The organism is Nocardia sp. CA-135953 (assembly GCF_050955735.1).
GTDB lineage: Bacteria > Actinomycetota > Actinomycetes > Mycobacteriales > Mycobacteriaceae > Nocardia.
Genome location: NZ_CP192082.1, coordinates 1,772,714 through 1,998,818 on the forward strand (window position 1 = coordinate 1,772,714; position 226,105 = coordinate 1,998,818).

General features: G+C 65.4%; 214 protein-coding genes, 2 tRNA genes, 1 other RNA gene and 7 pseudogenes (2 of these 224 cut by a window edge). 117 read left to right on the plus strand and 107 right to left on the minus strand.

Annotation, left to right across the window (positions count from 1 at the left end; translation table 11 throughout):
* On the plus strand, positions 1–696 hold the final stretch of the coding sequence (locus ACQPXH_RS08115; protein WP_433601667.1) for a sensor histidine kinase. Its footprint begins 819 nt before the window's first position; the window shows 696 of its 1,515 coding nt (coding positions 820–1,515); the start codon falls outside the window, past its left edge; it ends in the stop codon at positions 694–696.
* A 582-nt stretch (positions 697–1,278) separates the two neighbouring features.
* On the opposite strand, the gene ACQPXH_RS08120 is transcribed toward ACQPXH_RS08115, so the two are convergent.
* Both ACQPXH_RS08120 and ACQPXH_RS08125 read right to left on the minus strand, forming a co-directional pair.
* Positions 1,279–1,533, minus strand: a complete 255-nt coding sequence (locus ACQPXH_RS08120) for a WhiB family transcriptional regulator (RefSeq protein ID WP_011211115.1) — start codon at positions 1,531–1,533, stop codon at positions 1,279–1,281.
* Positions 1,534–1,787: 254 nt separating this feature from the next.
* Complete coding sequence (locus ACQPXH_RS08125; protein ID WP_433601668.1) at positions 1,788–2,732, minus strand: diacylglycerol/lipid kinase family protein; 945 nt, start codon at positions 2,730–2,732, stop codon at positions 1,788–1,790.
* Between the two features lie 67 nt (positions 2,733–2,799).
* Here ACQPXH_RS08125 and ACQPXH_RS08130 point away from each other — a divergent pair, with 67 nt between their 5' ends.
* Positions 2,800–3,231 carry a hypothetical protein gene (locus ACQPXH_RS08130; protein ID WP_433601669.1) on the plus strand — a complete coding sequence of 144 codons (432 nt, stop codon included), beginning with the start codon at positions 2,800–2,802 and terminating at the stop codon, positions 3,229–3,231.
* Between the two features lie 6 nt (positions 3,232–3,237).
* Here ACQPXH_RS08130 and ACQPXH_RS08135 read toward each other — a convergent pair whose 3' ends face one another.
* From ACQPXH_RS08135 to ACQPXH_RS08155, 5 genes are all read right to left on the minus strand, one after another.
* Positions 3,238–3,918, minus strand: coding sequence for an endonuclease V (locus ACQPXH_RS08135; RefSeq protein ID WP_433601670.1), 681 nt, complete (start codon positions 3,916–3,918; stop codon positions 3,238–3,240).
* A gap of 4 nt (positions 3,919–3,922) precedes the next feature.
* A complete protein-coding gene (locus tag ACQPXH_RS08140) occupies positions 3,923–4,414 on the minus strand; it encodes an N-acetyltransferase family protein (RefSeq protein WP_433601671.1) in 492 nt (163 codons plus the stop codon).
* The gene (locus tag ACQPXH_RS08145) at positions 4,411–5,022 is read right to left on the minus strand and encodes an acid phosphatase (protein ID WP_433601672.1); all 612 of its coding nucleotides are present in this window, start codon (positions 5,020–5,022) and stop codon (positions 4,411–4,413) included. The genes ACQPXH_RS08140 and ACQPXH_RS08145 overlap by 4 nt, the downstream gene beginning before the upstream one ends.
* Before the next feature lie 130 nt (positions 5,023–5,152).
* Complete coding sequence (locus ACQPXH_RS08150) at positions 5,153–6,391, minus strand: Rv3212 family protein (protein WP_433601673.1); 1,239 nt, start codon at positions 6,389–6,391, stop codon at positions 5,153–5,155.
* 227 nt (positions 6,392–6,618) lie between these two features.
* Positions 6,619–8,394 carry a DEAD/DEAH box helicase gene (locus ACQPXH_RS08155; RefSeq protein WP_433603371.1) on the minus strand — a complete coding sequence of 592 codons (1,776 nt, stop codon included), beginning with the start codon at positions 8,392–8,394 and terminating at the stop codon, positions 6,619–6,621.
* Positions 8,395–8,806: 412 nt separating this feature from the next.
* On the opposite strand from ACQPXH_RS08155, the gene ACQPXH_RS08160 reads away from it, so the two are divergent.
* Both ACQPXH_RS08160 and ACQPXH_RS08165 read left to right on the plus strand, forming a co-directional pair.
* Positions 8,807–9,664, plus strand: coding sequence for an SCO6745 family protein (locus ACQPXH_RS08160; protein ID WP_433601674.1), 858 nt, complete (start codon positions 8,807–8,809; stop codon positions 9,662–9,664).
* A 105-nt stretch (positions 9,665–9,769) separates the two neighbouring features.
* Positions 9,770–10,462, plus strand: coding sequence for a ferritin-like fold-containing protein (locus ACQPXH_RS08165; RefSeq protein ID WP_433601675.1), 693 nt, complete (start codon positions 9,770–9,772; stop codon positions 10,460–10,462).
* Here the strand turns inward: ACQPXH_RS08165 and ACQPXH_RS08170 are convergent, their stop codons facing one another.
* On the minus strand, positions 10,463–11,293 hold the full coding sequence (locus ACQPXH_RS08170) for a helix-turn-helix transcriptional regulator (protein ID WP_433601676.1): 831 nt from the start codon (positions 11,291–11,293) through the stop codon (positions 10,463–10,465).
* Positions 11,294–11,395: 102 nt separating this feature from the next.
* Here ACQPXH_RS08170 and ACQPXH_RS08175 point away from each other — a divergent pair, with 102 nt between their 5' ends.
* Positions 11,396–11,938 (plus strand): YceI family protein, encoded by a 543-nt coding sequence (locus ACQPXH_RS08175; RefSeq protein WP_063041154.1) that lies wholly within the window; start codon positions 11,396–11,398, stop codon positions 11,936–11,938.
* A gap of 102 nt (positions 11,939–12,040) precedes the next feature.
* On the plus strand, positions 12,041–12,268 hold the full coding sequence (locus tag ACQPXH_RS08180; RefSeq protein ID WP_433603372.1) for a DUF3107 domain-containing protein: 228 nt from the start codon (positions 12,041–12,043) through the stop codon (positions 12,266–12,268).
* Positions 12,269–12,341: 73 nt separating this feature from the next.
* Here the strand turns inward: ACQPXH_RS08180 and ACQPXH_RS08185 are convergent, their stop codons facing one another.
* Positions 12,342–13,007 (minus strand): TetR/AcrR family transcriptional regulator, encoded by a 666-nt coding sequence (locus ACQPXH_RS08185; RefSeq protein WP_433601677.1) that lies wholly within the window; start codon positions 13,005–13,007, stop codon positions 12,342–12,344.
* Positions 13,008–13,291: 284 nt separating this feature from the next.
* Between ACQPXH_RS08185 and ACQPXH_RS08190 the strand changes: the two genes are divergently transcribed.
* From ACQPXH_RS08190 to ACQPXH_RS08220, 7 genes are all read left to right on the plus strand, one after another.
* Positions 13,292–14,416, plus strand: coding sequence for a DUF3152 domain-containing protein (locus ACQPXH_RS08190; protein WP_433601678.1), 1,125 nt, complete (start codon positions 13,292–13,294; stop codon positions 14,414–14,416).
* A gap of 441 nt (positions 14,417–14,857) precedes the next feature.
* Complete coding sequence (moeZ, locus tag ACQPXH_RS08195) at positions 14,858–16,042, plus strand: adenylyltransferase/sulfurtransferase MoeZ (RefSeq protein ID WP_433601679.1); 1,185 nt, start codon at positions 14,858–14,860, stop codon at positions 16,040–16,042.
* A gap of 827 nt (positions 16,043–16,869) precedes the next feature.
* Positions 16,870–17,721, plus strand: a complete 852-nt coding sequence (locus tag ACQPXH_RS08200; RefSeq protein WP_433601680.1) for a TIGR02569 family protein — start codon at positions 16,870–16,872, stop codon at positions 17,719–17,721.
* A 293-nt stretch (positions 17,722–18,014) separates the two neighbouring features.
* Complete coding sequence (locus tag ACQPXH_RS08205; protein WP_433601681.1) at positions 18,015–19,859, plus strand: SCO2524 family protein; 1,845 nt, start codon at positions 18,015–18,017, stop codon at positions 19,857–19,859.
* A gap of 3 nt (positions 19,860–19,862) precedes the next feature.
* The gene (locus ACQPXH_RS08210) at positions 19,863–20,774 is read left to right on the plus strand and encodes an SCO2523 family variant P-loop protein (protein WP_433601682.1); all 912 of its coding nucleotides are present in this window, start codon (positions 19,863–19,865) and stop codon (positions 20,772–20,774) included.
* Positions 20,775–20,822: 48 nt separating this feature from the next.
* The gene (locus tag ACQPXH_RS08215) at positions 20,823–21,839 is read left to right on the plus strand and encodes an SCO2522 family protein (protein WP_433601683.1); all 1,017 of its coding nucleotides are present in this window, start codon (positions 20,823–20,825) and stop codon (positions 21,837–21,839) included.
* Between the two features lies 1 nt (position 21,840).
* A complete protein-coding gene (locus tag ACQPXH_RS08220) occupies positions 21,841–22,947 on the plus strand; it encodes an SCO2521 family protein (protein WP_433601684.1) in 1,107 nt (368 codons plus the stop codon).
* Between the two features lie 7 nt (positions 22,948–22,954).
* Here ACQPXH_RS08220 and ACQPXH_RS08225 read toward each other — a convergent pair whose 3' ends face one another.
* The 4 genes from ACQPXH_RS08225 to ACQPXH_RS08240 all read right to left on the minus strand — a co-directional run bounded on the left by ACQPXH_RS08225 (position 22,955) and on the right by ACQPXH_RS08240 (position 26,922).
* Complete coding sequence (locus tag ACQPXH_RS08225; RefSeq protein ID WP_433601685.1) at positions 22,955–23,797, minus strand: hypothetical protein; 843 nt, start codon at positions 23,795–23,797, stop codon at positions 22,955–22,957.
* A 67-nt stretch (positions 23,798–23,864) separates the two neighbouring features.
* On the minus strand, positions 23,865–24,404 hold the full coding sequence (locus ACQPXH_RS08230) for a GNAT family N-acetyltransferase (protein ID WP_433601686.1): 540 nt from the start codon (positions 24,402–24,404) through the stop codon (positions 23,865–23,867).
* Between the two features lie 173 nt (positions 24,405–24,577).
* A complete protein-coding gene (locus ACQPXH_RS08235) occupies positions 24,578–26,062 on the minus strand; it encodes an MFS transporter (RefSeq protein ID WP_433601687.1) in 1,485 nt (494 codons plus the stop codon).
* 188 nt (positions 26,063–26,250) lie between these two features.
* Positions 26,251–26,922, minus strand: coding sequence for a FadR/GntR family transcriptional regulator (locus tag ACQPXH_RS08240; RefSeq protein ID WP_433601688.1), 672 nt, complete (start codon positions 26,920–26,922; stop codon positions 26,251–26,253).
* Between the two features lie 65 nt (positions 26,923–26,987).
* Here ACQPXH_RS08240 and ACQPXH_RS08245 point away from each other — a divergent pair, with 65 nt between their 5' ends.
* The 6 genes from ACQPXH_RS08245 (at position 26,988) to ACQPXH_RS08270 (ending at position 35,161) form a co-directional block, all read left to right on the plus strand.
* Positions 26,988–28,247: an MFS transporter gene (locus ACQPXH_RS08245; RefSeq protein WP_433601689.1), complete on the plus strand. Its 1,260-nt coding sequence runs from the start codon at positions 26,988–26,990 to the stop codon at positions 28,245–28,247.
* Between the two features lie 250 nt (positions 28,248–28,497).
* Positions 28,498–29,961, plus strand: coding sequence for a nitrate/nitrite transporter (locus tag ACQPXH_RS08250; RefSeq protein ID WP_433603373.1), 1,464 nt, complete (start codon positions 28,498–28,500; stop codon positions 29,959–29,961).
* A gap of 26 nt (positions 29,962–29,987) precedes the next feature.
* Complete coding sequence (gene nirB / locus ACQPXH_RS08255; protein ID WP_433601690.1) at positions 29,988–32,537, plus strand: nitrite reductase large subunit NirB; 2,550 nt, start codon at positions 29,988–29,990, stop codon at positions 32,535–32,537.
* Positions 32,538–32,601: 64 nt separating this feature from the next.
* On the plus strand, positions 32,602–33,048 hold the full coding sequence (gene nirD / locus ACQPXH_RS08260; protein WP_433601691.1) for a nitrite reductase small subunit NirD: 447 nt from the start codon (positions 32,602–32,604) through the stop codon (positions 33,046–33,048).
* Positions 33,049–33,050: 2 nt separating this feature from the next.
* On the plus strand, positions 33,051–34,292 hold the full coding sequence (locus ACQPXH_RS08265; protein ID WP_433601692.1) for a uroporphyrinogen-III synthase: 1,242 nt from the start codon (positions 33,051–33,053) through the stop codon (positions 34,290–34,292).
* The gene (locus tag ACQPXH_RS08270; protein WP_433601693.1) at positions 34,289–35,161 is read left to right on the plus strand and encodes a sirohydrochlorin chelatase; all 873 of its coding nucleotides are present in this window, start codon (positions 34,289–34,291) and stop codon (positions 35,159–35,161) included. The genes ACQPXH_RS08265 and ACQPXH_RS08270 overlap by 4 nt, the downstream gene beginning before the upstream one ends.
* A gap of 241 nt (positions 35,162–35,402) precedes the next feature.
* On the opposite strand, the gene ACQPXH_RS08275 is transcribed toward ACQPXH_RS08270, so the two are convergent.
* The 4 genes from ACQPXH_RS08275 to ACQPXH_RS08290 form a co-directional block, all read right to left on the minus strand.
* Positions 35,403–35,672: a Txe/YoeB family addiction module toxin gene (locus ACQPXH_RS08275; RefSeq protein ID WP_433601694.1), complete on the minus strand. Its 270-nt coding sequence runs from the start codon at positions 35,670–35,672 to the stop codon at positions 35,403–35,405.
* A 4-nt stretch (positions 35,673–35,676) separates the two neighbouring features.
* Positions 35,677–35,940, minus strand: coding sequence for a type II toxin-antitoxin system Phd/YefM family antitoxin (locus ACQPXH_RS08280; RefSeq protein WP_433601695.1), 264 nt, complete (start codon positions 35,938–35,940; stop codon positions 35,677–35,679).
* A gap of 267 nt (positions 35,941–36,207) precedes the next feature.
* Positions 36,208–36,660, minus strand: a complete 453-nt coding sequence (locus ACQPXH_RS08285; RefSeq protein WP_433601696.1) for a VOC family protein — start codon at positions 36,658–36,660, stop codon at positions 36,208–36,210.
* 104 nt (positions 36,661–36,764) lie between these two features.
* Positions 36,765–37,184 (minus strand): pyridoxamine 5'-phosphate oxidase family protein, encoded by a 420-nt coding sequence (locus ACQPXH_RS08290; RefSeq protein WP_433601697.1) that lies wholly within the window; start codon positions 37,182–37,184, stop codon positions 36,765–36,767.
* A gap of 136 nt (positions 37,185–37,320) precedes the next feature.
* Between ACQPXH_RS08290 and ACQPXH_RS08295 the strand changes: the two genes are divergently transcribed.
* Complete coding sequence (locus ACQPXH_RS08295) at positions 37,321–39,021, plus strand: metallophosphoesterase (protein ID WP_433601698.1); 1,701 nt, start codon at positions 37,321–37,323, stop codon at positions 39,019–39,021.
* Between the two features lie 4 nt (positions 39,022–39,025).
* On the opposite strand, the gene ACQPXH_RS08300 is transcribed toward ACQPXH_RS08295, so the two are convergent.
* From ACQPXH_RS08300 to ACQPXH_RS08325, 6 genes are read right to left on the minus strand one after another with little or no spacing between them, the layout of a single operon-like run.
* On the minus strand, positions 39,026–39,364 hold the full coding sequence (locus ACQPXH_RS08300) for a TfoX/Sxy family protein (RefSeq protein ID WP_433601699.1): 339 nt from the start codon (positions 39,362–39,364) through the stop codon (positions 39,026–39,028).
* 35 nt (positions 39,365–39,399) lie between these two features.
* Entirely contained in the window at positions 39,400–39,801 is a 402-nt protein-coding gene (locus ACQPXH_RS08305) for a hypothetical protein (protein ID WP_433601700.1), read from the minus strand.
* Between the two features lie 25 nt (positions 39,802–39,826).
* Positions 39,827–40,567, minus strand: coding sequence for a respiratory nitrate reductase subunit gamma (gene narI, locus ACQPXH_RS08310; protein WP_433601701.1), 741 nt, complete (start codon positions 40,565–40,567; stop codon positions 39,827–39,829).
* Positions 40,564–41,244, minus strand: coding sequence for a nitrate reductase molybdenum cofactor assembly chaperone (narJ, locus tag ACQPXH_RS08315; RefSeq protein ID WP_433603374.1), 681 nt, complete (start codon positions 41,242–41,244; stop codon positions 40,564–40,566). Before narJ ends, narI begins: the two co-directional genes overlap by 4 nt.
* Positions 41,245–41,269: 25 nt before the next feature.
* Positions 41,270–43,024 (minus strand): nitrate reductase subunit beta, encoded by a 1,755-nt coding sequence (narH, locus tag ACQPXH_RS08320; RefSeq protein ID WP_433601702.1) that lies wholly within the window; start codon positions 43,022–43,024, stop codon positions 41,270–41,272.
* 1 nt (position 43,025) lies between these two features.
* Positions 43,026–46,805: a nitrate reductase subunit alpha gene (locus tag ACQPXH_RS08325; protein WP_433601703.1), complete on the minus strand. Its 3,780-nt coding sequence runs from the start codon at positions 46,803–46,805 to the stop codon at positions 43,026–43,028.
* Positions 46,806–47,560: 755 nt separating this feature from the next.
* Here ACQPXH_RS08325 and ACQPXH_RS08330 point away from each other — a divergent pair.
* Both ACQPXH_RS08330 and ACQPXH_RS08335 read left to right on the plus strand, forming a co-directional pair.
* On the plus strand, positions 47,561–48,364 hold the full coding sequence (locus tag ACQPXH_RS08330) for a helix-turn-helix transcriptional regulator (RefSeq protein ID WP_433601704.1): 804 nt from the start codon (positions 47,561–47,563) through the stop codon (positions 48,362–48,364).
* A 98-nt stretch (positions 48,365–48,462) separates the two neighbouring features.
* The gene (locus ACQPXH_RS08335; protein ID WP_433601705.1) at positions 48,463–48,897 is read left to right on the plus strand and encodes a hypothetical protein; all 435 of its coding nucleotides are present in this window, start codon (positions 48,463–48,465) and stop codon (positions 48,895–48,897) included.
* 15 nt (positions 48,898–48,912) lie between these two features.
* Here ACQPXH_RS08335 and mtnC read toward each other — a convergent pair whose 3' ends face one another.
* The 7 genes from mtnC to ACQPXH_RS08370 form a co-directional block, all read right to left on the minus strand.
* Positions 48,913–49,596 carry an acireductone synthase gene (mtnC, locus tag ACQPXH_RS08340; RefSeq protein WP_433601706.1) on the minus strand — a complete coding sequence of 228 codons (684 nt, stop codon included), beginning with the start codon at positions 49,594–49,596 and terminating at the stop codon, positions 48,913–48,915.
* Positions 49,593–50,168, minus strand: coding sequence for a 1,2-dihydroxy-3-keto-5-methylthiopentene dioxygenase (locus ACQPXH_RS08345; RefSeq protein ID WP_433601707.1), 576 nt, complete (start codon positions 50,166–50,168; stop codon positions 49,593–49,595). Before ACQPXH_RS08345 ends, mtnC begins: the two co-directional genes overlap by 4 nt.
* Positions 50,165–51,832 carry an S-methyl-5-thioribose-1-phosphate isomerase gene (gene mtnA / locus ACQPXH_RS08350; RefSeq protein ID WP_433601708.1) on the minus strand — a complete coding sequence of 556 codons (1,668 nt, stop codon included), beginning with the start codon at positions 51,830–51,832 and terminating at the stop codon, positions 50,165–50,167. The genes ACQPXH_RS08345 and mtnA overlap by 4 nt, the downstream gene beginning before the upstream one ends.
* Positions 51,833–52,852: 1,020 nt before the next feature.
* Positions 52,853–54,637, minus strand: coding sequence for an NTP transferase domain-containing protein (locus ACQPXH_RS08355; protein WP_433601709.1), 1,785 nt, complete (start codon positions 54,635–54,637; stop codon positions 52,853–52,855).
* A 96-nt stretch (positions 54,638–54,733) separates the two neighbouring features.
* On the minus strand, positions 54,734–55,474 hold the full coding sequence (locus tag ACQPXH_RS08360; protein ID WP_433601710.1) for a VOC family protein: 741 nt from the start codon (positions 55,472–55,474) through the stop codon (positions 54,734–54,736).
* A gap of 39 nt (positions 55,475–55,513) precedes the next feature.
* Positions 55,514–55,810: an MGMT family protein gene (locus ACQPXH_RS08365; protein ID WP_357478911.1), complete on the minus strand. Its 297-nt coding sequence runs from the start codon at positions 55,808–55,810 to the stop codon at positions 55,514–55,516.
* A gap of 4 nt (positions 55,811–55,814) precedes the next feature.
* The gene (locus ACQPXH_RS08370; RefSeq protein ID WP_433601711.1) at positions 55,815–56,600 is read right to left on the minus strand and encodes an alpha/beta fold hydrolase; all 786 of its coding nucleotides are present in this window, start codon (positions 56,598–56,600) and stop codon (positions 55,815–55,817) included.
* 126 nt (positions 56,601–56,726) lie between these two features.
* Here ACQPXH_RS08370 and ACQPXH_RS08375 point away from each other — a divergent pair, with 126 nt between their 5' ends.
* The 4 genes from ACQPXH_RS08375 (at position 56,727) to nudC (ending at position 66,813) form a co-directional block, all read left to right on the plus strand.
* Positions 56,727–60,695, plus strand: a complete 3,969-nt coding sequence (locus ACQPXH_RS08375; RefSeq protein WP_433601712.1) for a PD-(D/E)XK nuclease family protein — start codon at positions 56,727–56,729, stop codon at positions 60,693–60,695.
* Positions 60,692–64,696 carry an ATP-dependent helicase gene (locus tag ACQPXH_RS08380; RefSeq protein ID WP_433601713.1) on the plus strand — a complete coding sequence of 1,335 codons (4,005 nt, stop codon included), beginning with the start codon at positions 60,692–60,694 and terminating at the stop codon, positions 64,694–64,696. Before ACQPXH_RS08375 ends, ACQPXH_RS08380 begins: the two co-directional genes overlap by 4 nt.
* A gap of 135 nt (positions 64,697–64,831) precedes the next feature.
* The gene (locus ACQPXH_RS08385) at positions 64,832–65,887 is read left to right on the plus strand and encodes a potassium channel family protein (RefSeq protein ID WP_433601714.1); all 1,056 of its coding nucleotides are present in this window, start codon (positions 64,832–64,834) and stop codon (positions 65,885–65,887) included.
* 23 nt (positions 65,888–65,910) lie between these two features.
* Positions 65,911–66,813 (plus strand): NAD(+) diphosphatase, encoded by a 903-nt coding sequence (gene nudC, locus ACQPXH_RS08390; protein WP_433601715.1) that lies wholly within the window; start codon positions 65,911–65,913, stop codon positions 66,811–66,813.
* A gap of 61 nt (positions 66,814–66,874) precedes the next feature.
* Here the strand turns inward: nudC and ACQPXH_RS08395 are convergent, their stop codons facing one another.
* The gene (locus ACQPXH_RS08395; protein WP_433603375.1) at positions 66,875–67,105 is read right to left on the minus strand and encodes a mycoredoxin; all 231 of its coding nucleotides are present in this window, start codon (positions 67,103–67,105) and stop codon (positions 66,875–66,877) included.
* Between the two features lie 468 nt (positions 67,106–67,573).
* Between ACQPXH_RS08395 and ACQPXH_RS08400 the strand changes: the two genes are divergently transcribed.
* Both ACQPXH_RS08400 and ACQPXH_RS08405 read left to right on the plus strand, forming a co-directional pair.
* Complete coding sequence (locus ACQPXH_RS08400) at positions 67,574–69,748, plus strand: ATP-dependent DNA helicase UvrD2 (RefSeq protein ID WP_433603376.1); 2,175 nt, start codon at positions 67,574–67,576, stop codon at positions 69,746–69,748.
* A 643-nt stretch (positions 69,749–70,391) separates the two neighbouring features.
* Positions 70,392–70,658 carry a WhiB family transcriptional regulator gene (locus ACQPXH_RS08405; protein WP_433601716.1) on the plus strand — a complete coding sequence of 89 codons (267 nt, stop codon included), beginning with the start codon at positions 70,392–70,394 and terminating at the stop codon, positions 70,656–70,658.
* A 163-nt stretch (positions 70,659–70,821) separates the two neighbouring features.
* On the opposite strand, the gene ACQPXH_RS08410 is transcribed toward ACQPXH_RS08405, so the two are convergent.
* The 3 genes from ACQPXH_RS08410 to ACQPXH_RS08420 all read right to left on the minus strand — a co-directional run bounded on the left by ACQPXH_RS08410 (position 70,822) and on the right by ACQPXH_RS08420 (position 74,614).
* Entirely contained in the window at positions 70,822–72,174 is a 1,353-nt protein-coding gene (locus ACQPXH_RS08410; protein ID WP_433601717.1) for an ABC1 kinase family protein, read from the minus strand.
* Positions 72,175–72,249: 75 nt separating this feature from the next.
* Positions 72,250–73,089: a hypothetical protein gene (locus ACQPXH_RS08415; RefSeq protein WP_433601718.1), complete on the minus strand. Its 840-nt coding sequence runs from the start codon at positions 73,087–73,089 to the stop codon at positions 72,250–72,252.
* A 115-nt stretch (positions 73,090–73,204) separates the two neighbouring features.
* The gene (locus ACQPXH_RS08420) at positions 73,205–74,614 is read right to left on the minus strand and encodes a zinc-dependent metalloprotease (protein WP_433601719.1); all 1,410 of its coding nucleotides are present in this window, start codon (positions 74,612–74,614) and stop codon (positions 73,205–73,207) included.
* Between the two features lie 126 nt (positions 74,615–74,740).
* Here ACQPXH_RS08420 and ACQPXH_RS08425 point away from each other — a divergent pair, with 126 nt between their 5' ends.
* A complete protein-coding gene (locus tag ACQPXH_RS08425) occupies positions 74,741–75,766 on the plus strand; it encodes a YlbL family protein (protein ID WP_433601720.1) in 1,026 nt (341 codons plus the stop codon).
* On the opposite strand, the gene ACQPXH_RS08430 is transcribed toward ACQPXH_RS08425, so the two are convergent.
* On the minus strand, positions 75,767–76,348 hold the full coding sequence (locus ACQPXH_RS08430; protein WP_373864749.1) for a PPA1309 family protein: 582 nt from the start codon (positions 76,346–76,348) through the stop codon (positions 75,767–75,769).
* 381 nt (positions 76,349–76,729) lie between these two features.
* On the opposite strand from ACQPXH_RS08430, the gene ACQPXH_RS08435 reads away from it, so the two are divergent.
* The gene (locus tag ACQPXH_RS08435) at positions 76,730–79,732 is read left to right on the plus strand and encodes a UPF0182 family protein (RefSeq protein ID WP_433601721.1); all 3,003 of its coding nucleotides are present in this window, start codon (positions 76,730–76,732) and stop codon (positions 79,730–79,732) included.
* Between the two features lie 95 nt (positions 79,733–79,827).
* Here ACQPXH_RS08435 and ACQPXH_RS08440 read toward each other — a convergent pair whose 3' ends face one another.
* Positions 79,828–80,394 carry a transglycosylase family protein gene (locus ACQPXH_RS08440; RefSeq protein ID WP_433601722.1) on the minus strand — a complete coding sequence of 189 codons (567 nt, stop codon included), beginning with the start codon at positions 80,392–80,394 and terminating at the stop codon, positions 79,828–79,830.
* 565 nt (positions 80,395–80,959) lie between these two features.
* On the opposite strand from ACQPXH_RS08440, the gene ACQPXH_RS08445 reads away from it, so the two are divergent.
* Positions 80,960–81,033: transfer RNA gene (locus ACQPXH_RS08445), tRNA-Met, on the plus strand.
* 105 nt (positions 81,034–81,138) lie between these two features.
* Here the strand turns inward: ACQPXH_RS08445 and ACQPXH_RS08450 are convergent.
* Positions 81,139–81,361 (minus strand): annotated as a pseudogene (locus ACQPXH_RS08450) (TetR/AcrR family transcriptional regulator); the annotation flags it as partial.
* A 225-nt stretch (positions 81,362–81,586) separates the two neighbouring features.
* Here ACQPXH_RS08450 and ACQPXH_RS08455 point away from each other — a divergent pair.
* The 4 genes from ACQPXH_RS08455 to ACQPXH_RS08470 all read left to right on the plus strand — a co-directional run bounded on the left by ACQPXH_RS08455 (position 81,587) and on the right by ACQPXH_RS08470 (position 86,815).
* Positions 81,587–82,351, plus strand: a complete 765-nt coding sequence (locus ACQPXH_RS08455) for an HAD family hydrolase (protein WP_433601723.1) — start codon at positions 81,587–81,589, stop codon at positions 82,349–82,351.
* Positions 82,348–84,693: a glycoside hydrolase family 65 protein gene (locus ACQPXH_RS08460; protein ID WP_433601724.1), complete on the plus strand. Its 2,346-nt coding sequence runs from the start codon at positions 82,348–82,350 to the stop codon at positions 84,691–84,693. Before ACQPXH_RS08455 ends, ACQPXH_RS08460 begins: the two co-directional genes overlap by 4 nt.
* 18 nt (positions 84,694–84,711) lie before the next feature.
* Complete coding sequence (locus tag ACQPXH_RS08465) at positions 84,712–86,142, plus strand: lipase maturation factor family protein (protein ID WP_433601725.1); 1,431 nt, start codon at positions 84,712–84,714, stop codon at positions 86,140–86,142.
* Between the two features lie 208 nt (positions 86,143–86,350).
* Positions 86,351–86,815: a DUF2231 domain-containing protein gene (locus ACQPXH_RS08470; protein ID WP_433601726.1), complete on the plus strand. Its 465-nt coding sequence runs from the start codon at positions 86,351–86,353 to the stop codon at positions 86,813–86,815.
* Here ACQPXH_RS08470 and ACQPXH_RS08475 read toward each other — a convergent pair.
* A complete protein-coding gene (locus tag ACQPXH_RS08475; RefSeq protein ID WP_433601727.1) occupies positions 86,799–87,623 on the minus strand; it encodes an amidohydrolase family protein in 825 nt (274 codons plus the stop codon). The genes ACQPXH_RS08470 and ACQPXH_RS08475 overlap by 17 nt on opposite strands.
* 104 nt (positions 87,624–87,727) lie before the next feature.
* Between ACQPXH_RS08475 and ACQPXH_RS08480 the strand changes: the two genes are divergently transcribed.
* The 3 genes from ACQPXH_RS08480 to ACQPXH_RS08490 all read left to right on the plus strand — a co-directional run bounded on the left by ACQPXH_RS08480 (position 87,728) and on the right by ACQPXH_RS08490 (position 89,220).
* A complete protein-coding gene (locus ACQPXH_RS08480; protein ID WP_433601728.1) occupies positions 87,728–88,534 on the plus strand; it encodes a nuclear transport factor 2 family protein in 807 nt (268 codons plus the stop codon).
* Positions 88,461–88,688 (plus strand): response regulator transcription factor, encoded by a 228-nt coding sequence (locus tag ACQPXH_RS08485; protein WP_433601729.1) that lies wholly within the window; start codon positions 88,461–88,463, stop codon positions 88,686–88,688. Before ACQPXH_RS08480 ends, ACQPXH_RS08485 begins: the two co-directional genes overlap by 74 nt.
* A 286-nt stretch (positions 88,689–88,974) precedes the next feature.
* Positions 88,975–89,220 (plus strand): hypothetical protein, encoded by a 246-nt coding sequence (locus tag ACQPXH_RS08490; RefSeq protein ID WP_433601730.1) that lies wholly within the window; start codon positions 88,975–88,977, stop codon positions 89,218–89,220.
* A gap of 7 nt (positions 89,221–89,227) precedes the next feature.
* Here the strand turns inward: ACQPXH_RS08490 and ACQPXH_RS08495 are convergent, their stop codons facing one another.
* From ACQPXH_RS08495 to ACQPXH_RS08505, 3 genes are read right to left on the minus strand one after another with little or no spacing between them, the layout of a single operon-like run.
* A complete protein-coding gene (locus tag ACQPXH_RS08495) occupies positions 89,228–89,935 on the minus strand; it encodes an endonuclease/exonuclease/phosphatase family protein (RefSeq protein ID WP_433601731.1) in 708 nt (235 codons plus the stop codon).
* Positions 89,936–89,953: 18 nt separating this feature from the next.
* Entirely contained in the window at positions 89,954–90,148 is a 195-nt protein-coding gene (locus tag ACQPXH_RS08500) for a hypothetical protein (RefSeq protein ID WP_433601732.1), read from the minus strand.
* Between the two features lie 24 nt (positions 90,149–90,172).
* On the minus strand, positions 90,173–90,373 hold the full coding sequence (locus ACQPXH_RS08505; protein WP_433601733.1) for a hypothetical protein: 201 nt from the start codon (positions 90,371–90,373) through the stop codon (positions 90,173–90,175).
* Between the two features lie 311 nt (positions 90,374–90,684).
* On the opposite strand from ACQPXH_RS08505, the pseudogene ACQPXH_RS08510 reads away from it, so the two are divergent.
* Positions 90,685–90,994, plus strand: a pseudogene (locus tag ACQPXH_RS08510) (alpha-hydroxy-acid oxidizing protein); the annotation flags it as partial.
* A gap of 1 nt (position 90,995) precedes the next feature.
* On the opposite strand, the gene ACQPXH_RS08515 reads toward ACQPXH_RS08510, so the two are convergent.
* A complete protein-coding gene (locus tag ACQPXH_RS08515) occupies positions 90,996–91,622 on the minus strand; it encodes a TetR/AcrR family transcriptional regulator (protein ID WP_433601734.1) in 627 nt (208 codons plus the stop codon).
* Positions 91,623–91,720: 98 nt separating this feature from the next.
* Between ACQPXH_RS08515 and ACQPXH_RS08520 the strand changes: the two genes are divergently transcribed.
* Positions 91,721–92,998: a glycosyltransferase 87 family protein gene (locus ACQPXH_RS08520; protein ID WP_433601735.1), complete on the plus strand. Its 1,278-nt coding sequence runs from the start codon at positions 91,721–91,723 to the stop codon at positions 92,996–92,998.
* A gap of 6 nt (positions 92,999–93,004) precedes the next feature.
* Here ACQPXH_RS08520 and ctaD read toward each other — a convergent pair whose 3' ends face one another.
* Positions 93,005–94,750 (minus strand): aa3-type cytochrome oxidase subunit I, encoded by a 1,746-nt coding sequence (ctaD, locus tag ACQPXH_RS08525; protein WP_433601736.1) that lies wholly within the window; start codon positions 94,748–94,750, stop codon positions 93,005–93,007.
* A 91-nt stretch (positions 94,751–94,841) separates the two neighbouring features.
* On the minus strand, positions 94,842–95,615 hold the full coding sequence (locus tag ACQPXH_RS08530) for a hypothetical protein (RefSeq protein ID WP_433601737.1): 774 nt from the start codon (positions 95,613–95,615) through the stop codon (positions 94,842–94,844).
* Positions 95,616–95,758: 143 nt separating this feature from the next.
* Between ACQPXH_RS08530 and ACQPXH_RS08535 the strand changes: the two genes are divergently transcribed.
* Positions 95,759–96,220, plus strand: coding sequence for an STAS domain-containing protein (locus ACQPXH_RS08535; protein WP_433601738.1), 462 nt, complete (start codon positions 95,759–95,761; stop codon positions 96,218–96,220).
* 12 nt (positions 96,221–96,232) lie between these two features.
* Here ACQPXH_RS08535 and ACQPXH_RS08540 read toward each other — a convergent pair whose 3' ends face one another.
* The 6 genes and pseudogenes from ACQPXH_RS08540 to ACQPXH_RS08565 all read right to left on the minus strand — a co-directional run bounded on the left by ACQPXH_RS08540 (position 96,233) and on the right by ACQPXH_RS08565 (position 102,770).
* On the minus strand, positions 96,233–97,519 hold the full coding sequence (locus tag ACQPXH_RS08540) for a DoxX family membrane protein (protein WP_433601739.1): 1,287 nt from the start codon (positions 97,517–97,519) through the stop codon (positions 96,233–96,235).
* A gap of 242 nt (positions 97,520–97,761) precedes the next feature.
* Positions 97,762–97,917, minus strand: a complete 156-nt coding sequence (locus tag ACQPXH_RS08545; protein WP_433603377.1) for a zinc ribbon domain-containing protein — start codon at positions 97,915–97,917, stop codon at positions 97,762–97,764.
* 437 nt (positions 97,918–98,354) lie between these two features.
* Positions 98,355–100,034 (minus strand): class I adenylate-forming enzyme family protein, encoded by a 1,680-nt coding sequence (locus tag ACQPXH_RS08550; RefSeq protein WP_433601740.1) that lies wholly within the window; start codon positions 100,032–100,034, stop codon positions 98,355–98,357.
* Positions 100,035–100,055: 21 nt separating this feature from the next.
* Positions 100,056–100,241 (minus strand): annotated as a pseudogene (locus tag ACQPXH_RS08555) (NAD(P)-dependent alcohol dehydrogenase); the annotation flags it as partial.
* Between the two features lie 11 nt (positions 100,242–100,252).
* Positions 100,253–101,392 (minus strand): serine hydrolase domain-containing protein, encoded by a 1,140-nt coding sequence (locus tag ACQPXH_RS08560; protein ID WP_433601741.1) that lies wholly within the window; start codon positions 101,390–101,392, stop codon positions 100,253–100,255.
* Between the two features lie 10 nt (positions 101,393–101,402).
* The gene (locus tag ACQPXH_RS08565; RefSeq protein ID WP_433601742.1) at positions 101,403–102,770 is read right to left on the minus strand and encodes a flavin-containing monooxygenase; all 1,368 of its coding nucleotides are present in this window, start codon (positions 102,768–102,770) and stop codon (positions 101,403–101,405) included.
* A gap of 154 nt (positions 102,771–102,924) precedes the next feature.
* Between ACQPXH_RS08565 and ACQPXH_RS08570 the strand changes: the two genes are divergently transcribed.
* Positions 102,925–103,545, plus strand: coding sequence for a TetR/AcrR family transcriptional regulator (locus ACQPXH_RS08570; protein WP_433601743.1), 621 nt, complete (start codon positions 102,925–102,927; stop codon positions 103,543–103,545).
* 201 nt (positions 103,546–103,746) lie between these two features.
* On the opposite strand, the gene ACQPXH_RS08575 is transcribed toward ACQPXH_RS08570, so the two are convergent.
* The 3 genes from ACQPXH_RS08575 to galK form a co-directional block, all read right to left on the minus strand.
* On the minus strand, positions 103,747–104,001 hold the full coding sequence (locus ACQPXH_RS08575; RefSeq protein ID WP_387289832.1) for a hypothetical protein: 255 nt from the start codon (positions 103,999–104,001) through the stop codon (positions 103,747–103,749).
* A gap of 12 nt (positions 104,002–104,013) precedes the next feature.
* Complete coding sequence (locus tag ACQPXH_RS08580) at positions 104,014–105,738, minus strand: sodium:solute symporter family protein (protein ID WP_433603378.1); 1,725 nt, start codon at positions 105,736–105,738, stop codon at positions 104,014–104,016.
* 121 nt (positions 105,739–105,859) lie between these two features.
* Entirely contained in the window at positions 105,860–106,975 is a 1,116-nt protein-coding gene (galK, locus tag ACQPXH_RS08585) for a galactokinase (protein ID WP_433601744.1), read from the minus strand.
* A 194-nt stretch (positions 106,976–107,169) separates the two neighbouring features.
* On the opposite strand from galK, the gene ACQPXH_RS08590 reads away from it, so the two are divergent.
* From ACQPXH_RS08590 to ACQPXH_RS08600, 3 genes are read left to right on the plus strand one after another with little or no spacing between them, the layout of a single operon-like run.
* Positions 107,170–107,760, plus strand: coding sequence for a pyruvoyl-dependent arginine decarboxylase (locus ACQPXH_RS08590; RefSeq protein ID WP_433601745.1), 591 nt, complete (start codon positions 107,170–107,172; stop codon positions 107,758–107,760).
* Positions 107,757–108,383 (plus strand): hypothetical protein, encoded by a 627-nt coding sequence (locus ACQPXH_RS08595; RefSeq protein ID WP_433601746.1) that lies wholly within the window; start codon positions 107,757–107,759, stop codon positions 108,381–108,383. The genes ACQPXH_RS08590 and ACQPXH_RS08595 overlap by 4 nt, the downstream gene beginning before the upstream one ends.
* On the plus strand, positions 108,383–109,954 hold the full coding sequence (locus ACQPXH_RS08600; protein WP_433601747.1) for a diguanylate cyclase domain-containing protein: 1,572 nt from the start codon (positions 108,383–108,385) through the stop codon (positions 109,952–109,954). The genes ACQPXH_RS08595 and ACQPXH_RS08600 overlap by 1 nt, the downstream gene beginning before the upstream one ends.
* Here the strand turns inward: ACQPXH_RS08600 and ACQPXH_RS08605 are convergent.
* The 7 genes from ACQPXH_RS08605 to ACQPXH_RS08635 form a co-directional block, all read right to left on the minus strand.
* Complete coding sequence (locus ACQPXH_RS08605) at positions 109,951–110,715, minus strand: DUF6319 family protein (RefSeq protein WP_433603379.1); 765 nt, start codon at positions 110,713–110,715, stop codon at positions 109,951–109,953. The genes ACQPXH_RS08600 and ACQPXH_RS08605 overlap by 4 nt on opposite strands.
* Before the next feature lie 395 nt (positions 110,716–111,110).
* Positions 111,111–112,769: an acyl-CoA synthetase gene (locus ACQPXH_RS08610; protein ID WP_433601748.1), complete on the minus strand. Its 1,659-nt coding sequence runs from the start codon at positions 112,767–112,769 to the stop codon at positions 111,111–111,113.
* Between the two features lie 140 nt (positions 112,770–112,909).
* Positions 112,910–114,535, minus strand: a complete 1,626-nt coding sequence (locus ACQPXH_RS08615; RefSeq protein WP_433601749.1) for an acyl-CoA synthetase — start codon at positions 114,533–114,535, stop codon at positions 112,910–112,912.
* A gap of 181 nt (positions 114,536–114,716) precedes the next feature.
* Positions 114,717–115,226: an ArsR/SmtB family transcription factor gene (locus ACQPXH_RS08620; protein WP_433601750.1), complete on the minus strand. Its 510-nt coding sequence runs from the start codon at positions 115,224–115,226 to the stop codon at positions 114,717–114,719.
* A gap of 99 nt (positions 115,227–115,325) precedes the next feature.
* Entirely contained in the window at positions 115,326–115,952 is a 627-nt protein-coding gene (locus tag ACQPXH_RS08625; RefSeq protein WP_433601751.1) for a hypothetical protein, read from the minus strand.
* 200 nt (positions 115,953–116,152) lie between these two features.
* A complete protein-coding gene (locus ACQPXH_RS08630; RefSeq protein WP_433601752.1) occupies positions 116,153–117,373 on the minus strand; it encodes an acyl-CoA dehydrogenase family protein in 1,221 nt (406 codons plus the stop codon).
* 33 nt (positions 117,374–117,406) lie between these two features.
* Positions 117,407–118,801: an acyl-CoA dehydrogenase family protein gene (locus tag ACQPXH_RS08635; RefSeq protein ID WP_433601753.1), complete on the minus strand. Its 1,395-nt coding sequence runs from the start codon at positions 118,799–118,801 to the stop codon at positions 117,407–117,409.
* A gap of 521 nt (positions 118,802–119,322) precedes the next feature.
* On the opposite strand from ACQPXH_RS08635, the gene ACQPXH_RS08640 reads away from it, so the two are divergent.
* The gene (locus tag ACQPXH_RS08640; RefSeq protein WP_433601754.1) at positions 119,323–119,652 is read left to right on the plus strand and encodes a hypothetical protein; all 330 of its coding nucleotides are present in this window, start codon (positions 119,323–119,325) and stop codon (positions 119,650–119,652) included.
* A gap of 128 nt (positions 119,653–119,780) precedes the next feature.
* Here the strand turns inward: ACQPXH_RS08640 and hisN are convergent, their stop codons facing one another.
* A complete protein-coding gene (gene hisN / locus ACQPXH_RS08645; RefSeq protein WP_433601755.1) occupies positions 119,781–120,563 on the minus strand; it encodes a histidinol-phosphatase in 783 nt (260 codons plus the stop codon).
* A 181-nt stretch (positions 120,564–120,744) separates the two neighbouring features.
* Here hisN and ACQPXH_RS08650 point away from each other — a divergent pair, with 181 nt between their 5' ends.
* From ACQPXH_RS08650 to ACQPXH_RS08715, 14 genes are all read left to right on the plus strand, one after another.
* Entirely contained in the window at positions 120,745–120,984 is a 240-nt protein-coding gene (locus tag ACQPXH_RS08650) for a hypothetical protein (protein WP_433601756.1), read from the plus strand.
* Positions 120,974–122,086 carry a peptide chain release factor 2 gene (gene prfB, locus ACQPXH_RS08655; RefSeq protein ID WP_433601757.1) on the plus strand — a complete coding sequence of 371 codons (1,113 nt, stop codon included), beginning with the start codon at positions 120,974–120,976 and terminating at the stop codon, positions 122,084–122,086. The genes ACQPXH_RS08650 and prfB overlap by 11 nt, the downstream gene beginning before the upstream one ends.
* 61 nt (positions 122,087–122,147) lie before the next feature.
* A complete protein-coding gene (locus ACQPXH_RS08660; protein ID WP_433601758.1) occupies positions 122,148–123,005 on the plus strand; it encodes a mechanosensitive ion channel family protein in 858 nt (285 codons plus the stop codon).
* Between the two features lie 16 nt (positions 123,006–123,021).
* A complete protein-coding gene (locus tag ACQPXH_RS08665) occupies positions 123,022–123,147 on the plus strand; it encodes a hypothetical protein (protein WP_433601759.1) in 126 nt (41 codons plus the stop codon).
* Between the two features lie 93 nt (positions 123,148–123,240).
* The gene (ftsE, locus tag ACQPXH_RS08670; RefSeq protein ID WP_433601760.1) at positions 123,241–123,921 is read left to right on the plus strand and encodes a cell division ATP-binding protein FtsE; all 681 of its coding nucleotides are present in this window, start codon (positions 123,241–123,243) and stop codon (positions 123,919–123,921) included.
* Positions 123,921–124,826, plus strand: coding sequence for a permease-like cell division protein FtsX (gene ftsX / locus ACQPXH_RS08675; protein ID WP_433601761.1), 906 nt, complete (start codon positions 123,921–123,923; stop codon positions 124,824–124,826). Before ftsE ends, ftsX begins: the two co-directional genes overlap by 1 nt.
* A 183-nt stretch (positions 124,827–125,009) precedes the next feature.
* A complete protein-coding gene (recQ, locus tag ACQPXH_RS08680) occupies positions 125,010–126,896 on the plus strand; it encodes a DNA helicase RecQ (RefSeq protein ID WP_433601762.1) in 1,887 nt (628 codons plus the stop codon).
* Positions 126,893–127,087, plus strand: coding sequence for a hypothetical protein (locus ACQPXH_RS08685; RefSeq protein WP_433601763.1), 195 nt, complete (start codon positions 126,893–126,895; stop codon positions 127,085–127,087). Before recQ ends, ACQPXH_RS08685 begins: the two co-directional genes overlap by 4 nt.
* A gap of 53 nt (positions 127,088–127,140) precedes the next feature.
* Positions 127,141–127,386 carry a hypothetical protein gene (locus tag ACQPXH_RS08690; RefSeq protein ID WP_433601764.1) on the plus strand — a complete coding sequence of 82 codons (246 nt, stop codon included), beginning with the start codon at positions 127,141–127,143 and terminating at the stop codon, positions 127,384–127,386.
* Positions 127,387–127,437: 51 nt separating this feature from the next.
* Positions 127,438–127,911 carry an SsrA-binding protein SmpB gene (smpB, locus tag ACQPXH_RS08695; protein WP_040694424.1) on the plus strand — a complete coding sequence of 158 codons (474 nt, stop codon included), beginning with the start codon at positions 127,438–127,440 and terminating at the stop codon, positions 127,909–127,911.
* An 8-nt stretch (positions 127,912–127,919) separates the two neighbouring features.
* The gene (locus tag ACQPXH_RS08700) at positions 127,920–128,771 is read left to right on the plus strand and encodes an EamA family transporter (protein WP_433603380.1); all 852 of its coding nucleotides are present in this window, start codon (positions 127,920–127,922) and stop codon (positions 128,769–128,771) included.
* 195 nt (positions 128,772–128,966) lie between these two features.
* Positions 128,967–129,338: a transfer-messenger RNA gene (gene ssrA / locus ACQPXH_RS08705) on the plus strand.
* Between the two features lie 342 nt (positions 129,339–129,680).
* Positions 129,681–129,851 carry a hypothetical protein gene (locus tag ACQPXH_RS08710; RefSeq protein ID WP_433603381.1) on the plus strand — a complete coding sequence of 57 codons (171 nt, stop codon included), beginning with the start codon at positions 129,681–129,683 and terminating at the stop codon, positions 129,849–129,851.
* A 27-nt stretch (positions 129,852–129,878) separates the two neighbouring features.
* A complete protein-coding gene (locus ACQPXH_RS08715; RefSeq protein ID WP_433601766.1) occupies positions 129,879–130,208 on the plus strand; it encodes a helix-turn-helix domain-containing protein in 330 nt (109 codons plus the stop codon).
* 205 nt (positions 130,209–130,413) lie between these two features.
* Here ACQPXH_RS08715 and ACQPXH_RS08720 read toward each other — a convergent pair whose 3' ends face one another.
* The 3 genes from ACQPXH_RS08720 to ACQPXH_RS08730 all read right to left on the minus strand — a co-directional run bounded on the left by ACQPXH_RS08720 (position 130,414) and on the right by ACQPXH_RS08730 (position 131,936).
* Positions 130,414–130,839: a PIN domain-containing protein gene (locus tag ACQPXH_RS08720; RefSeq protein ID WP_433601768.1), complete on the minus strand. Its 426-nt coding sequence runs from the start codon at positions 130,837–130,839 to the stop codon at positions 130,414–130,416.
* Positions 130,839–131,162 (minus strand): FitA-like ribbon-helix-helix domain-containing protein, encoded by a 324-nt coding sequence (locus ACQPXH_RS08725; protein WP_433601770.1) that lies wholly within the window; start codon positions 131,160–131,162, stop codon positions 130,839–130,841. The genes ACQPXH_RS08720 and ACQPXH_RS08725 overlap by 1 nt, the downstream gene beginning before the upstream one ends.
* A gap of 339 nt (positions 131,163–131,501) precedes the next feature.
* On the minus strand, positions 131,502–131,936 hold the full coding sequence (locus ACQPXH_RS08730; protein ID WP_433601772.1) for a hypothetical protein: 435 nt from the start codon (positions 131,934–131,936) through the stop codon (positions 131,502–131,504).
* A 234-nt stretch (positions 131,937–132,170) separates the two neighbouring features.
* Here ACQPXH_RS08730 and ACQPXH_RS08735 point away from each other — a divergent pair, with 234 nt between their 5' ends.
* The gene (locus ACQPXH_RS08735) at positions 132,171–133,469 is read left to right on the plus strand and encodes a serine hydrolase domain-containing protein (protein WP_433601774.1); all 1,299 of its coding nucleotides are present in this window, start codon (positions 132,171–132,173) and stop codon (positions 133,467–133,469) included.
* A 143-nt stretch (positions 133,470–133,612) separates the two neighbouring features.
* Positions 133,613–134,005: a hypothetical protein gene (locus ACQPXH_RS08740; RefSeq protein ID WP_433601775.1), complete on the plus strand. Its 393-nt coding sequence runs from the start codon at positions 133,613–133,615 to the stop codon at positions 134,003–134,005.
* Between the two features lie 251 nt (positions 134,006–134,256).
* Here the strand turns inward: ACQPXH_RS08740 and ACQPXH_RS08745 are convergent, their stop codons facing one another.
* Together ACQPXH_RS08745 and ACQPXH_RS08750 are read right to left on the minus strand one after the other, a co-directional pair.
* Positions 134,257–135,021: a hypothetical protein gene (locus ACQPXH_RS08745; RefSeq protein WP_433601776.1), complete on the minus strand. Its 765-nt coding sequence runs from the start codon at positions 135,019–135,021 to the stop codon at positions 134,257–134,259.
* A complete protein-coding gene (locus tag ACQPXH_RS08750; RefSeq protein ID WP_084508582.1) occupies positions 134,967–135,164 on the minus strand; it encodes a hypothetical protein in 198 nt (65 codons plus the stop codon). Before ACQPXH_RS08750 ends, ACQPXH_RS08745 begins: the two co-directional genes overlap by 55 nt.
* Before the next feature lie 111 nt (positions 135,165–135,275).
* Between ACQPXH_RS08750 and ACQPXH_RS08755 the strand changes: the two genes are divergently transcribed.
* The 3 genes from ACQPXH_RS08755 (at position 135,276) to ACQPXH_RS08765 (ending at position 137,996) form a co-directional block, all read left to right on the plus strand.
* The gene (locus ACQPXH_RS08755) at positions 135,276–135,671 is read left to right on the plus strand and encodes an ankyrin repeat domain-containing protein (protein ID WP_040694299.1); all 396 of its coding nucleotides are present in this window, start codon (positions 135,276–135,278) and stop codon (positions 135,669–135,671) included.
* Positions 135,672–135,778: 107 nt separating this feature from the next.
* On the plus strand, positions 135,779–137,047 hold the full coding sequence (locus tag ACQPXH_RS08760; protein ID WP_433601777.1) for a glycosyltransferase 87 family protein: 1,269 nt from the start codon (positions 135,779–135,781) through the stop codon (positions 137,045–137,047).
* A 22-nt stretch (positions 137,048–137,069) separates the two neighbouring features.
* Positions 137,070–137,996 (plus strand): EamA family transporter, encoded by a 927-nt coding sequence (locus tag ACQPXH_RS08765; protein ID WP_433601778.1) that lies wholly within the window; start codon positions 137,070–137,072, stop codon positions 137,994–137,996.
* Here the strand turns inward: ACQPXH_RS08765 and ACQPXH_RS08770 are convergent, their stop codons facing one another.
* On the minus strand, positions 137,997–138,917 hold the full coding sequence (locus tag ACQPXH_RS08770; protein WP_433601779.1) for a Rieske 2Fe-2S domain-containing protein: 921 nt from the start codon (positions 138,915–138,917) through the stop codon (positions 137,997–137,999).
* Between the two features lie 248 nt (positions 138,918–139,165).
* On the opposite strand from ACQPXH_RS08770, the gene ACQPXH_RS08775 reads away from it, so the two are divergent.
* The 4 genes from ACQPXH_RS08775 to ACQPXH_RS08790 all read left to right on the plus strand — a co-directional run bounded on the left by ACQPXH_RS08775 (position 139,166) and on the right by ACQPXH_RS08790 (position 141,770).
* Entirely contained in the window at positions 139,166–140,074 is a 909-nt protein-coding gene (locus tag ACQPXH_RS08775) for an NADP-dependent oxidoreductase (protein WP_433601780.1), read from the plus strand.
* A gap of 135 nt (positions 140,075–140,209) precedes the next feature.
* Positions 140,210–140,884 (plus strand): helix-turn-helix domain-containing protein, encoded by a 675-nt coding sequence (locus ACQPXH_RS08780; protein ID WP_433601781.1) that lies wholly within the window; start codon positions 140,210–140,212, stop codon positions 140,882–140,884.
* Between the two features lie 95 nt (positions 140,885–140,979).
* Positions 140,980–141,345, plus strand: coding sequence for an META domain-containing protein (locus tag ACQPXH_RS08785; protein WP_433601782.1), 366 nt, complete (start codon positions 140,980–140,982; stop codon positions 141,343–141,345).
* A gap of 134 nt (positions 141,346–141,479) precedes the next feature.
* A complete protein-coding gene (locus ACQPXH_RS08790) occupies positions 141,480–141,770 on the plus strand; it encodes a hypothetical protein (RefSeq protein ID WP_174415132.1) in 291 nt (96 codons plus the stop codon).
* On the opposite strand, the gene ACQPXH_RS08795 is transcribed toward ACQPXH_RS08790, so the two are convergent.
* Positions 141,767–142,309: a thioredoxin family protein gene (locus ACQPXH_RS08795; RefSeq protein ID WP_433601783.1), complete on the minus strand. Its 543-nt coding sequence runs from the start codon at positions 142,307–142,309 to the stop codon at positions 141,767–141,769. The two genes, ACQPXH_RS08790 and ACQPXH_RS08795, sit on opposite strands and share 4 nt — an antisense overlap.
* Before the next feature lie 38 nt (positions 142,310–142,347).
* Positions 142,348–143,289, minus strand: a complete 942-nt coding sequence (locus ACQPXH_RS08800) for a threonine/serine dehydratase (RefSeq protein WP_433601784.1) — start codon at positions 143,287–143,289, stop codon at positions 142,348–142,350.
* 369 nt (positions 143,290–143,658) lie between these two features.
* Between ACQPXH_RS08800 and ACQPXH_RS08805 the strand changes: the two genes are divergently transcribed.
* Positions 143,659–144,141 carry a hypothetical protein gene (locus ACQPXH_RS08805; protein WP_433601785.1) on the plus strand — a complete coding sequence of 161 codons (483 nt, stop codon included), beginning with the start codon at positions 143,659–143,661 and terminating at the stop codon, positions 144,139–144,141.
* A 26-nt stretch (positions 144,142–144,167) separates the two neighbouring features.
* Here ACQPXH_RS08805 and ACQPXH_RS08810 read toward each other — a convergent pair whose 3' ends face one another.
* The gene (locus tag ACQPXH_RS08810; protein ID WP_433601786.1) at positions 144,168–144,458 is read right to left on the minus strand and encodes an SCP2 sterol-binding domain-containing protein; all 291 of its coding nucleotides are present in this window, start codon (positions 144,456–144,458) and stop codon (positions 144,168–144,170) included.
* A 91-nt stretch (positions 144,459–144,549) separates the two neighbouring features.
* Between ACQPXH_RS08810 and ACQPXH_RS08815 the strand changes: the two genes are divergently transcribed.
* Positions 144,550–145,260: a helix-turn-helix domain-containing protein gene (locus tag ACQPXH_RS08815; RefSeq protein ID WP_433601787.1), complete on the plus strand. Its 711-nt coding sequence runs from the start codon at positions 144,550–144,552 to the stop codon at positions 145,258–145,260.
* 7 nt (positions 145,261–145,267) lie between these two features.
* Here ACQPXH_RS08815 and ACQPXH_RS08820 read toward each other — a convergent pair whose 3' ends face one another.
* From ACQPXH_RS08820 to ACQPXH_RS08830, 3 genes are all read right to left on the minus strand, one after another.
* Entirely contained in the window at positions 145,268–145,657 is a 390-nt protein-coding gene (locus ACQPXH_RS08820; RefSeq protein ID WP_433601788.1) for a VOC family protein, read from the minus strand.
* 48 nt (positions 145,658–145,705) lie between these two features.
* Positions 145,706–146,119, minus strand: coding sequence for an arsenate reductase ArsC (locus ACQPXH_RS08825; protein ID WP_433601789.1), 414 nt, complete (start codon positions 146,117–146,119; stop codon positions 145,706–145,708).
* A 317-nt stretch (positions 146,120–146,436) separates the two neighbouring features.
* On the minus strand, positions 146,437–147,339 hold the full coding sequence (locus ACQPXH_RS08830) for an oxygenase MpaB family protein (protein WP_433601790.1): 903 nt from the start codon (positions 147,337–147,339) through the stop codon (positions 146,437–146,439).
* Positions 147,340–147,465: 126 nt separating this feature from the next.
* Between ACQPXH_RS08830 and ACQPXH_RS08835 the strand changes: the two genes are divergently transcribed.
* Entirely contained in the window at positions 147,466–148,209 is a 744-nt protein-coding gene (locus ACQPXH_RS08835; protein ID WP_433603382.1) for an SIR2 family NAD-dependent protein deacylase, read from the plus strand.
* Between the two features lie 200 nt (positions 148,210–148,409).
* On the opposite strand, the gene ACQPXH_RS08840 is transcribed toward ACQPXH_RS08835, so the two are convergent.
* On the minus strand, positions 148,410–149,705 hold the full coding sequence (locus ACQPXH_RS08840; RefSeq protein WP_433601791.1) for a D-arabinono-1,4-lactone oxidase: 1,296 nt from the start codon (positions 149,703–149,705) through the stop codon (positions 148,410–148,412).
* A gap of 56 nt (positions 149,706–149,761) precedes the next feature.
* Positions 149,762–150,436, minus strand: a complete 675-nt coding sequence (locus ACQPXH_RS08845; protein ID WP_433601792.1) for a TetR/AcrR family transcriptional regulator — start codon at positions 150,434–150,436, stop codon at positions 149,762–149,764.
* Positions 150,437–150,552: 116 nt separating this feature from the next.
* On the opposite strand from ACQPXH_RS08845, the gene ACQPXH_RS08850 reads away from it, so the two are divergent.
* From ACQPXH_RS08850 to ACQPXH_RS08880, 7 genes are all read left to right on the plus strand, one after another.
* A complete protein-coding gene (locus ACQPXH_RS08850) occupies positions 150,553–152,052 on the plus strand; it encodes an MFS transporter (RefSeq protein ID WP_433601793.1) in 1,500 nt (499 codons plus the stop codon).
* Positions 152,053–152,460: 408 nt separating this feature from the next.
* Positions 152,461–152,889 (plus strand): fluoride efflux transporter CrcB, encoded by a 429-nt coding sequence (crcB, locus tag ACQPXH_RS08855; protein WP_433601794.1) that lies wholly within the window; start codon positions 152,461–152,463, stop codon positions 152,887–152,889.
* 33 nt (positions 152,890–152,922) lie between these two features.
* On the plus strand, positions 152,923–153,297 hold the full coding sequence (locus tag ACQPXH_RS08860; protein ID WP_433601795.1) for a DUF190 domain-containing protein: 375 nt from the start codon (positions 152,923–152,925) through the stop codon (positions 153,295–153,297).
* Positions 153,294–153,656, plus strand: coding sequence for a fluoride efflux transporter CrcB (crcB, locus tag ACQPXH_RS08865; protein ID WP_433601796.1), 363 nt, complete (start codon positions 153,294–153,296; stop codon positions 153,654–153,656). Before ACQPXH_RS08860 ends, crcB (ACQPXH_RS08865) begins: the two co-directional genes overlap by 4 nt.
* Positions 153,657–153,703: 47 nt before the next feature.
* Positions 153,704–155,344, plus strand: coding sequence for a phosphoglucomutase (alpha-D-glucose-1,6-bisphosphate-dependent) (pgm, locus tag ACQPXH_RS08870; protein WP_433601797.1), 1,641 nt, complete (start codon positions 153,704–153,706; stop codon positions 155,342–155,344).
* 580 nt (positions 155,345–155,924) lie between these two features.
* Positions 155,925–157,229, plus strand: coding sequence for an MFS transporter (locus ACQPXH_RS08875; RefSeq protein WP_433603383.1), 1,305 nt, complete (start codon positions 155,925–155,927; stop codon positions 157,227–157,229).
* A gap of 120 nt (positions 157,230–157,349) precedes the next feature.
* A complete protein-coding gene (locus ACQPXH_RS08880; protein ID WP_433601798.1) occupies positions 157,350–158,087 on the plus strand; it encodes a DsbA family protein in 738 nt (245 codons plus the stop codon).
* 33 nt (positions 158,088–158,120) lie between these two features.
* Here the strand turns inward: ACQPXH_RS08880 and ACQPXH_RS08885 are convergent, their stop codons facing one another.
* The 3 genes from ACQPXH_RS08885 to ACQPXH_RS08895 form a co-directional block, all read right to left on the minus strand.
* Positions 158,121–160,079 carry an MFS transporter gene (locus ACQPXH_RS08885; RefSeq protein ID WP_433601799.1) on the minus strand — a complete coding sequence of 653 codons (1,959 nt, stop codon included), beginning with the start codon at positions 160,077–160,079 and terminating at the stop codon, positions 158,121–158,123.
* 405 nt (positions 160,080–160,484) lie between these two features.
* Complete coding sequence (locus tag ACQPXH_RS08890) at positions 160,485–160,817, minus strand: transglycosylase family protein (RefSeq protein WP_433601800.1); 333 nt, start codon at positions 160,815–160,817, stop codon at positions 160,485–160,487.
* A gap of 1,482 nt (positions 160,818–162,299) precedes the next feature.
* On the minus strand, positions 162,300–163,802 hold the full coding sequence (locus ACQPXH_RS08895) for a DUF222 domain-containing protein (protein WP_433601801.1): 1,503 nt from the start codon (positions 163,800–163,802) through the stop codon (positions 162,300–162,302).
* A 122-nt stretch (positions 163,803–163,924) separates the two neighbouring features.
* On the opposite strand from ACQPXH_RS08895, the gene ACQPXH_RS08900 reads away from it, so the two are divergent.
* Positions 163,925–163,997 (plus strand) — tRNA-Ala (locus ACQPXH_RS08900).
* A 106-nt stretch (positions 163,998–164,103) separates the two neighbouring features.
* On the opposite strand, the gene ACQPXH_RS08905 is transcribed toward ACQPXH_RS08900, so the two are convergent.
* Together ACQPXH_RS08905 and ACQPXH_RS08910 are read right to left on the minus strand one after the other, a co-directional pair.
* The gene (locus ACQPXH_RS08905; RefSeq protein ID WP_433601802.1) at positions 164,104–164,943 is read right to left on the minus strand and encodes a site-specific integrase; all 840 of its coding nucleotides are present in this window, start codon (positions 164,941–164,943) and stop codon (positions 164,104–164,106) included.
* Positions 164,940–165,206 carry a hypothetical protein gene (locus tag ACQPXH_RS08910; RefSeq protein WP_433601803.1) on the minus strand — a complete coding sequence of 89 codons (267 nt, stop codon included), beginning with the start codon at positions 165,204–165,206 and terminating at the stop codon, positions 164,940–164,942. Before ACQPXH_RS08910 ends, ACQPXH_RS08905 begins: the two co-directional genes overlap by 4 nt.
* Before the next feature lie 82 nt (positions 165,207–165,288).
* On the opposite strand from ACQPXH_RS08910, the gene ACQPXH_RS08915 reads away from it, so the two are divergent.
* From ACQPXH_RS08915 to ACQPXH_RS08940, 6 genes and pseudogenes are all read left to right on the plus strand, one after another.
* Positions 165,289–165,636, plus strand: coding sequence for a WXG100 family type VII secretion target (locus tag ACQPXH_RS08915; RefSeq protein ID WP_433601804.1), 348 nt, complete (start codon positions 165,289–165,291; stop codon positions 165,634–165,636).
* The gene (locus tag ACQPXH_RS08920) at positions 165,633–165,935 is read left to right on the plus strand and encodes a WXG100 family type VII secretion target (protein WP_433601805.1); all 303 of its coding nucleotides are present in this window, start codon (positions 165,633–165,635) and stop codon (positions 165,933–165,935) included. The genes ACQPXH_RS08915 and ACQPXH_RS08920 overlap by 4 nt, the downstream gene beginning before the upstream one ends.
* A gap of 3 nt (positions 165,936–165,938) precedes the next feature.
* Positions 165,939–167,243 (plus strand): hypothetical protein, encoded by a 1,305-nt coding sequence (locus tag ACQPXH_RS08925; protein WP_433601806.1) that lies wholly within the window; start codon positions 165,939–165,941, stop codon positions 167,241–167,243.
* The gene (locus ACQPXH_RS08930; RefSeq protein WP_433601807.1) at positions 167,240–167,581 is read left to right on the plus strand and encodes a HEAT repeat domain-containing protein; all 342 of its coding nucleotides are present in this window, start codon (positions 167,240–167,242) and stop codon (positions 167,579–167,581) included. Before ACQPXH_RS08925 ends, ACQPXH_RS08930 begins: the two co-directional genes overlap by 4 nt.
* Before the next feature lie 234 nt (positions 167,582–167,815).
* Positions 167,816–168,109 (plus strand): hypothetical protein, encoded by a 294-nt coding sequence (locus ACQPXH_RS08935; RefSeq protein WP_433601808.1) that lies wholly within the window; start codon positions 167,816–167,818, stop codon positions 168,107–168,109.
* A gap of 69 nt (positions 168,110–168,178) precedes the next feature.
* Positions 168,179–171,021 (plus strand): annotated as a pseudogene (locus tag ACQPXH_RS08940) (heterodisulfide reductase-related iron-sulfur binding cluster).
* Between the two features lie 128 nt (positions 171,022–171,149).
* Here ACQPXH_RS08940 and ACQPXH_RS08945 read toward each other — a convergent pair.
* The 5 genes from ACQPXH_RS08945 to ACQPXH_RS08965 form a co-directional block, all read right to left on the minus strand.
* Positions 171,150–171,509: a hypothetical protein gene (locus ACQPXH_RS08945; protein ID WP_433601809.1), complete on the minus strand. Its 360-nt coding sequence runs from the start codon at positions 171,507–171,509 to the stop codon at positions 171,150–171,152.
* A complete protein-coding gene (locus tag ACQPXH_RS08950; RefSeq protein WP_433601810.1) occupies positions 171,509–171,808 on the minus strand; it encodes a hypothetical protein in 300 nt (99 codons plus the stop codon). The genes ACQPXH_RS08945 and ACQPXH_RS08950 overlap by 1 nt, the downstream gene beginning before the upstream one ends.
* Positions 171,780–172,061, minus strand: coding sequence for a hypothetical protein (locus tag ACQPXH_RS08955; protein ID WP_433601811.1), 282 nt, complete (start codon positions 172,059–172,061; stop codon positions 171,780–171,782). The genes ACQPXH_RS08950 and ACQPXH_RS08955 overlap by 29 nt, the downstream gene beginning before the upstream one ends.
* 22 nt (positions 172,062–172,083) lie before the next feature.
* Positions 172,084–172,401, minus strand: coding sequence for a DUF222 domain-containing protein (locus ACQPXH_RS08960; protein WP_433601812.1), 318 nt, complete (start codon positions 172,399–172,401; stop codon positions 172,084–172,086).
* Between the two features lie 357 nt (positions 172,402–172,758).
* Positions 172,759–173,112 (minus strand): DUF4870 domain-containing protein, encoded by a 354-nt coding sequence (locus ACQPXH_RS08965; protein WP_433601813.1) that lies wholly within the window; start codon positions 173,110–173,112, stop codon positions 172,759–172,761.
* Between the two features lie 539 nt (positions 173,113–173,651).
* On the opposite strand from ACQPXH_RS08965, the gene ACQPXH_RS08970 reads away from it, so the two are divergent.
* The 4 genes and pseudogenes from ACQPXH_RS08970 to ACQPXH_RS08985 form a co-directional block, all read left to right on the plus strand.
* Positions 173,652–174,098, plus strand: coding sequence for a hypothetical protein (locus tag ACQPXH_RS08970; RefSeq protein ID WP_433601814.1), 447 nt, complete (start codon positions 173,652–173,654; stop codon positions 174,096–174,098).
* A 240-nt stretch (positions 174,099–174,338) separates the two neighbouring features.
* Positions 174,339–174,755, plus strand: coding sequence for a hypothetical protein (locus ACQPXH_RS08975; protein WP_433601815.1), 417 nt, complete (start codon positions 174,339–174,341; stop codon positions 174,753–174,755).
* 219 nt (positions 174,756–174,974) lie between these two features.
* Complete coding sequence (locus tag ACQPXH_RS08980) at positions 174,975–175,604, plus strand: hypothetical protein (RefSeq protein WP_433601816.1); 630 nt, start codon at positions 174,975–174,977, stop codon at positions 175,602–175,604.
* Positions 175,605–175,631: 27 nt separating this feature from the next.
* Positions 175,632–175,970: pseudogene (locus tag ACQPXH_RS08985) on the plus strand (transglycosylase family protein); the annotation flags it as partial.
* Between the two features lie 421 nt (positions 175,971–176,391).
* On the opposite strand, the gene ACQPXH_RS08990 reads toward ACQPXH_RS08985, so the two are convergent.
* Positions 176,392–176,913, minus strand: a complete 522-nt coding sequence (locus ACQPXH_RS08990; RefSeq protein ID WP_433601817.1) for a DinB family protein — start codon at positions 176,911–176,913, stop codon at positions 176,392–176,394.
* A gap of 1,348 nt (positions 176,914–178,261) precedes the next feature.
* On the opposite strand from ACQPXH_RS08990, the gene ACQPXH_RS08995 reads away from it, so the two are divergent.
* Complete coding sequence (locus ACQPXH_RS08995; RefSeq protein ID WP_433601818.1) at positions 178,262–180,268, plus strand: serine/threonine-protein kinase; 2,007 nt, start codon at positions 178,262–178,264, stop codon at positions 180,266–180,268.
* A 281-nt stretch (positions 180,269–180,549) separates the two neighbouring features.
* On the opposite strand, the gene ACQPXH_RS09000 is transcribed toward ACQPXH_RS08995, so the two are convergent.
* The 5 genes and pseudogenes from ACQPXH_RS09000 to ACQPXH_RS09020 all read right to left on the minus strand — a co-directional run.
* Positions 180,550–180,801, minus strand: coding sequence for a hypothetical protein (locus ACQPXH_RS09000; protein WP_433601819.1), 252 nt, complete (start codon positions 180,799–180,801; stop codon positions 180,550–180,552).
* Positions 180,802–181,055: 254 nt separating this feature from the next.
* The gene (locus ACQPXH_RS09005) at positions 181,056–181,352 is read right to left on the minus strand and encodes a hypothetical protein (RefSeq protein WP_433601820.1); all 297 of its coding nucleotides are present in this window, start codon (positions 181,350–181,352) and stop codon (positions 181,056–181,058) included.
* 175 nt (positions 181,353–181,527) lie between these two features.
* Positions 181,528–182,253: an MspA family porin gene (locus tag ACQPXH_RS09010; protein ID WP_433601821.1), complete on the minus strand. Its 726-nt coding sequence runs from the start codon at positions 182,251–182,253 to the stop codon at positions 181,528–181,530.
* Between the two features lie 35 nt (positions 182,254–182,288).
* Complete coding sequence (locus ACQPXH_RS09015) at positions 182,289–182,894, minus strand: MspA family porin (RefSeq protein WP_433601822.1); 606 nt, start codon at positions 182,892–182,894, stop codon at positions 182,289–182,291.
* 460 nt (positions 182,895–183,354) lie between these two features.
* A pseudogene (locus ACQPXH_RS09020) lies at positions 183,355–183,453 on the minus strand (Hsp20/alpha crystallin family protein); the annotation flags it as partial.
* A 158-nt stretch (positions 183,454–183,611) separates the two neighbouring features.
* Between ACQPXH_RS09020 and ACQPXH_RS09025 the strand changes: the two are divergent.
* On the plus strand, positions 183,612–184,292 hold the full coding sequence (locus tag ACQPXH_RS09025; protein WP_433601823.1) for a CPBP family intramembrane glutamic endopeptidase: 681 nt from the start codon (positions 183,612–183,614) through the stop codon (positions 184,290–184,292).
* A 436-nt stretch (positions 184,293–184,728) separates the two neighbouring features.
* On the opposite strand, the gene ACQPXH_RS09030 is transcribed toward ACQPXH_RS09025, so the two are convergent.
* Genes ACQPXH_RS09030 through ACQPXH_RS09045 form a run of 4 tightly spaced genes read right to left on the minus strand, consistent with a single transcriptional unit; the run spans position 184,729 to position 186,299 of the window.
* Positions 184,729–184,872: a hypothetical protein gene (locus tag ACQPXH_RS09030; protein ID WP_433601824.1), complete on the minus strand. Its 144-nt coding sequence runs from the start codon at positions 184,870–184,872 to the stop codon at positions 184,729–184,731.
* 53 nt (positions 184,873–184,925) lie between these two features.
* A complete protein-coding gene (locus tag ACQPXH_RS09035) occupies positions 184,926–185,774 on the minus strand; it encodes a class I SAM-dependent methyltransferase (protein ID WP_433601825.1) in 849 nt (282 codons plus the stop codon).
* Between the two features lies 1 nt (position 185,775).
* Positions 185,776–186,120 (minus strand): VOC family protein, encoded by a 345-nt coding sequence (locus tag ACQPXH_RS09040; RefSeq protein ID WP_433601826.1) that lies wholly within the window; start codon positions 186,118–186,120, stop codon positions 185,776–185,778.
* Positions 186,117–186,299, minus strand: coding sequence for a ribbon-helix-helix protein, CopG family (locus ACQPXH_RS09045; protein WP_063046458.1), 183 nt, complete (start codon positions 186,297–186,299; stop codon positions 186,117–186,119). Before ACQPXH_RS09045 ends, ACQPXH_RS09040 begins: the two co-directional genes overlap by 4 nt.
* Positions 186,300–186,459: 160 nt before the next feature.
* Between ACQPXH_RS09045 and ACQPXH_RS09050 the strand changes: the two genes are divergently transcribed.
* The 3 genes and pseudogenes from ACQPXH_RS09050 to ACQPXH_RS09060 all read left to right on the plus strand — a co-directional run bounded on the left by ACQPXH_RS09050 (position 186,460) and on the right by ACQPXH_RS09060 (position 188,210).
* A complete protein-coding gene (locus ACQPXH_RS09050) occupies positions 186,460–187,050 on the plus strand; it encodes a hypothetical protein (RefSeq protein ID WP_433601827.1) in 591 nt (196 codons plus the stop codon).
* Between the two features lie 362 nt (positions 187,051–187,412).
* A pseudogene (locus tag ACQPXH_RS09055) lies at positions 187,413–187,490 on the plus strand (hypothetical protein); the annotation flags it as partial.
* A 51-nt stretch (positions 187,491–187,541) separates the two neighbouring features.
* Positions 187,542–188,210 (plus strand): SanA/YdcF family protein, encoded by a 669-nt coding sequence (locus tag ACQPXH_RS09060; protein WP_433601829.1) that lies wholly within the window; start codon positions 187,542–187,544, stop codon positions 188,208–188,210.
* A gap of 14 nt (positions 188,211–188,224) precedes the next feature.
* Here ACQPXH_RS09060 and ACQPXH_RS09065 read toward each other — a convergent pair whose 3' ends face one another.
* Positions 188,225–188,635 (minus strand): hypothetical protein, encoded by a 411-nt coding sequence (locus ACQPXH_RS09065; protein WP_433601830.1) that lies wholly within the window; start codon positions 188,633–188,635, stop codon positions 188,225–188,227.
* A gap of 216 nt (positions 188,636–188,851) precedes the next feature.
* On the minus strand, positions 188,852–189,382 hold the full coding sequence (locus tag ACQPXH_RS09070) for a phenolic acid decarboxylase (protein ID WP_433601832.1): 531 nt from the start codon (positions 189,380–189,382) through the stop codon (positions 188,852–188,854).
* Here ACQPXH_RS09070 and ACQPXH_RS09075 point away from each other — a divergent pair.
* Complete coding sequence (locus tag ACQPXH_RS09075; protein ID WP_433601834.1) at positions 189,306–189,860, plus strand: MFS transporter; 555 nt, start codon at positions 189,306–189,308, stop codon at positions 189,858–189,860. The genes ACQPXH_RS09070 and ACQPXH_RS09075 overlap by 77 nt on opposite strands.
* A gap of 134 nt (positions 189,861–189,994) precedes the next feature.
* The gene (locus ACQPXH_RS09080; protein WP_433601836.1) at positions 189,995–190,948 is read left to right on the plus strand and encodes a DNA polymerase domain-containing protein; all 954 of its coding nucleotides are present in this window, start codon (positions 189,995–189,997) and stop codon (positions 190,946–190,948) included.
* A gap of 4 nt (positions 190,949–190,952) precedes the next feature.
* Here the strand turns inward: ACQPXH_RS09080 and ACQPXH_RS09085 are convergent, their stop codons facing one another.
* Positions 190,953–191,945: a DUF4389 domain-containing protein gene (locus ACQPXH_RS09085; RefSeq protein ID WP_433601838.1), complete on the minus strand. Its 993-nt coding sequence runs from the start codon at positions 191,943–191,945 to the stop codon at positions 190,953–190,955.
* A 241-nt stretch (positions 191,946–192,186) separates the two neighbouring features.
* Here ACQPXH_RS09085 and ACQPXH_RS09090 point away from each other — a divergent pair, with 241 nt between their 5' ends.
* Positions 192,187–192,357, plus strand: coding sequence for a hypothetical protein (locus ACQPXH_RS09090; protein WP_433601840.1), 171 nt, complete (start codon positions 192,187–192,189; stop codon positions 192,355–192,357).
* 113 nt (positions 192,358–192,470) lie between these two features.
* On the opposite strand, the gene ACQPXH_RS09095 is transcribed toward ACQPXH_RS09090, so the two are convergent.
* The 4 genes from ACQPXH_RS09095 to ACQPXH_RS09110 form a co-directional block, all read right to left on the minus strand.
* The gene (locus tag ACQPXH_RS09095; RefSeq protein WP_433601842.1) at positions 192,471–194,510 is read right to left on the minus strand and encodes a helix-turn-helix transcriptional regulator; all 2,040 of its coding nucleotides are present in this window, start codon (positions 194,508–194,510) and stop codon (positions 192,471–192,473) included.
* A gap of 218 nt (positions 194,511–194,728) precedes the next feature.
* On the minus strand, positions 194,729–195,640 hold the full coding sequence (locus ACQPXH_RS09100; protein WP_433601844.1) for a hypothetical protein: 912 nt from the start codon (positions 195,638–195,640) through the stop codon (positions 194,729–194,731).
* 3 nt (positions 195,641–195,643) lie between these two features.
* A complete protein-coding gene (locus tag ACQPXH_RS09105) occupies positions 195,644–196,693 on the minus strand; it encodes a 3-oxoacyl-ACP synthase III family protein (protein WP_433601846.1) in 1,050 nt (349 codons plus the stop codon).
* A 71-nt stretch (positions 196,694–196,764) separates the two neighbouring features.
* Positions 196,765–197,601, minus strand: a complete 837-nt coding sequence (locus tag ACQPXH_RS09110; protein WP_433601848.1) for an SDR family oxidoreductase — start codon at positions 197,599–197,601, stop codon at positions 196,765–196,767.
* A 526-nt stretch (positions 197,602–198,127) separates the two neighbouring features.
* On the opposite strand from ACQPXH_RS09110, the gene ACQPXH_RS09115 reads away from it, so the two are divergent.
* Positions 198,128–198,484: an SDR family oxidoreductase gene (locus ACQPXH_RS09115; protein WP_433601850.1), complete on the plus strand. Its 357-nt coding sequence runs from the start codon at positions 198,128–198,130 to the stop codon at positions 198,482–198,484.
* 88 nt (positions 198,485–198,572) lie between these two features.
* On the opposite strand, the gene ACQPXH_RS09120 is transcribed toward ACQPXH_RS09115, so the two are convergent.
* Both ACQPXH_RS09120 and ACQPXH_RS09125 read right to left on the minus strand, forming a co-directional pair.
* On the minus strand, positions 198,573–198,965 hold the full coding sequence (locus tag ACQPXH_RS09120) for an NUDIX domain-containing protein (RefSeq protein ID WP_433601852.1): 393 nt from the start codon (positions 198,963–198,965) through the stop codon (positions 198,573–198,575).
* 64 nt (positions 198,966–199,029) lie between these two features.
* Complete coding sequence (locus ACQPXH_RS09125) at positions 199,030–199,539, minus strand: hypothetical protein (protein ID WP_433601854.1); 510 nt, start codon at positions 199,537–199,539, stop codon at positions 199,030–199,032.
* Between the two features lie 569 nt (positions 199,540–200,108).
* On the opposite strand from ACQPXH_RS09125, the gene ACQPXH_RS09130 reads away from it, so the two are divergent.
* The 5 genes from ACQPXH_RS09130 (at position 200,109) to ACQPXH_RS09150 (ending at position 204,976) form a co-directional block, all read left to right on the plus strand.
* Positions 200,109–200,468: a hypothetical protein gene (locus ACQPXH_RS09130; protein WP_433601855.1), complete on the plus strand. Its 360-nt coding sequence runs from the start codon at positions 200,109–200,111 to the stop codon at positions 200,466–200,468.
* 289 nt (positions 200,469–200,757) lie between these two features.
* On the plus strand, positions 200,758–202,122 hold the full coding sequence (locus ACQPXH_RS09135; RefSeq protein ID WP_433601857.1) for a glutamine synthetase family protein: 1,365 nt from the start codon (positions 200,758–200,760) through the stop codon (positions 202,120–202,122).
* Positions 202,103–202,843, plus strand: a complete 741-nt coding sequence (locus ACQPXH_RS09140; protein WP_433601859.1) for a gamma-glutamyl-gamma-aminobutyrate hydrolase family protein — start codon at positions 202,103–202,105, stop codon at positions 202,841–202,843. The genes ACQPXH_RS09135 and ACQPXH_RS09140 overlap by 20 nt, the downstream gene beginning before the upstream one ends.
* Positions 202,840–204,198, plus strand: coding sequence for an aldehyde dehydrogenase family protein (locus ACQPXH_RS09145; RefSeq protein ID WP_433601861.1), 1,359 nt, complete (start codon positions 202,840–202,842; stop codon positions 204,196–204,198). The genes ACQPXH_RS09140 and ACQPXH_RS09145 overlap by 4 nt, the downstream gene beginning before the upstream one ends.
* 10 nt (positions 204,199–204,208) lie before the next feature.
* Positions 204,209–204,976 (plus strand): 3-oxoacyl-ACP reductase, encoded by a 768-nt coding sequence (locus ACQPXH_RS09150; RefSeq protein ID WP_433601863.1) that lies wholly within the window; start codon positions 204,209–204,211, stop codon positions 204,974–204,976.
* Positions 204,977–205,511: 535 nt separating this feature from the next.
* Here ACQPXH_RS09150 and ACQPXH_RS09155 read toward each other — a convergent pair.
* Positions 205,512–205,718 carry a hypothetical protein gene (locus ACQPXH_RS09155; protein ID WP_063046497.1) on the minus strand — a complete coding sequence of 69 codons (207 nt, stop codon included), beginning with the start codon at positions 205,716–205,718 and terminating at the stop codon, positions 205,512–205,514.
* 241 nt (positions 205,719–205,959) lie between these two features.
* Here ACQPXH_RS09155 and ACQPXH_RS09160 point away from each other — a divergent pair, with 241 nt between their 5' ends.
* A complete protein-coding gene (locus ACQPXH_RS09160) occupies positions 205,960–206,106 on the plus strand; it encodes a DUF1059 domain-containing protein (protein ID WP_433601865.1) in 147 nt (48 codons plus the stop codon).
* A 54-nt stretch (positions 206,107–206,160) separates the two neighbouring features.
* Here ACQPXH_RS09160 and ACQPXH_RS09165 read toward each other — a convergent pair whose 3' ends face one another.
* Positions 206,161–206,442, minus strand: coding sequence for an SDR family oxidoreductase (locus ACQPXH_RS09165; RefSeq protein WP_433601867.1), 282 nt, complete (start codon positions 206,440–206,442; stop codon positions 206,161–206,163).
* Between the two features lie 426 nt (positions 206,443–206,868).
* Between ACQPXH_RS09165 and ACQPXH_RS09170 the strand changes: the two genes are divergently transcribed.
* The 4 genes from ACQPXH_RS09170 (at position 206,869) to ACQPXH_RS09185 (ending at position 211,195) form a co-directional block, all read left to right on the plus strand.
* On the plus strand, positions 206,869–208,137 hold the full coding sequence (locus ACQPXH_RS09170; RefSeq protein ID WP_433603384.1) for an MFS transporter: 1,269 nt from the start codon (positions 206,869–206,871) through the stop codon (positions 208,135–208,137).
* Positions 208,138–208,257: 120 nt separating this feature from the next.
* Positions 208,258–208,608: an HPF/RaiA family ribosome-associated protein gene (locus ACQPXH_RS09175; protein WP_433601869.1), complete on the plus strand. Its 351-nt coding sequence runs from the start codon at positions 208,258–208,260 to the stop codon at positions 208,606–208,608.
* 217 nt (positions 208,609–208,825) lie between these two features.
* A complete protein-coding gene (locus ACQPXH_RS09180; protein WP_433601871.1) occupies positions 208,826–210,460 on the plus strand; it encodes an MFS transporter in 1,635 nt (544 codons plus the stop codon).
* Positions 210,461–210,487: 27 nt separating this feature from the next.
* Positions 210,488–211,195, plus strand: coding sequence for a TetR/AcrR family transcriptional regulator (locus tag ACQPXH_RS09185; RefSeq protein ID WP_433601873.1), 708 nt, complete (start codon positions 210,488–210,490; stop codon positions 211,193–211,195).
* Here ACQPXH_RS09185 and ACQPXH_RS09190 read toward each other — a convergent pair whose 3' ends face one another.
* On the minus strand, positions 211,196–211,735 hold the full coding sequence (locus ACQPXH_RS09190) for an ester cyclase (protein ID WP_433601875.1): 540 nt from the start codon (positions 211,733–211,735) through the stop codon (positions 211,196–211,198). It lies immediately after the preceding gene.
* 284 nt (positions 211,736–212,019) lie between these two features.
* Here ACQPXH_RS09190 and ACQPXH_RS09195 point away from each other — a divergent pair, with 284 nt between their 5' ends.
* The 8 genes in view from ACQPXH_RS09195 to idi are tightly spaced (at most 37 nt apart) and all read left to right on the plus strand, a layout consistent with a single transcriptional unit that may run on beyond the window.
* Positions 212,020–218,337 carry a type I polyketide synthase gene (locus ACQPXH_RS09195; RefSeq protein ID WP_433601877.1) on the plus strand — a complete coding sequence of 2,106 codons (6,318 nt, stop codon included), beginning with the start codon at positions 212,020–212,022 and terminating at the stop codon, positions 218,335–218,337.
* Between the two features lie 10 nt (positions 218,338–218,347).
* A complete protein-coding gene (locus tag ACQPXH_RS09200; protein WP_433601879.1) occupies positions 218,348–219,742 on the plus strand; it encodes an aminotransferase class I/II-fold pyridoxal phosphate-dependent enzyme in 1,395 nt (464 codons plus the stop codon).
* Positions 219,739–221,748 carry a CRTAC1 family protein gene (locus ACQPXH_RS09205; protein ID WP_433601881.1) on the plus strand — a complete coding sequence of 670 codons (2,010 nt, stop codon included), beginning with the start codon at positions 219,739–219,741 and terminating at the stop codon, positions 221,746–221,748. The genes ACQPXH_RS09200 and ACQPXH_RS09205 overlap by 4 nt, the downstream gene beginning before the upstream one ends.
* Positions 221,745–222,827, plus strand: coding sequence for an enediyne biosynthesis protein (locus ACQPXH_RS09210; protein WP_433601883.1), 1,083 nt, complete (start codon positions 221,745–221,747; stop codon positions 222,825–222,827). Before ACQPXH_RS09205 ends, ACQPXH_RS09210 begins: the two co-directional genes overlap by 4 nt.
* Before the next feature lie 37 nt (positions 222,828–222,864).
* Positions 222,865–223,830: a DUF1702 family protein gene (locus ACQPXH_RS09215; protein WP_433601884.1), complete on the plus strand. Its 966-nt coding sequence runs from the start codon at positions 222,865–222,867 to the stop codon at positions 223,828–223,830.
* Between the two features lie 2 nt (positions 223,831–223,832).
* Positions 223,833–224,645: an SDR family oxidoreductase gene (locus tag ACQPXH_RS09220; protein WP_433601886.1), complete on the plus strand. Its 813-nt coding sequence runs from the start codon at positions 223,833–223,835 to the stop codon at positions 224,643–224,645.
* Positions 224,645–225,658 carry a UbiA family prenyltransferase gene (locus tag ACQPXH_RS09225; RefSeq protein WP_433601888.1) on the plus strand — a complete coding sequence of 338 codons (1,014 nt, stop codon included), beginning with the start codon at positions 224,645–224,647 and terminating at the stop codon, positions 225,656–225,658. Before ACQPXH_RS09220 ends, ACQPXH_RS09225 begins: the two co-directional genes overlap by 1 nt.
* A 34-nt stretch (positions 225,659–225,692) precedes the next feature.
* On the plus strand, positions 225,693–226,105 hold the 5' portion of the coding sequence (idi, locus tag ACQPXH_RS09230; protein WP_433601889.1) for an isopentenyl-diphosphate Delta-isomerase. The gene runs 223 nt beyond the window's last position; 413 of the gene's 636 nt are visible here — the first part of the coding sequence; its start codon is at positions 225,693–225,695; its stop codon lies beyond the right edge, outside the window.

Consider the following 226,105-nt stretch of genomic DNA (forward strand, 5'->3'; position numbering starts at 1 on the left):
GGGGAACTGGCCGGGGCCGCGGTGCTGGTCCGCGACGTCACCGAGGTCAAGCGCCGCGACCGCGCGCTGCTCAGCAAGGACGCGACCATCCGTGAGATCCATCACCGGGTGAAGAACAATCTGCAGACCGTCGCCGCGCTGTTGCGGTTGCAGGCGCGCCGAACCGAGAACGAGGAGGCGCAGGTCGCGCTGACCGAATCGGTGCGCCGGGTCACCTCGATCGCCTCGGTGCACGAGATGCTGTCGATGTCGGTGGACGAAGAGGTCGATCTCGACGAAGTCGTGGACCGGCTGTTGCCGATCATGGCCGATGTCGCGACCGTGCACACCGCGAGAATCAAAGTGCGCCGGGCGGGTTCGCTCGGCGTGTTCTCCGCCGAACGTGCCACCCCGCTGGTGATGGTGCTCACCGAACTTGTGCAGAACGCCATCGAGCACGCCTTCGATTCCGGCGAAAACGGCACGGTGACAATCCGTTCCGAGCGTTCGGCGCGCTGGCTGGACGTGATCATCAGCGATGACGGCCGCGGCCTGCCGCCGGGTTTCAGCCTGGAATCCTCCGACCGCCTCGGCCTGCAGATCGTGCGCACTCTGGTCACCGCCGAACTCGGCGGCTCCATCGGTTTACACCCAGGCGCCGACATCGGCACCGACGCCGTGCTGCGAGTCCCATTGGGCCGCCGCTCAGGCCGCTGAGTCGAATTTGCCTGACAAGCAATAAAACTCAGCTTTCACGCCATAACTGACCACCACGGAGCGAGTCCTACGAGCGACCGTTCGCGGCCCGTCTCGCGTCCGAGCCGTCGAAGCGATGCGACGAAGTCGCGAGCCTCGCACCCGACGCGCGCATCCAGTGCTGAACGATCCCCCATCACCAACCACCACGGAGCGAGTTTTGCGAGCGACCGTTCGCGGCCCGTCTCGCGTCCGAGCCGTCGAAGCGATGCGACGAAGTCGCGAGCCTCGCACCCGACGCGCGCATCCGGTGCCGAACGATCCGCCATCACCGACCACCACGGAGCGAGTTTTGCGAGCGACCGTTCGCGGCCCGTCTCGCGTCCGAGCCGTCGAAGCGATGCGACGAAGTCGCGAGTCTCGACGGCTCGGACGCGAGACACCAGGGGGCCGCGAACACGCCGCGGCCACGCGGCCAAAAACAGAGCCGCGAACACGCGGCGCCGCAATTCAACACAGGCACAAAATAGCCCGGCACCTGAGTGCCGGGCTTGATTGCGTTACCGGGCCGGGCTGAGAGGTCCGGTAACGCTGGTCGTCCTACTAGACGACGGTGCGGGTGCGCGTGCGGGCGTTGCGACGCTTGAGCGCGCGACGCTCGTCCTCGCTCATACCACCCCACACGCCGGCATCCTGCCCGGACTTCAGGGCCCAGGACAGGCAGTCAGCGGTGACGGGGCAGCGAGCGCAGACCAGCTTGGCATCGGCAATCTGCGCGAGCGCCGGACCACTGTTACCCACCGGGAAGAACAGTTCGGGGTCCTCATCGCGACAGATGGCCTTGTGGCGCCAGTCCATTCCTCTGCTCCTTTGCTGGGCGCCGCAAAGGGCGGCGCCTACGGTTTGTGGATCGTTCACTTGTGCGACTCGAATGTTTCCGCACGGTTGCTTGTGAATGCTTTCACGAACACCGTAGATGTCAATAGGTATCCGGTGCACCGTGGGGAAGCTCACGCTGTCAAGGAACCCCTTGGGGAACCTGCCCGGTCCTTTGTACTCGCTCTACCCGGTTTTCGCAGCACAACACCGAGTTTTTTTCCCGCGTTTCGTGCTCATTTCGGGCGGGGGGCAACGACCTCGAGCACGTCGGGCACGGCTGTGAAATCCACCATGTTGCGTTTTCCGATAAAGTCGCCATCGATTTGCAGGCCGATCGGCTCGCTGGCCTCGATGTGCACGGACGGCACATCGTCCTCACGAAATAGGTTGCGGGACTTGGGATTTCCATTGGCCGCGAGAAGCTGCCCGGCGAGCAGCAGGGTGGAGATCACCGACATCGACCGCACGGCAAACACGCCGAGACCGGTTTCGAAGGCGGTACCGGGGTTGGTGTGCACCGGGGTGGCGTTCAGGTAGGTCCACGGGCTGGCGTTCGTTACGAAGGCGTAATGGACCTCACTGATCGGGTCGAATCCCGGGATCTCGATCCGGACGCGAGGCTCCTTGCGCTTCGACTTGAAAAACTGTCGGACAGTGGTGCGAACGTAGCGGCCGGGGGTGGCGGCATGGCCGTTGGCGCGGCTGTTGTCGATCGCTTCGCAGACATCGGCGTCGAGGCCGACACCGGCGCTGAAGCCGAACCAGCGGTCATCGGCGAGGCCGAGCCCGATTTTGCGGTCGTGGTCGAGGGTGAGCAGATCAATGAGCTGGTTGGTTGCGGTCACCGGATCCGGGGAGATGCCGAGGGCACGCGCGAACACATTCGCCGAGCCGCCCGGAATCACGCCGAGGCGCGGCAGCCAGGCCTGTCCGTCGTCGACCTGGGGCAGCGGCAGATAGCCGTTGATCGTCTCGTTGACCGTCCCATCGCCGCCGTGCACGACGATCAGGTCCATCTCGTTGGTTGCTGCCCACTGCGCCAATTCCGCCGCGTGGCCACGGTGCTGGGTATGCGCGACGGTCAGCTGAGTCCGGCTCTCCAACGCGTGCGCCAGCAGGTCCCGCGTCGCCGGCGTAGTCGAGGTGGCATTCGGATTCACGATCAGCAACGTCCGCACCTTCGGCAGCCTAATCGGCGCACGGCCAGGTCCGAACAGCCGCCGAGTGCGTTCTAGGCTTGGCCACGTGGCGGACAGCGGCAAAGACGAGGTTTCGGCGGGTGTGCCCGCGACGGTGCGCGGTGCGGGCGGATTGGTCGCGCTGGAGGGAGCGGCGGCCGTGGTCGTGGCGATCGTGCTGATCGTGCGTGGCCTGCTCGGATACGATCAGAGCGCCGCGAGCGGATACGGCACTGCCGCGTGGTTCGGGATTCTCGGCGGCGCGGTGCTCGCGGCAGGGATCGGACTTTTTCTCGGGCACCGATGGGGGCGTGCCATCGCCGTGATCGCACAGGTGCTGCTGCTTCCGGTGACCTGGTCGTTGCTGACCGATTCGCATCAACCGGTGCTCGGCGCGCTGCTCGGCCTGGTCGTGGTGGGCGCGCTGGTGTTCTTGTTCGCGCCCGCGTCGAATCGCTGGATGGCCGAGGTGTACGGGATCGAACCGGAATCGAAGTAACCGGGATCAGGCGGTGACTGCGCGCAGTGCCTGACGGCACAGGTGATCGGCCCGGCGGGTGGTTTCCGGCTGACGGTAGCGCGGGGTGAGCGCGAGCACCTGGGTGCATGCGGTGTCCAGGTCGATGAGATGTCCGATCGAGACGAAGACCGGTTTGACGCCGCGCCGCGTGCGCAGCGCGCGCCCGACAACTTCGCCGTCCATCGCGATATCGCTGACTGCGCCGCGCTCCGGACCGGGCTCGGCGTAGTCGCCCCACGGTGTCTTGGCCACGCCGATCGTCGGTGTGCCCGTGAGGATTCCGACGTGGCAGGCCAAGCCGAAGCGGCGCGGATGGGCGAGTCCCTGGCCATCGCAGATCAGCAGATCCGGTGTGGTACTGAGCTTTTCGAGTGCGGTGAGGGCTATCGGCAGTTCACGGAAGGACAGCAGGCCCGGCACGTAAGGGAAGGTGACCGGGCCGTGCGCTACCGCGGTATCGACGGGATCCAGTGTGGCACTGTCCAATACGACGGCGGCTGCGGCGGCGATGCCGGTTTCGTCGTCGTAGGCGGAATCGAGTCCGGCGACGGTGCGGAAATGCGGTGGATGCGGTCCGGTCGTAATCACCAATGGCCGCAACGCATCCTGGATCGCCATGGCCTCGTCCGCGGTGGTCGGCCAATCCGTGGGTGCGGTAACCCTCACGCGCTCACCAGGCTTCGGCGGCGAGCTTATCGATGGCCGCACCGGTGAGCCGGTAGCCGACCCATTCGTCCTGCGGTTCGGCGTCGACGGATTTGTAGAACTCGATGGCGGGCGTATTCCAGGTCAGCACGGCCCAGTCGACCCGGCTGTAGCCCTTGGCGGCGGCCTCCTCGGCGAGGGCCGCCAGCAGCGCCTTGCCGTAACCCTTGCCGCGGGTCTCCGGTTCGACGTACAGGTCCTCCAGGTAAATGCCGTGTACGCCGGTCCAGGTGGAGTAGTTCAGGAACCAGATCGCGCAGCCGACCACACCGGTTTCGTCTTCGACGACATGGGCGAAAACCGCGGGCGACGGGCCGAACAGCGCGGTGTCGAGTTGCTCGGCGGTGAGCGTGCACTCCGCGCGGGACTTCTCGTACTCGGCGAGATCCTCGACCAGGCCGACTATGGCGGGTACATCGGCGGGGGTGGCGCGTCGAACCTGGGCGGTGCGGGTCATAGTGCGGCTCCATGGTTTGCGGGAACTAGGTTGTGCGCCAGGATGGTTCGGTCGTCGTGTTCGTAACCGAGCACGGTGATCGCGGCGGTCGACATGGCGAAGCGCCGCCCCTCCCGGATATCGAGCTCGGCCCAGCGGGCGATCAGCGCCCGGGAGAAATGACCGTGGCCGACCAGCACGATATCCCGGTCCGCCAGTATGGGTTCGACCGATGCCAGCACCCGATCGGCGCGCGCACTGACCTGTGCGGCCGTCTCGCCGCCCGGCGCGACTCCGGTCCAGATGGTCCAGCCGGGATCGTGCGCACGGATCTCGACGGAGGTCTGCCCCTCGTAGTCGCCGTAATCCCATTCGGCAAGATCGTCGTCGACGACGGTATCGGTCAGCCCAGCGAGCGCCGCCGTGCGCACCGCGCGTTGACGCGGACTGGTGAGCACCAGCGGGTCGCGCAGCTTCAGCTCGCCGAGTAGCCCGCCCGCGGCGCGCGCCTGCTCCTCACCGCGCTCGGTGAGCGGCAGATCGGTGCGGCCGGTGTGGCGCCGCTGGCTGGACCAGGTGGTTTCGCCGTGCCGGAGCAGGACCAGACGGGCGTCGTCGCGTGCGGACATCGCTAGTCCGCCGCCCCGAATCTTGTGCCGGTCGTCGGTGCCTCGATCGTCATTTGCCGGGCCGGCAGTAGGTGCCGCCGGGTTTTTGGGCGTTCCCGATGAGTTACCCATGTTCTTACTAAATCAGTAATCACGAGCCCAGTGCGAACATCTCGGCTCCACGTCTTTCCAGCACAGTTGTGCCGAGGACGGCGAGCGAGATGGGCGAGCCGTCGTAGCCGGGGCGGGCAACCGGAATGCGCGACACCTCGGTGCCCGAAGTGGGATCGAGGACCGCGATGGCGCCATCGACCGGCACGAGTAGTCGGCCCGCCATGAAGACGGGACTGCCGAGTGCGCCGGGGGCGGCCCAGATCGGATCGAAAGTACCCGCGTTCAAGGCGATCAGGCTGTTGCCGGTGAATACCAGGAACAGCGAACTGATCCGAGTGGTTGTCGTCTTATCGCTCAGCGGTGCGGAAAGTTGGTGCACCACAAGCGCATTCCCGGTGCCGTCGAAGACCTCCAGCCGCGGTGAAATCGCCTCGGCGGTCGCGGTCGCGGGCATACCCGGCAGGTAGAGCACGATTCGGTTGTCGGACACCGCGATTACCCGCCCGTCGGGAGAGTCCGCACCGGATCCGTTGAGCACATGCGAGCCGTACTCCTCGGGCACCGTATTGTCCTTCGGCGCCGGATTGAGCACGCTCAGCCGATTGGACGGATCTTCGGGGCAGCGTTCGAGGACGGCGAGCCGGGTGGAGCTCGAACTCGACGAGATCAGCTTGCAGCCCTTGCGCGGTTGGGTTTTCACGTTCACGGGTGCGTCGACGTAACCGTATTCGAGGGTGCGCACCAGATCCGAGCGCCACATCTCCAGCCGCCGCGGGCCCTGGGCCAGCACATAGGTGCCGTCGACCGATAGCTGCACGGTCGGGTCCATATAACTGCTGCGGGCGGTTCGGCGGGAACCGTCCTCACCGGCCAGCAACGTGGCCTGGCTGCAGCCGCGCTGATCCTTGTACACCGCGATCACCGTGCCGAACTGCGACTCCACGCCGCACAGCGGTAGGTCGCGCCGGTAGTGCCACACTTGCGCACCGGTACGCGGATCGTGTCCGGTGACCGTGCCATCCGCTCCTGTCACGACCGTGCCCGCGGCCACCAGCGCCCGGTTCGCCGCGGGGTCCGGAGCATGCCACAGCTCGCGCAGGCTGGTCGGAACCTGATCGGCGACCGCGGGAGTGGAAACCGGATGTTCCGCCGTCACCGATTCGGTGCCCCTGGCATCACTGTGCGCCCACACCACCGCCGCCGCGATCACCACGACCACGGCGATCGCGACTGCGGAGATGATGTCGGCGCGCGTTCGCCGCTCGGGTGCGAGCACGTTTGCGAGACTACAACGTGTCGCCCGGGGGATGCGATCGGTCTCGCGTGGGCATCCGCCGACGTAGGACGGCCGCAGCCGCGTTCAATGGCGCTCACCTGCCGGTATTTCCACGTTCGGCGACCCGTTGCCGCTCGCCTGCGACCGTGCATCGGTGACGCGTCCGCGTCGCCGTGGCTGGGACGCCACGGGCGCGCCTGTCCTGACAGACGCGCCCGTGTATCGGACTATGCCGAGGCGGTCACCGTTTCGGGAGCGGTGTCCGCGGTCGCTTCGCCTGCGGCCGCTTCGCCTGCGCCCGCCTCACCCGCGGGCTTGCGACGGCGGCGGCGACGTCGTGCGGGCTGATCAGTGGTTTCGGCGGCATCGGAATCGCTGTCCGAGTCCGACTCGGCGGTCACGCCGTTTCCGTTGTCTCCGTTGTCTTTCGACTCGGTGCCGTCTTCGGTGGCACCGGCGGACCTGCGACGGCGACGGCGGCGACGCGCGGGCTTATCCGCCGTCTCATCGTCGGTCGCATCGTCGAGCGGGGCTGCGGCGGTTTCGGTTTCGGCTTCTTCGGTGTCGATGCCGTTGGTTTCGCCGTCGATCTGCTGACCCGCGCGGGTGCGGCGACGATTGCGCTTGCGTGGCGTGCGAGCGGGGCGCTCGACCACCTCGGCGTCCTCGTCGCGGACCGGCTTCGGCTTGCGGATCGTGCCGGTAACACCCTCCGGAATGCCGAGGTCGGAGAACAGGTGCGGGGACCGCGAATAGGTTTCGACCGGATCCGGGATGCCGAGACCGAGGGCGGTGTCGATGGACGCCCAGCGGTTCAGTTCGTCCCAGTCGATCAGCGTCACCGCGACACCGGTGCGGCCGGCCCGGCCGGTGCGCCCGATCCGGTGCACGTAGGTCTTTTCGTCCTCCGGGCACTGGTAGTTGATGACGTGGGTGACATCGTCGATATCGATGCCGCGCGCCGCGACATCGGTCGCGACCAGCACATTGACGGCGCCCTTGCGGAACTTGGTGAGCGCCTTCTCCCGAGCGATCTGCCCGAGGTCACCGTGTACGGCGCCGACGGCGAAGCCGCGGTCGGCCAGATCGTCGGCGACCTTTTGCGCGGTGCGCTTGGTCCGGGTGAAGATCATGGTCGCGCCGCGGCTCTCGGCCTGCAGCACCTTGGCGATCAGCTCGCTCTTGTCCAGTGCGTGCGCACGGTAGACGAACTGCGCGGTGCGATCGTGTACGGCGGAATCGTGCGGTTCCTCGGCGCGGATATGCGTCGGCCTGGTCAGGAAGGTCCGGGCCAGGGTGATGATCGGGCCCGGCATGGTGGCCGAGAAGAGCATGGTCTGGCGCTGCGTCGGAACCATGCCGAGAATGCGTTCGATATCGGGCAGGAAGCCCAGGTCCAGCATTTCGTCGGCCTCGTCCAGGACGAGCACGCCGATCTTGCCGAGGATCAGATGGCCCTGATCGGCCAGATCCATGAGTCGGCCGGGCGTACCGACGACGACGTCCACACCGGAGCGCAGCGCGGCGATCTGGGACTCGTACGGGCGGCCGCCGTAGATCGAGAGCACGCGCAGCTGGCCCTGGTGGTTCTTCAGGTACTTGCTCGCGTTCTCCAGATCCTGGGTGACCTGGATGCAGAGTTCGCGCGTCGGCACGATGATCAGTGCCCGCGGGGTGCCGTCCAGCGGGGTCGTCCCCGTATCGGCGGTGGCGATCCGGTGCAGCAGCGGCACACCGAATCCGAAGGTCTTACCCATACCCGTGCGGGCCTGACCGATCAGATCTTCACCGGCGAGTGCCAGTGGCAGGGTCAGTTCCTGAATTGCGAATGTGCGTTCGATTCCGATCTCGCCGAGTGCTCGCACGATTTCATCGCGAACCCCCAATTCGGCGAATGTCGGAGCGGTGTGGGTTTCGTCCAGTTCGGCGGTCAGTAGCGTATCCGCCAGACCAGGTTCCTGTTCGACAGTGATCTTGCTCAGGTTCGTGCCTTTCCTCGTTATCGCGTCACGCGCGCACGAGGTGTGGGGCGGACCGGCCGGCCCGCGACAACCACGTATCCGCCTGTGATACTCACCTCGGCCACTGCCCTGATGTCTGCGGGAGCTCGTCGTTTCGGCAGCTGACCTCGGAAGACATCGGCGCGGCGCAAGGGTGATGCGGATCTGGTGCGCGCACATATTCCCGGACTTCGAAAACCTCGTCGGCGACACTCGGGCGACCGTACGATCCGGCGACTCGACGGACGAAAATTTCCGTTGTCCGCAGAGATTGTAGCGTGATATTGTGCTGGGCTCGAATTCGACGTAACAGTCCGCCATCGTAGCGACTGCTTGCAGGTCGCTCGAAATGGTCGGTAATTTCGGACGAATTGCGCGGTTTCCTTGCGTCGACAGTCGACGTACGCTGCGCCACATGGCAATTCATCTGGCGCGTCGAATCTGGCACACTCTCGAACCCATCCACGATGTCGTGTATTTCGGCGCCGACGTCAAGCAGGCCGGAGTTGCGCTCGGGCTGCGCGGATTCTGGCAGACCTACTTCGCGTTCCGGGCCGCGCCACTCGGGACGGTGGGCGCGGGCGCGGTACTGGCGACCTTCGCCGGATTCCATCCGGACACGGTGGCCAAGGCGGTGCCGGATGCTTGGGCCCGTGCGACGCCGGAGGCATGTCTGCAGGCCCGGCTTGCCTTTTCGCTCGGATTGTTGCGCGGGGCCGGAGCGGGTGACGCCAATTGCGCCCGTGCCGTCGAATTGCTCGAACCGGTGGCGCGCACGGCGGATCCGACCGGCCGCCCGTTGTATGCGGCGAATGCGGAATTGGCGCTGTCGGCCGATCCCGTGGCCGCGCTGTGGCAGCTCACGACCACGCTGCGCGAACATCGCGGCGACGGACATGTGGCGGCCCTGGTCGCCCACGGTCTGTCCGGGTCGCAGGCGCTGGTGCTGCAGGTGGCGGCCGGTAAATCGCCCGAATCGGTGATGCGGCCCGCGCGCGGCTGGTCGGAGCGGGAATGGTCTGATATCGCCGACGAGTTGCGTGCCAGGGGTTTGATCGTGGGGGAGCCGATCAGTCCGGAGTTGACCGGCTCCGGCGCCGAATTGCTCGAACGAGTGGAGGCCGACACCGACGAGGCCGCCTGGAACGGCGCACTGGCGGCGCTCTCGCAGGACGCCATCGCCGAGCTGACCTACTTGCTCGAACCGTTGACGAAGCGTGTCCAGGAGAGCGTGGTGCCGCCGCTCAATCCGATCGGCATGACGCGGGGTTGAGCGGTGCCCGATGAACAAACGACGCTCCCGATGTTCGTCGGGATGACGGCGACATGTAACGGGATGGCGGTCTCACGTAACAGACCGGGACTAGGCTGTGTCGACATGGGAGCACAGTCACCTGCAGCGGTCGGGGTTTCGTTGTCCGGCTCGTTCATTTCCGCCGATGATACGGGCGTGATCGATCTGTTCGCGGTGCTCGCCTACGGTGAAATCTCCGCGTTCTACCGGCTGGCCGAGGAGGCCAAGCTGTCGCCGACGCTGCGTGGCAAAGTAGCCGCCGCGAAGATGGCCGCCGCCGAGATGCGGCACTTCGAAACCCTGGAGTCCGCGCTGGCTCAGCGCGGTGTGGATATCTTCGACGCGATGGCGCCGTTCGTGCGTGCCCTGGACGACTACCACGACTCCACCGATCCCTCGACCTGGCTCGAGTCGATGGTGAAGTTCTATGTCGGTGACGGCATCGCCGCCGACTTCTACACCGAGATCGCCGGTGCGCTGTCGCCCGAGGTCGCCGCCGTGGTCCGGGATGTACTCGCCGAGACCAGCCACTCCGAATTCGTGGTGGAGGAGGTGCGCCGCGCGGCCGCGACGAGCCGCTCCGAGCGTGACCGGCTGACGCTGTGGGGTCGGCGACTGCTCGGTGAGGCGATCACCCAGGCGCAGTACGTGATGGCTCAGCGCGACGAACTCACCGAGCTGGTGCTCGCCGCGACCGGTGACCTCAACGGCATTGCCGCGCTGTTCGAGCGCATGCAGGCCAGCCACGCCGAACGCATGGCCGTCCTGGGAATCTGATTACTCGTTGACCGCGCGGACCAGTCGCAGGCCGGGTGATTGCGCCTGCGCCTGGTCGGTGAACCAGACGACGATGCACTGATCCTTATCGGCGTTCAGTGCCTCGAACGGGATATCGATATGGCCGTACTCCGGGTGGTCGAACCGCATCGTGCCCGAGGCCAGGTCGTCGATATGCTGTGGCTGCCAACGGCTTTCGAACTCCGGGCAGGCGAGTAGCGCGTCGATCAGCTCGAGCAGGCGATGCTCGCCCGGCCAGCGGATCGTCGCGCGGCGCAGTGCGGCCGAGAAGATATCGGCCACCTCGTCCCAGTTCCGCAGCACCTGCTTGGCGCGCGCATGCGCGAAGGTGAACCAGGCCAGATTCACGACCTCTGGATTGTCGAGCAACCCAACGGGTTTCGCGATGTCCTCCCAGGCCGGATTCCAGCCGAGCACATTGAGCCGCCGCCCGATCACGAAGGCCGGGGTGGGATGCAGTGCGCGCAGGATGGTCTCGATCGCGGGCGTCGGCTGCTCTTCGACGGATTCGGTGGTGGGACAGCGGGATTCGTTACTCGAAGTGACTGCGAGCCAACCGAAGTGGTGGCGGTCCTTACCCTCGATCAGCAGCGCCTGCGCGAGCGCGTCGATGACGGCGGGCGACGGATTGGTATCGCGGCCCTGCTCGAGCCGGGCCAGATAGTCGGCGCTCACCCCGGCGCGCACCGCGACCTCTTCGCGGCGCAGTCCCGGGGTACGGCGACGACCGCCCTCGGGAAGTCCCACATCCGCCGGCCGCAATTGGGCACGGCGTGCGATGAGGTATTCCGCGAAGGGACTGGGTGCCATACGTTTCATCGTGCCCCGTTCTGGGATGGTTATCCGCGCCCTGACGGGTCCAGGATAACGGCGGTCTGGCTAGCGGACCACGGTCCGGTCATGGTTTATGACATGACATCTTCCGCTGAATCCACGACCACGCTCACCCCGGGCTCCTGGGCCCTGGACGCGATGCATTCCCAGGTCGAGTTCACCATCCGCCACCTCGGCATCTCCAAGGTCCGCGGCCGCTTCAACAAGTTCGAGACCGAGTTCGTCGTCGACGACAACGGTTTCGCCACCCTCGGCGCCACCATCTACCTCGACTCCTTCGACACCGGCAACGCCGATCGTGACAACCACGTCCGCACCGCCGACTTCCTCGATGTCGCCAACCGCCCCACCCTGAGCTTCCGTGCCGTCGAGCCGGTTCAGATCACCGAATCGTTCGAGGTCGAGGGCGAGGCCACGCTCGGCGGGATCACCAAGCCGGTCACCCTCGATGTCGAGTGGGGCGGCGTCCAGGTATTCGCCGGAACCGGCGACCGGCATGCGGGCTTCTCCGCGAGCGGCACCATCAAGCGCACCGACTTCGGCGTCGGCGGCCCACTGCCCGGCATGCTCAGCGATACCGTCAAGGTCGAGCTGGAAATCCAGCTCATCGAGCCCAAGTAGTATTTTTTCGCTCTGAGCGCAGGCGGGCGTGCTACCGGCTTCGGGGTGCTGCATTAGCCTTGAATTCGACAGCACACAGGACTCTAGGTTCGGAGGTTGGCCGTGGAGGTCAAGATCGGTATTTCGGATAGCCCGCGCGAACTCGTCATCAACAGCGGGCAGACCCCGGACGAGGTCGAGGCGCTGGTGTCCGGTGCGCTGGGCGGCGAGGGCGGCGTCGTCGCGCTCACCGACGAGAAGGGCCGCAAGTTCCTGATCCAGGCCTCGAAGGTCGCCTACGTCGAGATCGGCGCCGCCACCGGCGGTCGCGTCGGCTTCGCGGCGGTCTGAGCCGAACCGCGACGCACAGACGAGAGCCCCCGCACTCGGGCGAGTGCGGGGGCTCTGCTGCCTCGATGCTCGATCAGTGGATCGGGTGCAGCGGCACGTGCGACAGGCCGCCCCATGCCAGCGCGACCGTGGTGTCGACCGCCTCTTCCTTCGGAATCGGCCGATCCGCCTCGAGCCAGTACCGTGCGGTGAACTGGCTGGTGCCGACCAGTCCGACCGCGAGGATTCTGGCCCGGTAGGGGTCCAGACCGGAGTCGTGGGCGACCAGGTCGAAGACCGCGTCCACGCAGGCCTCGGTGGCCTGCTCGACCCGGCGCTGCACCTGCGGCTCGCTGATCAGATCGGATTCGAAAACCAGTCGGAAGCCCTGCATTTCGTTGTCGACGAAATCGAAGTAGGCCTGTACCGCGGCGCGCACGCGCTGCCGGTTGTCGGTGGTCGAACGCAGCGCCTGGCGCACACCTGACACCAGCATGTCGACGTAGTTCTGCAGCACCGCCAAGTAGAGCTCCAGCTTGCTGGCGAAGTGCTGATAGAGCACCGGCTTGCTCACACCTGCGCACTGCGAGATCTCGTCCATACCCGCGGCGTGGTAGCCGCGCTGGACGAAAACCTCACTGGCGGCCGCGAGTAGCTGTTGACGACGCTCGTCGCGCGGAAGCCGGGTACCGCGCTTGGTCGGCGCCATGGCACCGGAGGACGCTTTGCGGGACGTCATCCGGTCCACGAGGTCAGTCATTTTTCGGCTCTCCCAGTCGATGCCCCGGCAAATTGGGGTGTACACCGGGTATCCCAAGAACGATACCCGTTTGTCTCTCGTCTGCCGATCGGGGCCGCAGATGCAGTCCACTCGGTGAGATATATCGCAGCAAATCAGGCGTGGAGAACTGCTCGGGTGGGGGTATTGCGCCCTGTGAGACGCTGGTTGACGTGACCGAACGACCGGAAAGACCCTCCGGCGCCGGACGCAGTGCGTATCGCCGGGCTGGCTCCACCGCGTCCGGTTCCGTAGTCTCGGGCTCTGTGGAAAGGCCAGGCCCCGAGGTGCGTACGGGGGCAGCCACCCGAAACGGTGTCGCTGCCCGGGACGGCGCCGAGGGTGAGATCGAATGGAGATCCGGTTCGCCACCGCAGGATGAGAGTGGTGTCGAGGTCTATGACCCGCTCGGCTTACGCGAACCAATGGTCGACCGTTCCTATCAACCGCTGCGGGCCCGCTGGGATCCCACCGCACCCGATGAGAGTCGTTCCCGCGCACCGAGACCCGAGCGCGCTACCAAGAAACAGAGCGCGGTCGGCCGTTTCATCCGGACATATGGTTGGCGTGCTTACGCAGTTCCCGTACTTTTCGTGGTGACCGTGCTGGTGATCGTGGACGCGGTGCGCGGGGGCACCGATCCGGCCGATATGGCAGGCGGGGCACCGGGATTCGGGCGATTGAGCCCGCGTGCGGCATCCGCGGGAATCATCGGCGCGCCGCCCGGCGACGGCCACTTCCCGACGAATCTGCCGACCGGCGCGCTGCCCGACGGCGGACCTTTCACCGAAACCGGTACGGGCACATGGCGTCTGGTGCCGGGGACCACCGCGCAGGTTGGCACCGGATCGGAGTTCCAGTTCAAGTACACCGTCGAAATCGAGGACGGCGTGGACACTTCCGGATTCGGCGGCGACGAATCCGTGGCCAAGCTGGTCGACAGCACCCTTGGCAACCCCAAGAGTTGGGCGCACGACACCAAATTCGCCTTCCGGCGCATCGATCACGGCGAACCCGACTTCCGCATTTCGCTCGCTTCCCGCGAATCCTCGCGCAAGGCATGCGGTTTCGACATTCCGATCGACTCCTCCTGCTTCAACGCCGATCTGCGGCGAGTGGTCCTTTCGGAGGTGCGCTGGGTGCGCGGTGCTCTGGCCTTCGAGGGCGATATCGGTTCCTATCGGCAGTACCAGGTCAACCACGAGGTCGGCCATGCCATCGGCTACCACCAGCATCAGCCGTGCGAGGCCGACGGCGGGCTCGCGCCGGTGATGATGCAGCAGACCTTCGGCACCAAGAACAACGACATCGCCGCCCTCGATCCCGACGGTGTGGTCCCGATGGACGGCAAACGCTGCCGCTTCAATCCCTGGCCCTATCCCCGCGGTTGAATTTTGGCCGCGTGGCCGCGGCGGGTTCGCGGCCCCCTGGTGTCTCGCGTCCGAGCGGCCGAGACTCGCGACTTCGTCGCATGCGCTTCGGCCACTCGGACGCGAGACGGGCCGCGAACAGGTCGCTCGTAGGACTCGCTCCGTGGTGGTCACCGATGGCGGATCGTTCGGCACTGATGGGTATGCGCCGGACGGTCGAGGCCCGGATCTCCAGCGCATGCGCTTCGACGGCTCGGACGCGAGACGGGCCGCGAACAGTCGCTCGTAAGACCGTCGTTGTCGAGTGAGTGGGCAGGTCGGCGCCTGGGGTATACCCACTCAGGGGTTCGGGTTGGTGGTGCGAGAGCATGGTCGGGAAGAACGGCCCGGTTGTCGGTGTTGAGTAATAAGGCGCTGAGCCACCACAGTGCGATCGGCCAATTGATTCGAGGAGCCCTGGACGTGTCATCACCGAAGTCCCTGCCGCCGCTGGTCGAACCGGCCGCGGAGCTGACCAAGGACGAGATCGCCCGCTACAGCCGTCATCTGATCATCCCGGACGTGGGTGTGGACGGGCAGAAACGGCTGAAGAACGCCAAGGTGCTGGTAATCGGCGCCGGCGGGCTCGGCTCTCCCGCGCTGCTGTATCTGGCGGCCGCCGGTGTCGGCACGCTCGGCATCGTCGAATTCGACGAGGTCGACGCGTCCAATCTGCAGCGCCAGATCATCCACGGCGAATCCGACATCGGCCGCCCGAAGGCCGACAGTGCGCGCGATTCCATCCTCGAGATCAACTCCGGCATCGAGGTCCGGCTGCACAAGATCCGCTTGGAGCCGGAGAACGCCGTCGAGCTGTTCGCCGAGTACGACCTGATCGTCGACGGCACCGACAACTTCGCCACCCGCTACCTGGTCAACGACGCCGCGGTGCTGGCGGGCAAGCCTTATGTCTGGGGCTCCATCTACCGCTTCGAGGGCCAGGCGTCGGTCTTCTGGGAGGACGCACCGGACGGCCGCGGCATCAACTACCGCGATCTCTACCCGGAGGCCCCGCCGCCCGGCATGGTGCCCTCCTGTGCCGAGGGCGGTGTCCTCGGCGTGCTGTGCGCCTCCATCGGTTCGATCATGGTGACCGAGGCGATCAAGCTGATCACCGGCATCGGCGAACCGCTGCTCGGCCGTCTCATGGTCTACGACGCACTGGATATGAACTACCGGACCATCAAGCTGCGCCGCGATCCGGAGCGTCAGCCGATCACCGAACTGATCGACTACGAGGCGTTCTGCGGTGTGGTGTCCGAGGAGGGCCAGGCCGCGGCCGCGGGTTCGACGATTACCGCGCGCGAGCTCAAGGAGCTGCTGGACGCGGGCAAGGAAATCGAGCTCATCGACGTACGCGAGCCCGTCGAATGGGACATCGTGCACATCGAGGGCGCCAAGCTCATCCCGAAGGATCGATTCCTTTCCGGTGAGGCGCTGTCGGATCTGCCGCAGAACCGGCCGATCGTCTTGCACTGCAAGACCGGCATCCGCTCGGCGGAGGTGCTCGCGGTCCTGAAGAACGCCGGTTTCGCCGACGCCTCGCACGTGCAGGGCGGCATCGTCGCCTGGGCGAATCAGGTCGACAAGTCACTGCCGGTTTACTAGATCGCGCACTCGCGTCGAGAGGTTGCTTCGCGGCGTAACCACCACGGAGCCAGCTGTCCGACGAGCGACCGTTCGCGGCCCGTCTCGCGTCCGAGTCGTCGAAGTGCGTGCCGTAGGTATGGGATTCGTCCATCGGATGTGAGTGTGTTAGGTGCTGAGCGAGCGGCCGTGGGTGATCATCTCGGAGCGAGTTCTACGAGCGACGTTCGCGGCCCGTCTCGCGTCCGAGTCGTCGAAGTGCGTGCCGTAGGTATGGGATTCGTCCATCGGATGTGAGTGTGTTAGGTGCCGAGCGAGCCGCCGTGGGTGATCATCTCGGAGCGAGTTTTACCAGCGACCGTTCGCGGCCCGTCTCGCGTCCGAGTGGCCGAAGCGCATGCGCTAGAGGTCCGGGCCTCGACCGTCCGGCGCGCGTACGCATCAGTGCCGAACGATCCGCTCTTGGTGACCACCACGGAGCGAGCCCTACGAGCGACCGTTTACAGCCCATCTCGCGTCCGAGCCGTCAAAGCACATGCGCCGAAGGTCCGGGCCTCGACCGTCCAGCGCATACGCATCGGTGCCGAACGCTCCACCATCGGTGACCACCACAGAGCGAGTCCTACGAGCGACCGTTCGCGGCCCGTCTCGCGTCCGAGCGGCCGAAGCGCATGCGACGAAGTCGCGAGTCTCGGCCGCTCGGACGCGAGACACCCGGGGGCCGCGAACACGCCGCGGCCACGCGGCCAAAAACAGAGCCGCGAACACGCCGCGCCGAAGGCGCGGCCAACAATAGAGCACACGGCGCGCCGCGGGCGTGCCAAATTCAACACAGGTACCGTACGGCCGTGACTTCTGTGGAACCCCCCGAGCACGTGCGCGCCACGTTCGGTCTGCGCGAAGTGACCCCGGTTTCGCTGGGAGACTGGGACGGTGGCTGGCGGCTCGGTGATGTGGTGCTCAGCCCGATCGCCGATCATGCCAGGGCGGCGTGGTCGGCGAAGGTCCGCGAAACCCTGAAGGTGGACGGCCTGCGCCTGGCCCGCCCCGTGCGTGCCACCGACGGCCGCTACGTGGTGTCCGGTTGGCGCGCGGATACCTACCTGGAGGGTGTGCCCGAGCCACGTTACGACGAGGTCGTCTCGGTATCACTGCGACTACACAAGGCCACGGCGGAACTCGAACGACCTCGGTTCCTGGTCCAGCCGCCGGTCGCCCCCTGGGTCGATGTCGACGTATTCGTCGCCGCCGACCGCGCCGCCTGGGAGGCGGTCCCGCTGCGAAGTCTGCGCGCCGGTGGCATCACCCCGGCAACATCCCCCGACGGTCAACGCAGCATGGAACTGATCGGCCAACTCGCCACACTCCGCAAACCGGTCCGAACACCCGCGCAACTGGTGCACGGAGACCTGTTCGGCACGGTACTTTTCGCCGGCGTCTTCACCCCCGGCCTGACCGATATCACCCCGTACTGGCGTCCGGCGCCATGGGCCGCCGGCGTCATCGTCGTCGACGCACTCGCCTGGGGCGGCGCCGACGACGGCCTGCTCGACCGCTGGTCCGATCTACCCGAGTGGCCGCAGATGTTGTTGCGAGCGGTCATGTTTCGGCTTGCTGTACATGCGCTGCACCCCCGCTCGACCCCCGAGGCGTTTCCCGGATTGGCGCGGACCGCCGACATGGTTCGCCTGATGCTCTGAGTTTCGTCCCGGCCGCGCGATCTCCCGGTTACCCGATTTGCGCCGTGCGCTGCATCGGTTGCTCTATGCTCGGACAACCGCCATCAGGCGGCGTCGTTTACCCGCTTTTCGGGCCACCGGATGCTGTGTGGTTGCCCGTGCTCGAACGGCCCCGCGACCGGTTCAGATAATGCCGGAATGGAACCGGATCGGACCCTCGTGGAGCAGCGTCAGCGTTGTGCCCGTGCTAATTTGACGTTCGTGGACGCGGTGAGGAGCGGCGCGCCTGCGACTTGGGGTGAGGACGGCAGCAGGTGAGAATCCAACCGAGGCAACAGATTCTGGATGTGTGGCGCGCCATGCTCGCCGCGTGCTGGGATGGCAGGGACTGGCGCTGGGGCGGTCGGATGGACGCCAACTCTATCAGCGATTCCGAACAGTTGCTCTGCCTGCTGTATCCGGCCACCGAGATCGATATCTTCGCACTGGACAATCCGGATCGCATGGAGGACGACGTCAGTTCGGTCCTCGAACCGCTCGGCGGTCCGAAGCAGATCGGCAGCTTCGTGGTCTGGCTGCTCGAGCGCTACATCGAGCAGAACACCCGGGACGGCGGGCAGCCGAACTTCTCCGCGGGCAGCTATCTGCGCTCCGCCGATGAGCGCGAACCCAATTCGGCGCAGCGTGGTATCGAGGTCGTCGACTCGTACTCCATGTCGCTGACCGTCTGTATGGCGGGCCTGCGCTTTCTGCGCGCCTTCCGCGGTTGGGCGCGACCAGGGGAACTGACACAGCGGATCGATATCCTCTCCGGGCAGCTCAGTACGCGCCTCACCGCGGCGATGACCGGACTGGTCCGCAGTTTCGTCGTCAATACCGTCAAGCCGAAATCCCCTGAGGGACAGGCAATTCTGGGGATGCTGAACCAGACCGGCGAGCCTGAGCAGGCCATGGTCGACGGTGTCCGGCGCAGTCTGGAGCGGGTACGGGCGCGGTTGCGCAGTGACGTCACCCTGGGCCAGGAGGAATCGGTCAAGGAGCTCGAGGACGAGAATCTGCTGTTCGAATGCGGGTGGAGCTGGGGTGTGGCGCGCGATGCCACCGAGGTCGACTTCGTCGAGGCGCAGATCGCGAGTGAGAAGGGCGTCGCCGATCCGCGCCCGTATCTCTATTTCACGGTCGTCGCGCTGGACGGCATCAACGACCTGGTCTCCCCGCGCACCGGCGAGCTCGGTCTGCTCGACGAGAAACAGCACCGGCTGGCACAGGCCCTGCGTACCCGCTGGGAATTGACCCAGCGCTACTGGTCGACGGTCGCGCGGTTCGGCTCGGGCGGTTGGCCGCTGGAGGATATTCCGTGGCGCACCTCCGACGGCGAGCAGTCGGACTACTTCAGTCTCATCGTATCCGCGGTATTGATCCAGGATCTGGTCGCGCGCACCGCCTCCGATGACGACTTGACAAGGGCCGTGGCCATTTTCGACGAATTGGCCGGCCGGGGCCGGATCATTCGCCGGACCATGCGCGATGACCCCGCGGTCGCGCTGCACACTCCTGGCGTGCGACTGACCCTGCGCGGCAGTGAGGGCGTCGAGGAGGGACCGACGCTGCAGTGGGAGGTTTCGGACTTCTCAGCGGTGCTGCTCAAGCGGATGTTGCAGGCGGCCAGGCTGTCCAACAATGTCGCGGCCCGCGACAAGCTGATGGAATTGGCCAAATCGGTGATGGAGCATCTGGATCGGCGCATGCTTCGGGCCGGTGCGCCCGGACTGTGGGACGATCCGGCGGGCGCGTTCGGGGAGAACGGCGATGCCGAGGTCACCAGGCCGTCCTGGTACATGACCGAACGCGTCGTCGAATGTCTGGTGGCCGCGGACCGCACCTACCGTGAACCGCCGCCGAACTGGCCGGATCTGCAGGACGTCGCGCGGGTCATGCTGAATACCGCCGAGCATCGGTTCGATCAGGAGATGCTCGGTGTGAGCATCGATGACACCTCGGGCAACCGGGCCGCGCTCGATCGCGTGGAGGACCATATCGATCAGGCCAGGCGATTGGTGCGCGAGGATTCCGCGACCACTTTCGTGCACGCTCTCGACGCGCTGCGTGAACTCGACCGACTGGCCGCCGCCCGCCGCGATGCGACAAGGAACCCCTAGCGCATGATCGTGTTCGCAACCTCCGACAAGGGCGGCACCGGCCGCTCGGTGACCAGCTGCAATCTCGCCTATCGGATGTGTGTGCGAGGTAAGCGGGTCGCCTATCTGGATTTCGATTTCGGTTCCCCTACCGCGGGTGCGCTCTTCGAGATCAGCGGTGTGGAGCGCGGCATCACCGGTGGCGACGGCCTGCATTCCTATTTGCTCGGTCGCGGTGTCGCCACTCGAATCGACGTGCGGGACACTACCGATCGTCGCGAATTACGCAAGATGCGCACGCGCACCGGCAAGCTGTTCCTGTTGCCCGGCGATGCCGGTGGCGCGGAGTTCACCAAGATCGATGACCGCACCCTCGACAACTGCGCCCAGTTGCTGCTCGAACTCGATCAGGACTTCGACGTGTGCATTGTCGATCTCAGCGCGGGACGCTCGGTGGCGATGGAAATCGCGCTCAAGGCAACGGCTTTGCCGCAGCTGGCCGCGCGAACGGTGCGCTGGTTGGTATTTCATCGCTGGACCCGTCAGCACATCATCGCCGCACACGGTCTGGTGCGCGGACAGTACGGGATCCTCGATTGCGGTGCGGGCGCGGGCCACGATCCCGAGGTGCTGCTGGACAACATCAGGTACGTGCGCACCGCGGTGCCGCAATTGAACGATGCGACCGAATCTCCTGGTCCGCAGGCGGCTTGGTTGCACCAGCAGGACTCCATGTTGAAACGGCTGGCATCGACGAACAAGGTCGGTGCGAGCGCGATGCTCGGCGAGACTCCGGTCGAGCCGGTATTGCAATGGCGCGAACAGCTGATTCTGGACATCGACGTGCAGAAGGAAATTGCCAACAAGGCAACCGTCGAGGCCTTCGACACGCTCGCCGATCGCGTGCTCGATCCCGCGACCTGGCGCCGGATCTGAATCGACCGAACTCTAGAACACCCATCGGAGGAAAGGGATTTCGAGCACATGGAGCATGCCGCAGGCTACAGCGAGGCCGCCGAGCACCCGCGCGTCGCCAAGGTGCCGCTGTCCCATGTTTCGATCGAGGTCGGACATTTCTATATGCACGATCTGGCCAATGGCGAGGAGAAGATTCGCACGCAGTTTCGTCGGATCGTGCCGCTGGTCACGGCATTCACCGAGGCCGCGAAAATCGAATTCGGTCCGCGTGCCAGGGTGAGCACCTGCTTTCTGGTCGACGACTATTTCCGGTCCGACACCAATCCCGGCGAAATCCTGGACAAATTGCTGCGCAATGCCGACGAATGTGGTCTGAGCATCGACTATTTGGCGCGCGAGGCGGGCTGCTGGGAGGTTCCGGCCGCCGAATACGGCGCGGCGAGCGCGCCGCGTATCGAGCTGGCCGAGTTGGTGCGCGCCCGCATCGTGGCCGAACCGCCCGAGGGCGCGAACGGACGCAGACCGCCCACCGCGGAATCCGGCTGGCTGTGCAATGGCCGACGCGCCTCCGATGATCCCTCGGAGCAGGCCATGCACGACGAGCCGTACGAACCGGCCGAGGAGTTCGGTCGGCGCGAGCATTCGATTTTCCTCGATGTCGAAATGTGGAGCAAACAGACCCGAAAGGTGAACGGGCGCAAGGAAGTCTTCACCAAATGGTCCTGCCCGTATCTGGCCTCCATCTGGCAGTTGCTGCGACTGGGCATGCTGCGTTTCGACGGTATGCCGGTGGTCGAGCCACAGCCGCGGGAGGCGGGTATGCCGTGGCCGAGCAGTTGGTGGGAGATGCCCGCGGTGGTTCAGCTGAATCCGCGGGCCAAACCTTTTGCCGCATATCGGTCACTTTCGCTGCTGCCGCAGCGATATCTGGGTATCGAGCACGCGGTGCGGGTAATACTCGATCACATACAACTCGACGACGAAGTGGTGGATCAGATCGTCGCCAGGGGCGACGAGGAGGGTATCTACGTATCGCGCAAGGTGACCGAACGCCTCACCCATTTCCTGCTGGACGGATCCTGACGTGAACGAACCGAACGATTCGGCGGCGCGCCGGATGCGCACGGCCCGCTCGGCGCCGCATCTCAGGCAGCTGCGTCGTGGCCGTGCCGTGCGCCTGCTGGTGCGTGCGGGTGCGGCACAGACCAGGACACCCGCAGGCCCTCTGATCGTGTTCGGTGAAGTGGACACCTGCCTGCTACCCGCGGCGACGCCGCTGCCGCGCGGTGATCTCGAGCAACTGCTCGAGCTGGTGCCGGGCCGTCCGATGCTGTGGCGGGAGCGGCCGATGTCGCTCGCGGTTTCGCCGACCACCGCCGAGGGCGTCGATTGTCGGTTGGCCGCCCCTTCGCATCCCGATGTGCGGGCGATCGGCACGGTGGCATCGCATGCGGTCGTGGTCGGCGGACGGGTGCTGAAGAGTTCGGCACAGATCAGAGTCGTGCGCGCCGCAGGCGATCAGCGCCGGACGTGGTCGCACTATCTGAGCCAGGTCGGGGTGTCCGAGGTGATCACCAAGGTCACCGCCGAAACCGGCGCCCGGCTGGCCGAGGGCTTCCTGGCCGCGGGCCCGCCGCCGGTGGGCACCCTCGATCTCGCGTCGATCGCCAATCGGCTGCTCGGCCGCATTCGGATGGATCACCGCCTCGATCAGAACACGCCGGTGCAATCCGGAACGACCAGGCTGCGCTGGGCGGCGCGGATCGGTGATCCGGCGCAGCCGGTGGTGTGGTTCCGGTTGCAGAACGATACGGTCCGCACCGCGTTGATCACCGTGCGCACCGAGGCGGAACTGGCCGATGTGCAGCGGTTCTGTGAGGATCTCGCGGTGCACGATTGGCTGCTGTCGGTCACCGCCGCGGCGCTGGAGCACTCCGATCTGTACCCGTCGGGCAGTGCGGAGTCGGTGGCGGTGCTGGCACCGGTATTGCATCACCTGGCACATCTGTGGGTGCCCGGCGCGCATACGCCATCCGCGCTGCGTGGGCTGTGGACGCAGCTGAACACCGATCCGGATTTCACCGCGGGACGGCGGGCATTGATCGATCAGCTGCACAATCGGGTGCTGGTGGCGACACTGGATGCGGTGCGGCACACCAGGATCGGCACCGAGGACTACAGCGCGGATTAGCCGGTGATCAGATCCGGAACCATCGCCGGACCAGCAGTGCGAAGAACAGCGAATTGAGCACGAGTCCGGCGTAGGCCTCGATGATCAGCAGTGTCCGTCCGGAGCCCCTGATGTCGTCGAGATCGCCGAGGCCGAGTGGATTCAGATAGTTGATCAGGCACATGTGCAGCGCGGTCGGGATGGGCTGGCCGTCGGTGGCCCACAGCACGACGGTGCCGATGAGCAGTACGGCGGCGATCCAGCAGAGCAGCCGGAACGGCCGAAAACCGTAGCCGCACAGCACTTCCAGGGTCCAGTGCGGGATCCGCTTCCAGACCGGATAGACGGCGCGGCAGCGGGCCTGCGCCAAGGCGTGTCCGCAGCGGTCCTGTGCCTCGAAGTCCTCCTCCACGCGGTGCAGTCCCACCGCGCGTTTGAAAGCCAGTACGGCATGTTGGGGCAGCTCGGCCGCGATCAGCGCGCGGCCGAGCTGCTCATAGATTTCGGCGATCCGGATGTTCTGGGTGCGGCTCAGCCGGCGTGGTCCGCGGAATTCGACCTCTGCGGCAAGCAGAGCCGTCAATGCGCGCAATCGGCCGTCGGCGTCCGTGACGGGTTCCTGTGCCGCGGTGTAGATATGGGAGAAGACCAGGCTGTCGCCGGGCTGGGAGATCTTCACCGGGTCGTAGTCCAGCTCCAATGTCTCGACATGGGTGTTCAAGGAGTCGAGCAGCGGCTGTTCGGACCCGCCCTCGGCCTGTTGGAGGTATTCGGTGATCTCGCCCGCGTATCGGTCGGCATGGCGATCTATCAGCGTGGTCATCGAATTGACCACAGGTGACAGTTGGGATAGGCCCGCGTATTCGGTCATCGTGTGTTCCCCCGAGTGCAGCCGTCACGTTCGACGTGATACCCACCATACCAACGCGATTCGACTATCAATCCGGCGTGCGACCGCCCTTGAACCATCGCTTGTCGTTCGGTCCGGGGAACTGCGAGGTGGTAGGCCAGTGATCGATGCGGTGTACCAGCACATCTCGCGGTTCGTCCGCGCCGAAATAGCGCTGTTCGTATCCGGCCCAACGGAATCCCGCGTTCTTGTACAGCTTCGCCGTGCGCTGATCGGTCGGTCGAACCGTGAGGTATACCGAATCCGCCTGTGCGGTGCGGCAACTCGTCACCGCCCGGTCCAGCAGCGCGCGGCCGATGCCGCGATTGCGGTAGCTGGGTGCGACCGCGAGACCCATCACCCAGCCGCGGCGCCGGGTGCCGACGCCGACGAGTGCGTAGCCGCGCACTCTGCCACCGATTTCGGCCACCACCCAGTCGGGTCCGTGCAGGTCGAACAGTTGCCGCAGCGTCGCATACGGGTAGCACAGGTCGCCGAAATGTTCTCGCTCCAGCGCGGCGATATCGTCGAGATCCGCCAGTCGTGCGGTTCGGAACACCGGTTCCCCCGCCCCCTCGGAATTATCCAATGCCCACCCTCCCGTGTGAGGCTGCTTTCCAGCGTAAAGTGCTGGCGCAGCCGACGGACCGAGACCGCCGAATGCGATCCCTGCTCAGTCGCGGGTGGTGCTATGGACGGACGGCCGAATGCCGCGCTGGGGACCTCGTCCAGCGCGGCATTCGGGTCTAGCGGGGGATGTGGTTATACGTTGGCGTAGGCCAGTGAGGGGACGCGGGCCACGGCGAACGAGGAGCGCAGGTAGAAGAACCAGGTGACCGCTGCCATGACCAGGAAGGCGCCGGCGTAGGCCCAGAAGGCCGGGTTCATGCTGTGAAAGTTGATGTTGGACAGGCGAAGTGCCTGCTGGAGCAGATAGCCGCCGGAGGCGCCGATCGCGCCGATGACACCGATCGCGGCACCGGCCTGACGCTTGGCCGAGGCGGCGGCGTCGGTGAGGTCGAGTCCGTGTTCGGATGCGTACTTCTTGGCCTCGGCGCTGAAGATGGACGGGATCATCCGGTAGGTCGAACCGTTGCCGATTCCGGTCAGCACGAACAGCAGCAGGAAGGCGACCAGGTAGAGCGGGAAGCTCTTGGCCTGCAATCCGGCCATGATCAGCACACAGGCGACCGCCATACCGCCGAAGACATAGATGGTCATCTTGGCGCCGCCGATCTTATCGGAGATCCAGCCGCCGAACGGGCGGCTGAACGAGCCGACCAGCGCGCCGAGGAAGGCGAGATTACCGAGGGTGGTGATCCAGCCGATCTTGGCCAGATCCGGGAAGTTGGCCTTGATCAGGGTCGGGAAGGCGAAGGAGAAGCCGATGAACGAACCGAAGGTGCCGATGTAGAGGAACGACATCACCCAGGTGTGCTTATTGGTCAGCGCCAGTTTGTAGGACTTGCCGTCGGCCTTGGCGGTGCTGATGGCGTCCATGTACCGCAGCGCGCCGAACATGGCGACCAGGATGAACGGCACCCAGACCAGCACCGACAGCGTGATGCCGAAGCGGTAGCCCGCCGCGTCTTTGGCCATGATGTGCGTGCCGAGGGTGATCAGCAGCGGCAGCACCAACTGGGTCTGTGCCACACCGAGGTTGCCGCCCGCGGCGTTGATGCCAAGGGCCGCACCCTTTTTCCCTTCCGGGAAGAAGAACGAGATATTGGCCATCGAGGACGAGAAGTTGCCGCCGCCGAAGCCGGCCAGTGCGGCAAGCACCATGAACACCCACATGGGTGTGCCGGGCTGGTTCACGAAGTAGGCCAGGCCCAGCGTCGGAATGAGCAGCATCGCCGCACTGAATGCGGTGAACGCGCGTCCGCCGAATTTCGGAATGGCGAAGGTATACGGAATGCGCAGTGCCGCACCGACAAGCGTCGGGGTCGAGGTCAGCAGCAGGGCGTTGCTCACCGCGGTCGGGTTGCCCTTGCCGAGTCCGGCAAGGAAGTCGAAGCCAGCCAGGCCCATGCTGGTCACCACGGTGCCCCAGATGACCCAGACGCTGAAGCCGAGATTCTCGGCGAAGACGGAGAAGATCAGGTTCTTGCGGGCGGTGAGTTTGCCGCCCGATTCCCAGAATTCGGTGTTGTCCGGCTCCCAGTGATCCAGCCAGCGCCCCTTTTTCTGGTGCGTGAATACTGGGGTGTCCGACTGCTGGCCGGTGGCAGCTACTGCGGCAGTCATCGGCTTCCTCTCGATCTGGCTCGGTGGGTTCGCCGAGCTGCGGTCGAGACAAAGGTAAAAGCCGGTTGTTGCGTGTGAATGGCCTGAAGTGACGTTCCGGGCAAATCCGACTCACATGGTGACGAGTCGGTCGGTGACCGATTGGTTACCTGTTGGGTGCACGAGTTTTCGGTCGGTTGACCAGAAGTCTAGCGGTCCGGGTATTCGGCGATCAGCGAGGCGAGGAAACACCGCGCGGCCTGGGCGGCGCGTTCCGGATCGCCATCGATAACGGCCTGCACCAATTCATTGTGCTCCGCGTCGTAGGCGTCGTCGGATTTCGCGGTCCGCGCCCGGATCACCTGTTCGATAATCGGCAGCAGCGAATCGTAGAACTCCAGATATACCGCGTTGTGGCTGGCGACGACGATCGCGCGGTGCAGTTCCACGTCGGCCTCGATGGCCGCGAGATTCTGTTCATCCCAGTGCTGCTGACTGCGTTCCTCGAGCAGCCGCCGCAGATTGGCGATATCGGTCTCGTCGCGCCGGCGTGCGGCCAAAGCCGCGGCATTGGTGTCCAGGGACATGCGCAGCTCCAGCACATCGCGTTCCTCCGCGTCGGCGAAGTACTTCGCGAGAGTGCCGCCGACCTCCGAGGCCGCTATGACATAGGTGCCCGAGCCTTGGCGACGCTCCAGCATCCCGGAGTGGACGAGAGCCTGCACTGCCTCGCGTACCGTATTTCTCCCGGTCCCGGTGAGTTCGGTGAGTTCGGGTTCGGTGGGGATTCGGGAGCTGATAGCCCAACGGCCGGAACGAATTTCGGCACGCAGCTGCTCGGTTACCTGGGCAATGAGGCTGGTCCGCCGGACGGGTTGCACGGCATCAGAGTACCGCCCGTCACAACTTCTTGCCTCCTATCATCGGGTCATCCTATGATTTCGCGGTGACCGTAACTTTCCCGGAAACTGTGACTCGCCCGGAATCCGTCCGGGTCGAGCGGCGCAAACGTGCACTGACGGAAGGCCGACTGCTCGTCCTCGCCGCCATTGTGACGTCCGCGCTCACCCTCCGGGTCGCCGTCACCGCATTCTCGCCGCTGGCCGAGCGCATCGGCGCCGACGTCGGTTACACGACGGCCGTCGTCGGTGTCTTCGGCATGATCCCGACCCTGATGTTCGCGGTTTCCGGTCTGCTGACCCCGCTTTTCGTGCGCCGGATCGGGCTGGAGCGCACCGCGCTCGTCGCGATGCTGATGGCCGGACTCGGCATGCTGATCCGGGCGGTGGCCGGCGGCACGGCCGAACTGCTGATCTTCTCCGCGCTGGCCCTCGGCGGCATGGGCATCGGCAATGTGGTGATTCCGCCGCTGGTCAAGCGGTATTTCTCGGACCGGCTCACGGTGGTCAGCTCGCTGTACATCACCATGGTCCAGCTCGGCACCGTGGTGCCCGCGCTGATCGCGGTGCCGGTTGCCGACGCGCACGGCTGGCGGATCTCGTTGGGGCTGTGGGCGATTCTCGGGTTCGCGGCCGCGCTGCCGTGGCTCGGTGTGCTGCGTGATCGCCGCGGCCACGATCGGGTCGACAGCACCGCGCTGCCGTCGCGAACCCAGCAGCCCAAGGGCAAGGTATGGCGTTCGCCGGTGGCCTGGGGCATGGCGGGCATGTTCGGCATGACCTCGCTGACCACCTACGCCATGTTCGCCTGGCTGCCCAAGATCCTCGCCGAGGCGGGCGCGAGTGCCGGATTCGGCGGAACCATGGTCGGGGTGTTCGCGCTGGTCGGTCTGGTGTCGGCGTTCACCGCGCCGACAGTGGTCGCGCGGTTCCGCAATCCGTTCCCGTTCGTAGTGGGTTGTGCCGCCTTCTTTTTCACCGCATTCGCCGGACTGCTGATCGCGCCGATGACTGTGCCGTTGCTGTGGGTCGTGCTGTTGGGCCTCGGCCCGAGCACCTTCCCGATGGCGCTGACGCTGATCAATATGCGCACCAGGACCCCGCAGGGTTCGGCCGCGCTGTCGGGCTTCACCCAGGGCGTGGGATATGCGGTGGCCTGCGTCGGTCCGGTGCTGTTCGGCATGCTGCACAGCGCGACCGATGGCTGGGGCGCACCGTTCGCGATGCTCGTCGTCGCGGTGCTGGTGCTGCTCACCGGAGCCTGGCAGGCCTGCAAACCGCGCATGCTCGAAGACACCTGGAATTGATCCCGCTTTCGAGTTGCGAGGTCGTGTGACCGCGCGCATGATATGCGCGTCACGCCTCACGGGCCGCCAATTCGAAGATCGGCTGTTTGTGACGTGTGGAAACCGGTGTGTCACATGCCCGAAACATTTCGTTGAAGCTCACCCGGCTTTCCCGGTAATCGTGAGCAACCGTTGATTTGACGGTCATTTGGGGCAGCATTTCGGCAATACCCGTTTCCTACCGTTGGGGCTAACCGATTTTGGGAGGCCCCTGTTGAGCACGCTGACGCGTAACCACAACATCGAGCATTGGGATGCCGAGGATGCCGCGGCCTGGGAGGCCGGTGGCAAAGACATCGCCAAGCGGAATCTGATCTGGTCGGTCTTCGCCGAGCACGTCGGGTTCTCGGTGTGGTCCATCTGGTCGGTCATGGTGTTGTTCATGCCCACCGACAAGTTCGGCATCGATCCGGCGGGCAAGTTCTTCCTGGTCGCCATGCCGACGCTGGTCGGTGCGTTTCTGCGCATTCCGTACACCGTGGCCACGGCGCGCTTCGGCGGTCGCAACTGGACCATCTTCAGTGCCTCGTTGCTGCTGATTCCGACGCTGCTCACGCTGTACTTCATCAATCAGCCGGGCACCTCGTACACCACCTTCCTGGTGGTGGCGGCATTCGCCGGATTCGGTGGCGGCAACTTCGCCTCCTCGATGACCAATATCAATGCCTTCTACCCGCAGCGGCTCAAGGGTTGGGCGCTCGGGCTGAACGCGGGCGGCGGAAATATCGGCGTGCCGGTCATCCAGCTGGTCGGCCTGCTGGTCATCGCCACCCTCGGCAACGGCTACGCCTCGCTGATCTGCGCGATCTACCTCGTGCTCGTCGCGCTGGCCGGTGTCGGCGCCGCGCTGTTCATGGACAACCTGAAGAACCAGAAGGCCGATCTCACCTACATGATCACGGCACTCAAGGTGCCGCAGTCCTGGGCGATCGCCTTCCTCTACATCGGTACCTTCGGTTCGTTCATCGGCTACAGCTTCGCCTTCGGACAGGTGCTGCAGATCAGCTTCAAGGCCGGTGGTGACACTGTCGCGCAGGCCACACTGCATGCCGCGCAGATCGCCTTCATCGGTCCGCTGCTCGGTTCGCTGGCCAGGCCGTACGGCGGCAAGTGGGCCGACCGGATCGGCGGCAGCCGGGTCACCCTCTACACCTTCGCCGTGATGACCGCCGCCGCCGTACTGGTCGGCGTGGCGAGCACCGCGGGCGACCGCAGCGGCGGTGCGCCGCGCGGTGCCGCGATGGCGGCGCTGGTGGCCGGATTCATCGCGCTGTTCGTGGTGTCCGGTATCGGCAACGGCGCGGTCACCAAGATCATCCCGTCGGTCTTCGACGCCAAATCCAAGAGCCTGGACGCGAGTCCGGCCGCCCGGGCCGCCTGGTCACAGAACACCTCCGGTGCTCTCATCGGTTTCGTCGGCGCGATCGGTGCGCTCGGCGGTGTCGCGATCAACCTCGTCCTGCGCTCCTCCTATGCCTCGACCAAATCGGCGACTACCGCGTTCTGGGTCTTCATGGCCTTCTACGTGGTCTGCGCCGCGGTGACCTATCTGGTGTTCCTGCGCCGCCCGCGCGGTGCCGTCGACTCCGAGGTCGTCGCGGAGGCCGAGGCGCTCGTCCTCGAAGCCGAGGCAGGCAACCCGTCCCAGTCCACCAGCACGTCGGCCCGAGCCTGACGCCGAATCATCAACGGAGGACAGTCATGAACTCGACAGTCGACCCCACCCCGCGCAAGACCGTCGTGGTCGCCGGCCACGGCATGGTCGGGCACCGGTTCGTGGAGGCGCTGCGTTCCCGGGACGAGGCAGGCAAGTGGCAGATCGTCATCCTCAGCGAGGAGCAGCTGCCCGCCTACGACCGCGTCGGACTCTCGTCGTACGTCGGTACCTGGGATCCCGCCGCGCTGGCGCTGCCCGGTAACGAATACGCCGGTGACGAGCTGGTCGAGCTGCGCCTGGGCCAGACCGCGCAGTCCATCGACCGCGAGGCACGCAAGGTCACCACCTCGGCGGGCGACACCGTCGCCTACGACGCCCTGGTGCTGGCGACGGGTTCGTACCCGTTCGTGCCGCCGGTGCCGGGGCACGACCTGCCGGAGTGCTTCGTCTACCGCACCATCGATGACCTCGACGGCATCCGCGCGGTCGCCGCCGAGGCTGGACCAGGTGCGGCCGGTGTGGTCGTCGGTGGTGGCCTGCTCGGTCTGGAAGCGGCCAACGCGCTGCGCCTGCTCGGCATGACGCCGCATGTCGTGGAGTTCAACGCGCGGCTGATGCCCGCCCAGGTCGACGAGGGTGGTGGCGCCATCCTGGAGAAGCTGGTCACCGATCTCGGGCTGCGGGTGCACACCGGCGTCGGCACCGCATCGATCGAGACCGTCGCGGACGCGGGAGCGGCTGAGCGCCTGAGGATTACGCTCTCCGACGATTCGGTCATCGACGCCGGACTGGTGGTCTTCTCCGCCGGTGTCCGCCCGCGCGACCAGATCGCCCGCGACAGCGGCGTCGAGGTCGGCCCGCGCGGTGGCATCATCACCGACCTCGGTCTGCAGACCTCCGATCCGAACATCTACGCGATCGGCGAATGCGCTGCGGTGGAAGGTGTTTGCTACGGCCTGGTAGCCCCCGGCTACACCACCGCCGAGATCGTCGCGGACCGATTGCTCGGTGGCGCAGGCGAATTCCCCGGCGCGGATATGTCGACCAAGCTGAAGCTGCTCGGTGTCGACGTCGCCAGCTTCGGTGATGCGCACGGCACCACCGAGGGCGCGCTATCGGTCGTACTGCACGACGCCGCCAAGGGCACCTACGCGAAACTCGTCGTCTCCGATGACGCGCAGATCCTGCTCGGCGGCATCCTGGTCGGCGATGCGACCGCGTACTCGGCGCTGCGTCCGCTGGTCGGACGTCCGCTGCCCGCCGAACCGGCCGCGCTGATCTCGCCCGCAGGCGCCGAACTCGGTGCCGATTCGCTGCCCGACGATGCCCAGATCTGCTCCTGCAACAACGTTTCCAAGGGTGCGATCTGCGGGGCCATCGAAGAGGGCGCCTGCGATATCGCGAGCGTCAAGAAGTGCACGTCCGCCGGAACCTCTTGCGGCGGTTGCGTTCCCATGCTCAAGAAACTGCTCGAGCAGTCCGGCGTCGAGATGTCCAAGGCGCTCTGCGAGCACTTCTCGCAGTCGCGGGCCGAGCTGTTCCAGATCGTCCAGGTCACCGGCATTCGCACCTTCTCCGCCCTGATCGCCAAGCACGGCACGGGCACCGGCTGCGATATCTGCAAGCCGACGGTCGCCTCCATCCTGGCCTCCACCTCGAGCGATCACATCCTCGACGGTGAACAGGCCGCGCTGCAGGACACCAACGACCACTTCCTGGCGAATCTGCAGAAGAACGGCACCTACTCGGTGGTGCCGCGGATGCCAGGCGGTGAGGTCACCCCGGATCAGCTGATCACCATCGGTCAGATCGCCAAGGAATTCGACCTCTACGTCAAGGTCACCGGCGGTCAGCGCATCGACCTGTTCGGCGCCCGCGTCGAACAGCTGCCGCAGATCTGGCAGCGCCTGGTCGATGTGGGTATGGAATCCGGGCACGCGTACGGCAAGTCGCTACGCACCGTGAAGAGCTGCGTCGGCTCCACCTGGTGCCGCTACGGTCAGCAGGATTCGGTCGGCATGGCCGTGCTGCTGGAGAAGCGCTACCGCGGCCTGCGTTCGCCGCACAAGCTGAAGCTGGCCGTCTCCGGTTGCGCCCGCGAATGCGCCGAGGCGCGCGGTAAGGACGTCGGCGTGATCGCCACCGAGCAGGGCTGGAACCTGTACGTCGGCGGCAACGGCGGTCTGACCCCGAAGCATGCGGTGCTGCTCGCCGGTGAACTCGATGACGAGACGCTGATCAAGTACATCGACCGGTATCTGATGTTCTACGTCCGCACCGCCGACCGGTTGCAGCGCACCGCGCCGTGGCAGGAGGCGCTGGAGGGCGGCATCGATTACCTGAAGCAGGTCGTGTGCGAGGACAGCCTCGGTATCGCCGAGGATCTGGAGGCCGCCATGGCCAAGCATGTCGCCGGCTACCGCGACGAATGGGCCGCAGTGCTCGAGGACGAGGAGAAATTGTCGCGTTTCGTGTCCTTCGTCAACGCACCGGAAGAGGCCGATCCGACCATTTCGTTCGATGAGACCGGGGAACGGAAGGTGCCGGTGTTGCTCGGCATGCCGGAAATCCCGGTTGCCACACGCGGGCAATAGCCGCTTAACCCCGAAGAAACAGGACGCCTGTACCAATGGGTAAGGCGTTTGGAGGATGACACCGATGACCGTGATGGATACCCCCGGCATTGCCACTGCTACCACTGTGCTCACCCACCCCGTCGGCTCCGCCGACTTGCCATCCCCTTCGGGTTGGACGCAGGCGTGCCGACTCGACTACCTCATTCCGGGCCGCGGCGTCGCGGTGTTGCTGAAGGGCGGCCGTCAGGCCGCTCTGTTCCTGATGACCGACGGCACGCTCGCGTCCGTCGGAAATATCGATCCGATCGGCCGCGCGGCGGTGATGTCGCGCGGGATCGTCGGTGACCGCGCCGGTATTCCGGTGGTGGCCTCACCGCTGCTGAAGCAGGCTTTTTCGCTGTTGGACGGGCACTGCCTGGACGACGATTCGGCGACGCTGCCGGTTTACGCGGTGCGCGTCGAAGACGGCATCGTTTCGGTTTCCAACGACCCGGTCGATACCGGACTCGTTGCCGCGGACGGTGGATAAGAATGACGACAATCGATACGGGCGCCTGTCTGGCCGGTTTCACGGTCGGCGTCACGGCCGCCAGGCGGGCCGATGAGTTCGCCACGCTGCTCACCCGACGGGGCGCCGGTATCGTCGCCGCTCCCGCTATCCGCATCATCCCGCTGGCCGACGACAACGAACTGGAGCGAGTGACCCGCGAGATCGTCGCCGATCCGCCGCGGATCGTGGTGGCCACCACCGGCATCGGATTCCGCGGCTGGATGGAAGCGGCCGAAGGCTGGGGCATTGCCGAGGATCTGCGGCTGACGCTGTCGTCCACCAGGATGCTGGCGCGTGGGCCGAAGGCCAAGGGCGCCATCCGCGCCGCCGAACTGCGCGAGGAATGGTCGCCCGCGTCGGAGTCTTCCGCCGAGGTGCTCGACCACCTGCTCGCCGAGGGTGTGGAGGGTGTGCGGATCGCGGTCCAGTTGCACGGCGCGACCACCGAATGGGAGCCGGTACCCGACTTCTGCGAGGTATTGCGTTGTGCCGGTGCGGATGTCGTCGCGGTGCCGGTGTACCGCTGGGTGCCGCCGGATGATCAGGGTCCGATGGACAACCTGATCGAGGCCATCATTACCTCCAGCCTGGACTGCGTGACCTTCACCAGTGCGCCCGCCGTGGCGTCGATGTTGATGCGCGCCAAGGAAACCGGGCTGCTGGAGGGTGTGCTGCACGCGCTGCGCGGACGGGTGCTGCCCGCCTGCGTCGGACCGATTACCGCGGCTCCGCTGGAGGAGCTGGGTGTGGCGACCTCGATGCCGGGACGGGCGCGCCTCGGTGCGCTGGCCCGGCACGTCGCCGAGGAATTGCCGCGGCGCGCCAATCGAATTCAGGCCGCCGGACACACCATCAGCGTGCGCGGTGCGTGCGTCGTGGTCGACGGTTCGGTGCGTCAACTCGCGCCAGCGCCGATGGCACTGATGCGATCGCTGGCGCGACAGCCCGGCCGGGTGGTTTCCCGGGAGGATCTGCTCGCGGCGCTGCCCGGCGGCGGTGACGACACCCATGCCGTGGAGACCGCGATCGCGCGGCTGCGCGCCGGGCTCGGTACCCCGAAAGCCATTCAGACCGTGGTCAAACGGGGCTACCGACTGGCGCTGGACGCCGCGGATTGCGCCGATGACTTTCCGCGCAGCGTTCCCAACGGCCGTGCGCCGGTAGCGGGAATCGCTACCCCGGCCCGCGCGCCGAGGTACGCACAGCCTGCGGGGAGCTGGTGACGGCTCCGGCCCTGGTCCTGGTCGCACACGGCACCAGGAGCACCAGGGGTGTGCAGATGATCGCCGCGCTCGCGGAGGCGGTGGCTGATGAGTTCAGCAGGACGGCAGCCGGTGTGGTCGGAGAGCGCGAGGGGATTGCGGCAAGCGGGGCGGCTGAGTTCGGCGTCGCGATTTCGGGGCGCGACGCCGATACCTCCGCGGCTCCGGATTGTGCACATCGCGGGCTCGAGGCGGCCGAGAAGCCCTGGGTGCGTACCGCTTTCGTGGACGTGCTAGGTCCATCGCCGTCCGAGGTGCTGCGTGATCTGACCGATGCCCAAGGCGAATCCGTTCCCGCCGTGGTGGTTCCGGCCTTCCTCGCCTCCGGATACCACGTGTATCAGGATGTGCCTCGGGAGGTGGCCGAGAGCGGTCATCCCGAGGTCGCGGTGACACCCGCGATGGGACCGGATCCGGCATTGGCCCGCATCATGGCCATGCGTCTGCGTGCCGCAGGCCGGCGCCCAGGTGACGCGGTGGTCTTCGCGGCGGCCGGATCATCGGATGCCCGTGCCCGCCAGGACATTCGGCGCGCAGCGGGCATGCTGGCCGAACATCTGGGTGTGCCGGTTCGCATCGGCTACGTCGCCACCGGAGCCCCACGCATACCGGAAGTCGTTGCCGAACTTCGTGAGTCGGGTGCGCGGCGCGTCTTCATCGCCTCGTACCTGCTGGCACATGGTCTGTTCCAACAGCGCCTGCATGAGGCGGGAGCTGATGGTGTTGCTGCCCCCATCGGTGTTCACCCGGCGGTCGTCCGCCTGATCACCAACCGTTACCGCGCTGCCGCCCACGAGCTGGTCCGTGCCCGCCTTTCCACCGGGCGCTAGTACCGCACCCACAAGTCCCGCCGACCGTAGTCGAATGGTGGTCGCCCACGCCGCATTCGACCGGCATATCACTACGTTCGGCGAGTAGCCAGGTGGCAGGCCTCGGATTCACCGCGAGCAACCTCGACGATGTCTTCGCGGAGGTGGTCTCGGCATCCTGATCGGGCCTTACGACGGTGGTCGGCGGCGACATTCCGGATGCGTCGAATGACGCGGGCTTCGAAGCCTTGTTGTTCGGCCGTCAGTCTTCGTAGTGTGAACCGACTTGTACCACAACGATTTCGGTGTCTGTCACGTAGTAGATCAATCGATGCTCTTGGGTAATTCGCCGTGACCAGTGCCCAGCAAGGTAGTGGCGTAGCGGCTCGGGTTTGCCGACCCCCTCGAACGGGTCGCGGAGTGTGGCGTCGATGATTTTGTTCGCGCTTTTCAGGACGGCCCGGTTGGTGGTCAGCCAGTCCGTGTAGGACTTCCAGCCTTGAGCGGTGAACGTGAGTTTCCGGTCGGCCATAGGCTCAGTCCTGGCCGGGGTCGATGAGCGCGTGCGCCTCTGTGCGTCCCGCACGGGCATCCTCGGCGGACTGGAGTAGCTTCATGCCGCCATGGGTGCGCAGAACGTACAGCGTTTCCATCAGCGAGTTGTAATCGCTTTCGGCTATGAGTACGGCGTTCTCGCCGCTCTTGGACACGACGGTCACAGTATCGTGGTCGTCGTTGACCTGCTGTACCAGTCCGAACAGGTTCTGGCGCACGGTAGATATGGGTAGCGCTTTGGCCATCTCTCGCACCTCACACGGTAGTCGTACGACTTATTGTACGTGTGCCACGCGTCTCCTGTAAGGGCGTGATGTCCTGGGTGCGTGAGTGGATGGGCGGCGGCGCGGACCGGGCGCGTCTGTGGCGGTAACCTTGCCGCGCTCACTCGAATCCGTGCTCGTGCCATGGTTAGTCGCCCGAATCGGATCTCGCCAACTATTGAGAGTGCACGCCACCCTTGTCGTAGCCGGGCACCCTGCGTGTGGGTGCCCGGCTATCAGGCCCGGGTCTCAGGCGTTGTCGTACGCGTCCTGCAGAACCTTGATATCGAGCTTGGACATGGACTGCAAGGTCGCGGCGGTGGCGGCGGTCTTGGTGGGGTTCGCGCCGTCCATGAGGGTGAGCAGGGTGCCGGGGACGACCTGCCAGGACAGGCCGTAGCGGTCGGTGAGCCAGCCGCACGGCCCGGGCGCACCGCCATCGATCAGGGCCTCCCACAGGCGATCGACCTCGGCCTGGGTATCCACGATCACCTGGATCGATGCGGCATCCGTGAACGGATGTCCTGGGCCGCCGTTCATCAGGGTGTACGGGTGACCGTCGAGTTCGATCGAGACGATGAACGCCGAGCCGTCGGGGTGGCGATTGACATCCACGATGCGCGAGTTGGGGATCAGCGCGGCGTAGCGGGTGGCGGCTTCCTCGGCGTCGTTGTCGAACCAGAGGAAAGTGTTGACCGACATGGTGGGCTCCTTGGGTTGGTTATGACCTGCTGTCACCCTTCGGTCGGAGCCGCCCCCACGTCTTCGACGTATCTCGCGAAATCTCTGAAGAAATTTTCGTGCAGTCAGACGCTCGCGATGGCGATGAAGCGGTCCGGAGTGATCGTGATCAGCACCCGCGCGCGCTCCACCTCACCCAGCACCGGCCCACTGCCGTACTTCTCCCAGATGCGCTGGGTCCACGCACCATCCGCATCGATGGTCAGTTCGGCATCCCCGATCACCCGCACCTGCCGATTCGGCCGTTGTCCACCGCCCCGCGACCCCACCACCTCCCGATCGATTACCAACCCGACCCGCGGATTCGTCAGAATCCGCCGCAAATGCGGCCGCCCCGCCCAGCTTGTCAGCCGAAATGCCTGCTGATCCCACAGAAACCACATCGGCGTGACATGTGGATATCCGGCCGCGTCGATGGTGGCCAGGTGCGCCACGATATCGCTGGCCAGTAACCCGGCAATCTCGGCTCGACGTAACGCCCGCATCCAGGACCTCTCGATTCGAACTTATGTTCGAGTCTACCTCGCGCCTGGAGTGCGAGCCGGAGAGTTCACGAATTGTTCGTGCGTGGGAAGCGGTATCGAGTTGCGTGATGCGCTGGGGCCGTAGAGCATCGGTGCCGTGCCGTCGAATCCGATGAACCCTGCCGGCGATCTTCCGGATACCGGAATTCCCGCTGCCAACGTCGCCCATATGACCATGGACGAGCAGCATGAGTGGCATCGGAACTACCTACGCCGACACGCGGTCTCGCGCCGCAATGTCTTGCGCGGTAGCGCGGCGGCCGCTGCGGTCGCCGCCGTCGGCACCTCACCGTTCGGTAGGCGCGCCTATGCCGAGGACGCGCAGCTCGCGGTCGGCGGTCGACGTGTGGGATACGGAGCGGATGCGACGAGTCAGCTCCGGTTCGCCGGTCAGCTCTCCCGGCCGCCGGCCGGTACCAAGGTCTTCCTGGACCACGGCCCGACGCCGACGCTCGGCGGCACCATCGAGGCCGAGGTGCGCAATCTGCTGACCCAGGTGCCCTCCGCAGACGGCGGTGTCCTCGCGGCCGAACAGTTCTACGTGCACGCCCCCGTCGACGGCCTACCCGGACGCGTGCCGCACTTCTATCGCTGGCGCACCTCCGACGGCTTTACCGGCGATATCCGTGCCGCGGCACCCGCGATGCCGAGTGCGCGTAGCGCGATCCTGCCGTTCCGGTTCACCATGATGGGCGATCAGGGCACCGACGAGACGCCGGCGCTGCCGCAGGGTACCGTGTCCGGCGACTACGACGACAAGTACTACAAGGCCGATAACGATCCGAACGCACCGCACGCGAGCAATGTGCTGCGCCAAATCGCCGCCGCCAAACCGGATTTCCATATTCTCGCCGGTGATATCGCCTATGCCGACCCGTCCGGCGGGGGCAAACCGAACGAATTCGTCGCCAACGGCGCGAAGCTCGAATCCGGTTTCGACAAGTACAACCCCTACGTCTGGGATGCCTACTTCGGGGCCATCGAACGCAGTGCCGCCGAGACACCGTGGATGTTCGCCACCGGCAACCACGATATGGAAGCGACCTACGGTCGGCGCGGCTACGGCGGACATCTGGCGCGGCTGGACTTCCCCGGCAACGGCCCCGCCGGCTGCCCGTCGGCATACTCGTTCACCTACGGCAATGTCGCGGTGCTCTCGCTCGACGCCAATGACGTCAGCTATGAGATCAAGGCCAATACCGGGTATTCCGGTGGGGCGCAGACGAGTTGGGTGGAGCGCACGCTCGCCGCCTACCGCGCGGACCCGAATATCGACTTCCTGGTGTGCTTCTTCCACCATTGCGCGTACTCGACCACCGACGCCCACGCCAGCGACGGCGGCGTGCGCGATGCGTGGGCCGGATTGTTCGACCGGTATCAGGTGGATCTGGTGCTGCAGGGCCACAATCACGTCTACGAACGCACGGACCCGATCCGCGCCGGTGCCGCGACCAGGATCGCCGCGGACAATTCGATCGTCTACCCGGATACGGACGGCACGGTCTACTACACCGTCGGCGGTGGTGGCCGACCGCGCTACGACTTCCAGCCCGGTTCGCAGGAAACATTCCGTGGCCACGAATTACCGGACACGACGGTCCCGAACAGCTATGTGTGGACCGCGTCGGGCGGCAAACAGGACGAAGCGGCTTCCTGGTCGCGAGTGCGGTTCCGCAACTACTCGTTCCTGCGCGTCGACGTCCGCCCCGGCATTTTCGCCAGCGAAATGGATGTGGTCGCGGTGGACGAATACGGTCGGGAATTCGACAAACTCACGTTCCGTCGTCTGGTCCACTGAACCGCTATTTCTCCTTCGGCGGCAGCGAACGCGCATAGCTGACGCCGCGGTCGACCCATTCATCGAGCGCTTCGTCATCGGCGACGGCCGCGCCGTCGACCTGCAGCCAGTTGTTCATTTCGCGACCGCCCATCACCATTGTGCCGACGTATTCGCGGGCGAGCAGGGTGGTGCTCTCCTGCGGGTCGACGCGGACGAGTAGACCGCCCGTCCGGCTCGCTGCCACCGCCATATTGCCGTTGATCAGGAAGGCGAGACCGCCGAACATCTTCTTTTCGCTCACCTCGGGCGTCGGGTCGATCAGCTCCCGGATTCGATCGGCGAGCACTTTGTCATAGGCCATACCGCATTGTCGACCAGGGCACCGACACGTGTCGGCTATGCGCCCAGCGCGGCGCCGAACAGCGGCCAGGACTGGTGGAGGTCGTCCTGCCAGTACGACCAGGCATGCGTACCTGCCGGACGGAGATTCACTGTGGCGGGTATGCCTGCCTCGGCCAGCCGGTCCACGAAGGGGCCGGTGCAGCCATCGATGACGATCTCCATGACACCGCCGACCAGCATGCGGTCGAGCAGCCGGACCGGATTGCCATCGATGCCGACATCGCCGAGGGTTTCGCGCACTCCCGGAGCGCCATTGCCCGACGAGACGTAGAGCGCCGAGCCGCGCAGCCGGTCCACATGCGGCATCGGATCGTGCTCGGCCCAGGCCGGATTGCCCGGGGCGCCCCACATGTTGCCCGCATTCGCGCCGAAGACCGCGAGCTGGGAGCGGGGCATCGGTGAGAGGACCCGAACTCGGGGGTCAGCGCCAGCTTTCGGGCGTGACGGGGGCATCCCAGGCGCGCGCGTAGCGACGTTTGTCCGCGGCGTTGGATTCCTTTGCGCGGTACACGATGTACGGCCGGGTCAGGTAGCCGACAGGCGCGCTGAACATGTGGACCAGCCGGGTGTAGGGCCAGATGGCGATGAGGGTCAGCACGACGAGACCGTGCAACTGGAAGGTCCACGGAGTGCCGACCATGAGTTCGGGCTCGGGATGGACCGTGAAAAGGCTACGGAACCACGGCGATACGGTCTCGCGATAGTTGTAGGTGCCCCACAGCAGATTGCTGCCCCAGGTATTGAGCAGGCCGGTGATCAGCGCGGCGGCCAGCAGCACGTACATGAGCTGGTCATTGCGCGTGGTGGCCTTGCGGACGGCGCGGACGGTGATGCGGCGGTAGAGCAGGATGCCGACGCCGAGGATCACCGCGAGTCCGGCGACCGAACCCGCCGCGACCGCGACCACGTGGTAGGTGTGCTCGGAGATACCGACGGCGTCGGTCCAGGACTCGGGGATCAGCACGCCGAGCACGTGCCCGCCGATGACCCCGAGCATGCCGAAGTGGAACAGCGGGCTGCCCAGCCGCAGTAGACGGCTCTCGTAGATCTGGGAAGACCGTGTGGTCCAACCGAATTGGTCATTGCGATAGCGCCACAGGTGGCCGAGCACGAACGAGGTGAAGGCCACGTAGGGCAGCGTCATCCAGAAGGCGGTGGTCATCGGCGGGCTTCCGATCCGTCGAACAGCGATGGGTCCATGGCGAAGGGGTCGAGACCGACCTCTTCCTCGGGCGGTCCCTGGGCGGCGAGTTCGGCGATGCGACGCCGGTCCGCAGTGGTAAGGGGAGGCAGGGTGGCAACGACGGCCGCCAGCACTCCGGCGTACGGGGAGTCGTTGTCTACCAGCGAAAGCCGCAGCAGTTCGATCACCGGAACGTGTTCGCCGAGCAGACGCTCACCGCCGATCGGGTCGACGGTCGCGGCGAATTCCAGCAGCACCGGCAGGTGGTCGGGCAATTCCTCGTCACCGAGTTCGACACCGGCGTGCCGGTAGGCGTGCTTGAACCGCAACAGCGCCATACCGCGTTTGCGGGTGTCACCGTAGGCGTAGAACGTCAGGTGCATGCTGGCACGGCGGCGCATATCGAAGGTTTCGACGTACTGCTGGGCCAGCGTGATCGGCGGGGTGGCGCGCAGGTGGTGGATGAATTCCAGCAGCGGCGCTGCTACCACGTCCGGCAATTGCGTTGCGGCATCATCGATCTGGTCGACGGTCGCCAACATCTGCTCGCTCGGATAGTCGAGCAGCAGCGCGGCGATCCGCCACACCAGGCGGCAATCGCGCTCGGACAGCTGAGCGACGGGCTCGGGCCTGCGGCGCACCTTCAGCAGTGCCATCATGCGCCTCCGGGTGTCAGCGGATTCATTTGGTCGCTCCGGTCGGCGTCGGCGTGACGGAACCGTTGGTCGAGTCATTCTTGGCCGGTGTCGAATCATTCGTGGCCGCACCATTTTTCGCAGCACCGTTTTTCGCCGAACCGTTGGTCCCGTTCGAACCATGCCCATCGGCCGCATTGCCATTGCGCGCGGTCGGCAGCAGTCCGTCGGTGTTGCGCCCATCCCAGTTCAGCAAATTGATCCGATTCGACTTCTCCTCCGGCGCGGCGCCATTGGTATCGGTCAGATGGAACTTCTCCACCATCGTGTCGAACGCCGTCATACCCGGTCCGCCGTCGGTATCCAGGCTGCATCCGGTTGCCAGCGAATCCAGTTCGTGCGCCTGCGTTGTCGCGCCGTGCGGAATCACGTACCGGTGTTCGTACTTCGCGATGGCCAGCAGTCGATACATCGCCTCGATCTCCTCCGGCTCCAACCGCACCGACGGTGCGATCGACGGATCCGGCTCCATACCGAGATTCACCGAGCGCATGAACGACCGCATGGCCGCCAGCCGCTGCAGTGACGCCCGCACCGGCCCGATCTCACCGGCGGTGAAAAGCTCGGCCAGGTACTCGACCGGAATGCGCAGTGCGTCGATGGCGCCGAACAGATTCGACGCGTCCTCGGCATCGTGTCCGGTCTCGGCGAGCACATCCACCACCGGCGACAGCGGCGGCACGTACCAAACCATCGGCATGGTGCGGTATTCCGGATGCAACGGCAGCGCGATCTGGTAATCGACGATCAATTTGTAGACCGGCGAATTCTGCGCGGCCTCGATCCACTCCGGCGAGATCCCGGCCCGCTCGGCCGCCGCGATCACTCGCGGATCATGCGGATTGAGGAACACTCCGAGCTGTGAGGGGTACAGGTCCTTGGTTTCGGTGACCGAGGCCGCCGCCTCCACGGCATCCGCGTCGTACAGCATGACGCCGATGTAGCGCAGTCGTCCGACGCAGGTCTCCGAACAGACCGTCGGAATACCGACTTCCACGCGCGGGTAGCAGAACGTGCACTTCTCCGCCTTGCCCGTCTTGTGGTTGAAGTAGATCTTCTTGTACGGGCAGCCGCTGACGCACTGTCGCCAGCCACGGCATTTGTCCTGGTCGACGAGCACAATGCCGTCCTCGGACCGCTTGTAGATCGCACCCGACGGGCACGAGGCCACACACGACGGATTGAGACAGTGTTCGCAGATCCGCGGCAGGTAGAACATGAAGGTCTGTTCGAACTCCAGCTTCACCTGATCCGACAGCTTGGTCAGCAGCGGGTCCTTGCCCACCTGCTCCGGCCCGGAGCCCAGGTCGTCATCCCAGTTGGCGCCCCAGGTGATCTTCGTATCCTGGCCGGTGATCAGCGATTTCGGCCTCGCCACCGGACTGGTGTCCATGGCGGGAGCGGACAGCAGGTTGTCGTAGTCGTAGCTCCACGGCTCGTAGTAGTCGGAAACCGTGGGCAGATCCGGATTGGCGAAGATATTGAGCAGTCGCTTCAGACGCGAACCGGATTTGAGGGTCAGCTTGCCGCGCTTGTTGAGCGTCCAGCCGCCCTTCCACTTCTCCTGATCCTGGTACTGCCGTGGATAACCCTGTCCGGGACGGGTTTCCACATTGTTGAACCACATGTACTCGGTGCCGCCGCGGTTGGTCCACGCCTGCTTGCAGGTGACGCTGCAGGTGTGACACCCGATGCACTTGTCCAGGTTCATCACCATGGCCATCTGTGCCATAACACGCATGTCAGTACTCCACTTCCTGCGAGCGTCGGCGAATGGTCGTGACCTCGTCGCGCTGATTTCCGGTGGGGCCGTGGTAATTCAGCGCGAAGGACTGCTGCGCATAACCGCCGATGAGATGCGATGGCTTGATCATGATGCGGGTCAGCGCGTTGTGAATGCCGCCGCGCTTACCCTTGCCGGGCTGCTTATCCGGTGCGCTCCAATCGAATCCACCCGGCGCGCCCTCGATGCGCGGCACATCCACCGCCCGGTCCTGGGCGTGGTACATGAACACCGTGCCCTCTGGCATCCGGTGGCTGACGATGGCTCGCGCGACGACCACACCGTTGCGGTTCACCGCTTCGATCCAATCATTGTCCGACACACCGATTTTTGCGGCGTCTCGATCCGACATCCAGATCGACTGCCCGCCGCGCGAGAGCGTCAGCATGTGCAGGTTGTCCTGGTACGCCGAGTGGATGGACCACTTGGAATGCGGGGTCAGGTACCGAACGGTGACGCCGTTGTCACCGACGGACCCCACCCCTGGCTCACTGAACAGCGCGCTCATATCGAGCGGCGGCCGGAATACCGGCAGCTGCTCGCCGAGTTCGGCCATCCAGTCGTGATCGAGGTAGAAGTGCTGGCGCCCGGTCAGGGTGTGCCATGGCTTGAGTCGTTCGGTATTGATGGTGAACGGCGAATACCGCCGTCCGCCGGTCTCGCTGCCCGACCACTCCGGCGAAGTGATCACCGGCACCGGTCGGGATTGGGTGTCGGCGAAGGTGATTCGCTTGCCCTCGTGCTCGGCGGCGAGATCGGCCAGCGCGGTGCCGGTACGCCGCTCCAGTGCATGGAAGCCCTCGACCGCGAGCCTGCCGTTGGTGGTGCCGGACAACGCGAGGATCGCCTCGGCCGCGTGAGTGTCCTTGGCCAGCGACGGACGTCCCTGGGCCACACCGGAAACCACGGTGCCGTTCATCCCGGCGAGGTAGGCCACCTCTTCGTCCGGATGCGTGGTGACGCCCTTGGTGGTGACGCCGAGCGTATCGATCAGCGGTCCGAGCGCGGCCATCTTCTCCGCGAGCTTCGGGTAGTCCCGCTCGACCACGACCAGCTTCGGCATGGTCTTACCCGGAATCGGTTCGCACTCACCGGCTTTCCAGTCCAGTACGCGCCCACCGGCCTGCGCCAGCGCATCCGGCGAATCGTGCTGCAGCGGTACCGCGACGATATCTTTGCGCTTGCCCAGATGCTTCTCGGCCATCCAGGAGAATCCACGCGCGATCCGGTGGAATGCCTCGAAGTCCGTCTTGGCCTCCCACGGCGGGGAGATGGCGGGGGAGAAGGCGTGCACGAACGGGTGCATATCGGTAGAGGACAGATCGTGCTTCTCGTACCAGGTGGCCGCGGGCAGCACGATATCGGAGAACAGCGTGGTGCTGGTCATCCGGAAGTCCAGCGAGAGCAGCAGATCCAGCTTGCCGCTCGGTGCCTCCTCACGCCAGACCAACTCCTGCGGCCGCACACCCGCGGCATCGGTCGTCTGCAGATTGGAGTCCGCGCCGAGCAGGTGCTTGTGGAAGTACTCGTTGCCCTTGCCGGAGGAGCCGAGCAGATTCGCCCGCCACACGGTCAGGCAGCGCGGAAAGTTCTCCGGCGCATCGGGATCTTCGCAGGCGAAGCGCAGGTCACCGGACTTCAGCCCGTCCACTACGTGTTCGGGCGCGGTCTTGCCCGCGGCCTCGGCTTCGTCCACCAGATCCAGCGGATTGCGGTCGAACGTCGGGTAACTCGGCATCCAGCCGAGACGACTGGCCAGCGCGATATTGTCCGCGGCGGTGCGGCCCGCGAATTTCCCGGTGCCCAGCGGGGAAGCGAAGGACTGGGCGGTGAACGGGTCGTAGCGCCACTGGTCATTGCTGAGGTACCAGAACACCGTGCCCTGCATCTGACGCGGCGGTCGCTGCCAGTCCAGGCCGAAAGCCAGGGTGGACCAACCGGTTACCGGACGGCACTTCTCCTGGCCGACGTAATGCGCCCAGCCGCCGCCGTTCACGCCCTGACATCCGGTGAGCAGAGTCAGCGTGAAGAAGGAACGGTAGATCTGGTCGGAGTGGAACCAGTGGTTGGTGCCCGCACCCATGAGGATCATCGAGCGGCCGCCGGATTTATCGGCGTTATCGGCGAATTCGCGGGCGATACGCTGCGCCTGTGCGGCGGGTACGCCGGTAATGGCTTCCTGCCAGGCCGGAGTGTAGGGCTCCGCGGCATCGTCGTAGCCGGTCGGCCACTTGCCGGGCAGCCCGTCACGGCCCACGCCGTACTGCGCGAGCAGCAGGTCGAACACCGTGGTGACCCGCTTGCCCGCGACGGTGATCGTCGGCACGCCGCGCACCAGCACGCCCGCGGTATCGGTATCGAAACGCGGCAGCTGCACCGCGACCGGGTGCTGGTCGGCGCGGTCGTACAGGGTCAGCAGCGGATCGACGCCCTCAAGATCCAGATTCCATTTGCCCGCATCACCGGCGGTGAAGCGATGTCCGAGCGAACCGTTGGGCACCACCGGATTGCCCTCGGCATCGAGCAGCACCATCTTGTGTTCGGCGGTCTCGTCGGTGTGGCCGAGATCGGCGGCGGTGAGGAATTTGCCGGGCAGCGCACCGTCGTGGTGGTAGTCGCCATCGGCGTCCCAGCCCTCCGGATCGTCGAGGCACACCAGGAACGGCAGGTCGGTGTAGCGCTTGACGTAGTCGAGGAACCGCGGCGTGCTGCGCTCGACGAAGAATTCCTCGAGGATTACATGGCCCATCGACATGGCAAGGGCCGCATCGGTTCCCGGTCGCGCGGGCACCCATTCATCGGCGAACTTGGTGTTGTCCGCATAGTCGGGGGAGACCACGACGACCTTCTGACCGCGGTAGCGCGCCTCGGTCATGTAGTGCGCGTCCGGGGTCCGGGTCACCGGGACATTCGAACCCCACATGATGAGGTAACCCGCATCGAACCAGTCGGCCGATTCCGGCACATCGGTCTGATCGCCGAACACCTGTGGGGAGGCGACCGGCAGGTCGGCGTACCAGTCGTAGAACGACAGCATCGAGCCGCCGAGCATCGAGATGAACCGTGCGCCCACCGCATGGCTGACCATCGACATGGCCGGAATGGGGGAGAACCCGGCCACCCGGTCGGGCCCGTATTTCTTGATCGTGTGCACGTGCGCGGCGGCGGCGATTTCGGCGGCCTCCCACCATTCCGCGCGGACGAATCCGCCCTTGCCGCGAGAAGACTTGTAGCGCTTGGCCTTTTCCGGATCCTCCACAATGGATTCCCAGGCCAGCACCGGATCCTTGAGCCGCTCCTTCGCCTCGCGATACAGCTCCAGCAGCACGCCGCGCACATACGGATAGCGCACGCGCGCGGGGGAGTAGGTGTACCAGGAGAAGGACGCGCCGCGCGGGCAGCCGCGCGGTTCGTATTCGGGCTTGTCCGCGCCGACCGACGGGTAGTCCGTCTGCTGCGATTCCCAGGTGATCACGCCGTCCTTGACGTAGATCTTCCAGGAGCAGGACCCGGTGCAGTTGACCCCGTGTGTGGAGCGCACCACCTTGTCGTGCGACCAGCGGTCCCGATAGAACTCGTCGGCACTGCGCCCGCCCACCTGATGCAGGCTGCGCTGATCCGCCGAGACCTCGCCTCGGTGGAAATATTTGCCGAGACGCAGCAGTGCGTCACTTGCGTCGGTAGATTGCCGATCGGCCGAATCGGAGGACGCGGAAGCCTGAGTGCGCGAATTAACCACGACGCCCCCTTCGAGCTGTGAAACCGGGCTGTTGCACCGACTGTAAGGAGGCCGCGACGCACGTCCAAACGAATCTCTCACAGCCCGCACGCCGCGATCGTGAGGTGTGAGGTCAACGCAACGTGGCGGTCACCGCGCGATTGCCGCGAAATGCCGAAGACATCGATGTGACCAGGGCGGATCCGCTCTGACCGGCCGAAATACGGCTCGCGGATGGTGTTTCGGGGGCTAGCCGGTGATGCTTTGGAAACCGCTGGTTCTCAGGCGGTTTACATTTGTTAACACGTCCGGCTAGGGGTCGGAAGGTCGATTCCGCACCCACGCGCGGTCGTCGAACCGCCCCGTGCGGAGCCGTTCTGCGCGTCGTCGATCCATTCGCTATCGGTTTGCCGACAGTTGCGGTGCTGGCGGATCCGGCCGCGGCGCCGAGGTGCGCCGGGCATTCGATGCGTTGTCGTTTCGACCCGCCGCGCACTCGTTACGGGGGGTGAACGCGGCGAAGCGGCCGGCGGCTCGGTCCCGCCGCATCGGGAGGGCGGTCACCGCGGCGAGCTGTTCTACCGGCCGCTCGGCACGAATATTGTTGCTCCTCGAGTACATTCGCACGCGGACCAGCTGTCCGCGTGGCGGCCCCGACACGCGGACGTTGGTCGGAAATAACAGCAGACCCCTTCGTTTAATATCGGATCGGCTCGCCTTGTGCAGAACTACCCGACTTTGTCGATACACCTACAGCTTCATAGGAGTGGATTGCTGTGCCAAGCAGGTCGACCGATGGCGGTGACGGGGCTCCGGTGCGCCCGCCCACATTCGGGAACGAGTTGCGCAGACTGCGCGACGATCGACGAATTTCGCGCGAAAAGCTGGCATTCGCCGCGGGTGTGAGCGCCAGCTATATCACCCACCTCGAGGGCGGCGATCGGGAACATCCCACCAGAACGGTGGTGAATGCGCTGTTCGGATATCTGGATCGGATCGCACCGCTCACCGATGCCGAGCGCCGACTTTTTTTCGATCTGGCCGGACTGGGTGTGGACAGGTTTCCCTCGGTGCTCGAACTGCGCGATGAGATCGGCACGGATATGCGCGACGGACTGCGCCTGCACGAGCCGAATGCGGCCGGCTATGTCGATACCCGGTGGAATGTCCTGTCCTGTAATGACTCCTACGCCGCCGCATTTCCCGGTCTGGTCGACGATGTGAATGTGCTGCGCTGGTTCTTCGGCAACGAGCTGTCCGAACAGGTCATGGTCGAATGGGAGCGCGAGGCCGCGCTCACCGTCGACTGGCTGCGCGGACTGATCGGTCAGTCCGGCGATACCGCCTGGTCCACCGAATTCCTCGACGAACTCGGCGCGTATCCGGAATTTCGAAGAATGTGGGCGGCGGGCGGTACGACCTACGGCCGGGATCGACCCATGCATGTGCGCGATCTCGGCACCGGGGCGTGTTATCGACTCGATGCCCAACTGTTCCGGGTGGATTCGGGCAACCATCCGGGTAGAATTCAATTCTTCCTCGGCATCCGGAGCCTATGTGCCAGCCACCGACCGGTGTAGATACCTCCTGGGTGCTACGGATGTCACAATTATCGGGACAGCGCCACACCGAACGTATTTGATCCGGTCATCGGAAAATCGAAAACGGGAGGCATTCCATGATCCACAATGCTCGTGGCACCGCCCAAACGGCCGTCGATCCCGGCGTCGAGTTGCGTTCCGCACTGGAGGCGCTGCTGCTGCACGACGCCGTCGGATTGGATGCCAAAATGCGCCACGCTATCGCCGCTGTGGTCCATTTGGCCGTTGACACCCCGCACGGCGCACCCGAGGACGCCGAGGAATTCCTCGGCCGCCTCGACGCCGCCTGGCTACTCGCCGCTTGGTCGGGCCGGGACAGTGAAATGTCGCTTATCGCAACCCTGGCCGCGGGTGATGTGCCCGCGCTGTCCTGGTGTGAACTCATGTTCACCACTGCCCTGGCCCCCTGGTCCATCAATCCGGCGGCGGTACACGCGCGGCGCATCTTCGCGACCATTGAGCCCGGCCGCCTCGGCGCGGTCCGCCCGTCGATCGGCATCTCCGGCGCCTGATGCTCGCGCGGTGGCTCAGGGCAGGCTCAGTTCCGCGAACGAGGAGATCCAGTGATGCGGGGGACGTGGGGGATTCGGTTCACCGGGACGGTGGACACCGGTCACCGACCAGCCCGCGGTGACGGCGGCATCGAGTTCGTCGGGATGGTCGGACAGGAACAGGATGCGATCGGCGGGGGTGCCGATGGCGCTCGCGATCTTTTCATAGGAGGCGGGTTCGCGTTTCGGGCCCGCGCTGGACAGGTCGAAGTAGCCGCTGATCAGTGCGGTCAGCTCGCCGCCGCGGGCGAAGGTGAACCAATCCTGTTGGTTGCGTACCGATCCCGAGGAATAGACATAGAGCCGCAGACCGGCGGCGTGCCAGGCGGCGAGGGCGGGCGGGACGTCCGGGAAGAACTCCCCGTGTAGTGCGCTGTTGCGGAAGCCCTCGGCGCAGATGATGCCCTGTGCCGCCTTGAGCGGTTCGGCCTTCACATCGGAGCCGAGCCAGTCGCGCAGGATCGCGGCGATCTCGTCGGTGTCGGCATCGGAGCGGTCTGCGAGTTCGCGGGTGGCCGCGATAATGGGAGCGGCCGCGGCCGTTCGGTTTTCGGCCAGCCATTCGGGCAGGCGGGCGCGGGTGTAGCCGTAGAGGTCCTCGCGTACCGAACTGGTCGGGCTCGTGGTGCCCTCGATATCGATGACTACGGTGGCGATCACGGGGCCGTCAACAGCTGATCGAGGGTCGGGAAACCCGAGCTGATGGGGTCACCGGTGAAATCGCCGACCCAGCCGTCTGCCTCTTCGAAGAAACGGATGGCGATGAAGTCGGGGCGGGTGCCCATATCGAACCAGTGCAGGGTGCCCGCGGGGACCGAAAGCAGATCCCCGCCTTCGCAGACCGCCGCCACGACCTCGTCACCCAGATGCAGGTAGAAGCAGCCGCGGCCGGCCGCGAAGAACCGCACCTCGTCCTCGGCGTGCCGATGCTCGTTCAGGAACTTCTCGCGCGCGCCATCGGCGATCCGCGGCCACTCCGGATTCGCGTCGTCGGGGTGGATGCGGGCGATATCGATATGCTTGTAGCGCCCCGAGGCATTGAGTTCGGCCACGCGGTCGTCGTATTCGGCGAGGAGTTCGTCCGATACGGTCTCGGTGGCATTGTCCAGCACCGGCCAGCGGTCGAAAGTGATACCGCGGGCGGCCAATTCGGCGCCGATCACCACGTCGTCGGTGGTGCGCAGCAGTACCTTCTCGGCATCGTCGGCGGCCATAACCTGCAACAGCGTCATGATGTCAGTCCAATCTCGAGGATCTCGTTCGGATTGCGTTGAGCGAAGGCCTGCCGAAGGCCGGTGCGGGACACCAGCTCACACAGGGCTTCCAGGCATTCGGCGCGGTCGCGGGCCTGGGAAAGATTGTCTCCCCATGTCGTGATCCCATGTCCCGCGATGGCCGATACCGGTGCGGCGGTGGGATTTTCGAGCAGGTAGGCCTCGATATCCGCGCCGATGCGCGCGACGTCGGGCCAGTTCGGGAAGACGGGCAGGTCGAGGACTGTCGGATAGGTGCCGTCCGGCTGCTCGGCCACCAGACCTTTGATGAGTTCGTAGTCGGTGATCCGCAGGAAGGTCAATGCGTCGGGGGACCCGGAGCGGGTCGCGGCGGCCGTCGCGTAGGGCGGATGAATGTGGACAACGGCTGCGGCACCGGTGGTTCGGTACACCGCCGTGTGAATTGTGGTCTCCGCCGAAGGCTTTCGCCGCTGATCCGGTGTCGGCGCGGAGTCCGCGATGCGGACGGTCACCATATCCGCATCGGTCAGTTCGCCCTTGGACAAACCGCTGCCGGTGATCAGCGCCGTAGCGCCGGTGCGCACCGAGATATTGCCCGCCGTGCCCGGCATCCAGCCCCGCCCGTACAACTCGCGTGCGATATCGGCGATGGCCGCACCTTCGGCATTCGCGCCATATACGACACCCAGTTCGGTGACCACCGCCGTCACCAACTCCGCGGGCGTCACATCGAAGGCCGGATTGAAAGCCTCGGTATCGACGGGAGCCGTTGTGACACCGCCGAATCCGGTCACCTCGGCGGTGGCCCGCTGTTCGACGACGATATCCGCACCGGTCGCCATCTTCGGATCACGCGTCGACTCCGGCGCCACCACGATGAACGGAATGCCGTGGTGGTGGGCCGCGATGGCGAGACCATAGGTGCCGATCTTGTTCGCGACATCGCCATTGGCGGTCACCCGGTCCGCGCCGACCAGCACACAGTCCACCTGACCGGTCGCCATCGCCCACGCGGCGGCGGAATCGATGGTGAGCCGATGGGGTATGCCCGCCTCGGCCAGTTCCCAGGCCGTCAGCCGGGCGCCCTGCAATAGCGGCCGAGTCTCGTCGACCAGGACATTCTCGATCGCACCGCGCTCCGACAGCACCCGCATCGCCCCGATCGCGGTGCCGAAGGCGCTGGTCGCCAGCCGCCCGGTATTGCAGTGCGTGAGCACCCGCAGCGGCCGGTCCGGGCACAGCCGCTGCACCAGATCGGCGGCATGGGTCGCGGCGGTACGGTTGACCCGGCCGTCCTCGGCCAGCATGGCCAGGGTTTCGGCGAGTACCGCATCCGCGCCGAGCGGCACCTTGGTCAGCACCCGCCGCACCGCCCAGGCCAGATTGACCGCGGTGGGCCGGGCGTCCGCGATCCGCTGGGCATCCGCCTCGGCCCCCGCCACATCCACGACGCCGTCGGTGGTGTGCGCGGCGGTGGCGATGACCACGCCGAACGCACCGGCGATGCCGATTGCGGGCGCGCCGCGGATGGCGAGGGTCTTGATGGCGTCGATCACCTGGTCGACCGTGCTGAGCCGCAGCTCGCGCACCTCGTGCGGCAGTTCGCGCTGGTCGATGGTGACCAGTGCACCGTCGTCCCAGATCAGGGAACTGTCGTTCATCAGGTGCATCCTTCGGTCGGGCAGAGCGGGGTGTTGTCCCTGGTCAACGGTATCGGACGGGCGGTGCCGCCGGAAATCCACACCGCAGGTGCGCCCGGCTCATTCCGCGACGAACTCCGCCTCGCGTTCCACCGGCGGCGGCGAGTTGATCGCGCAGCGTCTCAACGGCGACGATGCCGTCGAAATCCTTGGCGGGCAGGTCATTACAGGGAGCCTGGCCCAGCCGCGTATCAGCAACGACCTCGCGGTGGTCCACCGGGTCGCCGACCGGGTCGTGGTCCCACGTGAGGGGGCCGTCGTCGAAACCGGACCCGCCACCGAGGTATTCGCATCCCCCTGGGCCGACTACACACGCAACCCCCTGAAGCGGTTCCCATCCCTGATCCCACCCGTCGCACTCCCGACGGCCCAGCGCTTCTGCGTCTCGGCGCGTGATTCCGCCAACGAACGAGTCGAAATGATTGCTTGTGCACGAGAGTCGCCGTTCGACTCGCTTCTATGCGCACGCAGAATTTTCTGCGGCAAAAGGTAACTCGCCGGGCGTGGCCATCGGCGGTGAAATTCGAACCGTGTCCGACCCGTTCGAAAGGGCGCGTCAAGCTTTATGAATGATCAGCTGGAATGTATTGCCGTGAATAGTTTCCGAACGGCCTGCGAACCCGGAGACCGGGCGCATCGAACCGGACTGCGCACAAGCGGGCCGCCGGCTCACGTGCGGAACCGGCGGCCCGTTTCAGATCAGTGCTGTCCGGGTCGGCGCTGCTCAGCGCCTCGCCGTTCCGAACTCGGCTCCCGCCGCTGCTCGTCACGGTCGCGATCGCTCATCGATCCGGATCGGTTCATGCCCTGGTCCTGGCGCTGCTGTTGCTGCTGCCGTTCCATCTGCTTGGGCATTTTCTTAGGCGCTTTCTTCGACTTTTCAGCCATCTCCACTCGGTCCTTTCCGAAGTGATGTTGTATTCGCCTAACCAACACACAATAGCGAGCGGACATCATCAGCGGAAGAAGAATATCGATTATTTACGCTCGGAGCGGGAGGAATTCGACGAGGTCGTCGTCGGTAGCCTCGGCGGGGACGATGACCAGGCCGTCACGGTCGACGAGGCCGCCCAGATGGGTGGTACGGACCTGCGGATCGCCGAGCCAACCGCCGTATGGGGCGAGCCGAGCCGGGACGATGCGGGTAGCGGGTCCGGAGATCGCGCTCGCATTGCGCAGTGGCCCGATCAGCGGTCGCGGCGGATGGCCGCCGGTTCGGCCCTCGACGACCGCGGGGGACAGCGCCATCAGTACGGCCACGGCCGCGAATGGATTTCCTGGTAGGCCGAGAACGGTTGTACCGCTCGATAATTCGGCGACTACAGTGGAGCCGCCCGGGCGCAATTTCAATCGGTGCACCAGGATTCGAGCTTCGGCACGCGCGATCGCCCCACGCAGTTGGTCCGCCGCGCCGCCACCGGTCGCGCCGACGATAACCAGCAGATCGCAATCGTCCGCCGCGCCGAGCACCTCGTCGAAGCCGCGCGGGGTATCGCGCAGGTGCACCCGGTCTGTCGCGCGAATTCCATACCAGGACAGCACATCCGGCAGAATCGGTCCGATCGAGTCGCGGGTCTGACCGGTCTGCAGCGGGCCGGTGCTGCGGATCTCGTCACCGGTCATGATGATCCGGGCCCGCACCGGGCCGCGCACCGTCGCCTCGGTCACTTCCACACTGGCCGCGGCGGAGATCAGCCCGGCCGTGACCGGTGTGCCCTCGGGCGCAACGAGATCGCCCGGTGCCCGGTCCTCGCCGCGACGGCGAATATCGTTACGCAGCGGGGAATCCTCGTGCTGGTAAAGCATTTCATCGTTTTCGATCCGCGCGTATTCGTCACGGAGCACGCGCGTAGTGCCGTCCGGCACATGTGCACCGGTGGCGATCCGCACCGCCTCACGGGGTAGCAGCCCGACCGGCCGCCGGCCGCCCGCGAACCCGATATCGCGCCGCAGACGCCATGGTCCGTCACCGGCGACCGCGTATCCGTCCATGGCGGAGACATCGAAGCGTGGCAGTGCTCCGACGGCCGTCAGCGGCGCGGCGAGGGTCGCACCGCGCACGGAAGCCAGTTCGGCCCGGTACTCGGTGAGTCGAGACATGTTGGTACGCAGGATATCCCGTGCCTCGTCGAGTGGCAGCGGCGTTGCGGGAACCGCGGCCGTCGGTGCGGGACGAGGCGCACCGACGGTACCGGCGTCCCAGGCCATCCTGGCGCTTCGCACCTGCTCCTCGGTATCGCAATCGGCGATACCGGGCAGGGCGACGGTGATCGTATCGGCCGGGATCAGCGCCTTCATCGGCTGGTTGATCAGCGAATCCAGCCGCGCCAGCGCCTGCGCCAGCGCCGTCCGTCGCCACACGCCGATCAGATACTGCGGCCGACCGGATTCATCGGCTGCGAAGACCGCGTCCGCACCGGATTCGGTCCCGCGCCGGATCAGCTCCGTCACCGTCGTCTGCGACAGGAACGGCAGATCCGCCGCGAGCACCACCACCAGCGGCGCGGCGGTCGGGCCGAGCGCGCGTAATCCGGCTCCAACCGCGGCGACCGGACCCGAACCCGGCGGCACCTCGCGCACCTGCGCGATCCGCACGTCCAATTCGGGCCGATGCGGTCCGACCACCACGGTCCGCGCACACGGCGCCACCGCGGCCAACGCCGCATCGAGCATGGATCGACCACCGATGATGATGGCGGGCTTATCGACGCCCCCCATGCGGCTGGCGCGTCCGCCCGCGAGCACGATCGCGTCGGCGGTGGTCACCGGTAAGCGCCTGGCGCGAGAGAGGGCATGGCCGACATGCTAATTCGTCGGCTGTACAGATCCGGGGAGGGCGGTCTGGTTCCAGTGGTCGCAGGCCTAGACCGTCGAATGGTCCGGTGCCGGTCGGTGCAGGCAGAACTCGTTCGTCTCCGGATCGGCGAGTACCACCCCGGGCGTGCCGTCGGCATCGACCTGGGTTGCGCCCGCCGCGCGCAGTCGAGCCACCTCGGCGGCCGGGTCGTCGGCGGGAAAGGACACCAGGTCCAGACGCAGTCGATTGCGGCCGCCCCGCACATCCGGCGTCTGGACGAACTCCAGCCAGGCTCCGAGCCCCGTCGCCGAGCGGAGCCCGGCCACCCGCGCGCCGCCGTAGGCGATCGGCCAGCCGGAGGCGTTGGACCAGAACTCGGCCAGCCGCGCCGGATCGTGCGTATCGACCACGATGGCGGCGACCGCTCCGGTATCCACGTACTCCTCGCGTGGCTCCAGCACGCAGAACTCGTTGCCCTCCGGATCGGCGAGCACCACCCACGGCACCGTGCCCTGGCCGATATCGACGTGCCGGGCGCCCAGCGCCAGTGCGCGGTCCACCAGGGCCCGCTGATGATCGAGCGAGCGACTGGCCAGATCCAGATGCATCCGGTTCTTACAGTCCTTGGCGCGCGCCTCGGGAAGGAAGGTCAGGGCCAGATCGTGGCCGTCCGGATCGGGAGCCGCCACATCGACCTGGTCGGCACGGTCGATCGTCACCGTCCAGCCGAGCAACTCGGCCCAGAAATCCGCGACGAACCGGGGCCGGTCGGCATCGAAGACGACACACGCCAGGCGGGTGGACATGCTTCAACGTTAACCGCCGATCGACGGCGGCGTGGCCGTTTACGGCAGCGGAAAACGCGCTGCGCGCAGGTCGACTCGGCCGTCGCGGATCGGTACGCCCTCGGCGGCCAGTAGGCGCAATTGACGATCGGCCAGATGCGCGGCGGGCTTACCGCCCGCGCCGATCACCCGATGCCATGGCAGATCGGCGGAGTCGGTGCGCATGATCCAGCCGACCGTGCGCGGGGTGGACAATCCGGCCGCCGCGGCGATATCGCCGTAGGTGACGACGCGGCCCGCGGGCACGGTCGCGACCAGCGCGCGCACCCGCTCGACCTCGGCATCGGTGGTGGCCACCCGACTACAGCACCGATCGGATCAGCGCCGCGGTCTCGGCCGGCCGGGCCTGAGCGACCATATGGTCGCAGTCCCATTCGAGCACGGTCAGATTCCCGCCCAGGTGCGCGGTGATGGCGGCCCGGAACTCCGGGGTGACGAAGGGCGGCACCACCTTCATGGCCTGCACCAGGATCGTCGGCAGGTCGACGGGCGGCAGCACGTAGTGCCGGGCCAGCTGCCCCCAGTAGGAGTTGACGGCGGGCAGACTGATCCGCCAGCCGACCCGGCCGTCGGCGGTGGGCATCAGATGTTCGGTGAGTTCGGCATCGAGCAGGCGCGGCTCCACCTCGCCCCAGCCGGTCGCGATTTTGTCCCGGCGGGCGTGCTCGGCGGTGTCGTAGTCCGGTGAGGCCAGGCTGGACAGCGCGATATCCATCAGGCGCTCCGGCTCCAGCGCGATCGCCGAATCGAGCAGGATCAGCTTGCGCACCAGGTGCGGATGCCGATGCACCAGGTGCAGTGCACAGGCGCCGCCGAAGGAGTGCGCGACGATGACCACCGGTTCGTCGCTTTCCGCGGTGATCAATTCGACCAGATCCTCGACCACGGTCTCGAAGTTCCACGGCGGCAACGAGGTCGAGCGACCGTGTCCGCGCAGGTCGGGGGCGATGAGCCGGACCTCGGGCAGATGTCGGGTGGCCAGTTCCTCCCAGCGTTTGCCATGGCCGGTGACACCGTGCAGGGCCAGGACTTTCGGCCCGTCGGCGGGGCCGAATCGATACACATGGAGAGGCGACACAGGTCTCATATTGACGCATCTGGAAATCCGTCGCAGATCCAGGCGTGTGTCGGACCTCACCGATCGGTGAATCGCCCGCGTGGTGTGTCGGAGGTGTCTGTTGCAATAGCCCGCGTGGTGCGATCGGATAGCGCGGTGCGACTTGTTCGCCGGAATGTGGCGGCGCCCCCGGCTCGGACCTGGGGTGCCGATGTCCGCGCGCTGTTCGATGCCGCGGCGACGGTCGGCCCGATCCGGCCGGACTGGCTGCCGTGGCAGGTGCTCGGCGGGCCGGGAACCGGCAAGACCGCGCTGCTGATCGATCTGGCCGCCGAGCGCATCGCCGCGGGGGCCGACCCGGAATCGGTGCTGGTACTGACCCATTCGAAGCAGGCGGCGAGCACGTTGCGCGACGCCATAACCGCCCGGCTGACCGATCCCGATGCCACGGAGGGCGGGGTGCCCGGCGCCACCAGGGAACCGCTGGTGCGCACACTGCATTCCTACGCGTTCTCGGTGCTGCGCAGACATGCGAGCGCACACGGCAATCCGCCGCCGCGTTTGCTGACCGGTGCCGAGCAGGATGCCGTGGTGCGTGAAATGCTGCGCGGCGATCTGATCGATATCGCGGCCGGGGCGAGCGGTCTGTGGCCGGAACGGCTGCAACCAGCGCTCGGCCTCGGCGGATTCGCCGAGCAGTTGCGCGATCTCATGCTGCGGGCCACCGAACGCGGCCTCGGACCCGAGGATCTGGTGCGGCTCGGCCGCGAGCACGGCCGGCCGGAATGGGTGGCGGCGGGCAAGTTCGCGGTCCGCTACGAACAGTCGATGCTATTGCGCTGGTCGGTCGGGGTGGAAGCGCCCGAGGCTACCGCGCCCGCGCTGGATGCGGCCGAACTCGTCGGAGCCGCGTTGGACGCGCTGGCCGGCGACGCCGATCTGCTTGCCGCGGAACGGAATCGGATCCGATACCTGCTGGTCGACGATGCCCAGCATCTGGATCCGCAGGCCGCGCTGCTGGTGCGAGTGATGGGTACGGCGGCGCATACGGCGGTCGTGGCGGGCGATCCGGATCAGGGTGTATTCGCCTTCCGCGGTGCGGATTCGCGCTTCGTCGCCGAACTCGCCGCGCCGGATGGACAGCGAATCATCCTGCGGGACAACCACCGATCGGCCGGCGCGGTGGAACTGGCGGTCGCGCGAATCGCGGCGAAGTTGCCCGGCAGTGCGCCACAACGCTTTTCGGCACCCGAGCGCACGACGGCACCGACGGCCGACGACACCGAGGTGCGCGTGCGGGTACTGGCCACCCCGGCGAAGGAAGCCGCCCTGATCGCCGACCATTTGCGCCGCGCCCACCTCACCGATGGTGTGCCGTGGTCGCGCATGGCGGTGATCGTCCGCTCGGTGCCGTTGTCACTGGCTCCGCTGCGCCGCGCCCTATTGGCGGCCGGAGTGCCCGTACAACAGCCCGCACTCGACGCGCCACTGGCCCGTCGGCGCGGCGCTGCCTGGATGCTGCTCGCACTGCGCGCCGTGCTCGCCGAGGATGCGCAGCGGCGCTGGCGTCGACGTTCGGCGGAGGCAATGTTCTCGGCCGAAGACGCATTGGATTTGCTCGCCGGACCGCTCGGTGGCGCCGATCAGATCACTCTGCGCCGGTTACGTCGCGGTATTCGCCGCAGTGTGCTGGAGTCCGCACGCAGCGAAATCACGGCCGCACGTGCGAGTTCCGCGCTGGGTGATGAACCCGATTGGGCCGGTTTGCCTCCGGATGAGGAGGCGTTCCCGCCCGAAGACGAAGGCTTCGAGGCCGGGGTGGACAGCTCCGAGCGGAATGTCACGACGACCGAACGGAATATCAGCCGAGTCGAGCGGATCACCGACGATGCCGATTGGTATGGCATCGAGCCGGAGTTCAGTAGCCGAGATTTGGAATGGCACAGCGATAAGCCCGAACCGGAAGTCGACGATTCCGATGACCCCGAACACAGTGGTGACCCACCGCAACGCGCAGATGGCACTGAAGGGGGCGCGGATGACGACGCCGCGCGCAGCGTCGGTGACCCTGAACGGGGCACAGACCAGGCCGAACAGGGCGCAAATGCCGCGGAGCCGGCCGCCGACGAGGCACGGCGGAGTGTGGATGGTGCCGAGTCGGAGGCCGATGAAACCGGGCGGCGTTCGGAAGGCGTCGAGCGGGGCGAGGCCGAGCGGAACTCGCTGCGAACCGAACACGGGAGCACGGATGCTTCCGAACGGAGCAGCGGCGATCCGGAAGAGGACCCGTCGGCATCCGAACCGGACGACAGCGATTCCCCATGGCGCGCCTATGTCGACAAATCCTCCGCGGAGGTGCTGCGTGACCTGCTGATCGGCCGCGCGGATCGTCGAATCATGGAGCGGCTCACCGATGTCGAGGCGGCGCCGCTGAAGCGGGTGTTCGACGCGCTCGACCGGGCCATGAAGACTCGTCGGCGCGGCGCCGGTCTCGAGGATGTGCTGTGGGCGCTGTGGACCGGGTCGCGGCTGGAGCGCCGGTGGGTGGCGCAGTCCGAACGCGGTGGCGCGGCGGGTATGCAGGCCGATCGCGATCTCGACGCGGCTGTCGGGTTATTCGATGCCGCCGCCGCCTACGTGGATCGGCTGCCCCGAGCGAGCATCGAAGGCTTTGTCGAATTCCTTGTGCAGCAGGAGATTCCGCACGACACCAGATCACTGACCGCGGCGGGGGAGGCCGTCGCGCTGCTCAGCGCGCACGCGTCCGCGGGCCGGGAGTGGGATGTGGTCGCGGTTGCCGCTGTGCAGGAAGGTATTTGGCCGAATCCGCGTCCGCGCGGCACCCTGCTGCAGACCGAGGACCTGGTCGACCTCACCGCGGGCATCGTCGACGCGGGTGCGGTGGTGAGCCGCGCGGCCCCGATCATGGCCGAGGAACGCAGACTGCTGCTGGTCGCGTGCAGCCGGGCGCGGCGCTCGCTGCTGGTCACCGCGGTGGAATCGGTATCGGGCGAACGCGATCTCGTACCCTCACGATTCCTCGCCGAACTCCTCGGCCACGACGACGACAGCGAACCCGGCGCGCTTCCGGTCGCCGACCCCGGCCGCGCCCTTGTCATGCATGCGCTGGTGGCGGAATTGCGCGGTGTCGTCTGCGATTCCGAGGCCGAACCGGAGCGCAGACGTCGCGCCGCCCACGAACTCGCTCGGCTGGCCCACGCCGGCGTGCCGGGTACACATCCCGACGAATGGTATGGCACAGCCGATCTCAGCTCGTCGCGTTCCCTCTGGGATGACGACGAGACCGCGGTTGCCCTGTCTCCGTCCACCGTCGAGCTACTGCGCACCTGCCCGCTGCGCTGGGCGCTGGAACGTCACGGTGGCACCGATGGCGACAACCCCCACGCCGTCAAGGGCAATCTGGTGCACACCCTCGTCCAGGCATTGGCGGGCAAGGTGCCCGAATCGCAGGTCCGCGCCGCGCTGGATAAGGCATGGCAGGCCATCGATCCCGGCACCGGCTGGCATTCCCGTCAGGAACTGCGCCGCACCGAGACCATGCTCGAGACCTTCATGGCCTGGGTGCAAAATACCCGCGGTGAGCTGACCCAGGCCGGTGTGGAGGTCCCGGTCGACTGTGTCCTTCCCCCGCGCGCGGAAGACGAACCCGCCGTGCGGATTCGCGGCCGGGTCGATCGACTGGAGCGCGATGCCTTCGGCCGGTTCGTCATCGTCGATGTGAAGACCGGGAAGTCGCCGGTCACCAAGCAGGCCGCCGCCGACCACGCCCAGCTCGCCACCTACCAGGTGGCGGCCGCCGCGGGCGCGCTCGACATCACTGTGGACGATGCCGATTCCGCCACAGGGGAATCCGGTTCAGCCGAACCCGGCGGCGCACGACTGGTCTATGTCGCCAAGCCGAGCAGCAAAGAAGGCGCCACCCAGCGCATGCAGCCCGCGCTCGACGCCGAGGCACTCGACAAATGGCGTGGCACGATTCATGATGCCGCGGCCACAACCCAGGGCCCGAGCTACCTCGCCATGCGCAACGATGGCTGCAGGCACTGTTCGGTGGCGGGCAGCTGCCCCGTCCAGGACACCGGAAGGCAGGTGACCGACGAGTGAGTGGCGCCGTATCGTCGAACCGGCTCGCGGAGGCGCTCGGCCTGCCACCACCCACCGAGGAGCAGGCCGCGGTGATCGCGGCACCACCGGGACCGACGCTGGTCGTGGCCGGTGCGGGCGCGGGCAAAACCGAGACCATGGCCGCCCGGGTGGTGTGGATGGTCGCGAATCGTCTCGTCCTGCCCGACGAGGTTCTCGGCCTGACCTTCACCCGAAAAGCCGCCCAGCAGTTGACCTCCCGTATCCGCACCCGGCTGGCCCGGCTGGCCGGTTCACCGCTGCTGCGCGACCTCGATCCCGGCGGTGAGCTGCGCACCCAACTCTCCGGCGCCGAGCCCGAGATCAGCACCTACCACTCCTACGCGGGCCGCCTGCTCACCCAGCACGGCCTGCTGCTGCCCGTGGAACCCGCCGCGACGCTGCTGACCGAAACCCAGCTCTGGCAGCTCGCTCACCAGGTGGTCCGCAACTGGGACGGTGACCTCGATACCGATCGCACCCCGGTCTCGGTGACCGAGGCGGTGCTCGCGCTGTCCGGCCAACTCGCCGAACATCTGGTGGAATCCGAACAACTCGCCGAGGCCCACACCGAACTCGAAAAACTGGTCCACACCCTGCCCGCAGGTCCGCGTCAACGCGGCGGACCGAGTCAGGCCCTGCAGAACATCGTCCAGGTGCAGCGCGAACGCGTCGCCTTGCTGCCCCTGGTCAAACAGCTTGCCGAGGCCTTACGCCGCCGCGGCGCCCTGGATTTCGGCGCCCAGATGTCGCTGGCCGCCCGTCTCGCCGCTGAACATTCCGAGGTCGCCGCCGCCGAACGCGCCCGCTTCCGACTGGTCCTGCTCGATGAATACCAGGACACCGGTCACGCCCAACGGATCCTGCTGGCCGCACTGTTCGGCGGCGTGTCCCCGCAACCGCACGCGAAGCGCGCACGAAAACCCGCGGACAGTCCGAAGTCGAGCGAGGATGCTGCGGATTCACGTGCTCCCCATGGCGATGCGGCGCGGGGGCATCGGTCGGATGCCGAGCACGGCGCAACCAGCCGTCGCGAACAGCGTTTGGCAGTGACCGCGGTCGGCGACCCGATGCAATCGATCTACGGCTGGCGCGGCGCATCCGCCGCCAACCTGCCCAGGTTCGCCACCGATTTCCCCAGCGCCCCAGGCCTTCCCGCGCCGATCCTGCCACTGCTGACCAGCTGGCGGAACCCACCGGAGGCGCTTGCCCTGGCGAACCTGGTCGCCGAACCCTTGCGCCGCAATGCCATCGACAGCGGCGGGGTAACCGTCGACGCCTTACGCGCGAAACCCGATGCCGAACCGGGCGTTGTCGCGCTGGCACTCACCGAAACTGTTGCCGACGAACGGAATTGGGTGGCCGTCCGGATCGCCGCGGAATGGGCGGCCAAACGCGAAGCAGGGGAGCCGCCGCCGACCTCGGCCGTACTCGTACGACGCAATGCCGATGCCGCCCCACTCGCGGAAGCCCTACGCGAACAAGGACTTCCGGTGGAAATCGTCGGCCTCGGCGGCCTGCTCGCCACCCCGGAGGTCGCCGATATCGTCGCGACGCTGCGGCTCGTCGCCGAACCCGGCGCGGGCAGCGCGGCCATGCGCATACTTACCGGTGCCCGCTGGCGCATCGGCGTCGCGGACCTCGCCGCGCTCGCCCGCCGTGCCAGGGATCTGTCGATCAGCCGTGTGCACGGCAATGAAGTCGATGAAATCACCGATTCGACCGCACTGGCCGAGGCATTGCGCGGGGTGGCGCCCGAACCGGCCGAACAGGCCGGGCTGGCCGATGCGATCGCCGATCCCGGCCCGCAGGAACAGTACTCGGAGTCCGGATTCGAACGCGTCCTCGCATTGGGCCGTGAACTCGCCGCACTGCGTGAGCGCAGCGGTCAACCGCTCGCCGAACTGGTGGCGGACGTGGAACGCACCATCGGCGTAGGCGTGGAAACCCAAGCCCGCCGTGCCATGCTCGGCACAGGCGCCGGGCGTGAACATCTGGACGCCTTCGCCGAGGTGGTCGCCGGCTATGCCAGCGATTCCGGCGCCTCGCTCGGCGGCCTGCTCGCGTTCTTCGCCGCCGCCGAATCCGTCGAGAACGGCCTGGAGCCAGGCGAAGTCGAGGTCGCACGGGACCGCGTCCAGGTGTTGACCGTGCACGCGGCCAAAGGTCTGGAATGGGAGATCGTCGCGGTGCCGCACGTGGCCCGCGGCGTCTTCCCCTCCGGCGCGGCCTCGGGCACCTGGCTCGGCGCCCTCGCCGAACTCCCCACCTCCCTGCGTGGTGACCGCAGACAGGACGATGCCGCCGAGGGCGTCCCCGTACTCGACCTCTCCGACCTCTACGACCGAGCGGACCTGGAACGAGCGATCAAGTCCCACAAGGAATCCCTGGACCGCCGTCGCGTCGACGAGGACCGCCGCCTGTTCTACGTAGCCCTCACCAGAACCGAACGCGTCCTGTTCGTCTCCGCCCACCATTGGGCCGAAACCGGCACATCCCCGAAGGGGCCATCGGATTTCCTGCTGGAACTCAAACATGCCGGCGAGGCCCCCGACGGCCCGGCCAATGGCGCGGTCACCATCGACCGCTGGGACGATGCCCCCGACATCGACGCCGTCAACCCCTTCACCGATAACCCCGCAACCGCCGAATGGCCCCGTGACCCCCTCGGCAACCGCCGCGCCCCGATTGAACAGGGTGCGTCCCTGGTCCGCGCCGCCCTAGCCGAACTTGCGGCGCAATCGGTAGGCGTCACCAGTCCTCCGGCCCGACCTCTCGCCCGTGACAAAGCAACTGCCTCAGTCGATTTCGCGGACCGCGCGCTCCATGACATCGACATGGCACCGACTGTAGCCCCTGCCACCGACAACTTTGCCGCCCCGACAACAACGGCCGCTCGCGCCGATGGTCCCGCCCAGGGCACACTGTCGGTCGATCCGTATGCCGACGTTCCCCCACCCGACTTTCCCGATGCGCCCGCGGCGTTCTACGACTCGTACGAACCGCCCGCGAGCGCCCTTGGAGCACACGGCCAAGACGAATCTCAGCTGTCCCCGCCCGAGTTCGAACCGCATCCCGACGAATTCGAGCCGCCTCCCAGCGACTTCGAACCTCCCCTCAACGACCTCGAGCCGCCCTTCGACGAATTCGCGCCCTTCGACGAATTCGAACCACCCCCAGACGAATTCGCCCCATCCACCTCCGACCCCACACCGTCCCGCAACCATTCCAGCGCCCCCCGCCGCGACATCCCCGACCGCGACGACCCCGACGGCTGGTCCGCCGACGTCGACGCCCTCCTCGCCGAATTCGAAGCCGACCAAGCCATCGCCCAGGAAGTCGAACTCCCCGGCCAGATCGCCGCAACCGCCCTCGTCGAAATGCGCGCCGACCCAGCCGAACTCGCCGCCCGCCTGCGCCGCCCACTGCCGTTCCCGCCGAATCCACTGGCCCGCCGCGGCACCGCCTTCCACGCCTGGGTGCAGCGCTGGTTCGCCGCCGACCGCCTGCTGGGCTTCGACGAACTGCCCGGCGCCGCCGACGACACTTCCGCCGACGCGGGTCTGGACACCGAGCTGGTCACCATGCAGGAGTCCTTCCTCAACTCGCCGTGGGCCCATCGCAGCCCGCTCGAGGTGGAGATCCCCTTCGAAACCTCCATCGCGGGCACGGTGATCCGCGGCCGGATGGACGCGGTTTTCGCCGAGCCCGGCGGCGGCTGGATCGTGGTCGACTGGAAAACCGGAGCTGAACCCGCGGCCGCCGACGAGCCCGCGGTCGCCATGCAGTTGGCCGTCTACCGATTGGCCTGGGCCAGGTTGATGGCGGCGCACGATCACGGCACCGAGGCGGAAATGCTCGAACGCATCGGCGCCGCATTCCATTACGTGCGCACCGGACGCACCATCGCCCCGGTCGAACTCCCCGGCCCGGACGAATTGGCCGAACTGATCCGGAATGCGGCGCCGACGCCCCCGGAATGATCCAGAGATTCACCAACCGTTCGCGTCGGCGCGAAGCGTCGCCGACAGAACCCGGTAGGCTGCCGTGCGTGCCGGAGGGACAAGCAACGCCGGAGACGGCCGACGCCGTGGCGAGCACAGAGGCGGGTGCGTCCGGTGTTCGGTGATCGCGCACGCAGTGTCGGACTGTCAAGTCGTCCGGATTTCGCGCTGGTCGGGGTCCTGCGCATCCCCGAAATCCAGACCAGCCCAGGGGCTTCGCTGATACGTCGGGTGCTCTTCGCGATCGGCCTGCTGTTCACCGCGGCGCTGGTGGTGTACTTCGGACGCGATGGGTACCACGACAATTCCGGTGACGAGCTGTCCTTTCTCGACGCCTTCTACTACGCGACGGTATCGCTGTCGACCACCGGCTACGGCGATATCGCGCCGGTGACCCCCGAGGCCAGGCTGGCCAATATCGTCATCATCACCCCGCTACGCGTGCTCTTCCTCATCGTGCTCGTCGGTACCACCATCGGCGTGCTCACCGAGCGCTCCAGGCAGGCATTCAAGATTCAGCGTTGGAGGCGCAGCGTGCGTAATCACACCGTGGTCGTCGGGTACGGGACGAAGGGCCGCACCGCGATCGATGCCATGCTCGGCGACGGCGTACAACCCGCCGATATCGTCGTGGTCGATACCGATACCCTCGCGCTGGAAGCCGCGGCGAATGCGGGCTTGGTGACGGTGCACGGTTCGGCCACCCAGTCCGATGTGCTCCGGCTGGCCGGTGCGCAGCGGGCCGCATCGGTCGTGGTCGCGGCCAACCGCGACGACACCGCAGTCCTGGTGAGTCTCACGGCGCGCGAACTCAATAAGAACGCCAAGATCGTGGTCGCCATCCGAGAGGCCGAGAACACCCACCTGCTGCGACAGTCCGGCGCGGATTCGGTGGTCGTCTCCTCCGAGACCGCGGGTCGGTTGCTCGGCATCGCCACCACCACCCCGACCGTCGTGGAGATGATCGAGGACTTGCTGACCCCCGAACAGGGCTTCGCGGTCGCCGAACGCGATGTGGAACCGTCCGAGGTGGGCGGCTCCCCGCGCCATCTCGGCGATATCGTGCTCGGCGTGGTGCGCGGCGGCGAGCTGATCCGGGTGGGTGAGGCCGAGGTGGACGCGCTGGAAGCTACCGACAAGCTGCTCTACATCCGGCACGCGGGCCGGTAATACCGGCGCGATAGTCTCGAATCGTGGCCTCTGGATTTCAGCTCAATGGTGTTCCACTGCTTTCGCGTTCAGTGCTCGACCGGGCCGAGGAGATCCGGGCCGACGAACAGTCGCTGAAGGAGGGCTGGGTCGAGGCCGAGTTGCTCCGTATCAATAAGCGCGGGCAGTTCCGCTTCGATGACGGTGCGCTGGTACTGGAACCGGCAATCGAGCTGTCCGCCGAGCCGAGTCCGGCCGCGGTCTTCCTCGGCATCCATGGCGGCAAGCACGTGTGGGCTGTGCGTGATGCCGATCTGCAGGGCACGCTGACCGATCTGCGCGCGATGGCAGGCGGTCTCGACGATCTCACCGCCGACCTGCTCACCTCCGCCATGGCCCTGCTGAACTGGCATGACAAGGCGGGATTCAATGCCGCCGACGGCACCGCGTCCATCGCGACCAAGGGCGGCTGGTCGCGGGTCACCGAGAACGGCCACGAGGAGTTCCCCCGGATCGACCCGGCCGTCATCTGCCTGATCCACGACGGCGGCGACCGAGTCCTGCTGGCCCGCCAGCACACCTGGCCGAAGACGCTGTTCTCCCTGCTTGCCGGATTCGTGGAGGCGGGAGAGTCGCTGGAGCGGTGCGTCGAGCGCGAAATGCGCGAGGAGGTCGGGCTCGACGTGCGCGATATCCGCTACCTCGGCAGTCAGCCGTGGCCGTTCCCGCGCTCACTGATGCTCGGCTTCGCCGCCATCGCGGATCCCGATCAGCGGCTGACCTTTTCCGACGGCGAGATCGCCGAGGCCTACTGGTTCACCCGGGCCGAGGTGCGCGAGGCGCTGGCTGTCGGTGACTGGTCCGCCCAGAATCAGGGTGCGCGGCTACTGCTGCCGGGTTCGATCTCCATCGCGCGCACCATCGTGGAGTCCTGGGCCGCGCTCTGATCGAAGACACGCAAAAGTTCCGTGCGGGCCGATCGGTCCGCACGGATCAATTGCAGTCTGATCAGGCCAGCGCGGCCAATGTCTGCTTTACCGCGGCCAGCGACGGATTCGTCGCCGTGGATCCATCCGCGAACTTTACCGTCGGCACCACGTGGTTGCCGCCGTTCACACTGCCGACGAACTCGGCCGATGCGGGATCCACTTCGATATCGATCTCGACATAGCTGATACCGGACTCGTCCAACTGCTTCTTCAGTCGTCGGCAGTAGCCGCACCAGGTGGTGGAGTACATCGTCAAGGCGGGGGTCACGTCAGTCACGGACCGTTCAACATTTGACGGCCCGATCCTGTTCCATCGAACTCCGAGTCCGCGCTGACCTACCTCGCCGCCGGGCGCGACGAACCGGTGATGCAATGCGATCTGGCTGCCCACGCGGCCACCGACCCGATGATGACCTCTCAGGTTTTGCGCGCACTCGAGCAGAAGGGGCTGCTGGAGCGCCGCGACCATCCACACGACCGCGGGGCCAAGGCTCTCGCCCACACCGAAACTGGTGTGGCGCTTGCGAATCGGGCGATAGTCGCGGTCGAGAACTGCGATCACGAATTTCTTCGGCCCGCTCGACGGCGATTCGAGCGCGTTCACGGGTGCACCGCGGCGTCTACGCGATCGCTAGTCGCGTCAGCGAGCCTGCGAAACCGCGGAATTCGATCCGGACCGGGTCCCTTGTGGCACGACTTGTCGGCGGGCACTGCCATGATGTGTGTCGTGTCGGCAACCAGTACGAGCGAGCCCACCCGCCCGGAGTTGGACTCGCTGGACCCCGAACAAGCCGCGGCAGTCCGCGCGCCACGGGGTCCGGTCTGTGTGCTCGCCGGTGCCGGTACCGGCAAAACCAGGACCATCACCCATCGCATCGCACATTTGGTTTCCGCAGGACACGTCAAAGCCGACCAAGTGCTCGCGGTGACATTCACCGCGCGCGCGGCGGGGGAGATGCGCAACCGCCTGCGCGCGCTCGGCCTCGGTGGCGAGGCCAACCAGGTGCAGGCCCGCACCTTCCACGCGGCCGCGCTGCGCCAGCTCAAGTACTTCTGGCCGCAGATCGTCGGCGATGTGCCGTGGCAGTTGCTCGATCGCAAATTCCCGGTCGTGGCACAGGCCGCACATCAGGCCGGATTGTCCTCGCACACCGAAGCCGTCCGCGATCTGCTCACCGAAATCGAATGGGCGAAGGCCACTCTCATCGCACCGGAGGACTATCCGGCGGCCGTGGCCGAACACCGTCGCGAGCCGCCCTATGATCCGATGCGGGTCGCGGCCGCCTACAGCGGCTACGAAAAATTGAAGGCGACACCGGACGGTCTGCTGCTCGACTTCGACGATCTGCTGCTGCACACCGCCGCCGCGCTGGAGGATTATCCGTCGGTGGCCGACGAATTCCGCGGGCGCTACCGCAGTTTCGTGGTCGACGAATATCAGGATGTCACGCCGCTGCAGCAGCGGGTGCTCGATGCCTGGCTCGGCGACCGCGACGATCTGACCGTGGTCGGCGACGCGAACCAGACGATCTACTCGTTCACCGGCGCCACCCCGAGCTATCTGCTCGACTTCTCCCGGCGCTTTCCGGAGGCGACGGTGGTCCGCTTGGAACGCGACTATCGCTCCACACCGCAGGTGGTCTCGCTGGCCAACCGGGTGATCGGCGCCGCGCGCGGTCGCATCGCGGGCACCCGGTTGCTACTGGTAGGCCAGCGCGACGACGGCCAGGAGCCGATGTTCGCCGAATTCGACGACGGCCCGGCCGAGGCCCGTGCGGTCGCGCGGTCGATCAAGAAACTGATCGCTGCGGGCACGCCGGCCGCCGAGATCGCGGTGCTCTATCGGATCAACGCGCAGTCCGAGGCATATGAACACGCGCTGACCGAACTCGGCATCGCCTATCAAGTCCGCGGTGGTGAAGGCTTTTTCGCTCGAAATGAGGTTAGGCAAGCCGTATCCGCATTGCGTCGGGTGGCCGCTCGCGAGGATCTGCCGGGCCAGTCCCGCAGTGGTAAGGCCTTGGTTACCTTGGTGCGCGCCGCACTCGCGCCGGTCGGTCTCACCGCAACCGAACCCGCGGGTGCTCAGGCGCGCGAACGCTGGGAATCGTTGACGGCGCTGGTGCGCCTGACCGAAGAGTTGGTCGATCAGGACGACGCACTCGACCTGATCGGCCTGCTGCGCGAGTTGGCCGCGCGCGCCGAGGCCAGGCACCCACCCACCGTCCAGGGCGTAACCCTCGCGTCGTTGCACGCGGCGAAGGGGCTGGAATGGGATGCGGTATTCCTCGTCGGTGTCGCCGACGGCACGCTACCGATCGCGCATGTGCTGGGTGACGACGGTTCGGTCGCCGATCAGGCCGCCCTCGAAGAGGAACGGCGACTGCTCTATGTCGGTGTGACCAGGGCCCGCGAATTCCTGCAACTGTCCTGGGCGCTGTCACGCGGCGAGGGCAGTAGGCGCACGCGGCGGCGCTCCCGATTCCTCAACGGCCTGGTGCCCGACGACTCGCCGGCCTCGCGAATCGCCGCGCCGGTTGCCGACAGCGCCACGAATGGTGTGCGCCCCACCTGTCGGGTATGTGCCAAACCGCTGATCGGTACCTATGCCACCATGCTCGGCCGCTGCCGCCGCTGCCCGGCCGAACTCGATGCCGAGCTACTCGCGGCGCTGCAGGCGTGGCGCGAGGAGAAAGCGCAGGATCTGCGGGTGCGCGAGTTCGTCATCTGCACCGACACCACACTCACCGCGATCGCCGAGCAACTGCCCGCCGATGACCATGCACTCGCCGCGATCCCCGGAATCGGGGCGAAGAAGCTCGACCGATACGGGGCCGAGGTGTTGTCGATAGTGGCATCACGGCTGCGGTCAAGCCCACAAAACCGCAGGTAGAAAATAGGTTGTCGCGATGAGCGGCAACCCATATGGTGGGATTCACGCACCGGGAGGTCATCTCGGCGCGCAGAGTTACCGACACGAGTACAGGAGGGAGGCAGACCGATGAATGGCAATACGAACTTCAGCGCTACAGGCGTTGCAGTGAATGCTGCGCCCGTCATGTCGGCCTCCCGGGGGATCCTCGCTGCTTTGCAGGGGATCGGTCTGTCCGGCGTCGGCGTATCCGGGGATCACGGCAAAGCCATGAGCATGCATTCCCCGATTTGCGTCGTCATTCAGGACAAGCCAAGCGCGGGCTGGCACCCGGCATTTGCCCACACGGCAGAAGCCGGCGTCTTCGCAGTCGAGGCCGGATACGCACCGGCAGATCTGCAGGCACGCCTCCGCCGCACCACACACCCAGCGACCGTGATCAGGATTCGACAGAGATGTCGAACTAGGTAGGGAACACTCCCCGACCTCCTGGCCACGGATCGCCCGAAGCGAAACCGTGGCCAGTATTTTTTGTCGGCCCTTCAGCCACCACCGGCCTCGGTTTCGCGGAACGAACGAACGTACCGCTGCAAACGAGCTGAAGGAGAACGACGTGTTCACCGCAGAGAGGCCACAAGCCACTACTGACGTGACATGCCGAACCGTGGCACGGCCCACCCGTACCAGGGAGGTCACAAAGGTGCCTTGTCGAGCCGGAGATCCCGATCTCTGGTTCGCCGAGAGCCCGGTCGAGTTGGAGCAGGCCAAGGCGCTGTGCGCGTCTTGCCCCATCCGAAAGGGCTGCCTGACCGCGGCCATGGATCGGCGCGAGCCTTGGGGTGTCTGGGGTGGTGAGATCTTCGACCAGGGTGTCGTGATCGCCCGCAAGCGCCCGCGTGGACGTCCACGCAAGGTCGCGATCTCGGTATGAGATCTGTGATTCCCCTCCCTCCGGTCACTGAGGCCTATTCGGCCGGTTCGGATTCGGCCGAAACCGATCAGCACAGGGCCCAGGAACGAGAAAGCAAACAAGCCGCTCACCGTGAGATCCGGTGGGCGGCTCGTTTGCGTTCTCGGCCAAGCTTTTTCGGCTTTCAGCTCGCGGATCGCTCCTCGCGGAAGCCTGGCATCCAGGCCCGCACCAATTGCATGAACGGCAGCTCCGCATCGAGCTGGGCCAGGATGCCGACCGAACCGCCGAGCACGCGGAAGATCATCACGTACTGCGCGGGCAGTTGCAGCGCCCGCGCGGTCTTCAAATCCGGACTGCCGATATCGGAGGCCTTACCGGCCACCCGCTGCATCCACTTGCGGGTGAAGTGGAACGAATCGGTCTGGATCGGGTCGGTGAACGGCCGCAGGTAGTCGGCGATCTCCTTATCGGTGACGGTCCGGCCCGGAATCACCCAGCCGTTGTCGTACATGAGCTCGACCAGTTCATCGAAGCGTTCGTCGAGTTCCAGGGCCAGCATCCGGCCGAGGACCTCGGGGAAGCCGTCCGGCATGGGCGCGCAGGCGCCGAAATCGATGACGGCCAGTTTGCCGTCGGGCAGCATCATGAAGTTGCCGGGATGCGGATCGGCGTGCAGCAGTCCGACGGTTTCCGGTGAGGAGAAGTGGAATTTGCCCATCAGTCCGGCGACCCGATTGCGCAGCGCACGTGTGCCTTCCGGATCCTCGGCCCCCTGCTTGATGATCTGTGAGACCGGGGTGCCGTCCAGCCATTCGGTCACGATCACCTTCGGCGCGCTGGCCACCACCTTCGGCACCACGATCTCCGGATGTCCGTCGAAGGCCTTGGCGAAGGTGCGCTGGTTGGCGGCCTCGTTGCGGTAGTCGAGTTCCTCCTCGGTGCGCTCGGTGATCTCGGCCAGCAGCGGCTTCACATCCGCGCCCGGGATCACCGAGGCGAGCAGACCGGTCATCCGCGACAATGTCTTGAGGTCGGCGCGCAGCGCCTCGTCGGCGCCCGGATACTGCACCTTCACCGCGACGGTCCGGCCATCCGACCACACCGCCTTGTGCACCTGGCCGATGCTCGCCGATGCCGAGGGGGTGTCGTCGAAGGATTGAAAGCGTTGCCGCCACTGGGTGCCGAGCTGCTGGTCCAGGACCCGGTGCACGGTCTCGGCGGGCATCGGCGGCGCGGCGGCCTGCAGTTTGGTGAGTGCCTCGCGATAGTGCTCGCCGAACTCCTCGGGAACCGCGGCCTCCATGACGCTCAGCGCCTGTCCGAACTTCATCGCACCGCCCTTGAGCTCACCGAGCACGGTGAACAATTGCTCGGCGGCCTTCTGGTTCAACTGGGCGTTGATCTCCCCCTTATCGCCACCGGCCAGCTTCTTACCGAACCCGACGGCGGCTCGTCCGGCGATACCCAGCGGAATCTTGGCCAACTTGGCATTGCGGGACGAGCGACGGCGCACGATCTCAGACACGTCACCCATCATGGCGGACGGACCCGTGAAATCGCCACGACAATCTTGATGTCCTTGCTTGGCGGGCTGTAAGAATCGACACTCTCATCCAGTGCCACCAGCGAAAATGCGGCGGCATCCGCAGCCGTCGTGCTGCGGCCATTCGCGGCGCGAGATCCGGTGCGTATCGAGTTCGAGTTCGATCGTGGTGTTCATGGTGTCGAGCTGGCGCTCGGGGGAACAGTGCATGATCGCTTCGAGTTCGCCCAGCAGCAAAGCCGCTGTCGCCAGGATCCCGGCAGGTGATGCGTGCCCGACTCGACCGAGCAATTGGCTCGCCAGCTGCGGCCACTCCGGGTCGTACTCGCAACGGGTCAGGTCGAGGCAGCGCAGACAGCTCGTCAGGCCCGGAAAGACCAGTGGCCCGACGATGCCCTTGTTGCCGTCGCGAATTCGGACCTGCATATGCGGAATTCCGTGCAGCACCAGCTCATTGGCCAGGCGCGGTTCGATGACGAGCGAATCGGTCAGCACCACGAGTTCACCGTGCCAATCCAGCACCGAACAGTCGGCGCGGTAGCCGCGCGACCGGATCGGCCGCAGCCCGAGCCGCCGCAGCCCGGCCGCGACCGCATCCGAGAGCGGCCCGAGCCCGTGCACCCGCACCGAACGCACCCGCCCCAGGCGCGGATCCGGATGCAGCAGCAGCCCCGCGTCATCGATGCGATTCAGCAGCTCCGCCGCGTCCTCGGGTTCGATCCCACATTGCCCGGCCCGCCAGATGATCTGCGGGCGGCTGTGCATGCCGTCCAGCAACCGCAGAAAAGCGAGCACGGTGTCGGTATCCAATGCGGTCCGATCGAGCAACAGTGCCCGCTCCGGATCCCACCCCAACTGCACGACTCCGGACGACCGCACCAATACCGTCACTCGCGGCGCCAGCATCGGCCCGCACATTCGCCTCGTCGTCATGGCAGCAGTATGCGGATCGGGTCATCGGCGAATCAGCGCGAAACCTGCAGTAATCCACAGGAATTCGCGCTTATCAACAGGACACGTCTCAGGACGCGTCGGTGTCCTTGTCGAGGTTGGGGCCGGATTCACCGTCACCCTTCGCGGCCTCGCGTTCGGCCTTCTCGCGTGCCTCGGTCTCGGCCAACTGGGCCAGCGGATCGTCGAAGGCGTCCACCCCGCCGCCGATCACCGAATCGATGAAGCCCGCGGGGGAGTCCAGATCATTGGAATCCGGCAGCAGATCCGGATGCGCCCAGATGGCGTCCCTCGCGTCGATGCCGGCATCGGCGGTGAGCCGCCGCCACAGCGCCGCCGCCTCGCGCAGCTTGCGGGGCCGCAGCTCGAGTCCGACCAGCGTTGCGAAGGTCTGCTCGGCCGGGCCGCCGGTGGCACGGCGGCGGATCAGGGTCTCTGCGAGCGCGCCCGCACCCGGCAGGCGGTCACCGATCGCCTCGGTGACCACGACCTGTACCCAGCCCTCGATCAGGGCCAGCAGCGTTTCCAGTCGCTCCAGGGCCTGTTTCTGTTCCGGGGTGGTCTGCGGTTCGAATGCGCCCTGGGCCAGGATCTCCTCGAGCTTCGACGGATCGGTCAGCGACATCGGGTCGATATTCTGGGCCGCCGACTCCAGGGCGGAGAAGTCCATCTTGATGCCGCGCGCATAGTCCTCGACCGCGCCGAGTACCTGCTGACGCAGCCACGGCACATGTGCGAACAGGCGCTGGTGGGCGGCCTCGCGGGCCGCGAGGAAGACCAGGATCTCGCTTTCCGGCTGCTCGAGTCCGGCGCTGAACTCCGAGATCGCCGCGGGCAGCAGCGCCGCGATGCCGGTCGGGCCGAGCGGCAGTCCGATATCGGTGGAGGTCAGCACCTCCTTGGCGAGTTGGCCGAGGGCCTGCCCGAGCTGGGAGCCGAAGGCGAGTCCGCCCATCTGCCCGAGCATGCCGACCACGGGACCGGCGAACTCGCGCGCCTCTTCCGGCAACTGCGAGGTCCACATGCCGGAGATCTGCTCGGCCACCGGATCACACAGCCGCTTCCAGGTCGGCAGCGTTTCCTCGATCCAGTCGTTGGCGGTCCAGGCCGCGGTTCTGGTGGCGCCCGCGGGCAGTGTGGTCGCGCCGTCGAGCCACAGTTCGGCCAGGTGTGCGGCATCGGCCACGGCCTTGACCGTGCTTTCGGAGACCGGCGTCACATTCGCGCCGAGCTGCTGGCGGGCCAATCGCTTGGCCACGTCGTAATTGACCGGGCCGGACTGCGCCGAACCCGGCTGTCCCATCCCACTGAGCATCTGGCCGAGCGAGGTGAGCATCTGTCCGAGCTGGGCCGGATCGAAACCGCCCGCGCCTGCCCCGCCGAAGCCGAACGGATCGTTCGCCCCGGCACCGCTCGGCTCGTCGCCGCGCTTGCGGTCGTCGTCATCGCGGTTCGAGAATCCGAAGGGGAGGTCACTCATACCCCAAACATTACGCGTGTGGTGTAGGGGGTCGATGTTCGCGCGGCGCGAAATCTCCGCCCGCGCGAACGCCGGTAAATGCGCCTCGCACGACCCGGCGCGGCGGCGATCATTACTGTGGTCCAGGTGAATCGTCGGATCCTGACCCTGGTGGCCGCCCTGATCCCGGTGCTCGTCCTCGGTGTGGTGGGCAGTCTGCTCACTGTGCCCTTCGTCGCACTCGGGCCGGGACCCACGTTCAATACCCTCGGCTCGGTCGACGGCAAGCAGGTCGTCGACGTCCGCGGCGCCGAAGTGGACCCGGTGACCGGTCATCTGAATATGACGACGGTCTCGGTGCGCGACGGACTCAACATCTTCGAGGCGTTCGGGTTCTGGGTCAGCGGTGAACACGGCCTGGTCCCACGCGCCGAGGTGTACCCGCCCGGCGTCCCGCGCGAGGAGATCGACAAGTCCAACCAGCAGGACTTCAAGGATTCCGAGGGCAATGCCGAGGTGGCGGCGCTGCACTTCATGAACCTGCCGACGGTGGTGCTGGTGCGCAAGGTCTCCGACGACGGGCCCGCCAAGGAGACGCTGCGGGCAGGAGACGAGTTGGTCAGCGTCAACGGCGCACCGATGACCGCGCCCAAGGATGTCGTCGCCGCAGTGTCCTCGCAGGCGCCCGGCGCGCAGATCACCGTGACCTACCGGCGCGAGAACACCGAACACACCGCGACGATCACCCTGGCCGCGCGCCCCGACGACGCGAACAAGGGCTACCTCGGCCTGACCCCGACCGAGGGTGCGCGCCCGCCCATGGAGGTCTCGTTCAATCTCGCCGATATCGGTGGACCGTCGGCCGGTCTGATGTTCAGTCTCGCGCTGATCGACAAACTCACCCCCGGTGAACTGGACGGCGGCAAGTTCGTCGCTGGGACCGGAACCATCGATCAGGACGGCAAGGTCGGCCCGATCGGCGGCATCCAGTACAAGATGATGGCCGCGCGCGACGCCGGTGCGGAGACCTTCCTGGTCCCGGCCGCCAATTGCAACGAGGCCAAACAGCGCACGCCCGAGGGCCTGCGCCTGGTGAAGGTCGAAAACCTCAGCGGCGCAGTGCAATCCCTCAGCGACATCAACGCGGGCCGGGAGACCGTCTCCTGCGGCTGATCACTCCATCGTGTGGTGCAGTGCCTCGATGAGGTTGGGCGCCAGATTCGGATAGGTGCGCAGGTCGAGATCGCCGAAGTCGTCGACATCGTCCTCGGGCTTGACCTGCAGCAGGCACAGATCCGCACCGCTGCGAAGTACCGCGGCGAACAGCCGGGCCGTGCGCCGCCCAGGATGCGTCTCGGCCGCGGCGCGCGCGGCGGCGTCGGCGGCCTCGTGATCGGCGAGCAGCGGGGTGAGCGCATCATCGAGGGTGCTCTCGGCATCCGGCGGCAACACGACGATCTCCTGGACGAGCACACAGCCGCTCACGGCATCGGGCCAACTGGTGGTCGCGAGGAATTCGTCGAGCGCCATCGATCCGCCGGTGATGTCCTCCGGGAACGACTCCTGCGCGATGGGAGTCAGCTCGCTGCCCTGATCCAGCTGATCGAGCAACCCGGGCTCGGCCGCGACCAGATCGGCGGTCGGCACCAGCGCGAACATCTGCGGCGGTCTGCCCCAACCCTCGGCATCGACGAATTCCGCCACTTCACGGACGGAACGGGCGAGGACGAGTTCGGCGTGCAGGTCTGCGGTCACACTGAACATCCTCGCACCAGCGACTATGTGTATGTAGCCAGGGCAGGCGTGATCGCGCAACCACGACGGAGCTGTCTTACGGTGGGTCAGGACGGCCACCGCGGGAACTCAGCAATCATTACTGTCTTACGAGCGAGGAGTTCGCGGCCCGTCTCGCGTCCGAGCCGTCGAAGCGCATGCGACGAAGTCGCGAGTCTCGAGGCTCGGACGCGAGACAAAGAGGGGCCGCGAACACCGCAGCGCCGAAGGCGCTGCCAATGTCACAGTCCGATTCCGTAGAGTGGGCCGAAACGGTCCCTTTGGACCGCCTGCAACATCGGACTGCGGTGTCACGGCCGAGAACATCGGTGCGCGCGCCGCCGGACCTTGGAGAGTGGCATCGTGGGCATGCGGCCCCCCACCGGCTTACCTTCGTTGTCCCGACGCAGCCGAGTGCTGCTGGTGGCGGCCATCATTCTGGCGGCGCTGTTGCTGCTGGGACCGCGGCTGACCGACGCCTATACGAACTGGTTGTGGTTCGGCGAGGTCGGTTTCCGCAGCGTCTATCTCACCGTGCTGCGCACGCGGATCCTGTCGTTCATCGCCGTCGCGCTGTTCGTCGGTCTGGTCGTCTGGTTGGCGCTGCTGCTGGCCTATCGGACCAGGCCGGTATTCGTGCCGGTGGCGGGGCCGAACGATCCGATCGCGCGTTACCGCACCACCGTGATGAGTCGGCTCAAGCTGTTCGGTATCGGCATCCCGCTGCTGGTCGGCGTGCTCTCCGGACTGGTGGCGCAGTCGAATTGGGTCACTGTGCAGCTGTTCCTCAATGGCGACTCGTTCGGCCAGAAGGATCCGCAGTTCGGTCTCGATGTCGGGTTCTATGCCTTCGACCTGCCGTTCTATCGGATGGTGCTGAACTGGCTGTTCGTCGCGGTGGTCATCGCATTCTTCGCCAGCCTGGTGACGCACTATGTCTTCGGCGGTCTGCGCCTGTCCGGGCGCGAGGGTACGCTGACCCGGCCCGCGCGCATTCAGCTCGCGGTGATCGCCGGAATCTTCGTGCTGCTCAAGGCGATTGCCTACTGGTTCGACCGCTACGAGCTGCTGTCGAGTAGTCGTAAGGAGCCGACCTTCACCGGTGGTTCCTACACCGATATCAACGCCGTGCTGCCCGCGAAGCTGATCCTGCTGTCCATCGCGGTGATCTGTGCGATCGCCTTCTTCGCCGGCATCGTGTTGCGCGATCTGCGGGTGCCCGCGATGGCGGCCGCGCTCCTCGTGCTCTCCTCGGTCCTGGTCGGCGCGGTATGGCCGCTGGTCGTGGAGCAGTTCTCGGTGCGTCCGAACGCGGCCGACAAAGAGAGTGAGTACATCGAACGCAATATCGCCGCGACCAGGCAGGCGTTCGGCATCACCTCGGACAAGATCGAGTACAAGGACTACAAGGGCGACAGTTCGAAGAGCCCGCTGGAAGTTCCGGTCGACGCGGCGACCATCGGCAATGCGCGCCTGCTCGACCCGAATATCTTGTCGCCCACCTTCACCCAGCTCAAGCAGCTGAAGAACTTCTACGGCTTCCCGGAGTCGCTGGATATCGACCGCTACGCTCTCAACGGCGATATCCAGGACTACATCGTGGCCGCCCGCGAGCTGCACCCGTCGGCGCTGAGCGGTAATCAGACCGACTGGATCAACAAGCACACCGTCTACACCCACGGCAACGGCTTCGTCGCGGCGCCCGCCAACCGGGTCAACCGGCCGCAGTACGAGGACCCCAACGCCAATACCGGCGGCAGCAGCGACAGCGGCTACCCGATCTTCCTGGTCAGCGACCTGTTCAACTCGACCGACCAGCAGCAGATCAAGGTCGAACAGCCGCGCGTCTACTACGGCGAGCTGATCTCGCAGTCCAATCCGGACTACGCGATCGTCGGCGCCGTGAACGGTTCGCAGCCGCGCGAATACGATTCCGACACAGCGCAATTCACCTACAACGGCAAGGGTGGCGTGTCGATCGGGAACTGGTTCAACCGGTTGGCCTTCGCGGCCAAGTACACCGAGCGCAATCTGCTGTTCTCCTCGGCCATCGGGGACAACTCCAAGATCATCTTCAACCGTAGCCCGCGCGAGCGGGTCCAGAAGGTCGCGCCCTGGCTGACCACCGACGGCAATGCCTATCCGGCAGTCGTCAACGGCCGGATCCAGTGGATTGTCGACGCGTACACCACGCTGGACAACTACCCGTACGCGCAGACCACCTCGCTGGAGGGTGCGGTCGAGGACAGCATCGATAAGAAGACCGGAAGGCTGTTGCCGCGCAAGGAGGTCAGCTACATCCGCAACTCGGTAAAGGCCACCGTCGACGCCTACGACGGCACGGTGACCCTCTACGAGGTGGACCCCACCGACCCGGTGCTGAAGGCCTGGCGCGGTGTGTTCCCTGGCGCGGTCAAGCCGCAGAGCGAGATCTCGCCGGAACTGCGCGCGCACTTCCGCTATCCAGAGGATCTGTTCAAGGTACAGCGCGAAATGCTGACCAAGTACCATGTGGACAATCCGCGAGAGTTCTTCACCAACAACGCTTTCTGGTCGGTGCCGAGCGATCCGACCACCGAGGGCGGCACCTTCAACCAGCCGCCGTATTACGTGCTGCTGGGTGACGCGGCGGCGAACAATAAGCCGGTATTCAATCTGACCAGCGCCATGGTGGGCTACAACCGGCAGTTCCTGTCCGCCTATATTTCGGTGCGCTCGGATCCGGACGGCTACGGCAAATTCACGATCTTGCAATTGCCGACCGATACGCAGACACAGGGTCCGCAGCAAACGCAGAACAGTATGACGACGGCGCCCGAAGTCTCCAGTCAGAAAACGCTGCTGTCGAACTCGAACAAGATCAGATATGGCAATCTGCTGACCTTGCCGATCGCCGACGGCGGAATCCTTTATGTTGAGCCGTTTTACAACGAGCGAAATACCGGTGCGGGCAGTTCCACCTTCCCGCAGCTGCTGCGGGTACTGGTGAGCTATCGCGATGTGGCGGGCAGCGTGAAGGTCGGCTTCGCCTCCACGCTGGCCGATGCGCTGAATCAGGTGCTGCCGGGGACCGGTTCGCTGGCCACCCCGTTCGGCGGTGATCCGGCCAGCAGGCCGAAACCGGGTACCACTCCACCGACGGATCACGGCGCCACGCCGCCGACGCAGGGCACAACACCGCCGACACAGGGCAGCACGCCGCCGCCGGCGACCGGATCCGCCGCCAAGGATGCCGCGGCCGCGGAGCTGAGCAAGAAGATCGAGAATGTGCGAAATGCCATGAAGTCCGGGAACTTCCAGGACTTCGGCAAGGCGCTGGAGGAGCTGGACGCCGCGGTGAAGGCGTATCAGGACGCCGGTCGCTGATCCGATGAGAACGGCCCCGTCACCCGGTTCGGGGCGGGGCCGTTCTCATCGACGTCGATCTCGGCGCCGTTGCCGAGTGACGTCGGATTCCTACGTCAGCGACCGAACGAGTCGATCAGTGCGCCGTTCTGGTCAAGCAGCTGCTGGTACTGGGCCTCGAGGCCGTTCTGCTTGGCCAGCTGGTAGCCCGCCGACTTGGCCTGCTCGATGGCGGACTTGACATTGGTGGCCAGGGCGGGGGCGGCTTCGGCAGGGGCGGCTTCGGCGGGCGCGGCGGGTTCCGGCTCGACGACGGCCGGGGCACTCGGCTGGGACTCACCGGCACGCAGGTACTGACCGCAGACCGGCCAGGCGCCCGCACCCTGGGTGGCGAGCACATTCTCGGCCACCCGGATCTGCTCTTCCTTGCTGGCATGGTTGGCGGAACCGGCGCCACCGTTGGCCGCCCAGGTGCTCTGCGAGAATTGCAGACCGCCGTAGTAGCCATTTCCGGTGTTGATACCCCAGTTGCCACCGCTTTCGCACTGCGCGACGCCGTCCCAATTGTGGGTCGGGGCGGCGGCCGCGGTGCCGGTGGAAAGACCGAACGGGACGGCAACGATTGCGCCGGTGACAGCGGCATAGCCGAGGGCGCGGGTGCTGAGCTTTCGGTGTTTCGACATGTTGTATTCCCTCCCTGCGCCCACCGCCCCCGGTAATGCGAAAGCCGAGTCCCTGCCCCCAGGCGTGTCGGGGATCCTCGAACCGCGGGACAGGGTCGCCGGTGTTCGGCGGTTCGAGTTCGAGCCCATCACGTTTGATCCGGGCCGCGAATCGACGGTAACGAAGAAATCTCGGCAGATCACATCTTGATAACTTCGCAATTGCATGATGCGAATAACGTGTATACCGGTGTTTGCGCAGGTCGCAAATGCCATAAGAATGGATTCTGGACGGTCGGTTATAGCACCGTTATGTGTTCGGGATCACTACGAAATAGTGGCCCAGGTCACGTTTGAAACCATTGGTCGACCGGTCCGTTGCGTTCTGAACGACTTTCGCCGCCGCCTCGCTCGGGTTCGGTGGATGGATTCGGCGGATGTCCGCTACCGCCCCTCGGAGCAGTCCGTGTGCAACCTCACACGCTCGACCGCGACCCCGCATTCGGCCCGCTGACCAGGGCAAACCCCCCGGAAGATAAGCGATTTGCCTTCCGTGCGTAGACGTGTGTAATGTTGTGTTTACCGACGCGGGGTGGAGCAGCTCGGTAGCTCGCTGGGCTCATAACCCAGAGGTCGCAGGTTCAAATCCTGTCCCCGCTACTAGGGAAAAGGCCCGGAACAGAAATGTTCCGGGCCTTTTTCGTTGGTGCTCGAGCGCATACCGGGAACCGTGGGCCGGGCTCCCCGATCCGGCTCGGGGACCGATCAAACGGCCGATCGGCCCGAATCTTCGAGGTAGGCGACGATGGCATTGGTCAGTTCGCGTCGGGCCTTGTCGAGGTCGGAGTAGGTGCCGAGTTGGCGTTCGGAGTTGATGCCGCGCATCGCGCCGGGATGAGCGCTGCGATCTCCTCCACGCGCGCCGGCCCACGCCGAGGTCTGCGAAGCCGTTTTGGCAGGTCTCTGGCCAACCCCGGCCCCCCGATGCGGCACATAGGTTCTCGATCGCCCGGGCGTATTCCCCGACGAGGACCTTTATGTGAAGGCGCTCCAAGCGGGTATCGACATCGTCACCACCGCGGACTGGATCACCGGTTGGCATCGCGACACCAACCACCCGCCTCCGTCGGCACCGATACCCCGACATCCTCGACGATCAATTGCTCGACTAGGCGCGCCGTTTGCCGGTGCCGTCCCCGGGTACCGCTGGGGTATGACGCCAAGCCATGATCTCCGGGGGCTCGGATTGCCCGAAACGATCTCGGTGGCGCTATTCGACCTCGACGGTGTGTTGACCGATACCGCGGCGGTGCACCGGCGGGCGTGGAAGGCGGTCTTCGACGAGTTTCTGGCCGGTCGCAGTCCCGGCCCGTTCCACCCGTTCACCGATGCCGACTATCTGGGCTATGTGGACGGTCGCTCGCGGGCGGACGGTATCCGGGAGTTCCTGAAGTCGCGCGGGATCACACTGCCCGAGGGGGAACCCGATGCGGCGGAGGGGCAGCCGACCGTGCACGGGCTCGGTAATCGGAAGAATCGGCTGCTGCTGTCGTTCCTCGAACGCGACGGGGTGCACGTCTATCCGGGGTCGCTGACCTATCTGAACGGGGCACGCGCGGCCGGATTGCGCACGGGTGTGGTTACCGCTTCGGCGAATGCCCATGAGGTGTTGGCGGTCGCGGATCTGACCCGGTTCGTCGATGTGTGTATCGACGGGGTCGAGATCGCCGGCCGCGGTCTGCGCGGCAAACCCGCGCCGGACGCATTTCTGGCGGCCGCGGAGGCGCTGGACGCCAAGCCGGAACAGGCCGCGGCATACGAGGATGCCATCGCCGGGGTGCGGGCCGGCCGGGCCGCGGACTTCGGATATGTGGTCGGCGTCGATCGAGTGCGCGATGGTACGCAGGCCGAGGCATTGCGTCGGGCGGGTGCGGATGTGGTCGTCACCGATCTGGCCGAGCTCGGGCCACCGCAATGACTACCGACTGCCGTGGCTTCGAGATCGCGCCATGGCACTTGCGTTGGTGTGGACTGGATCTCGAGGCATTGCACCGAACCGAGTCGATCTTCGCGCTCGCCAACGGACATCTCGGGCTGCGCGGAACTTTTGAGGAGGGGGAGCCGGTCGGCAAGCCGGGGACCTACCTCAACGGCTTCTACGAGAATCGCCAATTGCCTTATGCCGAAGCGGGATACGGCTATCCGGAGGAGGGCCAGACCCTCGTCGATGTGACCGACGGGAAGATCATCAGGCTGCTCGTCGAGGACGAGCCGATGGATATGCGCTACGGCGAGGCCGTCGAACACGAACGGGTGCTGGACTTCCGGTCCGGCACGCTGCGGCGCAACACGGTCTGGACCTCGCCGACGGGGCGGTGCGTGCGCATCCGCTCGGAGCGCCTGGTGTCGTTCACCGAACGCGCCTTGGCCGCGATCCGCTACGAGGTCGAGCCGCTCGACGACGATCTCGAGCTGGTCATCCAATCGGATCTGCTTGCCAATGAACCGGTTCCGACCGCGCACAACGACCCTCGGCTCGCCGCGGCGCTGGACCGCCCGCTGGTGGCGGACTTCTGCGCGGCCCGTGATTTCGGCGCGGTACTCGTGCACCACACCCGCCGCTCCGGGCTGCACATGGCCGCGGCCATGGACCACGAACTCGAGGTCGACGCGACCCCGCGCTGCGGTGTGCACGCCGAGGAAGACTTGGCGCGCTTGACGATTGCGGTCGATGTCGCGAAGGGCCGGTGCGTGCGATTGACGAAGTATCTCGGCTACGGATGGTCTAGTCGACGTTCGGTACCGGCGCTGCGGGCCCAGGTGGAGGCGGCATTGGCGGCAGGTCTCGAGACCGGCTGGGATACGTTGCTGGCCCGGCAGCGCGAGTACCTGGACAACTTCTGGTCCACCGCCGATATCGAGATCGACGGGGATCCCGAACTCCAGCAGGCCGTCCGATTCGCGCTGTTCCACGTATTGCAGGCGGGTGCACGCGGTGAGACGCGCGCGATACCGTCCAAGGGCCTGACCGGGCCGGGCTATGACGGCCATTCATTCTGGGACACAGAGACTTTCGTATTGCCGGTATTGACCTACACGATGCCGGTGGCGGCGGGCGACGCACTGCGGTGGCGCCACGCCACCCTCGACCGGGCCCGTCGGCGCGCACACGAACTCGGCCATACCGGAGCGATGTTCCCGTGGCGCTCCATCAACGGCGACGAGGGTTCCGGTTACTGGCCGACCGGCACGGCGGCGGTGCACGTCAATGCCGATATCGCCGATGCGGTGGTCCGATACCTCGGCGCGACCGGTGACGAGCACTTCGAAAGAGGGTGCGGTGTCGAGCTTTTGGTGGAGACCGCGCGCTCGTGGGTGAGCCAGGGCCATTACGACACGGCGGGGAACTTCCGGATCGACGGCGTGACGGGCCCCGACGAATACTCCGCGCTTGCCGACAACAACATCTATACGAATCTGATGGCGCAGCGGAACCTCGACGAAGCCGCCGAAGCCTGCGTGCGTCAACCGGATATCGCCGAGCAGTTGGCAGTCGATGCGGAGGAGATCCGCGGCTGGCGCGACCGCGCCAAATGTATGTACCTGCCCTATAACGAGAAACTCGGGGTGCACGAGCAATCCGAGGGCTTCACCGAACACGCCCGCTGGGACTTCGCCGCGACTCCGCCGGAGAAGTATCCGCTGATGATGCATTACCCGTACTTCGATCTGTATCGCAAGCAGGTCGTCAAGCAGGCCGACCTGAGCTTGGCAATGTACTTGTGCCCCAAGGCTTTCACTCCCGAGCAGAAGGCGCGCAACTTCGATTACTACGAGGCGTTGACCGTCCGCGATTCCTCGCTGTCGGCCGCCGGCCAGTCCGTTATGGCCGCTGAGGTCGGCCACCTCTCGCTCGCCTTCGACTATTTCGCCGAAGCCGCACTGACCGACCTGCACGATCTGCATCACAATGTCGCCAACGGCCTGCACATGGCCTCACTCGCCGGAGCATGGCTGTGCTGCGTCTTCGGTTTCGGCGGCATGCGTGACCACGGTGGTGAATTGAGTTTCGCACCACGACTTCCCGCGAATATCGAGCGCCTGGCCTTCCGGATCATCTGGCGCGGCAGTGGTATAGCCGTCGAGATCACCGGCGATTCCGCGACTTATCGACTGCTGTCCGGAGATTCGGTCGTCCTGCGCCACCACGGTCGCTACGCGACGCTCGGCGATATCGCGGTGACGCTGCCGATTCCGCGGCAATCCGATCGACCCGAGCCATTGCTACCCGAGGGACGGGCGCCGTATCGGCGGGGGTAGCGGTACGAAGGAGCGGTCATGCCATCGTTCACCGAATCCGAGTATTGGTTGGGCAGACTGGTTTTCCAGCACGGTCTGGCCGTCATCTACCTGATCGCCTTCGTCGCGGCGGCGCGGCAATTCCGCGCACTCATCGGTGCGACGGGGATGTTGCCGGTGCCCCGATTCGTCCGGCGGGTCGAATTTCGCCGGGCGCCCAGCATTTTTCATTTCCACTATTCGGACCGGTTCTTCGCCGGTCTCGCGTGGTCCGGTGCCGCGCTATCGGCCGCGGTGGTAGCGGGAGTGCTGAATCTGGTGCCGTTGTGGGCGGCGATGCTGATGTGGGCGATGCTGTGGGCGCTGTACCTGTCGATCGTCAATGTGGGGCAGGCGTGGTACGCGTTCGGATGGGAATCGCTGCTGCTGGAGGCCGGATTCCTGGCGATTTTCCTCGGCAATGATCGAGTCGCGCCGCCGGTGCTGGTGTTGTGGTTGGCGCGCTGGCTGCTGTTCCGGGTGGAGTTCGGCGCCGGTCTGATCAAGATGCGCGGCGATTCCTGCTGGCGCGATCTGACCTGTCTGTACTACCACCACGAGACCCAGCCGATGCCCGGCCCGCTGAGCTGGTTCTTCCACCGCCTGCCCAAACCGCTGCATCGTGCGGAGGTGGCGGCCAACCATTTCGCCCAGCTCGTCGTGCCCTGGGGACTTTTCGCACCGCAGCCGGTGGCGAGCGTGGCCGCCGCGGTCATCATCGTGACGCAGCTGTGGCTGGTGCTTTCCGGCAACTTCGCCTGGTTGAACTGGGTGACGATCGTATTGGCCAGCACCGTGATCGATGTGTCTTCGGCGAAAGCGATATTGCCCGTGCCGGATCCGCCGTCGATGCCCGGGGCGCCGCCCTGGTTCGCCGGTCTGGTGCTGGCGTGCACCGTCGTGGTGATGCTGCTGAGCTACTGGCCCGCCCGCAATCTGCTTTCGCGTCAGCAGCGAATGAATGCGTCCTTCAACCCCTTGCACCTGGTCAATACCTATGGCGCGTTCGGCAGTATCGGCCGCACCCGCGAGGAGGTGGTGTTCGAGGGCACCGACGAGGAGGAGATCACCGATCGGACGCTGTGGCGGGAGTACGAGTTCAAGGGTAAGCCGGGGAATCCACGCCGATGGCCACGGCAGTGGGCGCCGTATCACCTCAGGCTGGACTGGCTGATGTGGTTCGCCGCGATCTCCCCGTCCTACGCCCGCGGCTGGTTGCTCGCCTTTGTCGAACGACTGCTACGCAATGACCCCGCGACGCTGCGATTACTGCGCCGCTGTCCCTTCCCCGACTCGCCACCGACCTATGTGCGGGCGCGAATCTACCTGTACCGCTTTGCAACTCGCGCCGAACTCCAGCAGGAACACATGCTGTGGCGGCGCACCCTGGTCGGTGAGTACCTGCCGCCGATGGCGCTGGGTCAGTATTGATGTCCTCTCGCGCCTGAAACCGCGCGAAGGCCGAACCTGGATCGCCGACCGGTGAGCCGGCTCGGATCCGCGCTGGGATATCGCCGCGGCGGCACCCCTGCCGCCGACCGCTGTGCCGGGGTGAACCGTGTACCGCGCTGAACCGTGAGGTGAGGGAGATGCTTGGACCGCAAGCGCCGCCGCGGTCACGAATTCCGGGAGTTGCCTCATGTCGACGATCAACGGGTTACCCGCCCATGTATTGCTGGTGCACCTCATCGTGGTCTTTGTGCCGCTGACGGCGGTGCTGCTCATCTTTTCGGCGGTGTGGCCTGCGGCTCGTCGGCGGCTGATCTGGCTGGTCACGGTCCTGGCCGCGATCACCGTCGCCCTGACGCCGGTGACGACCGAAGCAGGTGAGTGGTTCCAGCACGAACTCGGCGGATCCCCCGCCATCGATAAGCATGCCGCCCTCGGCAGCACGATGATCTACTTCGTGGTGCCGCTACTGCTCGTCACAGCATTGCTCATCGTCGTCCACCTGCGCGACGAGCGTGGACATCCGGTGGGGCGGGTAGTCACCGTGCTGGCTGCGGTATTGGCGATTGCCGCAGGCGGTGCGGCGACCGTCCAGGTGTACCGAGTGGGGGACTCCGGCTCGCACGCGGTGTGGGGTGCTAGTCGGGCTTGGTGAGGCCGAAGATGCGGGTGGCGTTGCCGGAAAGGAACAGGTCGCGGCATTCCTCGTCCAGGCCGAGGTCGTCGAGGCCTGCGAGGGCGCGCTGTGGCGGGATCATCGGGTAGTTGGTGCCGAAGAGGACCTTGCCGCGGCCGTGGGACTTCAGGTATGTCACCAGCTCCGGCGGATATCTGCGCACCGTGTAGGCGGAGGTGTCGATGTAGACGTTCGGGTATTTCGTCGCCATCGCGATCATTTCGGTGGTCCACGGGTAGCCGATGTGCCCGCCGACGATGACGAGTTCGGGGAACTCCAGTGCGACATCGTCGAGATATGGAATCGGACGGCCGGTTTCGGAGGTGCGCAGCGGACCGGTGTGCCCGACCTGCGTACAGAACGGGATGCCCAGGTCGACGCATTCGGCGTAGAGCGGGTAGTAGCGCCGGTCGTTCGGCGGCAGGCCCCACAGCCACGGCACGATCCGCAGCGCCTTCATCCCGAGGTCGGTGACCGCACGACGGAGCTCGCGCACCGCGACCATCGGCTTGCGCAGGTCCACCGAGGCGACGCCGACCAAGCGCCCGCCGGATTCCGCGACGAATCCAGCCACCTCGTCGTTGGAGATCAGCACGCCCTCCGGCCCGTACCAGGCGCTGATCAATGCGGTATCGACACCGCCCGCGTCCATGGCGGCGAGCGTCGTCGACACCGGCGGCGGCTGGTCCGGGATGGTGTCGCCGGTCCAGCGGCGCAGCGAGTCCAGCATTTCGTGTTGGAGCAGCCTTACCGTCGGATGCTGGGCCCACGCATCGATGATCGCCATCACGTCACTGTATGACGCCTCGGACAACGAAGGGATCAAAGCCTTTCGATCGACCGGATTAGAACATGTTCTACCATGTGACGCAGTAGCTAGGAGGAATTGTCATGCCGCTGGATTCCAGAGCCGAGGACCTGATCGCGGCCGTCCAGGCGTCACCGCGTGCGGTGGCGGCACACGACAAGGCGGCCTGGGTCGACCTGTTCACCGCCGATGCCACCGTCAATGATCCGGTCGGTTCCCGCCCGCATATCGGACGCGCGGCGATCGAACGGTTCTACGACACCTTCATCGGCCCGAACACCATCGCCTTCCGGGTCGACCACGACTTCGTCGGCCTGTCCACCGTGGTCCGCGACCTGCTGATCCGCACCACCATGTCGACCGGCGCCACCGTCGCGGTGCCCATGCACCTGCGCTACGACCTCGTCGAGGAAGACGGCGTCTGGAAGATCACCCAGCTGGCCGCCCATTGGGAGTTGGCCGCGATGATCGTGCAGTTACTGCGCACCGGACTGCCCGGACTCGGCGCGGCATTGAAATTGGGTCCACAGCTGATCGCGAATCAGGGCATCGACGGCATGCTCGGCATGACGCAGGCGCTGCGCGGTATCGGCCGATCGGGCAAACGCGCTGCGGCCCAGGTGTTCTCGGCCGCGGCAGCCACCGATATCTCGCGCGTCCGTCGGCTGCTCAGCGAGCGCACGGTTGTCGAACTTCCGGCCGGAACGACGATTTCGCTGGAGGAGTTCACCAACCGGGCTCGGAATATGCAGTGGGACAAGCTGATCGCCGCCGGACGCACGGTCAGCGCCAGCGTCCGGCTCGACTCGGCCCAAGGTGTCGCCTTCGTCGACTTCGCCCCTGACAGTCGCCGAATCACCGCTATCCGCATATTCATTCACTCGATCTAGAGATGGTCAGATCGCCGCGGCACTCGGCGTCGGCGAAGAGACGATCAAGACCCACGTATCCCGAGTACTCGCGAAACTAGGTGTGCGCGACCGCATTCACGCCGTCGTCTACGCCCACAAGCACGGCCTCGTGCCTCCGCTCGGCCACTACTAGCGCACTCGCGCCGAGCCTCCTGGCTCGACCGGCCGACACGCCGTTGCGCGCGGTTAACCCGGCGCCCGGTTCGCGCGATAATCTTCAGTGAAGCCCCGGACCATCCCCTTCGGCCCGGGGCTTCGCCGAGCATCGGAACTCATCGCATGGCACCCTGGCATCCGTGTCCGAATCGCCGAATCTCACAGGTCAGGGCCGAGTTGCGTCGGCACTGCGTTTCACGTCCGAGCTCATCGCCTGGATCGCGACGCCATGGGCATTGGCCGGGTATTCGATTGTATTAGCTGTGCTTTCGGTAGTTGTCCTGATCGGGCTGCCCACCGTGTTCGCCACATCCGGTGACAAGAAACAGGTGCTCGTCGCGGTACCGGGGTGGGCCACCATCGCGCTGGTAGTGCTGCAACTGGTCGCGGCGGTCATCGCCGCCTGGGTTGCGTGGCCGGTGTCGCTCGCCGTCGTAGTCAGCGTGCTGGCGGTACTCACCGTGATCGCGGAGCTCCCGCGCTGGCGCTGGTTGTGGCGCGCCAGGTGACAGCTCGCTATCCGGTGATGGTGGCGCGGACGAAATTGTGATCTGAGAGGCCGTCGACCGCCACTACCGACGCGTCCTGGACGCGCGTGCCGCGCACGATCACATGGTCGATGGACTGTGATTTGGTGCCTGAGGTGCGCGGACGAGTCGGCGCGGAGCCAGGTGGCAGGTCGGCGATGGTGAAGTCGGGGCCGAGTGCGGCTGCCACGGCGGTGCGGTCGATATTGAAGTCGCCGAGGAGCACTGTAACGCGGTCTGGTGCGGCGAGTTCGGCCAATCGGGCCAGCTGGCGGGCGCGGCGCAGATCACCGGTCACGTGGGTTGTCACGATGACCACGCCTGCCGTTTCGACTGCCAGTGCGCCATTGCCCGGATCGTTTTCGAAGGATTCGGCCGCGATTTCTCGGCCCGGTTCGTCGAGAACCAGGACGAGATGTTCGGTGGGATCTTGCAGCGGGGTGGTTCCGTTGCGTGGTCGCGGGACGCGCGGATAACGCAAGGCATGAATATCCTTGTCGGACAGGGCCGATCGCAGACTCGCCAATTGGTCGCCGCTTACCTCCTGCAGCGCGATGACCTGTTCGGGTCGTTCGGCGATCCAGGCGGTCACCGCGGCAATCCGCGCCGCCTCATCGGGCCAGCGGGTCGCCATATCGGAGCCCCAATTCTCGTCGTGCACGCGGTGCAGGACATTCCAACTGGCCACTGTGATCACAGGTCACGATGCTAATGCTCATCTGGTGGCGAGCCGGACGGCCGGTCGAATGCGTTGTCCCGCCGCGCAATCGCGCCGCACTTCAGCCTGTGGCCAGACCTCGAGGTCATGCTGTCCATCGGCGGCCGGGAACGCACCGCTGCCGAGTACGGCGAACTGCTCGCCAGCGGCGGGTTTCAGCTGCGCCGGGTGGTCGCCACGGCGGATCCGCATTCGATCATCGAGGCGGATACCGGTCTAGAACTCGCCGCTGGTCGCCGGGTCGGCCAGCGCGCCCTCCGCGATTCGTAATCGGTCGGTGAGCGCCGTGAGCAGGTCCATGGACTCGGTGGATAGTCCGAGCGCCAGATGTACCAGGCGGCGCAGTGGCAGGCTCTTGATCTGACCGGCCACCAGAAGGTCGTGGTCACCAGGTCTATCGAGGTAGTCGAGATTCACGGCGCGGTTCTCACAATCTGTCAGCTGCGTCCGGATTACCCGTCGCTCCAGCGGTTACTCGCGCCACGCAGGTACGGCCATCGGACCTCGGTGCGCAGGTCATGCGGTTCGAACACCCCGGCACTGTGACACACATCGCACAGGCCCCTGCGCTGTGCCGTGGTCGAATGTTTCGCGGTTGATCATGGACATTAGCGTCTAATATTCCGCAACCGGAGGCTACCCCTCCGATCGACCCCTACCGAGGGCAGAACAGTGGCGTTCGCGGACTATCAGAACGAGATCTGCTTCACCGCCCTCGGCGGGCATGTGGGCGCCAAGCCAATGGCGGTCTCAGCTCGCTGGAGACGCTGCCCCGGGGTGGTCGAAGCCGTCGCCGATCGGGTGCCCGTGCTGTTCGATTCCGGTGTGCGCTCGGGCAGCGATGTGATCAAGGCGCTCGGCTTGGGGGCGGCGATGGTCGGCATCGGCCGCCCATACGCGTACGGACTTGCGCTGGGCGGGGTTTCGGGTCTGGTGCACGTGCTGCGGATGATCCTGTCGGAGGCCGATCTACTCATGGCGGTCGATGGCTATCCGAATATCGCGGCGGTGCGGGAGAATATCCGGCCGAGGTGCTGAATCACGGTGTCATCAGGCTGATCAGGAATCGGGTCAGTACCTCGGTGATCCCGGCGAGGTCGGTCTGCTCGTCACCGGTGCTCCACTGGTGTACCAGCGCGAGCAGTGCGCCGACGAATCCGGTCACGGCGGTGTGGAACCCACCGGGTGGCACGAATTCGGGTCCGAGCGCTTGCCGCATCTGGTCCTCGAAGAAGTCCGTCCACAGCGTCCGCTGCTCCATCCTGCGCTGCTCGACCCGCTCACCGACCCCGACGACCTCCACATGTGCGATCCGGGCCACGCGCGGGTCACGCCCGATCGACTCCGCATAGGCCCGCACCGCCGCCTGCGCCAGACCGACCGCATCACCCGATGCCGCCGCCGTCGCGGCGGTGACGGCCTGTCTGGCCTCGGTCTGGATCCGGTCGTACACCGCGATCAACAGATCCTCGCGGTTCTCGAAAAGCTCATAGAACTGGCTGCGCGCCAGTCCGGCCGCGCGGCACAGCGCAGTGATCGAACTGTTCTGGTACCCGCTCTCCCCGAATACCGCCACCCCGGCGGCCAGAAACCGCTCTCGCCGCTGTGCGCGGCGGTCGGCGACGGGCCGTCCGTCGTACATCCGCGATGAGCCGCCAGCAGTCATTCGAGGACAGTACCGGTCTTGCCGAGCGGTGTGCGCCGCATCCGGAGTGCCACTACCGTGGGGCGGCGAGTCCGGACCCCGATCGCTGGGAGATGAGCGTGCCTGTATCGACGATCGAGAATGCCGCGCCGCCGACCACGGCACCGCCCGAGCCCGAACGCCGCACCATCCCCGCCACCGCGTTCTGGGCGATCTCGGTCCTCGGCACGGTCGCCGGTGTGTACTACGTCCACCAGGTGCGCGAAACGATGCAGGTGATGATGCATCTGATGGATCTGAGTGTCTACCAGATCGCCGGGCACCGGGTGGTCGACGGCGCCTCCATCTACGACACGCCGCTGCTTGGCCACACCCGCGGTGTCTGGGAGTTCGTCTACACACCGTTCGCCGCGCTGCTGTTCGTGCCGCTGGTCAATCTGCACGGCGACGTCTTCACCTATGTCGGTGCGTTCGGCAACTTCGCCATGCTGACGGCGTCGGTGTGGGCGGCGCTGTCGATGCTCGGCTATCGGCGCGATCTGCGGCTGGCGCTGCTCGGCGTGCCGATCGCCGGACTGCTGATGTGGTGCGAGCCGGTGCGCGAGACCATGGCTTTCGGTCAGATCAATATCTTCCTGCTGTTGCTGGTCATCGCCGATATGGCACTGCCGGATACCTCGCGCTGGAAGGGTGTGCTGACCGGGATTGCGGCGGGCATCAAACTCACCCCCGCCTTCTTCGTGGTCTATCTGCTGGTCACTCGCAGGTATCGGGCCGCTGGGACGGCGGTCGGTGCGTTCGTGGCGACCGTCCTTATCGGTCTCGCGGCCATGACCAAGGATTCGCTGACCTTCTGGAGCGGCGCATTCGCCGACCCCAAGCGCGTCGGGGTACCGGAGAACCCACGCAACGAATCGCTGCGCGGCCTGCTCGCGCGGACCGTCGGCGTCGAGGGTGTGCACCAATTGCTCTGGCTGGCAGGCGCTTTCGCCATCGCGGCGGCCTGCCTGTACCTGGCACGCCGACTGTCGCTGACCGGATACGAACTGCCCGCGGTGGTACTGGTCGGACTCACCACCACCGCCGTGTCCCCGTACAGCTGGGTCCATCACTGGGTCTGGCTCGCACCGCTGCTGGTCTATCTGGCTGATCTCGGCTTGCGCAGGCGCGGTGTGGCCACGTCGATCGGGCTGTTCATCGCAGTGGCGGTCGCATCGGGTGGTTTGATCGCCTTCTTCGACCCGACGATGAGCAGCATTTACGACTACCCCGTGGGAAGCCATCTCACGACATTCGTCCACAACGGATACATCTGGCTGACACTCGCATTATTCGCCGCCGCGGCCGTTCAGCTGCGACGTTCGGCACGTCACGCGCTACCCGCCGTGGCCCGGTAGCCGGCGTCAGGACTCCGACATGGGAGCCTCCGCTCCGTCCTGTTCCGCGACCGCCGCGGCGTGTTTTGCGTCCGAGCCCCAGCCGACATGCAATTCGCTGCGCATGCGGTCGACCATGTGCGGGTAGTGCAGCTCGAATGCCGGTCGTTCGGACCGGATGCGGGGCAGTTCGTAGAAGTTGTGCCGCGGCGGCGGGCAGGTGGTGGCCCACTCCAACGAGTTGCCGTAACCCCACGGATCATCCACGGTGACCACTTCGCCGTAGCGGTAGCTCTTGAAGACATTCCAGATGAACGGCAGCATCGACGCACCGAGGACAAAGGCGCCGATGGTGGAAACCGTATTGAGCGCGGTGAATCCGTCGCCGGGCAGGTAGTCGGCGTAGCGGCGCGGCATGCCTTCGGCGCCCAGCCAGTGCTGCACCAGGAAGGTCAGGTGGAAGCCGACGAGTGTGGTCCAGAAGTGCCACTTGCCGAGGCGCTCGTCGAGCAGTCGGCCGGTGATCTTCGGGAACCAGAAATAGATGCCCGCGAACGTCGCGAACACGATGGTGCCGAAGAGCACGTAATGGAAATGCGCGACGACGAAGTACGAGTCGGTGACGTGGAAGTCCAGCGGCGGCGAGGCCAGGATGACACCGGACAGACCACCGAACAGGAACGTCACCAGGAAGCCGACCGAGAACAGCATCGGCGTCTCGAAGGTCAGTTGGCCGCGCCACATGGTGCCGATCCAGTTGAAGAACTTCACACCGGTCGGCACCGCGATCAGGAAGGTCATGAACGAGAAGTACGGCAGCAGCACGGCGCCGGTGGCGTACATGTGGTGCGCCCACACCGCGATCGACAGCGCGCCGATGGACAGTGTCGCGTAAACCAGGGTGGTGTAACCGAATAGCGGCTTGCGGCTGAAGACCGGGAAGATCTCGGTGACGATCCCGAAGAACGGCAGCGCGACGATATACACCTCGGGATGGCCGAAGAACCAGAACAGGTGCTGCCACAGCAGGATGCCGCCGGTAGCCGGATCGTAGATATGCCCGCCGAGGTGACGGTCGTAGGCCAGCGCCATCAGCGCGGCGGTCAGAATCGGGAAGGCCAGCAGGATCAGGATGCTGGTGACCAGGATATTCCAGGTGAATATCGGCATACGGAACATGGTCATGCCGGGGGCGCGCAGACAGATCACCGTGGTGATCATGTTGACGCCGCCGAGAATGGTGCCGACACCGGAGACCGCCAAGCCCATGATCCACAGATCCGCACCCGCTCCGGGCGCGTGCTCGATGGTGCTCAGCGGGGTGTAACCGGTCCAGCCGAAGTCGGCGGCGCCGCCGGGCGTGACGAACCCCGCCGTGGCGATGGTCGCGCCGAACAGGTACAGCCAGTAACTGAAGGCATTGAGTCGGGGGAACGCCACATCAGGCGCACCTATCTGCAGCGGCAGCACGCAGTTGGCGAAGCCGAACAGGATCGGCGTCGCATAGAACAGCAGCATGATCGTGCCGTGCATGGTGAACAGCTGGTTGAACTGCTCGGTCGAGAGGAACTGCATACCCGGGCGGGCCAGTTCGCCGCGCATCAGCAGCGCGATGAGACCACCGATGAAGAAGTAGGTCATCGCGGTGGTCAGATACATGACCCCGAGCACCTTCGGATCGGTGGTCGTGATCATTTTCCAGAAATAGGAGCCCTTCGGTCCGACCCGCTGTGGATAGGGCCGAACTACCTCGAGTTGAGTAGTGGTACTCACGGGCCGTCGCCACCTTCCGATCGCCGAGCAGCCTTGTCCGGATTATGCGCCTTTTCTATCTCCGACGTGCGCGGTTTGCCCCTCGCCGCCGTCATGTCTGCTGCCACGGTATGAGTCCGGCTGCGACCACGGTGGGATGTGCGCCGGTCACGCGCGCCGTGCCTGCGGCTGCCGCGACAGATGCGCGCGCTGATGCGGGCCAGCGATCTGAAACTGGCTGGTCCGGTCGAACCGCCGTCCATCGGCGATGCTGCTGCACCAGCGTCCGGACCGGCTGGAACTGCTGCGTGCCGATCCGGAACGCTGGCCCAGCGCGATCGAGGAGCTGCTGCGCTTCGACTCTCCGGTGCGGTGACCTGTCGACCGCCCGAATGCCGAGGACCACCTGTCGTTCAGCAGCGGTGTGCACGCCTGTCCCGGCGCCGGCCGGGCCCGGATGGCGGGCGCGATCGCCCTGCGGAATTTGGACGAGCGGTTGCCGGATCTGCGCATCGTGGGTGACGCACCGCATCGTGGTTTGGCGAATCTGCTTGACTACCAGCGCATTCCGGTTGCGCTCGGCTCCGCCCGCACACAAGATCCGGTGGGTGGTGGGATCTGCGGCGTGAAGATCAGCACGGTCCGCGACACCCAGCGCGACCAGCGACGAAACCTCGCCGATCGAACCACCGTTCATCACCACGACCCGCTTCGGTGTCTCGGTGAAGGTGTAGCTCTTACCGCAGTTCTCCACGGTGACGGGATATTTCGTGACGCCCTCGGTCGCGGCGGCAGGTGCGATGATCGCGGATTCGGTGACCGTGGTCGAACATCCGGTGACGGCGATGGTGCCGACGACCGAGGCCAGCAGTGCTGTGTGCTGCATGAATACTTGGTCGTACGGTGCCACCCTTAATTCCCGGAAATTTTTTGCATCCGTTACCGTGCGACGCGCAGGATCCCTGTACAGACCCGGCCGACCCTGCTTGACTTGTGTGACAGGTCCGACCGGACCGCAGGAGCCAGCGCATGTCGACCCATTTCGCTTATCCGGCAGGTAGACCCGCTGACCGTGACAAAATGGAACACGGTGAGCGCGTCGATATTTCGACCGTGCCCGGAGCTCGGATCATCCAATTCACGGTAAGCCGTCCGCGTGGCGATGTCACGCTGGTGGTCGTCGCGGGCGAGGTCGATCTGTGGACCGCGCCGCGACTACGGGATAAACTATTGCGCGCCTTCGGTTCTCGGGGCTCGATCATGGTCGTCGACCTGTCCCCGGTCACCTTCTTCGCCGCCGCCGGACTGGCGCCCCTGATCGAGGCTCAGGCGGCGGCCGAAAAGGCAGACCGCCGAATGGTTTTGATCACCACGGTGCGCTGCGTCGATCGGGTCATCGAGCTCACCGGACTCGCTACGAACTTCCGCCGCGTCGGCTCCTTGGCCGCAGCGCTCGCGGACCCTGCACCGGGATGTGCCGCCCCGATGTAGGGTCCGCGTGATTCAGCGGAACCGCGCCTCCACGCGGGCGCGCGCGTTCGCGATCCGTTCCTGCGCGAGCGCCGCCCGTTCCTCTGCCTTGTCGAGACGGCGCAGGGCTCGGTCGACCCGCGGCTGTGCCTTCTTCGCACGCCGCTCCGCCTTCTTGGCCAACCGTGCGCCGCGCTTCTGCGCCTTTTCCGAGATTTCGGCACCGCGCACGCGTGCGGTCGAGGCGAGTTCCGGCCCACGTTCCCTGGCGAGTTCGGCGATCTCGGCGGCGCGGTGCTGCGCCCTTTCGGCGATCTCGGCACTGCGGTGCTGGGCTATTTCCGCGATCTCGGTGCCGCGGTGCTGGGCCATTTCGGCGAGGTGCGCGCCGCGTTCCCGTGCCGTCGCGGCGATTCCGGGCCCGCGTTCCTTGGCGAGCTCGGTGAGCTCGATGCCACGGTGCTGGGCCTTCTCGGCCCACCGCGCGCTACGTTTCTGTGCTTTGCCGGAGAGTTCGGTACCGCGTTCGCGTGCCGTCGACGTCAGTTCCGGGCCGCGTTCCTTGGCGAGTTCCGCGAGGTGCACACTGCGCTCCCGCGCCGCCGCAGCGATTTCCGGCCCGCGTTCCTTGGCGAGTTCCGCGAGTTCCGCCGCTTTGTCGGCCCACTTCGCACCGCGTTCCTTGGCCAGCTCGGCCCACTCCGGACCGTGCTCCTTGACCGTCTCCGCGAGATCGGAGCCCCGCTCCTGCGCGACATCGCCGAGTTCGCGGGCCCGCACGGCGGCATCGTGTGCACGGCGCCGCAATGCGTCGCCGGTGGCCGAATCCGTTGCGGTGAACGGCAATGCGGCCGAAACCGCCGCCGTGGCGTTGCTCGCGGCACGTCGGCCACGCCAGCCGAGCGACGGCCTGCCCTCGGTATCCGCGCTGGCGATCATCAGACCGCCGAGCAGACTCACATCCTTGACGAAGGCCTTGCGCTTGGCCGCCTTGCGTTCCGGATCCTTTTCCGCCCAGAAATCCTGTTCGGTGACCGTCGCGGGAATCACCGTCGCGGCCAGCGTGAGCGAGGCCAGGCGCGGAAACTTGCCGAGGGCGAGCAGCACACCGGCCGAGACCTGGGTGAGCGCATTCATCCGCACGAATGTCCCGGGATCCGCTGGCAATTTCGCGGCGATATTGTCGGGCAGCGACTGCTGTCCCTGCTGGACCAGGGCCGATGCCGCTTGGGTGCGCGGCTCGGGGTGGACCAGCGCGTCGACCCCATCGGCGACGAACGCGGTCGCCAGCAGTGGTCGGGCAAATCGGCGTAGCAACATGACGTCCCTTTCCTCGATGGCTGAGGTTCGGGTAACCGCGTTCGGCGCCGTCAAACAACAAGATCAACACCCGGAATCAAGGTTTGACCGGGTGTTCTGTCGCACCGAACGGCCGTACCTCCGGACTCGGACTGGACAGAAAGGCGGTTTAACGCTTCCTCCGCCTGGCGGCGGGAGGTTTCACGCTCGGACCGCAACCCTATCAGCCACCCGAGGGAGGTGATCGGGATTGTCTGACGTCCTCAATACGTGTGTGGCCCGCGCTCTGCCACGGCCAGAATCACTCTGGCGGCGTTCCGGTCCCGACGTGCGGTAAATCCACATGCCTGGCATCGAAAGATTCGTTCGGCGGGCTCGAGGGGCTGCTTCGCGCTCGCGAAACACCTCGTACACCTCATCGTCGTATACACGGGCCGCACCAACACCACCTTCCGGCCGCCCGCATGCGACGGTTGATCAGTTCGGTCTTCGCCGCGCCGATAGGCGCGTCCGCGGCCTTCCGGCCATCGTGGATTCGGCCAGAAAGGCGTGAAGTCTTCCACCGCGATCAAGTCGTGATGGTCGACGACGCTTTTCGCCCACACCCGCGCCTCGTGCCGGGTTTGGCGGGCGACCACACCACCGGAATGCGCACCCCCTTCGCCAGCACCAGCCGCCCGTCCCGCAGACTGAACCCATCTGGGTGTACTGCAGCGACAGCTCGGCCGTCTTGCGGGGTTTGAACACCGGTCGACCCCGCCCCTACATATCACCCCGACTCGAGAACTCGATGTAGGAGGACGGGGCTTCCCCACCCTCGTGAACGAGGGAGCCTCCGCGCCGACATCACATGTCTTCACTCCGCGGCGGAATCGGACAGGGCCTCGGCGATCCCCGCCCGCACGACCTTGCCGGTCGCATTGCGGGTCAGCGGCGTTCTGGTGATCCGCCACTTTGCCGGCACCTTGTAGTACGCGATGCGCTGCTTCGCGAATTCGGCCAGCTCCTGTTCCGTTGTGGCGGAACCATTCTCGACGACGACCAGTGCCGCGATCACCTGGCCGAGATCGTCGTCGGGCAGTCCGACGACGGCTGATTCGCGCACCGCGGGATGTTCGTCCAGGCACTGCTCGACCTCGGTCGGGTAGACATTCTCGCCACCGCGCAGGATGAGATCCGAACGCCTGCCGGACAATCGGAGTCGGCCCTGCTCCAGGATTCCGATATCGCCGGTGCGCAACCAGCGCTCGGACGTGATGGCGGCTGCGGTCGCGGCCTCGTCCGCCCAATAGCCGAGCATCACATAGGGGCTGCGCACCCAGATCTCACCCTCGACGCCCTCGCCGACGGGTTCGCCGAGCGCATCGCGGATCTGCAGGTCGACTCCGATCACCGGGCGGCCGACGGTATCCGGGAAGGCGGCGAGTTCGGCCGGTGCGGCGATGGTCGCCGCGGTACTGCATTCGGTCATGCCGTAGCTGGTCACCAGCGCGGTCTTGGCGACCGGAAGTTGTTCGCGCAGTTGCTGTTGCAATGCGGCCGAGGACGGCGCCGAGTTGAGCGAGAAGGCGGCCAGCGAGGTCAGGTCGTATTTCGACAGATCCACTTCGAGCAGACGACTCGCCATGGTCGGCATCGCACCCCAGTTGCTGATCCGTTCCCGTTCGATCAGCCGCAGTATCCGCTCGGCATCGAACGTGCCCTGGTAGATGACGGCGGTATCGCCGGTCACCATGCGCGGCAGCACCAGATTGTGCAGGCTGGCGATGTGGAACAGCGGGGAGGTGAGCAGGAAGCGGCGGCCCTTCGGACTGCCGTCGTCGACACCACCCTGGAAGGCGGCGGCGAGTGCGTCGTTGAAACGGTGATAGTCGATGACCGCCACCAGGTTTCGATGCGAATGCATCGCGCCCTTGGGGCGGCCGCTGGTGCCGCTGGTGTAGAGGATGACCGCGGGATCGTCCTCGTCCACCGGAGTATGCGGTAGCTCGCCGTCGCCGAATTCGGCGATCAGTGCGGGCAGGTCGTGCTCCATGGTGAGTACGGGGACCCGAACGTCCAGCTGCGCCACCTGAGCCGCGCGTTTCGCATCGACGATCAGGGCCTTCGGGCTGGTGTGCTCGAGGCCGTAGGCGATTTCGCGCGGCATCCACCAGGCGTTGTAGCCGACCGCGATCGCACCCAGCGTCTGTGTGGCCCAGAACGTCACCACCCATTCGGGAGTGTTGGCCGCGAGAATGCCGATCCGGTCGCCCTTTTCGACGCCGTACCGGTCCCGCAGCGCACGAGCCAGCGCGCCGACGGCCGCCGCATGCCCGGCATATGACATCCGCAGGTCCTCGGTGACCAGGTAGTCGCGATCACCCAGGGCGAGCGAGGCCGCGAGCACTTCGCGCAACGAGTGCACTCGGTTCTTGATCACCGGAATCGGCGCGCCGAGTACATCTTCGACCGTCATCTCGAATGGTCCGCCTGGACCGGTCAGCCGGGCAATGGCCTGCGCGGCCAATTCCCGTGGATCGAAAGACTTTGTCATAGTGGGTACTTCCTCGTAGGTTCAGGGCACCAGTACGGCGCGGCCGGTGATGAGCCCGCGCTCCAGTCGGTCGAGGGCTGCGCGGCCGTCCGCCAGATCGAAGCGTTCGGTTTCGACGGTCAGCCGACCCGACTGGGCCAGGGCGACGGAGTTGATCAGGTCGGATTTGGTGCCGCCGTAGGACTTTCGGATCGAAGCGCCCCACGGCAGTGCCCGCATCATCCGCGCACCACCGAAAACACGGCGCGCAGATAGGCATTCGCACGATCGGAGCCGATGAGTCCCGGCGCCATCTTGTTCATGGTGTAGGCGAAGGTGACTCGATGATCGAGATCGTTGACCACGATGGCGCCGCCGAATCCGGCCCACCAGCAGACCTTCCCGTCGGGCACCTCCGGCGCGGTCTGCGACTGGGGGAGTCCGTAACCGAGGCCGAAGCGCAGCGGCAGCAGCAAGGCCAGATCCGCGCCGTCCGACTGCTGTTCGAAGATCAAATCGATTGTCTTCTCCGACAACAACCTTCGCCCGCGCAGCGCGCCGCCGCAGGCGACCAGCGACTGCACCGCCGCCACCGAATGCGCATTGCCGTGTCCGTTCACTGCGCCGATCTCGGCCGTCCGCCATGCGGCACTATTGGCCTCCGGAATATCGAGCAGGGGACAGGTGAGTGTCTTGACCAGGATGCTGTCCTGATCGAGCGTGGCCATATCGAATTCCAGCAGCGGCGGCGGAACGAGTGGTGCGATGCGGTGATGATTTTCCGGTGCGGTGCCGATATGGAAATCGGCATCGAGCGGTCCGGCGAGTTCGTCGGCGAAGAACTGGCCGAGGGTGCGGCCCGTAATTCGACGGATCACTTCGCCGACCAGATGCCCGTAGTTCAGTGCGTGATAGCCCGATGCGGTGCCCGGCTCCCACCACGGCGGCTGGGTCGCGAGCCGCGCGCTCGCCGCCTCGGCGTCGTAGATATCGGCTAGCTCGATCGGCCGCTCCCAGCCCGAGACTCCGGAGGTGTGGCCGAGGAGATGGCGTATCTCGATATCGCCCTTGCCGTTCGCGGCGAATTGCGGCCAGTAGTGTGCGACCTTCTGTTGCACATCCAGCTCGCCCCGGTCCACCAGCAGCAGCGCCGAAAGCGCGGTCATGGTCTTGCTGATGGAGAAGACGTTGACCAGGGTGTCCTCGGTCCACGGCACGGTCCGCTCGAGATCGCGGTGCCCGCCCCAGATATCGACGACCGGCTCGCCGTCGACGGTCACGCAGATCGATGCGCCGAGTTCCTCGCCCGAAGCGATCTGTTCGGCCAATTCTTGTCGCACACCGGCGAATTCGTCGGTGCAGAATCCTGATGCCGTCATCGCGGCGCCCTCACGCGTTCTCGAGCGCCCTGGCGGGCACCGGCAATGCATTGCCGGCGGCAGCGGCTCGCTTTGCACCCCTTGCCATTTCCCGATTCATATCGCGCACATAGGGCTCGAACTCGACCTGAATCGTATGGCGGGGCGAGTTGTAATACCGTCCGGTGCGACGCTGTTCGGCCGCCGCGATCTCGGCAGTCATCTCCGTCTCCGCCGGCGGCAGGTACTTACCGGTCAGGTAGGCCGCGACCAACTTGCTCTGTTGTTCGGCAAAATTCACCAGGGTCGGCAGTGGTTGGGCCAGACCGAGATAGAACAGATTGTCCACACCCGGCTTGATCATCTGTTTGAACAGCGGGATGCGATTCTGCTCGTCCGGCATCAGCTTCGGATCGGAGAAGAACGGGAAGCTGATGTGATAGCCGGTGGCACAGATGATTACGTCCACTTCTTCGGTGCTGCCGTCGGCGAAGCGCACCTGGGTGCCCGCTAGGGCGGTAATGGCCGGTTTGAAGGCGATATCGCCGCAGCCCGCGCGATGCAGGAACTCTTCACTCGCCGACGGATGTGCCTCGAACGGTTTGTGATCCGGTTTCGGCAGTCCGTAGAACTCCATATCGCCGCGGAACTTGCGCACGAAGCGCTGCTTGAGCTTCAAGCTGACCTTGCGCGGAATCCACGGCGGCACACTCTGTTTGTCGCCGACCTTGCCGTTCACATACTTCGGCAGCACCCAGACCCCACGGCGCGCGGAGACGGTCAGCTTCTCGGCGACGAAGCGCTGCGACAGTTCCGAGGCGATATCCAGGCCGGAGTTGCCCATGCCGACCACCACGACCTTCTTACCGCGCATGTCCACCGGATCGAAGGGATCGTTGTAGGCGTGACTGTGCAGCAGCACGCCGTCGAATTCGCCCGGATAGTCCGGAACGCGCGGATCCCAGTGGTGGCCATTGCAGACGATCAGCACGTCGTATGCCCGCGTTCGGCCATCGCTCGCGGTGACCAGCCAGCTGCCGTCGTCCTGCCGCTCGGCCGTGGTGACCTTGGTATCGAACAGGATTTTGTCGCGGAAGCCGAAATGATCCACGTAATCCTTGAAGTACTGGAACAGCTGCGAATGGTGTGGGAAGTCCGGCCATTCCTCGGGCGCCGGATAATCCTCGAAGGCGAGCCGGAACTTGCTGGTGTCGATATGGAGCGACTGGTAGCAGGCCGACATCCCATTGGGATTCTTGAAATACCAATTACCGCCGACCTCATCGCTCGCCTCGAAGACCTCGAAGGGAATATCGAAGTCCTGCAGGCGTTTTGCGGCGGTGATTCCGGAGGGGCCCGCGCCGATGACGCATACCCGGGGCAGATTGCTGTGAGTCAATTCCGTAGTCCTCGTCCGAAGGATTGCCGTCACGTGGGCGGCACCGGATCCGGTGCGGCGAACCATCCCGCGCCGCCTGCGGCACGTGGAGTGACGTAGGCAACAAATTAGCACTGACTGGACGTAGTGTCTAGTGAATGACATGATGTCTACCATGCCGACCAAGTCGACCCCGCCCGGACTGAGCCTGCGCGACGAACAGAAGCTGCAGACGCGCGCCAGACTGATGGACGGCGCCAAGGCGCTGTTCACCGAACGGGGTTATGCGGCGGTCCGGGTCGACGACATCGCCGCCGCCGTCGGCTGCAGCCGCGCCACCTTCTACCTGCACTTCAGCAGCAAGCTGGAGATCTTGCGGGCCATCGCCGAACAGAGCACCGCGCCGACCGCACTGCACTTCTACGAGGATCTGGACCGGGTACTCGACACTGGCTCTCGCGCGGAATTCGTGGACTGGGTGACCCGCGCCATCGCCTGGTTCCACGAATACAAGGACCTGCTGCCCGCCTGGGACGAGGCCACCGCACTGGAGCCGGAATTCCGCGAAATCGCCCGCCGCGGCATTCTGGCCCTGCCCAATGCCATGACCTCCTATCTCGCCCGCTGGCCCGAAGACCGTCGCGACGAGGCGCGCCTACGCGTGGAACTCCTTGTCGCCCAACTGGAACGCTTCTTCACCCGCTGGGCCATGCAGGGCACCATCGATGTCTCCGCCGCGCAAGCCGCCGAAGTCCTCACCGACATCTGGTTTCCGGCCCTGCAAGCCCCCGCCTAGCGGCGGCCGCGGAAGGTGCGGCGAAGGTCCTGGGTCCAGAGGTCCGAGATTTCCCAGGGAATGAAGTGGCCGCCCTGGTCGTGGGCGGTCAGGTTGACGAGGTTGTACCAAGGGCCGCGGTCGCTGGCGCGGAAGTGCTCGACACGGTGGGCGATGGTGACGCCGCCTCGACCGCAGCGCTGGCGAAATCGCGAGCCCGAGTCATGCCTCGGGAGGGGAATCCTCCTCGCCGGCAGGCGCGTCCGCCTTGGTCGGCACCGCGACCGGCCGCAACAACACCCAGACCAGGAAGGCGAGCGCCACCGCTCCCATCCCGAGGCCGGCCCAGAGATTCACATTTACTCCGCCGGTCTTGGCTTCCTCGGCCCCGGTGTCATGAACCAGTCCGGTCACAACCAAAACGACGGCATAACTGCCCAGCAGCGCGCCGACAATGGTGCGGATATCGAAAAGCATCGACCGGCCTCCTTATCCGACAACGATATTCAGGACGATGACCAGTACCAGCGCGATCCCCGCAAGCAGCACCGGCCGCTGATACCAGGGCAGATTCGCCTCGTCCGGATCGTGCCGCAGTTCCTTCGGCGTCTCCGAATACACCAGCCCGACCAGTTCGGCATCCGGCTTCGACTGCGTCACCTGGGTAACCGCCACGCTGACCACGATATCCACGACGAAGGCCACCCCGGCCGCGACGAAACTCGAACCCTGACCGGACAATTCGAAGACGCCGGACTTGTGCAGGATGAAAACCACAATGGCCGAGGCGGTTCCGAAGACCAGCCCCATCCAGCCCGCCGTCGGCGTCATCCGCTTCCAGAACATGCCGAGAATGAACGTCGCGAACAGCGGAGCGTTGAAGAAGCTGAACAGCGTCTGCAGATAGTCCATCATATTGCTGAAATTGCCTGCGATGAACGCGGTTCCGATCGCCGCGACAGTCGCGCCGACCGTGGCCAGTCGGCCGACGTTCAGGTAGTACCCGTCCGGCCGATCCCGTCGCACATACTGCTGCCACAGGTCATAGCTGAACACCGTATTGAAGGCGGAGATATTGGCCGCCATACCCGCCATGAATGCCGCAAGCAATCCGGCGAGCCCGACGCCGAGCAGTCCGTTCGGCAGCACATCCTTCATCAGATACAGCAGCGCCTGGTTATAGGTGGCATCACCGGAGTAGTTCGAACCCGCCGTCTCCGCCGCCTTGTACTCGCTCATCTGCGGTACCAGCACCGCGCTGATCATGCCGGGAATCACCACGATCAACGGAATGAACATCTTCGGATATGCACCGATGATCGGGGTACGCCGCGCGGCCGAAATCGAGTGCGTCGCCAGTGCGCGCTGCACCTCGACGAAGTTGGTGGTCCAGTACCCGAACGAGAGCACGAATCCGAGGCCGAAGACGATGCCGACCACCGAAAGGAAGTTATCGGAAAAGCCGCTGAGCGCATTACCTGGCCAGGATTCCAACTGCGCGCCACCGCCGGGTGAAGCGGTCACCTTGTCCCGCAGCCCATCCCAGCCACCGGCCTTGTGCAGACCGACCAGCGTCAGCGGCAACAGTGCGGCGACGATCACGAAGAACTGCAACACCTCGTTGTAGATCGCCGCGGACAACCCGCCGAGGGTGATATAGGAGAGCACGATCACCGCGGCGACGATCACCGACACCCACAGCGGCCAGCCAAGCAGCACATTCAGAATCGAACCGAGCAGATACAGATTCACCCCGGCGATGAGCACCTGCGCGATCGCGAAGCTCAACGCGTTCACCAGATGTGCGCCGGTACCGAAGCGTCGCCGCATGAATTCGGGCACACTGCGCACCTTGGAGCCGTAGTAGAACGGCATCATCACCACGCCGAGGAACAGCATGGCAGGCACCGCGCCGATCCAGAAGTAGTGGAAGGTGGGGAAGCCGTATTCGGCGCCGTTGGCCGACATACCCATGATCTCTACCGCGCCCAGATTGGCGGAGATGAAGGCGAGACCGGTCACCCAGGCCGGCAGCGATCGTCCGGACAGGAAGAAGTCGATACTCGACGAGACCCGCTGCCTGGCCAGCAGGCCGATACCGATTACGAAGACGAAATACAGCGCTACCAGCGCATAGTCGACGGGCTGCGCGTCCAGGCGCAGTGTCGTCTCGGCTTGTACCGAGACGGCGTCCGGCGCCGATGTGAAAACGATCGAATCGGCAAGCGGCACAGCGTCGTCCCTCCAGGCGATGAAACCGGACGTCTCGCGTTCTACTGTGCGTGATCGTGCCGCCCGCGCGTGGCACATTCACGCACAAAAGTTGGACGGTTGCTCATGCGATGCGGTGCGCACCCGCACCGGGTACGACCACGAAAGTGCGCGGTGCCTCGAAACCCGATCGCGCGAACCGATCTCGCACCGCGTCCGCGACCGCTGCGGTGTCGTCCCGATCGACCAGCGCGATCACGCTGCCGCCGAATCCGCCGCCGACCATGCGCGCGCCGTGCGCCCCGGCGTCGAGCGCGGCGGATACCGCGGCGTCCAGTGCCGGTGTCGAAACCTCGAAATCATCGCGCAGCGACTCGTGCGCCGCGGTCAGGATCGGCCCGATCTCGCGCGGATCCGCACCACCTCGCAACTTTTCGGCAATCGTGAGCACTCGCGCATTCTCGGTTACCACATGTCGTGCCCGCCGCCGCAAGATCACATCGCCGATGCGGTCCACGGCCGCCGGCGATTCGATATCACGCAGCGCGGGTACGTCGAGTGCCGCGGCGGCCGCCTCGCATTGGGCGCGCCGCCGCGCGTAACCACCGTCGATCAGCGCGTGCGGCTGTCCGGTATCGATCACCAACAACTCCAGCCCGAATCGATCGAGATCGAACGGAATCTGTTCGTGCGCGACACCGTCGTGCGCGACCAACCGCCGCACATCCAGGAACAACGCATGCCCCGCCGTGCACAGAATCGATGCGGACTGATCGAGCAGTCCGGTCGGCACCCCGGCGTAGTCGTTCTCGGCGGCGCGGGCCAGGTCGATCAACTCCCGATCGGTGACGGTGGACGCGAACAGATCTCGCAGCGCGACCGCCACTGCACACGACAGTGCCGCCGAGGAGGACAATCCGGCGCCGATCGGCACCGCACCGTCCAACTCCAGGTCGATGCCGTCGCGGGCGTATCCGCGTCGGGCGAATTCGGACACAACGCCCAGCGGATACCGCGACCATCCGGGCACCCGATCCCGTTCGGCGGCAAGCTCGCTCACCGCGACCAGCACTGTCTCACCCGGCCGCTGTCGCGAGACCACCCGGACCCGGCCGTCGGTTCGCGCTTCCGCTCGACACTCGACTACCAGCGGCAATGCGATGGGCAGCACGAAACCGTCGTTGTAATCGGTGTGTTCACCGATGATGTTGACCCGCCCCGGCGCCACCCACTTCGGCACGAATTCCTCGCTTCGTCGCATTGCCAGTGACCACGCATGTCATCCCAGCGACGCTGGGCACCACACCCTACGAGACACGCCTCCGGAGCACGTCTTTCACCCCGCTCGGATGCGTGATCGATCGTCTTGACGCACAGTCGGTTTTGACGCAATACCGGCCTAAATAATCCGGCCGATCGTTATGGGAGGGCATTATGATTCAGACAACCCCACGCGGCGGCCTACTCGGGCTGCAGTGGATCGATCGACTACTCCCGCCCATGGGCAGGCCGGACCGCGGCGATCAGCGTGACTCCGGAGCTCCACTGACGATCGAGATCGGCGCGGCGACGGGGGTCGGCCCGACGGCTATGTCGGCCTTCGATGCGGCACTGCGTGACCTGGGAGTAGGTGATGCCAACTTGATCCGCCTGTCATCGGTCATTCCACCGCGCGCCGTTCTGGTCCGAAACGGTCGCGTCCGCAAGCCGATTCCCTGGGGTGATCGGCTCTACTGTGTCTACGCCGCGCAGCATGCGAATGCGGCGGGCGAACGCGCGGGCGCGGGCATCGGCTGGGTGCTGCGCGACGACGGTTCCGGCGCGGGACTTTTCGTCGAGCACGAAGCGGAGACGGCCGCGCAGGTCGCGACGCTGATTCGCGCGAGTTTGACGGATATGACCCGCAACCGGCCGCAACGCTTCGGCCCGATTCAACTCTGCACCACCGAGACCCGCTCCGATGGCACGCCGACCTGCGCGCTGGTGCTCGCGGCGTACCACACGATACCGTGGGATCGACAATGACAGCATCGCGCAGCGCTTCCATGGGCAGTGGTGGTCGGGCGACGGGTGGGCTGCCTGAGTTGAGAGTCACCATCGAATCGTCCATTCCGGACGACCGGATCGACATGTTCCACCTGCTGTACGAGGAGGCCTTCGGACCCCTGCGTACCAAGGCCATTGCCAGGCAGGTCCTGCACCGATCGGAATTCCGCGAGGAGATGATCGACCCGCGGGTCGCCAAACACGTCGCGCGCACCGCGACCGGCGAACCCATCGGCATGACGACTTTGACCAAACATCTCGAGACTGTCCCGTGGATCAGTCCGGAGTATTTCGCCGCCCGTTATCCCGAGCATGCGGCGCGCGATGCGATCTACTACGCGGGTTTCACCCTTGTTGCGCCGAGTGCCCGACAAGGGGCGGCGTTTCATGCCATGATCAAATCAGTTGTCCAGGTATTGGTGGCCGAGCGCGCGGCGGTCGGTTGGGACATCTGCTCGTATAACAACACTCGGTTTTCCTTCGCCGACAGCATTCGAGCGGTGCTCGATGAGCAAGAGGCGAACGTCGACGTCGCGGTGGAGGATTCACAGACCTACTACGCGGCGCGGTTCACTGGGGATGGAGCGACCAAGGGGGGCTGATGACCGTCCGCGAAGAGCAGTCGACCATCGTTCGGCACCGCCTCGAAATGCGGTGGTGCACAGTACTTCTCGCGCTGACAGCAATCGGACTCGCGGTGCTGCTCGGTATCGATGTCCGGCCGTTGTCGCTACTCACCGTGGCTGCCGTGGTGCTCGGTGCGCTCACGATGATCTTTATCGGCATGCGGCGATATCGTCCCGAGCGGCCGGTGCCCTGGTATCTGCTCTCGGCCTCGGCCGTGCTCTTCGCGGTGGGCACGGCCATCCGCGAGGCGGACGGCCACGCGCTGCACCCGGTCGACGACCTGTTCACTCTCGCAGGCTATTTGGGCACCGGGGTGGCCGCGACGCTGTGGTTGCGCCCGCGCCAGGCCAGGCCCAACTACGATCTGCTGCTCGACTCGGCGCTCATCGGACTCGGCGCACTGCTGGCCTCGTGGACGTTTCTGATCTCACCGATCCTGCAGTCGCATGAGACCACCGCGAACACAGTGGTGGCCGCGACCTATCCGGTGCTCGACGCTCTGCTGCTGACCCTGGTCGCGCATTCGATGGCGACCGCGACCCGTTCGGAGACCTCGCTGCGTCTGCTGCACGTCGGGTTGATCGCGGTGCTGATCGGCGATTTCGGGTACAGCCTCGACGCCGTCGGTCGCGCACCCGTCGCTCACGAGTTGCTGCTGGTGCCGCTGCTGGTGGCCTATCCGATCGTCGGTGTCGCCGCGCTGCATCCGACCATGGCGAGTCTCGGTGCGCCACGGCACATCCACCCGCACCACTCGCGGCAGCGGGCCAGCTTCATCGCCGTCGCGTTGATCGTGGCCTCGCTGATTCCGGTGGTCGGCTCCAGTCTGGACACCCTCGATCGGGTGGTGGTCTCGTCACTGTGCGCGCTGCTGCTCATCGGCGTCCTGGTGCGCAGCGAGCGCGCGATCGTCCGCAGTGCGCGCAGTGAACGGCGTGCGCAGTACCAGGCCGACCACGATATGCTCACCGGCTTGCTCAACCGGTCCGCGCTGCTGCACGCGCTGAATCGCAATCAGGAGCACTGGATCGAGCGGCCGCTGTGTCTGCTGTTCATCGATCTCGACGGCTTCAAGATGGTCAATGACAGCTACGGCCACGCGGTCGGCGACGAGCTGATCGCCAATGCGGCATCCCGGATCCGGCACATCATCCGGCGCGACGATGTGGTGGCCCGTTACGGCGGCGACGAATTCGTGGTGCTCGCACCGCTGGATCGACAGGAGGCCGCTATGCTCGCGGAGCGACTACTCGGCGCCTTCGTTCGGCCGTTCGAGCTGAGCGCGGGCGAAATTCCGATCACCGCGAGTGTCGGCCTGGCCTGCGGCAGCCCACGCAGCTCCGACGACACCATCTACGACCTCATCCGGGACGCGGATTCGGCGATGTACCACGCGAAGGAGTACTCGCTCGGCTACGCCTTCCACGACGATCTGCGCCACGGTGCGGAACCGCGACACAATACCGCCGACTCGGGACGCCGGATCTGGCGCCCGAGCGGCCGATCCCATAACGCCAACGGTAAATCCGCCAGCACCGCGGTCTAGTCCGAGAGTTCGTCGAGCAGTCGCCGCGCTTCCTCCAACTCGGCCTGTAACTGCTGCACTTTGGACTCCTGGACCACCCGCGCCGCCTCCAGGATTCCGGCAACCACCTCGGCCACCTCCGGATGCAGCACCTTGGCCGCCTGCGCCACCGCGGAGCTGGTCACCGGCAGACCGCGCACGGACTTCTTCTTGCCGCTGACCACATCGACCGACCATTCGCCATCCGCGGTACCGGTGAGGGTCACCGTGACCTCCGGCGCCTTCGCCTTGCTCCGCGCCGCGGTCGTGGCCTTCGCCGCGGGCTTCGCCGCGCCTGCGGGTGTCGCGGGTTTGGCCGGTTCCGCCGCAGCGGCAGCCGGTTTCGGGGCCGGGGCGGGCGGGGTGGGGCTCGGGGCCGGCCGGGGGGCCGGTGTCGCGGTGCTCGTCAAGGTCGACGGCTGGGTCACAGTGGATTCCTTCCTGGTTGTCGACTTCGGCTGGGCAGAGCTTGTGGTTGCCGCCTTATCCCGTGGCGGCTTGGTCAACGTGACTTCGGTCGGAGAAAAGGACAGTACATCCTTCGATCCGGTCGGCTTGACCCGCAGGAAGTCACTTTCGGATCGATCACCGATCTCGACTACCTTGCCGGACCGTCCCTCCGGCACGCCCACCGCGGCCGCGGTGAACCACACCATCGGCGGGCGGCCGCCGGCGATGTCCGTGGCGATCTGCTGAATCTCAGTGTCCGACAACGGCTGTGGTTTCGTTCGTGGGGACGGCATGGTGAACTCCGAGCGGTATTCGTGGATGGCTGCGTGCACAGATGATGCCGCACACCACCGACAGATACACACGCCACCACCGAATCCACCCGGTGTCAGCCAAGCCGCGGAATCCCAGCGAACTTGCAGCAACGATCCTGTGGCGGGGTAATCGGATAGTCACCGGCATTCGTACTCGGCGATTCCTGGCGATGGTTCTGTGCAAAGCGCGAAACGCCCGATCACACTGAGCTGCAGCGGATTTGAACCACGACATACGCCGATGCGCAACAATTCACGCGCGGCAGACGCTGATGACAGGTTCGACGCGATATCCCTTGCGGCGGTCGTTCTTGCTGGGCAGAGTGTCGATCGACGTAACGATATCGAGCGCGGTGTGATCGGCTCGGCCTCGATCAGTCCGCGTCGATTTCCATCTCGATCAACGGCTTGCGCAGCAACTTACCGGTCGCATTGCGCGGCAGCTCATCGAGGAAGACCACTTCGCGCGGCACCTTGTACCGCGCCAGGTTCGCCTTGACATAATCCTTGATCTCCTGCGCGTCGCGCTTGGACTCCGGGCCGGGAACGACGAAGGCACGCAACCGCTTTCCGAATTCGCGATCGTCCACGCCGACCACCGCGGCCTCGAAGATATCGTCGCGGCCCGCGATCAGATTCTCCACCTCGAGCGGGAAGACGTTCTCACCGCCGGAGACGATCATGTCGTCGTCGCGGCCGTCGATGTAGAGCAGGCCGTCGGCATCGAAATGCCCGACGTCACCGCTGGACATCATGCCGTCCACGATCTCCTTGGTGCGGCCGTCGGTGTAGCCGGTGAAGGCGAAACCGTTGTCCACGAAGATGGTCCCGGTGACATTCGGCTCGGTGATCGGCTTGCGGTTCTCGTCCAGCAGCACGATCCGGATGCCGACCGGCGCCTTACCCGCGGTGGTCGGGGCCTTGCGCAGATCCTCCGGGGTCGCGACGGTCATGACCGCGCATTCGGTGGAGCCGTACAGGTTGTAGAGGCTGTCGCCGAAGTAATCGAGGGTGCGAGTGACCACATCGGGTGCGATGGCCGAACCGGCCGCGAAGATCACCTTTATGGTGCGCGGGTCGTACTCGGCCAGCACCTCGTCGCCGAGATCGAGGATGCGCTGCAGCATGGTCGGCACCACGACCAGCGAATCCGCTTGGTACTGCTGGATATTCGCGAGCGTCTGCTCCGGATCGAACCGGCGCTGCTGGAAGATCACCCGGTTGCCGAGGGCAAGACCCAGGGTGAACTGGGAAAGTCCGGTGCCATGGAAGATCGGTGCGGCCATGATCATGGTCCCGTTATTGGGCAGCGGCACCCGGTCGACGAACTGGGCCGAGGCGAACGGGCTGACCCGGTCGCGCGGCGCGCCCTTCGGCGTGCCGGTGGTGCCGCTGGTCAGGATGACCATGCCGCCGGGCTTGGCGGGCGCGGGCAGCGGCGCGGTGGAGCGGGCCTTGATCAGCGATTCGATGGTCGAGACCGACGGGTCGACATCGTCCTTTTCGTCCACCCAGGTGAGCACCCGGGGGATCTCGGCCGGGATCGCGCTCATCAGGTCGAGGAATTCGCTGTCGTGCAGTACGGCCTTGACGTTCTCGCGCGCGGCCACGTCGGCGAACTGCGGTTTCGCGAAGCCGGTATTCATCAGCACTGTGCGCACGCCGAGTTTGCCGGTCGCGAGCAGGCTCAGCACCATGCCGCGATGGTCGCGCGCCAGCAGCGCGACGACGTCACCAGGCTTGATTCCCTGCGCTTCGAGCCCGCGAGCCAGGGCGCTGGACTGCTCGTTGAGGTCGCCGAAGCTCACCTCGCCGCGCTCGTCGACGATGGCCGCCGCATTCGGTCTGGTCTGCGCCGCGTGCATGACGACACCGGCGAACGGGCCGAATTTGAGCACATTGAACGCGGACCGTGCCGCGTGATCGGGTCGGAGCGGATTGAACAAGCGCCGCTTGACCATGACATTGACGCCCTGGGCGAAATCGCCCGCCTTCCGGACGGAGTCATTGAGCGCAGGCAGGGATAGAGACATTCGTCAACGCCTTCCGCGGTCCACCCACCGGGACCGGGGGCGGTATGGACCGCAACTTCGAGATCCAGTGCTGCCGCTAACAATAGCAAGCATCTGTGACTCGCTGTGTCACGTATCTCAGTTGTCCCTACAGCCCAGGTCTAAGCGTTGACTTCGTACTCCACGAGCACCCGTCGCAGCAGTTTGCCGGTGGCGTTGCGAGGTAGATCGTCGAGGAAGACCACCTCGCGCGGCACCTTGTAGCGGGCCAGATTCTCCTTGACGTAGGCCTTGATCTCCTCGCCGTTGGGGGAGTGACCGGCCTCGGGGACCACGAAGGCGCGCAGACGCTTGCCGAATTCCACGTCGTCGACGCCGACGACGGCCGCGTCGAACACATCCGGCCGCTCCAGCAACAGGTTTTCGACTTCCTGTGGAAAGACGTTCTCGCCACCGGAGACGATCATGTCGTCATCGCGGCCGTCCACCATCAGCAGGCCGTGCTCATCGAAGTGGCCGACATCGCCGCTGGACATATAGCCGTCGATGATCTGCTTATGCCTGCCGTCGGTGTAGCCCTCGAACGGCGCACCGCTGCGGATGAAGATGCGCGCGGTGGTGTTGATCGCGTTGACCTGCTTGTCGTTGTCGTCGTAGAGCCGGACCTCGCAGGTGATCGGCGCGCGGCCGACGGTGCCCGGTGCGATGACCAGATCGTCCGGGTTCGCGACGGTGGCGACGGCGCATTCGGTGGAGCCGTATAGGTTGTACAGGACCGGACCGAAGATCTGCGTGGCCTTGACGCACAACTCCGGCGAGAGCGCCGAACCCGCGAGCAGAATGCACTTCAGCGAGGTGGTGTCGTACTCGGCGCGGATCTCCGGAGCCAGTTCGGTCATCCGGTGCAGCATGGTCGGCACCGCGACCAGCATTTCGGCCTTGTGATCGGCCACCATCTTCAGTGTGGCCTCGGCGTCGAAGCGGCGGCGTACCACCACTTTATTGCTCATGGCGGAGGCCACCAGGTAGGTGCCGAGTCCGGTGCTGTGGAAGATCGGCGACACGATGACCTGAGTTCCCCTGACCGGGAACGGAATTCGGTCCACCATCTGCGCGGTGGCCAGCGGGGTCACCTTGCTGCGCGGTGCGCCCTTCGGCAGGCCGGTGGTGCCGCTGGTGAGGATGACGAACCCGCCCGGCTTGGACGGTGCGGCCAGGTCCGCGGTCGAGTTGGCGGCGATGAGATCGTCGAGAGTCTGTGCGCCCTCGGGCAATTCGGTGCCCTCGTCCACCCAGGTGAGATAGCGCGGCAGATTCGGCGGCAGCGCGTCGAGCAGGCCGAGGAACTCGCTGTCGTGTAGGACGGCCTTGACCTTCTCGCGCTCACACACCTCGGCGAACTGCGGTTTGGCGAAGCCGGTATTCATCAGCGCGACCCGTGCACCGAGCTTGCCCGCCGCGGCCATGGCCAGGATGAGACCGCGATGGTCGCGGGCAAGCACACCGACCACGGACCCCTCGGTCAGATTTGCCTGTCGCAGCCCGCGCGCGACCGCGGTCGACTGCTCGTCCAGTTGCCGGTAGGTCAGTTCGCCGCGCTCGTCGACCAGCCCCGGGGCATCGGGCACGACGCGGGCCGAATGCCGGATCAAGGTCGCCTGCGGCCCGTAGACCCGCGATTCCTTCACCGTCCGCAAGGTTTCCAGCGGCATCTTGGGATCGCTGACCCCGCGCGCCCGCAGCACCCCGAATGCCTTCACAACCTCCGGCGCATGCGCCAACTTCATCGTCGACCACCTCTACCAGCAACTCGCGTCGGCACTCGCCCAAATGATCTGAACCACCGTCCTGTCTCATCAACCGTATCAGCGATATGACCCACATCACATCAGAAGTCAGGTGGGGCCGGACAGAAACCGAGGCGGCGAAACGTGACAGGCTACCGCCGCCAGTTCCACCTGGTCGCGATCATCTGCGCGCGGTAGCCAGCGCGACGAGTAGCGGGACGACCCGATTCGGTGGGACTTCGAAGTGGCCGTGGCCCACGGTGTGCAGCCAGCCGGTCGCTGCCAGTTGACGGAGGTGGTGGTAGATCTCGCCGGAGGTGCCCACCTCGCCGAGTTCTGTGAGTTCGGCGGCGGTTCTGCTGCCCCGAAGGATCTCCCGAAGAATGCGCAGGCGGACCGGACTGCCGAGGGCGGCGAGGCATTCGGCGGCATCGTCCCAGTCGTAGCCGACGATGTCATCGGTGCTGAACTGGACCTGCCAGTCGAACTGTTCCGTGCTGGGCAGTGCGCCCGAACCGGCGAACATCACCCCGCCATTGCGCTGGTCCGCGTTCGCGAACTCCTCATGAAGCCGCCGCAGCGCCCATCCGCCCTGCGCGGCGGATCCACTCGCTTGCCCGCTGCCATCCTTGATGAGGTCCTTGGCCGCGAGTCGGCGTTCGAGCTTCGCCAGTCGGTCCTCCACGCTCACGAGCGCAAACATACGGAGTTACGTAATTGCTGGCAATGGGTAGCTGATGCGACGCGAAGGCCCGGCCGAAAATCCGTGCCGGGCTCGCGAGCCGGATGGTCAGTTGTAGATCGATCCGAAGGACGGGACCGAGATGGTCGCGAGTTTGTACTGGAAACCGTCCGGGTTGGCGTCGCTGACCGGAACGGGCCAGCGGTGCAACAGGGTTCCGTAGACCGCGCCGACGATGACGCCGCCACCGGTGTCGACCGGGCGGGTGCGGATGGTCGTGTCGACCGCGGAATCGTTGTGTTCGGAGAGCATCTCGGTGCCGCTGCGGCCGTTGGACAGATTGATCCACAGGACCTGGAGCCTGGCCCCGGCCTGATTCGGTGCGATCGTGCCCGGCCCGCCGAAGAATCCGAATCGCAACCCGTCGTAGCCGAGCGCGATGCCCGACCCGTAGACGCCCGGCCCGTCACCGCGTCCGATATCGGACTGTGCCGGGATCTGAAACGGCTGTGCGGGCACTGCCACCTGGTTGGCGACCTGTCCGGATGCAAGCAGCCGGTCCATGGCCTGTTCGGCGGCGGGATTGCCGCCGGCGGCCTTGCGCAATTGCTGCGTCGCTACATTCCAGTCGAATGTCGTCGGCGCGGCAGTGGCATGACCCGCGAAGACGACGACGAGTGCGGCGGTGGCCGCGACCGCGGCGGTGAAGCGACGTATCAAACCCAGCCTGTGCATAACCAGTCTCCTGTGGGGTTCTTGGTACTGCTCGATGGAATTCGTCCGCTGATTCTCAGCAGGCAAGATACCGTGCGACACTTCACCCATATCGGCGGGTGTCGCGGATCGCGCCGACCGCAGTTGTCCCCGGGGACGGCTGAAACAAGAAAACCGGTGCGAGTCGCACCGGTTCCCTTGTAGCACTTGCTAGTTCGGCGTCACTTCAGCTCGGCGCTGGTCTTGCCGAGGATGCGGCGCGCGACGATGAGCTGCTGGATCTGCTGGGTGCCTTCGAAGATGTCGAGGATTTTCGAGTCACGGCCCCACTTTTCGAGCAGTGTGCGCTGGGAGTAGCCGATGGTGCCTGCGAGTTCGACGGCCTTGAGGGTGATGTCGGTGCCGGTGCGGCCCGCCTTGGCCTTGGACATCGAGGCTTCCAAGGAGTTCGGCTTCTTGTTGTCCGCCATCCACGCCGCGCGCAGCGACAGCAGGTACGCGGCCTCGTAATCGGCCTCCATCCGCAGGAATTCGGCGGCGGGCGCGGGCTGGTTATTGGCCGGTATGTCGTAGGACGGCTCGATGCCCGCATCCTTCAGAATCGCGCGCAACTCCTCCAGCGCCGCGCGCGCGACACCGACCGCCATCGCGGCCACGAGGGGACGGGTGTTGTCGAAGGTCTGCATGACCCCGGCAAAACCCTTCTCCACGTTGACTTCCGGGCTGCCGAGAATGTTGTCCTTCGGAATCCGACAGTCCTGCAACAGCAGTACGGCGGTATCGGAGGCCTTGATGCCGAGCTTGTGCTCGAGCCGGGCCACCGAAAGACCGGGAGCATCGCGCGGCACGACGAACGACTTGATCGCCGCGCGACCGAGGCTGCGGTCCACCGAGGCCCACACCACGATGTGGGTGGAGCGCTGACCCGCGGTAACGAAGATCTTCTCGCCGTTGAGCACCCACTCGTCGCCGTCGAGTACGGCGGTGGTGGTGACGGCGGCCGAATCGGAACCGAAGGACGGTTCGGTGATGGCCATCGAGGCCCACACCTTGCCGAAGCGCTTCAGCTGTTCATCGGTGGCGACGGCCGCGATGGCCGCATTGCCCAGACCCTGGTAGGGAATCGACAGCATCAAGCCGACGTCGCCCCAGGAGGTCTCCAGCGCGTTCAGCAGCGCGGACATGTTGCCGCCGTTGGTGTTTCCGAGCAGCTCGGTGGCGTGGGAGTCCCCGTCGGAACGGCCACCGGCCGCACCGCCGATCTTCTGGGTGCCGGAGTCGGCAAGGCCCTCGACCATGGCGGCCATGGTGTCCAGCTCGACCGGGTAGTCGTGTTCGCCGAGGTCGTACTTGCGCGAGATCGGCCGGAAGATTTCCTGGGCGACCTGATGGGCCTGGTTGGCGCTGGCCCGCAGCTTCTTGGGGAGTTCGAGATTGATCATGGTGATGTCTCCTGGAAGTAAGGAACCAGCCGGTCAGACGAGCACGACACCTTCGGCGACGCCGATGGCCCGCAGATCGCGGTACCAGCGCTCGACCGGGTGTTCCTTGGTGAAGCCGTGGCCGCCGAGCAACTGCACGCCGTCCAGACCGATCTGCATGCCCTTGTCGGTGGCGAGCTTGCGGGCCAGTGCCGCCTCGCGGGCGTAGGAGAGCCCCTGCTCCGCACGTGACGCACCTCGCAGGGTCACGAGCCGGAGGCCGTCCAGTTCGATTGCCATATTCGCGACCATGAACGCGACCGCCTGGCGGTGCGAGATCGGCTCGCCGAACGCCTCGCGCTCGTTCACATAGGGAATCACGTAGTCGAGCACGGCCTGTCCGGTACCGATGGCCAGCGAAGCCCAGCCGAGGCGGGCCAGGCGCACCGCGTCGGCGTACTCCTCGGCGCGGGTCTTGGCATCGCCGTCGCCGAGGATGGCGTCGGTGCCTACCGCGACGTCGGTGAGCAGCAGGCGACCGAGACCGGCGGCACGCAGACCCATGCTCGGATCGGCCTCCACGACCAGCCCCTGGCTGTCCGACGGCACGATGAAAAGGGCGGGGCGGCCGTCGAGTTCGGCGGCCACGATGAATAGTTCGGCATCACCGGCGGCCGGGACCAGGCTCTTCACCCCGTTGAGGCGGTAGCCGCTGGGAGCGCGGCTGGCCTTGGTCTGCAGGGCGAACGGGTCGAACAGCGCGCGCGGCTCGTTGATCACGACCGAGGCCTGCGGCACGTTCTCGCCGGTGAAGGCGGGCAGATAGGTCTGCTGCTGTGCGTCGGTACCCCACTGGGCCAGGGCGACCGCCACACCGCTCGGCGCGAGAATCGGCAGGGCCAGACCCATATCACCGTGCGCGAGTGCCTCGGCGACCAGCGAGTTGGTGACCGCGCCGCGCTCGGCGGCCGCGCCTTCCAACTCCTCGGGCACATTGATCAGGGTGATGCCGAGTTCGGCGGCGCGCTCGAGCAGGTCGCGCGGGGCCTTGGCGGCGTTATCGGCTTCGTAGGCGGCCGGGCGCAGGATCTCGGCGGCGAATTCCTGCACCGTCTCGACGATCATCCGCTGCTCGTCGCTCGGGGTCAGGTCGAAGAAGTCCTTTTTCTTGGACTCGTTGTCCGCCAAGCGTTTCGGCGCACCACCACCGGCGACCTTGCCGAATGCGCGAGTGGCGGCGCCGAGGGTGCGGAAACCGGTCTTGGTGCCTTCGTAGGTGACCCGCTCGATCGGCTTGCGCAGGTTGTACTTCTCGGCGAGTTCCGACCCGGTAATGGTCGTCATCACCCGCATTGCCGCGCCCATCCAGTCCCGCTTGGGGTGGTTCAGGCCGACCGCGGACGTGTCTGGACTTCGCTTCGTTGCGCTGTCTCGAGTGCTCATCATCACCTGTTTCTCGGATGGGTGGGGTGAGGTCTGGTCCCAGCTATCTTACTCCTGAGTAAGGCTCATCTTACTCCAGAGTAAGGAGCGCGTCGAGGTGCAGCATATGCCGCCGAACTGTGTCAGGCTGGACAAGTGCCCAAAGTCGCGGGACGAGTCCTGAAGGTTTCGCCGGTCCTCGCGATCGACTACGACGCGCGTCCGAAATATGGCCTGCGGCGAACATCTGAGCTGAGCGTCGCGGTTGCGGCCATCCACGCGCCCGACCGCAACGAAGAACGATCGACGCCCATCTACAAAGGTGCCGTCCACAGTGCTCGGCCATGCTTTTCGTCGACGCTGAATTCCGCCGTACCAGTAAGGAGATGTCATGGTTCTGCGCATTGTCGATCAGCTCGTCTCCGGGGTCGTCAATATGATCGCGACGCTGTTCATTCCGTGAGTCGAGTCGCCCGGGGCGGGCTGTCCGCCCCGGGCAACGTTCCAGCGCGGCTGTTGGGGTTGTGCCGCATTGCAAGACGGCCGCAGTGTTGGCGACCGAGGGCAACGCTGCTGACCGCGGCGGGCATCATGTCCGCGACGACGGCCGGGCGCAGCCACCGTCCGGGTCGTGCGCGGATGGGTGGGACGTTTCGACGATCGTCGGCGGGGTCGGCAATCTGGAGAATCTCGATACCGATGGGTCGGGCGGTTTCTACGTCACCGGAATCGTCGACGGGTATCTGGCTCATATCGATGCCGCGGGCAGGTTCGAAAAGCTGGTCACCGGTCTGGATCACCCGGCGGGTGTGCAAACCCGGTCCGATCCGCAACCCGCCGGACGGCGCGACCTCCGTGCGGATCGCTCGCGACGGTGACAGGTGGGCGACGGTGACGGGTGGGCACTGTTCGTCACGAGCATGGACGGAACCTTGCGTCGACTACGTCCGCCCGCGGGCATCGACCTGACTCCGGCCGATTCGAGACGATAGAACGTTCTCGAGGCTCAGTTCAACCGGGTAAGGACCGCGTCGTGGAGTAGGGAATTGGTGGCTATGGCGTCGCCGCCGTGCGGGCCGGGGGTGCCGGCGAGGGAGGTGAAGCGGCCGCCCGCTTCGCGCACGAGGATGTCGAGTGCGGCCAGGTCCCACAGGGAGACTTCGGGTTCGGTGGCGATGTCGACCGCGCCCTCGGCGAGCAGGCAGTAGGTGAAGAAGTCGCCGTAGCCGCGGACCCGCCATACCGCGTCGGTGAGGTCGAGGAACTTCTCGCGCAGACCGCGTTCGCGCCAGCCCGACAGACTGGAGAAGGCCAGGCTGGCCGAACCGAGTTCACCGACCGCGGAGACCGAAATCGGTTTCGGCGCATCGGAATCGACGCAGGCCCAGGCACCGGAACCGGCCGCCGCCCACCACCGGCGCGCCAATGCGGGCGCGCTCACCACGCCGACCACCGGAACGCCGTCCTCGAGCAGCGAGATCAGCGTCGCCCAAATCGGCACCCGGCGCACGAAGTTCTTGGTGCCATCGATCGGGTCGATCACCCACTGCCGCCCGCTGAACTCGACGTCACCGCCGAACTCCTCACCGAGCACCGAATCCTCGGGCCGCTCCTGCCCGAGCACCTGGCGTATCGCCTTCTCCACCGCCAGATCCGCATCCGACACCGGTGTCAGATCCGGCTTGGCGTCGACCCGCAAATCCAACGCCCCGAACCGCGCCCGGGTAATCCCATCGGCCTCATCGGCCAATCGCAGCGCGAGTTCGAGATCGGAGGAGTAATCAGCCACCCCCGAACCCTATCGCCCATCCGCTGTCCCGCCGGACCCATACCCGCTGTCGCACAAGCAGTGCCCACCTCACATAGGACGCGTACCTTGTGCGAGGCAGTCGCGAGGTGCCCGCTATGCGGCGGAGGGGACGGAACAGGCGGCGGCGAGGGCACTTGCCCACCAGGCAACCCTGGCGGGTGTGAGCGTCGAATACATCACACGCCTCGAGCAAGGACACGACCGCCACCCCTCACCGCCGGCACTGTCCGCACTCGCCGACGCCCTCGCCTTGACGCCGAGCGAACGCATCCATCTGCACCTCGCCGGTCGCCGTCGGGCGGAGGGCGTGCCGTCTCCGGCTGAGGACGGCCACCCCCACACCACCGCGTGTTTCACCGTCTTCACCGCGCCAAGTAGGCTTGAGCATCGTGCATCCTGACGTCTCCGCTGACCTCGCCGAACTCGACGCAACGCTCAAGACTGTCGAGTCGGTCCTCGATGTCGAGGAACTGCGTCGACGGATCGATGAGCTCGAGCACCAGGCCGCCGATCCCGATCTGTGGAACAACCAGGAGCATGCGCAGCAGGTCACCAGTGAGCTGTCGCACGCGCAGAGCGAGTTGCGCCGGGTCGAGGAACTGCGCCAGCGCCTCGACGATCTGTCCGTTCTCTATGAATTGGCAGAGGAAGAGGAGGGCGAGGCGAGGGTGGCCGCGCTCGCCGACGCCGATGCCGAGCGGGCCACGCTACACAGTGATGTGGAGGCCATGGAGGTCCGCACCCTGCTCTCCGGCGAGTACGACAAGCGTGAGGCGCTGGTCAATATCCGCTCCGGCGCGGGTGGCGTGGATGCCGCCGACTGGGCTGAAATGTTGATGCGCATGTACATCCGCTGGGCAGACCGGCACAAGTACTCCGTCGAGGTCTATGACACCTCCTACGCCGAAGAGGCGGGCATCAAGAGCGCCACCTTCGCGGTGAAGTCGCCGTATGCCTATGGCACCCTCTCGGTGGAAATGGGCACGCACCGCTTGGTCCGGATCAGCCCGTTCGACAATCAGGGCCGCCGCCAGACCTCCTTCGCCGAGGTCGAGGTGCTACCCGTGGTCGAGACCACCGACCACATCGAAATCCCCGAGGGCGAGGTCCGCGTGGACGTCTACCGTTCCTCGGGTCCCGGCGGCCAGAGCGTCAACACCACCGACTCCGCGGTACGCCTGACCCATATCCCGACCGGCATCGTGGTGACCTGTCAGAACGAGAAATCCCAGCTGCAGAACAAGATTTCGGCCATGCGGGTGCTGCAGGCCAAACTGCTGGAACGCAAGCGGCAGGAGGAGCGCGCCGAAATGGATGCGCTCAAGACGAACGAGGGCGCTTCCTGGGGCAACCAGATGCGCTCCTACGTGCTGCATCCGTACCAGATGGTCAAGGATCTGCGCACCAACTACGAAGTCAACAACCCGACCGCCGTGCTCGACGGCGATATCGATGGTTTCATCGAATCCGGAATTCGTTGGCGGATGAAGGATGGCGGATAAGACGATGGCTAGTCGCAGAAGTTGCGGAATCCGCTGGCGAATGCGAGAGCAGGCGAGCTAGTTGGACGTACCCCAGGCTTTCTCCACGTCCACCGACTTCACCACCTGGCTGCGGTCCTCCGGTCTAGAGATCGTCCTGCTGCTCCTCGGCGCGGTGCTGTTCAGCCGTTTCGCCACCTTTGTCCGGGATCGGATCACCCGCAGGATCGACGCCGGATTCCGCAGCAGCGACGCACTGGTGCGTTCCGAGGCGGCAAAACATCGCCATGCGCTGGCCCAGGTGGTCACCTGGGTAGTACTGACCGTCGTCTATGTCCTGGTCGGCATGGAAGTGCTGCGGCGGATGGGGTTCGCGGTCACCGGTCTGGTCGCACCCGCGGCCGTGCTCGGCGCCGCACTCGGCTTCGGCGCACAGCGGATCGTGCAGGACATCCTTGCCGGATTCTTCCTGATTACCGAGCGGCAGTACGGATTTGGTGATGTGGTTCGCATCGCTGTCACTGGATCCGCGGATCAGGCCGAGGGTACGGTCGAGGACGTCACGTTGCGGATCACCACACTGCGCAATGCCGACGGTGAGGTGATCACCGTGCCCAACGGCCAGATCGTCAAAGTGACCAATCTTTCGAAGGATTGGGCGCGCGCCGCGATCGACGTTCCGGTTGCGGCCAGCGTCGACATCACCAGGATCAACGAGATCCTGCACGAGGTCGGTACAAAGGCGTACGAGGACCGCCGATTGAAGCCGCTGCTGCTCGACGAGCCCACCGTCATGGGCGTCGAAGATCTGACAGTGGACCAGATGAATATTCGAATGGTTGCCCGAACATTGCCGGGTAAGCAGTTCGAGGTCGGTCGCGAGTTGCGGGTGCGAGTCGCCGCGGCGTTGCGCCGGGAGGGAATCAGTGAGACCACGTAGATCCACGGCGATCCTGATGGCATCATGGGTCGCCATTTTCGTGCTGTATCTGTTCGTCAAGCCCGATCAACCGACTGTGACATCGCCGGAGAAACTCAACGTCGTTCCCGCGGTGCTGAATACGGCCACGCCCGGCCATTAGCGATTGCTTGCGGATCGCTCGAAGGCCGGTCGGCCATGACGTACCGACTGGCGGCGCAGCGGTTGCTGGTTACACTGGCCAACCGTGATCGCAATGCGGAACGTGACCAAGTCGTATCAGACCTCGACGCGACCCGCGCTGGACAACGTCACCGTCGGTGTGGGTAAGGGCGAATTCGTCTTCATCATCGGCCCGTCCGGTTCGGGCAAGTCGACCTTCATGCGACTGCTGCTCAAGGAGGAGGCCCCGACCGCGGGCGAGATCCGAGTCGCCGACTTCCAGGTCGACCGGCTGCCCGGGCGGAAGGTGCCGAAGTTGCGTCAGCGCATGGGGTGCGTCTTCCAGGACTTCCGGCTGCTGCAGCAGAAGACCGTGGCCCAGAATGTGGCGTTCGCGCTGGAGGTGATCGGCAAGCGGCGCCAGTTCATCGACCGGACCGTGCCCGAGGTGCTGGATATGGTCGGGCTCGGCGGTAAGGCCGATCGGCTGCCGCACGAATTGTCCGGTGGTGAGCAGCAGCGTGTTGCGATCGCGAGGGCCTTCGTGAACCGTCCGCTGGTACTGCTCGCCGATGAGCCGACCGGCAACCTCGATCCCGACACCAGCGGCGACATCATGCTGCTGCTGGAGCGGATCAACCGCATCGGCACGACCGTGGTGATGGCGACCCACGACAATCACATCGTCGACGCGATGCGCAAGCGAGTGGTGGAGTTGGACCGGGGACGACTGATCCGCGACGACGCGATCGGCGTCTACGGGGTGGGCCGGTAATGCGCGCTGGATTCCTGCTCAACGAGGTCCTCACCGGCCTGCGTCGCAATGTCACCATGACCATCGCGATGATCCTGACCACCGCGGTATCGCTGACCATGCTCGGCGGCGGTCTGCTCGCGCTGCGAATCGCGGACAAGACCCAGAACTACTTCATGGACCGGGTCGAGATCCGGCTCTACCTCTCCGATCTGGTCTCGGCAAACGATCGGGACTGTTCACTGAATCCGTGTCAGCAGCTGATGTCGGATCTGAAGAAGACCGACGGTGTGGTCTCGGTCCAGTTCATCAACAGCGACGAGGCGATGAAGGAAGCCACCGAGGTGACCTTCAAGGACCAGCCCGAAATGCTGGACATGATCAAGGACACCCGGTTGCCCGCGTCCTTGCGCGTGAAGATGACCGATGCCGATCAGTACCCGCGGATCTACCAGACGTTCAACGGTAAGGACGGGATCCAGAGCGTACTCAACGACAAGGACACCGTGGACCGCTTGGTCGGGGTGTTCGACGGCCTGCGGAACGCGGCATTCGCGTTGGCGGCATTGCAGGCGTTGGCGGCGTTGTTGTTGATCGCGAATATGGTGCAGATCGCGGCGTTCAGTCGACGCGAGGAGGTCGGCATCATGCGGATGGTCGGTGCGACGCGCTGGTACACGCAGTTGCCATTCCTCCTGGAAGCGGTGGTCGCGGCCTTGGCCGGATCGATTCTGGCGGTTGTCGGGTTGTTCCTCGCGCAGCCTTTGGTGGTGAACCGCGGGCTCGGCGCGCTCTTCAACAGCAATGTCTTCCCGCACATCACGGGTGAGGACATCGCGCTGGTGTCCTTGACTATCGCACCACTAGGCATCGTGTTCGCCGCGATCACGGCGTACGGCACGTTGCGCTACTACGTTCGCGACTGACCTACGTAATGACGGCCTCGCACAGGTTGTGTAGCCCTGTGCGAGACCGTCAGTGGGTGTGAGACGAGCCCGCCACGCGGCGGTCGAAATTGGTTGTCCACATGTGGACAACTCGGCCGGCCGCCTGGGATCCGTGCCGATGTAGGGGTTCCGTTGTCCGACCGCGCTCGTAGGATAGGCCGCGTGGAGTCCCCCGATGCTTTCGCGGCTGTTTTGACCGACGGCGCCCCGGTTGCCGAATCCGGTGCGGCACAAGAGGTTCTACGCCGGGTGTTCGGCTACGACAGCTTCCGCGGTGATCAGCGCGAGATCGTCGAGCACGTGGTCGGCGGCGGGGACGCGCTGGTGCTCATGCCGACGGGCGGCGGTAAGTCGCTGTGCTATCAGGTGCCCGCACTGGTGCGTCCCGGCGTCGGCGTAGTGGTATCACCGCTGATCGCATTGATGCAGGATCAGGTGGACGCGCTCAGCGCGCTCGGCGTGCGCGCCGGATTCCTGAACTCGACGCAGTTCCCGGACGAGCGGCGGATGGTCGAGGCGCAGTTCGTCGCGGGGGAGTTGGACCTGCTGTATCTCGCGCCCGAGCGGCTGCGCCTGGAGTCGACCGCAGCCCTGCTGGATCGCGGCAAGGTGGCGCTGTTCGCCATCGACGAGGCGCACTGCGTATCGCAGTGGGGCCACGACTTCCGCCCCGATTATCTGGGCCTGTCGATGCTGCACGAGCGCTGGCCGGATGTGCCGCGCATCGCGCTCACCGCGACCGCGACCGCGAAGACCCGCGACGAGATCATCGAGCGCCTCGACCTCGGCGCGGCCCGCCGTTTCGTCGCCAGCTTCGACCGTCCCAATATCCAGTACCGGATCGAACCCAAGAACCGTCCGGATCGGCAGCTGCTGGACTTCATCAAGACCGAGCACGCCGGAGATGCCGGCATCGTCTACTGCCTGTCGCGCAATTCGGTGGAGAAGACCGCGGCCTTCCTCACCGAGAACGGCGTCGAGGCGGTTCCGTACCACGCGGGCCTGGACTCGCGCACCCGCGCGGCCAACCAAGCGCGGTTCCTGCGCGAGGACGGCCTCGTCGTGGTCGCGACGATCGCCTTCGGCATGGGCATCGACAAGCCCGACGTGCGTTTCGTCGCCCATCTCGATCTGCCCAAGTCCGTCGAGGGCTACTACCAGGAGACCGGACGGGCGGGCCGCGACGGGCTGCCGTCGACCGCGTGGATGGTCTACGGACTCGCCGACGTGGTGCAGCAGCGCAAGATGATCGACTCCTCCGACGGCGACGCCACCCACCGCAGGCAACTACAGCTGCACCTGGACGCGATGCTCGCGCTGTGTGAAACGGTGTCCTGCAGGCGAACTCAGCTACTGGCCTACTTCGGACAGTCGGGGCACTCGTGCGGCAATTGCGACACCTGCCTGACCGCACCGGAAACCTGGGACGGCACCGTGCCCGCGCAGAAGGTGCTCTCGACGGTGCTGCGGCTGAAGCGGGAACGCGGACAGAGCTTCGGCTCGGGCCATATCGTCGATATCCTGCTCGGCAAATCGAATCCCAAAGTGCTGCAACATGATCACCACGAGCTCAAGGTCTTCGGCATCGGCACCGATCTGCGCGATGTCGAATGGCGCGGTGTCATAAGGCAATTGCTCGCACAGGGACTACTCGCCGTGCACGGCGACTACGGCGTGCTCATCCTCACCGAGGCCAGCAACGAGGTGTTGTTCGACGGCCGGGAAGTGCTGCTGCGCCGCGAACCGGAGCGTGCGGCCAAACCAGCGAGGGCACCCAAGGCGGCGAAGGGCAAGTCCCCGGCTGCCGACCTGTCTTCGGCAGACGTACCGCTGTTCGAGAAGCTGCGTGAATGGCGGGCCGCGACAGCCAAGGAGCAGGGCGTACCCGCCTACGTCGTCTTCCACGATGCGACGCTGCGGGAGATCGCCGCACGCAAGCCGGCGAGCCTGTCCGAGCTCGGGACGGTCGGCGGTGTCGGTGAGAACAAACTGGCCAAGTACGGCGAAGGAGTACTCGCCGTCCTGGCCGGAGAAGTGAGCAAAGCATGATCGGGCGGCGCGGGTTTCTGGCGGGCGCGGCCACGGCAGCCGCAGGTGCATCGCTGGTCGGTCCATCGCCCGCCTATGCGGTCGCGGTCGCGAGCGGTGTCACCAAATTCGACTTCCCGACCGACCGCAAGGTGCGGGTGCTCGTCGCGGGCGGTGGTGCCGGTGTGGCGTTCGCGCACCGACTTGCCTGAATCGCAATGAAATTGCCCGGCGGAGAACCGGTTCGGCGGCTAGCGTGCACGATATGGCATCCGGTGATGGCCCCACCGACGACGGGTCCGACCTGGGCGGCTCGCCGTTCACGGACCCTGGCGATCCGCCGCCGTATCGGCGCGGCACCCACGACCCCGCGGTGGAATCCGTCTGGCTGCGGCACCGTCCGCCGCCACCGCCCCGTCCACGCGGCCTACCACGCATGACCACGGTCTTGCTGGTCGCGGCCTTCATCGCGGTGCTGCTGCTGTATCTCGCCGTCCGGCCGGGTGGCTAGGGCGATAGCCGCGGAATAATTCGGTTGCCGAGTCACTTAAAGTTGACCGTTATGAAGGAACAGGGGCGCAAGGTCATCGCGACCAACCGCCGGGCGCGGCACAACTACACGATCCTGGACACCTATGAGGCCGGGATCGCGCTGGTCGGTACCGAGGTCAAGAGTCTGCGCGAGGGTAAGGCCTCGCTGGTGGACGCCTTCGCGACCGTCGACAACGGCGAGGTGTGGCTGCGCGGTCTGCACATTCCCGAGTTCAGCCACGGCACCTGGACCAACCACTCCCCGCGCCGGGTGCGCAAATTACTGCTGCACAAGCGCGAGATCGAGCGGTTGGTCGGCAAGTCGCGCGAGGGCAACCAAACGTTGGTGCCGCTGTCGATGTACTTCTCCGACGGCAAGGTCAAGGTCGAGCTCGCGCTCGCCAAGGGTAAGCAGGATTACGACAAGCGACAGGATCTGGCCAAGCGCACCGCTGAGCGCGAGGTCACCCGAGAACTGGGGCGGCGGATCAAGGGCATGCGCTGACCGCCGTCCTGTTGGCGCTGGTGGCCGCGGTCGGCTACGGCGTCAGTGATTTCTTCGGTGGGGTGGCATCGCGGCGAGTGACCGCCCTGCGCGTCGTGATCATTTCCTATCCCATGTCGGTGCTGTTCGTCCTCGCGCTGCTGCCGCTGTTCGATGGCACCCCGGACACCGCGTCGATGCTGTGGGGACTGGCGGCCGGTGTAGCCAGTGGCTTCGCGGTGTGGTGGTTCTATGCCGCGCTGGCCAGCGGTCCGATGGCGGTGGTTTCGCCGCTCACGGCCCTGCTGGTCGCCGGTATCCCGGTGCTGGTCGGGCTGGTGCTCGGTGAGCGCCCCGGCCCGCTCGCCATCGCTGGCATCGTGTTCGCGCTCGGCGCGGTGTACCTGGTCAGCCGCGAGTCGCCCGATGATGTCACCGAGGAGATCACCGGTGGGCGTGAGCTGCGCTTCACCAGGAAGGTCGCGCTGCTCACCATCGGCTCGGGTGCGGCCTTCGGGCTCGCCTTCGTCTTCCTGCACGAAACCAACGCGAGTGCCGGGGTCTGGCCGCTGCTGGCCCAACGCGGCGCGGCAAGCCCGATGGTCTGGCTCATCGCGTTATCGGCGGGGGAGTTCCGGCCGCTGCGCGGGGAAACCCTGCGGTTGGCAGCCTACATCGCGGTGCTGGACACCATCGCGAATGCAGCACTGCTCTACGCCTTCCACGGTTCGCTGCTCTCGCTGGTCAGCGTGATCGGCTCGCTGTACCCGGCCGCGACCGTCCTGCTGGCGATGGTGCTGCTCGGTGAGCGGGTCGGCCGGCAGCAACAGGTCGGGATGGTTTTGGCGCTCGCTGCGGTCGGCTTGATCGCGGCGGCCTGATCGCCCTCGCTGGGTCCTGACCTGGCATGCTGGAGCGACTGATGAGGCTGGATGTACGCCAGTGACATCCGGTGTGGTGCGCCCGCCACTGATTCCGCGCAGGTCAGAGGACTGAAATCGGGTACGGGGATAATGGAATGAACAGCGGGTCACCGAGTGTTAACATGACTAGCCCGACAAGGTGTCGGGACGTACGGGGCTGAACGGTTTCGACTGCGTACGTAGATTTAGGGGAAGCGTGTCGGTGCAGGCAAGAGACCACCGTAAGCGTCGCTGCAACCAATTAAGCGCCGATTCCAATCAGCGCGAGTACGCCCTCGCTGCCTAAGTAGCAGGTCGTCTCTGTCAGTCCGGGTTCGTCCCTCGACCCGGGTACTGGCATCAGCTAGAGGGAATTACCGTCCGGCGCGGTCGCGGAGTCGGACGGGACATCCAACAGCGACTGGGATCGTCATCCGAGCTTGTTCGCGAGACCCGGAGATCCGAGTAGAGACCTAGCGGACTGCACACGGAGAAGCCCTGAAGACGCGGCGGAGGACCCGGGTTCGATTCCCGGCAGCTCCACAAGACGGGAACCCGCAGGTCAACGACCTGCGGGTTTTCGTTTGCCGACGGCTGGATCGAGTCAGGTGGTGGACGATGCCTGTACCTGCGGATTTGCACCAACCGCGGTTCGATTCCCAGCATGTCTCTGAGGCTGCATCGAACCCCGACAGGCATAAGGATTAGTTATAATCGTCCTGTGCGATGGAGCATTGTGCTGCTCGAGCCAGTCAACGACTGATTCCTCGACCTGGTGAAGAACGAGCCGATGATCGCCGACAAGATTGAGGAAGCGCTGGACGAACTGGCTGAGCGCGGACGGAGCTGGGACGACCGTTGGTCGATCGAATCCAGTCCAGCAAGGCGTTGCACAACCTCAAAGAGCTTCGCCCTCGAACTCCGGCGGGTTCCGAGATCAGGATGCTGTTTGTCTTCGACCCAACGCGGGAGGCGATCGTGTTGGGTTGCGGGGGACAAGTCCGGCCAGTGGAATCGTTGGTACCGAGATGCGATCCCCCTCGCCGAACAGCGCTATAACGACTATCGAGCAACGAAGGAGGAGTCATGAAGGGTGTGTCTTGGGAAGAGGCCAAGCGTCGAGCTCGTGAAATCGACCCGACATGGGATTCCCCTGAGCGTGTCGCAGCGCGAGATGCGAGCCGCGAGCAGATGCGCGCGGAGCAGCGCGGACACCAGCTCGCCGAACTCCGCAAGCAGTGCGGAGTGACGCAGGCCAAGGTCGCTGAGCTGATGGGGGTTTCGCAGGCCAGGGTTTCGCAGATCGAGCACGGCAAGATCACATCCATGGACTTGGTTCGCGAATACATCGCCGCGCTCGGAGGAACCCTGGATGTTGTTGCTCACGTTGGTGATTGGAGCGTCAAAGTCGCCTAGCCTGCTTCGGGGCACGTTCACGTAACCCCACGGTGTTCAGTTTTCCCGTGCCTCAATGTCGCGTTGTGCCTGCACGTGGCTCATGAGGGCCAGCACCAGCTTCGTCAAATCCGGCTCCTGGCCGTCCTTGAACGAGAGTGGCCGACATACGCAGCAAGCGTCTACGAGATGCATCTGCGCGGCAGGTGAACGCGCGGTTCAGTATCTATCCGTGGTGTGTGCCCGTGGACGGGTCGAACACCTTCACACCCTTACCTGCGAAGTCCTTCACGTTCTGGGTCGCCAGCGTCGCGTCGTGGGCCAGGGCGATGGCCGCGATCTGTACGTCGAGGACTTCACCGGCCGTTGGTTTGGGTCGTTTCATCATTAGTGTCGCGTAGTAGAAGGCGGCAGCGTAGTCGAACGTCAGCACCCGCCCAGCTGCCTCGAGGGGCGCGAACACGGCGTCGGCCGCGACGTCGAGCGCGGCGCGCTTCCTACCCTTGTCGAGCGTGTAGATGCCGTTGAGGGTCTCCATGACCGTGACGGAAGTCGTGTAGACGGTCGGCTGGGTAACCAGCCAGGCGGCCACGATTGGATACTTTTCCGGTGTCATGGCCGCTGCGATCACGTTGGTGTCGAGAATGAGCACTATTTCGAATTCTCGTGCCGCACACCGATTTCCGGCACGTCACCATCAAGGGCTTGCCGAAGCTCGGCCAGCCGGGCAAGCAGGGCGGCTCCGGATAGCGGGCTTGGTGTGGAGGTTTCGCCCTCGGTAGCGGCGCGAGTGAGAATGTCCCGCACCTCGGCTTCCATGGACCGGCCGTGACGGGTGGCCCGACGCTGAATGGTCGCCTTGATGGCGGGATCGAGGTTACGAACATTCAGGTTAGTCGGTGTCGCCTTGGCGACTGTACTTTTGGCGGTCGCCTTACGCGCCTTCTGGGTCTTCGGTGTCTTGATCGTCGCCATGATGTCAATGGTATCGGAATGCCCTCAGATTGCACTCATTTTCTCGACCCGCCTCGAGCGGGTGGGCGCGCATGTCCTGAACAGTATTGTTTACCTACGTGAGTTTTGAACCCCGAGCGGGCTGTTTGCTGGCCGCCCAGACTACCTCTGGCGTTGGTCGTCGTACCTGCCACCTGTAGTCGCTTTGCCACCTGCGCGGTCTACTTCGCCGATTCAACGCTGTAGCTCGGTGAACTGGTCGAGCAGATCGGTCCGGTTCGAGTAAGTTCCCGCCATGTCCACTCGAAAGTCCCGGTCCACAAGGACCGGGCCTTCGTCGTTTCGGTGGATCGTTCGGAACTACAGGCAGATGCCGCCGAGGTTCATCGCGGTGACGGTGGTGTACCCGGCTGCTGGTTGGTAGTCGGGCGGGCCGTCGTAGTAGACGGCGCTGACGATGTGCTGGCCGACGGTGTCCGGAATCCAGAGGATGCTCGCGGTGCCGTTGGTGACCGGCACGGTTCCGACGATATTTCCGCCGAGGCCGGGCAGGCGGCTCGTGAATTCGACGACACCGCTTTGTACCGGAGTGCCATCTGGGCGCTGCACGGTTGCCTGCGCGGTCTGCCCACAGCCGACCGCCGCGATACTGTTCGTGCCGAGTGCCGGGCCGACCATCGCCACCGACAGCGTCGGGGCGATCATCGCATTCGCTTGGGGTGCCAAGGTTGTCGGTAATGCCAGACACGCAGCCGCCAGCGCCACACCGGCCGCGCCGCGCGAGAGTCCGCCCATCATGCCCGCCTTTCGCTGTGCCGACCGAGCCGCTCATGGCCCGGGCGTAGGTCGTCGCACGGTACCTGAGAGGTGAATCATGTCGGCGCAGGCCGCGCCGAGAATCTTCGGAGAGGTCGGAGCATCGCCCGAGCTGCCGGGTTGCCCGGCATTCCCGCCCGAAACCGTGTCGCACGGAGTTAGTGTTGCTCCGCGCTATGTAGCCACGTTCCAGCAAACCTCGGACGGAGCGTTATGGGACACAGGACGGGAATCGCCGCGTGTGTTGTGGCGGGGCTGTTGATCGCCATGGGTTGCGGAACGTCGACAGACACCACCGGAACTTCCACGCAATCGACCGCACCGGGCGGCGAGCCCGCATACGCCGCCGCTATCCGGCCGGTGATAACCACGCTGATGAAGGACAACGCTATTCCGGGCGCTGTGGTGGTCGTCAAATCGCCGAAGCGAGGCGATTGGGCCGCGGCATTCGGTACCCGTGCCATCGGCACGAGCGAGCCGATCGAAGTCGACGACTACTTTCGCGTCGGCAGTAATACCAAGACGATGACGTCGACGGTCATCCTGCAGCTGGCGCAGGAGGGCAAGCTCTCGCTCGACGACCCCATCGGCAAATATTGGCCCGGCGTGCCGAACGGTGATCGGATCACGATTGCTCAGCTGAACGAAATGCGAAGCGGGCTATACAGTTACACCTTCGACCCGCAGTTCAATGCCGCGCTCGACAACGAGCCGCAGAAGGTATATACGCCGGAGGAATTGCTGGCCATCGCGTTCGCGCACCCGGTGAACTTCCAACCCGGGGAAAAGTTCGAATACAGCAATACCAACTTCATCCTGCTCGGCCTGGTCATCGAGAAGCTCACGAAAATGACGGCCGCTGAGAGTTTTCAGAAGCGCGTCTTCGAACCGCTGAGCCTCGGACACACATCATTGCCTGCGCCCACGGACTCCTCGATTCCGGATCCGCATCCCCAGGGCTACGCCTTCGGCACCAACGTTTCCACCATCGACACCTACGCACTTCCTGCTGCGGAACAGGCCGAGGCCGTCGCCGGCACCCTGAAACCGAGCAACCAAACAAATATCAACGTGTCCTGGGCGTGGACCGCCGGGGGTGCGATCTCGACGGCCGCTGATCTCGCGACGTATGTGAAGGCGCTCGTCGGCGGTGGCCTGCTCGACGCGAAGATGCAGAAGACTCGGTTGGACAGCATCCAGCCGATCGATCCCGCCGATCCGGATCAAGCCGGATACGGCCTCGGTATCGTGCGATTCGGCACCCACCTCATCGGACACGACGGTCAACTCCCGGGTTTCATGACCTTCATGGGCCATGACCCGGCATCGGACCTCACGATCGTGGTCGCCACCAACCTTGCGACGGTTCCGTCGGGTGAGGGGTCCGCCCTGGTGCTGGTCAAAGGCATGCTGCCGACCTTCTATGGTGCCGATGCCCTGCCGGGCAAGGAACTGGCGACCAGCGGCGCGAGTCCGACCAGCACCACCGGGACGACTACGCCCGGTCGATGACACGAAGGTGATCTCACCTGAAATCGACATTCCGCTGAACGCTTCGAATGCGCGGCGTGAGCCGAAATTACGCCCGCCGACCCGCGCCGGAAGATAATGCGACATAGCGGGCACACGAGGAGCGGGCACACGAGGAGGAAGCCGTGCGGTACCGGGCCGGGCTGGAGGGCGAGGTGACATTGCGAGTCGCCGTCGAGTTCATCGATGCCCCGTGCCGATCGTTCGGCATCACGTGGTCGGCCGCCGACGCAGCGGCTGCCCGCAAAAAGTTCGAGTACGCACGGATCTTCCTGGTGGCGCTAGGCGGCGATCCGCAGCGGATGTACTTGGCTCTCGTGGACCGACGGCCGTGGGCGTCGGTGCAGCTACCAGCTGACCTGGCCGACGGCGAGTACGCCATCGAAGTCGACGCCTACGGCAGCGCGAGTTGGGGCGATGGCAGGTTGGACGCCCGTGGTCGCAGCGTCTCGTTCATGATCGGCCCGGATGCGTCGGGCCAGCAGGGCCGCGGGGTTCAGTTTCCACCTCCGGCGTAGCCTCGGTCCTGTGCTGGGCCGCCAACGGCGCGGCGAGCATGACGCCCGAATTCGCGACCACCAGGTCGACCGGGCCGAATGCCGCGCGCACCATCGCCGCGGCGTCGCGCAGCGATGGCCGATCGGCCACTACCTCCAGGGTCGGTCCGCCGATCTCGGCGGCCAGTTCTTCGATCCGATCCTTGCGGCGTACTCGAATCTGCTTCCGTACCAGTGGATTCGGATAGCTGACTCGGTTTCGGAATCGGCGTTCATATCACCTGTGACAGCAGGAATTCGATTGCGGCAGTGGGTTGCAAGCCCGCTGTGCGCTCATAGGCAGTGGTGAAGGCTTCTGCACCGAGTGCTTCGCGGGCTCGGTCTGCTGGTGCGACGAGATTGTCGTACCCGCGCCGATCCTCGGTGCCGAGCATGGCGGTTGCCGCACCAACTAAGTGGGCCGCGTCGGTTGCGTTGCTGTCCCGCATTGCCAAGGCGGCATACGGGTGCGCGAACATTGCCAAATCGTCCGGTTGTGTGCCGCTCGCGGTGATCATCGATCCGTCTCGATCGATGATCAGCGCTTCGGTCGCTGTATCGAGCACCCGCCGAGCCCGCACCGGATCGTCGTCGAGAATCGCGATGAGCGCTCGAAAATCAGTACTCCGAGCCCGAATTCGAGTGTCGAAGGTAGTGTTCGCGAGACCGGTTTCGGCCTGTTCGAGTGCTCGCAGTGCTGCTTTACGATCCCCGCGACGCAGCAGGTACTCCGCCCGCGCAAGCCGCACATACGTCGCGGTGCCTGGCTCTCCGGCCGCCTCGACGAGTTGTCCGGCCCTGGCCAGCGCGGCTTCGGCACGGTCGAGTTCGCCGAGTCGAGCCAGTGCGGTGGTCGATTCGGCACAGACCGCCGCGGCGTCACCAGCACTGCCGAGTTCTTCGAAGGCCGTATCGGCATTGAGTCGACGTTCTGGTGGATCGGCTAACGACTGTGCGGGAGGATGCCGAGTGTCACGGCCAGTCCGGCCGCGATGCATCCGGCGGCCGCCGCGCTGGTCGGGAAGGAACGGGTGATGGTGGCGATGCCGGCCACGAAAATCAGGCAGGTTGCCGAGGCCAGCAGCGCGGTTCCGCGATCGACACCGGCAGGGCGGTGAAATCGCTTGTGCGTCACTGTCATGTCTGCGGGGTACCCGATCGGCGAGTTATGAAACTGTTATCGACCGCGACAGGCCGAATCATTCCGTGACAACTGCCGTCTTCGGCGCATCTCGAGTGGTAGGACTGGCAGATGGGCAATGACGAGACGGACCCGGACCTGATCGAACTCGCCACCAAGATCTTCGATCTGGCTCGGCACGGCGATGCCGAGCGGCTCACGGCGTACCTCGATGCCGGTGTCCCGGTGAACCTCACCAACGACAACGGCGACACGCTGCTCATGCTGGCCGCCTATCACGGTCATCAGGACGCCGTTCAGGTGCTGCTCGCGCGTGATGCCGACCCGAATCGAGCCAATGACAAGGGCCAGACCCCGCTCGCCGGTGCGGTCTTCAAGGGCGAGACCGAGATCTTGCGGGCCCTGCTCGCCGCCGGTGCGGATCCGGATGCCGGGACACCGTCCGCGCGGGCCGCGGCAGCCATGTTCGGCAAGAACGATCTGCTCGGCTTGTTCGGGGCGTCTTGAGCGTTGACCGATTGCCATGAGCAAGAACGCGGATTCGGCTGCGTTCGTGCGGGTCGGTATAGTCGCCGCGGATGAGTAGTGTCACCACCCCAGATAGGTCGAAGCCCGTGAACCGACGATTCGGGCGCACGGTGTGGCTGGTGCCGGTGCTGCTCGTCGGCTTCGCCACCTGGTGCCTGATGGCGCCGCTGTGGCCCTTCCACCGGATCACCGGTGGGTTCATCGACCTGCAGGTGTACCGGCTCGGCATCGAGGCGCTGCGCGACGGCGCGGATATGTACGGCCAGCTGCCGCAGACCACCATCGGTATCGGGCTGCCGTTCATCTACCCGCCCTTCGCCGCACTGGTGCTGAGCCCGTTCGCGCTGCTGCCATGGGATGCCGCGGCCTTCACCTTTTTCATCTCCTCGACGCTCGCGCTGGCCGTCACGCTGTATCTGGTCGCGCGGCGGCGCTGGCCCGAGCGCGGCGCGATGCAACTCGCGCTGCTTGCCACCTCCTGCGCGACACCGCTGGCCATGCTGCTGGAGCCGGTCCGCTCCACGCTGGACTTCGGACAGGTGAACCTGCTGCTGATGGTGCTGGTCGCCGCGGACGCGCTCACCGCGAAGCCGAAGTGGCGGCGCGGCATGCTGGTTGGCGTTGCCGCCGCGATCAAGCTGACACCGGCGGCATTCGTGCTCTACTTCCTGGTGCGCCGGGATTATCGCGCCGCAGCCACTGCCGCGATCACCGGTGCGGTCGCGACCGCGCTCAGCTTCGCGATCCTGCCCAAGGAATCGGTCAACTACTGGTTCGGCGGACTCGGCAATGTCTCCGGACTCAGCGGCTCGTCCTTCCATACCAACCAGTCGATCCAGGCCGTGCTCGCCCGATTCGGCGTGGAGAAGCCGCTGTTCACCGTGCTGTGGCTGGTGCTGAGTGCGGCGCTGCTCGCGCTGGTTGTCCCGGCCATGCGCCAGGCCGCCGAGGTGCCCGCGCTCGCGCTGTCGATCAACGCCGTCTTCACGCTGCTGGTATCGCCGATCTCCTGGTCGCATCACTGGGTGATGATCGCGCCCGCGCTGTTCGCGATGGTCTGTTACGCGACCACACTGCCGCGCGGTCGGGCGATCGGCTGGTATGTGGCGATCGTCCTCACCACCGCGGCATTCGTATACGGGCCGCAGAACTGGCTGCCGGGCGATAGTCGCCGTGAATTGGCTTGGACGCCTTGGCAACACCTGTGGGGGAACACCTACGTGTGGTTGAGCGTGTTGCTGATCGTTGCGTATCTCGTTGCCGGCAAGCGGGCGAAGTCGCAAGCGGACGAACGCGATTCCGCGCCGAAGGATATCGATCTCGTCGATCTGGCAGGTCCTCGCCCGGCGGCCTGACCGTTTCTGGGATGCTGGGTTTTTGGACGGAGGGCGCCGCGTGGTCGCGATCGATATCGAACGGAATCCGAAGTCGGCGTGGCCGCTGACGCCCCTGCGTGCGGTGCACGCGCGCGGGCTCGGCGGGGTGCCGCCGACGGCACTGGTGCTGATCGGGATCGTCAGCGTGCAGGTCGGTGCGGCGCTGGCCAAACAGCTGTTCACCGCCACCGGGGCCGCGGGTGCGGTCACCCTGCGCCTGTTCTTCGCCGGAGTGGTGCTGCTGGTCGTCTGGCGGTCCGCGCTGCGGATCGAGCGGCGCGCACTACCGGTGGTGCTCGGCTACGGCACCGTGCTCGCCTCCATGAATCTGTGCTTCTATCAGGCCATCGACCGGATTCCGCTCGGTATGGCGGTCACCCTCGAATTCTTGGGGCCGCTCAGCGTCGCGCTGGCCGGCTCGCGGCGCTGGACCGATCCGGTGTGGGCCGTACTCGCCGGTGGCGGCGTACTGCTGCTGACCAAGGCGGGTGGCGATGTCGGCTGGTCAGGTGTGCTGTTCGCGCTGGCCGCGGGAGCCCTGTGGGCGAGCTACATTCTGCTGAGTGCCGCACTCGGTGACCGGACCAGCGGCGGTGGGGGATTGGCCATTGCGATGGCCTTCGGCGGTGTGCTCATGGTCCCGGTCGGCATTGCCGACGCGGGCGCCACACTGTTCCAGCCCTCGGTCCTCGCTGCCGGTTTCGCGGTCGCGATGCTGTCGTCAGTGCTGCCGTATTCCGTGGAACTCGAAGCGCTGCGGCGCATTCCACCGCGCGTCTTCGGCGTACTGATGAGCCTGGAGCCGGCGGCCGCCGCACTCGCCGGACTGATCGTCCTCGGCCAGATCATGCACGCGGCGCAATGGGTTGGCGTCATCTGCGTAGTGGCGGCCTCCATCGGAGCCACCCGAACTGCACGGCGGAAATAATCAGCAGTCCGCACTACCTGGCGCGAAGATCGGGATTTCGCACCACCACGGCTTGATCACCGGCGGTGTCGCCGGTGCGCCCGCGACGATCCAGTCGCCCTGTACCGATATCTCGCGGCGCGACAGCGGTTCATTTGCCGGACCGGTCGCCACGGAGCCGTCGAGATTGAATTTGCTTCCGTGACAAGGACAGTTGATGGTGCCGCTCGCGATTTCGTTGAGGGCACAGCCCTGATGTGTGCAGATCACCGAGAAGCCCTGGTAATTACCGGGATTCGGTTGGGTCACCACGGTGTCGCCGAGGATGAGCCCGGAGCCGACCGGTACGTCGGAGGCGCGGGCGATGGCGTTCTCCGGTGCACCCTCCTCGACCTGCGGCGCCGGTGCGGGTTGCTCCTGGACCTCTTGGCGTGCGGCGGGTAGCGCTGCGAATGCGCCTGCGACGATCCATTCGCCCTGTACCGAGATGGTGCGCGCGGCGAGCGGTTGGGTGGCCGGACCGGTCGCCACGGAGCCGTCGAGATTGAATCTGCTGCCGTGACAAGGGCAATTGATGGTGCCGCCGCGGATCGTGTCGACTACGCAGCCCGCATGCGTGCAGATCACCGAAAAAGCTTGGTAATTACCCGGACTCGGCTGAGTGACGACAGTATCGCCGAGTAGCACACCGGACCCGATCGGCACGTCGGAGGTGCGGGCGAGTGCGGTGCCGGGGGTGGGTTCCGGCGCGGCCGGCACCGCGGTCTGGGGCGGCGGCGGTTCGGCGGCAACGGAACTCGATGTCGTCGTCGGTACTGCGGTGGAGGCGGTGGAGGTGACCTGCGTCGATGAGCTTTCGCTCGTGGAACAGGCCGCGACAACCGCCGCGGCCCCCGCTCCGATGACGATTGTTCGACGGTTGACGTGTTCGACGCTCATCATGACCTCGGCGTTGTCGGCTCGTTGTTGTAGGAGTTACGAGATAGCCGCCGATTGGGTTCGAGGTCGTTTCGGATCCTTGCCGAAGTTGGCGCTGCCTACCGCCCGGGTGAGACTGGGACCGGACGGGGCAGCCATCGGCCATTGAACGCAACGGTTCTGAGACCAAGGGTGGGTGTTCGATGAGACTCTGCTGAGAAAACCTGGCGGCGCTACCCGTCAGCGCGCGGTTCGACCCGTAGGCTGGGACGATGCGGGCGATTGCGTTCTACGAATTCGGCGGTCCGGACGTACTGCAGATCGTCGACATCCCGATTCCGGAACCGGGCCCGGGTCAGGTCCGAGTCGCGGTGCGGACCACCGCGGTGAATCCGGTGGATTGGAAGATCCGTTCCGGCGCACTGTCTTTCGGCGAACCCGTGTTTCCGCAGTATCCGGGTGGCGAGATCGCGGGGGTGGTCGATGCGGTCGGTCCGGATGTCACCGATGTCGCGGTCGGTGACGAGGTACTGGGCTGGGCGGTCGCGGCGTACGCGGAGTACACCCTCAGCAATGCCATCGCGAAGAAACCCGAGGAATTGTCCTGGCCGGATGCCGCGTCGCTCCCGGTCGCGGTGTCGGCGGCGGAGAAGTCATTGGCGGCACTGAAAATACAACCGGGCGAAACGCTGCTGATCAATGGTGCGTCCGGCGCGGTGGGGTCGATGGCGGTACAGCTGGCGACGGCCGAGGGCGTCACCGTTATCGGCACCGCATCCGTGGCCAATCAGGACATTGTGCGCGAACTCGGTGCCACCGCGACCACCTACGGCGCCGGTTTGGTCGAGCGCGTCCGCGAACTCGCGCCGAACGGCATCGACGCGGTCTTCGACGCGGCCGGATACGGTGTGTTGCCCGCCGCCATCGAATTGCGCGGCGGCACCGACCGGATCGTGACGATCGTCGATCCGGCGGCCCGCGAACTCGGCATCACCTTCCTCGCGGGCAGCGGTCCCGAACGGCCTACCGAACTGCTCGAGCAGGTCGCCGAACGCGTCGCCAGCGGTGCGTTCCGACTGCCGGGCGAGGCGCGGACCTTCCTGCTCGAGCGGGCAGCAGCCGCACAGGAGGAGAGCGAAAAGGGGCGTGGCCCGGGCAAGGTCGTCCTCAACGTGAGCTGACCCGGTCCGGAACGCCTTGTTGCGAACGACAACCGGCGTACCATCTTTTCTTGCCGTGTGCCGATAGGAGCCGCGGCAAGGAGGAGGACGGGCGCGATGGTCGATAGCCCATCGGCTGACGGAACGAGCCGCGGTGTGCTCGACGCCGGTTTCCAGATACTGGAGGCCATTTCGGCGGCGCCGGAGGGCTGTGGCCTGTCCCAACTGGCCCGCACCACCGGATTGGCGAAGGCCACCGCATATCGGTTGGCCGAACAGTTGGTGGCGCTCGGTGCCGTGCAGCGGGTGGAGCAGCGGTATTTCGTCGGCGAGCGGATGGCCGAGCTCGGGCGGCATTGGCAGGCCGCGCCGATTCTGCGCCGGGCCGCGCAACGGCCCGCCAGGGTATTGTCCGCCTTGACGAATTCGACTGTCGCGGTGTGTATTCTCGACGCGGACGAGGTTCGGATGGTTTCCGGGATCAAAGGCGCCGAGTTCTTCCTCAACACCACCGCCGATCCGGAGTTGGTCTATCGCACCGCGCTGGCGCAGGTGCTTTTCGCGGGACGGGCCGACAATGCCGTCCCGCCGCCGACCTATTCGGCCGCCGAATGGCAGCGTGTCTGCTCCGGAATCGTCGATGCGGGAATGGTTTCCGTCGACCATCACAAGCTGATCGCCGGGATATGTTGTGCCGCAGCGGCAATCCGTCAACCGGGGATGTGCGATGCGGCTGTGATCGGCTGTATCTCGCTGTCCCAACAGTTTCCGCCGAATCTGCTCGGCCTGGTCGCACATAGCGCCCGCGAAATCGAGAAGAATCTTCGCTGATCGGTTCGTTCAGTGGACCGGGCCGTTCTGCCCGCTCAGCCCGGGAATCAGGATAGATGGGCTGTCGAACGCCGTGAGTAAGGGCCGATCCACCGATGCAAGACTCAGATCTCTGGGGCCACCGCTACGTCTCCTCATCCGTCACCGAGGATGGCCGACCACGATTCCTGCTCGGCGGCACCCGGATCACCCTGTGGTTCGTCGACGAGACCCGCCGCCTGTCCGCACACGCGGGCGCCAATACCGTGATCTTCGAGGTGGATGCCGACAGCGGCGTTCTGAAAACCCGATCCCCGTTCTCCACCGTGCTGTCCTATCCGCCGGAATTCGCCGACCAGGACTCCTGGCTCACCGAATTCCTGCTCCTCGCACCGACATGGACCACCACCGGCGACGGCACCCTCATCCTCAGCGACGACCGGATCAGGATCGAGCTGCAGCAGACCGCCGACTGCCCCTGATACCCAGGTCGCCGGGATGAGGAAGCTTTCGACTGAATCCGGTTGCTGCACAATCTGTCTCGAGCCGAGCCGCTATTATCTGGCTAGACGCTTACCAGCGTCGCCGATATCAGAAGAGGGGTACGACTGTGAGCATGATTCTCGCCGCGGCACATGACACGTATGGAGCAGTCCTGGCCCAACTCGGCAACCCGACACCTGAGGCGCCGCCCCTCGCGGACAAGATCCTGCAGATGGTGCGCTATTTCACCTGGTTCATTCTGCTGGCAGGCATTACCGCCATCACCTACGCGGGCGGTCGGTTCGCCTGGGAGAAGTGGTCCGGCGGCGGCCTGCAATCGCCGAAGATGGTGGCGGGAGCCATGATCGGCGGTGTCGTCGCGACCAGCGCGGGCACCATCATGAATGCCGTGATCGGCACCTAAGCGCGCCATTTGATGGAGCAACCCATGCTCAGCCGATGTGGCTCGGGCACTGGGGCTCCGGTGCGTACCGCCTCGGCCGCGGCGCGTAATTCGTTGCCGGTCACCGGTTTACCGTTGCCCGGCGTGGATTCGTCGAATGCGCCGCGGTAGGCGAGTTCGAGGCGTGCGTCGTAGAGGAAGAAGTCCGGCGTGCACGAGGCCCGGAAGGCGCGACCCACCTGCTGCGTTTCGTCGATCAGGTACGGGAATTTCCAACCGGCGCGATCGGCTTGGGCCCGCAGGTGCTCGGGTGCGTCATCCGGGTAGGCGTCGGCGTCATTGGTGCAGATCGCTACCGCCGGGATGGTGAGTGTGCCGAGTACCTCGCCGAGCTTCGACTCCAGGTGCCGCACATACGGGCAGTGGTTGCAGGCGAAGATGACCAGTAGCCCGGGCCCGTCCGCATAGTCGGCGCGGGTGTGCGGCTGACCGTCGAGGTCGGGCAGGCTGAAGTCCGGCGCCGGCGTTCCGATCGGGACCATCAGGGATTGAACCGACATGGTGTGCCTCCTCCGAGTCGATATCGAGCGTAGTGCGCCTACCGCGCCAGATCCGCCGGATCGGTATTGGCCCCGCACAGGACGACGCAGACCCGCTCACCGGGCTCGGGCCGATACGCATCGGTGGTCAGCGCCGCGACCGCCGTCGCGGCGGCGTGTTCCACCGCGAGTCGGCGGTCCTGCCACAGCGCCAACCGGGCCGCGACGATGTCGGCGTCGGGGACGAGTACCGAGGTCACGTCATAGTTCTGGGCCGCGTGCAGTGCCAATTCGGAGGCACGGCGGGCGCCGAGGGAATCGGCGGCGACCGAATCGACCGTCGCGTCGACGATCCGTCCGGCCTGGATCGCATCGTGCAGCGCACGGCAGCGTTGCGGCTCCACCGCGATCGTCCGGACGCCGTAGTGATCCGCGGCCGTGGCGACCCCGGCGAACAGACCACCGCCGCCGACCGCGACGACGATGGTGTCCAGTCGGGGAAGCAGGTGGTGGATCTCCACCATCAGGGTGCCCGCTCCGGCCGCGATGTAGGGGTTGTCGTAGGCGTGTGAGGGCAAAGCGCCACTGGTATCGGCGAATTCGCGACAAGCGGCGAGTGCGTCGGCGTATTCGACGCCGACCAGGCGCACATCGGCGCCGTAGCCGCGCAACCGCTCGACCTTCACCGGCGGCGCGGTGGTCGGGAGAAATACTGTTGCCCGTACGTCCTGTTCGCGGGCCGCCCACGCGCACGCGAGTCCGGCGTTTCCGCCGGATGCGATGGTCACGCCCGTCTCCGGCAGGCTTCCGTCGTCCTGGTGCGCCTGGATGAAGTTTCGGGCGCCACGGGCCTTGAACGAGCCGGTGTGCTGCATGTATTCCAATGCCAGCCACAGTTCGCCGGTCGCCGCTATCGCATCCCCGGGTGCGATGGCAACCGGCCGTACGTGTCCGGTGATCCGATCGGCGGCGGCCTTCACATCGCGGTAGTTCAGTTCCATTCGCACTCCTGTCCGCGGTCCCGCACTGATCATCTTGCCCTTCTCGTCACGGGCTGGGAACGCCCGGTGCAGGAGATCGAGCAGATCGGTGCGGTGACGGTCGTAGGCCGCCTGATCGAAGACCGAGGTATCGAATCATCTTGGCGCGCATGGGCGATCAACAATTCGGCAGGCGTCGGCATTTGCCGTCGGCGGCGCGGACATCGAGGGTGCTGAATGCGACGGGCATCGTCATGGCATATGACGCTATCGAAGTCTTTCGATATCCGCCGAGTCCTCCTATTTGCGAACAAATTGCCGATTTTCGCGCCATGTAGTCTGCGTCCATCTGGAAGTTGTAGTCATGCTCTGTCGAAGAGAGGTTGACCTGTGAAACTGATCTGGATGGCGGCGACGGCGGCACTTGCCGTTGCCGTGGCGGGATGCACCGATGACAAGTCCACGACGGCCGCGTCGAGTTCGTCCACACCTGCGGAAACGAGTTCGGTGGGTGCGACGCCGATCGAAAACGAGGAGCCGGGCGGCGGCGTGCGGATTCCGCTGGGGGAGACCAAGCAAGTGCCGATTCCCGCCGATGCCGTGATCGATATAAAGGTGCCCGTCGACTGGGGCGCGGCGAGCGGAAGCCTACGTTGCGCGGTAACCGACGGCACCGGCCGCAATGAAGACCTTCGTTCCACCAATACGAAAAAACAGGAAACAATCGGCGGAAAAGAGTGGATGACGCTGTGGACCTTTTCCTCACCCGCCGGCGCCGAGGTCACCGTCGGATGTAAGGATCCGGATTCGAAAATCCCCGCGGGCGACGATCACCTGATCCGGGTCGTTCCGCGCGGTATCACCCCGCCCTGAATCGCTGTGCCGCGGCCGCCGGGAATTCATCGGTGACCGATCACCGAACCCAATAGGCGCAGGGCGAGTTCCGTTTCGCCCGCGACGTGCACGCGGTCGGCCACATCCGCCGGATCGAGTTGGCGCGTGCCGAGACGACCCAGCGTGTGCAGGTCGGTCGTGACGGTGGCGTCGGCATTATCGAGCTCACCGGGAGTCGCCGTGGCTCGTCCGTCGCCGATGATCAGCGTCCAGCCTTCGCCGGCGAGATCGAGGGCGTGCCGGACAGCGATTACGGCGACGATATGCGGCTGGAATGGGTCCCGGACTGTGGTCACTTCGTGCCACGAGAAGCGGCCGCAGTGGCTGGCAGACCGGCGCTGACCTTCCTCGGCGGAGGCACGAAGCGGCGCGGGTAGCCTCGGATTCGTGGCAGAGGTAGTGCTGGGATACTGGGAGCGGCCGTCGCGGCTCCCGGGTGCCGTGGTCTGGACGAATACCAATGTCAGCGGGGCTGCGGCTTTACCGGTATTGCCGGACGGATGTATGGATCTGCTGTGGAGCAATGGCAAGTTGCTGGTGGCCGGACCGGACACCCGGGCGTATATGGCCGATGGTGCGCCGGGTACTGGATGGATCGGGATTCGATTCGCACCGGGCAGCGCGCCCGCACTGCTCGGGGTGCCCGCGCACGAATTGCGCGATAAACGGGTGGAGTTGGCGGATCTCTGGCCCGCGGCGGCAGTTCGGCGACTCGCGGAACAGGTCGGGGCGGCAGCGGATCAGACCGGCGCATTGGAGGCGATCGCACTGCGGCGGGCCTACGACATCGAACCGCCCGACCCGGTTTTGCGGCGGATCGTCGGTGCGCTGGACGCCGGATGGTCGGTCGCGGCGACGGCCGAGGCCGCGGGGCTCGGTGCGCGGGTGTTGCATCGACGCTCGCTCGCGGCCTTCGGCTACGGGCCCAAGACATTGGCGCGAATCCTGCGGCTGCAGCGGGCGCTCGCGGTGGCGCGCAGCGGAGTACCGCTCGCGGATACCGCATTTCGTACCGGATTCGCCGATCAGGCCCATCTCGCGCGCGATGTGCGCGAACTGGCCGGCATGCCGTTGAGCGAGTTGCTCGCCCGCTCATAGTCCCGGCTCAATCCGACAGCGGGGCGTACAGATCGACGCTATTGCCGTCCGGGTCAAGGATCGTCGCGTAGCGCTGGCCCCAGAAGGCGTCCCATGGCTTCAGTTCGCCGCGGTATCCGGCATCGATGAGTTCGCTGTAGACCGCGTCGACCTCGGCGGGGTCCGTGCACTGGAAGGCCAAGCCGAGTCGCCCCGCGGACCTCGGCGGCTGCCAGTCGGAGTGGAACGACTTGATCACGGCCTCGGTATCCAGCGTCAGGCGCATACCGCCGGGCAACGGTGCCTCCATATGCCCGTTATCCGCCTCCGGGAACTCGAGACCCAGGCGTCGGTAGAAGGCGAGCGAGGCGGCCATATCGCTGACGACAATGCCGATGACATTGAGTTGTGGAGTCATATTCGCAGCGTATGCGGCACTTCGGCAGGCGTCTTGAACAAATCGGACTCAGCAGGCGGTGGCCGGGATCAGTTCCGCGATCAGGTTTTCCACCAGGATGCGGATCCGGTCGCGAATAGAGCGCACGATGGCGATGTCCTCGCCGGTTGCGTCGGGCAGCATCCAGTCGCGGTAGCTGATACCTGGGAAGAACGGGCACACATCACCGCAGCCCATGGTGACGACCACATCGGAGATTGCCACCGCGTCCACGGTCAGCTGCTTCGGCGCGTGCGTCGAGATATCGATGCCGAGTTCGGCCATGACCGCCACGGCGGCCGGATTGATGACGTCGGCGGGTGTGCTCCCGGCGGAGTGCACATCGATGCGGTCGTCGGCGAGCGCATCGAGGAATCCGGCGGCCATTTGCGACCGGCCCGCATTGTGGACACAGACGAACAGCACGCTGGGCTTGTGAGCCATGTGCGGGAGTACCTTTCAGGCTGGTGAATCGGAGCTGTGCCGTGGTTCTGGGCGCAAGGTCGGGATCGTCGGGGCTGCACCGGGTCTGCGTCGGAGGGTGCGTGATACGTATACCAGTACGGGGGATATATGTTTCGCGACGAGGGGGCGACTTTGTCCGCCAAGGCATCTCGAGACCCATCGCTCGAGAGTTGTTGCCGCACGCGGGATATCGACCGAGAAGAAACCGGGCGGTCAGAAAATCGGCATTTTGCCTGGATACAACGCGGCCCGCGGTGCCGGAGCGGCAACCGCGGGCCGTGGACGCGCGTGCGGCGTCACATAGGACGCAGATTGATCACCTTGCGCAGACGCGCGCGATCGCGTTCGAGCCGCCGCGCCTCGTAAGCGATCGGGAAGTAGCGCACCCGCTCCGGCAGCAGCGGCACCGTGCGGGCGATGAACCAGCCCAACGCCTTCAGCTTGCGCTCATCGGACTCCGACCATGTCAGGCCGAGCTTGCGCCGCGCCGCCTCCGGGGTGGTGCCGACGGTGACGAAATATTGCAGCCGGCCGACCGGTGCGACCACGCGCTTCCAGGCGGGGCGCAATGCGCGCGGCAATTGCCTCGGCGGCGCGATCGACTGGATCACACGCAGGTAGTCATGCGCGGTACTGGTCTCCTGCAGGTGGTTCTCCACCATATCGGTGAAGAACTTCGCGAATTCGGTGTAGTTCGCCGGAATCTCCTTGGGCGCCACCATGAAATTGCGCAAGAGCTGCACCGTTTCCTGGTAGTAGGCGTCCTTCTCGGCCGGGGTCAACGGGCGGCGGGCGAAGTATTCGGCGTTCTCGGTGAAGGCAAAGGTGCCGGTGTGCAGCACCCAGGCCCACGGACCGGAGGCCAGCGCCTTGTGCTGGACACCATCGGGGGTGGTGGTGTTGAGCGAGGCGTGCATCGTGCGCAGGCGATCCGCTTCGGCGATCGCCTCGTCGCCGCCGTAGATCCACATCATCACCGAACCGATGCTGCGCATCGCGCGTCCGAGCGGATCGGCGCGGAAGGTGGAGTGTTCGTCGACCACGGCGGCGATGGTCGGTTCCATGGTCTGCAGCAGAAAAGCCGAGCCGGCGGTGAGGGAGAAGGTGATCAGGCCGGTTTCGTCCCACATTCGAGTACCCGGTGCGAAGGGGCGGCGCTGCGGTGCGGTCCGTGAATCGGCATCGAATGCGGCGGTCATTGCGATCTCCTTTGATCAACGGTCCAAGAGCGTGAGAGATTTAGTGTAACAATCTCTCATCAACTTGGCTTGTCGACCGAGCGCTCTGGGCACTGATAACGCAGCCCCCTAGGCTGAATCGATGTGATGAGCGACTGGCGCAATCGGGACGGGCGGATCGGTGTGCTCACCGGCGCGGGAATCTCCACCGATTCCGGCATTCCCGACTTCCGCGGCCCCCGCGGCGTATGGACGAAAGATCCCATCGCCGAACTGTTGTCGACCTACGACGCCTACCTCGCCGATCCGGAGCTGCGCAAGCGCTCCTGGCTGGCCCGCCGCGACAATCCGGCCTGGCAGGCCCAGCCCAATGCCGCGCACGCCGCACTGGCCGACCTGGAGCGCGCCGGGCGCACCATCACGATCATCACCCAGAACATCGACCGGCTGCACCAGCGCGCCGGGTCCTCACCCGGCCGGGTGATCGAAATCCACGGCAATATGTTCGAAGTCGTCTGTGTCGGTTGCGAATACCAGACGAGCATGGCGGCCACGCTGGCACGGGTGGCGGCGGGCGAGGCGGATCCGCCGTGTCCAGCCTGCGGTGGCATCCTGAAATCCGCGACCATCATGTTCGGCCAGCAGATGGATCGCCGCACCATGACCAAGGCCGCGCTGACCGCCGAGGCCAGCAGTATCTTCCTGGCCATCGGATCCTCGCTGCAGGTGGAGCCCGCCGCGTCGATGTGCGCGATCGCCGTCGACAGTGGCGCGGATCTGGTCATCGTCAATGCCGAACCGACGCCATACGACAGCATCGCCACCGAAGTCATCCGCGAACCCATCGGCACCGCCTTACCGCGCCTGGTCGCCGAGATACTCGCCAGCTGAATCATGCGGCTCGGCTACCAGAGCCAGAGTTGCCTTGCGCGCGACGTTCGCGGCCTGTCTCGCGTCCGAATCGTCGAAGCGCATGCGCCGCAGGCGCGAGTCTCGACGGCGCCGCTAGCGACTGCTTGCAGTTCGCTTGGAAGGGTCAGCCGCGAGACACCAGGGGGTCGCGAACAAGCCGCGCCGAAGGCACTGCAAATTTAGACACAGCCGAGTACCCGCTCGACGTAGGCGTTGGCGAAGCGGCCCTTCGGATCGAGGCGGCGGCGCACTTCGGCGAAGTTATCCCAGTCCGGGTAACGCGCCCGCAGTGTGTCGGCGGTCTGGAAGTGGCGCTTGCCCCAGTGCGGACGGCCGTCGTACTTGTCGAAAACGGTTTCGCAGGCGCGGAAATACGGTTCGAAGTCCATGCCACGGTACTGGTGCACGGCGATGTAGCAGGTGTCGCGGCCACCGGCGGGGGAGAGGAACGCGTCATCGGGGGCGACCCAGCGCACCTCGATCGGCATCGGTGTATCGAACCGCGTCGCGAGGTCCTTGATCTCGCGGATGGCGGCGGCTGAATGTTCGCGCGGGATCGCGTATTCCATCTCGGTGAAGCGAATCAAACGGGGCGAGGCGAAGACTCGATAGGAGCGGTCGACCTGGCGGCGGTAACTGCCCGCATACGCCGCGCCGCGATGGATCCACGGCACCAGTCGTGGTCGGCGCTTGCCGAGTCGGCACAGTGCGTCGAATGCGTAGTTGGACATCAGGATGTCGGCGAACCAGTCGGCGGCCCGGCCGCGCGGCTGTTCCGGCAGGTCGACGGGGTTATTGCGCTTGGTCATCGCCAGCGGGCTGTGGCCGAACATGTAGAACTCGAAATGCTGGTTGCCGTCGACATAGGCGTCCAGCTCCGCGAGGACCTCCTCGACCGGCACCGGCCGCTCGATTCCCTCCAGCACGAACGAGGGCACCAGCTGCAGGGTGACCGCGCTGACCACGCCGAGCGCCCCGACGCTGACCCGCGCCGCGCGCCAGCCCTCCGGATCGGACTCCTCGTTCAACTCGACTCGGCTGCCGTCGGCGAGCACCAGTTCGATGGATTGCAGAGCGGCCGAGAGGTTTTGCAGCGTCGCACCGGTGCCGTGGGTGGCGGTGGCGGTCGCGCCCGCGATGGTCTGCACGTCGATATCGCCGAGATTGGGGAAGGCCAAGCCGAGCGGATGCAGTGCATTGCTCGCGGCATTGAGGGTGATGCCCGCTTCGACTCGAACGCGGCCGGTCTCCCGGTCCACGTTGCGGATGCGGTTCAGTTTCGCCAGGTCGAGCAGGATGCCGTCGGTGAGTACGGCATCGGTGAACGAATGACCCGCACCGGCGACGCGTACTGTCTGTCCGGTGGTGGCGGCGCGGCCGATGATCTCGGCCAATTCGTCGGTATTTCGCGGGGTGGCGAGGGCGGCTGGCGTGCAGTGCTGATCCCCGGCCCAGTTCCCCCACGAGTTGGTCATACGTCCAACTGTAAGGGCTGGCTCAGATGAGCGCTACATATGTCCGGTTTTTTGCGCTAGCGCTTGCGGCCCGCGCAGACGAACGACTTGGCCTGTTCGACTTCCTCGTCCGTCAAGGGGGGTGCGGGTAGTGGTCGGCGCGGCGTGTCATCGCTGCGTACGCCGTTGAGTGCGATGGCCATATAGCGCTGCCAGGCATTCGGTTTCACCGGCTTGGAGAACTCGGCGAGCGCGTCGACCATGTGGATCAGTGCGAAGAAGTCCGAGGGCTCGATATCGGGCTGCAATGCGCCGGCCTCGCGCGCGCGTTCGATGACCGCGGCGATAGTCGGCTTGATCCGGTCGCGCAACTGGGCGAAGCGCTCCATATCCTCCTCGAGTTCGAGCATCACGTCGCTGAAGCCGCGATTGGTAGCCAGATGGGTGCAGGCGTACTCGAAGAACTGGACCAACCCCAGCCAGGGGTCGGGATGCTTGGCCGCGGTTTCGGCGGCGACCGCGAATTCACCGACGTTCTGTTCGAAGACCTCGGCGATCAATTCCTTCTTGTTGGCGAAGCGCCGGTAGACGGTGCCGACGCCGACCCCGGCGCGTTCGGCCACGTCATCGAGGGTGATCTCCAGACCGTGATCGGCGAAGAGGTGGCGAGCTGCCTCGATGATGCGCTGCTGATTGCGGGCAGCGTCGGCGCGTAGGCGCCGAGGTGGAGGCGCGGTAGTGGCGGGATTCACAGGCACATCCTAGCAATGAGCGGGATTAAGCGGAGGAGATGTCTCCGTTATTGTGTTAGCTTATCTCGATAAGTGGAGGAACATCCTCCGGATCATGCTTCGAGCAAAGGGGACACATGACTACCACGTTGGACCGTGGGGCACCCGCCCCCGAGAAGACCGACTCGGGCCGCCGCGGCTCGCACGCCCTGCGCTGGTGGGTGCTCGCCGTACTCGGCGTGGCTCAGCTCATGGTGGTGCTCGACGCGACCGTCGTGAATATCGCGCTGCCCGCAGCGCAACAGGACCTCGGTTTCAGCGATGGCGATCGGCAGTGGGTCGTCACCGGTTACGCCCTGGCCTTCGGCAGCCTGTTGCTGCTCGGTGGCCGACTCAGTGACCTGTTCGGCCGACGTAACACCTTCATTATCGGCCTGATCGGATTCGCCGTCGCCTCCGCGGTCGGCGGCGCGGCCACCAGCTTCGAAATGCTGGTCGCGGCCCGCGTCGGACAGGGCGTCTTCGGTGCGTTGCTCGCGCCCGCCGCGCTGTCGCTGCTCACGGTGACCTTCACCGAACCGGGTGAACGTGCCAAGGCATTCGGCATCTTCGGTGCGGTAGCCGGTGCGGGTGGCGCCATCGGTCTGCTGCTCGGCGGCGTGCTCACCGAATGGGCCTCGTGGCGCTGGGTGATGTTCGTGAACCTCGGCTTCGCGGCGGTCGCGCTGATCGGCGCTGTGCTGCTGCTGGCCAAGCATGTGGTCGCCGAGCGGCCCAAGCTCGACATCCCGGGCACCGTCGTGGTGACCGCTGCCCTGTTCGGCATCGTCTACGGGTTCTCACACGCCGAGTCGACCAGCTGGGGCAACCCGGTCACCCTCGGTTTCCTGATCGGAGGCACGGCCCTGCTCGCGGTGTTCGTGTGGATCGAGACCCGGGTCGCGAATCCCCTGCTGCCGCTGCGCATCGTGCTGGACCGCACGCGCGGTGGTTCGTTCCTGACGGTGTTCGTCATGGGCATCGGAATGTTCGCGATCTTCCTGTTTCTGACCTACTACATGCAGCTGAGCATGGGGTACTCGCCGATCAAGACCGGTCTGGCGTTCCTGCCGTTGGTGGCGGGCATGGTCGTCTCCTCGACCACGGTGCCCTCGCTGCTGCTGCCGAAGGTCGGTCCGAAAAAGGTGATCGCCGGTGGCTTCCTGGTCGCCGCGGGCGGCATGGCATGGCTGACCCAGATCGGCTTGGACAGCAGCTATGTCGGGAATATCCTGCCCGCCCTGATCCTGATGGGTCTCGGTCTCGGTGGTGCGATGTCGACCGCCTTCCAGGGTGCGACGGCCGGTGTGCACCACGAGGATGCCGGTGTCGCCTCGGCGATGATCAACACCAGCCAGCAGGTCGGCGGTTCGATCGGCACGGCGCTGCTGAGCACCATCGCCGCCTCGGCCGCGACGGACTATCTGTCGTCGCATACGCCGGGTCCGCTGGTCGTGGCACAGGCCCAGATCGAGAGCTACACGACCAGCTTCTGGTGGGCCACCGCGATTTTCGTGGCCGGTGCGGTGATCACCGCATTCCTGATGCCGAATACGGTTCCGGCTGCGTCGGAAGGCGAACCGGTAATCGTGCACTGAGCTGTTCCGCTCGAACAGCACAACGCCCGCATCGATGACGATGCGGGCGTTGTGTTTTCGGGATCGGTCCGCGGTTGATCGTTGCAGTCCGTGCCCGCGCCCGTGATGCCGAGTCGCCGGATCGGAAGCCCGCAGTTGCCGCGAATAGATCTGCCGAACAGTTGCTGGCGCTCGCTTTTCGCGTCTTCCGAGGCGCTTCGGGTATCGCCGATCGTGCCGCCGTCATCGCTGCCGACCTGTATCCGGAGGGGTCGGTGGGAAACCTTCCTGGCATTCGTAAGTTCTCGGTGCCGCCGTGGCAATGACCGACGCTGGTCACGGTGCGTGCCGTCGTCCCGGATGTTCGGGACCGCCGACCCGACCGTTAGCATTGCGCCGGTGGCATTCGGCTCGGCAGGAGGTCAGCGCATGGGGCAGCGAATCCGCACCCCTGCCGTCGAGCCGTTGGTGCTGGTAGTGATCTCCCTCGGCGGTGGTCTGGGCGCGCTGGCGCGCTACGGCATCGGCGTGTGGTGGCCTTCGCAACCACATCAGGTCCCCTGGTCGACCTTCACGATCAATGTCGTGGGATGCTTTGCGATCGGAATTCTGATGGTTCTGATCACCGAGGTATGGGTAGCCCACAGACTGCTCCGTCCATTTGTCGGTATCGGCGTGCTCGGCGGTTTCACCACTTTTTCCACCTACAGCCTCGAGGTTCGTAGACTGCTCGAATCGGGTGCGGCGGTCGAGGCGCTCGGCTATCTCGGGGGGACGGTGGTGGCGGGCCTGGGGGCGGTCGTGCTCGGCATGTTTTCGGCGCGGTGGGCTACTGGCACGGCACGGCGGACCAGTTGAATAGTGGACAGCGCGACGGAAGGGGGTCAGGCGATGAAAGATTCACCGACGGGCACTGGTCCGGCGGCGGGACAGTGGCACTCGGCGGCGCGGCTGACGCTGCTGCTCGACGAGGACGACACGTGGCGGCACGGGCCTCTGTACCACGAGATCGTGCGGCGCGCCCGCGACACCGGACTGGCCGGCGCCAGTGTGTGGCGCGGCGTGGAGGGTTACGGCTCGTCCTCGCGCATCCACACAAGTCGGATCCTCGATCTGGCCGAACACCTACCCGTGCTGGTGATGATCATCGACGAGGCCGAGCGATTGCGCGCCTTCGTCGAACAGAACTCCGAGCTGCTCGTTGCGGTGAATGTCGCATTGTCCGAGGTAGAGACCTGGCAGCCGAGTCCGGGAGTCGCCCGATGATGGTGGTGCTCGTTCTGGTCGGCGGCATGATCGGTGCGCCTGCGCGATATCTCATCGACCGCGCGGTGGCCGCGCGATTCGAATCTCTGCTGCCGCTGGGCACATTGACCGTTAATATTGTCGGTTCGGCGTTGCTCGGTGGACTGATCGGCGCCGGCGCGAACCATTGGCTGCTGGCCGCCGCGGGAACAGGTTTCTGCGGCGCGCTGACCACATTCAGCACGTTCGGCTACGAGACAGTCAGGCTCGCGGCCGAAGGGGCCTACGCCTATGCGGTGGGCAATGTGGTGCTCAGTGTCGTGACCAGCTTGACCGCGGTGTTCGTCGCCGCGGCCACGACCCAGTGGTTGTGGACATGATTTTGATGACGAGCCGGGCGCAGCCGACACGGAAGGGAGACCCGAGCATGGCCCATAATCGAGCCGGGCGACCCGCGCGTCCCACCGACCTGGAGGACATCGCGCGTCTGGTGACGGCCTACTACAGCCGCATCCCGGATCCGGCCGAGCCTGCGCAGCAGGTGGCGTTCGGCACCTCGGGGCATCGGGGCTCCAGCCTGGACACCGCGTTCAACGAGGCGCACATCCTGGCCATCACCCAGTCGATCGTGGAATACCGTGCCACACGGGGGATTACCGGTCCGGTCTATCTGGCCCGCGATACCCACGCACTGTCCGAACCCGCGTGGACCACCGCACTCGAGGTGCTCGCCGCCAACGACGTGACCGCGATGATCGACGCGCGCGATCGCTACACCCCAACGCCCGCGCTGAGTCATGCGGTGTTGCGGCACAACCGCGGTGGGGCAAAGCATCAGGCCGATGGCATCGTCGTCACACCGTCGCACAATCCGCCGCGCGACGGCGGCTTCAAATACAACCCGCCGCACGGCGGTCCGGCCGATACCAAGGCCACCGACGCCATCGCCAACCGCGCCAACGAACTGTTGCGCAACGGCTTGGCCGGGGTGCGGCGGACCACGCTTCGGCATGCGCTGGAAAACTGCGTCGAGCGCTACGACTACCTCGACCATTACATCGCGGATCTGCCGAATGTGTTGAACCTGGACGCCATTCGCGGCGCCGGGATCCGGCTCGGCGCAGATCCGATGGGTGGGGCGAGCGTCGACTACTGGGAGGAGATCGGGCAGCGCTACGACCTCGAACTCGAGGTCGTCAACCCGTTCGTCGATCCGACCTGGCGGTTCATGACGCTGGACTCCGATGGCAAGATTCGGATGGATCCGTCCTCGCGCTATGCGATGGCCTCGCTGATCGCCATCAAGGACGACTACGACATCTCCACCGGCAACGACGCCGACGCGGATCGCCACGGCATCGTCACACCCGATGGCGGGCTGATGAATCCGAACCATTTCCTCGCGGTCGCCATCGAATATCTGGTCGCGAACCGGATGGGCTGGGATGCGCTCACCAAGATCGGCAAGACGGCGGTGAGTTCGTCGATGATCGACCGGGTGGTCAGCGTGCTCGGGCGCGATGTGTACGAGGTGCCGGTCGGCTTCAAGTTCTTCGTGCCCGGATTGTTCAGCGGCAGTCTGGCTTTCGGCGGTGAGGAGAGTGCGGGCGCATCCTTCCTGCGGATGGACGGCACCGTGTGGACCACTGATAAGGACGGCATCCTGCTCGCCCTGCTGGCCACCGAGATCGCCGCGGTCACCGGCCAGAGCCCGTCCGCGCGCTATGTCGAACTCGAGAAGCGCTACGGCAGTCCGGCCTATGCCCGCATCGACGCGGCCGCGACCCCGGAACAGAAAGCACTGCTCGGGAAGTTGACACCGGACATGATCACCACAAAGGAGATCGCCGGTGAGCCGATCACCGCGGTCCTCACCCGAGCCCGCGGCAACGGCGCCCCCCTCGGCGGCCTGAAGGTCACCACCGAAAACGCTTGGTTCGCCGCCCGCCCCTCCGGCACCGAAGACAAATACAAGATCTACGCGGAGTCCTTCCAGGGCCCCGAACACCTCACCCAGGTCCAAGCGGCCGCGGAAGAAGTGGTCGGGCAGGCGCTGTCCGGTGAGTGATCGATCGACTGCGGGGTCGTCGGAGTTGCAAGGTTCGAAAGCTTCACCGGGGGCGATGGGCGCGTTGGGGTCGGGAGTGCCAGCGGGGTCGGGTCAGGCGCTGGGGTCGGCCGAGTCAGCGGGACCGGCAAGGACGTCGAGATCGTCTGACGCTGCGGCAGCTGGTTCGGTGGGGACGGGATCGCTGGGTGCGGCGGGGTCAGCGGGCGCGTCGGATTCGGGAGCGGCAGTGGGATTGGTGAAGGTGTCGGGCTCGGTGGGGTCGCTCGGGTCGGGAGCGTCAGTGGGGTCGGCGGGCGCGTCGGATTCGGGAGCGGCAGTGGGTTTGGTGAAGGCGTCGGGCTCGGTGGGGTCGCTCGGGTCGGGAGCGTCAGTGGGAGCAGCGGGCGCGTCAGATTCGGGAGTGGCAGTGGGTTTGGTGAAGGCGGCGGGGTCGCTCGGGTTCGGAGCTTCAGTGGGAGCAGCAGGCGCGTCCGGGCCAGAAATGTCTGCGGGGGTGGCGAAGGAGGGGAGATCGGCGGAGACCGCGGTGGCGTCGGGTACCGATCGGGCGGTGGGTGTGGTCGAGGGGCAGGGCGGGGTGGCCGTTGGATGGAGTGGGGCGGCGTCCAGGGCTTTGCCGGTTGAGATCTGGGTGTTGGTCGGGGCTTCGTTTGTTATCGCCGTCGGGTTCGGTCTGGTGGCGCCGGTGTTGCCGCAGTTTGCGCGGGGGTTCGGGGTTGGGGTTGCCGCGGCTTCGGCGATTGTCAGTGCGTTCGCGTTGATGCGGCTGTTGTTCGCGCCGGTCAGTGGGCGGTTGGTGCAGCGGCTGGGGGAGCGGTCGGTGTATCTCGCGGGCTTGTTGATCGTTGCGGTGTCGACCGGGGCCAGCGCGTTCGCCCAGAGTTATTGGCAGCTACTGGTTTTGCGGTCGGCGGGTGGGGTCGGGTCGACCATGTTCACGGTGTCGTCGCTGGCACTGGTGATCCGGATGTCGCCGCCCGCGCAGCGCGGGCGGGTGTCCGGGCTGTGGTCGACGAGTTTTCTTATCGGATCGGTCAGCGGGCCGCTGGTCGGCGGTGCGCTCGCAGGGCTCGGGCTGCGGGCGCCGTTCCTGATCTACGCGGCGGCGCTGCTGCTCGCCACCGCGGTGGTCTATGTGAACCTGCGGCATTCGACCCTGGCCGCACCGGAACCGGTGGGCGGGTTGCGGCTGATGTCGTTCCGAGAGGGACTGGCACGGTCGGAATATCGGGCGGTACTGCTGTCGAATTTCGCCAATGGCGCGGCGGTATTCGGCGTGCGGATGGCGTTGGTGCCGCTGCTCGTTGTCGAAGTGCTGCATCAGCAATCGGGTATGGCCGGTGTCACGCTGACGATGTTCGCCGCGGGCAATGTGGCAGTGCTTTTCGCATCCGGCAGGCTCTCGGACCGCTTCGGGCGCAAACCCTTCCTGATCGTCGGATCTCTGATCTGTGCGGCCGGAACCGCCGGACTCGGTCTCGCGACGAACCTGCCCTGGCTGCTGGTGACCTCATTCGTGGCCGGTCTGGGCTCGGGCATGTTCACCCCCGCCCAGCAGGCGGCGGTCGCGGACGTCATCGGACCGAAGGCCCGCGGCGGCCCGGTGCTGGCGGGTTTCCAAATGGCGGCCGACCTCGGCACCGTCATCGGCCCGGTCGCGGTGGGCGCCGTTGCCCAACACTTCTCCTACGGCCTCGCCCTCGCCCTGACCGGCGCACTACTCGCCGTCGCAGCCGCGATCTGGGCACTGGTCCCGGAACCACTGCACCGACGCGGTGCGGAATCGAAAGTGGAAGCCATCGCGGACAGCCCACCCACCTACACCTACGGCGCCGAACGCCTCGTCGACGACTCCCAAGACAACAATTACGCCTCCCACTGATCTGGACGTCTGATCACCATGTAACCCGGGAGGGCCGCTCTCGACGTTTGCCTGCATCAATGCATGGTGATCAAGCACCCCGTGCATGGGGTTGTGTGTGGTTGGGGCAGAGTGTTCGGGGTGAGCGAATCGGGATCGAAGTACACGCCGCGGCCGATGTCCAGTGCGACCACATATGCCCTGGGTGGCGTGGCGCTCGCGCTCATCGTGTTGATCGTGATCATCGCGTTCCGGTGGGGGCGCGACGACGCCACGATCCGCAATGACAGCTATGGATCGGTGCACAGCGCGGACGTGCGCGCGGTCCTGGACCAGAACAAGGGCACGATTCTCCTCGGTCGCCCGGACGCGGCGAAGACCATCGATGTGTACGAGGATCCGCTGTGCCCGTCCTGCGGCGCGCTCGAGCGGCTCTACGGTCAGGAGATCGCGCAGCGGATGGACGAGGGTAAACTCGCGGTCCGCTACCACCTCGTGACCTTCCTCGACCCGAAGTCGAAGAGCAAGGATTATTCGACCCGCGCGGTCGCGGCGAACGACTGTGTCGCGGATACCGGTTCGGGTCCGGTGTATTCGAAATTCCACGCGCTGCTGTTCACCTCGAGGCAGCCGGACGAAGGCGGCGCGGATCTCAGCAATGACGATCTCGCGAATGTCGCGAAGGAATCCGGCGCCTCGCTGGAGGCGGTGCAGTGCATCAGCTCGGGCGCGAAACTCGATGCGGCGAAGATCCACGCGCAGATGGCACGTGCCGCGCTGACCGATGCCAATGGCGAGGTCGCCACGCCCGCGGTCTTCGACGGCAAGAACAAGATCGATGTGAACAACCACGAATGGGTCGTCGACCTGACCAAGTGATCGTGCCGGGCGGTACCGCCCGGCACGACGCCGCTAACCGGCGGATTCCGGCTCCGGCTCTTCCTCCGCGATCGCGGCCAGTTCGCGCTCGACGAGTTCGTCGTGCGCCTTGGCCTCGGCGGCCGCCTTCTTCGGGCTCCAGTGTCCGGCCATCAGGAAGACGAACGGCAGGAACACAACCTGAGCTGCCAGGCAGATCCACCACCAGCGTTCCCACTGCTTCGGCGAATCGGCTTGCGCCTGCTGCACTTCCTTGGCGTGTGCGGCCAGATAGGCCTGATCGTCGGCCGGAATCGTGCCGACCGACTGCAACTGCGTAGTCGCCTGCACCAGTTTGGGGCCGACGGTCCCCGCCACCGCGAGATCGACGGCCGGAATCTGCTGCACGGCTTGCAGCCGCGCGATCGCCTGATCCACCGGAATGCCGAACTTCTTCGCGACCTGTCCGACCGCCGCCAGACCCGCGTTCGCATCGGCCGGATTCGTGGTCAGCGTGGCCAGTGTCGCCGAATCGATCGCCTGCAGCGTCGCCAATTCCTGCGGGTAGCGGATGTTGAGGCCGACGGTCGTCTGGATATCGGCCGGTGACGCACCGGTCAGTTTGGTCAGCGCGGTGACCTGTGCGACCTGATCATTGGGGTTCTGCTGCAGTGCCGCAAGGGTTTCCGTGCCGACCGTTTGGATGGTTGCGAGTTGCTGGGCGTATTTGTGCGCGATCTCCGAGAGCCGTGGCCCGTAATTGACCAGCGGACCGGCCGCGTTCACCACGATCAGCAATCCGAACAGCACCACGGTGACGACGCTGCGCAGCGTGCCGCCCCACACCGCGAGACCCACCGCGGTCGCGGCCGGATTACGGGCCTCGACCGTCTCGGTGAAGCTCGCCATCCAGGTGGAGTAGGCGATGCCGGTGCCGACCGCGATCACCACGAAAACCGTTGCGAACGAGTAGTAATCGGTATCGGGCTGATCGGTGTAGCCGATGAACAGGTACATGCCGACGATGCTGATGAGCGCGCCGACGATCATGAACGGCTTGCGCACCTTGAGTCTGTCCGACACGATGCCGGCCAGCACCAGCGCTATCGCATTGGCGGCCCAGTACCAGTTGCCGAGTGCATTGGCCTTGGCCGGACTGAAGCCGAAATTCGTCGCCATATACACCGGTAGGAACGACACGATGGTGTAGAAGAAGGCGAGAAAAAGGCTGATCGCCAATGCCGAGCCGATGATATTGGGGCGCAACATCTGTCGCCACACACCCTGCTCGAGTTCCTTGACATCCAACCCGCGGGCCCGGGCCTCGATCAGCGCACGGTCGCGCAATGTCACCATGATCTGGTCGCGCAGTTGCGGGCTGAGTTCACGCAATCCGATCACCGCGACCACCGCGATGACGAGACTGATCACACCACACAGCCGGTAGTGGTACTGCCAGTCCGGATGCGCGTCGAGCGTGTGGGTGGAGATCTGCGTGGTGACCAGGGCGCCGATGACCGGTCCCAGCGTCCAGAAGCCCATCGCCGATGCCCGGTCCAGCTGCGGGGAGAAGTCGCGGATCAGTGCCGGTGTGGCCACCAGCACCGCGCCCTCGACAATGCTCACCAGGCAGTACACGAACAGGTACTGCTCCTTGGTGGTCGTCGCGGGCACCGCGAACAGGGTCAGCAGCGAGCAGATCACCACGCCGTAGGCGACGATATTCGCCCTGCCCCATCGATCCAGCACGCCCGCGAGCACCGAGGCCACCGCACCGAAGGCGGCGCCGATGATGAAGATCCAGACGAAGTAGGCGAAGGACAGATCGAAGTAGCCGATGAGTTCATTGCCGACGGCGCCGGTGACGAACAATTGGTAGTAGAGCGCGATCGAGGCGATGACCACGACGGCCAAATACCAGGAGCGGGCGGGTGTATCGGGATAGTGCGGCAACTTGCGCTGCCACAGCCCCGTGAGCAGGGTCGGCGGGTCTGCGGTCTGGGTCGAGCTCATGGTCGAGATGCCTTTCTAGCCACGGCATTCGTAAAGACCTGAACCGTGCATGGACCAGGACGAGTTACCGGGTGGACACAGGGTAGTGAGATGGATCACTCCCCGCAGGTGTTTCGGACCATGAGAACGCTCGATTTGCGGAATTGAAACGGTCGGTACCGATGAGTGGGACTCTCGGTTGACGTCGCAGACATGTCGAGCTGGGGTGGGAGTTATGAATTCTGTCGCAGCGGAGGGGTTTTCGATCCCGATGTGGAGCGTGCGGTCGGTTGAATTGCACGGCGGTTGCTCACTTGGTTGCCGGAAATAATTCCGGCACCGGCGAATTCGTTTGATGTCTTCGACCGTGCCGACGACAACGGGGCCCGTGCTCGATGGCGCGGACCCCGTCAGGTCTATTCGGGCTTACAGGTAAGCGCCGCACACGGGCCAAGCGCCTGGGCCCTGGGTGGCGAGCACATTCTCCGCGACGCGGATCTGCTCCTCGCGGCTCGCGCCGCTCGGGCTGCCCGAGCCACCGTTGGCGGCCCAGGTGCTCTGCGTGAACTGCAGGCCGCCGGAGAAGCCGTTACCGGTATCGGTGCTCCAGTTGCCGCTGCTCTCGCACTGCGCGACGGCGTCCCAGTTATGGCCGGAGGCCGATGCGGTGGCGGTGGACAGGCCGAACGGAACTGCGACGATGGCACCGGCGACGGCGGCGAGACCAAGGGCACGGGTGAGCTTGCGGTTCTGAGTCATGTGGATTCCTGGCTGCGCCCGCTCGGCCCGGCGGACTTCCGCCGTGTCCCTGCCCCCAGCGATGTCGGGGACCCTCGAAACCGCGGGGCAGGGTTACCGGCGTTCAGCGATTCGAATTCGAGCCCGTCGCGTTGATCCGGGCTGCCGACGACGCTAGCGAAGAATTCGCGACAGATCACGTTGGGATAACGTCCGAATTGCCTCGACCGCGACTTAGGATTATCGGCATTCGCGCAGTTCGAATGCGTAAAAATGTATATATACGATCGTTCGTGATAGTTACGTTATGTGTTCGGGATCACTACGAAATGGTGATCCGGATCGCGTTTGAGCAACGAAACCTGCGAGGTATGTCCGGTTGCGCCGTGGGTTCGGTGCACGTCCATGCGGTACGGATGGTGAAATTGTTGTCCGCTGGGGTGCTTGTGATTCCGCTCCACCCCTATTCGAGCTTCAATGAATCGGGGCGATCCGGCACGCCGGTATTTCGGTGATGCTCGTACGGGCACGCTTCCCGGTGTGCCGAGGTGGGCCTGGGCGCACAACAGGTCACCAGGCGGGCTTCGGCGGTGTCTCGCATGTCTGAGTGATGCCGACAGCGCAGAGCTCTCGGCGAGGGCACACGTTCAATCGGATATATGCCGGTCGTGAACGGCCGTGGTGAACGGCCATATCGGTCCCGAACGGGCAATTGCGGTCGCAAACGGCGGTATGGAGTCGATGTCGAGCGCGGTCACTTGCGCGCGTCACCCAACTTTGGGCCGGGGGCCTGGCGAGTCGCCTGGATCGGGGCATCCGGCCTGTCCTGCCAGCAGCTTTGTGGAGCGGATATCTGGTCGGCCTTGCGAGTTGCTCGCAGTGGAGCGGCATCCCGACGGCCCTGCGACCCCGCTCACCGTGGATCGGCACGCGGCCCACCCTGTACGCAGTTCGAACTGGTTCGGTACTCGACGGCTTTGGCGTCCCGCTCGAAGCGGAATTGCTCGGTCAGCCGACGGGAGGCACTCAGTGGATCAGGCACTCGGGCGAACGTGTGAGCCGCTCGGAGTGGATCGGGCATCGGGGCAGCCCATGTGCTGCTCAGGGGGCCGTCCATCTGGTCGGTCTTGCAGCCCGCTCAGCCTGGATCGCGGCCTGTGCGCCGTTCGAACTGGTTCGGTACTCGACGGCCCTGCGACCCGCTCGGAGCGGATGCCCGGTTAGCCCCGCGAGCGGCATTTAGTGGATCAGGTACCCGGACGAACGTGTCGGCTGCTCGGAGTAGACCAGGCGTCTGGTCGGCCCTGCGAGTGCACGGAGCGGACCGAGTATCCGGTGCGCCTTGCGATCTGCTCGGAGTGGATCGGGCGTCTGGGCGGCCACGTGCTGCTCTGCACGGCCTTGCGACCCCCCAGGGTGGATCGCGGCCCGCGAGCTGCCTGCGCATTGCTCGAAATGCGGCACTCGACAGCCTTGGCGACTTGCTCTGAGCGGATGGCCCGGTCAGGGCGCGGGCAATCGGGCTGGCTGGGGATGGTCGTCTGGGATCTCGTCTTCGGGGCGGATTTGCCGGAGTTGGCCGTGGACGACTATGTAGCCGTCGAGCGGGTACGCGATGTCTTCGGCGGTTGGTCGGTCCGCGGGATGGACGGGGATTGCGGGAGTTTCGGGCGGTTCGGATCTGTGGTGGCCGGTGTAGGGCGCAGCGGGGGCGTCGGTGTCGGTGCGCGGAAATAGGTATCGCGCGCCCTCGCGGATCGTCGTGTGGATATCGCCGGTCGGGACGGTCCATTGGAGGCGATCCAGATCGGCGCGCCAGATGCGCCAGGGGAGTCTTTTGTTGTCCGCCAACGTTTTCAGGCGATGGTGCCTCGTGCAGAGTGTGGCCACAATGGTGCGTCCGCTGTGGTCGGCGCGCTGGTGGTCGAACGGGTGATTGTGGTCCAGTTCGGATTCGGCAGCGGGCATGATGCATCCGGGAAAGCGGCACATGCCGTCCATCGCCCGCACCTCGCGCTCCAGTCGCGGCGATGGCCGCCGAGGCATCGTTTCATCCACAGCGGTCGCCTCGTCGTCGGCGTTCGAGCGTTCCGGAATGACCTGGAAGCGTGCGTGTTCAGCGAGAATCCGGGCCAGCGCCGCGTCGATCGGCCCATACCCTGCCAGAAATGCCGGTGCTTCCCGAATTCCGAGCAGCGTGTCCGCCGCAATCCCGATCTGGATCAATGGTCTGCGCGGCTGTTCGATCGGCGCACCGAACTTCGGACAACGCTCACTGCGTCCGCACTGGCATTTCAGCCGTCCGGAACCATCCGCCAGCGCCACCAGAGCGTCCGCCCGTCGCTGCGGCATACTCCGTGGATCCGATGCGCACACCTGCATACTCATCTCGCGCAGTCGCATCGCCACCGTCTGCGCCCCCGGCGCGGGCAGTAATCCATCGAATACCGCCATACTGTCTTGCACCGCTCGCAGCCGAACGTCGCGCTCGTCCTGCCGCAGTTCCCGCCGGCGCTGCGTGCCGCCGGGATCCAGCCGCGCCGCCCACCGCCGTGCCGCCTGCCGCAGCCGCACCGGATTGTTTCGTCCCGCCGCCTCGAGCAGTCGCGGCTCCAGCGCGTCCAGCACCTCCCTGGCCACCGCTCGGGTGCTGTCCACGATCACCCGCACCTTGGCCAGGTCGATCCGTCCCGCTGCGAAAGCAGACCGCGTTCGCGGCAACGAATCCTCCAGTGCCAGACCGATATCGATCAACGCCCCGGCCGTCCCTTCGTCGACCTGCAATGCCACTGCGGCCTCGCTGGCGGCGAACTCGCCGGCCCGCACTCCGCCCGGCCCCGGCTCCGCAGTCTCGGCCCGATGCCGTCGATACAACTCCCGCACTGCGAACACCTCAGCGGCCTGCGCCACCGCCGCCCGCCCATGCGCCGCCCGCAGGGCCTCGATCAGCCCCTCGTCGGACATGGCCCCGAAGTCCACGGATGAGAGATCATCACTATCGAACATGTGTTCGATTCTACGATCGAACAACCCCCTCCGCTACCCCCGAATAAAGGCGATTTGGTTGCCGACACGCCAGTGGTGTAACTTCGTTCAGGCAGTCAGGGAAACCTGACAGCGACCCACTCGGGGCTATGGCGCAGCTGGTAGCGCACCACACTGGCAGTGTGGGGGTCAGGGGTTCGAGTCCCCTTAGCTCCACTTCATTTACGCAGGTCAGACCCGGTATTGTGCCGGGTCTTTTCTGTGTTCCAGGGTCATCTTGCCAAGTTCTTGCCAACGGGGGAGAACTGCTTACAGGACCGTCCTAAACGGTGTTTTCGGTGTCTCCGAACATCGCCGAGGCGGCTGCGGACAGACCCTCGTCGTAGACCCGGTTGTAGACGCCCGTGGTCATCCGCACGTCGTGCCCGTGCCAGGCGGCGACGGTGGAGGCTGGGATGCCTGCGTGGAGCATGACGGATACCGAGGTGTGGCGCAGGTTCCGTAGGGTGATCCGGGGGAGTTTGGCTGTGATGCGGATGCGATGGAACCATCCGGTGTAGGTCCGGGGCAGGACGGGCTTGCCGGTCTCGTCCGAGCACACATGTGTGATTTCGTCCCATGACTGGCCGACGGCGAGCTTTTCTCGTTTCTGGCGAGTTTTCAACTCGCGCAACGCCGTTGCGACGTCGTCGGGCATTGGCAGGGTTCGGCGCGAGCGCTCGGTCTTGGGCTCGTCCACCGCGTGGTCCTTGCCTTCGACTTCGACGTAGCTTTGCTCGACGCTCAGTGTTGAGCGTGTCAGGTCGATGTCGGTCCAGCGCAGCCCGCATACCTCCGAGCGGCGCAGCCCGTAGCAGGACATGAGGTAGACGGCGTGCAAGCGGTGTGCGCTGGCCTTGGCGGCGAATGTCTGCACCTGTTCCTTGGTCCACACGTCTGCGGGGGTGACCTTGGTGGGCCGCTGCCGGGGTGCCTCGACGTATTCGGCGGGATCGCGGGCGATAAGTCCTCGCCGGGTGGCGTACTCGGTCACCTGCTGGAGCATGACCAGGGCCAGCCGGACTGTGGCCGGTACCAGCGGTTTGCCTTTCATCGACCCGGCTTCCAGCATGGTGGAGACCCATTCGTCGACGTGTGCCTGTCGCAGCGCCTGGAGCTTCATCCGCCGAGGTCGCGCTTGGTGTATTTCAGTGAATCGCGGTAGTTGCGTAGCGTGTTCGCGCGGATATCGCGGCGGGCCATTTTCAAGGTGTCGTAGGTGAACTGTGGTCGATCGCGTTTGCCGTCTGGGCGCAGGCCGACGTCGATCTGGAACGGATAGGACTTCTTCCTCGGCGGCGAGGAGATTCTGGCTGGTTCGTGTGATGCGGGAGTGACGGCACTGACCGGCACACTGCAGACTTTGGCCGCTTCTTGGTAGGTCATGCCGATGTGAGGGACGGCGACGGCAGCACACCCAGTAGGCGGGCTCGACGGTCTAGCCGCAGGCTAGGTAGTATTCGGCGGCATGAGCGACGGGGGTACGCCAGCTTCGGGACAGAACCTCTCGGTGGTACCCGAGGAAGTCCGCGAAGTGGGGGAGGAAGTATACGAGCTGTCCACCGCGATGCAGACCGCGCTGGGTTCAGCGGCCAGGGACGTCGAGTCGCTGGTCAACGGGACGTGGAAGGGCAACTTGGCCAACGAGTTCGCCGATGGCTGGAACGAGATCCGCGACGGCGGCGGCCAGGTCATCACTGCGCTGGCCGGGTTGGCCGAAAAGCTCGGGGTCACAGCCTCAACGTATGAAAACCTCGACGGCAGCAACGCGGAAGTGCTTTATAGCGCGAGTACGTCGAGCTTGGGCCTGCCATGAGTTCAGAGGAGTTCGAGGTCGACCTGGACCACCTGGATGAGGTCGCGATCCGTCTGTCCGCCCTCGCCAGCGTTTTGGCCGAACATCTCGATGCGATCGACGCCAAGGTCGCGACCTTGGGGGGAACGGGTTGGGATGGTGTTGCCGCGCAGGCATATTCGGATGCTCATCGTGAATGGGCGGCCGGGGCAAGGGAATTCGCCGAAGCTGCCCGCGATATCAGCGAGGTGGCGCGCAAGGCACACACCGGCTACACGACCGCGGTCGAGGAAAACTTGAAGATGCTCCGAGGGGGATGAGCGGTGAAGGTCAACTGGCGGACCTACTACGAGGCCGCCAAGCAATGCCACGACCTCGCCGGCGAGCTGCGGCACGCCGATAAACCCGTGCACGACGCGGTCAAAGGCGAGTGCGCAGGTATGGCCGGTGACGCTCCCGGCTGCAAACAGTGGGGCGAGGCGTACGACCGTTACGCCCGGGACACGATGCAGACCTGCACCGACCTGGCCGATGCGCTCACCAATCTCGGCAACATTCTCTACGCCAACGGGTACAAGTACGGGAAGGCCGACAACGCCAACCCTGAAAGCCCGCCTCTGCAACAGGTATCCGAGTACAAGGTCACCATCCCGACATCCGTTCATGACAACGGCGACGGCGTCAAACACAACGGTGGCGTCGAGGAATTCTTCAACGAACTCACCTCGAAGATCGTCGGCACCTTCGAGAAACTTCCCAACGGCGACGTCGACAAGCTGTCGAAGGCCGCCACCACGTGGAAGACCTTCTCCACCCACGCCACCATCACCGGCGCACCCGCGAAGATCGCCACGATCTCCGCGTTGTTCGACGACATGGACGCCACCGAGAACCGCACGATCATTCAGGAACACTTCGGCACACTGAAATCCAGCGCCGACCTCCTGGTTTCCGCGTCCACCAACGTCGCCGCCCCAGTCGCGGACTATCACAGCTCGACAGTCGAAGTCGGTGACGGCATCAAGACGGCGATGACGACCTTCGCCTGGGCTGTCGGGCTGTTGGTCACCGGCGCCATCGTTGGTGCGATCTTCAGCTTCGGCGGGAGTATCGCTGTCGCCGGCGGTGGTGTCGCACTCGCGGTCGAGGACACGATCACGACCCTGCGCGGCCTCTACACGACGAAACGTCTCTTCCAGATCCTCGAGATCACGTTGGCCGCGAGCGTCGCCGTCGGCGTCATCGACGCCTTCGGCAAGGTCCCCGATCTCACCGAGTCCCTCGCCAAGCTCGCGGCGATCATCGCGTTGAAGGTCGCAGTCGATGGTGAAGAGAAGAAGCTGACCTTCGAGCCTTCTCCGAAACATGGTCCAGAGCAACGAGGTAACGCTGCGCCGGAGCCGACGCATCCACAGGAGACACTGGACAAGTCTGTACAGATCAAGCCCACCTCCTCCCGCCGCGTAGGCTTGGACTCCGAAACTGGGGAGTTCGACGTGTTCGATGAGACGTATCCGGAATCGGGGATCTTCCATGGCCACAAACGTGCATGGGACGAGCTCACACAGGAGATGCAGAACGCCTTGATCAAGGCAGGCGTGGTGAACAGGAAGGGCAAGCCGCTGTGAGTACGTACCAAAGCCTCGAACCGATCGGCCGGAACGAGGCGATCGCGATGCTCGATTCGGACGACAACCTGGCGGTTTCGCAGGTCATACTGCGGTTGGCTCTTCACGACCCTGATGGCGGATGGGTCACCGACCGCGCGCTCGCCCTGCTCGAGAATCCGGACCCCAATGTTCGCTCCGCTGCGGTGACGGCCTTGGGACACATCGCGCGTATTCACCGGGCCATCGACACCGACCGCGTCATTCCTGCGCTACGCGAACTCGTCAACGACCCGATCATCGGTGGTCGCGTTGAAGACGCATTGGACGACATCACCATCTTCGGGGGACGGTCCTAGTGCCGACACCATCACGCAGCTGGCCGGTCTTGGGGTGCGGATCATCGACGTATCCGGCAACGACGGAACAAATTTCGCGCTGATCGAGAACGCGCGGCGACCGCGAGCGGATTTCGGCCTGCTCGCCGACTGGGGCCTGTCCACCCCTGCCTGCCTGCCTGGTCGACGGGGCCGACGCCGCTCTGGCGCAGGGGGTTACGCTACTCGCCTCCGGCGGCGTGCGAACTCGGCTCGATGTCGTTCGGGGGCTGGCGCTGGGTGCCCCGGGCGGTGGGGGTATCCGGGCACTTCCTAGCGATCCTCGAGGCGGAAGGCGTCGATGCGCTGATCGCGGTTATCGGCACCTGGATCACTCGGATCCGGCAGCTCATGATGTTGCTCGGCGCGGAAACCGTACGGGCGCTAGCGGATACCGATGTGCTGTTGACCGGTGCACTCGCCGAGACTTGCCGACTGCGCGGTATAGATCCGGCGACCTACGCCCGGCGATCCGTTCAGGCGGCACCCGACTTTATTACCAGCGAGTAACTTGCAGAGGGTTATGATGCGTCGAGCTACGAACGACATTGCGTCCCATTGCAACTGGAAGGCCAGCACATGAGCACCCTGCAATTAACGCTGGGTATCATCTCCGCTCTGATTGGTGTCCCCGCGTGGGCCGGGTTTGTCTTGGCGATCCGCAAGATGGTGCGCACCATCCAGCTCGGGCAGCCGGCCCCGACCGGTTCCGGCCGTTCCTGCCCAGATTCGCCACCATGGTCAAGGAATTCGCCGCGCATACCCGCATGGCGAAGTTCCGGACCGTAGGCTGGGCGCACTGGCTCGTCATGGTCGGCTTCCTGATCGGATTCGTCACCGTCTTCCAGGCCCAGGGGCAGATCTTCAGCCCCACCTTCACGTGGCCGTGGGTCGGTGACACCCTCGCCTATCATCTCCTCGACGAGCTGCTAGGCCTGGGCACCATCGTGGGTGGGCTGACGCTGATCATCATTCGGCAGCTCAACCACCCTCGGGTGCCCGAGCGGCTGTCTCGCTTCGGCGGCTCCAACTTCGCAGCGGCCTACTTCGTCGAGACCGTCGTGCTCGTAGAGGGCATCAGCATGATCGGTGTGAAGGCGCTGGTAGTGGCGTACACCGGCGTGCGCCATGCCGCCAGCGACTTCGTCAGCATGCATATCGCCGAGCTGCTGCCCGCGAGTGCGGAAGCGGTGTCGGTCTTCGCGTTCTTCAAGCTGATGGCGGCACTGGTGTGGGTCGTCGTGGTCAGCCGCAATGTCGATTGGGGTGTCGCGTGGCACCGATTCGCGGCGTTCTTCAATATCTATTTCAAGCGTGAAGACGACGGTGGCGTCGCGCTCGGCGCGGCCAAGCCGCTGACCGTCGCGGGCCAGCCGGTCGACCTGGAGGCAGTGGAAAACCTCGGCGAGGACGCCGTTTTCGGTGCGGGCAAGTTCGAGGACTTCTCCTGGAAGGGCATCCTCGACTTCACCACCTGCACCGAATGCGGTCGCTGCCAGTCGCAGTGCCCGGCATGGAATACCGGTAAGCCGCTCTCGCCCAAGCTGCTGATCATGTCGCTGCGCGACCACGGTGTCGCCAAGGCGCCGTACCTGCTGGCCGGTGGCCGCAAGGACATGAGCGGCGACGAGACCGGCCTGGTCGACGCCGACGGCAACCCGAACGAGGCCGCGCTGGCGCGCATTTCCGACGCCGCGAAGGCCGAGGCGGAGCGTCCGCTGGTCGGCGGCGAGGACGTCAACGGCATCATCGACCCCGAGGTGCTGTGGTCCTGCACCACCTGTGGCGCGTGTGTGGAGCAGTGCCCGGTCGATATCGAGCATGTCGACCACATCATCGACATGCGCCGCTACCAGGTGCTGATCGAATCGGACTTCCCGTCCGAGCTGGCCGGCCTGTTCAAGAACCTGGAGAACAAGGGCAACCCGTGGGGCCAGAACGCCAAGGACCGGCTCAACTGGATTAACGAGATGGACTTCCAGATCCCGGTCTACGGGAAGGATGCCGACTCGTTCGACGGCTATGAATACCTGTTCTGGGTCGGCTGCGCGGGCGCCTACGAGGACCGCGCCAAGAAGACCACCAAGGCGGTCACCGAACTGCTGGCCACCGCGGGCGTGAAGTTCATGGTGCTCGGCCAGGGCGAGACCTGCACCGGCGACTCGGCCCGCCGCGCGGGCAATGAATTCCTGTTCCAGCAGTTGGCGCAGCAGAACATCGAGACACTGAACGAGGTGTTCGACGGCGTCGAACAGAGCAAGAAGAAGATCGTCGTCACCTGTGCGCACTGCTTCAACGCGCTCAACAACGAGTACCCGCAGGTCGGCGGCACCTACGAGGTCATGCACCACACCCAGCTGCTGAACCGTCTCGTGCGCCAGAAGGCGCTGATCCCGGTGGCCTCGGTGACCAAGAACATCACCTACCACGACCCCTGCTACCTGGGCAGGCATAACAAGGTCTACAACGCGCCGCGTGAACTGATGGCCGCCTCCGGCTCCAACCTCGTCGAAATGCCGCGCCACGGCGAACGGTCCATGTGCTGTGGCGCAGGCGGCGCGCGCATGTGGATGGAAGAGCAGTTGGGCAAGCGCATCAACATCGACCGGGTCGACGAAGCGCTGGCCACCATCGACTCCTCCCCTGGCGCAGGCACCAAGATCGCCACCGGTTGCCCGTTCTGCCGCGTCATGCTCTCCGACGGTGTCACCGCCCGCCAGGACGGCATCGACGCCGCCGATCGTGTCGAGGTCGTCGACGTCGCCCAGCTCATGCTGGACGCGATCGACCGAGTCGAACCGAAGACGCTGAGCGAGAACCTGGTCGTCATCCAGGAGCCCAAGGAGAAGAAGGCCGAAAAGCCCGCCAAGGAAGAAAAGGAACCCGCCGCCGAAGCTCCGGCCACTGCGGCCAAGGCTTCGACTGGCGGCGGCCTGGCCATGAAGGGCGGCAAGGCGCCCAGTGGCGGCTTGGCCATGAGGGGCGGCACGAAGGCTCCCGGCGGCAAGGGCCTGGCCACGAACGGCGGTCTGAAGGCTCCCGGCGCGAAGGCCGCCCCGTCCGAAAGTGCCGCGCCGGCAGAGTCTTCCACCGAAACCCCGGCTGCCGAGGCCCTTCCTGCCCCGACCGCCAAGCCCGGTGGGCTCGCTATGAAGAGGGGTCTCAAGGCCCCAGGCGGCAAGCCCGGCGGCCTGGCCATGAAGGGCGCCGCCAAGGTTCCCGGCGCGAAGGCCGCTCCCGATGAAACCGCAGCTGCGGCAGAGTCTTCCGCCGAAGCCCCCGCAACCGGAGCCGCCGTCACACCGACCGTCTCGGAGGGCAGTGGCGGGGCGGAGGGCAATGGTTTCGCTATGCCGCCCGCGGCTAAGCAGGGTGGGCTCGGCTTCAAGTCGGGTACGAAGGCGCCTGGGCGGAAGAAATAAGCTGCGTCCGGAAATGGCAGGCAGTCCAACGTGATCGGCGAGGGCGGCGCTACTGAAGGGTGGCGCCGCCCGAACGCTTTCGGTGCGAGGGTCAGGCGAACCGCTTCGCGATCGCCGTCGCGATCTCATCAGGTGCCTGCTCCTGGATGAACTGCTGTGCGCGTGGCGGCTCGACGACCCCCAAGATCGGTGAATATTGTGCACATTCGCGAGATGTGGGCCCTGCCGCGGTACACCATGTCTCGCATTCCCCACACCAGCAGGGTCGGCTTGTCGCGGAGTCTGGCGGGTACGTCGCGGGAGAGCTGTTCCAGCAGCGGGCGGGCGTCACGAATCTGTTTGGCGATCACGCCGAGTCCCGTGCGGGCCGCGGCGTCGGGTTGCACCAGGCGATAGTGATCGGCTTCGGCCGTCCTGAGCTTGCGCTCCAGCTCGCCGAGTAGGACGCGTTCGACGAGGAAGTTCTGTTCGAGGACCTGCCGCTGCATCAGGGGAGTGCGGATGAGTCTGCTGAAAATCCGATGACCATGATGGCGACGCGTAACTTGGGCCGTCCGGCTCGGGCCAGATCCAGTGCGACGAGATGCTCAGCGAGCGCGCCGTCCTGCTCGGCGGCGGTGAGTCCTTCGAAAGCGGACCCGACCACGAGGACCGGCTGCTTTCGTATCCGCGCGTAAAGGCCGGCCAAGCACGGCCGGGGCACGGTGCCCGCCTCGATCCGCGGCGACTGTATCCCGAGTTTCGCGGCGAGTTCGGCGCTACGGGCGCTGATCCGATCCAAATCCACATGACACACCATTGACCACGGAAGTGAAACGCGCGAGTTCACCAATACGCAGCAGGGCTGCCATGATCGTCCCGTACTCGGTATGTCGGTGCGTGTACGTGGCTGAGATGATCTCGCCGGGTTGACCTTTGGCCGCGACAGTTCGAGCCGTGCCTCGAGTTTGAACGGAAGCCACTACTTCATCGGCGATGGCGACCGGCCGGCTCCATCCCGGCTGAACCGGGTTCAGCGCCGGAAACACCTTCAGATCCACTGTCCCGCACCCAGGCTCGGACTCAACCTGCCGCCGCCACCGCCCGCCACGCCTTTCTGGCACGTGAGCGGGCCCGCGGAGCGGCGTATTCGATTCGCCGCCGCGCGTCGGAGGCACTGATTCGCAGCAGATCACTCAATAGCTCCGCTGTGTCCCGGTAGCCGGTGTCGGCGGCGAGACCACGGCGCTCGGCCTCGGCGACGGCCGCGACCATGGCCGCACCCAATCGACGCTGGCGGCGTTCGGTTTCGACGAGGGTGCGCAGCAAGTCGACATCGGCCAGTTCCGACCATCTTCGTGCCGGAGCATCCGGTGCCAATGCAGTCGAGTGTATGTTCACCCGAACTAGCCTACCTCATTCTCGAACATTTGTTCGATAATCGATTTGGCCGGGCATGCCATGTTCGGGCAGCACCCCGACGGAGTATTGATCGCCGGGCCGGATGCTCGGGCTGTTGGCGCGGACCGTGCCGAGGTTCGGCCGAATCCGACCCTCCGCTTCGCCGATCGAAGAATGCACATCGGGAAACGTTGCCAGCCAACCCATTTCGGGTAGCCAGTGCAGTAGTCGGCAGTTCCGCACATTCCGCGCGGATGTCAACGGCCCGAGATTGCCTCGGGCCGTTGATCTTCGGACTGTCGCATCTGGCTGCCGGTAGGGGTGCCGACAGCGTTGTCGATTAGCTGGAATATGTCGTTACTTGATCGAGTTGGCCAGCTGGTCGGCGTAGGGGGTGGTGAATTTTCCGACGATGGGTAGCTCTGCGCGGGCACCGCCGGTGTTGTTCGCCTGGAGCATGGCCATGATCCAGACGACGACTGCGAAGACCGCGACTGCGAGTCCGGCGAGGCTGAAGATGATCCCCAGGGTTCCCAGGAGTGAGGCGAGGATGCTAAGGACGATATTGAGTATCGAGATCGCTCCGAAGAAGACGATCGATTGCGAGGCATGGAATTTCACGTCGGGATCGTTCTTTCCCACGAATAGGAAGATGATTCCGGTGAGCCATCCCAGTGCGTAGGACAGGATGGCGCTGGTCTTTTTGTCCAAGCCGGTGGGCTGTGGTTGGTTCGTGGGAGGTTGAGAAGATGTCATGGGGTAAGTAGATACCGCGCGCGCCCCCTATCCCAACTTTAAGCACGAACTCACAGGTCGCGGGCCAGCCGGCGACTAGGATCCCGGACGTGTTCTCGCGACGAGATGACTGCCGACGCGCTCGAAACGCCTGGGCGATGGTTCATTACACAATCGAGCACCGAAAGCCACAGAACAGCCGAGTTGGTCTCCGAGCGCGGACCGCGCCAACGGCCAGCAAGCTCGCCTGCGATCGCACGCTACAGCGCCGCGACTCGCTCCTACGCCATGTAATCGGCTATTACCGCGTGTTCGCGGGAGCCGATTATCGAGTGGTAGGTGCACGAATCGGTCTTCTGGGGTTGACCTCCGCCACAGCATCGGTGTGACTGGATTCGACGTCCGGGCTGCTTGTCGATGGTGGCGGATCTGCTCCCCGACGAGCTGGCCGGTCGCCGATGAAATCGGTCGCCCCGCGGCGTCGATACCAGTGATCCAACGGAGAGGAGAGCGCGATGTACGAGTCCGCCAACGAATCGGCACGCAAGCGCCTGGAGGTCTTTGTCGGGGAATGGACGATGGTGGCCGGACCTGCCGACGGGCCACCGTGGCCCGGCGCGGGCCGCGTCACCTTCGAATGGCTCACGGGCACACCGCTGTTGGTTCAGCGCTGGCATATCGACCTGCCCGAGGCTCCTGACGGTGTCGCAGTCATCGGTTGCGATGGCATGAGTGACACCTTCTATCAGCTCTACACTGACGACCGCGACGTACAGCGCATCTACGAGATGACTCTGACCGAGGGCATCTGGACGCTGCGGCGTGACGGCGATCCCTTCGCCCAGCGGTTCACCGGCAGGTTCTTCGAGGACGGGAGCACGATTCTGGGGCGCTGGGAGCTGGCCGAGGACGGAAAGAACTGGAAGACGGACTTCGACCTGACCTACACGAAGGTCGCCTAGCACATGGGAGCGCGCATCTGTGCGCGGCAGTTCCACACCACTGGAATCGGCGCCGGTTGGCGCAGCGGTGCGGTCGAGAGCGAAACTTGTCGGATGCGCGGTGCCTGATGTGATGGACTGCGAAATATTCTCTCCGGCAACGCTTTTCGGAAATTCTCGCTGATGCTGTGACCGTTGGATTGTGTAGGTTGGTCGCACGCGAACCGAGGTATGCAGGGCTGTCGTGTTGGGCCGGGTGGCGTGGCCGGCACGGCCTGGCTGATCGGGTTGCTGCACGGTCTGCGCCGCGCAGGCGTCGATCTCGCTGAGGTCGACACGATCGTCGGTACATCGGCTGGTGCCATCGCGGTGGTCGCGCTGACTTCCGGGCGGGATCTCGGCGATCTGGCTACCCGTGCGGCGCAGCCGGAGTCCGGGGCCGATCCGCAGGCGATGGCGTTGGCGCGGGCCGCGCGCGATGAGCCGGAGGACACGCGCCGGGACGAAGTGCGCAGGCAGATCGGCCGCCTCGCGGTGGCCGCTGCTGGTCCGGCATCCCTGCACGTCGACCGGATACCCGGCGAGCAGATCAGCGAAGGAGTGGCCGGGCACGAAGAACCGGGCACGAAGAACTGGGCACCGAGCGCATCACCAACGGACAAACCCTCGAGGTTGTGATACGCGGAATCGGAAACGATGCGCGGATTCGGAAACCAACGGCATACGGCGTCCAATGATGCCAATTGCGGTCAGCCACCGCAACACTCGGCCGGAGCGAACGGTGCATCGGTCCAATCAGGAGGGAGTGCGTCGAGGTACGAGCGGTAGGTGCCGAAGGGCAGAGTTGCGTCGTAGACCAAGTCGCCGGTTGGGGTGAATTCGGATATGTGGGCAGCTATGCCCCAGCAGACCAGGGGTGCTGCCGGGCAGCGCTTCGGCGTTGCCCATGGCGAAGGAGACCAGGCCATCCGGGTGTCCTTGGTTACGAACCAGGGTGGCGCGGTTCGCGGCCAGGTCGATGTCGATCCATTCGACGCTCGAGTGACCATGGGATTCCTGGCCATTGGAGTTGTTGTCGAACAGCCGCAAGGTGGTGGACCTTCGAATGCATCGGTGACGAATAGACGATCGGACGGTATGGCAATCGTCACACCCCTGCCAATTTTAGATTTTTCGCCAACCCCCTTGCGCCTGAAGGTATTTCATGGCCTATATCGGGTTTCGGTTCATTTTCTGGAACTTGTTGTTCGGCCTATTTCCACTGGTGGGATTCATGGCCCATACGAGCTGATCACACGTCGCATGAGCTGTGATCGGCATAACCGCGCGCACACCGTCATTCAGTTGATCGGTGGTCGCGGCTTTTCGATCAACCTTCGGCTGCCCATGAGTTCACGAATCGCATGCGTTTATATTTCGATGTGGACACGATACCGAGGACTTTCGCACGGGCTCGCCGCGCCGTGCACACACTCGTACCGGCTCGAAGATCCAGTAATCACCTTTCATGCTTGGACACCTGTATAGGTTTGCTGACTCGAAAGGAACTGCGATATGAGCGTTTTGGGCACCCCACTCAAAAAGATCGTCGCCACCAGTGCGATTATCGGCGGGGCTGGAATGGCATACATCGGCCAAGCGTCCGCCGCTACCGATCAGGAATGGGACAGCCTCGCCGCCTGTGAGTCGGGCGGTAATTGGAGTATCAACACTGGCAACGGGTTTCAGGGTGGTCTGCAGTTCTCGCCGGGCACATGGGCCGCATATGGCGGTCCCGCGTATGCGCAGACTGCCGACAAAGCCACCCGTGAACAGCAGATTGCCGTCGCCGAGCAGGTACTCGCCGCTCAGGGCTGGGGGCCGTGGGGAGGATGTTCGGCAGCGCTCGGCCTCCGATGAGGCAGCAGAGCTGCCCGGCGGGTGCGACCGAGCCATGCGGCAGTCCCTCGTGCTCGACCGTCGAGGTCACGGCCGGGAGCGGTTTTCGCGGCGGACAGCAGCGGCGGCTGCCGCACGGCTGACCGGCCGAAAGGACTCCGTCCACCACGACGCTGACCAGCTTTTCGAGAAGGTCCGGCGTTATCGGCTGACCCGTCAGGATCACCCGCACCGGAGGCCTTGCCGAATTCACTTGGCAATCCCGTGATTTCCCCCTCCCGGCCGACTGCACTGGCCGATCCCGCTTCAGCTTTTGTCAAATATATTGGGAGACAAAGGCTGTCGACAGTATGACTGATGCGCGGATCGCTTGAAGTGGGCGGGGAATGTCCGGGCCATAACTGGCCGACAGCGACCGGATCGAGGGGAAACTCGGCTAGCGCTGTTCTGGGGTATCGGTGCTCGGCGCGGCGGGATATTCGATCTGCTCGCGGAGGATGTCGCCGTGGCCGGCATGTCGAGCGAAGTCCTCGATCGCGAGCAGATAGATGAATCGGAGGCTGACGTCGCCGGCGCGGGGGTGTGTCTTGATGTCGTCGAGGTCGAATTCGGCGGCGATCACGCGGGAACGTTCGCCGGCGCGCTCGAATTCGGCGATCACCTCGGCGAGGGTTTCGTTGTCGTCGACGACGAAACTGGCGTCACCCGGGGTCGTGCCGCCGTCGCACTCGTTCTCGGGCAGGCCCGCCAGGACGTGCTGGAACCAAATCCGTTCGGCGACTGCGGCGTGCTTGACCAAACCGATCGGGGTGGTCATCGACGCGACCAGGCGGCGGCGTGCGTCTTGTTCGGACAGTCCGCGCACCGTGTTGACCAATTCGGCTCGGTTGCGGTCGAGCATGCTCTCGAGCAAACGGCGTTCAGCGCCGGTGGTGATTCGCGGTATCGACCATGCCATTGTCGGCTCGATTCTGTTGGTTCGGGTTGGATCTGCCTGTCGTACTTGTGGTTTCGTTCTTCGCCGCCTCCTTCAGCGTGTGCCGATGACGTTCTGCAGGGAGGTGGCAGGTCGGAGTCGAGGATGCCGCGGTGCGGAGTCGCTGGATTTCGTGCTGGGCAGCGATGCTGCCGGGGCCGGGTCCGGAATGGTTGTCGTCCTCGAGTCGCAAGATCCGCGCGTCGCGGGAGTCGAGGATGTCGTCGGCCTGTTGCATCACGTGCAGGTTGCTCGAATTCTATCCTGAGGGTGGACGCACGCGGCAGCTGCGGGTGATCACCGACGCACTGAGTCCGTTGCGCGTCCTCGAGGCCCTGCGCGGGCTCGACGTACCTCGCGGAACCGTCACAGTCATGTCCTCCGAGCACGGCAGCATCTCGGTCCACACATCCGAAGCGGGTGATCTTGGTAGGTCGCTGTCGGGGGCCTCGCGTCGGTCTCATTCATGGCGGACGAGCCGGCGTCGACAAGGAGCTGGGGGCGTGCGCAATCTCGTCGCGCAGCGGACCGGCCCGTTGCACAACTGCGGTGGAATCGGCGCCGACCAGCAGTGATGTGTCGGCACCCAGGGCGGGAGATGTTGCCCCAGGGGTGAAAACGATCGCCACCTATGGTGGCTATTCGGGACGAGCGCCGACGTCGAGGATTCTTGTCAAGGCTGCTACCAACGAAGCGGCAGACCTCATCCATCGCGCCGATACACGAACCAGCTGCCCAGGAGTTCACGAATGCCGTCCATCTTTGTCGCGGATGTTCGCGACCGAGCCGATGCCTACCGCGCTGCACCTTTCGCCGCGAGGTGGGCCGCGAACTGGTCGCGGAGGCGATGAACTTCCGTGCACTCGACTCCGACGCACGGGCGGTGGGGGGCTGGCAACCGTGCCGCCCGGAGGCCGATCGGGCGGTGCCGTTGCCGCCCGGACGCGAGTTCCTGCGGGCGTGCTTCGCTCGCCCGTACGCCGGATCGATCGTGGTGCCTGCCGCGAGCCGCACGCTACGCCCAGCGTGCAGCGAACCGAATCCTCCAGGCAAGGCTGTGGCACGAGACGGTGCCCCCATCAGCAGTGCGGCACCAGCACTCGCAGGATGTCCCGGCGCGAGAGCCTGTCGATACCCGAGCAGTCGTAGCACGCCGGCCAACACCGTCGGACTACAATGTGAAGGGGCATAGATCGTGTGGCAGTTGGGTCGCACTCTCGCCGAAGGGACCGCGGCCGCGTCGTCCAGTAGGCAAGTCGACAATGTTCAAGCGCCGATTCTCGATTCTGACCAACCCGCGCAGGCTACCCGCAACGCAGGCAAGGCAGTCGTGACCAACCTGCGGCCGCCACTGATGCCAGGGTCGACGTTCGGGAAATATCACCTGCGGCGGCTGATCGGTTCCGGCGGGATGGGCCGAGTATTCGAGGCACTCGACACCACCAAGGGCCGGGTGGTCGCGGTGAAGGTGCTGCCCGAACAGCTCGCCGACGACCCGGTCTATCGGGCCAGGTTCCGGCGCGAATCCCACATCGCCGCGCTGCTGCAGGAACCCCATGTCATCCCGATCCACGACTACGGCGAGATCGACGGGCTGCTCTACATCGACATGCGACTCGTGCAAGGCGAAAGCCTCCGCAACGTGTTGAAAACCCGCGGTCCGCTGCCGCCTGAGCAAGCTGTCTCGGTGATCAGCCAGATCGCAGCCGGACTCGACGCCGCACACCACGACGGCCTGGTCCATCGTGACATCAAGCCGGACAACATTCTGCTCACCCATGACGGGTTCGCCTACCTGGCCGACTTCGGCCTGGCCAACACGAACACCGATGAACGCCTGACCCAGACCGGATCGGCGATCGGCTCGTTCAACTACATGGCACCCGAACGGTTCCGAACCGGCCCGGCCACCCCGGCTGTCGACGTGTATGCCCTGGCGTGCGTGTTGCACGAATGCCTGACCGGCACCCGCCCTTACTCGACCGACGGCGGCGACGCCGCCGTCATGCGGGCCCACATGATCGAACTGCCACCCCGAACGAGCAGCTACGCACCGGGAATCCCGGTCGCGATCGACGCTGTCGTCGCGCGCGGCATGGCGAAGTCGGCCGATGAACGCTACGCCAGCGCCGGCGAACTGGCCGCCGCCGCCCACGCCGCACTTGCACCGTCTGCCGGCGACGCCGAAGACCATAGTCCCCTCGCCGTATTCGAATACGATCCCACCGTGGCGGCGCATCCCACACCCCGGGCGACCTCCACACCCGAGGCGAGAGCCGTCCCGTCGCCCAGGCGCCGGCAACGCCGCCTCTGGATCGCCGCTGCCACGGCCGTCGCGGCCCTCGTGGCCGCCGGAGCCTGGCCGCTGCTCCACAACAAGCCCGCACCGCCGACCTCGGAGACGGCGAAATCCGAATTCTTCACCGACGACGACATCACCCTGCTGAAGAACGTGCAAGACCCGTACAACCGCGGCGTCTGTCGTCACCAGCCCCCACAGGCGATTCTGGGGGAGACAGCCTATCTCACCTGCACCGAGATTCCCGAAATCCGCACACCCAGAGCGCAGCTCCATTTGTTTCCCAACGCCGAGGCGCTGGGCAAGGCCTATCACATCGTAGCGCTACAGGGAGCTTTACAGACCAGCAACTGTCCGGACGATCCGCCCGGCCGCGACGGCCCCGCGACGAGAGACGGCAGGCAGGTCGGGCGGACGGCTTGCTTCACGGATCCCACGACGACACCACCGACCTCGGGGGTGATCCAAACCGACGACGCGGCCCTGAGCATGGCGGTTTTCTCCTTCCCCGAGTCGGTGGGCGGTAGCGCCCAGTTGTACTGGGCGCTGCACGACATCGGAGACGGGAATTCGCAATTCCTGACTACTCCGAGGGACCCGGACGACTACACTCCGGCCGACCGGAATCTGCTCGACAATCTGCCCAAGGCCTACGACCGACGATACTGTCGACACGAGTCACCCGTCAGCGATGCGACCGCCGCCATTCTGTGCTTCGGCATCGAGTCCGGTCCGCCGACAGCAAGGTTCTTCCAATTTCCCACCTATCCGATAGCCACCCAGTTTTTCGACGGTGTCATGAGGAAGTCCGGCGGGCGGGCGTGCGACGGTGCGACGGGTTCCGAGCAGCCGTCGAATCGAAATGGCACGACCATCAGCCGGTTCACCTGTATCACCGCTCCCGTGCCGACGCTCGTTGCGTTGGATCAGAGCAGCGGCATCGCCATCCGACTCTCATCCGTCGGTCCCGATTCCCCCTCGAACCGTCCCAAGACCGAACAGGCGTTGTTCGATTGGTTCAAAAAGAACCTGCTGTAGACGCCGAAGCCTCCGCCGCGTCGGCAAACCAGCGTCGACCATAGGTCGATAACTCGCGTCGTGCGGAGTGACCAGGTCGACTGGTTTCCGATGCCGATGCCGATGCCGATGCCGATGCCGATGCCGATGCCGATGCCGATGCCGATGCCGATGCCGATGCCGATGCGACACGCGATGGGGTCAGTCCGGGCGGGCCGCTGTCCGTTGCGAATCTCACCAGCACCGGCTGAGGCAGGGTTTGTGGCTCCGGAGGACCACCCCGCCTCCCCGTAGGAACTGAGTCAGCAGTCGAAGCGAGGGCACTTGAGCATCGGCGGACGCCCGTCGCCGTGGTTATGCGAGGCGGCATCGAACGACGACGTGGAGGCCGCTGGTGGCACCGGTTGCGACAGCGACCCCGACATCCCCAAGACGCTGGGGCCGAGCAGCAGCAGTCCACCGGTAAGCGTCATCGACAACAGGATGCGGCGAGAAGACAGAAACTGAACAGCAAGAGCCATCTGCATCACTTCCCTGGGCGCGGTATCGATCACGTCGTGTACAGGTCAATCCTCGTCCGTGAACGGATCGTGCGACACCCACCCCAGGGGTGAAAACCGCACCCTCCCTGACTGGCGCGCCGATCGGAATTCGGTCAACCGGGCCACACCTGCTGTGACCGATTCGGTGGTCACGCCGAACCGGTCCGGGGGCCACGTATTCCCGGCTGAAGACCACAGCCACCAACTCGGCGACACGTCGCCGCGGAGCTGGTGGCTGTGCATCAGAACTCGATCATGTATTCGGGCTAGCCGACAGCTGGTGCGAGGTCACCGCCGATTCGCGCTTCCGACAGAAAATCTGAGAGCGAGACGGACAGGCGGGCGCTGATTTCGGTCAACCCGGACATCAACGCCTGTGCTGGTTCGGTGCCGGTCGTTTGGATGATGATCGGGGCGGGCTGTAGGCCCTCGATCCGTAGTCGACAAAAGTAGTCCGCGTCAGGTTTCGAAAAAGGCTGCGGCGCATCGACCGTCACAAGTATCGAGCGGCCGCTTCGCTGAATCCTCCTGATTACCAAAGCCTTTCCAAATCCGACAGTCATAGCGGGATTGTATGGCCTCGGGTGTATCCAGCCGAATACTGCGGGCGTGTCCGAGAACCAGGCGCGTCCTCACCGATGACCGCACGCCGACATTCGCTAACCCTGGTAGGGGTGGTTGGTGAACTGGACGGCACCAGTCGTCCCGTCATCCCATGACCGTTCCGCGCTGATGAGATCAGCCGAGGCTGAAAGGTTGGCCCCACAGGGTTTCGGAGTCGTCCATGACGTTGTCGTGCACGGTGACCGTTGTATAGGCGCGTGCTTCGGCGGCTCCTGCGCAACCTTCTATGGACAGTGTGTGGTCAACGTACTGGGTGATGCCCGATGTCCCCGTGAAGGTGTAGTCCTCGATTTCCTTGGTGGCTACCTTGCCGGGCTTCAACTGAACGCTGAGGGAGGGGTCGGCATAGGGCGAGATTCCTGAGTCACCTGCGGTGCCACCCGCATATCCGCCCGCGGTGACACCGCCGCCGCCCCCGCCGTCGCCATTGTTGCCACCGTTGTCGGCACCCGCTGGCGCGTCGGTTTTCGGCTGGGGCGGCGGCGTATCGCCGCTGCCGTCCGCGTGTGTGCCACTGCCGAGATCGACTTGGCAGCCAACGAGGTAACCGGTCTCGATCCGACCGCCGCTGACGGTTATATCGGCGGGCACGGTGATGTGCACCGACGTCGCGCCGGAAACCCACGCGTTGCGGGAAAGTGGGCTCGCGGCCATCGATCCGGAGATCGTCGCGTGTTCACCGCTGCGGTCGACCGCGACGACAAGACCATCACGAGTGGTGAACTGATCGTGACCATCGGGCAGGGGCATCGAGGTATCGGCTTGTGCCGCACCGGATGTCACCAGTACGAGGAGCAGGAAGGCGCACGCCGATGTCGCGGAGCCCAGTGAACGGCGCATCGCGCTGTTCCTCTCGTTCGATCGCATCACGCCGCTCATCCGACGCTGAACGGGTCGCCGTACAAGGTCACTTCGACCGACCCCTGGTCGTTGGTCACTGTCAGGGCGCTGAACGCGCGCGCCTGCGCATATCCGCCGCACCCACTCAGCTGGATGCCGCGATTGTGGTATGCGATGCCGACGGCACCCGCCGCGGGATCGAGCTTCTTGGTGCCGAACTTCACCACCGCGACGCCGCCGGGCACCAGTTTGATACTCGGCGTCAGTTCCGGCGACAGCGAGCCGGGCGACATGTAGACATCACCGCCGAGTGACAGCCCGCCGGACAGATCTACCTGGCACCCGATCAGATAGCCGGTCTCCAGACTGCCCGCCGTCGCGCCCGGAGCCGTGGCGTACGCGGTCGCCGACAGCTGCGCCGTGCGTGACATGCCGTTGGCGGCGAGGGACTGGGAGATGATCGCGGTCTCACCAGTCCTGGTCAGATCCACCGCAATCCCCGTCGCCGTCGTCAAGGCCTGCTCGCCGTCGGGCAGCGGCACCACCGTATCCGCATGCGCGAACCCACCTGCGAGCATCAGCACCGCCAACCCGACGCTGATACCGGCCGACCACCGGCCGACGCCATCGATCACCCTCATCGAACCCATCCTCAACTGCCGTCAGCTACGGGAGAACCTCGCATGCAAACCTGAGCGCCGGCTGGGAATCAGCAGTGTGGTTGCTGTCGAATCCCGTCACGCTGGGCGGATGAAGCGCGTGCGCTCATAGCTGGCTCCTGAATTGCTCACATTTTCGACAGAGGTTGGGCCGCAACGATTCTCGCGCCGAGGCGGCAAGGATCGCGCCCGACGGATCCAGAGACCGGAGGAAACGTATGGGAGTAAGTCGAAGCTGGTCACGGCGGCTGCGGCGGGCGTAGTGGTGTGCACTGGGTGTCGCAGCCGGTGTCGCGAGCGCTGATCAGCCGCCAGGGGCCGGCAGCGGGACAGCAGTGTCCGCCGACTGCTCTGCTGCGTTCGGTGGAATGCCCGATCACCGTCGTGCGCGATGAATGACTGCCTGCGCAATCCTCAGGACCTGCACACCAGGACAGGGCCAGCCGAAAGTGAACTCCGAACGTCCCTTGGTCTCCTGCCTTTCGCTGCGCTCGGCCTTGATGGTGAGTACGCCGTCGCGGACGGTGATGGTGACGTCTTTGTCGCCGCCGGCGATCACCAGGGTGCGCTGCCCGTGGACCCGCAGGGCCCGCCGCCCGGATGCGCCGCGCTCGGACAGTGATCTGCAGCCCTATGTCCGCAAGGGCATCGGGCATTTTCATGCGGGCGTGCCCGCGTCATCACAACTATGGTGTGGGAGTGCGGATTCGACGGTGGCGGCGCGTGTACCTGGGCGCCGAATACGCGGCACTGTTCTTCGGCGGAACTACCGTGTACAACGCGGTATTACGAGGTAGACCGCCGATTCCCGCGCTGCTCGCATTGGCGGTCGGCGTAACCGGTTATTTGCGGCGTTCTTCGGACTTCGACCGTGCGGTGCTCTGGCGCCCGGAGGCGATTCACAAGCAAGCGCGCTCCATGAGTGTGCTGGCAGGTTCGAACGCGCTGGCGCTCACCACGGCGGTCGCGGTGCTGCGGCGGGAAAATCTGTTCGAGTTGCCGCGCCGAAATCCCTGGCTGTGGCTGGCAGTCATGGTGCTGTATCCGGTGCTCAGTGTGTACCCGCAGGAGCTGATCTTCCGTTCGTTCCTGTTCCACCGGTACGCGCCGGTCTTCGGCGACGGCGTCGGGTTGGTGGCCGCCAGCGCGATCGCATTCGGTTATGTGCACATCATCTTCGGCAGTTGGCTCTCGGTCGTGCTGAGCGGTGTCGGCGGCTGGATTTTCGCCACGCGCTATTTGCGGACGCAATCGCTGTTCACCGCGTCCGTCGAGCATTCGGTCTACGGAATGCTCATCTTCACAGTCGGTTTGGGGCAGTACTTCTATCACGGTGCCGCCCCGGCGGCACGCATTCAGCGTTCAGGCGCGTCGGCGTAGGGCCTCGATAACGGTGCGCGCCGCATTGGGCGGGGTGCGCTGGGCGCGTGAGGCGATGGCGAGCTTCCACGGAATCGTCTCGGCCGCTGCGGAATACAGGTTGCTCGGATGGCGACCGGCCTCGCCATGAGTGCGACGCCGAAATCGTTGGCGGCCAACTCCAGTGCGAAAATTTTGGTCCGCCACCGAGGAGCGCTCCTCTGAGGTGCCCTGCCTCGATCTTCGCGCTCATCCGGACCACCCGGTGCTGCGACAGCGGATGGCGCTGGGTTTCCTTGGCATGGCGAACTTTTCGCTGGTGTGACCTCGATCGTCTTCCTGCTCGCAGGTACGCATTCCAGTCCGTACCACTACTCGGAGTCCACCATCGGGCTTGTTCGGTCTGACGGGGGTGATTGGTAGGCCGATTGGCCGATCGCGGGATTTCGGCGTGAGGTCACCACAGCGGTCTGGTGACGGTGCTTTCGAGCGTGGCGCTGTTGGCGTGGAGTTGGCACAATGTGGTGGCCTTGATTGCCGGGCTGCTGTCTTCGACCTGGGTGTCCAGGACATCCAGGTGTCGAATCAGAGCGCGAGCCATGCCCTCGATCCGGCGGCCCGCAGCAGGCTGATCACGGCGTTTCCGACGCGCCGCTAGGTGGTCGCGACCAGGAACTGCTCCGCGGTCGGCGGCCGCAGACCGTCTGTTCTGTCGGCGAAGTAGCGCTGGGTCAGGGCGGTTGTCGAAATGTGTTGTGCCGAAGCGAAACCCGCTGCCTCGGCCAGCGCGATCAGTTCATCGGGACTGAACAGGCTGAGGAATGGAACTCCGCTTGCTCGCGCGGCATTCTCGACGGCCTGCCGTATCGCGCGTTCCTCCGCGTCCAGCAGGTCCAGTGGCAGTTGGAAGGTCATGGCCAAGGTGGAGCCGGATGCGAGGGTCGAGATCCGCTGCAGTGTCTGGACATTCGCTTCGCGCGTGAGGTACATGGAGACACCGGTTTCGGCGACCACCGCGGGATGCGACGGGTCGAATCCCGCGGAAATGAGCCGGTCCCACCAGGATTCGGCCTCGAAATCGACCGGGACAAGTCGTAGCCACTGCGGAATTCCGTAGCCGAGTTCGTCCAAGCGCTGCCGCTTCCATGCCTGCGGGCCGGGCTGATCTACCTCGAATACGATTAGATCGGAAGCGATTTCGGGACGGCGCTGCGCGAACGTGTCGAGTCCGGCACCCAGGATGACGTACTGATCGACGCCGCGTGCCGCCTGCTCGACTACCAGATCCTCGACGAAACGGGCGCGCGCCACGACGCACGCGCGAGAGAGACTGGTCGTTTCGGGGTTCATATCCCCTCGGGCGCGCCAACCGGCGTCGGGGTCGATCAGCCGCAGCCCGATCTCGTCTTCGAGCACATGTGGCGCCGGATCGATCTCGACGTGCAAGGCGCGCCACAGCGCGACGCGCTCCGCCGTGCTCTCGGGTCCGACGACCTGTTGCATTTCAGCCGACCTTTCCGACCTGCAGACTCCAGACTCGGCCGTCCGGATCACGCACCGTCATTTCCTTTGTCCCGTAATGGGTTTCCTCGAATGGCGTGACCACCTCCACGTCATTGCTCGGCCGGAACGCATCCGGTTCGGTCACCGTCAGCACGAGCTGTGTCTGTGGGGTCTGACTGCGCGGGATCTCGGCGATGAATACATACGGACCATCGCCATTGCGGAACAGTCCGGAGTTGTGGTCGGTGGTGAATTCTGGTTCGAAACCGAGCGCCTGAAAGAACCGCGCCGCCTTGCCCCAGTTGTGCGTCTCGACGAAAACGCCTTCGATGCCCTGCGTCGTCATATCGTCTCTCCTTCTTGTGCTCGCGGTTGCTGATCGTGGGTGTCGTCGAGATATCCGCGCAGTGCCTCCGCGACCAATGCCGACAGCGACATGCCGGACTCGATCGCCCGGAACTTGACCTGCTTGATCAACCCCACCGGCAAATACACGTTGAACTGCTTCACATCCTCGTCGCCCACATCCCGATGCTAGCATCCTAGGAAGCTAGGAACAAGATCATCATGTGCTGGTGGCGGCAAACGTCGAGAGGCGTGCGCAGCCGATGCATGGTGATCTTGATCAGATACCGGAATGTGGGGGCACTCGGCGGGCTGCGGGGCGGCGCGATAACTTGAGCAGGTGATCGAGAGTTCGGTATCCACGACGGCGGGGGCATGGCGGGCAGGTGACGGCGTCCCGGTGACGTTGCGGGAGGCGACGGTGGCATGGGCCTTTGCGGCACATGCGGAGCTGTCCCAGATCGCCACGGGGTACGGGAACTTCATCACTGTCGATGAGTTGGCCGAGCGGGTGCAGGAGGCGTCCGGGGTGCAGACGGGTGCGCCGACGCGGATGTGGATGGAGGCGATCCTGCGCAAGGTCGCGCGTCGTTGTCACAACGCGGGCGAACCGCCGCTGACCTCGCTATGCGTGCAGGCGAACCACACCGTCGGCGACACCTACAAGTACGTGCTGGAACTCGCCGGACTGCCGATTCCGAAGGACCTCGAGTTGCACGCCTCATACGCCCGCTGGCAGTGCTACGAGCAGCACGGCGCCGCGATGCCCGCCGAGCTGACCGCCGCGCCGCTGACACCCAAGGTGGCGGGTCGCCGCTCGGCGAACATCACCACCACGCAGGCGGCCGAGCCCGAGCCTGCCCGCGCGGCGGTGTGCGACCAGTGCTTCATCCAACTGCCTGCCAGCGGTACCTGCCAATACTGCGGATAGCGAGGCGTCAGGGCGCAACGGACTTTCCGGACGCTCAGTGCGCCATCCATATTCGCGTGATATCGGCAGTAGAAGGGGGTGCGAGCCGACTTCGTCGGGAGCGGTGAACATGATGGTCTGGCCCGGGCCGATCTCGTGATCGAAGAGGCCGGGGCGTTTGCTTGTGATGCTGTGTTCGACCGAATCGAGATTGACCACCGTGATGGGGGCGTGCGGGTGTAGTTCTGATGGTCGATGGTGATGGTGACGGCGGGCATCGGGGCAATGCCAGATGACGTGGGCGGGGCGATTTCCCCCGACGTGCCGCACGCCGCCCACGCGAAGGTGAGTAGACCGATCGCGAGCCCGAGCAGGGTTGCACGACCACCGAACTCGCACACCGACTTGGTGTTTCACCCGCGACGGCCAGTGAACACGCGTCGATACTGCGTGCGGCCGGGCTCGTCGAGAGCTGGCGGCATCGCAATTCGATGCGGCATCAGGCGACGACCTTGGGTGTCGCATTGCTCGACGGTGGTGTGCGCATCGCTTGGTCCCGCGCCAGTATCGTCGGGCGGGTGCAGCTCATCACCGACCGTAAGACCGTGCTCCGGGTGGGTGCCGGTCTGGTCACCGGATCGGCGCTGGTCGTCGCGGGTGCCAATATCCGATTGTGGCTGTTGTCGGCCGGATATCGGTCCGGACCCGCGGCCGCGCCGACGGCTCCGGTGGTGATCGTGCCGGGCGCGAAGGTCGGGCCCGATGGTGCGCCGATGGCCTATATGCGCGGGCGACTCGATGTCGCGATCGAACTGCTGCGGGCCGGAAAGGTGCGTGAGATTCTCGTATCCGGTGATGCGGCGGGCACATCCGGCGACGAAATCGCTTCGATGACAAAGTATCTCGCGGACCACGGCATCGATCCGGCGGTGGTGCGCTGCGATGGCGAAGGCTTGTCGACCCGGGCGACGTGCGCTCGCGCCAAGAATTTGTTCGGCATCGACCGCGCCATCATCGTCACGCAATATCAGCATCTGCCGCGGGCGGTCGCATTGTGCCGCGGCGCGGGCATCGATGGCCACGGTGTCGTCGCGTATTGTGAGTGCAGGCGAAAAACACTTGTGCGCAACACTATTCGTGAATGGTTGGCCGCGCCCAAGGCGGTTGCCGCGCTGATCTGACGCTGATCCGAACCCTAGCGGGGGTCCGGAAGCGCGGGATCCATCGGATCGACCGGACCACCGGGATTCGGGATCGGTGGCGGTCGCATCGGATCCGGCTGCGGCCGAGGATCGGGGATCGGCGGCTCCGGTGTCGGGCCGGGCTCTGGTGGTCTCGGGTCCGGCGAGGGGCCGGGTACCGGCTCGGGACCGGGCTCTGGTGGTCTCGGATCCGGCGAGGGGCCGGGCACCGGCTCGGGACCGGGCCTCGGCGGAATCGGCTGCGGCGCCGGACCAGGGAGCGGCTCCGGATGCGGTTCGGGCCCCGGCACCGGTTCGGGCATGGGTTTCGGCGGCACCGGATCCGGGATCGGTGTCGGTGGTACCGGATCCGGAATCGGCGTCGGCGGGATAGGACTCGGATCCGGTGGCACGGGACGAGTCATGTGCATACCTCCTCGGCACAGCGGTACCCATCCGATGGCGGGTGAATCAGCCGACGGATCCAGGCGCGGCGGCCCCGCGCATCGAAGTGTTCCCTTCCCCGGCCGGGATCGGTCGAGCGTTTTCCCAGCTGCGAGTCGCGGTGCCGGTCGAGGAGATCTGACGGTGCTCATGTAGAACGACCTGGCTGCATTCCCGGTGTATCTCGCCTGCCGCGCTCAATTGGTTCGGGCGGCGTATCCGAGCGGCAACTTCTGTGGCGGACAGTTGATCACCGTATCGTCGTCGAGATCCCGGGTTTCCAGGAAGGTGATGCGCCCGGACGCGGCGACCAGGGTGAGCGGGTAGGTCGGTCCCTTCTCCCGGTCGGCGATGATCGCGTCGAGATTGTCCTCGCATTGGGTGAGGGTGCTTTCGGGATAGTCGAGCATCCATTGCGGGTAGGAAATGGTGGTGTGCACCCGACGGTCGCCGAGCCAGATGATGAGCACCGTGGTGGTTCCGGTCGGCTCCACCCAGGCGATCTTGTACAGATCGTCATTGAGCTGGACCAGCTTCGCCGCCTGATTCTTGGCCCAGCGCCCGAACATCGGTCCCATCAGACTTCGCGTTTCGATCGTCTGCGGACCCCGCACGTACAGCTCGTATTTCCAGCCGTTCTCATAGGCGTAGATGAGATGTTTGCCGACAATTCCGGAGAGATCGCCGGTTAGTGCCGAGACCGTGATCGCTGACTGCTGCGCGCTCATCGGTAACTCCTCTCGGTCGACCAACGCGGTCGGTACCTGCGTCTTTGTTGTCAGCCTAATCACCGGCGCAAGCATTGCGAACAGTTTGCCGGGAACGGCGCAGTCATGTCCGAGCGGACCGCGGCGACCGATCCTGACCGGACTCGGCCTGCTCGCGACGGGTGGTGTGGTGTCGGCGGTTGCGGTGTTCGTGGACCTCGGCTACCCGGTGCTGGCGGTCGGCCTGCTGTTGTCGGGATTCGGTGTCGCCTTTGCCCTTCCGGCGTTGGTCACCGCCATTGTCAACGTGGCACCTCTGGGGACCGCGGGCTCGGTCGGCGGTCTGCTCAACGCCGTCCGACAAGTCGGCGCGACCCTCGGTGTCGCGATCATGGGCGCGCTCGTCACCCCTGGCATCGGCTGGTCCTTGCTGATCTCCGCAGCGGTCTGTGCATTCGTCGGCATCGTCTTCGGCTACCACCGCGCCGCCGAATCCTGATGTCGGCGAAACGGAGTGCGGCCACGAAGTACGGTGTCGAATTGTCGGCCCGCAGCACGCCCGCAAATTCGTTGCCCGGCTCGCCGAGTTCGACGAGGTTGACCATGCGGGGTTCGGCGGTGCATGGTTGGCCGATGACCGGCGACGAGGTCCGTGCGGGTGTAAAGCTGACCAATCTCGACGCACCGCTGTTCGACGGTGCCGACGCGACGAAGCGCGATCTGATCGACTATCTCGAATTCGTCGGTGATCGACTGGTCGGACAACTGCGCGATCGTCCGCTCTCGGTGGTGCGCATCCGGCCTGGCCAGGAACCGTTCATGCAGAAGAATTTGCCGAAGTACACCCCGGACTGGGTGCGTCGGGTGACGGTATGGGCCGAGACTTCCAAACGCGAAGTGACCTACGCCCTCTGCGATGACGTGCCCACATTACTGTGGTTCGGCAATCAGCGCGCGGTCGAATATCATCCGACCCTGCTGCTGGCCGATCACAGCGCGGGCCCGACCCACCTGATCCTGGATCTCGATCCACCCGAGGGCGGTCCCTTCCAGCAGGTCGTGCTTGCCGCCGAACTGATCAGGCAGGCGCTCGCCGATGACGGACTCGCGGGAGCGGTGAAGACCAGCGGCGCAAAAGGTGTGCACGTCTTCGTACCGATCCAGGCGCGCATTCCGATCGAGGATGTCGCCGCCGCCACCCGGGCGATCGCGGCCAGGGCTGAACGCATCGATCCGGATCTGGCCACCACCGCATTCATCCGCGAGGACCGCGCGGGCAAGGTCTTCCTGGATTCGACGCGGGCGGGCGGTGCGACCGTCGTCGCGGCCTACAGCCCGCGCGTGCGTCCGGATGTGCCGGTGTCCTTCCCGATCGAATGGGCTCAGCTCGCAGATATCAGTCCGGGCGACTTCACTGTGCGCACCGCACCGAAGCAACTGGGCGATCGGGATCCGTGGGCGCAGGAAATGCCCGCACCACAAGCCTTGCCTGCCGATCTCATCGAGGAGGGCCACACCATCCCGGTGGCTCGGGTCCAAGCGATGCACGAGGGCAAGCGCCGGGCCCGGGCCCGCAGGCAGAGTTAGCATTTCAGTGCTCGATGACGGTGCGGAAGTGCGCCGCCCCGTCGGTGATCGCGTCGACAGCGGCCAGAACCCGGAATTCGACGCCGTCATCGGTGACCGTGCAGACCTCCGTCGCGCCGATATCGGCGTCGAGGGAGTTGGGGCAACGTACGTCCTGCGGGGTGTGCCCGGTCTGGTCGGTGAAATCGATGGCGACCCGCCTGGCGAGCTGTGAACTGGAGATCGCGTCCATGTCATCGTCGTCATTGCCCCAGCCGACGGAGGTTTGGGCGAAGCTGCCGAGAATGCCGACGATGAGCATGACGATCAGCAGCGTCCGGCCGCCGCTGGAGAGCACCAGCGGGCGGGTCGGCGACGGAGCGGGTTCGGGCCCACCTTTCACCCGAGCACCACCCGTCATCGAATTGCCTGTATATGTCGGACCGGATGGGGCTGCCTGCTCATCGCCGAAAACACCCTTTAGATACGTCGGGGTCAGCAGGTACGCGTAGGCGGACACCCGCATTTCGATGCGCAGCACCGCCGAAGTGGCCTCGAAGATCGCACCCGGCATCCGTCCGGTGATCAGGATGATCAGCCACAGAATGAACGAAATGATCCCCCATCCGGTGGTGAACCAGCTCGACAGCACCAGGATCGGGAAGGCCAAGATGAGCCGGAACAGCACGGCGAGGCGGTTCAACGGTGTGGGCGCGGGGAACAGCAGGCGGATCGGATAGTCCGGCGCGGTCCAGGCGAACGGTGGGTAGTCGTCGACCAGCAACATGGCGTAGCCGTGCACTCGCACGGTGTATCCGTAATACCCGCGCAGGAACTCACCGCACCAGTCGGGCAATCGGCCGAGCACCAGCGCACCGAACCAGCCGCAGACGATCACCACGAAAGCGGCGATGCTCAGGAACCAGAGCACGATCAGCTGAGGTATGGCCAACAGCAGTCGCAGCAGAACGGTCCAGCGGCGGTGTTGCTCCGGCGGAAAGACATCCAGTTCGACCAATGGTTCCCTACTGGTCGGTAATCCTTCTCTCATTACCACGGCGACCCACTCACTTCCTTCGTCCAGCGGAATTGTCCAGAACTCGGATGAGTGAGATCGAATGTAGCCCGTGGATTGCCGATAGATCGGTAACCGCGCCGACCGGGCCGGACCACGGTGCGAAGGGCTCGCTTTCAGGGGATCTTGATCTGATCGACGGAATTCCGCGGCATGCGGCGCCGCCGTCGAATTGCTCGAAGATATGGCGAACGCGCCCGATGCCGTGCACACGCTCGCGGCTCGATTCGGAACGCCGGACCGCATTGTCGCGCCGCACGAATTCGATTTGCTGACCGCGTCCCTATTGCGCGGGGAATTCGATATCGCGGGTGACAGTCCGGATTATGTGCTCCCATTTCGCACGAAATGGTGATGGGTGCGTCGGTCGCGACCGCGGGCCGGCCGCCGGTCTGGTCGCAGCGGTGATCGTCGCGAAGGCGGAGTACGGGCGGGACCGATGTGCCCTGGTGGCAGCATCGTGGGCGGCTACCCGGTGGCCGAGACCGCGGTGTCAGCCGGGCCGATCGGTAGGACGAAGGACAGCTCGCCGCGCCGGGCCACCCCGAGTTTGCGGTAGACGCGGGTGAGATGTTGTTCGACAGTGCTGGTGGTGATGGCGAGTTTGTCGGCGATCTCGCGATTGGCCTTGCCGCGGGCCGCCAGCTCCGCCACCCGGCGTTCGGCGGGGCTCAGCGTCGCGAGCCCGCCCGGAATCCGGCGCAGTTCGGGCATGGGTTGGGTCGGCTGCGTCGCGGTGTGGGGTTTGCCGTCGAGTAGATCGCGCAGCAGCACCCCGGCGCCGCAGGTTTCGGCGATACGCGCCGCATCGCGGATCAGTGTGCGAGATCGCTCGTGATCGCCGACGCTACGGTGTGCCTTGCCGAGTTCGGCTAGAGCCGTGGCCAATTCGACATCATCACCACCGGTGCGGGCGATGGCGGCCGACTCACGCAGCAACCGGAAGGCTTGATAGCGATCGCTGGTGGTGGCGAGCAATCGGAGTGCGACGCCGCCGGAGCGGTGCCGGTCGGCGGTGCCGAGCAGCTCGAGATGTCTGGTCGCGAATTCCTGTGCCTGCCGGTGCTCGCCGAGTGCGAGGTGGGCGGCGGCAATGTCATTGCGCCACGGCACCAGCCAGGGGAAGTCCATATTCCACCGGTCCATGAGATGGCCGCAGCGGCGGAAACTGCGCAATGCCTCGTCGGCGCGGCCCACCGCGAGGTGATGGTGGCCCTGCGCCTGCAGATACGGCAGGCCGAAGCGCGATTCGAAAATCGTTCGGGGCACGGGCCTTTCGAGTTGGGCCGTGGCCTCGCCATGCCGACCGGCGATGGTCAACGCGTGCACCATTGTGGCGATCGGCGTGCCGATCCAGAGGCCGAGGTGTTCGGCGGGTACGTAATTAAGGGCCAGCGCCGCATCGCTGATCGCATCGCGAATGTTGCCCTTGCGCAACATGGTTTCCGCGCGCAACCCGGCGAAGATCGATTGCCAGGTCGGGGCGCGGCGGGCATCGGCTTCGGCCAGTAGCGATTCGCACCAGGCCGCCGCGGTATCGAGCCTGTTGCTGTAGATGAGGCAATGCACAGCCGCGACCAGGGTTTCGATCGTGGTCGAGGTGAGGCGGTGACTGGTGAGCAAACGCTGTGCGAGCGTGGCGATCTCGTCGAGCGGATGGGTGAACAGGCCGGTGAGCAGATCTGCGCCGTGACGATGCGGTGAATGCTGGTCGGTGCGCACCTTGGGCGGCCGGGCCGGAGCCACGAACAGTCGGGGATGACGTTGGACGTGCGGGGGATAGGAGTACCGCAGCCAGGCGCGCAGGAAGTCGATCTCCGGTGTCGCTTCGCCCGGTTCGCCGCGGTTCAATTGGCCGAGTGCGTGATCGGCCTGCTGTACCTGCCCGTGCCACAGCAGATACATGATGGCGGAGGGCAATTCGGGGTACGGTACCCGACCCGCGCGCAGCGTCGCCTTCAACCGCGTGAACTGGCGCGAGCGGGTCGATGGGTTGATCCGCCATTCCAGGCAGACGAGCCGGATCGCGATGGTGGCCCGCTCGCCCGCGTCCCGGGTGGCGCGATAGGCCAACTCCAGCCGATCGACCGCCGGTTCGATCTGGTCATTGGTTATCGCGTCCTCGGCGGCGGTACGCAGTACATCGACGGCCCACGGGTAGCCGGCGGCACCGGCGTCGACCAGGTGGTCGGCGACGGTGCTCGCCGGAAAACCCCTGACATGCAGCAGTTCCGCGGCCCGGCCGTGCAACTTCTGCCGGACCTGGTCGGGGGTGTTGCGCAGGATCCGCTCACCGACCTCCGGATGTTCGAAACGCGCGGTTTCGGCGAGTTGTCGGACGACCGCCCGCACCGCGGTCTCGTCCACCTCCAGCAACTCGGCGACCAAGCCGACCGTGCTCGCGGTGCCGAGCACGGCCATGGCCTGACCGACCCGGGATTTGGCGAAGTCGGCCCACCGGTCGCGATGTGCTGGGTTGTCGCTGTGTGGCGAGACAGGCTGACACATGCTCGGAGCCCTTCGTCGAGGTGGTGAGCCCGACTGAGGGAGAGCACCATCGAAACGAGTAGCTCGGGTGCACTGAGGATGCGGCATCGTCGCAGCGGGAAGGACGCGTCCACGCGCCCGATGATCCAGCCGGTGAACACAGGTTAATTCGCCCGGCCGATCCTGTCACGACAACTGATGACACCTACGTAATATGAGGTTTTTCAATGCCTTTCGTGTCATTGACTCCCGGCGTGCGCGAATGCGTGCGGGTGGTAGGCCAGACAGGCGGCCGAGGTGTCGTCGGCGGCCAGGAACAGCACCGTGCGTGCCGCGTCGAGAGCGCCGCTGTCGCGCGCGCTCACGTACGCGTGCACCGGGGCCGCGGAGTACGGATTGTCCACCGAGGGGTCGACGCCGACCACCGATTCCGCTGTGAATCCGAGCGCCGCCGCCAAGCGAGCACGGAAGGTGAGGGTCCAAGTGGGTGCGAGCAGCACGGCGCGACCCTCGGCGAAATCGGCGACATCCAGTCCTTCGGCGGTCAGGCAGTCGCGCACGGCGACCGCGGCCAATTCGACCAGATCCTCGGCACCGGCGCGGGTGCTCATGGCCGAGCGACCGTTCGCGCCGGCCTCGCCCATCGCGACCCATGCGGTCGGATCGGCGGGCCCGGCGGTATCGGTGGCGTGCAGCCCACCGAATCCGCCTGCGGTGCCGGATGTTCCGAGCAGGATCGCGGCCGCGCTGGTGCTGTAGGGGAAGCCGTCGACATGACGCTCGGTCGAGGGATGTGTATCACCTGCGACCAGCAGCGCATACGACACATCGCCGCTGACCAGGAAGCATTCGGCGGTCGCGATCGCGTGTAGTAGTCCGGTCCCGCCGTTCATCAAATCGAAGGAGAAGGCGGGCACCCGGCCGGGGGCGTATTCGAGGCCGATGCCGACCCGCTTCTGGATCAGCGCCGATACCGCGGGTTCGGAGATATTCTGATCGCGGAAGACTCCGGCATTGATCAGCATTCCGACCTGCTCCGGGGCAATGCCCGCCTGCTCGAGGCAGGAGGTGGCCGCCCGCGTCGCCAGGTCGAAATAACTGCCGGTATCCAGATCGGCATTGATGGCGGCCGCGAGGATGGTAGTCGGCATGGCTCAGGCCTCCAGACGGGAGATGGTGGCTGCGAGGTGTCCGGAGACGATGCCGGATGCCTCCGGAATCATGAGCACCTTGGAACCCTTGGGGATCCTCTGCTGCGCGAGGTGTTCGTGCAGGACCACGAAATGCGAGGTCGACGCCGTATTGCCGAAGTCGTGCAGCACATTCAGGGCTTGGGGCATCGGGGTGCCGAAGTACTGCTCGGTGAGGTGCGAGATGTACTCGATGGCGGGCGCGCTGAACTGGTGGTGGATCCAGTAGTCGAACTTCTCGCTCTCCCAGGTGCGCCCGGTCTCCTCGAGGAAGCTGGACATGCGGTTGATGGCCTGCAGATAGCGGCCCTCGTTCTGCATCGCGCGGTTGTCGGTGTACAGCGCGATTCCGGGGCCCTGGTCGCTCGGCATCCCGATGCAGTGTTCGGCGCCGTCGGCGGAGGTCATCAGTTCGACGTAGTGGATTTCGTCGTCGTCGTCACCGCGATCGTCGAGCATTACCGCGACCGCCGCATCGCCGACGGTCAGCGCCGCGAACTGCGGGTCGTAGGGCTTGCTGATCTCACGCGCCGCGGTCTCCGCGATCGGCGTGATCTGTTCGCCGCTGACCACCAGCCCATTGCGGACCACACCGGCCTTGATCATGCGATCCAGTACCAGCACCCCGGTCATCATGCCCGCACAGGCATTCGAGACATCGAAATGGCGGGCCGTCGTCGTGCCGATCTCCTTGCCGAGCATGACCGCGAAAGACGGTGCATAGCAGAAGATTTCCTTCCCGCGAGTGCGGGTGATGGAGGCGGAGATGACCACGTCGATGTCGTCGGGGGCGTAATCGGAGTGCGCCAGGCAGTCCTCGATGGCGCGCAGGGCCAGATCGAAGGAGGATTCGTAGCCCTCGTCGCTGGAGTCGTAGACGCGCCGATTCTTGATGCCGGTAATCCGTTCCAGGTCAAGGGATCTCGGCACCGCCAGTCCGGCGATGATCTCCTCGGTGGAACGGACGGTGGATGGTGTGTACGAGCCGATGGACTCGAAACGTGTGCGCAGCATTACCCCTGCTTTCTGTGTCGCATTTCTTCCCTGTTGCCAGGAGTTTCGACGGCGCTGTCGTTGTGGACGCCCTATTCGGGCAGCCCGACCAAACTTGCGCTCACCTCGCACAATTGGCGGGCCCGCGCATCGTCGCGGGCCAACCGCGACGGTTCGCGCTCGCGGGTCTTGCGGAAATAGGCACCGGTCACCTCGGCGACGCTCGGATCCGTCGCGAGGAAGGTGAGCGCGGCGGCGCCCTCGGCCGCGGTGATGAAGAACAGGCGTTTGCTCAGCGCGACGATCGGTTGCCCGAACCATGGCAGCGAATTCCAGATGCCGGTCGAGACCGCGCCGGGATGGAAGGCATTGACCGTCACACCGGTGCCCGCCAGCCGATCGGCCAGCGCGCGGGCATAGAGCACATTGGCCAATTTGGACCGGCTGTACGCCTTTTCGCCCGAATACCCTTCACGGAACCCGAGATCGTCGAAATCGAGGGTCGCGCCGTAGTGCATCACCGAAGAGGTGAACAGAATGCGCGCGGGGGCGCTCTGCACCAGTACATCGATCAGCAGTTCGGTGAGCAGAAATCCGCCGAGATGGTTGGTCGCGAAGGTCGCCTCGATACCGTCCTCGGTTTCGGTGCGCGTCTGGTGATAGCCGCCCGCATTGTTGGCAAGTACATCGATGCGGTCGTAGCCGGCTTCGACCGCCTTGGCGAGTTGGCGCACCGACGACTGTGATGCGATATCGCATTCCAGCGTATCGACCGCGCCTGCCCCCGCGGCCAGCACCAATTCCGCACTGTCGGCGAGCTTCCGCGGATTCCGGCCGACCAACACCAGCCGATCGCCCCCCGCGGCGAGTTGTTGTGCGGCTTCGAGACCGATGCCCGAGGTGGCCCCCGTAATCAGGATCGTCTTCATGTTCGATCACCTTGCCATCTTTCGCATGGCCGAAATCCGCTCTCCGGGTTCCGTCGGCGAGTTGCCAGGTGTGTGCGGAAGGCCTGGTGGCAGCGTGCGATCGATTGATCGCGCAGATCAGCATGCGCGTGCAGAATTCGGCCCAATAATGCTGCGCCCTAGTTGTAGCCGTCGCGCATGAGTGTCGATAGGGGTGGATAGGGGTAGATCGTTTCGTTCGAGCCGGTTCGGGCGGAGCGATCCGGGAACCCCAGCACCAGAACCTCAGCCGTCCAAGTGTTAATTCGGCAACTGCGAACGAAACCCCTTCTCACGTAATGCAATTAGGCGGCCGATCGGTCCGCAACGGGTCGTGTAGCGCACGCCTTCGATGAGGTATGTTGGCCGTTCAGGACTCGGCTGGGGTAGCCGGTCCCGTTATTCGGGCGATCTGCCGGGCCAGGTCGTCCGGATCTGCGAGCCGTTGCTCAGGTGGCGTCAGCCAACATTGCGCGAGCAGGTCGTACCCGATTCGACCGATCTCCGCATGCCGAGGCCATGCACTATCACCCATCGCGGCAACCGCGACCAGCGTCTCGATCAGCCGATCGCGGAGGGAACCAGGATCGGTCCACCCAGCGCGCCACCGATCAGCAGCGCCAACGGCGTAATGGAGACGACGGCGATCCCGTACTTGCGCACTACGAACAAATCCGGCCACACCGAACTCGATATCGCCTTCAACAACGCCGGAATCTCACCGCCGGAAGACGATTCGATTCTGACCACCGGCATCGACGCCTGGCGTCGGGTGCAGGAGGTCAATCTGACCTCGGTGTATCTGTGCAGCAAATACGCCATCAACCACATGCTGGACCGGGGCTCTTGCGATATTTCGACATAGGTATCGACGGCTCGCAATGCCGATGTCAGGCACTGAAGTACTCAGGCCGAGAAACAGGGTTCAGAAACAAAATAGCCCCCGCCAGGGCTTAGCCTAGATACGGCTCTGTCCGTTGCTCTGCATGGTGTCGTAGCCGTAATCGCACCGTCGCGTGTACTGGTAACTCGGCCAGCTCGTCCAGGCTCAGAAACCGAACCTCGGTGGATTCGTTGCTGACCGTGATCCGGCCGCCGGTAACGCGGCCGTAAAACGTGATGTTGAACTCTTGGCGTATCTCGCCGTCTGCGTATTCGATAATGTGCTCGGGATCTGTGTAGATACCGAGTAGCCCGGTTACATCGATATCAAGTCCGGTTTCTTCTTTGGTCTCGCGGATGACGCATTGTTCCAGCGTTTCGCCTATTTCCATGATGCCGCCCGGCAGTGACCAGTTACCGGAGTCGCTGCGGCGCTGCATGAGTATCGCGCCGTGGTCATCCACTACTAGTGCGGATCCGCCTGGCACCAGGCTGTTCGCCTCAGGTGGGTCAGGGTCTCGGTAGTAGTCACGCCGTGAGCCCATCGGAATTCACCTCTTGCAGGTATGGGGTTACGGTTCCCCAGATCTGTTCGAATTGGTCTTCGAACGATGCGAACAGCCCGTAAGGGGAGAGCTTTCGGAGGTAGAGCGCGGGGTGCTGATAGCCTCTCGCTCGAACCAGGTACGGCGTCACCAACATCAGGTCATCGAACCTGAACACCGAGTTGTACAGGTGCGTGGTGTGTAGCCCGATATGGCACCCGGGAGTCTCGGCAAGGGTGCCGATCATGCTCAGCGCGTTGCGTATCCGTCCGGGCAATGTCCCTTGCATCTGTTCGAGCGCGTCACGCTCGGCTACGTGTGCGGACTGCGGGTCCGCGAAGGCGAGGCGGACGTTCGCGCCGTTGCGGCACTTGTCCGCAATCAGATCAGCGGCATCGGGCAACAGTTCGAGGACGAATGGGTAGGCGTACCCGATGATGTCTATTCGCTGAGTAGCGCTCTGCAGCAACGATGTCCAAACCTCGTTGGGCACGTCGGCCCGGTGTGCGTATGCGCCGATGACTTCGGCTGTCGCGGGGGCTCCCGCGCTGATGTCCGGACGTGTAGCAGGCCAAAGACTCGACTCCGATTCGCCGAGTGCACTGGCCACAGCAGCGCGAGTTCGTTTGTGTGGCACTCGACCCGCTAGCCATCGGTTCACGGTCTTCACATCTACCTGGACCGTCTTCGCGAGTGCGGCGGAGTCGATCTGTGCTCGCAACATCGCCGATTGGAGGCGGTGGCTCATACCGAAACGATACCGGGACATTTAGGTGCTTTGAAGTGTCCGGCGAAACGTCCTTCGCGAAGTTCAGGTGTCTCTGGCTTGTCCATAACGTTAGATCCGGCCCCCGTGACATGTGACGTCAACCGGTCGCGGGGTGCCTACCAAGGATGCGGCCGAGCCGAGGAGACACCTGTGTTGAACAGTCGACAGCCACAGCCTGATTGTGCTCTGCCGCAACGAGACCCGTCCGTTGGCCCGCCCCGGCCCGAGTTCCAAGGGTGGTGGCAACCTCCTCATGCCGAATTGATCGAGCTGTTTGTCGTGGCGGTCAATAAATGGAGCTGCCAGACCGATTCCGAAGCATCGTCCAGCAGGCCGGCATGGTGAGCCGGGATGCGTTGCGGACCACGCAAACCAAGGACGGTCGCAAGATCGCTGTGTGGCAGTTGGCAGGCCGTATGCCGCGTGTCCTGCGCGTGCAGTTTCCTGCTGAGCATTTCACGGCTTACCGCGTGCCATCGAAGACACCGCTTTACGGAGCGCAGCCGGGAACGATCATGTTCGACGAGTATCCGGATTTGGCCGACGCTCGGGAAATGCTTCCGCAGCACGAAGACCTGTGGAATGTCGTGCGTGATGACTACTGGGTTGCGCTGCTCAGTACAATTGATCACCCGAATCCGTTGGGGGCGTAGGAATGTTGTTCGATTTCGCTCCTTCTCGTTCACAGGAAATCGCTCCGTCTGTGCGGGCGCTTCTCGCTGCCTTCCACGAAGACACTCAACGCAAGCTCGCGCTCGCCCGACGGATAGCGACCCGATCTACCAAGCTGCGGACGGCTCACTGAGCCGGGTTGGGATCGGCTGGATCTCCGATACGGACACTGAGCTGGATAAGGCCGACGCAATTGGTTTCGTGTGTCGGGTCACGCGTTCGTCCCGTTTGCTCTAGCGTTGGCAAGGTTGCTGCCGAGAGGGGTTTTCGATGCGTACCGGGATGCTGGAGTTGGTGCAGTTGCAGGCGCTCGTCGAGGCGGGCGAGATCGACACGGTGCTGGTGGCAATGACCGACATGCAGGGCCGTCTACAGGGAAAGCGTTGTGCGGCAAGGTTTTTCCTGGACGAGGTGATCGGGCACGCGACCGAGGCCTGCAATTATCTGCTCGCGGTGGATGTCGATATGGCGACAGTCGACGGATACGCGATCTCTTCCTGGGAAACCGGCTACGGCGACTTCGTCCTGCGGCCGGATCTGAGCACCCTGCGGCTGGTGCCGTGGCAGCCGGGAACCGCGCTGGTGCTGTGTGATGTCGAGCACGTGGAACCGGCCCGTCAGCCGGTCACGGTTTCGCCGCGGCAGATATTGCGCGCGCAATTGGCACGGCTCGCCGAACGGGGGCTGTACGCCTACGTCGGGACCGAACTCGAGTTCCTGGTCTTCGACGACAGCTACGAGGACGCGTGGAATTCCGGCTATCGCGATCTGCGGCCCGCCAATCAGTACAACGTCGACTATTCGATGCTGGGGACCGCACGCATCGAGCCACTGCTGCGTCGCATTCGCAATGAAATGGCCGGTGCGGGGCTGTATGTCGAATCGGCCAAGGGTGAATGCAATCCGGGTCAGCACGAAATCGCATTCCGCTATGACGAGGCGCTGGTCACCTGCGACAACCACAGCATCTACAAGAACGGCGCCAAGGAGATCGCCGCCCAGGAGGGGCGCAGTCTCAGTTTCATGGCGAAATACAATGAGCGCGAAGGCAATTCGTGCCATATTCACATAAGTCTGCGCGCCGAATCGGGTGCGGCGGTATTCGCGGGTGACGGCCCGCACGGCACCTCCGCACTCATGCGGCATTTCCTGGCCGGGCAACTGGATTGCCTGCGCGAGTTCACCTATCTGCTCGCACCGAATATCAACTCCTACAAACGATTCGTGTCAGGGAGTTTCGCCCCGACCGCACTGGCCTGGGGACGTGACAACCGGACCTGTTCGCTGCGCGTGGTGGGCGAGGATCTGTCCCTGCGGATGGAGAACCGGATCCCGGGCGGCGATGTGAATCCGTATCTGGCCGTCGCCGCGACCATTGCCGCCGGATTGCACGGTATCGAGCACGCGCTCCCGCTCGAGCCGGAGTTCCACGGCAATGCCTACCGGTCCCAGCGCCCGCGGGTGCCGCGTACGCTGCGGGAAGCGGCGCAATTGTTCGGCGAGAGCAAGGTGGCACGGACAGCGTTCGGCGACGACGTGGTGGACCATTATCGGAATGCGGCACAGGTCGAGCTGGACGCCTTCGACGCCGCCGTCACCGATTGGGAGCGAATCCGTGGTTTCGAGCGGCTCTGAGCAGATCCGTCCGGTCATCGGCCTGCCGACCTACCTGGAACAGGCCCGATTCGGCGCCTGGGATGTGCCGAGTGCGATGCTGCCGCACGACTACGTGCAGTTGGTGGAGCGCGCGGGCGGCATACCGGTGCTGCTGCCGCCCGCCGGAGTGGCCCGCGCGGAGCTGGTTGATCGGCTCGACGGGTTGGTGCTGACCGGCGGCGCCGATATCGATCCGGCGCGCTACGGCGCGCCGCCGGATCCGGCCCTCGGCCCACTCCGAGCCGACCGTGACGATTCCGAGTTCGAGCTGTTGGCCTTGGCGCGCGCTGCCGGTTTGCCGATCCTCGCGATCTGTCGCGGCCTGCAACTGGTCAATGTCGCGTTCGGCGGCACCCTGATCCAGCATCTGCCGGATCTGCTCGGCCACGACGACCACTCCGGCACGCCGGGCGGCTTCCACCCGAACCGGGTCACGACAGTGCCGGACAGCCTGGTCGCCACGATCACCGGACCGGAGGTGAAGGTGAATTGCCACCATCACCAGGCCGTCGCCATCCTGGCCGATGGCCTGGTCGCGACCGCACACGCGTCGGACGGCACGATCGAAGCGGCGGAGGCGCCGGACGGTCCGTTCCTGGTGGGTGTGCAGTGGCATCCGGAGGCGGATGCGACCGATACGCGATTGATGCGAGCACTGGTCCAGGCGGCGGTCATCTATCGAAAGGAACGGAATTCGTGACGACAACGCAGGTGGTCAACCCGGCGACCGAGCAGGTCGTCACGACACTCGAACTGGTGAGCGCGGTCGAGACCGATGCGGCCATCGACAGGGCGCAGCGGGCCGGGGCCGATTGGCGCGCGATCGCGCCGGGGGACCGGGCTCGGTTGCTGCGTCGATTCGCCGACGCCGTCGACGCGAATCTCGAGCAGCTGGCCCAGCTCGAGGTCGCCAATGCCGGGCACACCATCGGCAATGCGCGCTGGGAGGCGGGCAATGTCCGCGATGTGCTGCATTTCGCCGCCGGGATTCCGGAACGTCTGCTTGGCAGTCAGATTCCGGTTGCGGGCGGGGTCGACATCACCTTTCATGAACCGCTCGGCGTGGTCGGGGTGATCGTGCCGTGGAACTTCCCGATGCCGATCGCGGCATGGGGATTCGGGCCCGCATTGGCCGCCGGGAACACGGTGGTGCTCAAGCCCGCCGAGCTCACGCCGCTCACCGCGATCAGATTGGGTGAGCTCGCGCTCGAAGCCGGTGTGCCGGAAGGGGTTTTCCAGGTACTGCCCGGCAAGGGTTCGGTGGTGGGACAGCGGTTCGTGACTCATCCCGCCGTGCGGAAGGTGGTCTTCACCGGGTCCACCGAGGTGGGCAAGGAGATCATGGCCGGATGCGCGCGCCAGGTGAAGCGGGTCACACTCGAGTTGGGCGGTAAGAGCGCGAATATCGTTTTCGCCGACGCCGATCTGGAGCGCGCGGCGGCGACCGCACCCTACGGTGTTTTCGACAACGCCGGGCAGGATTGCTGTGCGCGGTCACGAATTCTGGTGCAGCGCAGTGTATTCGACCGGTTCCTGGAATTGCTGGAACCGGCGGTGCGTGGGGTCCGGGTGGGTGATCCCGCGGCGGAGTCCACCGAAATGGGGCCGCTGATTTCGGCCGCGCATCGTGCCCGGGTGGCCTCGTTCGTCGAGCCGTCGACCAAGGTGGCATTCACCGGCACCCAGCCCGACGGCCCCGGATTCTGGTATCCGCCAACGGTTGTGCTGCCGGACGCACCGTCGGATCGGGTGCTCACCGAGGAGGTGTTCGGGCCGGTGGTCGCGGTGGTTCCGTTCGAGGACGAGGCCGATGCCGTTCGCATTGCCAATGACACCGAATACGGTCTGTCCGGCTCCATCTGGACCAATGATGTGGGCCGCGCGCTGCGGGTGTCTCGCGGTGTGGAAGCCGGGAATCTGTCGGTGAATTCGCATTCCTCGGTGCGGTATTGGACGCCGTTCGGCGGATTCAAACAGTCCGGGCTCGGTCGCGAACTCGGACCGGATGCGGCACTTGCCTTTACCGAGACCAAGAACGTCTTCATCGCCACCTAGTTAAGGAGATGTGTTGCAGCGCTTACAGGATCGAGTCGCCGTCGTCACCGGCGGCGGGAGTGGCATCGGCCTGGCCACCGTTCGCCGGTTCGCGGCGGAGGGCGCCAAGGTCGTCGTCGCCGATATCGATGCCGCCGCGGGAGAGGCCGCGGCCGGCGAAGTGGGCGGGGTGTTCGTGAAGGTGGACGTCACCGACGAGGCCCAGGTCGAGGCCATGTTCCAGACCGCCGTCGACACCTACGGCGGACTCGATATCGCCTTCAACAACGCCGGAATCTCACCGCCGGAAGACGATTCGATTCTGACCACCGGCATCGACGCCTGGCGTCGGGTGCAGGAGGTCAATCTGACCTCGGTGTATCTGTGCAGCAAATACGCCATCAACCACATGCTGGACCGGGGTAAGGGCTCGGTGATCAATACCGCGTCGTTCGTCGCGGTCATGGGTGCGGCGACCTCGCAGATCTCCTACACCGCATCCAAGGGCGGTGTGCTCGCGATGAGCCGCGAACTCGGAGTGCAGTTCGCGCGCAACGGCATTCGGGTCAACGCGCTGTGTCCCGGACCGGTGAACACGCCGCTGCTGCAGGAGCTGTTCGCGAAGGACCCCGAGCGCGCTGCGCGGCGCCTGGTGCACATCCCTGTCGGACGCTTCGCCGAGCCGGAGGAAATCGCCGCGGCCGTCGCATTTCTGGCCAGTGACGACTCCTCGTTCATCACCGCATCGCAGTTCCTGGTGGACGGTGGCATCTCCGGCGCATACGTCACTCCGTTGTAAAGGTACGGTTGATTCGGGCGGACCGCTGAGCGGCAAGCCAGGATTCGCCATACGTCGCCGATCAGAGGGAGGCTCGTGAGATGAGTACGGAAGATGGGCGATCGCCCGGGCTGTTCAGTCACGACGCCCTGATAACCGAACAGTCCGTCCAAACCGACACGGGCGGTGCCGATTTCCGCCCCGTGTTCAGCCGCGGTGACGGCAGCGCACCCGGTTCGTATCCCCAGCCGGATCAAGGAAACTGAGCACGCGTAGCGCCGCACTCAGTCCGGCGCTACGCATCCTTCTTCGGCGCTTTGTCACCGCCGCCGCGGCCCCAGTCGGCGATGGCTGATCGGGTGCGGGTGTGGTGTTTGCGGCATGGTGAATCGGAGAATGTCGCTGCGGGGATTGCGGGTGCTGTGCCGTGGTCGGCGTTGACCGCGGCTGGTCGGCGGCGCGGCCGCGCGTTGCGCGGCCAGATTCTCGGCGACCTCGGCCTCCCATGTCGAGCCGACGTCGAAGAGCCCAGGACGGTCTTGGCCCAGGACGATCTTCAGGGAGTGTGCATCAGCTGACCGGCGAGCGTGAACAGGCGGCGGCCGAGCCGCATGACAGGGAGCCCAAGCGGAATGAGGATCAGCGTCACGCATAGCACCGCACCGACGAGCCAGACCACGGCTGCGAGGATCCCGACGACCGTGCCGAGCACGGCCGTCACGAGCCCCAACACCACGCCGAGCAGGCCCTTTAGCAGTTGCATCATGACCTCCTGCTCCCATTCTGCGCTCTTTCGAGCGCGATGCCGAGTTCGGAATGCCGGCCCGGAGCACGCGGAAGCCAACCAGTTCTACCCTGCCCGGCGTCGCGTGTTCGCCCGCCTGAAATCCCGGCCCTGCCGTATCGAATGCGATGGCGGAATCGGGCGTGGGACCCGAATGGGGGTATGCACCGGCCTGGGCGGGGCGCGTGCCTAGACTGACGGGGAGAAGGAAGGAGCGTCGATGAAGCGAAATCTGAACTGCCCCTGCGGCGAACTGATCGTCGGGACGGATGAGGACGACCTGGTAGAGAAGACCAAGGCACATCTGGCCGAGAACCACCCGGGGCACAACTATTCCCGGGACGAAATTCTGTTCATCGCTTACTGATTCACCACACCCGGCTTTTCGTCACCGCTTGTGACAAAAGCCGGGCGAGGTGGGTTATTTGGGGGAGCCGAGGCGAGCGCCGCCGTCCACGCGTACCACCACGCCGGTGGTGAAGGTGTTGTCGGTGCGGAATTCGATGGCCTTGGCGATATCGTCGGCGGTGCCGATTCGGCCGACCGGGGTCTGCGCCGCGATTCCGGCGAACACCTCGTCGCGGGCGTCCTCGGGGAGGAAGTTCCACCATTCGGTGTCGATCACACCAGGGGATACGGCGTTCACGCGCACGGATGCGAGTTCGACCCGCGAGCGCGGGCACAATGGCCTCGACACCGGCATTGACGACGGCCAGTGCGGCGGTTGTCGGCATTGCGCCGCCCGCGGATGCGGCGGACACCAGCGTGACCGACCTGTCCCGTGGCTGCGTTCACGGCGTCAGTCATGGCCTCGTTCGGGCGGCGATCGCGCCTCCAGCGACGGCCGATAATGAACAGCATTCGTAGCTCGAAAGCGCAAGTGTGACCATGCTCACATTTGCCTGAGATCCCGCAGGTGGCGGCGGTCCCGTCACCGGCTCGGCGGACCCGCCGCTTGTTTGCCCGGTTTGGAACCTGGGTACCAGTTAATTCCGTGCCTGCACTCGGAAAAACCGGATCGGGCCGGTCGAACGAATCGAGGCCCGTGACCTGGGCTGGTGAGGAGGCGCAGGTGACGGATCGCGAATCGGAGAAGAAAACGCTACGCCGATCGGTCGCCGCCTCCGCGATGGGCAATGCCACCGAATGGTTCGACTACGGCGTCTACGCGGCGACCGCCACCTATCTCACCGACGCATTCTTCCCGGGTGAACTCGGCACCCTCGGCACCATGCTCGGCTTCGCCATCTCCTTCCTGCTGCGCCCGCTCGGCGGCATGGTCTGGGGACCGCTCGGCGACCGACTCGGCCGAAAAGTGGTGCTGGCCACCACAATTCTGTTGATGGCAGCTGCTACCGGATGCATCGGCCTGATCCCGACCCATGCCCAGATCGGTTGGTTCGCACCGGTTCTGCTCATCGCGCTACGCGTCGTGCAAGGCTTCTCGACCGGCGGCGAATATGGCGGTGCCGCAACATATCTGGCCGAATGCGCGAACGACCGCAAGCGCGGATTCCTCGGCAGCTTCCTGGAATTCGGCACCCTCGGCGGCTTCGTCGGCGGCTCGGCGGTCGTGCTGCTGTGTCAGCTCATCTTCGGTTCGGATGCGATGCACGACTGGGGATGGCGCGTCCCGTTCCTGTTCGCGGTGCCGCTCGGCCTGATCGGCTGGTATCTGCGCTCGCATCTGAACGAGTCGCCCGTGTTCACCGAGGTAGCCGATCAACCGCACCCGCCGGGCGGCGTGTGGCAGGTGCTGACCACTTACCGCCGCGAGACCTTGACGCTGATCGGCCTGGTGGTCGCCCTGAACGTGGTGAACTACACCCTGCTCACATATCAACCGACTTACCTGCAGAACACCATCGGCGTCGGCGAATCGACCACCACCGCGATGATGCTGATCGGGCAGTTGGTGATGATGATCGTGCTGCCGTTTTTCGGTAGGTTGTCCGACCGGGTGGGCCGCAGGCCGCTCTGGCTGGTCTCGTTGGTCGGACTCGCGATACTCGCGCTGCCCATGTATTGGCTGATGGGGCAGGGAACCGGTTGGGCTATAACCGGATTCATCGTGCTCGGTCTGCTGTACGTCCCCCAGTTGGCGACGATCAGTTCGACCTTCCCTGCGATCTTCCCGACGCATGTGCGCTATGCGGGCTTCGCCCTCGGCTACAACATCTCCACCGCCGCGTTCGGCGGCACGGCACCGCTGGTCAACGAGGCCGCGATCGAATCGACCGGCTGGTCGCTGTTCCCGGCCGCGTATATGGTGGGCGCCAGCCTGATCGGACTCCTCGCCTGGTCGTTCCTGCGCGAGACCGCGGGAACCTCGTTGCGCGGCACAGTCGTTCCCGATGCGCAGCAAGCGACGCCACCGATCGCGGCACAGACGGTCTGAACCTGGGATTCTGCTGAGCGCATATCCGTGCGAGTAGTGTCGGCATTGCCGACGGATTGCTGAGTTCGCGTTCCGTGAGTCGGTAGCCGTGGGCAGACACCTATCGGATTGGAGACGCTCGTGCAGATTCAGGTCAACACCGGCAGCAATATCCACGGCGGCGCATCGCTGGCCGAGCGCGTGGAATCGACGCTCTCCTCGACACTCGACCGCTTCGGTGAGCAGCTCACCCGACTGGAAGTTCATCTGACCGATCTGAACGCCGATAAAGGCGGCCCGGACGATAAACAGTGCGTGCTGGAAGCGCGGATATCCGGTCAGCCTCCGGTCGCTGTAACCCACCGCGCGGCCACGGTCGAAGAGGCTTATACCGGTGCCGCCGACGCCATGGCGAACCTCCTCGACAGTCGCTTCGGCCGCCTTCATGAGACAAAAGGTGGCGAATCCATCAGGCACATGAACGTCGAATAATAGACGACTTCGACCATATTCCCACCAGTGGGAACTGGCATACGATATCGGCGCAGCAGATTACCCAGCCGCCTGCGGTCGTAATCATTCTCATAGATAAGTCCGGCGCGTCCCGAAATTGTTGGTACCGAACAGATTAAAAAGCCCACACCGGCACGGAACTCGTGTCTAATACCGATCGGTAATTGGTGTGTGGGGGGCTGATGAGGGTCCGGTGATGCATGTGAATGCCGTCGATATCGCGCCTCGATCGGAGGGTCCGGTCAACCGTCGGCGTACGGCAGCTTTTTGGTTCGGTCTGGTCTTGACGGTGCTCGGCACCGGCCTGCACCTTCCGATGTATCTCATGGCCCGCGACATGGGCTATCGGTTGGCGGGCATGCCCATGGACGGCGCCATGATCACGGGGATGATCCTGATCGTGATCGGTTTGGGCGTCACCACTTACGGTCTGTTCCCGCAGCGCGCGGTGCACGACACGGTGGCCGGGCTGCGCGTGCGGGCACTCGACGACGCGCCGATCAATCGCGTACACGTGGTGCTGCTGCTGATCATGGCCGCCGCGATCACCATCGACGTGATGAAGCCGACGACCCTGGCTTTCGTCGTTCCGGGCGTCGGCGCCGAATACCACCTGCGCACCCCGGCGAGCCCGCATCTGGACGCGCTACCGGTGGCGCTGCTGCCGCTGTCCGGCATCACCGGCACGGTGCTGGGGTCGTTCCTGTGGGGTTGGCTCGGTGACCGCATCGGCCGCAAGGCGGCGATCCTGCTGGCCGGAATCTTCTTTGTGGGAACCGCGATCTGCGGTGCCATGCCGAGCTTCGAGCTGAATGTCGCGATGTGCTTCATCATGGGCCTGAGCGCGGGCGGGATGCTGCCGATCGCCTTCACGCTGCTCTCGGAGACCATCCCGGCGCGCCACCGCGGTTGGCTGCTGGTGCTGATCGGCGGCGATATCGCGGGTGCCTACGTCATTACCAGCTGGCTGTCCTCGACGATCGGCGATACCTACGGCTGGCGCAGTATGTGGCTGATCGGCTTGCCCACCGGACTCCTGCTGGTCCTGCTGGTCCGCTGGATTCCGGAATCGCCGCGGTTCCTGATGGCCGTCGGCAGGCACCGCGAGGCCGAAGAAGTGCTGCGCACATACAACGCCGAGGTCGTCGAGGTCGAGCAGCCACAAGCCGGGGCCGAGGATGATCTCGCGGGCGGGTTCGGTCAGCTGCTGCGCCGTCCCTTCGCCGGAATGACCATCGTGCTGGCGCTTTTGGGACTCGGGGTCGGACTGGTCACCTACGGCTTCCAGCTGTGGCTGCCGACGAATCTGCGCAGTCTCGGATTCACCGGCGTCACCGCCGACAAGATCCTGCGTGACTCCGCGCTGATCGGTTTCCCGCTGAACTTCCTGGTCGCCTACTGCTACCACCGCTCGACCAAGTGGACGCTGATCATGCTCAGCACGCTGCTCGCCGTCGCCCTCGGCGGCTTCGTAATCCTCGGTGACCACGTCGCCGACAACACCACGCTGCTGTATGCCCTTCTCGTGGTGCCGATCTGGGGTTCCAGCTCGGTGGTCGCGGTCATCATCGCCTATGGCGCGGAGGTCTACCCGACCCGGATCAGGTCCCGCGGCAGCGGCGTCGCGGCGGCCATGACCAAGGCGGGCGGTGTGCTGGTCATCGCGCTGGTCGTGCTCGCCGTGGCCACGCCATCGATCACCGTGACCGCGCTGATCAGCGCTGCGCCGATCGCGATCGCGGCGGTGGCGGCGGTCGGGTTCATCGTCGAAACCCGCCGCAAGCCATTGGAAGAGATCACCGCCGAGGAGCTGGGCGTCGCGGCGGCATAGCAAGGACGAGCACTGCTAGGTGAGGTAATGATCGACACTGCAACTGCGTTGGAGCCCGCACTAACCGGCTCGATGCGCGATCGCCTGATAGCGGCCACAGTTCAACTCATCTCGACGGAAGGACTCGCCTCGTTGACCGTGCGTCGCGTGGCGCGGATATGCGGGGTCTCGACCATGGCGATCTATTCCAACTTCAGCGGTATGCCGGGTTTGATCCAGGCGGTCGGCTCGGAAGGTTTCGCGCAATTGGTCGCGCGCCTGGGCGAATGCGAGGTCAGCGACGATCCGATCGCCGAAATCCTGGTACTCGGCTTCATCTTTCGGGATGAAGCGGTACGCAAACCCGAACTGTTCCGGCTGATGTTCGCCACCGAGTCGCCGAAGGCCGAGGTGAAGGTGCACCGCGGCAATGTGCTGGCCGATGGCAGCGATTCCGACTTCGAGAACTTCGCGGAGAGCTTCGATTTCGTGGTGCGCGCGACCCGGCGGGCGCTGGCGGCGAATCTGTTGCACGGCACGAACGAGCGCTCGGCGGCTGCGCAGTTCTGGACCGGGCTGTACGGGTTCATCCAGTTGGATATGGCCGGCCTGTACGGCGACCAAGGCGTGTCGGAGGTGCTGTTGCCCTCGATCGTCAACATCCTGATCGGCATGGGTGCCGAACGCGCGACGATCGAGCGGTCGGTGGCACGTGCCCTCGCGCAGGTCGCCGCGCTGACCGGCCCGCACATGTGATCAGCCACGGAGTTTGACCGCGAGGCGTTGGGCGCGGGCCATGGCTCGCTCGGCGAAACCGTTGCGCTTGGGCAGCAATTCGAGTTGCAGCAGTAGTTCGTTCAGATCCCAGGTGGCCTTGCTGCGCCAGATGTGACCGGAGCGGAACTGCCAGACGTCGACCACGAACAGGTCGAATTTCTTGTTGGTGCCTGCGAATCCGGGCGGATCGATCATGCCGAGGTGGGTGCCCGTCATCCGCCACGGCACGATCGCCGCCAGCGCGTCCGAGGTGACGACCGGATCGAACACGGTGGTGTAGTTGACATCTGGGAATGCCCGCTTGGTGTCGTGCACGAACTTCGCTACCCCGGCGCGGCCGATGATCAGCTCACCCTCGGACGGATCCAGCCAGCGGGTGTCCTCGGTGACGCAGGCCGCTACCGCGTCGCCGTCGCCGGTGTTCCACCCGGCGATGTAGCGCTCGACGAACTCGTGCAGCCAGTCGGTGTCCGCGATGGGCTCGGCGGCCGGGTCGAGGGCGAATTCACCAGATTTCATGGCCGACACCGTACTTGGATAACAATGTCATGGGTTCGAATAACAATGTAATTCGAACCCATGACATTGTTATTTTTCGAGTTCGCTGCGAGGTGCTTCGACCTATAACACTGTCAGCCCTCGCGATAACGATGTGATGGCGCGTCCGATAACACTGTAATTTCACTATGTGGACCCGATCAGCGCTTGTTGCAGCAGGTTTCAGCCATTTTGCGCTGCCGATCGAATATCGAAAGTATGCTGCCTACCGTTCAATGCTCAGGGTAGAAATCGAGGACTGCGCAATGTCCGATGCAGCAATCGTCGGCATCGGCTGTCGATTTCCGGGTGGAATCGACGGACCGGGAGCCTTTTGGGATTTCCTGATCCGCAGGGGCGACGGCATCGTCGAGGTACCGCCGGATCGCTGGAGCCTCGACAAATTCTACGATCCGGATCCGGACGCGCCCGGCCGGATGTACACCCGCAGTGGCGGATTCCTGACCCGGTCACTGTGGGAGTTCGACGCCGACTTCTTCGGCATCTCCCAGCGCGAGGCCTCGATCATGGACCCGCAGCAGCGGTTGCTGCTCGAAGTCGCGTGGGAGGCGCTCGACGATAGCGGAATGGCCGGACGGGTCGCGGGGCGCGATATCGGCGTCTTCGTCGGCGGTTTCATGAACGACAATGCGGTGGGCCGCAACGTGGTCCGCTCCGCGATCAACAGCCACACGCCGACCAGCTCGTCACACACCCTGCTCTCGGCGCGCATCGCCTTCCTGCTCGACCTGCACGGCCCGACCATGACCATCGACACCGCCTGCTCGTCGTCGCTGGTGGCATTGCATCAGGCCGTCCGATCACTGGCGCTCGGCGAATGCGGCTCCGCCATCGTCGGCGGTGCCAATGCCATGCTGCAGCCGGAAACCTTCATCTCCATGTGCAAGGGGCGATTCCTGTCCGTGGACGGTCGCTGCAAATCGTTCGACGCCTCGGCCGACGGTTACGGCCGCGGCGAGGGTGCGGGTGTGGTAATCCTCAAGCCGCTGGAGGCCGCGGTACGCGACGGTGACCGCATTTATGCGGTGGTTCGCGGCAGCGGCGTGAATCAGGACGGCCGCACCTCGGCCATTCCGGTCCCGAATCCCGTCGCGCAGGAAGAACTTGCCCGGCGCGTGCACACCAGCGCGGGCATCGCACCGCATGAGATCGGCTACGTCGAGGCGCACGGCACCGGGACACCGGTCGGCGATCCGGCGGAGATGACGGCCCTCGGCAGGGTGTACGGCGCGATCGACGGCCGGACCGAGCCGCTGCCGGTCGGGTCGGTCAAGAACAATATCGGTCACACCGAGGCGGCGGCAGGGGTCGCCGGAGTCATCAAGGCCGCGTTGACCATTCACCATCGGACGATCGCGCCGCAGGCCCGGCTGGATCAGCTCAATCCCGAGATCCCGTTCGACGAACTGCGACTGCGAGTGCCGATGGCGGCCGAACCGCTGGTCCGGCCAATGGTGGCGGTCAACAGCTTCGGCTATGGCGGCACCAACGCGCATGCGCTCATCGGCCCCGCGCCGATCACAGTCGAAACCCGTTCCGACACAGCGGCAATGCGGCTGCCGATCCTGCCGCTGTCGGCGCGCAGCGAACCGGCGCTGCGCACACTCGCCGCGGGGCTGTTGGCGGCGGTCGACACCGAATCGCTCGACAACCTGACCGAGGCGGCCTGGGTGCGCCGCGCGCATCACCCGTTGCGCACCGCTTTCCGCTACGGCGATTCCGGCGAATTGCGTTCCCAGCTGGCCGAATTCGCGGCTGGCGGTGGTCAACCGCCCGCTCGCGCTATCGCCGAAGGCCACACCGATCCGGTATTCGTCTTCAGCGGCATGGGGCCGCAGTGGTGGGCCATGGGCCGTGGCCTGCTCGCGGGCGAAGGCCCGGCAGCCGAACTGGCGCGCGAAATCGATAGGGAATTCGCCGAACTCGCGGGCTGGTCGATCCTCGAGGAGATGGGCCGCGACGCGGCGGACTCACGGATCGCACGCACCGAAATCGCGCAACCGGCCAACTTCCTGCTCCAGGCCGCGCTGACGGCGGAACTCGCCGATTTCGGCATTCGTCCCGCCGTCACGGTGGGACACAGCGTCGGCGAGGTGACGGCGGCCTACGTGTCCGGTGCGCTGTCGTTGACCGAGGCGGTCACGGTCGGTTACCACCGGTCCCGCCTGCAAGCCACCACGGCGGGGACCGGCGGCATGCTGGCGGTCGGGCTGGCCGAGGCCGAGGCGCGCGAACTGCTGACCGACCTCGACGGCGTGTGTATCGCCGCCGTGAACAGTCCGTCGGCGGTCACGTTGGCCGGGGACAGTCAGGTGCTGGCGTACCTCGGCGAACGCCTCACCGCCGATGGAGTTTTCGCCAAGGCGCTGCGTGTCGAAGTCCCATACCACAGCCATCTGATGGACCCGATCCTCGATGATCTGCGCACCGCGCTGGCGACGCTCGCACCGGGGGATGCCACCGTTCCCGCCTATTCGACCGTCACTGGTACGCAGGCGACGCGACAGGATTGGGGTGCGGAGTACTGGGCACGCAACGTCCGCGATCAGGTCCGGTTCGCGGACGCGATCGGCGAGTTGCTCGATGCCGGACATCGGGTTTTCTTGGAAGTCGGTCCGCACCCGGTACTGAACGGCAGTATTCGGGAAATCCTGGTGCAGCAGGGCATTACCGGTGCCGCCATCAGCACGCTGACGCGTGGCGGCGATGACAGCGAGAACATACTGACCGCGATAGGTGAGTTGTACCGGGCGGGTTCGTTGGACGGTGACCGCCTGCCCGGCGCGATCGATCCGGGTGTCGGGCACGTCGACCTGCCGCACTATCCGTGGCAGCGCCGGTTCGTGTGGACCCAGGAGCCGGAAACGGACCTCGATCGGATCGGCACCCCGAACGGGTACGCGATGCTCGGCGATCGCACCGCATCGGTAGCCACGGAATGGGAAGTCCAACTGTCGGTTTCGAATCTGCCGTGGTTGCGCGATCACGTCGTGGCCGGTGCCGTGGTGCTGCCAGGAGCGGCCTACCTGGACGCCGCCCTGAGCGCCATCGCACTACGCACCGGTCGGGATTCGTTCGGGCTCGAATCCATCGAATTCATCAGCCCGCTGGTCATCGATGAGCACGATGTGCCGGTCGTGCGGATCGGCGTGGAGGAGAGCACCCGCCGGTTCACCATCCAGTCCCGGCCCGCAGGTGGCGGGGGATGGACGCTCAACGCGCACGGCCGTCTCATCGAGGCGGACGCCGATGCCACCACCGTCGGCATCGCGCCGCCACCGGAATCGGTGGAGGTAGCGGTCGAGGAGCTCTACGAGAGCATGGCCGAGCACGGACTCCGCTACGGCCCTGCCTTCCGGCTGCTGCGCAGGGTCTGCGTCGGACCGGATAGCGTTGTCGCACACCTCGATTCGTCCGCAACGATCGGGCAGCGGCATCTCGCCCACCCGGCGATAGTGGATTCAGCCCTACAGTGCTTCGCCGCGCTGTACGCGAGAACCGCTGCGACACAGCCAAATTCCGGTACCGAGGCCGACGTGGTCGTGCCTGCCGCGATCGCCGGGATCCGTTGGACCGGACCGATTCCGGTCGATCCGGTCGTGGTCCTCACCCGCGTACCCGGTAGTCCACTGCGCGCCGATATCCGCATCGCGTCTGCGAGCGGTGACGTCGCACTGACGATGTCAGGAGTCCAGTTCCGCGCTCTCACACCGCAGTCGACGCTCTCCGAACAGCTCGACGGGCTGTTCTACGAGCCGGTCTGGGAGATCGTGACCGACTCGGCGGAACCGGCGATGCAAGACCTGCCCGGTGCGGAGGAGTTCCTGCTCGTCGTCAACCTCGGCGCGGAAATCTCCCAGCGCGCCAAGGAAATCGCCAATGCGCGGATCCGGGCCGAAGTGGTGACGGTCGGCGAGCATGCCTCGGCGGCCGACCACGAACAGTTGCTCGACCTGCTGCGTACCGCGCATTCCCGGCCCGAGGTCGAGCGCCTGCGGCTCGTTGTCGTCGCCGGGTCCGAACTCGACGGCACGGGCAATGTGTACGGGCTCGCACAGGTCGCCCAGGCGATCAAGGCGCTGCTGTCCGACGAGCTGCCCCTCGTGGTGCACGCCGTCGTGGTGACCGAACATGCGTTGTGCCTGCCGATCGACCGGTTCGCCCGGCTCGAGCATTCGGTATTGACCGGAGCGCGTCGCGAACTGCTCAACGAACTTCCGGCCGGACAGTGGCGACTGGTGGATACCGAACCCGCCTCCGCGGCGGCCGACATCCTCGAGCAGATCTACGCCGACACCACCATCGACGAGGTGGCGCTGCGTGCGGGCGCGCGCTGGACGATCCGCTGGCGACAGACCCTCACCGACCGGCTGGCGGGATGGGATGCACCGAGACCGCTCACCGATCCCGAACAGTCCTTCCGGCTCGATATCCCACGTTCGCGACTGCTGCCGGAACTCGCACTGCGCACCTGTGATCGGGTCGCGCCGGCACCCGACGAGGTCGAGATCCGGATGCAGGCGGTCGGCCTGAACTACAAGGACACCCTCAAGGTGCTGGGTGTGCTCACCGAAAAAGAGCTGGACGGAACATTTTTCGGCACCGAGATCGGCATGGACGGCTACGGCGTGGTGACGCGGGTCGGCAGCAATATCACCGATATCGAACCGGGAGACGAGATTTCGGTCGTGGCACCGGGAATCGTGCAGCGTTACGTGACGATCCGGCCGGACACCGGCGCGACCACCCGGATGGATATCTTCCCGCCCGGCGCCTTCGATCCGCTGCACTGCACCTCGGTGATGCCGCTGTTCACCGCCGAAATCGGGCTCGGCGAACTGGCTCGGGTGCAGCCGGGCGAAACGGTGCTGATCCACGGCGCGGCGGGCGGCATGGGCATGGCCGCCGTCCAGGTCGCGCTGCGGATGGGGGCGCGGGTGATCGCCACCGCCGGTACCGAGGAGCGACGCGCCCGCGTGCGGTCGCTCGGCGCGCACGAGGTGCTCGGTTCCCGGTCGATCGGCTTCGTAGACGAGGTGCTGCGCGTGACCGGCGGTGCGGGCGTCGATGTCGTCTACAGTTCCGCACCCGGCGAGATCCTGCAGCAGAACTTCCGGGTCGCGGGCGAATTCGGCCGCATCGTGGATATCGGCAAGGCCGACATCTACGGTTCGGGCACCATCGACCTGCGCCCGTTCGACCGAAATCTGGCATTCTTCGCCGTCGATATCGACCGCATCCTGGCCCGGCGTCCCGCGCAGGTGCGCCGGGCGGCCCGGCGCGTGGTGGACGCGATGTTCCACGGCGAGTTCAGCGCATTGCCGAACACACCCTTCGCGCTCGACCAGCTGACCGCGGCATTCGAAACGGTGGCGCGCTCCGCCCAGATCGGCCGGGTGGTGCTCGATCTGCGCGAAGCACATCCGGCGGTACGTCACATCCCGGGCGAATTCGAATTCGACCCCGCCGCAAGCTATCTGGTTACCGGCGGCTTCGGGGCCTTCGGACTGGCCACCGCACGTCAACTGGTGCGTGCCGGCGTGCGTCACCTGGTGCTCGTCGGTCGCCACGGCGCGTCCACCGATGCCGCGCGAGAACAGTTGGCGCGGTTCGCGAACGAGGGTGTCGACGTGCGCGAGGAACGCGTCGATGTCGCCGACTACGACGCGGTCGCCGATCTCGTCGCCCGCATCCAGGCCGGCGGTGCACCGCTGCGCGGTGTCATCCATGCCGCGGGCGTGGTCAACAACACCGAGATTCCGGAGGTCACCGCCGAATCGCTGCGCGAGATCTTTGATCCGAAGGTGATCGGCGCGACCAATCTCGATCGGGCCACCACCGCCGCGGGCGTCGAGCTCGACCTGTTCGTGCTGTACTCCTCGGCGAGCGGTATCGCCGGGCTTTCGCCCCAATTGGGTTATGCGTCAGCCAATTCCGCACTCGACGCACTCGCCTGGGCACGGCGCGCACAGGGCAGGCCCGCCCTGTCGGTGGACTGGGGATTCATGCGCGGCGACGGCGGTATGGCCGACTCGCGGGCGGTATCCCGCTATGCCGAGATGACCGGATACGGCTCGCTGGATATGGATTTCGCGACCCTGCTACTACGGGAATGCCTGCGTTTCGACATCACCCAACTCGCCCTGCTCGACATCGACTGGGCGCAATGGGCACTCGCGCACCGCTCGTCGGCGCGCGCGCCGCGGTTCGTCGAACTGGTCACCGCCGCGGGCGGCGGCGCGGCCGGCACGAGCGCACTTCGCGCCGAAATCCTGGCGCTGGAGCCGGAATTCCGCGGCGAGGTGGTTGCTTGCCTGCTCGCCGAACAACTCGCGGTCGTCCTCGGCGTCGACGCGGACACCGTGGATCTGTCGACTCCGACCATGGAGCTGGGGCTGGATTCGCTGATGGCCATGGAATTCGGTGCACGCGTGGTGAAAAGCCTCGGCGTCAAGATGTCGGTCCTCTCGATCGGGGCCGGACTCTCGCTGGCGGGCCTCGGCGTGAAGATCGCCGCTCAGATCGCGCACGAAGAAGCAAGTACCGAAACGACAGCAGCGTGAGGACTACTGCATGACAACTGAGAGCATCGATCCCCGTGCGCTCGCCCGTGCCCTGATGGCCAAGCACGATGCGGGCAATGGTGCCGGTACCGACCGGGCCGGCGCGGCGACGGCGCCGGGATCCGAACGCGGTGCGGCCGATGTGCGGACCGCTCGCGGCCCGAACCTGCAGACCTCCTTCCGCGATCATCCGGGTGTGCTCGAGGCCAACGAGAAGTTCGCCGCCTTCGACGCCTGGACGCGCGAGGCGGGTGTGCTCAATCCGTACTATCTGCCGCACGACGGCATCAGCGGGGCGGTGACCAGCTTCGCGGACCGGGACATGTTGAACTTCAGCAGTTTCGGCTATCTGGATCTGGCCGCCGAGCCGCGCGTACATGCCGCCGCCATTGCCGCGATCGGCCGCTATGGGACATCCGCGGCCGCGGTGCGGATGGTCGCGGGGGAGCTACCGCTCTACAGCGAGCTGGAGCGCGAGCTCGCGCGGATCTACGACACCGAGGCCGCCATCGTGACGGCCAGTGGCTTCCTCACCAATGCGGCGGCCGTCGCCTTCCTGCTCGGAAAGCGCGATATCGCGGTCTGCGACTCACTGATCCACAACAGCATCGTCTCTGGTACCGAGTGGGCGGGTTGCAAACGCGTCACCTTCCGGCACAACGATCCCGAGTCGCTGGACGCGATTCTGGCGATGTCGCGGCGCAGCTTCGATCGGGCCCTGGTGCTGATCGAGGGCGTGTACAGCATGGACGGAGATGTGGTCCGACTGCCCGAAATCATCGAGGTGGCAAGGAAATACGACTGCTCGATCATGATCGACGAGGCGCATTCGTTCGGTGTACTCGGTGAGCGCGGGCTCGGCGCGCGCGAGCTGTTCGATCTGCCCGGCGATGCCGTCGATGTCTGGATGGGCACGCTTTCGAAGGCGCTCGGCAGCGTCGGCGGCTACCTGGCGGCCAATCGCGAACTCGTCGAAGGGTTCAAATACTCCGCCGCCGGGCTGAGCATGTACACGGCCTCACCCGCGCCGTCCGCGGCGGCGGCCGCTCTGGAGGGTCTGGCCGTGCTGCACGACGAGCCGCAACGCGTCGCGGCACTGCGGCGCAACGCCGAGTACTTCCATCGCCGGGCCCGCGAACTCGGCTTCGATACCGGCAATGGCCAGGCCACACCGATCACCCCGATCATCACCGGCGCGAACGAACCCGCGGTGCGCGCCTCGATGGAACTGCTGGAGCGCAATGTGATGGCCAATGCCATCGGACATCCGGTGGTCCCCGAGGGCGAGGCGCGATTGCGGTTCTTCATCAACTGCCGTCATACCGAGGCGCAGCTCGATCACGCATTGGACACCCTGCGGTCGGTGTTCGACGGTCTCACCACGGAAGAGGGTCACCACTCGTGAAACTGCCCGTCAGTTCTGCTCTGTTGCGAAAAGCGTTGGTGCCATTGGCATCACTGACGCTGATGGCGGTGCTGTTCGTACCGGCTCACTCGGCCATGATCACCCCGGTCGAGACCGATCCGAACAGTCCGCTGGCGAGCCGGTTCCATTTCACCGAAATGCCGATCGCGCTGCCGCCGGGGCTGCCGGAGCGCAAGATCCGGCATATCGAGCCACGGTACGAGCACGTCGTCGCCTGGATGTCCTCGGTCAACTCCGCGGCGGCGATCAACGATATCGACGGCAACGGCCGTGCCGATGATCTGTGCCTGGTCGATTCCCGATCCGATACGGTGATCGTGACGCCGACGCCGGACAGCGACACCAGCCGCTACGCACCGTTCGCACTCGACCCGGCGCCGCTGCCGACCGACGACCGGATGGCCCCGACCGGCTGTGTCCCAGGCGATTTCGACCACTCCGGGCGCATCGGTCTGATGGTGTACTACGGCGGCCGCACCCCGATCCTGTACCTGCCGCGCGCGGGAGCCAAGCATCTGGACAACAAGGCATTCCGGCCGGTGGAAATGGTGGAGCCGCCTGCCACCAAGGACGGCAGTTATCAGGGTGCGCGCTGGTTCACCCTGGCCGCCTCCGTCGCCGATTTCGACGGTGACGGCAACCCTGATGTCTATCTCGGAAACTATTTCCCGGACAGCGATTTCATCGGTCCGGACGGTCAGCACAGCCTGACCCTGAACGAATCGTTCTCCAAAGCGACCAATGCGGGGACCGACCGCATCCTCACCTTCCAGCAGGGCACCGGCGGTGCCGAACCGACCGCGGTGTACCGCGAGGTGGTCGATGCGCTCCCGGAAGGGAAGGCGAACGGCTGGACGCTGGCATCGGCCACCCAGGATCTCACCGGCGATCAACTACCCGAGCTGTATGTCGCCAACGATATGGGCCCGGATCACCTGTTCGTGAACAAGTCGACACCCGGACACATCAGCTTCGGCCTGGCCGAAGGTGAGCGCGGCCCGACGGATCCGAAGTCCTTTGTGCTCGGCCATGATTCGTTCAAGGGTATGGGCGCGGACTTCGCCGATCTCGACGGCGACGGCATGCCCGATCTGTTCGTCAGCAATATCGCGCAGCGCTGGGGCATCGTCGAAGCCAACCTCGCCTTCTACAACACCGCGGCCGATCCGAAACAAGCCGCGGTGCGACTGGAGTCGGGTGTCGCCCCGTTCGAGAACCGGGCCGTGGAGAAGGGCATAGCCTGGGACGGCTGGTGCTGGGATACCAAGGTCGCCGACTTCGACAACAGCGGCCGACCGCAGATCGTGCAGACCAACGGCATGTTCAAGGGTTCGAGTACGCGTTGGCCGCAGGTGCAGGAAATGGCCACGATGAACGACGACTTCAGCAAGTACCCGTGGGCCTGGCCGAAGTTCACCGAGGAATCGGACCTGGCGGGCAATAACCGGATCGGTTTCTTCGCCCAGGACGACAACGGCAAGTTCACCAATATCTCGCCCGCCCTGGACACCTTCGCGGCGACACCAACCCGCGGCATCGCGGTCGGTGACTCGACCGGAACCGGCAACCTCAGCTTCGCGGTCGCCAGGCAGTGGGAAGCGCCGGTCTTCTACCGCAACGAGGCACCGCATCCCGGCCAGTACCTCGGCCTGCGACTGTTGACCCCACCGACCACCGCTGCCGCCGGCGAGACAACGGTCGCGGGTAAGCCGGTGCTCGGGTCTCCGGCCCTCGGCGCCGAAGTCACCGTGACGATGCCGGACGGCAAAACCCATGTGGCACAGGTCGACGGCGGCAGTGGGCACGCGGGTAAGCGGTCCACCGATATCCACGTCGGACTCGGCGATATCGATCCCACTGCCGCGCTGTCGGTGCGACTCGCGTGGCGCGACAACCATGGCGGAGTGCACACCCAGCAGCTGCAGCTGCAACCGGGGCAACACACCCTCGTACTCGACTCCGATGCCCGGGAGGTGCACCAGTGAGTGTTCAAGCACATTCGAACGGAACAGCCGTCATCGACAACATCAACGGCTCCGAGCCCGCGCTCACCCCAGTACCGACTTGGCGGCGAAAGTGGTTGGGCGTCAATATCGAAGGACGTGATCCGCGCTATCTCGCGCTGCGCAATTTCGCGGCCTCGCTGACGATCTTCAATATCCTGGGCTTCCTGTGGCTCGGGTTCGAACAGCCGTGGCTGTGGCCGTTCCTCAGTGCGGGTACCGCATACGTGGTGGAGATGATCCTGGAGACGCTGGCGGCATGGGCCTATCGCCGCCCGGCGGGCTACCGGGGCAACGGACTTCGCGGGCTGATCGTGTTCCTGCTGCCCGCGCACATCACCGGTGTGGCCTTCAACTTCCTGATGTACGCGGCAGACCAGTTCCTGCCGATCATGTTCGGCATCACGGTCGCGGTCGGCACGAAGTGGGTGCTGCGCGCCAAGATCAACGGCAAGGTCAAGCACTTCATGAACCCGTCGAACTTCGGGATCGTGGTCGCACTGCTGGTCTTTCCGACGATCGCCGTGGTCGGTCCGTATCACTTCGTCGAGAACATCTCGGGTCCCGCCGACGCGCTGATCGTGCTCGGCCTGCTCGGCGCGGGCACCATGCTCAACGCCAAGCTGACCAAGAAGACACCGCTGATCATGGCCTGGCTCGGTGCGTATGTGCTGCAGGCGGTGGTGCGCGGCCTGCTGGACAGCAATATCTCGATCATCGCGGCGCTGCTGCCGATGACCGGTATCGCCTTCGTGCTCTACACCAACTACATGATCACCGACCCGGCAACGACACCGTTCGCCAAGCGCGATCAGATCATCTTCGGCGCCTCGGTCGGTTTGATGTACGGCGTGCTGATGGCCCTGCACGTCTCGTTCGGCTTGTTCTTCGCCCTGGTGATCGTCTGCGCGAGTCGCGGAATGTTCTGGTGGGGCCGGAATATTCGGGAGTGGCTGGCCAATCGCGCGACCGTCGTTGTGGTGGACGTCCAGGAGGCGGCACCTGAGTCGGATGAACCGGCGGCTGTTGCTCCGGAGAAGGAACCGGCGCGGTCCTCATAGCCGAAACCAACACCGCAGCAACAGAATCGAGGTTCATATGCCATCACTGATCGGACCACTTCGCTCCACTCTGCTCGGCACGAATATCGAGCAGGAACCGCTCAAACGCCCCGGCTTCGCGACACCGAGTCCGGCGACCGCCGCCGAACTAGAGCGGGTCGCCACCCACCTCTCCACGAGCATCCACGTCGCGGTGTGCAGTAAGAACAATGCGGAGTTGATCGAGCAGATCCGACAGCTGCCCGAGCAGTACCAGGGCTTCGCATTCGAGGGCGCCGCAACGGGTCTCGCGGCCGTCGACTCGATCACCCCGTTCAGTCATCGTGCCGCGGACCTGTTCACCGGTCCCGCGGCCGAACACGACCTGACCATGTACGTCGGCGTCGGTCTTGCGATGGGCAAGATTCCGAAACCGATTTGGAAGAAGGTCTTTCCGAAGCATCCGGTGTACCGCTGGCTCGCGATCGACGGATACGGCTTTTACAATGCCTTCTTCCGCACCGAGAAATACATCGAGCGCCGGCACGTCGACGAGCGGTACCCGTCCTGGATGGGGGATACCGCACCATTGAAACGGGCAGCCGATCAGGGTATCGGGCGCGCACTCTGGTTCATCGGCGGCGGCTCGGTCGAGGGTGTCGCGGCCCGGATCGCGGAGTTCGACCCGAGCAGGCATGCCGACCTGTGGAACGGCATCGGCATCGCGACCACCTTCGCCGGTGGTGTGGAAGTCGGCGAACTGGAAGCGATTCGGTCACTGGTGCCGCAGTTCCATCAGCAGTTGGCGGCGGGATCGACCATGGTCGCGAAGATCCGGCAGCAGGCCGACAGCGCCACCCCACACACCGAGGTCGCGGTGCGGACCTATACCGGCCGCACCATCGACGAGGCCGCCGCCTTGATCGACAAGGCGTTTGTCGGCATACCGGAGGACGGCACGGCCACCAGTTATCACGCTTGGCGCGACCGTCTCGGTGAACTCGCCGTACCCGGCGGGAACTGAGAATGACTGTGCGCTGGACGGATACGCATGTGATCGTCACCGGCGGCTCCGATGGCATCGGAGCCGCCGTGGCTGCCGCGTTCGCCATGCGCGGTGCGCGCGTCTCGGTCATCGCCCGGCGGGAGGCGCCGCTGCGCGCCACCGCCGAGCGGATCGGGGCCGACTGGCGCACCGCCGATGTGACCGACCGAACGGGGCTGGCGGTTGCCGTAAAAGAACTGGAGGAACGCAACGGAGCCTGCGCGGTGATCGCGTGCTGCGCGGGTCTCACCCTGCCCGGACTGTTCCTCGATATCGACAGCGATGAGTTCGGCATCCAGAGCGATGCGAACTATCTCGGCTCGGTCAATGCCATTCGATGTGTGCTGCCCGGCATGGTCGAACGTGGCGAAGGGCGTGTCCTGCTGACCAGTTCGACGGCGGCCTTCCTCGGCATCCCCGGATATTCGAGCTATGGGCCGACCAAGGCGAGCGTCCGCCAGCTCGGGCTGTGCCTGCGCTACGAAGTCGAGCCCGCCGGGGTGATGGTGTCCGTGCTGTACCCGGCCGACACCGATACTCCCGGACTCGCCAGGGAGAACCTGCGCAAACCGGCCGAGACCAAGGCCATTACCGGTTCGATCAAGCCGATGCCCGCTGCCGATGTCGGCGAAGCGGCGGTGCGCGGGCTGGAGCGCGGCCGCCACCACATCACGCTGGATCCACTGACCACGTTCTTCATGCGGTGGGCCAATCTTCCGGAGGATCTGTCCCGGCCGTTCTTCCGCCGCAGTATCGCCCGAGCACGTCGACATGCACAGCAGGAGCAGACCTGATGTCCACCACAGTCAGCGGCGGGGAAGCCTCGTTGCGTGCGCAATTGCGCCGCATCTTCACCGCGGGCCCCGGCGAGGAGGGGCGTCCGCTGCCGCTGCGCACGAAGATCAACTATGCGCTGTGGCTGACTCGTCCCGAAATCGCGCCGATGTCGGGTGCGGTCATGGTGGCCGATGTCCTGTTCAGCGCGCACACCGGCGCCGAGATCTGGTCGGCGCCGATGATCGTGGCCGCGGTAATGCTGGCCGCCGCGATTCAACTGTTGCACGTCGCCAATTGCCTGGCCGATCGCTGGGTGGACGTCGAATACAAATCCAAGTTCTCCCGCATGGTTCGAGATCTCGGCGTGCGATTCGTGGCCTGGCAGATCTACCTCACCACCGCGGGCATCGGCGTCGGGGCCGGCTACCTCGCCGTGGCGACCGGGCATCTCGATCTGCTGCTGATCATTCCGGTCGGCACCCTGTTGTTGCTCGAATATTCGCTGCCGCCTTGGCATTTCAAAGCCGCCGGATTCTGGCAGATCCCCTGGACCTACATCATGACCATGGTGTTTCCAGGCATTGTCGTGCTCCGGCTGTACGACCGGCCGATCGAAATACCCGCGCTCATCGCCATTCTCGGCTTGGGGCTGACGACCACCGGAGTTTTCGTCGCGAACACCGCCGAAGACATTCCGGAAGATACCGAGCACGGATTCCGGACCTCGGTGGTAGCGCTCGGTCTGCGCGTCTCGCTGTTCGAGTCGATGACGCGGGTCACCGTCGGCGCCGCTCTCGTGGCGGGCTCTGTCGTCGCCATGGTGGGCTTTACCTGGACATTGCTCGTATATGTCGTTGGTGTGTCGATCGTTGTCGGCTACCTGGGCCGGACCCAGCTCGGCACCTGGGGCAAGCCGCTGGACGACGCCATGCCGCTGGTCCGATCGCAGGCGAAACTGTTCGTATACATGGTCGCGCTCGTGGCCTGGGCGGCCGTCGTTCCGGCTGCCGCGGTGTTCTGCCTGCGATGAGCGGATCGCGAAAGAATATGGATCCACGATCATCATGACCACCGAGATTCGCTCCGATCGCGAGGCTCTGCTCGTCGAACTGGTCGATGAGCACGGCCGCGCGATCGGATCACGTTCCGTGGCCGAGGCACACCGTCCGCCCGGGTATCTGCACCGCGCCTTCTCAATACTGCTGTACGACGCGTCCGGACGGATCTTGCTGCAGCGCCGGTCGGCAGTCAAAACCCGCTTCCCGCAACGCTTTTCGAACACCTGCTGTGGCCATCCCGCACCCGGCCAGGATGTGGTCGCGGCAGCATCGATCCGGCTGATGGAGGAATTGAACCTGACCGTCACGGAGTTGACCGCGGCGGGTATCTACCGCTATCGGGCCGCCGACCCACGCGGCGATCAGGTGGAGCACGAATGGGATCACGTGCTGGTCGGCGTCATATCCGACGACGTACC

What these genes read in the sequence shown, in the direction of transcription:
- ACQPXH_RS08120 (WP_011211115.1), bottom strand. Translation starts at nt 1,533, where the DNA reads ATGGACTGGCGCCACAAGGCCATCTGTCGCGATGAGGACCCCGAACTG.
- ACQPXH_RS08795 (WP_433601783.1), bottom strand. Translation starts at nt 142,309, where the DNA reads ATGTCGGTTCAATCCCTGATGGTCCCGATCGGAACGCCGGCGCCGGAC.
- ACQPXH_RS08280 (WP_433601695.1), bottom strand. Translation starts at nt 35,940, where the DNA reads ATGGCCAAAGCGCTACCCATATCTACCGTGCGCCAGAACCTGTTCGGA.
- ACQPXH_RS08235 (WP_433601687.1), bottom strand. Translation starts at nt 26,062, where the DNA reads ATGACTGCCGCAGTAGCTGCCACCGGCCAGCAGTCGGACACCCCAGTA.
- ACQPXH_RS09215 (WP_433601884.1), top strand. Translation starts at nt 222,865, where the DNA reads ATGCCATCACTGATCGGACCACTTCGCTCCACTCTGCTCGGCACGAAT.
- ACQPXH_RS08400 (WP_433603376.1), top strand. Translation starts at nt 67,574, where the DNA reads ATGTGTGTCGTGTCGGCAACCAGTACGAGCGAGCCCACCCGCCCGGAG.
- ACQPXH_RS09160 (WP_433601865.1), top strand. Translation starts at nt 205,960, where the DNA reads ATGAAGCGAAATCTGAACTGCCCCTGCGGCGAACTGATCGTCGGGACG.
- ACQPXH_RS08790 (WP_174415132.1), top strand. Translation starts at nt 141,480, where the DNA reads ATGATTCTCGCCGCGGCACATGACACGTATGGAGCAGTCCTGGCCCAA.
- ACQPXH_RS08625 (WP_433601751.1), bottom strand. Translation starts at nt 115,952, where the DNA reads ATGCACAGGCTGGGTTTGATACGTCGCTTCACCGCCGCGGTCGCGGCC.
- ACQPXH_RS08835 (WP_433603382.1), top strand. Translation starts at nt 147,466, where the DNA reads ATGAGCGACTGGCGCAATCGGGACGGGCGGATCGGTGTGCTCACCGGC.
- ACQPXH_RS08895 (WP_433601801.1), bottom strand. Translation starts at nt 163,802, where the DNA reads ATGTTCGATAGTGATGATCTCTCATCCGTGGACTTCGGGGCCATGTCC.
- crcB (WP_433601794.1), top strand. Translation starts at nt 152,461, where the DNA reads ATGGGGCAGCGAATCCGCACCCCTGCCGTCGAGCCGTTGGTGCTGGTA.
- ftsX (WP_433601761.1), top strand. Translation starts at nt 123,921, where the DNA reads ATGCGCGCTGGATTCCTGCTCAACGAGGTCCTCACCGGCCTGCGTCGC.
- ACQPXH_RS08285 (WP_433601696.1), bottom strand. Translation starts at nt 36,660, where the DNA reads ATGTCGGTCAACACTTTCCTCTGGTTCGACAACGACGCCGAGGAAGCC.
- ACQPXH_RS08210 (WP_433601682.1), top strand. Translation starts at nt 19,863, where the DNA reads ATGATCGTGTTCGCAACCTCCGACAAGGGCGGCACCGGCCGCTCGGTG.
- ACQPXH_RS08480 (WP_433601728.1), top strand. Translation starts at nt 87,728, where the DNA reads ATGCCGCTGGATTCCAGAGCCGAGGACCTGATCGCGGCCGTCCAGGCG.
- ACQPXH_RS08970 (WP_433601814.1), top strand. Translation starts at nt 173,652, where the DNA reads ATGTACGAGTCCGCCAACGAATCGGCACGCAAGCGCCTGGAGGTCTTT.
- ACQPXH_RS09190 (WP_433601875.1), bottom strand. Translation starts at nt 211,735, where the DNA reads ATGAAATCTGGTGAATTCGCCCTCGACCCGGCCGCCGAGCCCATCGCG.
- ACQPXH_RS08990 (WP_433601817.1), bottom strand. Translation starts at nt 176,913, where the DNA reads ATGGCATGGTCGATACCGCGAATCACCACCGGCGCTGAACGCCGTTTG.
- ACQPXH_RS08690 (WP_433601764.1), top strand. Translation starts at nt 127,141, where the DNA reads ATGGCATCCGGTGATGGCCCCACCGACGACGGGTCCGACCTGGGCGGC.
- ACQPXH_RS09225 (WP_433601888.1), top strand. Translation starts at nt 224,645, where the DNA reads ATGTCCACCACAGTCAGCGGCGGGGAAGCCTCGTTGCGTGCGCAATTG.
- ACQPXH_RS09035 (WP_433601825.1), bottom strand. Translation starts at nt 185,774, where the DNA reads ATGCAACAGGTCGTCGGACCCGAGAGCACGGCGGAGCGCGTCGCGCTG.
- ACQPXH_RS09110 (WP_433601848.1), bottom strand. Translation starts at nt 197,601, where the DNA reads ATGAAGACGATCCTGATTACGGGGGCCACCTCGGGCATCGGTCTCGAA.
- ACQPXH_RS08820 (WP_433601788.1), bottom strand. Translation starts at nt 145,657, where the DNA reads ATGACTCCACAACTCAATGTCATCGGCATTGTCGTCAGCGATATGGCC.
- ACQPXH_RS09155 (WP_063046497.1), bottom strand. Translation starts at nt 205,718, where the DNA reads ATGCAACTGCTAAAGGGCCTGCTCGGCGTGGTGTTGGGGCTCGTGACG.
- ACQPXH_RS09015 (WP_433601822.1), bottom strand. Translation starts at nt 182,894, where the DNA reads ATGAGGGTGATCGATGGCGTCGGCCGGTGGTCGGCCGGTATCAGCGTC.
- ACQPXH_RS09070 (WP_433601832.1), bottom strand. Translation starts at nt 189,382, where the DNA reads ATGAGCGCGCAGCAGTCAGCGATCACGGTCTCGGCACTAACCGGCGAT.
- ACQPXH_RS08305 (WP_433601700.1), bottom strand. Translation starts at nt 39,801, where the DNA reads ATGCCCCGCTCCCAGCTCGCGGTCTTCGGCGCGAATGCGGGCAACATG.
- ACQPXH_RS08215 (WP_433601683.1), top strand. Translation starts at nt 20,823, where the DNA reads ATGGAGCATGCCGCAGGCTACAGCGAGGCCGCCGAGCACCCGCGCGTC.
- ACQPXH_RS08395 (WP_433603375.1), bottom strand. Translation starts at nt 67,105, where the DNA reads ATGTACTCCACCACCTGGTGCGGCTACTGCCGACGACTGAAGAAGCAG.
- ACQPXH_RS08905 (WP_433601802.1), bottom strand. Translation starts at nt 164,943, where the DNA reads ATGAAGCTCCAGGCGCTGCGACAGGCACACGTCGACGAATGGGTCTCC.
- ACQPXH_RS08465 (WP_433601725.1), top strand. Translation starts at nt 84,712, where the DNA reads ATGCCATCGTTCACCGAATCCGAGTATTGGTTGGGCAGACTGGTTTTC.
- ACQPXH_RS08440 (WP_433601722.1), bottom strand. Translation starts at nt 80,394, where the DNA reads ATGTCGAAACACCGAAAGCTCAGCACCCGCGCCCTCGGCTATGCCGCT.
- ACQPXH_RS08860 (WP_433601795.1), top strand. Translation starts at nt 152,923, where the DNA reads ATGAAAGATTCACCGACGGGCACTGGTCCGGCGGCGGGACAGTGGCAC.
- ACQPXH_RS08575 (WP_387289832.1), bottom strand. Translation starts at nt 104,001, where the DNA reads ATGCTTTTCGATATCCGCACCATTGTCGGCGCGCTGCTGGGCAGTTAT.
- ACQPXH_RS08345 (WP_433601707.1), bottom strand. Translation starts at nt 50,168, where the DNA reads ATGACGCTGTTGCAGGTTATGGCCGCCGACGATGCCGAGAAGGTACTG.
- crcB (WP_433601796.1), top strand. Translation starts at nt 153,294, where the DNA reads ATGATGGTGGTGCTCGTTCTGGTCGGCGGCATGATCGGTGCGCCTGCG.
- ACQPXH_RS08545 (WP_433603377.1), bottom strand. Translation starts at nt 97,917, where the DNA reads ATGAGGTGTACGAGGTGTTTCGCGAGCGCGAAGCAGCCCCTCGAGCCC.
- ACQPXH_RS09030 (WP_433601824.1), bottom strand. Translation starts at nt 184,872, where the DNA reads ATGGCTCGCGCTCTGATTCGACACCTGGATGTCCTGGACACCCAGGTC.
- ACQPXH_RS08770 (WP_433601779.1), bottom strand. Translation starts at nt 138,917, where the DNA reads ATGATGAGCGTCGAACACGTCAACCGTCGAACAATCGTCATCGGAGCG.
- ACQPXH_RS08540 (WP_433601739.1), bottom strand. Translation starts at nt 97,519, where the DNA reads ATGTTGCTACGCCGATTTGCCCGACCACTGCTGGCGACCGCGTTCGTC.
- ACQPXH_RS08890 (WP_433601800.1), bottom strand. Translation starts at nt 160,817, where the DNA reads ATGACTCAGAACCGCAAGCTCACCCGTGCCCTTGGTCTCGCCGCCGTC.
- nirD (WP_433601691.1), top strand. Translation starts at nt 32,602, where the DNA reads ATGACCGTGATGGATACCCCCGGCATTGCCACTGCTACCACTGTGCTC.
- ACQPXH_RS08470 (WP_433601726.1), top strand. Translation starts at nt 86,351, where the DNA reads ATGTCGACGATCAACGGGTTACCCGCCCATGTATTGCTGGTGCACCTC.
- ACQPXH_RS08785 (WP_433601782.1), top strand. Translation starts at nt 140,980, where the DNA reads ATGCAAGACTCAGATCTCTGGGGCCACCGCTACGTCTCCTCATCCGTC.
- ACQPXH_RS09080 (WP_433601836.1), top strand. Translation starts at nt 189,995, where the DNA reads ATGACCGGCGACGAGGTCCGTGCGGGTGTAAAGCTGACCAATCTCGAC.
- ACQPXH_RS08920 (WP_433601805.1), top strand. Translation starts at nt 165,633, where the DNA reads ATGAGTTCAGAGGAGTTCGAGGTCGACCTGGACCACCTGGATGAGGTC.
- ACQPXH_RS08410 (WP_433601717.1), bottom strand. Translation starts at nt 72,174, where the DNA reads ATGGGTGACGTGTCTGAGATCGTGCGCCGTCGCTCGTCCCGCAATGCC.
- ACQPXH_RS08175 (WP_063041154.1), top strand. Translation starts at nt 11,396, where the DNA reads ATGACATCTTCCGCTGAATCCACGACCACGCTCACCCCGGGCTCCTGG.
- ACQPXH_RS09010 (WP_433601821.1), bottom strand. Translation starts at nt 182,253, where the DNA reads ATGCGCCGTTCACTGGGCTCCGCGACATCGGCGTGCGCCTTCCTGCTC.
- ACQPXH_RS09220 (WP_433601886.1), top strand. Translation starts at nt 223,833, where the DNA reads ATGACTGTGCGCTGGACGGATACGCATGTGATCGTCACCGGCGGCTCC.
- ACQPXH_RS09115 (WP_433601850.1), top strand. Translation starts at nt 198,128, where the DNA reads ATGCCGAGGCCATGCACTATCACCCATCGCGGCAACCGCGACCAGCGT.
- ACQPXH_RS08935 (WP_433601808.1), top strand. Translation starts at nt 167,816, where the DNA reads ATGTCGTTCGGGGGCTGGCGCTGGGTGCCCCGGGCGGTGGGGGTATCC.
- ACQPXH_RS08885 (WP_433601799.1), bottom strand. Translation starts at nt 160,079, where the DNA reads ATGAGCTCGACCCAGACCGCAGACCCGCCGACCCTGCTCACGGGGCTG.
- ACQPXH_RS09170 (WP_433603384.1), top strand. Translation starts at nt 206,869, where the DNA reads ATGGGCAATGCCACCGAATGGTTCGACTACGGCGTCTACGCGGCGACC.
- ACQPXH_RS08185 (WP_433601677.1), bottom strand. Translation starts at nt 13,007, where the DNA reads ATGACTGACCTCGTGGACCGGATGACGTCCCGCAAAGCGTCCTCCGGT.
- ACQPXH_RS08590 (WP_433601745.1), top strand. Translation starts at nt 107,170, where the DNA reads ATGATTCAGACAACCCCACGCGGCGGCCTACTCGGGCTGCAGTGGATC.
- ACQPXH_RS08595 (WP_433601746.1), top strand. Translation starts at nt 107,757, where the DNA reads ATGACAGCATCGCGCAGCGCTTCCATGGGCAGTGGTGGTCGGGCGACG.
- ACQPXH_RS09065 (WP_433601830.1), bottom strand. Translation starts at nt 188,635, where the DNA reads ATGACTCGTCCCGTGCCACCGGATCCGAGTCCTATCCCGCCGACGCCG.
- ACQPXH_RS08225 (WP_433601685.1), bottom strand. Translation starts at nt 23,797, where the DNA reads ATGACCGAATACGCGGGCCTATCCCAACTGTCACCTGTGGTCAATTCG.
- ACQPXH_RS08335 (WP_433601705.1), top strand. Translation starts at nt 48,463, where the DNA reads ATGATCCACAATGCTCGTGGCACCGCCCAAACGGCCGTCGATCCCGGC.
- mtnA (WP_433601708.1), bottom strand. Translation starts at nt 51,832, where the DNA reads ATGAACGACAGTTCCCTGATCTGGGACGACGGTGCACTGGTCACCATC.
- ACQPXH_RS08370 (WP_433601711.1), bottom strand. Translation starts at nt 56,600, where the DNA reads ATGAGACCTGTGTCGCCTCTCCATGTGTATCGATTCGGCCCCGCCGAC.
- ACQPXH_RS08850 (WP_433601793.1), top strand. Translation starts at nt 150,553, where the DNA reads ATGACTACCACGTTGGACCGTGGGGCACCCGCCCCCGAGAAGACCGAC.
- ACQPXH_RS08945 (WP_433601809.1), bottom strand. Translation starts at nt 171,509, where the DNA reads ATGCAGCGGCAGGTCCTCGAACAGAACTTCCTCGTCGAACGCGTCCTA.
- ACQPXH_RS08145 (WP_433601672.1), bottom strand. Translation starts at nt 5,022, where the DNA reads ATGTCCGCACGCGACGACGCCCGTCTGGTCCTGCTCCGGCACGGCGAA.
- pgm (WP_433601797.1), top strand. Translation starts at nt 153,704, where the DNA reads ATGGCCCATAATCGAGCCGGGCGACCCGCGCGTCCCACCGACCTGGAG.
- ACQPXH_RS08535 (WP_433601738.1), top strand. Translation starts at nt 95,759, where the DNA reads ATGTCGACCCATTTCGCTTATCCGGCAGGTAGACCCGCTGACCGTGAC.
- ACQPXH_RS08725 (WP_433601770.1), bottom strand. Translation starts at nt 131,162, where the DNA reads ATGGCGACGATCAAGACACCGAAGACCCAGAAGGCGCGTAAGGCGACC.
- ACQPXH_RS09100 (WP_433601844.1), bottom strand. Translation starts at nt 195,640, where the DNA reads ATGCCGACTACCATCCTCGCGGCCGCCATCAATGCCGATCTGGATACC.
- ACQPXH_RS08715 (WP_433601766.1), top strand. Translation starts at nt 129,879, where the DNA reads ATGAAGGGTGTGTCTTGGGAAGAGGCCAAGCGTCGAGCTCGTGAAATC.
- ACQPXH_RS09180 (WP_433601871.1), top strand. Translation starts at nt 208,826, where the DNA reads ATGCATGTGAATGCCGTCGATATCGCGCCTCGATCGGAGGGTCCGGTC.
- ACQPXH_RS08600 (WP_433601747.1), top strand. Translation starts at nt 108,383, where the DNA reads ATGACCGTCCGCGAAGAGCAGTCGACCATCGTTCGGCACCGCCTCGAA.
- ACQPXH_RS08910 (WP_433601803.1), bottom strand. Translation starts at nt 165,206, where the DNA reads ATGACCTACCAAGAAGCGGCCAAAGTCTGCAGTGTGCCGGTCAGTGCC.
- ACQPXH_RS08160 (WP_433601674.1), top strand. Translation starts at nt 8,807, where the DNA reads ATGGCAATTCATCTGGCGCGTCGAATCTGGCACACTCTCGAACCCATC.
- ACQPXH_RS08915 (WP_433601804.1), top strand. Translation starts at nt 165,289, where the DNA reads ATGAGCGACGGGGGTACGCCAGCTTCGGGACAGAACCTCTCGGTGGTA.
- ACQPXH_RS08830 (WP_433601790.1), bottom strand. Translation starts at nt 147,339, where the DNA reads ATGACCGCCGCATTCGATGCCGATTCACGGACCGCACCGCAGCGCCGC.
- ACQPXH_RS08515 (WP_433601734.1), bottom strand. Translation starts at nt 91,622, where the DNA reads ATGACTGCTGGCGGCTCATCGCGGATGTACGACGGACGGCCCGTCGCC.
- ACQPXH_RS08615 (WP_433601749.1), bottom strand. Translation starts at nt 114,535, where the DNA reads ATGAAGTTGGCGCATGCGCCGGAGGTTGTGAAGGCATTCGGGGTGCTG.
- ACQPXH_RS08745 (WP_433601776.1), bottom strand. Translation starts at nt 135,021, where the DNA reads ATGCATCGCGGCCGGACTGGCCGTGACACTCGGCATCCTCCCGCACAG.
- ACQPXH_RS08980 (WP_433601816.1), top strand. Translation starts at nt 174,975, where the DNA reads ATGCCCCAGCAGACCAGGGGTGCTGCCGGGCAGCGCTTCGGCGTTGCC.
- ACQPXH_RS08360 (WP_433601710.1), bottom strand. Translation starts at nt 55,474, where the DNA reads ATGTCCACCCGCCTGGCGTGTGTCGTCTTCGATGCCGACCGGCCCCGG.
- ftsE (WP_433601760.1), top strand. Translation starts at nt 123,241, where the DNA reads ATGCGGAACGTGACCAAGTCGTATCAGACCTCGACGCGACCCGCGCTG.
- ACQPXH_RS09130 (WP_433601855.1), top strand. Translation starts at nt 200,109, where the DNA reads ATGGAGCTGCCAGACCGATTCCGAAGCATCGTCCAGCAGGCCGGCATG.
- ACQPXH_RS08460 (WP_433601724.1), top strand. Translation starts at nt 82,348, where the DNA reads ATGACTACCGACTGCCGTGGCTTCGAGATCGCGCCATGGCACTTGCGT.
- narH (WP_433601702.1), bottom strand. Translation starts at nt 43,024, where the DNA reads ATGCGTGTTATGGCACAGATGGCCATGGTGATGAACCTGGACAAGTGC.
- nirB (WP_433601690.1), top strand. Translation starts at nt 29,988, where the DNA reads ATGAACTCGACAGTCGACCCCACCCCGCGCAAGACCGTCGTGGTCGCC.
- ACQPXH_RS08665 (WP_433601759.1), top strand. Translation starts at nt 123,022, where the DNA reads ATGGCATCATGGGTCGCCATTTTCGTGCTGTATCTGTTCGTCAAGCCC.
- ACQPXH_RS08530 (WP_433601737.1), bottom strand. Translation starts at nt 95,615, where the DNA reads ATGCAGCACACAGCACTGCTGGCCTCGGTCGTCGGCACCATCGCCGTC.
- ACQPXH_RS09200 (WP_433601879.1), top strand. Translation starts at nt 218,348, where the DNA reads ATGACAACTGAGAGCATCGATCCCCGTGCGCTCGCCCGTGCCCTGATG.
- ACQPXH_RS08275 (WP_433601694.1), bottom strand. Translation starts at nt 35,672, where the DNA reads ATGGCCGACCGGAAACTCACGTTCACCGCTCAAGGCTGGAAGTCCTAC.
- ACQPXH_RS08735 (WP_433601774.1), top strand. Translation starts at nt 132,171, where the DNA reads ATGGGACACAGGACGGGAATCGCCGCGTGTGTTGTGGCGGGGCTGTTG.
- ACQPXH_RS09075 (WP_433601834.1), top strand. Translation starts at nt 189,306, where the DNA reads ATGAGATGTTTGCCGACAATTCCGGAGAGATCGCCGGTTAGTGCCGAG.
- ACQPXH_RS08500 (WP_433601732.1), bottom strand. Translation starts at nt 90,148, where the DNA reads ATGCGGATCCGCCGTGGCGACCACCCGGCGCAGCTGAAACCCGCCGCT.
- ACQPXH_RS09195 (WP_433601877.1), top strand. Translation starts at nt 212,020, where the DNA reads ATGTCCGATGCAGCAATCGTCGGCATCGGCTGTCGATTTCCGGGTGGA.
- ACQPXH_RS09090 (WP_433601840.1), top strand. Translation starts at nt 192,187, where the DNA reads ATGGCGAACGCGCCCGATGCCGTGCACACGCTCGCGGCTCGATTCGGA.
- smpB (WP_040694424.1), top strand. Translation starts at nt 127,438, where the DNA reads ATGAAGGAACAGGGGCGCAAGGTCATCGCGACCAACCGCCGGGCGCGG.
- ACQPXH_RS08800 (WP_433601784.1), bottom strand. Translation starts at nt 143,289, where the DNA reads ATGGAACTGAACTACCGCGATGTGAAGGCCGCCGCCGATCGGATCACC.
- ACQPXH_RS08840 (WP_433601791.1), bottom strand. Translation starts at nt 149,705, where the DNA reads ATGACCAACTCGTGGGGGAACTGGGCCGGGGATCAGCACTGCACGCCA.
- ACQPXH_RS08140 (WP_433601671.1), bottom strand. Translation starts at nt 4,414, where the DNA reads ATGACCCGCACCGCCCAGGTTCGACGCGCCACCCCCGCCGATGTACCC.
- ACQPXH_RS09095 (WP_433601842.1), bottom strand. Translation starts at nt 194,510, where the DNA reads ATGTGTCAGCCTGTCTCGCCACACAGCGACAACCCAGCACATCGCGAC.
- ACQPXH_RS08170 (WP_433601676.1), bottom strand. Translation starts at nt 11,293, where the DNA reads ATGGCACCCAGTCCCTTCGCGGAATACCTCATCGCACGCCGTGCCCAA.
- ACQPXH_RS08605 (WP_433603379.1), bottom strand. Translation starts at nt 110,715, where the DNA reads ATGCCGTCCCCACGAACGAAACCACAGCCGTTGTCGGACACTGAGATT.
- ACQPXH_RS08455 (WP_433601723.1), top strand. Translation starts at nt 81,587, where the DNA reads ATGACGCCAAGCCATGATCTCCGGGGGCTCGGATTGCCCGAAACGATC.
- ACQPXH_RS08290 (WP_433601697.1), bottom strand. Translation starts at nt 37,184, where the DNA reads ATGCGGGCGTTACGTCGAGCCGAGATTGCCGGGTTACTGGCCAGCGAT.
- ACQPXH_RS08610 (WP_433601748.1), bottom strand. Translation starts at nt 112,769, where the DNA reads ATGTCTCTATCCCTGCCTGCGCTCAATGACTCCGTCCGGAAGGCGGGC.
- ACQPXH_RS08755 (WP_040694299.1), top strand. Translation starts at nt 135,276, where the DNA reads ATGGGCAATGACGAGACGGACCCGGACCTGATCGAACTCGCCACCAAG.
- ACQPXH_RS08825 (WP_433601789.1), bottom strand. Translation starts at nt 146,119, where the DNA reads ATGGCTCACAAGCCCAGCGTGCTGTTCGTCTGTGTCCACAATGCGGGC.
- ACQPXH_RS09105 (WP_433601846.1), bottom strand. Translation starts at nt 196,693, where the DNA reads ATGCTGCGCACACGTTTCGAGTCCATCGGCTCGTACACACCATCCACC.
- ACQPXH_RS08300 (WP_433601699.1), bottom strand. Translation starts at nt 39,364, where the DNA reads ATGGCCTATGACAAAGTGCTCGCCGATCGAATCCGGGAGCTGATCGAC.
- ACQPXH_RS08265 (WP_433601692.1), top strand. Translation starts at nt 33,051, where the DNA reads ATGACGACAATCGATACGGGCGCCTGTCTGGCCGGTTTCACGGTCGGC.
- narJ (WP_433603374.1), bottom strand. Translation starts at nt 41,244, where the DNA reads ATGGCACTGCTGAAGGTGCGCCGCAGGCCCGAGCCCGTCGCTCAGCTG.
- ACQPXH_RS08775 (WP_433601780.1), top strand. Translation starts at nt 139,166, where the DNA reads ATGCGGGCGATTGCGTTCTACGAATTCGGCGGTCCGGACGTACTGCAG.
- ACQPXH_RS08475 (WP_433601727.1), bottom strand. Translation starts at nt 87,623, where the DNA reads ATGGCGATCATCGATGCGTGGGCCCAGCATCCGACGGTAAGGCTGCTC.
- ACQPXH_RS08420 (WP_433601719.1), bottom strand. Translation starts at nt 74,614, where the DNA reads ATGAGTGACCTCCCCTTCGGATTCTCGAACCGCGATGACGACGACCGC.
- ACQPXH_RS08415 (WP_433601718.1), bottom strand. Translation starts at nt 73,089, where the DNA reads ATGCTGGCGCCGCGAGTGACGGTATTGGTGCGGTCGTCCGGAGTCGTG.
- ACQPXH_RS08730 (WP_433601772.1), bottom strand. Translation starts at nt 131,936, where the DNA reads ATGGGCGGACTCTCGCGCGGCGCGGCCGGTGTGGCGCTGGCGGCTGCG.
- ACQPXH_RS08750 (WP_084508582.1), bottom strand. Translation starts at nt 135,164, where the DNA reads ATGACAGTGACGCACAAGCGATTTCACCGCCCTGCCGGTGTCGATCGC.
- ACQPXH_RS08570 (WP_433601743.1), top strand. Translation starts at nt 102,925, where the DNA reads ATGCCGACCAAGTCGACCCCGCCCGGACTGAGCCTGCGCGACGAACAG.
- ACQPXH_RS09165 (WP_433601867.1), bottom strand. Translation starts at nt 206,442, where the DNA reads ATGCCGGTGTCGAGGCCATTGTGCCCGCGCTCGCGGGTCGAACTCGCA.
- ACQPXH_RS08685 (WP_433601763.1), top strand. Translation starts at nt 126,893, where the DNA reads ATGATCGGGCGGCGCGGGTTTCTGGCGGGCGCGGCCACGGCAGCCGCA.
- ACQPXH_RS08630 (WP_433601752.1), bottom strand. Translation starts at nt 117,373, where the DNA reads ATGATCAATCTCGAACTCCCCAAGAAGCTGCGGGCCAGCGCCAACCAG.
- ACQPXH_RS09135 (WP_433601857.1), top strand. Translation starts at nt 200,758, where the DNA reads ATGCGTACCGGGATGCTGGAGTTGGTGCAGTTGCAGGCGCTCGTCGAG.
- narI (WP_433601701.1), bottom strand. Translation starts at nt 40,567, where the DNA reads ATGACCACCGCCTTCTGGATGACGCTGCCCTACGTGGCCTTCACCTCG.
- ACQPXH_RS08550 (WP_433601740.1), bottom strand. Translation starts at nt 100,034, where the DNA reads ATGACAAAGTCTTTCGATCCACGGGAATTGGCCGCGCAGGCCATTGCC.
- ACQPXH_RS08560 (WP_433601741.1), bottom strand. Translation starts at nt 101,392, where the DNA reads ATGACGGCATCAGGATTCTGCACCGACGAATTCGCCGGTGTGCGACAA.
- ACQPXH_RS09040 (WP_433601826.1), bottom strand. Translation starts at nt 186,120, where the DNA reads ATGACGACGCAGGGCATCGAAGGCGTTTTCGTCGAGACGCACAACTGG.
- ACQPXH_RS09005 (WP_433601820.1), bottom strand. Translation starts at nt 181,352, where the DNA reads ATGACTGTCGGATTTGGAAAGGCTTTGGTAATCAGGAGGATTCAGCGA.
- ACQPXH_RS09185 (WP_433601873.1), top strand. Translation starts at nt 210,488, where the DNA reads ATGATCGACACTGCAACTGCGTTGGAGCCCGCACTAACCGGCTCGATG.
- ACQPXH_RS08165 (WP_433601675.1), top strand. Translation starts at nt 9,770, where the DNA reads ATGGGAGCACAGTCACCTGCAGCGGTCGGGGTTTCGTTGTCCGGCTCG.